Raw genomic sequence first — 230,686 nt, 5'->3', positions numbered from 1 at the left:
TTGTAATTACAAAGAAAAATTAGAGTGGATATCTTAACAAAAAAAACCCGCCGCATTTACGCGACGGGCTTTCCAGAAACGCTTCAATATAAGGAAGGTATCAGTTACGCGACGGGAAAATCCCGAACAGAGCTATACACTGTGTCATACCAAGATATGGCGAACGCTTGGACACGGATTGACTGCCGCCCGCATTATTAATGTCAACGCGAAGGGTCGATTCATCCATAAAGTTGCCACGTGCAGGTCCCGCCGCATAAGTATTTTCAGCCGCATTCGCAAAAACATTACCTTGCGGAGATGTACTTGTTGCCATTGCGCGTGTGGTTAGGACACCCGTACGATTCGTATGTGTATGAACAGGCATCTGACCTTGTGTGAGTGTAAAGGACGTTGACCCGCCTCTCTCACCCCATCGTACGTTCGGTAGGCCCGCGCCCGTACCTTCACCTATCATGGCGCGGCCACGTGTGTCTGGTAGTCCAAATGTTGTCCGTCCGTCACCCCCAAACGTTGTCCCAATTAAAGAGAATAACGCGCTATTCTGACTAATTGCCAATAACTGTCCGTCCATGGCCGCCCAGTTACGAGGGCAGAAGTTTCCGCCAAACGTCATCGTTTCAGCGATAAATGCGTCCGTCCCGGCACTCGCAGTTGTTGAGATTGATGTTGTCGCAGCCACCATGGATGCAGAAAGAAGAAGGTGTTTGATTTTCATTTTGAAAGCCCCGTTTCGTTTTTCGATGCCTTAGGGTTAACCATCAAGACACACTTCGGCAAGGACGTTTTAAAAAATGACCAAGAAATATAATCTGGAATTAAATGTTAAAGCTTTCTGTGTAACCTAAGGTCGTAGCAAAGGCTCCGCAAATTGACCAAGCTTCTTCGACTCGCGGGTCATTATGGTTGTGATAGGCCGCACGATTATTCTCAATCATTGGCAAAGTGTGTGGGGTAACATCAGCCCGAATAAATCTCCCAACTGAATGCGTCGCCTTTAGGGGATCCGAGAGTACATCTTCATATTTCACGAGTTTGTACCTATCAGAGGTCAAGAAACTTTCCGCATATTGGTGAACAGACTTTACCTGATAAAGCCACGTATAAGCATTTCTGAGATATTCCGGGTCGGTCTTAATCCGTCCAACATCCAGCCCAGCATCACGATAAGCGGCTGTTAGGACGGACAGTCCGATGGGATTGTCCGGACGGGACGTCATATGTGTACGGCGCAAACTGCTGGTCACGGGATGTCGGACCAAGTGAATAAACTTCGCGTCTGGAAAAGCTTCGATAACGTCCGGCGTAATCAACATCGTTTCCGGTAGTTTCCAGCCCCAGCTTTGCCCTTTTTTGATTTCAGCCTGTTTCAAGATCGTCTTGGCTTTGCCTCGTAACAGATCTACAGCTTTGGATGTTTCCATAGCATGACCGCGGCTCGGGAGCGTACGACGCGCGCCAATTTCATAAATTGTATCGACCCATTCCACAGAGTCACCGGATTGATTGAGGCGATTGCCAAGGAAGACATCTTGAGACTGTGCGATTTCAGACAGTAATCTTGTTCCACTGCCCCCTCTGCCCAGAAGGACGATAGGAGCATTAAAACTTTTGATTTGAAACGCTTCTGTGTCTTCAAAAACATCATCGACATGATAGTCATATTTTTCTGCAAGGCTCCCCGCCTCACGCAAAATGTCTAAAGCTTGCTCCTCGCTCAGACGATCTTTCCACTTGTTCAGTGACACGGCGTCGACGGGCCGTCCGCGTTCGGTCAAGCCCGGTCCTCTTCCCTGAAAAACCTCTGGATGAATTGGGTCCGACGCATGGAAACTCAGTCCACAATGCGCGAACATGGATTTTCGATATGTCTCCGGTTCTGTGACGAAATCCTCGTAACGAAAAACCATCGGATTTAATCCGGCTCTGTGAAAGCTATCCAATAATCCCGTTTTCAGCTTCCAGACCAAAGCCAATCTAGTGTGTTGTTCAGTTTCAGAGTTCATACGCTGCAAAAGTGGTTCGTTCGCCTCGGCAACCTTTGGAAAACGTTGCGCCCAGTCCACCTGCCGACGCTCCATCTCAACAATAAAATCCAACCCTTGCATTGACGCGACTACGGCTCTGGGGTCCCGCACAGGGTAAATGATGGAGACGGGCAAATCCAAATTAGCCAGTTGCTCTGCGGCGTAAGTCAGGTTTGGTGCCTTCAGAACGAGATGATGCACGCTCGGTTTAAAAACCGCCTCCATGCCTGAGCCGCTCTTACGTTTAAAATCCGGTTTATATTTCTGGTCGGCTCTATTTAGCAGCTTTTTGAGCGCATGACCTTCGTCCAGCTTTCCGTCATCTGTCTTGTCAAACCACGGGTATAATCCATCAGGCTCGTCTAACAAAATGCAGTTTGGATGCGCGCCGAGTATCTGACCACACAGCGTCGTGCCACTACGTTGACAGCCGACGATCACGATGAGGGATTTAATGCCTTCTAGCATGATAGGGCCTCTAAAATCGCTTTCGCATGTTTCATCGGGGCGTCCTTATGATCGAATGCAGTGCCATAGCTCCTCAAAGTGGCTTTCATATCCGGCAACTGGTCTAAGCTCGATTGATCTTCCAGTCGCGCGCCAACTCCTAAATCTGAAAGGCATTGCGCCAACACAGCATGGTTTTTATGTTTTGGCGAAATGAGAACAGGGACCCCGTTTGAAAGCGCGAGATATGTTGATCCGGTGCCGCCATGTGTAATGACCACGCGCGCTTTTTTTAGAACTGACGAGAGCGGCAACCAGTCAAAGCAAAAGTCATAACACCCGGTCGCCTTAGCTTCTTCGGCACGACTGCCAACATAGACCGTTGCGCCGAAATCGGGTGAGGCTTGCAGTGTCCCTGCAATGGCTTGATAGGATTCTAAGCCACCTGTTGAGCCCATAGAAAATAAAGCGATGTCTGAAAGGTCCTGTATAGTCTCAGGCAAATCCGCTCCTTGCTCCAGACAGAGCGGACCACAATTTTCTATGTCTGTCGGCCAAGGCGAAAGGCTTTCCACGAGAGGCGTCGGGTCCGACAACAAAGTCTTCGTCCCCAAATAGAGATCGTAGGCGCTATTTAGCGAATAAAGCCCCCTCTCCGCTCGCATCTTATTGAGTTGGGTTTTGCGTGCCGCAAAGTCAGAGACTTGATGTGTTTCAAACTCGGGCGGACCGATCAGAAATGCATTTGTTATCACCACCCTCGGACACTCGGGAAAGCGAGTCGCGGGTAGCCAGCGCAACGGGCTGCAATCCTGAACGATGATATCGGGATTAAGTGTATCGAATAATCTCTCAACCTGTTCTGCATATGCCAGAGCCGGAAATTTTCGACTCTCATCTTCGATTCGGATTGTTTGAACGCGACAACCTGCTGACTCCGGAAGCGTTAAGTGTTGGCAAAAACCTGGAACAACAAAATCAACTTTAATATCAGAGGTTTTAAGGAGTGCTTCTGCAGCCAGACTGAGCCGCGCCACATGCCCTAATGCCGGCCCCGAGAGCATCAAAATATTAATCATGAGAATGGGGCTATGCCAAAGATCACATTATCGCAAGGGAGTCAGCCGACAGGCTGGACAGGATATATGTGGAGCGTTAGAGCCGAAGGGAGATAAGGGGCCTTGTTTACATGACTACCAGTGACGTCAGCGCACTCGAGACTTACAGTGAGAACCGTTCAGACAAAGGTTTGGATAAACGGCTCGTCTTCGGCGCTTTGGGTGTGGCCGCGATTGTGCTCACTTTCTGGACCTCTTCTCGATATCCTGCCCTAGATGAGAAAGCCTCACTGGGCGGCGACAACGATATCTCTGCATTAGCATTTGATCAGATTGTTAAAGTTTCATCCTCTGACTCCGTTCTCTGGAAAATCACAGGTAATGCGCTGAACTGGGCCTATACCAACAAGCAGGGTATGTTCTTTGGTATCTTATTCGCCGCCGCAATCATGACACTCTTACAGCTTTTGGTGCAAAAGCAATTTAAGGGCCGTTTTGCAAATACTCTGTTGGGTGTTTCGATCGGCGCGCCGCTTGGTGTTTGTGTGAATTGCGCTGTCCCTATCGCTATGGGCGTTCAGAAGTCCGGCGGGCGCACGGAAACATCGCTGGCCGTTTTACTTTCATCTCCATCCCTCAACATGGTCGTGTTGAGCATGACCTTCGCCATATTTCCGTTCTGGCTGGCGGCGCTAAAGGTTTCGGTTACATTGGCCTTTATTATATTGGCCATACCCCTCGCCGTAAAACTTCTTGGGCCATCGATTACACCCGCTGAAAGCGTTATAGACGATGTTATGGATGCTACGCCAAGCTTGGGTGAGAAGAGCAATCCCTCCACGCGAATTTACGACAGGCATGACCCGCTGGCGCGCACGAATTGGTTGAGGGCGTTTATTTGGTATGTTCGGGGTTTCGGAGAAAACCTTTGGTATATCTTTAAAATTACAGTGCCACTTATGATCTTGGCGGGCATACTCGGCTCCATCGTTGTGACTCTCTTGCCATGGGAAGCGCTCGCCGCCTTGGTCCCAACAGGTGGATTGGCTTGGGTGTTGGGCATCGGACTGGTTGCTATTCTTGGAACCTTTCTACCGGTACCCATTGCGTTTGATGTCGTGATATGTGCCGTCCTTCTCGCAGCTGGTGTCGACCCAACATACGTTGCCGTCTTGTTGCTCACACTCGGCCTGTTCAGCATTTATCCGGCCCTACAAATCGGGCACAGTATTTCTAGAAAACTAGCCATAGGCCTATTCGCAATGGTCGCAATGACCGGAATTGCGACGGGTTTTGCGGCCAATGGGTTGGAGGCTTTCGAAGAGCGACGTCAGCAGACTGCCATTGCCTCAGGTCTTGCGAGGCAAGCCGATATCGAAGCCTCCAGTATCGACAGTAAAATTGGTTCAGATGTCACCATAATTAATACATTAGGGACCGGACGGGCAGTGGCGGCAAAAGACGTTTTCACCGCAAGTGACGGCGTCACGATCACCAAGATCCCTTTTGCAAAGGGATTCATCCCGGATGAACCGTCAGACAAACTCTTTTCCCGTATTTATGGCCCTGAAATTGGTCTCAATATGGCGGACGGTGTATCCCCCTTGCGCTTCCTTGAACCCATCGCAAGAACCCATTCAATAAGCACCGGAGATGTTCACGGTGATGGGTGGCCGGATGTCGTTCTAACCTCGGATGACGGTTTAGCTTTATTTGCGAATATGGGTGGTAAAAAATTTGAAAGGCAATCCATTTCTGCCTCAGGGATTGATTTAAAGGGTTTGGTACGCGCCGCGCTGGTCGATCTCGACGGCGACAAAGATCTAGATATTCTGGCCGCGTCTCATTGGGACGGTGTCTATATTCTGGAGAATATGGATGGCCGTTTTGTAACACCTGCTTTTGAATTACCCGGCCATGTTGAAGGCGCCATCACGAGCGCATTTGCATTCGGAGATCTGGATCAAGACGGAACGCTGGAAATTGTGGTTGGAAAATCGGCTATCGGCAATAACACGCTGAACCGAACATCTTCCGTCGCGCAAAATTATATTCTCTCCCGCGTAGACGATCAGTGGGTATCTAAACCCTTGAGCGGGCCGGAGGGTGAAACACTTTCGATCTTGATCTCTGACCTGAACCGTGATGGTCGGCCGGACTTGATGATTGGCAATGATTACCGCCCGCCGGATCATCTGTATTTTTCGAATGAACTTGGAGCGCTCGAGCGCGCCAATCGAGGGCGGATAAGGGGCGGAACAACGCGTTGGACGATGAGCCTCGCCACGGGCGATATAGACGGTGATCTCGTCCCCGAAATCTATGCCGGCAATATTAGCGGTCGAGCGGCCGCAGACTCTAAAAACCCTGCTTCTGAATGTCGATATGAAACCGCTCAGGAACGTCAAAAATGCGAAGACAGACTTTCTGCATTTATCCCCCTGCAACCGGCTAGACGTCAGGGAGACGCAATAGGCTGTAACGCAATCGAAGACAATATCATGGCTGAAGGATGTACCATGATTGCTATGACACAAGCCATTATGCGAAGAGGCGGCACAGGGACCGAGGCCGTCGGCGATTTATGTGAACGTATTCCGAACAAATGGCTGGACTTCAAACGTATGTGTGAAACCCGTCGCGATGAAGTCCTGGTCAAACTCTCCGAGCAAGAAATCAAAGAGACACTGCCCTCCTTCAAACAAACCAATGTTTTACTCAAACGCGATCCGAAAAATGGCATATTTAACGATATTGCGGAGCGTGCATCTGTCGATAATGGAGGGTGGACCTGGAATGCAAGATTTGCCGACTTGGATAATGATGCGGATTTAGACCTCTATGTTGTGAACGGTCATGGGATGGCGGTAAACCGATATGACGATAAATATTTTGAGAATTCCGCGGGAGAGTTTGTAAATCGTCCAGAGGAAGCGGGACTCGCTTCTGGCCTGCCCGCTACGGCCTATAGTTATGTCGATTTTGATCAAGATGGTGACCTTGATATTATGACCTTACCCTTACTGGGTCCCGCCAAAGTTTTTGTAAATACAGCCGCTCAATTGGGCTCAAACTCTATTGGTTTTCAGCTTGAAAATAAATCTGGCAACAGTTCCGCCATTGGGGCCGAGATCATTATTCGTTACGCTGGTGGAGCCCAAATTCGCGAGATACAGATGAGTGGAGGCTTCGCTTCATTTGACGAGCAAGTGGCACATTTTGGCTTAGGCGACATAGAACAAGTTGACTCTGTAGAAATCCGTTGGCCCGATGGGGAAGTCACGCGCACCCAAACACCGTTGGCCGCAGGCGCTCATTATAATATCCAACGCAACTGATCGTGTCCGGATTTTATCAAGCTGGGTTTTCTGAATCTCTTGGTCCAAACATTCTTCTGACGCAGTCAGACAGTTACCTGAATAAACGCGTGATTGGGACAACAGGTCATTATGATCTTGTATTCCCCTACCCCATGTTTGCGGGTAGAAATTTTTCAGCCATAGGACAAGATATTCGTTCCCTTTCGCAATCAGATGCCGTTTCAATGACCATCAGATCGGATGCATTTTTTGAAAAAACTGTAAGCCAAACAGAGGCTGTCTGGGATTGGTTTCGCCCATTCAAAACCCACCATATAACGAATCTATCCAAACCCTGGAGAGACAAAGCTGCCCGCAACGCAAAGCGCTATGAAGTACGCGCGCGCAGGACCTTCACTTTCTCGGAGGTTTTAAATCCGGCTTTCTACGCAAGTGACTTAAGGCGCTTAAACAGTATTATTTTAAATCGCAAACGAGGTACGAACACTTCAATTATAGCCGAGACAATATTGAGACAGCAATTGGGGTTAAGCGGCGCGAGACTATTCAGGGCATCTGACTCAAATGGTATTCAGGGTTTAGCCTTTTTTATGGTCACTGAAAAACGTGCATATGCCTATATGATAGGGGCAACTGATGAGGCGCGTTCAAATAACGTGATTTACGGATTATACGGCTACGCCTTAGATAGTTTTCAAGATGCGATGGATTACGTTGATTTTGGCGGCGTTCCGGGCACGTCAGACGATCAGAGCCACCCTATCGCACAATTCAAACAACTTTGGACAAATGAAACGGCTCAATCATTCATTTGTGGAAAGGTTTTCCGTCCAGATGTGTACAAAAACCTCTCGAAAGCGCATCCGACAAGTCATGTTAATTTTTTTCCAGCTTATACAGATCAATGAGCGATAAAGACTACATATTCCTGTTCTCATCAGATCGATCCGGAAGTAACTTACTGTTACGCCTGCTGGGGGCACATTCTGAAACTGTTGCGCCACCCACATCCCAGTTATTACCAAATCTCTATAAGGCCGTAGATAAATACGCGCCATTAGCCTCCCAAAAAAATTGGGAGTTCCTTCTTAAAAATGCGCAGAATTTGCACCATGCGGGTTTTGGTGAATGGACGAATTACGCGGACTTGCACTCTATATTATCACACCAAACAGAACGTTCTGTCAGCGTAATTTTGAGAACAATATTTGATACGGAAGCCAGAGCTAAAAACGCAAATGTGGTTGCTATCAAGGCTCACCGCGCCTTTGAATATGCTGACATGTTGCAAGCCGACTTTCCAAAGGCAAGGTTCATTCATTTAACGCGGGATCCGCGCGATATGGCCCTCTCATGGCTGAACACCCCTGCCTTAAGGGGCGGTGTGGCGAGAGCGGCGGCAATTTGGAAAGAGGAACAAGCAGAACTTCTAAAGCTGAGTAAGATGATGGATCGTGACGTTTATAGAGTGCGATATGAGGATATTCTCAGTCAGCCAAAGCAAGTTTTGAAAGAGCTTTGTAAAGCCTTGGGGGTGGCGTTTGAAGACGGGATGCTGAATTTTTACAAAAAAACAGATACGCAGAATATTGCAGGTCATGTGCACGCCTGGAATAATCTTGCAAAGCCACTCATGAGCCAAAATCAGGCGAAATATAAATCTGACTTAACGCTCGAACAACGTGCCCATATAGAGTTCACTTGCGGTCAAGAAATGGAGCAGCTTGGATACGCGCCTGACCTAAATTTAAAAAACTTTAATTTAGCCTCAATCGCATTCGACCTTCAAGAGAACGCCCCCTGGGAAAAACCTGGCTATGCAAAACTCAGTCAAACCGAGCGCGATAGCCATGTTGTCTTACGCAAAGCGGTTAAGACCCTCTTGGAAGGGCCAAATTATTAGAGCTGACGGCCATTTTAACGGTTTCAATAAAATCGTGATTGGAAACATGACGCATCATAGGATGGCAAGGGATGCTGATTAAACGTTCACTTAAAAATTTAGCATTTACGTATTCAGATGGGATATCCTTATAAGGCCTTTGGATTTCAAAAAACTCATGACTTAAGTTTGACCCCTGCAGAGGTCTGTTAGAGATAAATTTCAAATGTCCAATGGGTGACTTTTGCTTATTTTGATGAAGCCACGGTTTTAAACCGGGTAGGTTTCGGGCCACTAATTGCCGAATACGCCGGGCTTGTCTTTGATAAAAAAACGAAACCCGTTCATAACGCTCCAAAACATCCAGAAGCTCACAGCTGGTCTGCACTGGTAAAAGCTGCTCATCTTTTACGCTCTGCTCTAAAACTCGCATTTGGTCACTGGACAGAATGATTGCAGTGGCATCACTCACACCCCAAGGCAGAAAACCATTGCAGGACAACACTTCAATTTCATTTGAAGGGCGATTTGTAAGAGGACGATCTAATAGGCTACGTGCATTGTCGATAATTAGCGGGATTTTGGATCTTTCGCAATATTTTCTCAATCTTGCCCATGATGAAATATTAGCGCCATCATGATTATAGATCATGCCCAGGTTTTTATCAGATAGAATCTCTAAATTGGACTCGAGTAAACTGCCATTTTTATCACAATCCAACCTGACTGGATCCAGAATAAGACGCGCAGTCGACAGCGCATTGGACACCCAGTTTAGATTATCTTGTTCGCCCCCCGAGAGGACGACCTCTGCCAGTCGTAGAGCCTCTGCTTTTGAACGACAGAGAATGATTTTATCCTCATCCGGCAAACCCATAACATCCTTCAAAATGTCGGACGTTAATTGTCGGTGATCTATCTGCCCCTTTCGTATTTGATTTATTCGTAAAGCGTCTTGCGTATGAATTAGATGAAACGGTATTGGTCTTTGGACTGCAACTTTCGGATCAAAAAAATGGGTCGGGCCGTCTATGCCGGCTTTCTCCAATACACTCACAACCTCATCAGATCGACCTGTAAGGATAGTTCGACTTATCGGCTTAGCCATAGATTTTGAAAGCCAACCGGAATGAACTGACTCGATGCAGTCTTGGAGTTGTTTGCGATATATCCGACCAAAAGCCGTTGGAAAAAGCGCTTCGGGATTACAGATCAAGGACCCAAGACCAATATCGATCAATGTCACATCCGGCCTCTTCTGATACAAGTGATGTATCAGCCAAGCTGAGAGTGATCCCCCCGCTTGGAGCAGAATAAGTTTCAAGTCAGCCGCTCCATCAAGCCGTGCTTCAATATCGTGGAGGAGAGCAAAACGAGCTTCCCGCGCCCGCGACGGATGGATTTCCAAAAATTCTCCCTGCGAATGCCCAATGAATTCGAAATATCGGGATAGGTTTTGATTTCCGACGAGAAGTGTTTTACGCGTCCTCACGGCCCTCACAAACTCTATAAATGTGCTATTTATAATCGCGCGCTTAAACTCCATTCCATTTGCTGTGGGATGTTTTATCGAGACCGAGACATATCTCTCGATCATCTTCAGGCACACAGCCTCATCGTGGGTTATTCCGGCAGTTTCCAATCTTCCAGGCCACCCTAATAAGCCTGCTGAAAAAATATAGTTTGCCCTTCTCTTCGGTGAATTTTCGAGAAGGCTAAGCATTTCCTCAACAAATCCGCCTTCAAACATGTGTGGTGTGACCCGGTGGAATTTTTCTAAACGATCCATCTCACGTCTGGTATCTGGGGCAGGCTCACGAATATCAAAGCCTTCGGCTTCAATAGCGACGAGGCGCTCCCAAAATCCGTGATTGATTTTTGAATAAATAAAAGGCGTTTTAGTCAGGATCGAGCGCACCATGAAACTGAAAACGTCATCATCACGCCGAACATCGGGCTCTAATCTACTCGTAAACATGGTTATGCTTTGTGGGATAGCCGTCCCAGTCGCAAATGAATTCTATGTCTTGTCGAAGCCTTGCGAATATTAAAAAGCGCTAATATTACGACAATTGTCGTTTTAAGCTTGCGTAACGACAATTGTCGTATATAGCCATCCTATGACAAAACGATCAAAACCCTCTGCGGCTGAAACGGCTATCCTGACTGTGCTTTGGGAGAAACAGCCCTGCCCGGTCAAAGATATCCATGCCATTCTGAGTCAGACCAAAGATGTAGGCTACACGACGACATTGAAACAGGTTCAGCGCATGCATGATAAGGGTTTAGTCAAACGTCAGCCGGGCGAAGGTAAGTCTTATGTCTACAGTGCCGTGGACAGCGAGACGGAGACGAAATCCGCACTTTTTAATCGTTTTGTCGAAAACACTTTCGGCAATTCTGTGAGTGATCTCGTTATGCACGCTTTGGGCAATGAAAAGACATCAGACGCAGAAATTGATGCGATTAAAGCCTTTATTGCAAAGTTAGAAGAATAGAACGTCGAAAGGGGACGCATCATGGGACCGGAATTTACGCATCTGTTAGATAGTCTGGGATGGGCTGTTTTGCATTCTACATGGCAAGGTGGATTGGCATTTATTGCCGTTATATTCTTGCGAACATTTTTGCGGAATGGTTCGCCATCTCTCCGTTACAATGCGCAAATGCTCGTCTTACTGGGCTGTTTGGCAGCCTTTTTAACAACATTCGCTTTATATGCAGGATCGACCTCACCTGAAACACTGCGTGCCAGCGGTGCAGGTGGAGGTGACATGTCATTTGGCGGTCTCATACCGGCTTTTGACCCTTCCCGTGGAACCACCGGGTTTAACTGGCCTGATGTCTCGGCCTATACACCCTTTATCGCGTTAAGCTGGGTCATTGGCTTCATGGCGTTGAGCCTACGTTACGCATTCGCCTACGGTCAGGTGCAACAGTTACGCGTTCTAGGTGTTTCCGAAGCTCCGCTGGATTGGAAGCTTCGTTTTCTGAGCTTAATGGAAACCTCCGGGATCAAAAAAACAGTCCAACTCCATATCTCACAGCATATTGATGGACCTATGACGATGGGCTTCCTGAAACCAGTTGTGCTTGTGCCGACGGGTTTTCTGACCGGTATCCCGTCCGATCAGGTCGAAGCGGTCCTCCTGCATGAATTAGCACATATCCGTCGTCACGATTACCTCTTTAATCTCGTACAAACAGGTGTTCGGACCGTTCTGTTCTACCACCCTGCCATTCATATCATCTCGCGCTGGATTGATCGTGATCGGGAACAGGCCTGTGATGATATCGCTGTCTCTAAAAGTCAGGATGCCGGCGCTCTCTTACGCGGCCTTGCGGCCTTGCGTTTGCAAAGCGGGGGGCTCGCAATGTCCGCGACAGGAAAAGGTGAAGACACCCCTTTGATAGAGCGCCTTTCACGTCTGGCGGGCCAAAATCAGACGACCCCACGACGTCCAGAACACGTTCTCATGTCGCTCTTGAGCGCCCTCATGATTGGTACTATTTATGTTGGTGCAATGGCAAAAGCCGACGCGCACCCCCACCCTATAAAGCCAAAGCTGAGTGTTGAGGCGCCTGAACCCCCTGCGGTGTCCGATACGGTGATTGTAGCTAAGCCTTATGTCGCTGCCATAAAACCCACTCCACCTATTCTTCCGGTCCTACCGCCCACGCATTTCGATGGTGAAGTCGATGAGGGAGTATTCCAGAGTTTCATCGAAACCGATAAAGCGATTTGGAAATCTTACGAAATCGCAATGCGACAATATGAAAAATCTCTGGAGAGTTATCTGGAAAACACGTCTCTTTCGGAAGATGAGATGGAAGATATCGTAGAACATTACGAAGACTATGCAGATGACATCGAAGAACTCTTCGAAGATCGCCGCGAGTCGATTGAAGATCAATACGAGGACTATGTTGAGTACCGCGCCGAAGCCAACGACGATTGGACTGACGCGATAGAAGAAGAAATCGAGTATCAGGTCGAGCGCGCTATTAGCCAAGCTGAGCAAACGATCAGCGAAACTATTCGAAAAGCACAATCCGAAAACTTTCAAAGAGCTAAAGAACAGCGCAAAGAAGCTGCAAAGCAACGCGACATCGCCCGCAAAGAAGCGCGCGCTCATGCCAGGCATGACGAGAAGTCCCGAAACAAACACGAAATGTTCCGTGATGATATTATGAAAGAGCTTTTAGAAGACGGACTCATTCGCTCAAAATCTGAAACAGTTGCGCTTTCACATCCTGAAGACACAATGATTTTAAATGGGAAGTCTTTGCCGAAAGAGTTGCGCGGCAAATACTGCGCGATGTGGGACAAGGCGGGCTTTAAAGACGGCCATACGCAAGTCACGATTAGCCCGAAATCTCTTACAATTCTCGCCGATTATAAAAACGGTCAACATACCACCCGCGTGACCTATGGAACTTGGGAAGACTAAGTCTTTCCGCCCAAATAAGGACTCTAAAATGAACTATTTTTCAAAACCGCATCTTGCGGCAACGGTTGCGCTCGGCCTTATTTTTACCGCACCTGCCGTCTATGCACAAACAATTCAGGATGTATTTGAGCCTGAATTTTTCGAACAATATGCGCCCCAAAACGCCTTGGATATGATTGAACAAATTCCCGGGTTTCAGCTTCAGGTCGCTGATAACCGCCGCGGTTTGGGTCAAGGCGGCGCAAATATTCTGATTAATGGCGAACGTTTGACCGGCAAGTCTGATGTCGGCTCTCAGCTCTCGCGCATTGTCGCTGATAACGTTGTTAAGATTGAAATAAAAGATGGAGCCTCTCTCGATATTCCAGGCTTGTCCGGTCAGGTCGCCAATATTGTGACCAAAAACACGGGTGTAACAGGCACATGGAGTTGGGCGCCACAATTTCGGGAACGGCAGCGGATAAACCTCAATCATATCCACCTGACCGTTTCAGGAGAAAAAGGTAATCTCAGCTATAGCGCGGAAATTCGAAATGAAGCACAGCGAAATGGCGATTGGGGGCCGGAAACACTTACGGCCGCTGATGGGACCGTTTTCGAAATCCGGGATGAATTGGGCCGCTATAATTTTGATGGGCCAGGTGCTGTGCTGGACCTGAACTGGAAACCAAAAGAAGATCATGTCGGCAATCTGAACTTGGAATATAATAAACAGAATTTTGCATCGCTCGAACGCTCAAACCGTCGCGCCCTAACCCCGCGCGGTCGTGATCTGGAAACTGTATTCACGGGCGGTGAGGATGAGTGGAATGCCAAAATCGGTGCAGATTATGAATTTCCAGTTGGCCCGGGCAAGCTCAAAGCGATAGGATATTACCGCGCCGAACATTCCCCAACCCGCAATAAGTTTTCTGTCTTCGATTTGACCGGGGAACAAATTGGAGGTTCGATTTTTGACCGTGTCGCAGATGAAGGCGAAGCCATTCTTCGCGGCGAATATAGCTGGTCTAATGCAAAAGGTCAGGATTGGACTTTTGGCGCAGAAGGTGTCTTCAATTTCTTGGATATTGAATCCGAACTTCAAGTTTTCAACGATGGCGAATTTATCGAGGAAGCTATTGATGGCGCAACGTCCCGCGTTGAGGAACGTAGGACAGAAGCCACCCTCACCCATAATCGTGCGCTTTCTCCGAAATGGGATTTGCAAGTCTCTGCAGGAGTCGAATATTCTGAAATCCAACAGGAAGGCGAAGAAGCCCGCGACTATATTCGCCCAAAAGGTTTCCTCCTCGCGACTTATAAACCAGATGAAAAAACGGCTGTAAGGTTTAGAGCTGAACGCGAGGTCGGCCAACTTAGCTTCTTTGACATTATCGCTTCAATTGATGTCGTCGATGGCATTGACCGTGCCGGAAACTCCAATCTCGTCCCGTCACAGCGCTGGATTGGATCTTTAGAGTATGATCGTGATTTTGGACAAGGCTTCACAATCAACATCAATCCATATTTTCAGCTTATCTCAGACCTCGTTGACCGCATTCCAATCGGCGATGATGGAGATGCCGTTGGTAATGTCGATAATGCCATACGCTACGGTATTGATTTCAATACAAGTATCAAAGGCGATAGATGGGGCTGGACTGGGACACAGTTCGATCTAGATCTGGAATGGCGTGACAGCCGCGTCGATGATCCTGTTACAGGTGAATCGCGTCAACTCAGCCGTGATAAGAAGACCTTCTGGCACGCAAGAGCGCGCTATGACGTTCCGAAAACGGAGTGGGCCATCGGTGGCGGTGTTCGAGAATTTGCCGATTATAAAGGTTTCCGCTTATTCACAACGGACGACCCAACATTGGAACGCCCCATTACCTATGCGTTTGTTGAGCATAAGGACGTGTTTGGAATGCGTATCCGCGTAGAACTTACAAACTTGATCGACTCAAAAGAGGAATTCACACGGGAGTTTTTTACAGATCGAAGAGATCGGGGTGTATTGGACTTCACTGAGTTTCAGTCCCGAGCCTTCGGTCCAATTTTGGACATCGAATTCAGCGGAACATTTTAAGACACTTGCGACCAGTCGGCTTTCGCGTCGAGATAGGACACAGCAAGTTGTCCCGTTTTGAAGCCATAGTTTCGACTTTTCTCTCTCGGTTCTGAGACATCATACTCAAGATGAGTGAATAAGTCGCCAAGCCAATCATCAAGGGCCGCATCATCCGGCCAACCCGCCCAATAGGTCTTATACCCACTCTGTAAAACGATGGGGTCTTTAGACCTCGTTTGTTTAATCACACTCCAGTCCGTCTCAACGACCTCCCACCAAATTTTAATGGCCCCTGCACTTTGCAAATTCAGAGGAGCATCATCGCGCAAAGTTTCAACAGCCGTAATTCTTATACCCTCTAATTGAGGTGGTAGTTCGCGGGGTATGGTGAAATCTTCGGTACGCGACCCAAACCGTGGCCCCATGACCAGATGAGTCTGACTTTTCTCTGCGGCCGCTTTCAAAGTCTCCACATTTGAAAATATTCCCGGTGCAAAGACGGTAGCATATTTTTCAATATTTGTGTCGTTGGGATTTATAATATCAACGGGAATGTTTCGACGCCTCAGCCCGCGATAGATGTCATAAACCAATCGGAAATAATCAAATTGAATGTCTTGCGGCTGGACGTCCCACGCCCATTGGGACGGATAATCAAAGACAAGGCCAACGCGTGGAGCCCCTTCTCCAATACCGTTCATGGTGTTGAGCTCTTCTGCGAGTGACTGAATCTCCCGTCCCCCAGCTGAAAGCGTACCGTCCGGCAGCAAGAGGCCAGCATGCATCTGCTCCTGCGCGAATGGCGCCTGTCGCCAGCGAAAGAAACAGACAACCTCAGCCCCATGCGCAAAAGCCTCTAAAGCCCAGAGGCGGACCATGCCTGGGGTCGGAATGGGATTATGCGGGGCCCAATTTACAGGGCCGGGTTGCTGTTCCATCACCCACCAACGACCTTTTCCGACGCGACGGTAAATGTCGTGATGGAAAGCTTGAAAGTCCGGGTCACCACAACGCATGTGCTGGCGTTTGAAGTCTTGGTCGCGATCAGACCGATCTTCGAGGAAGCCAAGCGGGTAACTATCCCAACTCGCAATGTCCAAATTATCACCAACCTCATAATGATCGAACTCGGTAATCCGTCCCATATAATTATGGATCAACGGCGCATCTGTATGTGCGCGGAGGACTTCAACCTGCGCCAAATTGAACATTACGACGGCATCAGAGGCAAAACGGCGAAAATCCATAGCATGGGATGGGTTAGGTTCTGTGACCGTCAGATTGGGAAGCTCGATTTGGTCAAATCGATCATATTCCATGGACCAAAATATATTGCCCCAACGTGCGTTAAGCTCGGCAATATCCTCATACTTTTCCGACAACCAAAGCTGAAACGCAGATTTGGAAACAGGACTGTAAGAAAGCGTCGTATCGTGACAGCCATATTCATTGTCGATCTGCCAAGCTTGAACCGCAGAATTCCGACCGTAGCGCGCCCCCAAGACTTCGGCAATTCTGCAGCATTCTTGGATATAGCCCGAGTGGGAGAAATCATAATGTCGGCGGGAACCAAACCCCCTCGGTCGACCCTCGGCATCATAGGCAAGCATATCGGGATATTTATCCACCATCCAACGGGGCGGTGTCGCCGTTGGTGTGCACATCACGACATTCAAACCCGCATCGCCGAGCGTTTTTATAGCGCGGTCTAGCCAATCAAATTGGAAATGTCCTGGCTTCGGTTCAATCCGGCTCCAGGCAAATTCTGCGATCCTGACCCATGACAGGCCCATTTCCACCATACGCCGCGCATCATCTGCCCAAATCTCTTCGGGCCAGTGTTCGGGATAGTAGCAAACGCCGAGCTCTGGTTTTCGCTTATCCATTGAGGGCGCGCTCCAATATATCCGGATCGACATTTCCGCCGGATAGGATCACCGCAACGGTTTTGACATCATCTGGAAGATTTCTGCCAAGCGTAGCCGCTATTGCCGCCGCTCCGCCTGGCTCCAAGGTCACGCCCAGCTCTTCATGGGCCACGCGAATGGCCTGCAAACACTCCTGATCGGACACGGTGTAGACATTCTCCAGAGACTGTCCGTTAATCACCCATGGTAACTCGCCCGGCATAGGCGTCATAATCGCATCGCAAAGCGTCGCGGGTGTATCTGTAATCCGCATGCGTTTTCCTGTCCGTAAAGACATCTGATGATCGTTATAATCTGTCGGTTCCGCACCAAAGATGCGAGTCTTCGGTGACAATTCCTGCAGGGCCAAACTGATGCCCGCACACATGCCGCCGCCACCTAGGCACGTAATCATTGCGTCAAAATCCGGTTCCGCTTCGGCCAGTTCAACGCCAATGGTGCCCTGGCCTGAAATAACGTAAGGATCGTCATAACTCGGGACGAGGACGCGACCGTCTTTTTTGGCGATATTTGCTGCAATTTCCTCACGACTTTCTGTCAGACGATCATACGTCACAATCGTTGCACCATCCGCCAACACGCCGTCGACTTTAACCCTTGGCGCGTCCGTCGGCATCACGATAATCGCGTCGATGCCCAGCTCTTTCGCCGCACAGGAAACCCCCTGCGCATGATTGCCGGAGGAGAAAGCGACAACACCCCCTGCCCTCTCCTCGACCGTCATAGCCGAGAGACGATTAAACGCCCCGCGATATTTGAACGCCTTTTTCTTCTGCAAACATTCCGCCTTAAACCAGACCTGTTTTCCGACCTGTGCATCGATCGCATCGGACCGTAGCAAGGGTGTTCTGACCGCATGGCCGTCCAGTCTTTTGACGGCCTTGGCCACATCTTCATATGTCGGTATATGTGTCACGCGTTCTCCCGGTTGACCCCTGTCGGGAATAATGAAAATACACGCTATAAAACAAGAGCAAACTCACAATCGGGAGACATCATGCAAGGTTTGATGATGAAGCAGGAGCTGATGATCAGCGACCTGATCGAACACGCGGCCACAGTCCATAAGGATCGCGAAATCTACACGCTGAATACGGATATGTCAGAGCATCGCTATAGTTGGAGCGAATGTGCTGTCCGCGTGCGGAAGCTGGCCAATGCGTTGATCGCAGCCGGCGTGAAAACCGGCGACCGGATCGCGACGATTGCATGGAACAATTATCGCCATATCGAAATTTATTACGCGGTCAGCTCCATCGGCGCGATTGTCCACACCATCAATCCACGCCTGAAGCCGGAACAAATCGCGTGGATGGTCAATCATGCCGAAGACAAATATGTCATGTTCGACACAACATTCGGTCCCATCATTGAAGGCGTAGGCGCGATGTGTCCGACTGTCGAGAAGTGGATTTGTCTGACAGATGCGGCCGGACTGCCGGATTACAAGACCGATGTGCAGGATTATGAGAGCTTCATCGCAGATGCGGATGAGAGTATAGAGTGGGAACGCTTTGACGAGAATACAGCCTGTACGCTCTGCTACACTTCCGGCACAACGGGCGATCCAAAAGGTGTTCTCTACTCCCACCGCTCGACAATTCTGCACGCTATGGCGGGTAGTTTTCAAGACGTTATTGGTGGCGGGTCGAATGACACGATCCTCGCCGTTGTTCCCATGTTCCACGTCTCCGCCTGGGGCCTGGTCTATTCTGCCGCAATGGTCGGCGCAAAGCTCGTCATGCCCGGGCCGGGACTGGATGGCCCGAACCTGACGAAGATGATCAATGATGAAGGTGTGACCATCATGGCGGGCGTCCCGACCGTTTGGCTGGGCATCTATAATCACGTCAAATCTACAGGTGGTGCACTGCCATCTGTGAAGAAAGCCCTCGTCGGTGGCTCGGCCCTCCCCGAAAGTCTGTTGCGTGCTTATGAGCAAGATCTCGGCATTCCGATGCAACAGGGTTGGGGCATGACGGAAACATCTCCGCTGGGCAGTACATATGCCGCCTTCCCGGGTGCGGACATGTCAAATTATGACGATACGGTTCAGGACAAACTCTATGCCGGACGTCGTATCTTTGGTGTCGATATGCGCATCGTGGATGATGAAGGCGAAATCCTGCCGCAGGACGGTGAGGCTTCCGGTCACCTCCATGTGCGCGGGCCTTGGGTTGCCTCCGGCTATTTCAAAGGCGCGGGCTCTGACAGCTTCACCGATGATGGCTGGTTCGCGACGGGCGACGTAGCGGCGCTACATCCGCGGGGCTATCTCGAAATTACGGACCGGTCCAAAGACGTCATCAAATCCGGTGGAGAATGGGTCTCCTCCATCGAAGTCGAAAACGCGGCTTGCGATCATCCGGACGTACAAATGGCGGCCTGTATCGGCGTGCGCCATGAACGTTGGCAGGAACGCCCCATGCTCATCGTGCAATCCGTTCCGGGTAAGTCCCCTGCCATCGACGAGATCAAGGATTGTATCGGCGCGAAATGCGCAAAGTGGTGGATGCCGGACGCAATTGTCTTCGTCGACGAACTCCCCCTCGGCGCGACAGGCAAAATCCTGAAACGCGAGTTGAAGAAACAATATAAAGACTTCGATCTTGAAGCTGCTTCATAAAGTTCTGGCGGCTCTGAGTGCCTGTGTCGTTCTGAGCTGCCAATCTGTTGAACGAGAAGACCCGATGGAGACGCATATGTTGCGTCTCCAATGTAAGGCTGCGGATGACTTCAAGCTCTTATCGCGCGTCGCCGTTTTAAATATTGGTCTCGAGTCTTATGATTACGGGCTGATAACAGGTCACGGCGTACCGCCGGACCGCCCCTGCCAAGTTCTGGATTTTGAAGGACGCTCTGCTCCTGTGAGTGTTATCTCACTTGCCCAGAATTATAAAATTGGTGCTCAAACGGATTGGGCTTTGATACGATTTGAGAAGATCAACACACCCCGCCTCATTCGATATGATTTGGTGCCTTTCACCGAGACAACGGCTCTGGACAATATGCGCGTTGAATTTGCGCAGGCGAGAGGCTTACCTGAAAACCGTCAGTCCTGTAATTTGGAAATTCTTGATTTCAGTGAAAATGAACGACGCGTTTCCCACAATTGCCGATCGGTACCAGGACAATCAGGCACACCTGTAACCCGCCGTATTGATGGTCGGGACACTCTCGTGGGCTTGCATATCGGTCAACTCTGGATGTTGGAGTCTCCGAGAACGGGAAGACCTGACAAAAAGGGCTATATCAATCTTTTCAACGTCGAAACAGTCGACGAAATCAAAGCGCTGATTGAGACGTATAGTTAGGTCTTACCTTCGCCCACCGCGAAAAGCTTCCCACATTCCGTCCAGAGAATAACGAGCAAACTGCTGACACCCAATAAGACGTAAGCGATCAACAATGGCCGAACTGTACCGTCAAAACTCCGCGCAACCAGAAACCCCAAAAAACTGGAGAGAGTCATCGTCACGAAGCCGTAGACAGCATTGGCCGTACCCGCAACTTTCCCCATATATTCAAGGGCTAAGCTAGAGAAGTTGGCTCCCATCATTCCGAAACATCCGAAAGTGAGAACAAATAAGACGTAAAAGACCCAGAAGTTCTGACCGATAAATTGCATATAAATCAGGTTTATGGCCGAGAGTGCAATGAATGTCAGGACCACAATATGGCTGATCCGACGCATGCCAAAACGCTCGACAACGCGACTATTGGAATAATTCATAACAGCCAAGAGACCAGCTATTCCCGCAAAATAGAGATAGAATTTATCACCACGTCCGAAAACCTCATCAAAGACTTGTTCAGATGCGCCGATAAAGGCGAAAAGACATCCGAATATGATGCCGCTGGCCAGCATATATCCCACCGTGATGCGGTGAGATAGTACCTGAGAAAACCCGTTAATAATGTTGCCGAAAGATATCTCGCGACGGTCCTCAGGGTCGAGTGTCATAGGAAGCCGGAATTGGGTCCAAATAAATAAGATAGCCGAGAAAACGCCGAGCACCCCAAAGACCCAACGCCAATCTGTGACGGCCATAATCGCCGTGCCCAATGCAGGGGCGATAATCGGGACGATCATAAAGACGGTGTAAACGAGGCTCAATATGCTCGCCATCGCCCGCCCTTTGGACAGGTCACGAATGATGGCCCCCGCCGAGACCCGCGTCCCTGCGCAGCAGACGCCCTGTAACAATCTTAGAAATAAGAGCGACCCAAAAGATGGTGCTATCATGCAGAGGAAACCCGTAATCAGATAACCGATCAAACTTAATTGTAGCAGCAATTTTCGACCAAAACGATCAGATATCGGGCCGAAGATAAGCTGTGGAAATCCGAACCCCAAAATAAACGCGAAGATAATCAGTTGCTGGTCATTTGGGTTTTCAATTGCGTAATAATCCCCCACGATTTCCAGAGCCGGCAACATAACATCGATACCAAGCGCTTGTAGCCCGAATATCGACGCCATCATCGCCACAAATTCCCATCTCGGCATGGGCATTGGGGGTATTGATGATTGGATCGTTTCTTTGGATGGTGTCACGCGAGATACTCCTGAGCGCGCGCTATGCGCTCAGTTGTTTTTCTGCGCAAGTCCAAAGGAAAGATGCAACGCATATGAGCTTTGAACGTTTGCCTAATAAGCTAACTGAAGAGAATTTATATGACAGACCTCAAATTATCGGAAAATACGCTAATTTTTATCGCAACCGGAGAAGAAGCAAAACTTTTTCGTATGAAAGAATATGGGGTGAGACAGTACGACCATTGGGAACCTGGAGATTTAGCTGATCAGGGTCCGTCCGGAAAATTGCCTCCAGAACGCTCTGACAAAGAAACGATGGAGGCAACCTTTTCAAAAATTATGGCAGAGAAGCTTTACAAGCTCGCACATGCAGAAAAGTTCGATAAATTAATATTATGTGCTGATCCGGAAACACTTGGCGAAATGCGCCCCCTGTTGCACAAAGAAGTTGAAAACAAACTGTTAGCCGAGATCGATAAAACCTTTATCAACTCTTCAACCGATGATATTGAACGCAGCCTAGCAAAAGCAATGAGTAATTGAATTTAAACCCAGACTTTCGCAATCTCATCAAATGTCTTTTTCTCTAATGCGTGAGCTGGAACGGTGGCATCTTCAGCCGGATGTCCGACAACCAATAGGACCAAAGGCTTCTCGCTAGTCGGACGCCCACAAATCTCTCGCAAAAAATTCATCGGCGCGGGCGTGTGTGTAAGTGTCGCAAGGCCCGCCGCATGAAGAGTCGCAATCAACATGCCAATCGCGATGCCGACGCTTTCGGTGACATAGTAATGTTTTTCGCCATTCGGGCCTTTTTTCTGCGCAAATATCGCGATTAACCATGGCGCAGTTTCCAAGAAAGGCTTTGACGCATCGGTGCCGAGCGGCGCGAGCGCATCCAGCCATTCGTCAGAAGCCCGTCCGCCGTAAAAGGCGCGCTCTTCTTCTTCGGCGGCTTCGCAAATGCGGCGTTTCATATGAGAGTTTGAGATAGCAGCGAAATGCCAAGGTTGTTGATTGGCACCATTGGGCGCTGTGGCAGCCGCTTTGATGGCTGTTTCGATTACATCTCTTGGAACGGGTTTATCAGAGAAATCCCGAACCGTCCGACGCTTTCGAAGCATTGCCAGCATGTCTTTCGAGACCGCCGCCATCTCCTCATCTGAGACAGAACGATAACCCGTCAAAGGAACCTGTTCCTCACTCATATTTGCGACCAGTCCAAAATGACCTTCCCAGCCTTCCGTGTTTCCATCAAATCGAACGCCTGTTGGAAATCACGCGCAGCAAAACGGTGGGTAATCATGTTCGACATATCAAGACCGCTATCCAACAGCGCGAGCATTTTATACCAAGTTTCATACATCTGACGGCCATAAATACCTTTAATCGTTAGAGCTTTCCCGACGATTTTTGACAGGTCAACGGGATAAGGCGTTGCCGGAATCCCCAGCATAGCAATAGATCCACCCATCAGCATTGTGTCGAGCATTTGCTCAAAGGCGGGTTTGGCACCGCTCATTTCCAAGCCGACATCAAAGCCTTCCGACATTCCGATTTCGGACATCACGTCTTTTAGGTCTTCAGACATCGTGTTGACCATCCGCGTGCGCGACGTGATCGTCTTGGCAAAATCCAGACGCCAGTCTTCGATATCCGTCAGGACGATACGTCTTGCCCCTGCCCGTTCTGCGACAGCTGCGGCCATAATACCGATAGGTCCCGCTCCCGTTATGAGGACATCTTCCCCCACCAGATCAAAAGCGAGTGCCGTATGAACCGCGTTACCTAGCGGGTCCATGATTGCAGCAATATCTAGTGGAATAGATTCCGGCAGAGGAATGACATTGAATTCCGGCAGGGCAAGATATTGCGCAAAAGCTCCGGGTAAATTCACGCCAATCCCTTTCGTATCCGGGTCAAGATGGAACCGCCCCGCACGGGCATTGCGAGACCGCCGTCCGACGACGTGGCCCTCACCGGTCACTCGGTCTCCGACTTTCACCCGTTTCACAGTTGAGCCGATAGCGGCGACCGTCCCGCCATATTCATGTCCGACGACCAACGGGACCGGCACATTCTGCTGCGCCCATTCATCCCAGCCATAGATGTGCATATCGGTGCCGCAAATCGCGGTGCGCTCAATTTTAATCAGGACTTCATCCGGTGCGATTTCGGGTATCGGAACATCCTGCAGCCAAAGTCCTTTTTCAGGTTTGGCCTTGACCAGGGCTTTCATCATCTCCGTCATGAGATGACGCCCAATTCACGTCCGACCTTTGTGAAGGCTGCAATCGCGCGATCAATATGTTCGGGCGTGTGCGCCGCGCTCATCTGCGTGCGAATACGGGCTTGCCCTTTGGGCACGACGGGGAAGAAGAACCCGATGACGTAAATCCCTTCATCGAGTAGTTTTGCCGCCATATCCTGCGCGAGTTTCGCATCGCCCAGCATCACCGGAATAATTGGGTGCTCACCGGGTTTGAGGTCAAAGCCAGCCGCCTCCATGCCTGCGCGGAACCGTTGCGAATTAAACTCTAACTTCCCGCGCAAATTGTCTCCGTCTTTCGCGAGTTCAATGGCTTTCAAGCTCGCGCCGACGAGCGGCGGGGCCAGGCTGTTGGAGAAGAGATAAGGCCGCGAGCGTTGACGCAACATATCCACGACTTCCTGTCGCGCACAGGTAAAGCCTCCCATGGCACCGCCGAGAGCTTTGCCGAGTGTCCCTGTCAAAATATCAACGCGGCCTTCAACGTCGCAATATTCCGCAGATCCGCGTCCGCCCTTGCCGAGAAAACCCGTTGCGTGACAATCATCGACCATCAGGACGGCGTTATATTTATCTTTGAGATCGCAAATCCCTTTCAGGTTCGCGATAGTTCCGTCCATCGAGAAGACCCCATCGGTTGCGATCATAACTTGTTTCGCACCGTCTGCGCGGGCCGCTTTCAGTTTTTCTTCGAGGTCCGCCATGTCATTATTGGCGTAGCGATAGCGTTTGGCCTTGCAGAGGCGGATGCCATCAATGATCGAAGCATGGTTTAGCGAATCCGAGATAATCGCATCTTCCCGACCCAAGAGCGGTTCAAACACACCGCCATTCGCGTCAAAGCAGGCCGCATAAAGAATGCTATCCTCAAAGCCGAGCCAGTTCGCGAGGGCTTGTTCCAATTCCCTATGCTGTCCCTGTGTTCCACAAATAAACCGGACGGAAGCCATGCCAAACCCGTAATTATCGAGCGCGACTTTCGCGGCTTCAATGAGGTCCGCATTGTCGGCCAAGCCGAGATAATTATTGGCACAGAAATTCAGAACGCTCTTACCGCCGACATCAATAGAGGCCGTTTGCTCGCCTGTGATCAGACGCTCTTCTTTATAGAGGCCGTCTTCACGGATCGACTCGAGCTCTTGCGCAAGATCGGAATAGAGACTGTCTGACATAATCGCGTCCTTTCAATTTTTACGGCATAACGCGCTGGTCGCGCCAAAGCTATGCGCTTATCAAAAGAGAATGCGAAATAACAACTCCGGCATATCGTCCTCATGCGGCACATCTTGCCTTTTGGCCGAGATAAGAAACTGTAACGTCTGCGCGACTGTGGTGCCGCCCCTGCCCGTGACGCCCAACCCCGTCCTGCAAGCGTCGCGCGACAGCCGCATTCGCATAATCGGACAAGCCCCCGGTATTCGAGCGCATGATAGCTCACTCACCTTTAACGATCCGTCGGGAGATCGATTGCGGGATTGGCTGGGCGTAGATCGTGAGAGTTTTTATAATCCGGATAATTTCGCCATTACGCCAATGGGGTTCTGTTTTCCGGGCTATGACAAACATGGCAGTGACCTGCCCCCGCGCAAGGAATGCGGCCCGCTTTGGCAGGAGAAATTGGAGGCCGCTCTACCCAACATCCAACTCACGCTCATCATCGGGATGTATGCTGTGAAATGGCATTTGGGAGAGCGTGCGCATCGCAACCTGACGGAGACGGTTCGACATTGGCCAGATTACGGCCCTAACCTCATGCCCCTCCCACATCCGAGCTGGCGAAATAATGCTTGGATCAAAAAACATGACTGGTTCAGCGAAGAACTCGACGCTCTAAAAACCCGGGTGAGAGATATCCTCGGTTGAGAGTACGCGAAACGTGCCCCGTGTCTTGTGGCCCTTTTTATCGACGACCACGAGATTATAGAAACCGGGCGCATCCGGTAAAAACCGAAATCCGTGACGCGTTCGTTCAACAGGCTTATCATCCACATAGAGACGCGGGTTCTCATAGGCTGACTGTATGACGAGATCGACGCCCTCTGAGTCTTCGCCAAAGTCTGAAATGGCAATTTCTGTTCCATCTGCGGGGAAGAGGATAACGGGAGCCGCTTCATCCGCAGAGGCGAGTTTCTCTGTCGTCCTGTTTTCAACACGCAACGACTTCTTCGCCGATTTATAAGTGAGATCATTTGCAATCTCAAAGAGGAGCGGCGCGGCCGCATCCCGACCTGTCACACCGGGTCGTGGCCCTCCATCCGGCCGCCCGACCCAGACAATGACAACGTAGTCACCGGAAAGTCCCGCCGCCCAACTATCCCGAAATCCGTATGAGGTCCCCGTTTTGTAACCAACATCAGGTGCTTTGAACCCAAGATATGTTGGCAGGATCCCGGCAGGCCTCGGCGCGGCGGCCATGATGTCGCGCAATGTCTTTGCGGTATCCTTTTGCAGGAGCGTGAAAGACTCATCAAATGCGCTATCTTCTGACGTCCATTTCAAAGACGCAGCCAAACCGTCATTTGCAATGGCTGTGTAAAGCACTGCTAAATCTCTGGCAGACAGACCCGTTCCGCCCAGTGCCAAAGCCAAGCCTGCATCAGCCCCATCCGCGCCCGGCCCCGTCTGGCTGGGTGACACTCCCGCAGCGCGCAAAGTTGCATCCAAACGACGCCCACCGACACGGTCCAATATGCCGACGGCAGGCACATTCAGAGAATGTTGCAACGCTTGCGCCATGGTCACATCGCCGTAATAGCGGCGGTCAAAATTTTCGGGACGGTAAGACCCAAACCGACTCGGCGCATCCCGTAAACGGGTATCTTGCCCGATGAGGCCATCATCCATGCCGAGGGCATAAACAAAGGGCTTCAACGTCGACCCCGGGGATCGGATCGCTGCCGTCATATCCAACCAGCCCCCATCATGGTCGTGCCGTCCAATCGCGGTATGGGCCCGAACTTCGCGAGTAGGCGCATGGACGATGATAGCCGATGCATTTACGGGCTCGGGCAACCCGTCAACATAATCGGAGAGACGATTTTCGAGAGAGCGTTGCAATGCGGGCTCAATAAAACTGCGGACAGTCCGGCCTTGGTCAACTAACCGTTCCGCCGTCAACCATGCCGCATTGGGAAGTTCAGTTTTTGCGAGTGGTATTGGCGCCGCAAGACTTTCGGTGAGAGCCTGAGAGTTTAACAAACCCGCCTGCGCCAAGCGTTTCAGAATTCTGTCACGGCCACCCTTCGCGCCTTGTGCATTCCGATCCGGACGACGGGCTTCCGGCGCTTGGGGCAGTGCAATGAGCAAAGCAATTTCATCATGTGATAAATATTTGGCGGATTTGCCGAGATAAATCCGGCTGGCCGCCTCAATCCCCTCAATGTTCCCGCCATAACTAATGCGAGTGAGATATTGCTCAAGAATTTCCGATTTCGTGAAATGAAGCTCGAATCTCAAGGCCTCGAAACTCTCAATCATCTTGGACCGCATCGTCCGCGGTCGGGGCTTATATTGACGCACGAGTTGCATCGTAATTGTCGACGCACCAGAGACGATATCACCCTCCTCCCGCCAACTTTTCAGCGCCCGCAATATAGCAGCTCCATCGACGCCTGAATGCGTGTAGAAGCGGCGGTCCTCGATCTCAATGAGTGCGTCTAAGAAGGCCGGGTCAATTGTCTCCAAATCAGCCCCAATGCGCCATGTGCCGCCTTCAATCGTTCGAACATTCAACCAGGTTTCATTCTGATCCAGCAGGATTGGGGACGTCGCGGACAGGTCAGACTTTGATACAGGCGCTTGTGCAAACCATAGGCTCAGAACTGCGCTGCCTGCTAAGATCAGATATCCTGCGAGTTTCCGCACCTAGTTTGAGCCCGCCGGATCAATAGTAATGCGCGAGGCTTTAGATGTTCCGACACGAGTCGGGCGGTACATATCTTCCACGATAAGGGCGGGCATGATGAAATCACCGACAGTCACCGCCCGCGCAATATAGGCCGCACGGAAAGTCCGGCGGTCCCGTTCCCATTTCATCCAACGGTCTGAGGCGATAAACCGATCATCCCGCGCTTCCTGCATATCGAATTCTGACAGTTCGCCGAGAAATTTGAACGCGCCTTCTTCGCCCGCATCGGGTGGATTGAGAACGGTCTCAATCTCCAACCCGGCGGGCAGAAGATCGGCCATAACCATCATCGTTTCCGCCGTGTAATTCGACCTCGCTTCCAAAAGGACGACGACGCGGTCACCCCTTTGGAGTTGCGAAACGGACAAGACTTCCCCCCTCGGCGAATAGAGCGTCTTCTTGACGTCAAAACCTGCGGAGATGGGCTCCGGCGCGGTCAGAGGAGTCGCATCAATATCCAATGTGACGTAAAGTCGACTATCGCCAGTATTCATAATAGATTTATCAGCGGACATATCTGATCCGAGCAGCGACGCCGTCGCATCGTCTAAATCAATGCCTTTTGATGAGATGGAAACCGCCTCATCGCCTTGCGTGATTTTCGACATCGCCCTGACGATATAACTCTTTTCCTGAGTTGAAGTTTTTGCGGGATCGAGATCGGCCAACCTCAAGAGAATAACTTCCGCAATATCATCTGAGAGATCATTACCCCCAATGGCAAGAACCGCCGCTGCGTCGCGTTCGGCAGAGTCGTAATAATCATAAGGAATGTCATCGCCAATGCGGTCTTGTGCGCGGGTAAAGGCGGCTTCGGCTCTGGCGGCATCGCCGATGCGGGACAGGGCCGCGCCGAGATAGGCCTGCGCTATCGGACTGTCGATCGTCTTGCCAAAACGGTCATTGACGTAACGGACGCCGGAGGCATCCGGGCGACCCGCAAGGGCTAGAACATAATGCGCGTAAGCCGCCTGTTCCGCCCGGCGTAGTTCTGCACGTCTGCGGCTGTTTTCATTCGGGAAGGCGAGATTGAGATTGGAATAATCTTCCATGAGAGACAAGCTCTTGGCTGCATCCAATGCGGAAGACAGGCCAGCCTCTGACACCTCAAATCCGTTCTTCTCTGCCTCGACCAAGAATTCGGACACATAGAGTTGCAGCCAAGGCGAGAGATATCCGTCGCCCTCGGACCAGAGACCAAATTCTCCGGATCGACTTTGTCGAGAGGAGACTTTGGCAATGGCGCTCTGAATACGCTGTCTCAGCGTCGCATTGGACGTGTCCGAGAAGCCCCCCAGATTTTCAACAAAGAGGAGCGGCATGGCGCTGCTCACGGTCTGTTCGGTACAACCATAGGGATAGCGCGACAGGCTGCTGAGATAGGGTTGGACGGATAAACCGGGCAAACGCGCGACGGACACATCCACATCCGCACTTAGAATATTATAGCCGTCTAACCGGTCAGGATTGAGCGCAAAACTCTCCCCCGGTTCCAATGCATGAATCGACCGCCGCAGGATGGGGCGATAGGGCGAGCGCACTTCAATCGGATAATCCGTTTCAATCGCATACCCACCGGGACCGGAAATCTTGGTCGTGAAATTATAGATTCCTTCTTTCGCGTCAGAGATATAGATGCCCGTCTGATCACGTGTGCCGGGTTGCAGATCGAAACGGGTATTCATAGCCTCCAGCAATCCAAGCGCAGCGATGTTCGCACGATAAACACCGGACGCGCCGTCAATATTATCAAGCGCTAGAGTCGCGACGGCGGTGTCACCGGGCGCGAGAAAACGCGGCAGAGAAAGATTGGCCGGAACGGAATCGCGGACTTTGATCGGTTGCGAGGCACTGCCCACGGCTGATTTTGTCCAAGCCGTCACCATCAGGCGGAGTTCCCCGTTAAAGTCCGGGAGGTCGAGCGAGATGGTCGCTTTGCCATTTTTAAGCATCAGCGGCCCTTGGAACAGTGCGACGGTCTGCGTTGGCACGACGGAGAGGCCAGCACCACCAATGGAGTCGCCGCCACTACGCTGTGCGCCCTGCATCAGATATGGATTGAGAATGCGCGCATAATCATCGCGAATGTCGAGTGTGAAGGCTTTCTTTGAGAAGAACGCCTCCGCTGCATCGGGTGAACGGAAATTCGTGAGCGCGAGGATACCCTCATCGACAGCCGCGAGACTGACCCACGCTTTTTCCTTTGCGGCAGCGCCCGAGATTTCAATCGGGACCTCGAGTGTCACGCGAGGTGCGATACGGTCTGGCGCATTAATCGCGATGTCCAAAGTCTGGTCGCTGCGATCCAGACCGATGTGCGTCAGGCCCACGGCACGTTTCACGCTCTTATTATTAGCGTCATCAAATGCGGTATAGAGCGTCACCATCGCATAGACATCGTGGCCCCAATCCGGGTCATAAGGTAATCTTAGAGATGATGCGCCTTCCGGAATTTCGACTGTACGGATAGTACGTACCGTGTGGTCGGCAATGACGATATCGCCGCGTCCCGCATAGGGTGCTTTCAGGTTTAGCGTGAACGCGCCGCCCGGTTTTTCAGGCAGCTCGGTTGCACCGATCAGTATTCTGTCAGGCGCATCGCTGGACCCGTCAGAATTGGACCAGCCCACGCCAAATCGGAAAGAGGCTTTCGCGCCGGACGCATCCGTCGTCTCGAGACGATAACTCCCCCAATCGAGTTTTCTGGACCACGTTGTAGGTGCGGACGTCTCAATGCGTATCTCGCCTTTATCCATGAAAATATTCGAGGTGCGGACACGATATTGCCAGCGGTCATATTGGCGATACCAATTGTAATCGCGTTCTTCTTTGACAAGCGTCCAAGTCAGGTCCGCCGCAACCCGTTCGCCCGCCGCATTCAGACTGATGAGATCAATTTGGGCGGCGAGCTGACGATCTGCACGTCCGTCAAATTTTGGATCAAACCCTGTATAGAGATCGAGAGGTCGCACCGGGATGAAGCGATTTTCGCGAACATAGCGGCCACCCGGTTCGGCGACACCCGCGATGACAGATGCACGAAGCGGATAGGTTGAACGGGTTTCAGTTTCAGCCAGTTTAAATGTGAGACCCGCTTGTCCCTCATCATCCGTCATCGGGACGTCAACAGGAATGAACTGTTCCTGATAAGTCTCTGTCACATCGCCAAAACTGTAATTGCTAAACTCTGGAAACGGATTGGGATCACGTTGCACACGGATTTCGCCCTCGGTCTCTAAATTTGACCCCGGAGCACCATAATAGAATTGCGCATCAAGAGAGAGACGTCGCGTTTCACCCGATTTGAGAACGGGTTGATCTTCAGGAAGAAGATCAAGTTTCAGTCGCTGCGGTACGAAATCCTCGACGGAAATTTTCTGGACCTTAACGGCGTCCGTACCTTCCACACCAACGCGGAGTTTCCAGATACCCCGGGCTGCATCCGCCGGAAGATCAACGGAGGTGACATACCCTCCTGCCTGTCCTTGCGCGGGTAATTCGCGGCTGGAGTCTTCTGATCCGTCCGGACGGAGGATGTCTAATGTTAACGTTCGTCCCTCAATCGCATTTGCGTAACTATCGCGAAGAAGAACGTTTAAATGCACCGTCTCGCCGGGACGATAAATACCCCGGTCTGTGAAACTATAGAGGTCAAATGCCCCCGCCCCTTCACGGCCCTGTACATCCATCGTGCTTAAATCGAGCGGCGCACGGGAGAGGTCGAGGACGGCATAATCTCCGTTAGGTCCGTAAGCCATAACCATACGCGGTGCGAGCGGACCTTTGCCGGAGAGGATGGCGTTATCAAAAACGGCTCGTCCCTGCCCGTCCGTCATGACCTCTGCGAGTTGTTCATTATTGCCCGCGATGAGATCGAGCCGAATGCCGGGCTGTAACCCTGCTGTCTTTATAGAGCGCACGGCGACATGTAGCGCATCGGACCCGCGATAACTCGTGAGCGCCAGATCCGTTGAGATAATCCATCGCAAGGCTTTCGCAATTTGGTAGTCCGGTTTGCCCGTCTCGGCATGTCGCGCAATGAGGATATAGGCCCCCGGCCCTTGGTCAGAGATTTTATCCTGAAGATCAAAAGGTGTTTGCACAACTTGATTGCGGTCCGCTTCAACATCTAACTTACCGGACCAGACTTCGACGCGGCGATTATTGCCTTCATAAGTGCTGACATAATCATCACCCGTGCCCTGCTCGCCTTGGTTAGGAGAATATTGCGAGAGGATACGGTCATTAATGCGGTAGAGGGTCAGGTCGAGTTTCTCCACATTGACCGTTTTGAGAGTCAGCCGCGCACCCTTTGTCTCAGGCAGGATAATACCGTCACCTGCAAATCCGACAAAAGATGGCTTATCCTCAAAGCTCACACTGACACGACGGTCACGCGGAAGGATCGTTCCGTCATCCGCCGTGAGACCCTCCAGGACTTCGACCTGATAGGTTTGACCATAATCCAACCCGAGCACACAAATACGCTCTGCGGTCGCGCGAAGCGAGAATGGGGTGACAGGGTCAAGTCTGAAATATGATTTCAAGTCTGTTTCCTGCGCCGCGCTAAAGGATTTATCGAATTCCAAACAGGCCTCAGACGTGCCGTTCGTGTCGACAGTTTGCCACCCTATATAGCGCAAGACGGGTTGAGCTAACTCAATAGCGGGTTCAGTTGGTTCGTCTTCTATAGTGATGGGTTCGGGTGAAGCTTCCACCTGCGTTTCGACGACCGCAAGAGGGTGACGTTTGTCTGCTTGGATCAAGCTTGAACTGGAAGAGGCAGGAAAGAGGTAATATCCAATACATCCCGCCAATAAAAAAAGCAGGATACCAGCCCCAAATTTTAATGTCGTGGAAGTCATACCCGCCCCTCAAATCATTATGTCTACTCTGACTTATATCTGATTCTTGTCGGGAATGGGGCCTGATTACGTCCGTCTTCGGACAGGGCCTTTTCAGAAACAGTTTCTTAACCCTGATTTTTGAACAGTCGCTAAGGATGTTCCTAAACCGGATAAGAATAGATTTTTGCTATTTCCATTCTCAATCGGGTGGCTGACTCCCGAATTGTAAACTTTGGGAATGTAAAAATGTCTTTGAAAAAACTTGCTCTCGCAGGCGGTGTTGCCGCTTCGCTCATGGCCGGAACAGCTTATGCCTCTGTTATCGACCGTCCTTTCTTCCAAGTCCTGGGTGTCGTTGTTGTTTGGGGTGCCGATAGCACCGGAACAGCCCCTGTCGTCTCCGACTTTGTGCTTCTTACCCCGGCTTCCGGTACAGCCGGTGCTGACCTGATCTCAGGCGACGTGACAGCTGTTGTGACGGGCTCACTCACACCCATCTCCGCAACTGGTGTTGGCGGAGCGGGTTCAGACGTTTCCGGCGCAACAAGCGGCGGCGTTTATTCCGATGATAACGCAAACGGCGTTTTGGATGCGGGCGACACACTCTCCGCTTTCGGTATCGACTCCGCAACAGATGTTGATGGCATGGTCGGTCCAGCGTCGCACACATCGTCTTTCTACGTTGCGTCCAACGCTGCTTTCGACATCTATGCCGAAGCAACAGGTCTGGGCGGATCCGGCGAATTGTTTGACGGCACAACATATGATGACATCAAGCTTGCCATGGGTATCGAAGTTTCCGGTAACGTTGTTGACGGCGATGCAGCCAGCTTGGCTTTCGGGTCCGCAGCTCAGGATCCAACAGGCTCCGCAACCGTGCTCGACCCGTCTGACCCGCTTGGTCTTGCAACACTGCCGTCAAACAACGGTTTTGACACAGCGGTCCTCGACCTCGGCGATATTAACGGCGCAGCCACAAAAGTCTTCCAAGGTGGACAGCGTACAGCAGCCTCCGTCGGATCACTGTCCGAGCAATCAGTCCGCTTTAACAGCGTCTATACATTGGATAGCGGCGCAGGTGGATATGACCTCAGCCAGGGTGCCGGTACAGTCTTTGCCGACGTCACTTACACTGTCTTCGTACCATAGGCTGACGCCAATAAAATAAAGAGCTTCACGCGCTCTTGGATCGAAAGGGTCGTCCTCACGGGCGGCCCTTTTTCGTTTTAGAAACCATCAAGACCGAAGCTGGGCCATATCATCGTTATATTCCCAGCGAATAATTTCGGCGAGAACTTGTTCAATTCGTTGTTCGAGAGTGTCTACGGCGACTTCCCGCGCGCCGGGACGTCGGTCATCTCCGACGAGGCTCTCCGCACGTTCACAGGCTTCGGCCAAACTCATAGCGCCAACAGCGCGGGCGGAGCCCTTTAGAGAATGCGTCACATTCGCCCAGAGATCATCATCGGCGTCAGCGGCGAGACTGCGCCCCCACATGTCGACCTGATTGCGAAACAGGCCGAAAACTTCACGGGTCAATTCACGGTCCCCACCAACATAGCGGTTGAGATGGTCGAAATCGATTTCAGAAACAGGTGAGTCGGTCATACCCCATACTAGACATTCAGCGATGATATGTTAGCGGCCATTCCATGAAATATTTTGAAACAACTCAGCAAGGTCGATCCGTCTGGTGGTCATGGATATTCGCAACGTGGATCGCAATTGTGATTTGGACATTGGGGCAATCCATTCTGATCCAACTTATGACGACAATTGCGGGTGACATGGATCCCACACTTAAATCTGAATTTGCAGAAGCGGCGGTCAATATGGCCGATATGGGAGAGTTGGAAACTTACACGGCCCTGTTTGGCACGGCGTCACTCATTGCCATTGCGTCAGTCATGGGCGTTGTTGCGACGGTTTGGCTCTCCAATAAATATCTTGCCCAGAAAGCACATTTAGACGCTTTTGGAGGGGGAGACTTTAAGGACCGAAACAACGCGATCTTGGCCTTATCTCTCCTCACTACTCTCGCCATTATCATCTCGGCGAGCATATTTGTAATGGCCGGACGTCTTCTCGACGGCACATATTATATGGCGCTAATGCAGCGCGCCATGGGATTAAGCCCGCTGACTTACAGTCTCTTTTTACTGACCTTTCCGGTCGGCTGTCTCGGGCTCTATCTCATGCAAAAGGTCATTCACCAACGCTCAGTGATGTCGCTCCATAATGCGCTCAGCAAAATCAGATGGGGTTGGATATTCGAGGGCTTCGTCCTGAGCTGGCTCGTGATTGGAACCTTTATGTTCTTGGGCTCTAAATTAGGGTTGTTTGAAATTCGGTTGAATTTTAACGCGCAAGTCTTTTTCAGCTTCGCCCTCGCCTCACTCATTTTTATCCCGCTACAAGCCGGGACGGAAGAAATCGTGTTTCGCGGATATTTCAACCAAGCCCTGACTCATCTCACAAGAAATAAGTGGGTGGCTTTCATCCTCACATCCATTGCGTTCATGGCCATGCATTTGTCCAACCCAGAAGCCCTGGAGGGCGCAGCGGCAGGCACCCTGCCCATCGTCATGAGCGGGTACTTCTTCTTTGGCTTTGCCATGTGTTTACTGGTCTGGCTGGATGACGGGATTGAGACCGCGATTGGCGTGCATGCGGGCAATAATTGTTTCGCCGCGATTGTAGTAAATTATGAAGGCTCAGTCCTACCCACGCCGTCTATGTTCATGGCTGTGCCAGATGCTGTCAGTGACGCCATGAGTACGATCATCATTCTCGCGGTTATTGTCGCAATTATTTGGTGGCGGCGCGGCGGCCCTTCGCGGTCAGACGACAGACCGTCCATTGCGGACGCATAGGACTGGCAAACCACGGCTCGGCTAACCCCGCCGCAATGGCGGTCTGGATGATCGCTTTATCAACGGGTTCGCCAAATGTGTCGAACAGGGCCAGCCGCCCATCTGCGCGGCCCATACCGTCGCGCAACCATCCCATCATTTCTTGTTCTCGCAAGCGCACTTTTGCGCTCGCCCGATTCAGCCCAGACGCCATATCAACCCATCCACCATTTCACCGGAACAGATGCGGTCTTCGCCGCTTTCCCCGGTCATTCGGGTCTGATAGAGCAAATAAAAGAATATCCGGTTAAACGCGCAGGTCGGGGGACGTCTTGTCTGACATCACCAAAAAAATCTATTCCATTGAGCCCGCAGCAGAGCCGGATACGGATGATGTGTTACCCCCTGTCGGGGTAAAACCTGAGACGGCAAAGCCCGCAAAAGAAGAAGTGCCGACTTTCGTAACGCGCGAAGCAAAAGCACCTATCGTTCTGGGCGCAGGACCTGAGTTGGAAGAGGTCCGGTCCGGTTGGATTATGTGGACAGGCCTCGCCTTTACGCTTCTTTGGTTGACCGGCGCTGGTTTAATGTTTGCCAGTCGGATTACGGGATCCGATGCGGGGCTCTTGGAGATGGCAGGATTTATCGTCCTTCTTGCTCTGCCTGCAATACTCATTACCCTCCTCTGGGTCGCCTTGCGAAAAATGGTCAATCTCACGAACCGAAACGCACACTTGGCAAAAGCCGCGCAAGCCCTCGTCAATCCGGAAACCGAAGCTCTAGGCCGCACACAAACATTGGCATCCGGCATTCGGGCAGAAATATCAAAAGTGAATGGACAGCTCGCCGATACAGTCACAGCCCTGCAAGGCGTGCAAACTGCCATCACGCGCGAGAGCCAAGCCTTGGATGCGGCGGGTCTCCAATTGACAAGCCGATCCGAGGATGTCGGCCGGAACCTTACCTTACAGCGTCAAGCCCTTGAGAGTATATCCGGGACATTCGATGCGAAGATGGAAACACTCTCCGCACAGATCGAGGAAACGGGGAAAGGTTTGGAAAGCTCGTCAGAAACTGCGCGTGAGCGTCTTGAGGCCGTAACAGCCTCAATGACAGACGCGACAACAGGATTATCGACGGCGAGCCAGTCTACGAATGAAATATTGAAAGCCCGCGTTGCAGAGCTGGGCGAAATCTCCCGCAAAATCGACGGCGTGAGCGAGGCCTTGAAAGCTGACTTAACGACATCTGCAAAGGAATTGTCGCTAATGAAAACGGGCCTATCCGATCGCGTGGAAGCTCTCGATACAGCAAATGCTCAGACACAGGAAAAGCTTAGCGGGTTGAAGGAAACCCTCGCCGCGGGTCAGGACATGCTGCGCGATCTTGAGGCTGCGGCGTCGACACGATCGACGGATGTACGCAAACTCTATGACACGCTATCTGATCAGCTGAAGAAGTCAGAGGACGATACACTAACCTCACAAGGCCGCACGGCGCGGATGGTCGAAGGCAATCTCGCCCAAATGCGGCGTGAATTTGGTCGAATGGAAACGGACCTCCAGACGCTGCAAACCAAGTTGAACAATCTGCGGGAGACGAGTGAGGAACTACCGCTCTCCCCGCCGCCCGGTTCCCGGCTCTCGCTCCGCCCGCTGGAAACCGATTTTCCGCCGGTCGAGCCCCCGCGCAAAACCTCGACCCTGCGTCCAGCCTTTACATTCGACGCACCAAAGGAAGATGTGACCCCGGATGATCGGCCCCTGAATTTAGGGGCCGATATGCAACTCGAGACCCCGGATACGGAAATCACGAATTTCGATCCGGATGTTCTCCGCCGTCCCGGGGATGTGCAACCGCCCAAAAGTGGATTTGGCCGGTCTAAGAATAAGGAGAAATCCTCTGGCTGGCATTGGCGTGATATGTTGGGCGGTCTGGAACGCCCGGATGCAGAGCCGGAGACTGTCTCACCGGAAACCAAAAAAGAGATAAACCCTTTAAGTCCTACTGCTGCGGCCCCAAAGGACTCGATCAATATTCTCGAACGACTTGACGCCATCCAACTCTCACCTGCGGCCATTGTTGATGACGGCACAATCATTGACGCCACACAGGCCCGTATCAACCGTGGGGAAGCTGGCTTGGCTGACGCTGTCGCCGCGCGTTTGAGTGACCCTATTTTACATCTTCAAACGAAGATGAATGAAGACGCCGGACTGTCATCTGACGTTGCGCAATTCACATCAGATTTCGCAGAACGCGTCGGCGCAACCCCGCCGACCGCACCTGCACTACGGACGGTGTTCGGGTCTCCGAATGGTCGGGCTTACTTGCTCTGTGCGGGTGCGCTTAAACGATAAGAGAGAGGATGAGAGTCACCGCTAATCCTGTCAGTCCGAGTACAGTCGTCGCGACGGTCCAACTTTTCAGCGTCTCTTTTGGTGTTTGACCCAAATACTGATTCACAAGCCAAAACCCGCTATCGTTGACATGGGATGTCATCGTTGCGCCCGCTGCGATTGAGATGACAGCTAAGGCCGTGTCAGCGGATGATAGCCCTGCGACGGAAGCTACCGGCGCGGTCAATCCCGCTGCTGTAATCATTGCGACTGTCGCTGAGCCTTGCGCCACGCGAACCAAGAACGCGACGATAAAGGCAAAGAGGATGATTGGCATTCCGGTGGAAGACACAGCCGCCGCGAGGTCCGCGCCGATCCCGCTATCTATCAGGACTTGTTTAAACACGCCGCCGGCTCCGGTGATGAGCACGACGACACCAGCAGGCTCCAAAGCCTTCGACATGATCTTGCCAATTGTTTCACGTGGAACATTTCGCACCAATCCAAAGGCGACATAGACATAGAGGCAGGCGAGTGAGAGTGCCGTGAACGGATGTCCGATAAATTTAAACCACATCCGCCAATCCGAATCTTTGACGACAAGACGGTCTAATATCCCGCCCGGCTTCAGGCCTTCGGGGTCAAGGCTTTGAAATGTGGAGAGAAGGATCAGCACGAGCGGCATGGCCACGGCGAAAACGGCATGGCCAAATGAAATCGAAGGCTTGTCCGATGGCGGTGTCTCATAAATCTCTCCCGTCATAGCGGGAGTGTTGCGATAAAACCGTGCAAGGACAGGACCGCCTATGATGAGTGTCGGCAAACCCACGATAAACCCGAAAAATATGACGAGGCCGAGATCGGCTGAGAGCAATTCTGCGACAGCAATCGGTCCCGGCGTCGGCGGGATAAAGGCATGGGTCACAGCCAGCCCCGCGAGGAGTGGAAGGGCATAGGTTAAAAGCGCCTTCCCGGTTTTCAAGCTGAGTTTCTGGATGAGCGGCACCAACATGATGAAGGCCACGTCAAAGAAAACAGGAATCGCCACGAGAAAGCCGACAAGTCCCAAAGCCCAACCGGCTTTGTCATCACCGAACCGCTTGAGCAGACGTGATGAAATCGCTTCCAATCCCCCCGCATGTTCTAACATTGCACCGAACATTGCGCCGAGCCCAACGACAACAGCGACAAAGCCAAGCGTACCCCCCATCCCGTTCCTTATGGCCTCTATGACATCCAGAGGCGACATGCCCGTCATCAAACCCACTAGCAGTGAGACAATCAAAAGCGCGAGAAAGGCCGGCATCTTCTGTCGCAAAACGAGAAATAAGAGCAAGGCAATGCCAAGTGCCGCCATAAAGAGCGAGAGTGTCATGTAATCCCCAATGTTTTTCTCCACCTATGACAGCGCTGTCGCGTCAAAGTAAAGGGGCTTGCAAATGAAGACCCATTCTTGCCCTTCACGGCAGACGGGACTAAGGCGCGCTCATGACCGATGACCTTTCACGCTGGGAAACCCGCACCTCTACGACGGATGATAATGGCGAGCGGCTGGATAAATGGCTGGCGAATTGGAGCGAACTCTCCCGTGCGCGTATTCGCGACCTTGTCGAGTCCGGGCATGTCCGCGCGGATGGCAACGTTGTCAGTAAAGTCACGACGAAAATTCGGCCCGATATTGAATATGCGATTCAAATTCCACCGCCCGTCGATGACACACCGCAACCGGAAAATATTCCGATTGATATCCTATTCGAAGATGACCACTTGATCGTGTTAAACAAAGCCTCCGGCATGACGGTTCATCCTGCACCCGGGTCCCGCAATGCCACGCTTGTCAATGCCCTGCTCTATCACTGTGCGGACACGCTCTCTGGTATTGGCGGTGTCATGCGGCCGGGAATTGTCCATCGGTTGGACAAGGATACAACGGGTGTGATGATCGCGGCAAAGACGGATGCGGCACATCGGGGCCTGTCCAAACAATTTGCTAAACATTCCATTGACCGAGTCTATACCTGCCTTGTGCGCGGCGCACCGAAACCGCGTTCAGGCTCCGTCATTTCCCGTATCGCGCGTTCGCCCCATGACCGGAAGAAACAGGCGGTTGTGCGCGGGACTGTCAATGATATCGAAGCCTCAGATGTCGGGCGGCACGCCGTGACGCATTATCAGTTCCTGAAAGGCTTCGGCCGCGCCCAACATGCGAGTATAGGTACTCCGAAAGTCAGCCAATTGGATTGTCGTCTAGAAACGGGGCGGACCCATCAAATCCGTGTTCACCTCGCGCATGTCGGCTGCCCCCTCCTCGGCGATCCGCTTTATGGCAAGCAACGCGCCTTTGTGACGTCGCAACATCCGGCGGAAGAGCTTGTGCGGACTGCAATTGCAGATTTCAAACGCCAAGCACTCCACGCGCGGCATCTCGGTTTTATTCATCCCATCACGAAAGAAGAGATGGGCTTCGACGCCCCGGTTCCACCCGATATGCAGCACCTCCTCAATGCCCTCTCCGATTTGCCCGTAAACTAGGCCCGTCACGTTCTCGTTAAAAAGTGTTCAGACCCGGAACCCTTTAAACGCGCTAAACGTATCCTATATGAGACCGCTGGAGGGTCTTGATTATGGCTGAAACAAAAACACTGACCACGAATACCGCGACGAAAGATGCGACCTATACCGGCAATATGAAATTGTCAGTTGCGCTTTCGCCGGAACAGGGCCTGAATTCCTATCTGCAGGAAATTCGTAAATTTCCGATGCTGGAAAAGGAAGAAGAGTTTCGTCTGGCCAAGCGCTGGGTGGAAGACGGCGATACCGCTGCGGCAGAGAAGATGGTGACATCGCACCTGCGCCTCGTCGCAAAAATCGCGATGGGCTATCGAGGGTACGGCCTGCCAATTGGTGAGGTCATTTCCGAAGGCAATGTCGGCCTGATGCAGGCCGTGAAGAAATTTGATCCGGATAAAGGCTTCCGCGTCTCGACTTATGCCATGTGGTGGATCCGTGCCGCCATTCAGGAATATGTCCTGCGCTCTTGGTCTCTTGTCAAAATGGGGACAACAGCCGCGCAGAAGAAGCTGTTCTTTAATCTTCGCCGCATGAAGGGCGAGATGAAAGCCCTGGAAGACGGCGATCTGAAACCGGAACATCTTTCGAAAATTGCCACGAATTTGGGCGTGAAAGAGACGGAAGTTACCTCCATGAACCGCCGAATGTCCGGTGGCGGCGACAGCTCGCTTAATGTCACAATTGGCGGCGAAGACGGCTCTGCGCAATGGCAGGACTGGCTGACCGACGAATCTGACTCACAGGAAGAAGTCCTCGGCGAAGCGCAAGAGCATGATGCGCGGATGGACCTCCTTCGCGATGCGATGTCAGACCTCAATGCACGTGAGCAGGATATTATTTCCAAACGTCGCTTGGCCGAAAAGCCCATGACGCTGGAAGAACTCGCCAAAGTTTATAGCGTCTCCCGGGAGCGTATCCGACAAATTGAAGCTCGCGCATTTGAGAAACTGCAAGCGGCGATGTTGGCGGCAGCAGAACCTGCGGGCCTTTTGGAAGGCTGACAGCCTTCTCATTGACACTCAAAACTTCGCTCAGGAGGAGTTTTTTATACCCGATCCTCACCTGAGCGAAAAATGAATGGATTTCATCGACTGTCGCGACAATGTGTAAATTAACGGCATAGAAAGCCTTTTTTGTCAGATTTGGGCAACCGAATTTGACTTATGTTTAGGCCATTCCATGACCCTGTCCCGTAAATTTTCTATCCTTGCATTGGGCGCGTCGCTTTTGACGCTAGCTGTCGCCTCTGCGCCATTTGCCGGGGCTTTTGGCGTGGGCGTTCAGCCGTCTACTGTTGAAATGACAATCAAACCCGGTGACCGTCAACGGCAAGTCATTACGGTTGGCAACGTCCATAAGGAAAAAACGATTAGCTTGACCATGGCTCTGGCGGATTGGACATTGGACGAGAAAGGTCAACTTGTTCTCGACGCGCCCGGTGATACGGACAGGTCTGCAGCAGAATGGGTACGTTTCTCACCCGCTTCTGTGACGCTAAAACCTGAAACATCTCAGGATGTTACAGTCGAAATCTCAGCCCCTTATAAGATTGAACATAAGGGCGATCATCGCTTTGCCCTGCTCGCAACGACGATGCTGCCGGAACTGGATGAGCGCGGCGAGACATCCGGTGTCTGGAACCGATATCAGCTCGCCTCTCTCTTCTACCTTACGCTCACCCCGTCCAAGAGCCTACCCGAAGTGACGAGCGTTGTTCTGAGCCCCGAAAAACCTGGTTTGGTGACCATGCAGATCAAAAATGACGGAGACGCCCATGCTAGACTTCAAGGTACGGCTTTGGTCAAGGATGAAACGGGCGAAGTCGTCGGAGAAACGCCTCTGAACGCCGTTGTATTGGATGGTGGCAAACGCACCTATAACGTTAATATGGTGAATATGGAGGCTTTAGAAGCCGGAACATATACAATTGATTTTGACCTCAATAATACATTCACACCGCAAAATAAATTCCGCTCGACAAGCGTCAAAGTGGACTCGTTGGAATATGTTGCCGAGTAAACGCATCATTATGGCGGGGGTCGCCTTGGCCTGTCTCGCCTCTGGCGCTCATGCCAGTTTTCTGGATACGGACTTCTGGTGCCGCACCTATGGCTGCGTTGTCGTCCATGATGGCGATAATTACGACATCTATGATAATTACCAATTTGCGACACAAACTTGCTGCGTCCCTGTTGGTCAACAGATGATCGATTTCTACATCCGCGCGGGCAATACAAATGTGACGGGCGAGATTGGTGGCAATGGCGTGATTGGCCCCAATGATGATGAGAGTATGCTATTCGGCATCACACAAGACGGCAGCACGATCAACGCATCTCTTCTGGATGATGGTGATGGGTATCTGGATGCGGGGGATGCGTTTAGTTTCTTCACGCTCAATCCTAATACGGACATCCTCTTAGACGGCAAAGGCCGGTCTTATTCGCATAGTTTCTTCATCAGTTCCCGAAATACGCGGTTTTCAATGCGGGCACTCGCCACCCTTAATGATGCCAAGGGTGATTTCGCGCAGACACTCCAACTCGGCGATATAAAGCTCACGCCGAGTTTTTCAGAGTCCGGGAATGATCAGGGCTTCCAGTTCGGCTCCCGCGCGAATACGGCGAATATCCAGATTGTCAGCGGCGTGGATGATCTCGGCGACCTGACCGGACAACCGACACAGATCATGAATTTTGGACGGCGACAGGGTATTCGTCAGCGTAACGGCGATATCGACACGCAAACCATCCGCCTCGATTTCCTCTACGAGATGCCGGAATATGATCTATCCATGGGAACAGGAAGTTTGAACGTTGACGTCGCGTTTGATTTTTATCGCGAGGATTAGATCAGTCGAAAGTCGATGATAGGTTCGATGTTATTTTCGGCAATATCATCTGGTTGACCAAAATTTGCGCCAAGTAAGACGTCCCTAAAAATGCCAAAAGGGATTGGTCGAAGTTCAACACATTTAGAAAATATACCGCAAATCCAACGCCGAGAGGTAGTAAAAACGACAGGCTGATAATTGCCCACCCCAATCCTGCATTACTGTCAATCGCGCCACGTCGCGCCAGTCTGTGTGCTTTTGGGCCTTTTCCAAATTTTACGATTAATGCTGATAAAACGAAATGAAGAAAAACGATTCCAAGTAATGATAATGGCGGTAAATTTTCAAGCAAGATCAAAGCAAAACTCAATAATGCACAGACAGTGTGCAGAATACTCATCCGAAAATAGTCAGTTCTCATAAAGCTGCCGGAACAATCGTGACACTCTCACCACAGCCACAAGCATCCGTCTGATTAGGGTTCTTAAACGTAAATCGACTGTGAAGCAGCGTTGTCTCATAGTCCACCACTGAGCCGAGGATGAAGAGGACCGCTTTCGCATCAACGACGATCTGCACGTCTTTATCCTCGACGACTTCATCAAATTTCTCAGGCTCCGCGACATAGTCCATCAGATATTCCATACCCGCGCAGCCGCCATTCTTCACACCAACACGAAGGTAGCCTTCGCCGCGTTCATCAAGGATTTCCCGCACACGTTTCGCCGCGTCATCCGTAAGGGTGACGAGTTTTGGGCGCGGACGGCGGGTTCTGGTAACTGTTTCTGTCATAGCATATTCAATTCAAGACGGGCTTCATCGGACATGCGGTCAGGTGTCCAGGGCGGGTCGAATGTCATGCTGACCTCGCAGCGGCGCACGCCTGCCACAACTTCGCAGGCTTCCTGTACCCAGACGGGCATTTCACCGGCCACGGGGCAGCCCGGCGCGGTGAGCGTCATGTCGACTTTCAACACGCGATCATCTTCCAATTCCACTTTATAAATCAGGCCTAACTCATAGATATCCGTCGGTATTTCCGGATCATAGACGGATTTTAGTTGCGCGATCACATCTTCCGTGATGCGTTCAATTTCCTCGTCTGTCGGCGGCGTAATCGGCGCGCCGGACACGTCTACGATGTCACGTTTCGGTGCCGTTTCACCCGCCTCATTCTCAGGCGTGAGGCCCGGAATTTGCGAATTGGCGAGCGCTTCGGCCTGTCTCTGTCGATCTGTCATCGTGTTATCCATAGTCTGAATATAGTCCCTGCGGGTTACGATAGAAAGAGGGCGCATTTTTTGACGCCCTCCACGAGGCGGTCAACCTCGTCCAATGTGTTATAAATGCCAAAGCTCGCGCGGGCGGTGGAGTGAATGCCGTAGCGCGTCATGAGCGGTTGGGTGCAATGCTGTCCGGCGCGGACGGCGATCCCGTATTTATCGAGAATTTGTGCCACATCATGGGCATGAGCGCCTTCAAGATTGAAGGACAGAACCGGGCCCTTATCCGCCGTCGTGCCGATAATTCGAACCGAATTCATGCCCGCCAACCCATCTCGCGCGGCATGATAGAGCGCCATTTCATGCTGACGAATATCCTCAGGTGAGAACTGTCGCACCCAATCAATCGCAGCACCTAGGCCTATGGCTTCCAAAATAGGCGGCGTGCCGGCTTCGAATTTATAGGGCAGGTCCGCATAGGTGACATGGTCTTCGAACACGTCCTCAATCATCTCTCCGCCGCCGTTAAAGGGGCGCATCTTTCCGAGAATATCTATGGTTCCGTAAAGCGCACCAATCGCCGTCGGGCCGTAGAGTTTGTGGCCGGTCATGCAGTAGAGGTCGACGCCCAAATCCTGCACATCCACATCCATGTGAACGGCCGCCTGTGTCCCGTCAGCAATCATGACCGCGCCCGCCGCATGCGCCCAGTCCGCCATTTGTTTGATCGGATTTACTGTGCCGAGGACGTTCGACATATGGACGACGGAGACGATTTTCGTCTTTACGCCCAGCATGGATTTAAACGCGTCGAGGTCGAGCGCGCCCTCTTCCGTGACCGGAATATAGCGGATCACCGCGCCCTTGCGCTCGCGCAGAAAATGCCACGGCACAATGTTGGAATGGTGTTCCATTTGCGTGATGATGATTTCATCGCCCGGCTCAATCATATCGGCCAGACCGTAAGCGCAGAGGTTCAGAGCTTCCGTCGCGCCGCGTGTGAAGACGATGTTTTTCTCAGACGGCGCGCCAAGATAATTGGCGACTTTGCCCCGCGCAGCCTCAAACGCCTCAGTCGCTTCATTCGCCATGGTGTGCAGCCCGCGATGGACATTGGCATAGGCGTGCTCGGTCTGCGCTTTCATCGCATCCATGACAGCTGTCGGCTTCTGCGCCGAGGCCGCATTATCGAGATAAGCGAGCGGGTAGCCGTTGATCTCTCGCGAGAGGACGGGGAATTGTTTGCGTATGGATTGAATGTCGAACGTCATAGAAAAAGACCTAATAAACTAGGCATGCAAGACAGGTGATATGACACACAAGCCGCCGTCAATATTGCGGACGTAAAAAGAACGATCATCAAGAAAGCTGCCACCCCGCCCATGTCTCTGCTCTGCGCGAAAATAGCAGCGCCGAACACACCGCCAATGGTTGCAGCAATCCAAACAACATTGAACATTATGTCGATGACAGGGTTCACCGCGCCAACCACCCACGCAGCTTCTCCAACAAGCTCTCGCGCATGACCTCATCCTCAAGCGTGTCAAACACACTGCCGAGAAACGCTTCCGTCAACATCGCCCGCGCTTGCGAGAGAGGTATCCCGCGTTGGCGCATGTAGAACAGAGCGCTTTCATCAAGCGCACCAATCGTGTTGCCATGTTCGCAGACAACATCATCGGCGTAGATTTCAAGCTCCGGCTTTGACCGGATTTCCGAGCTGTCGGACAACATGATACAGTCATGCCGCATCCGCGCATCGGTGTGTTGCGCCGGACGACGGACGTGGAATTTGCCTTGGAAAACGCCGCGTGCCTTATCTTCCGTCACGCCTTTGACGTTCTGGCGGATATGGCCGTCCGGACAGGCCAAATCGATATAGCTCGTCATGTCGCAATGGCGTTTGCCGTCGAGCAGATAAGCCGCGTTTATGGTCGCCTTCACGCCCTGCCCCATCCCCGCCATGCGCGTTTCCAGACGGGAAAGTTTCCCGCCAAAGGCCAGAGCATGTTGGATGAGTTCAGATGTCGCCCAAGCCGTCACATGGGTCGTGGCGATACGCACACAATCTTCGGGATCGGTCTGCACGATGACGCGGTCCAGAACCGCAGTCTCGGCCAGTTTGATGTTGAGGTGTGAGTTTACAAATGCACCCGCCTGCCCGTCATAATGTTCGACGAGTTGGACTTTCGCGCCCTTGCCCAAGCGCAGTGAAATTTGCGCATGACCGTGGGTCAGGCCTTCGATTTGAATGGGATTCTCGGACGTGAACCCGTCCGGCACAACAATGTCCCAGACCTGTCCCGCATAGTCAGAGGCGAGCTTATAGAGGGTCGCATCATTGGCGGAGGCCTGCACATCCGTGCGCGTGACCGTCACACCTTCCGGCACGAAAATCTGGACAGGCGCAGCCGCGTCCAGCCCGCGCATATCGTAGGCGACGGCGCGGTTGACATCGGACCATTTCCAGGCCTCGACACCGCGATGGGGGAGTCTATGCGGCATATGCGTCATAGCCTTCGCTCTCTAATTTCTTCGCGAAGTCCGCATCGCCACTCGCGGCGATTCCGCCTTTGGCGAGGACGTGGACGCGGTCCGGCACGATATAATCAAGCAGGCGCTGATAATGGGTGATGATGAGCATCCCGCGATCGGGTGAGCGGAGTTTGTTCACGCCGTCCGCGACAATGCGCAGCGCATCGACATCAAGACCGGAATCCGTTTCATCCATCACGATGAAATTCGGCTCCAACATCATCATCTGGAAAATTTCCATGCGCTTCTTCTCGCCGCCGGAAAACCCGACATTGAGCGGGCGCTTGAGCATTTCCGGCTTCATCTTGAGGTCTTTGGCGAGGGCCCGGGCCGTCTTGAGGAACTCCGGGGCTTTCATCTCTTCCTCACCGCGCGCTTTGCGCTGCGCATTCAGCGCGGTTTTCAAGAAGGTCATGGTCGGCACGCCAGGAATTTCCAGCGGATATTGGAAGGACAGAAAGACACCCGCCGCCGCGCGTTCTTCCGGTTCCATCTCCAGCAAATCTTCGCCGTAGAGGGACACCGTGCCGTCTGTAACGTCATAGCCCTCCCGTCCCGTCAGGACATATGACAGCGTCGATTTACCGGCGCCATTCGGCCCCATAATCGCATGGACTTCGCCCTTGGGAACCTCGAGCGAGAGCCCCGTCAGGATAGGTTTCTGGCCGTCATCAACGGCGACGTGGAGGTTGTTAATTTTTAGCATTATATCGCCTTATTTCATTTTCTATTTTTTCGTCGGCTCGTTTTAAAATTCGTCGTCCAACAGTATAAATATGTTCACCTGAGATTTGCTTTTTCTCCTCTGGGCTTGCTGCGCCCAACTCATTCATCATCAACGAGAGTAGAATTTCGAAGTCCTCATCTGAAGTATCCATGAGCAGCTGTATTTTCGACGAGAACTTTCTAGTTGCAGCAACATCATCTCTCCAAAGATGACCTTGGTCATTCTTTTTTATTGCAGATGCAGATGATACAAACTCAGAAATAGCCTCTCTAAGTTCCGAAACACGACGCTCTCTATGTCTAAAAAGCTCTAGATCGATTGAAGCAGATAGGTTTTTTTCAGCAATTCTGTTTGCACGCCAAGAGCCGTATAATGCGATTGCAGATGCTACAAGAGCGGTAAAAATAGCTGAGAGCACAGGCCAATCAATATTATAGCTTACCACTCCCATCAAACCCACTCCCCCACAGGCGCATCGTAAACCGCATCGACTTCCGCATCGCCGGAGTTCTTCACGCCCTTCGGTTCAATCAGGAAGATGTGGCATTCTTCTTCCGCGCGGGGGCGGTGGCGGACGCCTTTTGGGACGACGATACATTCGCCTTCCCCGACTGGCACGCTCTCACCGCCTTCAAAATCCAACACAAATGAACCACGCCAACAGAAGAACATCTCGTCCTCATGCTCGTGGGCATGGAACGGATATTCGCCCTGAATTTTGGCGAGTTTGAACTCCTGTCCGTTCAGCTCGGCAATGGCTTTGGGGCGCCAGTGGTCGCTGAATTTCGAGAATTTCTCGTTTATGTTGATGGCTTGGTTCATTTAGTTCCTATTGTCACCCCGCACTTGATGCGGGGCCTGTCGTTTACTCTCTCAAACTTGGATTCTGTAGCCGTCAGGTCCCGCATCAAGTGCGGGATGACATCTGATTATCCTTTAAAACAAGTCACTTCGATTTCGATTTTGCCTTTTGGGTCAACCATTTCAGCCAGCACCATAGTCGCGGCGGGGAGGATATTATCGAAATGCGCTTTGATTATAGGCAGAACTTCTTTGACATATTTGCGGTCGGAGACTGTATATTGCACCCGCACCGTATGACCGAGTTCAAACCCTGCGGCGTCGAGCGCTTGGCGGATATTTGTGAACGTGTTCATCGTCTGCTGCGCCGCGCTTTCGGGCAGTTCCTGCTTCTTATAGTCATAGCCCATCGTGCCGGAGACAAAGCACCAGTCGCCCTGCACCACGGCGCGGGACATGGCGTAGTTCAGTTCGCCTTCGGACAGTTGGATGAACTGACGGGTTGGTTTTTTAGTGGCCATTATGGGCTCCTTAAGGGCAGAGGTCGGTCTGCCATTCCGTTGTGTTTTCACCGCGATAGCATTTGATACGCATGCCATATGCCGCGAGTGTTTGATTGAATTTATCCGCACCGCCGGGGCCGGAAAAGATCGCATAGACCTCTTCCGCCTGAACGGAGTCATCCGGCAATCCCGTGCGGGAGAAGAGGAAGACAGAGCCGTCATCACGCTCGTAAGTTTGCGACGCGGTCGTGATGATCGTCGAGCCGGTTTCCGGCGCGTAATAGAGCCGGATTTTGTCAATCGTTTCCAACCGCGTCTCACCCAGCTCAAAGCCCACAAAACGCGCGAGGTCCGTTGAATAGGCGGAAAAGTCTACATCTTCCAAATTACTCTCGGGCAGAGTCGGGCTTGGCGGCGTGGCAGGTTGCGCTCTTTCCGTCGAAGCCACAGGCGTAGTGGGCGCTGTTGGCGCCTCTAAATCCTGCGATGGCCCGCAAGCGGCCAAAAAGATTGCTGATATGAAAAGATACGGCTTCATTACCCGACGCTACCTTCCAATGAAATCGCGACGAGCTTCTGCGCTTCTACCGCAAATTCCATCGGTAATTCCTGCAACACATCACGGCAGAACCCGTTAACGAGCAGCGCGACGGCGTCTTCTTCCGAGAGGCCACGTTGGCGGCAATAGAAGAGTTGATCGTCAGAGAGTTTCGAGGTCGTCGCCTCATGCTCAAATTGCGCGGTCGGCGTATTGCTCTCAATATAGGGCACGGTATGCGCACCGCAGAGATCGCCGATCAGCAGCGAGTCACACTGCGTGAAATTCCGCGCACCAGTAGCTTTCTTATGCGCCGTGACCAGACCGCGATAGGTCGAGTTGGATTTGCCCGCACTGATCCCTTTGGAGATGACACGCGATTTCGTATTCTTGCCGAGGTGGATCATCTTTGTGCCCGTATCGGCTTGCTGATGCCCATTCGTGATGGCGATGGAATAAAATTCGCCCTGACTGTCATCGCCGCGGAGAATGCAGGACGGATATTTCCACGTGACTGCGGACCCGGTCTCGACCTGCGTCCAAGAAACCTTGGAATTGGCACCGCGGCAATCCGCGCGTTTGGTCACGAAGTTATAGACGCCGCCTTTGCCCTCGGCATCGCCCGGCCACCAGTTCTGGACGGTGGAATATTTCACTTCGGCATCATCATGGACGATGATTTCAACGATGGCGGCGTGGAGTTGATTTTCGTCCCGCATCGGGGCCGTACAACCCTCAAGATAGGAGACATAGGAGCCCTTATCCGCGATGATCAGCGTCCGTTCAAACTGTCCCGTGCCCTGCGCATTCATGCGGAAATAGGTCGAGAGTTCCATCGGGCAGCGCACACCGGGCGGGATGTAGACGAAGGATCCGTCAGAGAAGACGGCATTATTCAGCGTCGCGTAATAATTGTCGGTGACGGGCACGACCGAGCCCATATATTTCTTCACGAGTTCCGGATGCTCTTTTACAGCTTCCGAGAAGGAACAGAAAATCACGCCATGTTTCGCGAGTTCCGCCTTGAACGTTGTGACGACGGACACAGAGTCGAAAACCGCGTCCACGGCGACCTTTGGCGCACCTTTAACACCCGCTAGAACCTCTTGTTCTTTCAAGGAAATTCCGAGTTTATTATAGACTTCGAGGATATCCGGATCGACCTCGTCAAGCGAGTTCAACTCCTTCTTTTTCACGGGTGAGGCATAGTAATACATATCCTGAAAATCGATTTTCGGATAATCGACCATCGCCCATTCCGGCTCTTCCAGCGTCAGCCAACGGCGATAAGCTTCCAGCCGCCAATCGAGGAGCCATTGCGGTTCATCTTTCTTCTCGCTGATAAAACGGACAATATCCTCATTCAGTCCCTTCGGTGCGAATTCCTGTTCGATGTCAGAATCGAACCCGTATTTATATTTGTCAGCTTCGAGAGACCGGACACCTTCGACGGTGCTGTCCTCGATACTGTCTTTGGCAATTTTTACGGTCTCGGTCATGCGGCTACTCCTTGGAGCTTGATACGTCTGATCTTCGCCCAGGCGGTGATAAAATCTTCAACTTCGTTCAATGTGCAATTATCGCCGAAACTGACGCGAATGGCGCCTTTCGGGGCTTGGTCACTGCGGCCCATTGCGACAATGGCGCGACTCTCGCCGACCTTGCCGGAGGAGCAAGCCGTTCCGGTGGAAACGGAGATACCCTCGAGGTCGAGCGCCATCATGAGGGTCATGGAAGACGCATCCGGCACGGCGAAAAAGCTCGTATTGGGCAGACGATCTGCGCCCTCCCCGAATATCACGATATTCGGCTCAATGGCTTTGAGTTCTTTTTCAAGAATATCGCGGACCGCACGCGTATGTTCGAGATTTATCAGGTTCTCACAGGCCGCCCCAAATCCCGCAATGCCGGGCACATTATGCGTGCCGGAACGACGCCGGCGTTCCTGCCCCCCGCCCGCTAGTAGTGGCGAATATGGCGCGTCGGGCGAGACATAGAGCGCGCCAATACCTTTCGGCCCGCCAACCTTATGCGCGGACACCGCCATATAATCCGGCTGGAATGTCATCGGTATTTTCCCGAGCGCTTGTGTAGCGTCCACGAGGATGAGACCACCCGAAGCGTGGATCAGGTCTGTTGCCGTTTCCACATCTTGAATGACGCCCGTCTCGCTATTCGCGGCGACGAGGGAGAGGAATGGACGGCCCTCCTCTGCATCCCAATCGGCAAGGCGAGCCTTCAGCCACACCATATCCGTGCGGCCTTCGCTGTCGGCGGGCACGATCTCATAGGTCGCGCCGAAATTCTCGGCGGCATTTATGGTTGCGGGATGATCCATCGCGGAGGTCAGCAGACGTTTACATCCCGCTTGCAGGGCGGACCAGATTGCCGTGTTGCAGCCTTCCGTGCCACCGCTCGTGAAGATAACATCCTGCGCGCAGACGCACATGGCGAGGCCGACCGCGTCGCGGGCCTTGTTCACGATCATATTGGCAGCCCGTCCATCAGCATGTTGCGCCGTCGGATTACCATGAACACGCATGGCTTCCGTCATCGCGTCGATAACAGGCGGCCAAGTGAAGGTTGTCGCATTGTGGTCGAGATAAGTGCGGTCCGTCATTCTGCCGCCTCCAGAACGGGCAAACGCTCATCCACGACATCCTGCACCGTAATACCGGAGAGGAAATTCCCGATATGGTCCTCTAAGGCTCCCCAAAGACTGTGGGTGAGACAGCGATCCGTTTTTCCGGTACAGCCGAGTTTGGCTTCCGGAGTACAGCCATGCGCTTTCGGTTGCGCGTCGACGGCGTGGATGATGCGGTCGAGTGTGATCTTCGCTGCGGGTCGCGCCAGGCGATAGCCACCTTGCGCCCCACGGACCGATTCTACGATCTCGGCGCGACGGAGCTTCGCGAATAATTGCTCTAAAAACGTCACGGAAATGCCTTGCCGCGCGCCAATCGCCGAGAGCGACTCGCAGGCATCAACACCTTGCGCGGCTAAATCGGCCACGGCCATCACAGCATATCGTCCTTTTGCGGTCAGTTTCATGGTTAGAAACGGCTCCAAAGTGCAGGTTTTGTTGGCATTTTTGAGAACCCCTTGTTAGAGGGCCGTTCAAACACCAATCCATGGGCGGGGACGTAAGTATTCCGACCATTTTAGTCAAGATTGAATCGCCGCTGAAATGCGCGACAATCCGACCGCAAATAAGAGGCTGCACCCATGCCCGAAGTCATTTTCAACGGCCCAGAAGGTCGTCTCGAAGGCCGCTATCACCCCTCCGATGACCCACAAGCGCCCTGCGCCCTGATCCTGCCGCCCCATCCCAAAGCCGGCGGCCATATGGACCACCGCATTCCTGTGGCGATGTATGAGCAATATAAGCGCCGTGGGTTTTCTGTTCTGCGGTTTAACTTTCGCGGCGTCGGTCGCTCTATGGGCGTCTATGACAATGGTCAGGGCGAATTGCAGGACGCGGCCTATGCCCTTGATTACATGCAGAGCTTTAACCAGAACGCGCCGTTTAGCTGGGTCTCCGGCTATAGTTTTGGAGCATGGATCGGGATGCAGCTTTTGATGCGTCGCCCGGAAGTGGCCGGATTTATCTCCATGAGCCTGCCGACCAATACCTATGATTTTGCGTTTCTCGCGCCCTGCCCGGCTTCTGGCTTGGTGACTTACGGCACGGAAGATCCGATTGTTCCGGCCGATGATGTGGATCGTGTTGTGTCAAAGATTCGCGTGCAAAAGGGCCATGAAATCCTGACGCACCGTATTGAAGGCGCAGACCATTTCTACACAAACCACCTTGAGGGTGCATTGGAAGTGATCGAGGACTATCTCGACGATACGCTCGACCCGCGTTACTCGCCACCGCGCGAGATGAAGTTGTTGGAAGGGTAAACAACCCTCCCGCCTGTCATAGGCTTCGGACATCCCGTCGTTTCCGGAAAACTAATCGGCAAATCCTTTAGCGTTCTCACGGCGAGATAAGCGAAAGCCTGCGCTTCCAACATATCCCCGTTCCAGCCGACATGTTCGGCTGTCACGACATCTCCTGATATATGCATATCCAACATCGCCATGATCGCAGGGTTTTTGCGGCCGCCCCCACAGACAATCACGGTATCGGCGTTGAATATTTTAAGGTCTCTGGCCACAGCCTGAGCACAGAATGAGGCGAGCGTCGCCGCGCCGTCTTCCAAGCTCATGCCGACCATCTCATCCAGAATATCAAAATCGTAACGGTCCGCGCTCCTTGGGATAGGGCGCGTGAAGAAATCTCGCTTAAGCCATTGGTTTACCAGCTTATGATTGACGTCGCCCTTGAATGACAACGTGCCTTCAGAATCATAATCCCCGGAGCCTTGTTTCTGAACCCAGCTATCCAATGGACCATTGGCAGGGCCACAATCCGTCGCCCAAGCCAGCTTTCCATCAACTATCACGGTCACATTTGCGACGCCCCCGAGATTGAGAACCGCGACCCGCCCTGGAAGTTTCGAATACCTCACAAGCGCTTCATGATAAATCGGAGCCAAAGGCGCACCCTGCCCGCCCGCGGCGACATCCGCTGTCCGGAAATCATAAACCACGGGTAATCCGCGCTTATCCGCCAGAAGCTGACCGCGACCGAGTTGCAGCGTTTGCCCGCCTTCTCCCCCAACGGGCGGATGATGTAAGATCGTCTGCCCATGATAACCGACAATATCAGCGGATAGATCACCGATCGCGGTGATATGGGCGCGGTCAATCACATCTTCGGCTTGTGCGAAACTATTGGGCGGCGGACCGGAAAAACGCCAGTTCAGCGCATCCTGAGTCGCATCCCGCAAAGCCGTCTTATCTGAGTCGGAGAACACCCTCTCCGCCACTGCGCCAAACCCAAAAATATCGACACCATCCGTTTTAATCACGGCCACATCCACGCCGTCCAGCGACGTGCCACTCATCAAACCCAATGCCGTATAAATGCGTTTCTCCATAAGTTCGGCTTTGACACATTTCCCCTGCCCGTTAGAAGCGCGAAATTATGACCGATTATAAATCCACATTTATGCAAACCCTCACCTCGCGCGGGTTCCTCTATCAGTGCACGGATGAGGACGGCTTGGATAAGCTGGCCGCGACGGACAAACTTGTCGGTTATATCGGGTTTGATTGCACCGCGCCGAGCCTACATGTTGGCTCCCTCGTCCAAATCATGATGTTGCGCCATCTCCAACAATCCGGCGGAACGCCGATTGTTCTATTGGGCGGTGGCACTACAAAAATCGGCGATCCGTCCGGCAAGGATAAGTCGCGTCAGATGCTGACGCAGCAAAAAATCGATTCGAATAAGGACGGGATCAAACAAGTCTTTGCGAAGTTCCTCTCCTTTGAGGGGCCGAATGCGGCGATTATGGTCGATAATGATGATTGGCTGAGCGGACTCGGCTATCTCGAATTCCTGCGTCTGGTCGGGACGGAATTTACGATCAACCGCATGGTGACGATGGACACTGTGAAACGTCGGTTGGAAAATGAGCAGCCGATGACCTTCCTCGAGTTCAACTATCCGCTCTTGCAAAGCTATGATTTTGTCGAGCTTTACAAACGCCACGGATGTCGCCTGCAACTGGGCGGGTCAGACCAATGGGGCAATATTACGACGGGTGTCGACCTGACACGCCGCATGGAAGGTGGCGAGGTTTACGGCTTCACGACACCCCTCATCACGACGGCCTCCGGCGGGAAGATGGGTAAGACGGCGGATGGTGCCGTCTGGCTGAATGATGATATTTCGCGAGGTAAGGGTTTCGTCAGAAGCCCTTATGAATATTGGCAATTCTGGCGAAATACAGAAGACGCGGATGTCGGGAAGTTCCTGCGTCTGTTCACCGATATGTCACTAGAACAAGTTGCTGAACTCGAAGCGTTGGAAGGTGCTGACATTAACAAAGCCAAGATCGCCTTGGCGAATGCCGCGACGGAATTTCTGCACGGTGCGGCAGCTGCGAAAACATCCGAAGCCACTGCAACGGAAACATTCATCGCGGGCGGCACGGCCAAAGACCTGCCCTCGGTTGATGTAACACTGGCGGAGTTGAACGAAATGGGAATTCTGACGGCAGCGACGACCGTTGGGCTGGCAGGTTCAAATGGTGAAGCGCGGCGTCACATCAAACAGGGTGCATTGAAGCTGAACGATACAAAAGTCGATACGCATGAACGGGTTCTGACTCCCGCTGATATTCTGGATGGCGTTGTGAAAATTTCGGTCGGGAAGAAGAAACATGCGCTTCTGAAAGTCGTAGTCGCCTAGTTCTCGCCCTCGTCATCCTCGGGCTTCGGCGCAACGTCCTCAATTTTTGTCCTCACATCCTCCGGCACATCGTCGCGTTCCGGTTTAAATATACGGCGCAGGAAACCGGGTGTCAGGGCCGAGAGCGGGTTGACCGCAATCTGGGTTTTCTCGAACGGGCCGCTGACAGTGTAAGTTAGCGCGAATAGGCCGCCATCTTTCTCGCGCACGAAGAGATCGCCCAGCACCGGAATGTCGCCGAGTATAGAATTCGCCGTATAGGACGGGACAATCGTTCCGTCGAAATCCAGCACGCGCAGGTCCAGATCAATATCACCATCCCCTGTCATTCCAAGTGCCGGGCCGTAGAGCCGCGCGTCCCGGATAGCGACATCATCCCCCAACAGAGTGAACGGAACTGTAAATCGATCAAATTGCATAGACCCACCGGAGAGTGTGTCCGCCAGTCCCGTCAGAGATGCCAAGGAGAGGAGTTGAGCCAGAGCGGGGGCTTCGATCAGACGGAAGTCTTTGACCTTCATTTCCCCGATATAGGCGCCCTCCTCACCTGCGGGCGGCAATTCCATAGTTATGCTCAACGTGCCGCCCTCAGTATTGGACAATCCGAGAAAGGCCGAGAGCGCATCTGAGGCGTCGGGAATAGAAATGACAGCTTGTCGATTGGAACTTTCTAAAGTCGTCATGTCCAGAGAGAGCGGCCCCTCATCCCGCGTGCCGGTCAGGCGTGCCGCCTCAATCACCTTTCCTGTATGCGAGAATGCAAATTCGGCAGCGGACAAACTGTATTCCTGATCCAGGACGAGCCGTTCAAGTTTTGCGGAGATATTCAGCGGAACATCCAATCCGCTCTGACGCGTTTGAAAAGCCTCTTCCGTCCACGGACTCACGTCCAAAAACGCGCCCTCAAGCGCAACATCCAATTTTCCACTCTGCGTGTTCACGCGCAACTGACCGTCGACCAAGCCATCAATACGAAGCGATTTTAGATCAAGGCTGTTAAGTTTAAAATTCGTCGCAATAGAGGCATCCCCGCGCATCGATATGCCTTCCCCTTCGAGACTGACATCGTTGAAATCATAGCCCGTTTCGACATCGCGGGTCAGGGTGCCAGACAGTTGCGCCGCCTCACCCTCGGGTTTCATCCAGACCTTTTCTGCAGAAAGCGCAGCATTTGTCAGATTGGCCTCCAGGCGCGCCTGTGCGACATCCATACCCCGTCCCGTTGCATTGACCGTGACATCCGCAACGCCGTCAAACCAACCGCGTGAGGCAATACCGAAACCGTCCAAGACGTCCGCATTAATCTGGCCTGAAATTGAATATTGTGTCGGCGGCGGATTATCGCCGAATGTTTCCTGCCACTGCATGTCGGCGCGCCACGGTCCAACATCAATCGGTCCAGACAGGAGCATGCGGTCGCGGTTGACATCCATGGCAATGTCACCATTTTCGATATCGTATCGCCCAAAGGTGAAGGGCGCTTTCACATCCTCAAACTCGCCCTGAATCTCATAGCTGATCCGCTCGCGTGGAAAGAATTCCAGAAGCGGGCGAATGATTTTCATCTCGACTTCCCCGGTTCCGGCAATGTCATTTGGGTCGATCCCGTAACGGGTCGCCAATTCGAATGGTGGATTATTGAGGACCTGCAACATATCCTGCGCATTACCTCGGCCTCGGCCCGTAATGATAAGATCACCGCCTTTTGGACGCAAAACGGGAATTTCTATCCGCGCGGAGCCTGCAATGAGGTTTTCAACGCGCCCTCCCTGTGTGTCCATGGAAAGACTGTTGCCATTTATAGTTCCCGTGCCCGTCACTCCGAAAATGGGCGGCATGGTCTCCATATACCGGACGTCCGCATTGGCGACTCCAAATGCGATCTGCACCCGTTCAGATGTCAGGACGGGGTCCGCGAAAAAGTCTCCATCAAGGTTCAGGTTAATATCCAAATCGTTGATTTGACCCTCTATAACAGCCCGCTCAAACCATCGTCGCGCGCCGCCAACAGCATTCACAGGCCAGAGCGCGACAAATTCCTGTATCCCAATTTCACCCGTCATCTCTGCATTTAAAGCTAAAGCCGCCGGCTTATTTGTATCCGTGAGTTGAAAAAGGGTCTCGAAATCAAAGCGCGCATCAAACATGTCCAAACGACCCCGTTCAATATCGAGTGTCCGACTATCCGCATCCGCTTCACCTTTCAGATCCAAGCGATCGATTTTTATATCCTTAGAGAAAGTAGGCGCGGCTTGCATGTTGATATTACGCATTGAGAGCTCAAAAACGGGCGAACTGTTAATATCGCCATCATTAAGATTGCCGAGTTCTGTAAAGAACCCGGTCGCGTCAAAGGATAACGACTTGGATCGTAAATTCAGGGCTTCAATCGTCATGCGATCTTTGCCGGGCTCAAGATTCGATTTGAACCGGAAATCCTGCAATGTCAGATTTTGCGGCACGTCATTTCGAAGGACTCGGAATTGGCCCGCACCTATATCGAGATCGAGAGACGCACTGCGTAAATTTTCTGTTCGGGAGAAATCAATCTCGCCTTTCAAATCGACAGGCGCCTCCAAGCCACGGAATTCCCAAAAGCGTCCTTGTATGGGCGCGATTTGATCCGGACGGGCCTGAAGGATTTCAAACTTTGTTCGGATTTCGGAAAGCTCGACATCTGTCACTCCACCGATGGAAAAGATTGCCGGCTTACTGTCCTGCGCGACCTCCCCAGCAGCCGTGTAAACAACGGTCCCATCGGATGAGAATGAGGTGGCCAAACGGTCCAATCGCGCAACAATATCAATGTCCGAAATGGCGTTCTGATAATGCAGCGTCACATCCGAAAGGCTAATTGTTTCGAGCGCGCCAATATCCATCTTACGCCCCAGTGCCGTCTGCCCCGTATTTTTATAAACGGGGCCAAGCCGTCCGACATTTTCGGGCGGACCGAGACCAATCGTAATTTCCCCTTCCGCATCTTCGACGTAACTCACAATGCCACCGCGAATGTCTGCACTGACGAGTTTCGGGCGAAGAATGGCACTGGCATCACTCTTCAACGTTGCCCGTAACAATTCGAAACTTTCAAGCACATCACCATTCGTGTCCAGAACCGACACATCCTCGGCCGTCATAACAAAGGCATCCCGCGCGGGGAGCCAAGCGACATCAAGGCGGCCAAAATCTGCGCTCTTTCCGTTGAACACCTCAGCAAACCAAATTTGCAAATTAGGTTGTAGGAAGGAGACATCCGTCGTCTGGCGGTCCAATGCAGAGGCTAGGAAAAAACTGAGAGCGATCCCCAATCCAAGGACAATCGCCGTCAATTCCCCGCCCAATCTGTAGAGACGATAGCAAATACGCGCTATGACGCGACGGAATTTGGACCCGCCGGGCGAGGCCCAGAGGGCTCGCAAACCCTTTGATTCGGGCTTTATGTCATCAGAGACTGTCATATTCCCGTCCCGACTATAGGCATGGCCCGTATAAATCCATAAATGCTGCCATTAACAAGTAGAGAGAGAAGATATGACACAGCCAGCCATAGGTGATACAGCCCCCGATTTCACAATGCCCCGCGACGGCGGCGAGACCGTCAGCTTGTCCGACTTCACAGGGAAATATCTCGTTTTGTATTTTTACCCAAAGGACAACACGCCCGGCTGCACGACGGAAGGTAAAGAATTCACAGCGCATAAATCCGACTTTGCTGCACTGAATGCCGAGATCGTCGGTGTCTCCCGCGATTCTGTGAAAAAGCATGACAATTTTATCGCAAAGCAAGAACTCAATATCATTCTTGGCGCGGACCTCGAAGGTAAAGTGACTGAGGATTACGGCGTCTGGGTCGAGAAGAGCATGTATGGCAAGACTTATATGGGCATCCAGCGCGCGACCTTCCTGATCGGTCCGGATGGTAAAATTGCGCATATATGGCCAAAGGTGCGTGTAAAAGGTCATGTTGCCGAAGTGTTGGAAACGCTGACGGCACACGCCGCATAAGCGATGCCTGCTCTCTCCCTCGCCCGTGATATCCTTCTGACGGCTGATCCGAGGGAGAAAGCCGCCGCTGCCCGACATATGCGGGCGGAATGGAGGGCGCATGTAGATATTGGCGCACCGATCGCAGACCTGCCAGTTCAACCCGCACGTCCTGCCAAGCCTGAGCTCGTCCCGCCCATGCAGGTGCCGCGTCGGCGATTGGGATCACCGGAAGGTCGAGGTGCCCTCCTCCATGCTGTTGCACATATCGAGCTAAACGCGATTGATCTGGCTGCGGATATGATTGCGCGGTTCGCACTCCATTCGGATATTGCAGATGAAGACCGCGCCTCATTTATCGATGATTGGTCCTCTGTCTGTGATGACGAAGCACGACATTTCATTATGCTCGCAGATCGTCTGGACCAACTCGGCCTCGCCTATGGTGATTACCCTGCGCATAACGGCTTATGGGAAGCGGCACAGTCAACGCGAGATAATTTTGCCGCCCGTGTCGCGATTGCGCCGCTCGTGTTGGAAGCACGCGGACTGGACGTCACGCCGGGCATGATCAAACGCTTGATAAGTGTCGGCGATACCGAAAGCGCGCGCTTGCTCCAAATCATATATGATGAGGAAATCGGCCACGTCGCAACGGGTGCGAGATGGTTTCAATATTTAGCCAAAACACACGCGCAACACCCCGAATCGTGGTTCCACACGCTGGTCCGGGAGCACTTCCGCGGACAGGTAAAATCACCTTTTAATGAAAAGGCTAGAACGCTGGCGGGCCTCTCGACCGCCTATTATATGCCATTAGCGGCCAAAACACTGTAAATAATGCGTTAATTTAGCGTGGTGGCTGATAAATTAAGATTAATTTAACTGTAAAGGCACCCAATCACCCTTGAACACGATGATGTGACTATGATTAATAGGCGTGGGGACGAGAACATGACCGGGGATTTATGCTAAACGACGTTATTGGTGACGTGCGCTCAAACATTTTGCGCCACTTCCCCGAACGCCAGATTTACCTCCGCTCCGGCGGTGAAGTAAAATATTACGTCCTGACGACGAAGCTGCAGCTCGCCGTGGTCTCGGCCATTTCCGTAATGGCCCTGTGGTGCCTTTTCACCATGATCAACATGCTGGTCGGTAATAACCCGTTGCGGTCCTCCGCACAGGAAGTCCGCCATGTTAAAGCTCAATATGAACGCCTGCTTGCCGACTCCAAAGCCAAAGAAGATAATACGAAACTCATGCTCGCCGAACAGCGCGCCAGTTTCGAAGCGATGGCGCGCACGCTGGAAGAAAAACATCAAACCCTTTCGCAAATCATGGGCTCTACATCGGCCATGCCAATTACAAGTGCAGGGCAGATCGACTATGCGTCCAACCGTGTCTTGATGGCCCCGACGGCGCGTGACACCGCCCCGCGTGAAGCGCGAAGTGATGTAATCAAGACGGCCTCCCTCGCCACGGGTTTGGATATTGACAGTTCCCTGAACATGTTGGGCCAGACTCAGGATCAGTTCCTACTCACGGCTGAGGAGGAAACACTCGATAGAATTGAACGCAATCGCGCCCTCATCCTTTCAACCGAGATGGACATTGAGACCGTTTTAGCGGAATCACCTTATGGAAAAGGCGGTCCTTATGTCCCGCTTGAAATGGTTACGAATACGGACACGGGTTTTGTGTCGCGCGTGAGTGCCATCCAAGCCCGTGTTGCCGAAGTCGACGCTTTGGACAGCGCCGTCAAATCCCTTCCGATGGGACATCCTGTTGGCGTTGAAACCTATCAAACTTCGACATTCGGTGTGCGCTCAGACCCCTTCACAAAGCGGCCTACATTTCATCACGGGTTGGATTTTGGCGGACAACGGCTCACGCCGATTGTCGCAACAGGTGGTGGGATTGTTACCTATGTCGGACGGCGCGGTGCCTATGGCCGCGTTGTCGAAATTGATCACGGGCACGGGTTTAAGACACGTTATGCCCATCTGCATAAGACATTTGTCAAACGTGGCCAAACTGTTGAAGAAGGCTTTGAAATCGGCGGCATGGGAAACACGGGACGAAGTACGGCAACACATCTCCATTACGAAGTTCATTTCCAGGGTCGCGCCTATGACCCCAGCAAATTCTTGAAAGCAGGACTTTATGTTCAATAAAACTAACGGACCGGCCCAATCTTCCGGTGCAGCTAAACCGAAAGCGACACCCATGGCCTCTCCCACAAAATCCAGCTCTGCTGCAGGTATCCCATCCATTCTAGGACGGGACATCGTTATTACTGGCGACATCAAAACCGATGGAGACGTACAGATTGACGGGCGCCTCGACGGCAATGTCCATGCCGGCAATATCACGATTGGTGAGCAAGGTGCCGTGAACGGAAAAATCATCGCAAAAAACTGTCATATCCGCGGTAAAGTCACGGGAAAAGTTGATGCCAATGTGGTTGAGCTCGCAGAAACAGCGAATGTTCAAGCCGATCTCGTGCAGGATCAGTTGATGATCGCCAATGGCGCCTTCTTTGATGGGAAATGTGCACGCAAATCGGCGTCTCCGACTCCGATTAAAGCGGCGAAATCTGCTTAGTTCTGACAATAAATGACCGGAATAACCCGCCCCTTGAGGCGGGTTTTTTTTGGTTTAAAACTTAATCCACGTTTATGCGGAGATTAATCCACGCTTTTGACAACTCCCACCCATCTGTCACCCCGGGCTTAGCCTGGGTCAGCCCAGCGGAGGCTATTGGAGGAATGACACCGTGATACTGTGTACTCGCGTCAATCGATAAAACTGCTGGTCCCGCCTCAACGTCGGGATGACAATTGGTGTGCGGCGCCAATGTCGCTGGCCAATCCTACATTTAGAAAAGAATGATCCCCACTTATCGAACCTGCGCTATATTCATCTCGTTCTTTCAGACACGGGACAGATTAGCGCTTTCTGATCGGTCTGAAAGACGGTGGGGTTGAGCAGCTTGGATTTAAGCCCCAAGCCTGTGCCGGACCTATCACTGTTCGAGAGCCGACCGGCAGGTCGGGCTTGGTGCATCGTATTGACAACACGATGAGCTGGGTCAGGCACTGACTCCGGGGGCATAATACGGGCCGTCGTGATACAAACCACCGCCGCAGGGTCACACCCGCGTAAAACACAGTTATTATATTTGGTATCCCATCGTGGGTACTGACCCTGCGGGCTGTCCCGCTTACGAATTGAGTACCCTCGCCGCACGCGCAGATCGTCGGTCGCAGCTTTCGCTTTTCGGAAAGGAGGCCTTACAAACCCTTCGCAGGATCAAAGCTTGGCTTCCTCGCAAATCCTCTGGGGGCCATGCGGCCCGCTTGGGCGCGTTTGCCCTCCAACAGGTTCCAGTCCGGCACCTCGTTTCTGCGGGCAGATGTGTCGAGGAAGCTCAGGCCTTCTTCCGCTTTAAACGTTGTCAGATCGGCAAGCCCACCATCCTTATATTTCTGGAGGCGGACACCCTTGCCCCGCGCCATTTCGGGAAGCTCTTCAACATTGAAAACAAGGATTTTACGGTTTTCGCCAATCGTTGCGATTTTCTCGCCTTTCACCTGAATGACGCGCACGGCCTCCGAGTCGCCTTTAACATTCAGGGTCTTCCGACCACCACGCGTCGAGGCAATGATATCGCTCTCATTCACTCGGAATCCATAACCTTCAGAACTCGCAACGATTAATTGTCGTGTCGGATCATGGACGAACATCCCGATTGGTGTGTGGTCATTTTCGAGGTCGACAATCAAGCGGATAGGTTCGCCATTGCCGCGCCCGCCCGGCAATTTATCCGCGCCGAGCGTGTAAAATTTTCCGTTGGAGGCGAAGATGATAATTTTATCCGTTGTCTCCGCATGGACGGCAAAGCCGAGCTTGTCCCCCTCTTTAAATTTCAAGCCGGAGAGATCTTCCATCTTGCCCTTCATCGTCCGGATCCAGCCCTTTTCGGACATCACGACCGTGATGGGTTCCTTGGTAATAAAGGCCGTGGAGAGGTCGACATCGATTTCAGGCGCAACATCGAATGTCGTGCGGCGTTTGCCAATCTCAGTCTTGGGGCCATACATATCGCGGGCGGATTTCACCTGTTCCGCGATCGCGTCCCATTGCAGGCTGTCAGTCGAGACGAGTTCATTCAACTTGTCCCGCTCGGCGGAGAGCTTGTCATGCTCGCCCTTGATCTCAATCTCCTGCAACTTGTTCAGCGCGCGGAGGCGCATGTTCAGAATGGCCTCTGCTTGACGTTCCGTGAGTGAGAATTTCGCGATCAGTTCCTGTTTTGGCTTGTCCTCGAAACGGATGATGCGGATGACCTCATCAATATTCAGAAACGCAATCATGTAGCCGTCGAGGACTTCCAGACGATCGGCAATTTTCGCCAGACGCTGACGCGAACGACGCAGCAGGACCTCGCGGCGATGGTCGAGCCAGCTTTGCAGGACTTCCCGCAGATCCATCACACGCGGCGTCCGCGTGGCGTCGAGCACGTTCATGTTCAGGCTGACGCGGTTCTCCAGTTCAGAAATCTTGAACAGGCTTTCCATCAGGAGCGCCGCGTCGATATTCTTGCTACGCGGTTCCAGCACGATGCGGATATCTTCAGCGGATTCATCACGGACATCGACGAGACCGGGCGATTTCTTCTGCTCGATTATATCTGCCAGTTTTTCGATCAGGCGGGACTTCTGAACCTGATAGGGAATTTCGGTGATGATGATCTGGTATTGGCCCCGTCCGACATCTTCGACATGCCAGCGTGCGCGGACTTTGAACCCGCCCTTGCCCGTCGTGTAGGCGTCCAGCATCGACTCTTTCGGCTCGACAATAATGCCGCCGGTCGGGAGGTCGGGGCCGAGCACGTAATTCATCAGAGTCTCGACCCGCGCATTCGGCGTCTTGATGAGGTGCAGCGCCGCGTTGCAGAGCTCCGCCGCATTGTGAGGCGGAATGGAGGTCGCCATGCCGACCGCGATGCCCTGCGAGCCATTTGCCAGCAGGTTCGGGAAACCTGCTGGCAGAACCAGCGGCTCCTCGTCTTCCTCATTATAGGTCGGGATAAAATCGACCGCGTCTTCATCAAGTCCTTCGAGCAGCGCCACACCCGCTGCCGTCATTTTGGCTTCGGTATAGCGCATCGCGGCAGGGCTATCGCCGTCAATATTGCCGAAATTCCCCTGCCCGTCGACAAGCGGATAGCGCGCGGAAAAGGACTGCGAGAGTTTGACGAGCGCGTCATAAATCGAGGCATCGCCATGCGGGTGATATTGACCCATCACGTCACCGACAATCCGCGCGCATTTCTTATGCGCGTTCTCGGGGTTCAATTTTAGCTGTCGCATGGCGTAGAGAATGCGGCGGTGAACGGGTTTCAACCCGTCGCGCACATCCGGCAGCGCCCGTTGGGTAATCGTGGACAGCGCATAGGCGAGATAGCGGGTCGAGAGCGCGGTATCGAAATGTTCTTCGATAATCGCATTCTCTGGAATTTCACCTTTCGGTGTCTTGGTCTTGGGTGGCTTCGCCATCTCACTCACATTTCATTCGAATCAGTTATATCACGCTATCAAAGCCGGACGGAGATTGCGCGGGAAAGTACAGATTTACTGGGGACGGCTCGCATACCCTTCCGCGAAAAGACGGTCGACCATGGCGGCGCGCGCATCGGGGAGTGTGCGGTTGACCTCCCACTGCACACGGGTTTCCAGAAAATATTCCGTCAGGCGTAGACCCGCCCAGATATCTTCGGGCGTCGCTGTTCCCTCACCGCGCATGAACCCTGGCAAGCGGAGCATCTTCTCGCCATAGGGCGCGGCAGAGGACGCGCAAACAGCGCGTCCCGAGCGCGGCGATACATGGGTCAGATTATCCGTCACACCCGTCGCCGCACATTCTGACAGGTCGAGGCCGTAACCGAGCGCGGAGAGCAATCCGGCCTCCCACCGCACATAGAGCGCGGGCCAGACTTCGGGATTATCAAGTTGGGAGACGACGATGGAGAACACGTCATGCAAGGCGGGATAGGCTTCACGTTCCGGCAACAATTCACGCGTCATCACGCAGAGCGCATTCAGCGCCGCAAGGCTCAGGCGGTCATCCATCAATTCCGCCGCGCGACTATCGATGGCCTCGAGCGTGTAATAGCCGAGATGATCTTCCATCCTTGCCCGCCATTCAACGGTAACATGATTTCCGGGCTGAAGAACAGGTCGCATTCGACGCCCCGAACCGCCGCGCACGAGACCGGGGTGACGGCCCTTCTCCCGCGTGAAGACTTCAATAATGGCCGAGCTTTCGCCGTGTTTGCGACTGCTCAGGATATATCCGTCGGCGGACCAGTCCACGGTCTAGACGTCAAACTCCAAGCCCATGCCGGAATAACGGGCTTTATCTTCGCGCCAATTCTCGCGGACTTTCACGAAGAGGAAGAGATGCACATTCCGGCCGAGCCAATCCTTCATATCCTTCCGCGAGGCCGCACCAATATCCTTTATGGTCTTGCCATTCTTGCCGAGCACAATCGGTTTCTGCGAATTGCGACGGACATAGATAACCTGCTGAATACGGACATCGCCGGATTTCAATTCCTTCCAACTCTCCGTCTCGACCATGCTCATATAGGGCAGTTCGTCATGGAGGCGGAGGAAGAGCTTTTCGCGCGTGATTTCCGCCGCCATGAGACGGGATGGGATATCGGCGGCTTGGTCGATGGGATAGAGGAGCGGGCCTTCCGGCATGGCTTCTGCAAGCGCGGTGGAGAGTGTCTCGACGCCCTCCCCATTCGTAGCAGAGGTCATGAAAATCTCGGCATAGATTTCCATTTCGCTGAACACAGCGATCAATGGCAGCAATTCATCATGCGGGATTTCATCAACCTTGTTCAGGACGAGGAAGGCTTTCGATTTGCGCTTTTTCAATCCCGATTGCACGCTCTTCGTATCATCAACCGAAAGGCGGTCCTGCGCAGAACCATCCCCTGCCTCTTGCCGCAACCAAGCGGGCGCATCGACCACGTGAACGACGAGTTGACTGTCATTCGCACCCGTCCATGCGGCGTGGACCATGGACTTGGCAAGACGGTCACTCTCATTAGGGGAGAAGATACCCGGTGTATCAATCAGGACGACTTGCGACGGCAGACCATCTGCCGTTTCCAACATGGCGATGGCGCGAATTTGGAACCGTGTGGTCTGAACTTTATGCGTGACGATGGAGACTTTCTCCCCCACCAAAGCATTGGTTAGCGTCGATTTTCCCGCATTGGGCGCACCGACAATCGCGGCAAAACCCGCGCGGCTATTAGGAAGTTGCGTCATGATTTCGGCCATCTTTTCAACATTTCAGAGGCCGCAGCCCGTTCGGCGACACGTTTGGATTTGCCCGACCCTGAAGCCTTGCCGACGCCGTCCACACTCACTTCGATGATGAAGTCAGGATTATGATCGGGGCCTGTTCGACCTATGACATCATAAGAGGGCAAGCTGTACCGTCCCGCCATGGCGCGTTCCTGCAATTCGGTTTTCGGGTCTTTGGCAGAGCGCGTAACGATGTCATTCAGCACGGGCCGCCAATAGGTCTCAAAAAAGCTTTGCGCCGCAGGGTAGCCGCCATCCAGATAGAGCGCCGCGATCAGGGCTTCGCAGACATCACCGAGAATGCTGGTCTTGTCCCGCCCGCCCTGTTTGGCCTCCGACGAAGACATCAGAATGACCTCACCCAGATCAATCTGCCGAGCAATGTTCGCGCAGGTTTCCTTGCGGACGAGCGCATTCAGACGGCGCGCCAAGGTGCCTTCGGCCTCAGTCGAATGATGAAACAAGGCATCCGCCGTCATCAGTCCCAAAACACGGTCCCCGAGAAATTCCAGCCGTTCATTATCCGGCGTCTTGCGCTGCCCGTCGCCATAGGAACTATGCGTCATGGCACGCACAGCGAGCTGCGTATCCTTGAACGAATATCCAATCCTCTTTTCCAACGCGGTCAGGCGTGGATAGCGTCCATCTTTGGAAAGTGCGGTCATTCGATGGTCTTGAACCAGCGATCACTGCGCATGTTCAACCAAGTCCACGGTTTGTAAATCACGAAGTCCTCATCGACGGACAACAACACGATTTCCGCGCGTCCGATGATATTCTCGAGCGGCACGTAACCCGCACCACCGGAGCCGTCCGCATTGACAGGCACACGGCTGTCACCTGAATTATCGCGGTTATCACCCATCATGAAATAATGACCAGCGGGCACGGTAAAAATCTGGGTTATGTCGGAAGGGCTATTCTTCTGGGAATCATAGATGAGGTGCTGATGCCCCTCCGGAAAAGTCTCCCTGAAAAGGTCTGCGGCTTCGTCATTCCCGAATTGATTGACGAAACTCTCCAGTCCGACTTTCTCCAGCGGGAGCTTTTCGCCGTTAATATAGAGCTGCCCCGTCCGCATTTGTATCTGGTCACCTGGCAGACCGATGAGGCGTTTAATAAATGTGTTCCTGCCGCCTTCGGGTCGGAAGACGAGCACATCCCCACGTTTCGGTTCCTGCTCAAAAAGGCGTCCTTTTTTCACTGGAAACGGCAAAGGTGTCGCAGCGTGGCGCCCATACCCTACCGAGTATTTGGACGTGATAATGTAATCACCCTTCATCAATCCGGGCAACATGGAGCCGGACGGAATGTGGAAGGGTTGAAAGATGAAAGTGCGGAGTACGAACGCAATCGCAAGCGCCCAGAGAACGGTCGATACAGTTTCACGGAAAGTGCCTTTGCCGTCCTCTTTCTTCTCTGACTTAGATTTTCTCATGATGTCTCTCTAACGGCTGGAACCGCTTCGGCAATCGCAAATGCAGTGGCGTAGGGGTAATCATCAGAGAGCGAGAGGTGGATTTGCCCACTCTGATTTTCAGAAAGATATGATTGGAGTCGGGACTCCGCTTTACCGGACAGGGTCACGACAGGTCGTCCTGAGGGATCGTTTCTGACCTCGACTGCGTGCCAAGGCAGAGCCCCCGTCTCTGCCCCGGCCAGCGCTTTCGCGACAGCCTCCTTGGCGGCAAACCGCTTGGCATAAGACATGGCGGGACGCGCTTTCGAATTACAATAATCGCGTTCAATTTGCGTGAAAGTCTTCGCGAGAAAACGCTCGCCATGTTTTTCAATGGATTGCTCGATCCGGCGAATATCGCAAATATCTGTGCCAATACCGAGGATCATCTAGGCGCGGGCTTCCGTTGCGATGCGACGCATTTCCTTGATGGCGGGCTCCAGCCCCATGAAGATGGCTTCGCCAATAATGAAATGCCCGATATTTAATTCCATGCATTCGGGAATAGCGGCGACGGGCGCGACATTCTCGAATGTCAGGCCGTGACCGAAATGCACTTCCAGCCCCAACTCATCGGCAAGTTTCGCACCGGAGCGGAACGTCTCTAAATAGACATCCGCCTTTTCCTGATCTCCGTCATCAAAGGCATGCGCGTAGGCCCCTGTATGGAACTCCACGACTTGCGCATCCGTGGAAGCCGCCGCGCGGATTTGCGCATCAACCGCTTCGATAAAGAGGGAAACGCGTGACCCGTTTGCCGCGAGTTCCCGCACAATAGGCGCGATGTGATTATGGCCACCGACGACATCCAACCCGCCCTCAGTTGTGCGTTCTTCGCGGCGCTCCGGCACGACGCAGACGGCTTTGGGTTTCAGGTCGAGTGCGATTTTCAGCATTTCATCTGTGGCTGCGAGTTCCATATTGAGCGGGATATTCTCACTCTCGCAGAGCAGTTGTAGCCGCACCATATCCGCATCGCGCATGTGCCGACGATCTTCGCGCAGATGTGCCGTGATACCGTCCGCGCCCGCCTGTATGGCCGCCCAAGCGCCCGCAACAGGATCGGGATGTTCACCGCCCCGTGCATTTCTGACGGTCGCAATATGATCAATATTGATGCCCAAACGGGGCAATTTAGCCTCCGTCATGAGAGGCCTCGGCTACCTGGTTTGACCGCAGGTTTATCCGCAAGTTCGGGTGGGAGGTCATTCGGGTCATAATCCGGGAACCGTTTCGCCGCTAGACTGATAAGCGGTACGCCAATATCGGCTTCGCCGTTGGAGCGATCAAAGATACAGGCACCTGCGACAATCTCTGCCCCTGTCGCTTTTGAAATCGCCGCAATACATTCGCGCGAAGACAGACCGGTCGTGACGATATCTTCGACCATGAGAACCTTAGTCCCTGGCTCCAAACTAAATCCCCGGCGCAATGCAAATTCGCCGTCGACACGTTCAACGAACATGCTCTCGAGCCCCATTTGCCGCGCAGTTTCATATCCTGGAATGACGCCGCCCATAGCGGGCGCAATGATAACATCCGGCTGAATTCCCGCCGCCGTGATTTTCTCTGCCAGCGCCTTGCAGACGATTTCGGTCAAACGCGGATTTTTGAAGATCAAGGCTTTCTGCAGAAAGACAGGGCTCCGCCGACCGGAGGACAGAATGAAGTGACCCTCCAATAGAGCGCCCGCTTCGCGGAATATATCTAGGACGTCTTCGGTGTTCATGCGGTCTCGGATTCAGATTTAGAAGATTTGAGTTTCGGCGGCAGCGCGCGGCTGCGATCCACTTTCACGACATAAGAGGATGCGCGAAGGGCCGCAATAATCGACATCAGGTGACGATTATCCCGAACTTCGATATCCAAAATCATGTCGAAAAATGCGCGACTGCGACGGACGGTTTTAATGTTGGTGAGGTTCCCCTGTGACTCACCGATGATCTTTGTCACATCGGCTAGCGCACCGGGGACATGTTGAACCGTCGTCACGACACGCCCGGCAGCAGCCGCTAAGTTTGCAGCGCGTCGCCACCCTAAATCAATCCAATTGTCCATGGCGTGATCGACGGAGACGAGCTCTTCGCAATCAATCGTATGTATGACGATGCCTTTTCCGGGCGCTTGCAGCCCGATAATTCTATCACCCGGAATAGGTGAACAACAGGCGGCCAGATGTAATCCTGCACCGGGGTTCATACCGTCACCCCGAACGTATAGCCCGATGGATTGATCATCAATCAGATCGAGATCCTGAATAGCGTGCTGCTCACTTTCTTCAGACCGCCCAGGGAAAACAGCTGAGACGAAATCCGCCATGGAAAGCTCACCGCGCCCCAAAGTCTCAAACAAGGTCTCCTCATCCGTGATTTGTAAACGTCCCAATGCATCCGTGAGAACCGTTTCATCCAGCGAAAGACCTTCGCGTTTGAAAGCATGGAGCGCGAGTGTTTCGCCGATATTTCGGAATTCTTCTGCTTCGCCCTCACGTGTCAAACGGCGCAGCGCTTGTCTCGCCCGACCCGTGACGACGATATTCTCCCAGCCCGGTTGCGGCTCGGCTGTACCCCCGCGGATAATTTTCACGACATCGCCATTGTCCAGTTGTGTGCGGAGCGGGACTTCGCGGCCATTCACCACCGCCCCGATACAGGTATCACCAACTTTCGTGTGAACCGCATAGGCAAAATCAATCGGCGTGGCCCCTCGCGGGAGCGCAATCAGGTCACCCTTAGGCGTAAAAGTGAAGACCTGATCCGTGAACATTTCCAGTTTCACATTATCGAGGAATTCATCCGCATCACCGGATTGTTCCATCATCTCAATCAGGTCTCTGAATCGTTTCAATGGGTCGCCACCGGCAGCTTTCGCGCTCGCCGGGTCATAGGCGTAGCTCTCATCTTTATAGGCCCAGTGGGCGGCCACGCCACGTTGCGCGACATCTTCCATCCGCTCGGTCCGGATTTGGATTTCGACGCGGCGATTCTCAGCTGTCCGGATAGTCGTGTGTAACGATTGATAGCCATTCGGTTTCGGGACAGAAATAAAGTCACGGAAGCGGGATGGCACAGCGCGATAATCATGATGCAAGACACCCATAGCCCTGTAGCAGTCAGGCCATTTTTCCAGAATAATCCGGAACGCATAAATATCTGCGACATCGTCAAAGCTGATATTCTGGCGCTGAAGTTTCCGCCAGATCGCATAGGCGCGTTTCTCTCGTCCATAAATGCGGGCCTCAATGCCTGCGTTAGACAGTGTCGATCTCAGGCCTATAAATATCTGTGAAATCGCCTCTCCTTGGCTGGATCTCCATTCGTCCAATCGCTTGCTGATACCCTCAAACGCGGCGGGATTGATGTGGCGGAAGGACAGATCTTCCAGTTCGGAACAGATTTTATCGACCCCGACCTTCCGCGCGAGAGGCGCGTAGATTTCCAATGTTTCCCGCGCGATCCTCTCGCGTGAAGCCTGTTTCGGATGGAACTCCAGTGTCCGCATATTGTGCAGACGGTCGCAGAGTTTGACGAGGAGAACGCGAACATCTTTCGAGACGGCCAGAATGAACTTCTGAAAGTTTTCCGCCTGCGCCTTTTCACGGGACAGGTTTGGGCGAGACATCTCGACCTTGCCGAGTTTCGTCACACCGTCGACAAGTTCCGCGATTTCCGGCGTGAACTCACGCGCCAAATCCTCAACCGTCGCATCCGTATCCTCCAGCACATCGTGGAGCAGCGCTGTACAGATCGTAGCCACATCCAGATGGAGCGAGGCGACGATACCTGCCACTTCTATGGGATGTGCATAATAAGGATCACCCGAATGCCGTAATTGCTGTCCATGCGCCTGAACGGAGAAGACATAGGCCTTATTCAGCAAAGCCTCATCAGCGGAAGGATCATAGGCTTTAACAAGTTCGACGAGTTCGAACTGGCGCAGGAACTTCTGCGGGACGGCCGCGCCGTGTTGGGCGGGCTGTGTCGGTATGTCGGCCAGGTTGGTCACAGGTCGTTTCGTATAACGCCGCAAACCCGGTTCGGCCAATAAAAAAGCCGCCTCATCGCATCTTTGCGAGGGCGGCTCTTTGAAGCAGTTTTGATCCGCTTAGAAACGTGAGGACGAGTCGTTATCACGGTCACCTTGCAGGGCGCGAAGGAGGTCAGCTTCGTTCATCTCAGTTTGTTTCGCATCACCGTGCTCAAGCGCCAAGACCGGTGCCTCTTCCTCTTCCGGAAGATCATCGTCTTGGATGACGCGCTGCAGACCAACAACAAGTGACTCGCGCAATTCGTCGAGTTCCAGTGTTTCGTCTGCGAGCTCACGTAGCGCAACAACAGGCGTTTTATCATTGTCGCGGTCAATTGTCAGCGGCGAACCGGAAGCAATATTACGCGAGCGATGGGACGCCAGCAGGACGAGGTCAAAACGGTTCGGGACTTTTTCGACGCAATCTTCAACGGTAACGCGGGCCATGGTAACTCCAATACAAAAAGGCCGCTATCAGAACGGCCTGTCTATTCGGGCCGTCATTAGGCGGCATGTCGGTGAAAATCAACCGAAATCACCAGTTGCCGAGATAGCGCATCTCGTCAATTTGCGCGCTCGGAAGCTTCGCTAAATCCCGCAACCAAACCGCGTCAATCTCAGAGAGTGGAAGCAGAACGAATGCGCGGTCCAGCATGCGCGGATGCGGGAGAATAAGCGCGTCAGTTTCCTGCACTGTGTTCCCAAACACCAGCAGGTCAAGATCCAGAGTCCGTGCTGCATTTCTGACGCTTCGGACGCGCCCCAGCTCCATCTCAACAGACTGTAAAATCGACAAGAGCGTTTCGGCCTCACCCACAAACTCAACCTTCACCGTCGCATTGATATAATCCGGTTGACACGACCCCGCAGGCCAAGCGGGAGAGGACCAGAGGCTTGAGCGCGCCAGGAGTTCTACGCTATGCCCGTCCAACATATCCAAAGCCGTCAGAAATGTCTGTTTCGGATTGGACAAATTGGCACCGAATCCGATAAGAGCTTTCGTCATATTGCATACTCATTTTTATTTATGGACCGTAACATATGGCCTTCTATCCTGACGAACGCATTGCGCTTTTCATTGATGGTGCAAATTTCTACTCCACCGGTAAATCACTCGATTTTGATATTGATTACAAGAAGATGCTGGAGCTTTTCAAAGGAAAAGGCCGCCTCATCCGCGCAAATTACTACACCGCCCTGCTGGAACATGACGACTATTCCCCCATTCGACCACTCATTGATTGGCTGGATTATAACGGATATCACGTCCTGACAAAGCCCGCCAAATCCTACACGGACCGCGAAGGCCGCAACCGGATTAAGGGCGATATGGATATCGAAATGACCGTCGATATGATCCAGATTGCGGATCACATTGACCATCTCATCCTCTGCACGGGTGACGGCGATTTCCGCGCCGCCGTGGAAGCCGTGCAGAAAAAAGGCACCCGTGTCTCTGTATTGTCCTCTATGAAATCACGCCCCTCCATGCTGTCCGATGAACTCCGCCGCCAAGCCGATGCTGTCATCGAAGTCTCCGATATGGGCCAATTGATCGGCCGTCCGAAACGCGAATACACGAACCACGACGACGATGAGTAAAAACAATATCAACGCCCCGTATAATTGCCGGAAATGTCCGCGGCTCGCGGCATTTATTGACGAGCAGAAAGAGAAACTGCCGACATATTTTAACGGCCCCGTGCCGAATTTCTTCTCACCTGACCCTAAACTCATGGTCATCGGCCTCGCGCCGGGATTGCACGGTGCGAATCAAACGGGACGACCCTTCACGGGTGATTGGGCGGGTGACCTCCTCTATGCCGCGATGAAAGAATATGGCTTCGCCAAGGGCGAGTATGACAAAGTTGCGGATGACGGGTTGGAGCTCGTCAACGCGGTCATCACCAATGCCGTCCGCTGCGTCCCGCCGCAAAACAAACCCGTCGGCGCGGAGATCAACACCTGCCGCGAACATTTCCTCAAACCTCAACTCAACGCCCTGCCCGAGCTGAAAGTCATGCTCTGCCTCGGCAAGATCAGCCATGACAGCACGGCGCGGGCTCTGGGCTTAAAACTCTCAACGCATAAGTTCGGACATGGAACAGAATATGCAGATTGGTCAGGGCGAACGCTCCTCTCCAGCTATCACTGCTCCCGCTATAACACGAACACGAAGCGCCTGACGGAAGAGATGTTTTTCGACATTTTCGCACGGGCACGGGAGTTGTGTGATAAGTAGGAAAGTGTGTTGTTATCCACAATGGGACAATCAACACTGGAAACGCCTAACCTTTCTCCCGCATCAAACGCGCTTTTTGTTTTTGCCAATCGCGTTTCTTCTGCGTGTCACGTTTATCGTAATTCTGCTTACCTGTCACCGAAGCGATCAGGACCTTAGCCTGTCCGCGTTCGTTGAAATAGAGTTTTAGTGCGACGATCGTGCGGCCTTTACGCTGCGTTTCACCAATCAAATTATTGATCTGCTTGCGCTTCAATAGCAACTTCCGCGGACGTGTCGGCAGGTGGTTGAACTGGCTGGCGGGCGCGTAGATCGGAATATTCGCGTTGACGAGATAGGCTTCATTACCTTCGACGGACACGTAGCTTTCGGCGATATTGGCTTTGCCCATCCGCAGGGCTTTGACCTCTGTCCCGACGAGCTGGATACCCGCCTCTATCGTGTCCTCGACGGCATAGTCATAGCGGGCCCTGCGGTTTTCCGCGATCACCGTGTCGTTGACACCCGCCTTCTTCTTTCTGCCGCCATGCTTGCTGGACATGTCTAGTAAGTGACTCCCGCTTGCGCCATGGCCGCTTTGACGATCTCTTTCGTGGTCTCGCGGCATTCCGTAATCGGCAGGCGGACCGTGGGTTCCATCTTGCCCATGAGGGACAGCGCATATTTTGCAGGGCCCGGACTCGGGTCGACGAAGAGATCTTTGTGCAGACGATCTAGCTTGGCATTCATCTCACGCGCCTTGGCATATTCGCCCGCAAGAAGTGCATTGTGAAAATCGGCATAAGCTTTTGGCGCGATATTCGAGCCGACAGAAATAGTGCCTTTCCCGCCATGCGCGGAATGCCCGAGCGAAGTCGGATCATCACCTGACAATTGAATGAAATCCTCACCACAACGAACGGTCAATCCCGCTACACGCTCGACCTCACCGGTTGCGTCTTTACACCCAATCACAGTTGGAAGTTTGGACAGACGCTCCATCGTGTCCTGCGTGATATCGACAATGCTTCGGCCGGGGATATTGTAAACAACAATCGGAATATCAACAGCTTCTGAAATCGCTTTGAAGTGCTGATAGATACCCTCTTGGCTCGGCTTGTTGTAATAAGGCGTCACGACGAGAGCCGCATCCGCGCCCATATCCTTGGCATGTTGCGCATATTTGATGGAGACGCGTGTTTCATTCGAGCCTGCGCCTGCCACAACAGGCACGCGGCCATTGGCGGCCTCTGCACAGAGACGGATGACGCGTTGATGTTCCGCATCGGTGAGCGTCGCGCTTTCGCCCGTTGTCCCGCAGGGAACGAGGCCATGCGTGCCGGATGCAATTTGCCATTCGACAAAATCCTGAAATGCCTGCTCATCCAATCCGCCATCTTTAAATGGCGTGACGAGCGCTGTAATCGACCCTTTAATCATGTTTGTCTTTCGTGGTTTTCTGTGTAGGCCCGTATCAGCGCCTGATAACGCTGTTTCGGTAAGTGATTCAAGATACGGTTTATAACGTCTCTGCGATGTGGAACCCGATTAGTCATAGGAAAGTCCATGTGGGAAAAAAAAGACAGAAAACGGACTGCAATTGCGGCAATTTCTAGCGTGATTTTAGCCCTTGCGGTTTCAGGACCTGTTTCAGCCTCCATTCCCTCACCCCGTTTGAAACCTGCGCCCGCTTCTCTTTCGACCTATCTCACACCCAATGATGCAACATTATTCCGCCAGGGTTTGGCCGCGGCGCGTGCAGATCGTTGGTCAGAGGTGGCGCGCGTGATTTCCCGCCTCAACGATCCGGTCGCCAAAGATACATTACGCTGGGTCAGGGCGGCACGGGACCGGAATGCTCCGCTCGACACGCTTGAATATGTTCACAAGAATATGGCGGATTGGCCGCGCCTTGTCGCAGTTCGTGCCGAAGCCGAGCGCCGGATGTTTGACGAAACTTGGTCAGCCCCGAAGATCATGGGCTGGTTCGGGCGGACGGAACCCGTTTCAGGTGAAGGCCGCATTGCACTCGCCGGGGCACATTACGCGCTCGGGAATACCGCCTTGGGCGACAAATATCTTCAACTCGGTTGGCGCGAAAGCCGCCTGACGCGGGATCGGCAGAAAACGGTGTTTGGAAAATATAAGAGCAAGCTCACCAAAGAAGACCATGCAGCGCGGGCGGATCATCTGATTTGGCTCGGCACGCGACATTACGCGAAAGCGAATGCCCTGCTCTCTCACATGGGACGAAATGATCGGGCCCTGATGAATGCGCGGATGAAATTGCACCGAAATGCCTCGGGCATGGATGCCGCTATTCGCGCCGTGCCGAATAGTCTGCAATCGGACCCCGGACTGGTCTATGAGCGCGCGCGCTGGCGGCGGCGGAAGAAAACGAAGTCTTACGCTCTGCCCGTCTATCTGTCAGTCCGCGAAGCGCCTCAGTCAGAGCTCGGCAAGAAAGCCATGTGGCGTGAGAAAAAGATCATGACATATTGGGCGATCAAAGAGCGTAAGATGGAGGAAGCCTATCAGCTGACCCTGCATCACGGATTTGATCGCGGGACAGAATTTGCAGAAGCGGAATTTCTGGCGGGTTGGTTAGCCCTCACGGAATTGCGAGACCCGGATCGCGCCATTCGGCATTTTACGCGGCTGCGCGACGGTGTGGGCTCCCCGATTTCCCTGGCACGTGCTAATTACTGGTTGGGTCGTGCACACGAAGCGACGCCGGACGGGTATCAAGACGGGCAGCAGGACCTGCATTATCTCGAAGCCGCGCAATATCCGAACACTTATTACGGTATGCTCGCAGGCTTGGAAGTTCAGGGTGCGACGCATCGCGTAACCCTGCCCGCCGAATTCGTCTCGGAAGCGTCCAAAATCGAATTTCAGGCCGACAATCGCGTGAGAGCACTGCATCTGCTCGGCGAAGCGGGCGAGGAACGTCTCTTCTCGCAACTTGCCTATCATCTGGATGATGACGTAGATGTCTTGGACAAGCTCTCACTTCTGTCTGATCTGTCCGAAGATTACGGCTTCATGCGGCCCTCCTTGCGCGCTGCGAAACAGGCGGGACGGTTCCAATCCATGTTGACGGAAAGCGGTTATCCGAAGGTCTCGTCGATTGACGCCCTGCCCGTTGACACATTCGAACACGCCTTCGTTTATGCGATTGCGAGACAGGAGTCTGAATTTGCGCCGAATGCAGTCAGTTCCGCCCGCGCTTACGGCATGATGCAGATGATTGACCCGACGGCGAAGGCGACGGCGCGGAAGCACCGGATTAAATATAGCCGTGACCGCTTGGCGTCTGACGGGGATTACGCCGCGAAGATGGGGGCGCTGCATCTTAACGATCTGCTCGATCGCTGGGACGGGTCCTATATTCTCGCCGCCGTCAGCTATAATGCCGGACCGCACCGCGCGAAGACATGGATTAAAGATTACGGAGACCCGCGCAGCGGTCAGGTCGACCCGATTGATTGGGTCGAGAAAATCCCCTTCTCCGAGACACGAAATTACGTCCAGCGCGTGTTGGAAAATATGCAGGTTTACCGCGCAAGACTGGATAATAATTCGGCGCCGAACCAATTAGAACGTGATCTACGGATTGGGCAGCAGGGCTACTGACCGCGACAGACTGACTTAGCTCTGCAGCCCGCGCTTGCTTTCATCTGTAAAAATCGTCGAAGTCTCTTGACGAGAAGCTGCGTTCCGTCTTTGTTCGCAACTCGACATCAGGGGATGAGATTGTGAGTAATTCTGTGGATAGAGATATGGGTGCGACGTGCCGCCTCTAGCCTCGCACAGTCATATCCGTGCCGAACAGAGACGCTATCGCCGCGCGCGATCCGGCACAGCATGGTCGGTGAAGGATTTGCCGCAATTCTATTACCATAAGAATTTCAGCGGGTTGCTGGAGTCTATTGAGGCGAGCTTTGCCGAACTTCTCGGCGAGTCGGATAGTGCCTTCATCAATGATTTCCGCGATCTACCCTTTCCCGCCCAATGCGCCTATGTCCGTCTCTGCAGCCGCAAGGGCCGCGTATTCCATGTGGATAAATTCGATTATAATGAGATTGATAACCTGCTGGACCAATATGTTCTGCTGCGCGAACGCGGTTTTACGCAGCCGGTTAGCCGCAGTCATTTCCGCGACTATCTCAATACACTCTGCAAGCCCGACCTGACGGTTCTGCTGTCGGATCATGTTTGCGAGACGGAGTATAAGAAGTCTTGGAAAAAGGCGCAGATGGTCGAGGTCGGGCTGAACAAGGTCGATTTCGACGACCTCACGATCGCGGACACCACCCTCGTCCAAGGCAGAACGGACTGTCTTGACTACCTCCTCTACCTCTATTTCGGCAAGATTGAGCAGAGTTTGCAGAGCCTGACCCTGCGCGATCTGGGCCTTGTGAAACTGCCGAAAAATGAGGGGCAATACGGGACGCGGTTTAACTGTCAGGACACAGCCAAAACCGCCTTTTTCTATGCCCGCGGATTGCAAAGTTTCCGCAATGAGGATGGCCCCGCCATAGACTCGCTCGTCCGATCCATCACGGAATGGCCGGACCCGCTCTGCCATCAGAGCACGGGCGACCGCGATAAGCTGCTGCAAAAACTGGGCGGGTTGTCGGAACGGCGCGGAGATCTGGAGACCGCACTCACCGTCTATGCGCGGTCCGATACGCCGCGCTGTAACGAACGCGTGGTGCGTCTGCGCTATAAACAGGGTGACAAGGATTGGGTGAAATCACGGCTGGAAGCGATGATTGAAAATCCTGCGTCTGATGAGGAACACGCCTTCGCGCAGGATTTCTACGCGCGGAAGTTCAAGAAAAAGCGCACCTCCACCGTCACAGACATTCTGCGCGGGGCGGAGACGCTGGAACTGGACGAGGCTTTCCGCAACCAGCCTGAACGCGCCGCCATGCGTCATTTCAAGGATCAGGGCCTCATCTGTTTCCGAACCGAGAACCGCCCGTGGCGAAATCTGTTTGGCCTGCTGTTCTGGGATGAACTATTTGAAGTCGATTCTCCCCGACGGATGCCAGCCGCGTTGAAAGCCGGCACATTCTACGATGAAAATACGGATGCGATTGAAGCCAAGCTGGCTGATCTCGACACACCACATCTCGTCATGATTAAACTGCTCAAAACGCTGACAGCCCATTTCGGCGAGAATCAGAGCCTCGTCCATTGGGGATCGAAATCACTCGACCGCGTTCAGGCCATGGTGGAACATGCGCCAAAGGGTGCGATAGCCCATATGCTCCGCCTCATGGCGCAGGATTGGCGCGGGACGAAGGACGGCTTTCCCGATCTGATGGTAGTGGAGGACGGCGTTGCGCGGTTTATCGAAATCAAGGCGACGGGCGATGTTATCCGTAGAAACCAACTCACACGGCTGCGCCAGCTTCGCGCGGCGGGTTTCCGCGCGGATATTTTGCAAGTCACGTGGAAAGTCGATCCGGACCAGACCTATGTCGTCGTGGATGTCGAAACAACGGGTGGTCGCCCCGGTCTGCACCGCGTTACGGAAATCGGCGCTGTGAAAATGAAGGGCGGCGAGGTCATTGATGAATGGTCATCCCTCATTAATCCGCAGCGTTCTATCCCCGCCAATATCACGCGCATCACGGGTATCACAAATGACATGGTCGCCGACGCCCCCGTCTTTGCGCAAGTCGCGGAAAGCTTCGCCGCGTTTATGGGCGACGCCATTTTCGCCGCGCATAATGTCAATTTCGATTACGGATTTATTAGCGCGGAATTCCAGATGGTGGACCGCCACTTCCGCCATCCGAAAATATGCACCTGTTCCTCCATGCGGAAGCTCTATCCGGGCTATAAATCCTACTCGCTCAAAAACCTCTGCCGTGAATTTCACATCGACCTGACCAGCCACCATCGCGCGCTTTGCGATGCGCAGGCGGCGGCGGAACTATTGAAACTCGTCAATGAAAAGCGAATTGAAGAGGATTGCGCCTAAGCCTTTCACACGCCCCTTGAGTGTGCCAAAAGATGCACGACTCTTTTCGTTCGGGACAAATCGTTGGCCATACCCCTCACACAGAATTCGATTGAAGACAGCGTCGTAACCATGCGTCGGTTGATCGAGGCAAGACTTTCGGATGTCGTGCCCTCCGGACAGACTTGGCCCGCTCGATTGCATGAAGCGCAACGCCACGCCCTGCTCTCCCCCGGCAAGCGGTTCCGCCCGCTCCTCTGTGTGTTCATCGCACAAGGCGGCGGCGCGGAAACTGGCGCGCTGCTGGATGCGGCGATCTCGACGGGCTGTGTCGCGGAAATGGTCCATGCAGCCTCACTCATTCTCGACGACTTGCCCTGTATGGATGATGCGGAATTGCGCAGAAACCAACCCACAACGCATATTGCTTTTGATGAAAGCACGGCGATCCTGTCCGCGACGGCCTTGCTCAACCGCGCGTTCGGCGTACTTTCGCGATTGGATGCCGTCACGCCGGAAGCCCGCGTCGAGATGATCGACCTGCTGTCTTACGCCGTCGGGTCCAAAGGCCTCATCGCCGGACAAATGGCCGACCTCGCCAATACGGACCAAAGCGCGAGCATTGCCGAGATTGAACGGTTGAACACATTGAAGACGGGCGCATTGTTCGATTTCAGCGTTGAGTCCGCGGCCATACTCTCCGGCATGCACGCCTCGCAACGCGCGGCGTTGAAAGACTTTTCCTATCATCTCGGCCTCGCTTTCCAGTTGCTGGATGATGTGAAGGACTCGGTCATGAGTGATGACGAAGCCGAGAAATCTGTGGGCCGCGATATTGGCAAGGCGACCATTCTGGCTGTGGCGGGATCAGAAGCATCCAAAGCAAAATTGAACGACTATCTCGCCTCTGCCAAAGCCGCGCTGAAACGCGCGGAATTGAGTAATCTCGACACGCTGACCGCTATTCTGGACCATCAGTTTGCCTTTCTCCGCGCCTGATATTCAGTCCAGAACGCCCATCCTGCAAGCGAAAGACCTGACGGTCCGCTATGGCAAACACACGGCTTTGGACGGGTTGAGCGTCGACATAGCGCCAGGCGAACTCGTCGGTGTGATTGGCCCGAATGGAGCCGGAAAAACAAGCTTTATCAAGGCACTGTGCGGGCGAGTGGATGTGAAAGGCCAACTCTCCGTCTCGGACACAGCCTTGCACCGCGGCACGGACCGCCGCCGCCATATCGCCCTCGTGCCGCAGGATATAGGGCTCTACGCCCATCTGACGGCCCGCGAGAATTTGCAGGTCATGGGACGGTTGCTCGGGCTGAAAGACAAAGACGCCATCGCTAAAGCCTTGAAATCCGTCGAAATGACGAAACATGCCAACACTCGCGTCTCCGACATGTCAGGCGGGATGAAGCGCCGGATCAATGTCGCGGCGGCCATTTTGACGGACCCCGCCCTCGTCATCTTCGACGAACCGACCGCGGGGATTGATGCGCCCGCGCGGGATACGGTCCACCGCCTCGCCCGCACATTGGCGAAACAGGGAAAAGCCGTCATCCTTATCACCCATGAGCTGGAACAGGCCGAAGCGCTTTGCGATAAAGTCCTCGTCCTGTGCGACGGAAGACGTCTCGCCTTTGAGCCCCCGGCCCGCCTCTTAGAACGCAGCTTTCAGGGGCAACGCGAAGTTATGGTGCGCTACGCCACACCGCCCGCATCCGAAGTCATGTCCGCGATGAAACCTTTCGAGTTTAAGCAAGGCGAATTACCGACAGTCTGGGTCGCGATGACCGATGCGAATGAAGTCAGTTTTGTTTCCGCTTTCCTAACCGCCTTACAAGGGCAAGACGATCTTGTGCGTGAAATCAGCGTCCGCCGTCCCGGCCTGACCGCTTTGATGCACAGAATCGAGAAAACCGGAAAGCTGGCGGCATGATCGGCGCCGTCTTCAAAATCATGTGGCTCCGTCTCTGGCGGGACAAGGGCGCGCTATTGCTGGCCTTCGTCCTGCCCGGATTTATCTTTGCCGTTTTTGCGGCGATATTCTCTAACGCATCAGGCGGAAATCTGGATATGCGTATTGCCATGGCAGTTGATACCGACAGTCCGGCTTCCAGTGTTTTTGCTGATAATTTAAAAAACAGTGATCTGATTTCAGTCGCTTATGAAGAGAACTGGACATCTGCGGACGTCACAGAACGCGTTCGATTAGGGCAGGAAGATGTGGGGCTCGTCCTGATTGGTAATATCATGGATAAGTCCGCACCCTCTATTCGCATCATCGAAGACCCCAGCCGAACGGTTGCCGCGAATGTTCTCAAAGGTCAGATTAGACAAAATCTCGCCTCCATTCGGGGCGGAGATACATCTGAATTGTTCGAAACTGTCTCCGCACTTGGCAATGCAGATAAAACGATAATGAAAGACCCATCCGTCACATATTACATCGGGGGCACAGCTATTCTCTTTCTGCTCTTCTCCGCCATGCAGGGCGCGGCCATTTCGATTGAGGAACGGCGCAACGGGATCAGCGACCGCCTCATGGTCGGGCCCTCCGGCGCGATGGGGATGTTGATGGGGAAGTTTGTCTTTCTGAGCTTTATCGGCTTTCTCCAAGCCGCCATCATTTGCGGCGTCGCACAGATCTTTTTCGAAGTTCCGATACTGTCGCATATCGGCCCCGTGCTATTCGCCTGTATTGGCACGGCCATGTTGGCCTCCGCACTGTCACTCCTCGTCGCCTCACTTTGCAAGACACAGGCGCAGATGCACGCGGTGAGTACATTTACCGTGTTATTGCTCTCTGCAGTGGGTGGATCGATGGTCCCACGTTTTATGATGCCGGGTTGGTTGCAGCAAATCGGGATTGCCACACCAAACTATTGGTCGATTGAGGCCTTCTATGGCATTTTGGCACGGGGACAATCCGTCATCGACCTGTTAATCGTCTGGTGTGTACTATTTGGATGTGCAGCAATACTGCTCGCACTTGCCGCATTTATCTCGCACAAGATGAGGAGAGTTTGATTGGCCTCTGCCGTTGAACAGAAGACAGCTTTTAATCTGGGCTTGCCTCTGGCGGTCCTCATTGTCGGTGGCTGGGCAACGGTCCATATTTATAGCGTCTTTGCGCATAACCTTTCTGCCCCAATCTGGCAGACCGTTGGCCTCATCGCCCTACAGTGCTGGCTTTACACGGGCGTGTTTATTGTTGCGCATGATACGATGCATGGCTCCCTAGCGCCAGGACGGCCAAAACTAAACGCGATCATCGGGACATCCGTTCTGTTCGTCTATGCCGGATTTAACTGGCGCAAGATGAGAGAAGCGCACCACGCACATCATGATTATTCTGGCACAGAGGATGACCCCGATTTTAACGCAGCGAATCCGAGAGCTTTCTGGCCTTGGTACGCGAAGTTCTTCCTGACCTATTTTGGGTGGCCGCAAGTCCTGATCCTCGTCGGATTTACAGTCGCCTATATTTTGCTGGGCGCGAGCTATCTCAATACGATTGTGATGTGGGCTGTGCCAGCCATTCTGTCCTCCATGCAGCTTTTCTATTTCGGGACATATCTGACCCATCGCCATGCGGAAGACTTCCCCGACGAGCATAATGCTCGCACGAATGAGTTCAGTTATCTCGCATCGCTCTTTTCCTGTTTCCATTTCGGTTATCACCATGAACATCATCTCTATCCGCATGAACCGTGGTGGCGTCTTCCGACGCGCAAGCGGGAGCGCATAACGTGAGTATTTTGATAAATTCTGGCATCGTCATCGCCTCCGTCATCGGCATGGAGATTTTCGCGTGGGCCATCCATAAATATGTGATGCACGGTCCGGGTTGGGGCTGGCATGAGAGCCACCACACCGAGACGGAGGGGCACTTCGAGAAGAATGACCTCTATGCCGTTGTCTTCAGTTTCATCGCCGCAGGGTGTTTTATCGCAGGGTCCATGGGCGTGAGCTGGCTCTGGTATGTCGGGCTTGGCCTGACACTTTACGGCATTCTCTATGCCGTTGTGCATGACGGCCTTGTCCATCGCCGCCTGCCCTTTCCGCGCAAAGCCCGCGGGAAATATATGAAACGCCTCGTGCAGGCCCATCGTCTGCACCATGCCGCGCATACAAAAGACGGTTGCGTCAGTTTCGGGTTCATCTGGGCCGAAGATGTCCGGAAATTGAAAGCCAAGCTTAAGGCAAATATGGCGAAGACCGGACAGCCCCTGCAATCGGATCAAGCTGAATAAGATGGAACAAGGCTTCGGGCCGGACGCGCTCATCAAGTGCTATCGTCACGGCATCTTCCCGATGTCGGATGACCGCACGGATGAAAGGCTCTTCTTGGTTGATCCTGAAATGCGCGGAATTCTCCCTCTGGACGCTTTGCACATTTCCAAATCCATGCGGAAATTCCGGCGGCAAACAGATTTGCGCGTCACATTAAATACTGACTTTCCCGCCGTGATCAAAGCCTGCGCCGAAGCACGGGAGAACACATGGATCAGTCACGGCATTGAGGGCCTCTACACGATCCTTCACCATCGCGGCGAAGCCCATAGTGTCGAAGTCTGGCAGGGCAAGCAACTCGTCGGCGGGCTCTACGGCGTCAGTCAGGGCGGCGCATTTTTTGGCGAGAGCATGTTTAGTCGCGCCACCAATGCGTCGAAATTCGCCCTGATACACCTCGTCGAACATCTCAATAAGCGAGGTTTTGTTCTTCTGGACACCCAATTCATCACCGATCACCTCGCCTCACTCGGGGCAATTGAAATTCCGCGCGACACATATCAAGAAAAGTTGAAAAAAGCGCTCGCAGTTGAGGCGCGTTTCGATTGACGCGGGGCTTTTGATTGAACATGACGGAATCATGAAAAATTATCTCGTTCCTCTGACCCTCACACTCGCCGCATTGGCCGCCTGTCAACCGGCATCTGAAAACAAGGCAGCTGAAAAATCTGATAAGGCCTTGGCCTTCCCTAGCACTTATTCACCGCAACCCTCCAATACGGTTCTACTGAAAAACGCGAAACTGATTGACGGGGTAAGCAAAGAAATTCGCGAGGGTGACCTGCTCGTCGCAGATGGGAAAATTGCTTTTGTCGGCACGGGCGAGGTTCCGGATGACGCAACGGAGATTGATGTAGAGGGACGTTTCGTAACGCCCGGTATTATTGATATCCATTCACATCTCGGCAATTACCCTACACCAAGTGTCCGCGCCCATGGTGACGGGAATGAAGCGACCAGCCCGATCACATCCGAAGTCGATGCCGAACACGGTGTCTGGCCACAGGATCCGGGCTTTGACGAAGCGCTGCAAGGCGGTGTAACGACCCTTCACATTCTACCCGGTTCGGCCAACCTCTTTGGCGGCAAGGGTGTGACCCTTCGCAATGTCCCTTCACGCACTGTGCAAGGGATGAAGTTCCCGGATGCGCCGGAAACACTCAAAATGGCCTGCGGCGAAAATCCGAAACGCGTCTACGGTGCGAAAGGCGGTCCTGCCTCACGTATGGGTAATGTGGCGGGTTATCGCAAAAACTGGATAAAGGCGGCGGAATATAAGGCCAAACGGGATAAGGGCGGCGACTATAAACGCGACCTGCAACTCGAAACGCTGGCCGATGTTCTGGACGGCAAAATCCTCGTCAACATGCATTGCTACCGCGCGGATGAAATGGTCCAAATTCTCGATATCGCGAAGGAGTTTGATTACAAGGTCACGACATTCCACCACGCCGTCGAATCCTATAAAATCGGTGACATCCTCGCTGATAACGATGTCTGCTCCGCGATGTGGGCGGATTGGGGTTCGTTCAAAATGGAAAGCTATGACTATATTCGCGAGAATGTGCCCTTCGTCCATGCGGCTGGGGCCTGCGCGATGATCCATTCTGATGACGAAAATAATGTGCAGCGCCTGAATCAGGAAGTTGCGAAGACATGGTCTGATGGCAACCGCGCGGGACTGGATATTTCCAAAGCTGAAGCGTGGCAATGGCTATCCACAAACCCCGCCAAAGCGCTCGGCATTCTCGATGAAACGGGCACACTGGAAGCTGGAAAACGCGCCGATATTGTTGTGTGGAATGGCGATCCGTTCAGTGCCTACGCTAGACCCGATAAGGTCATGATTGACGGGGCCATCCTATATGACCGAGAAACCGGCCTAAAACCGAAAAGTGATTTCCGCCTCGGCCATGCCGATCTTTCGGAGGGTGTCCGATGAGAGCGCTTCTACTCGCCAGTGCCATAGCATTCTTCGCCCCTGCCGCCTCTGCGCAGACAGTTTTTTTGGACGACGCGACCATCGTTGATGCCAAAGGTCAGCGCGTCACGTCAGATATTATTTGGGCGGATGGCGCGATTGTCCAAGAGGGCGCAAATCTCACGGCTCCACAAGGTGCCGAGACTGTCTCCGGTGCCTGGGTCACACCCGGCCTGTTTGCGCCCATGTCGACCCTCGGTCTTACCGATCTCGGATCTGCCGGTCGTGGAAACGATATTAGCGCGGAAGATGCGCCGACATCCGTGTCCGAACGCGCCGCTGACAGTTTCAATCCTCGCTCACCCTATATCGCCAATACGCGTGGACGCGGTGTAACCCATGCCGTGGTTGCGCCCGGTACATCAAGTGGAAGTATTTTTGCTGGAACGGGAGCGGTTATCTCTCTGACAGGTGAATTTGACTCTGTGCTGATCGAAGACGCCTTTGTCTTTCTCTCACTTGGGGAAGCCGGCGGCGCACGCGCAGGCGGATCCCGCGCGGCCGCTATGGCGCAACTTCGCGCCGCCATTTCTGATGCGGAAGGGTTCTTCCGCCGTTACAATGATGCGCCCGATGGGGGCGATGCCCTCTCGCGTCAAGATGCCAATGCGCTGCGCAGTGCGGTCAATGGCGACATCCCGATGATGATACAGGCCGACCGCGCATCAGACCTTGTTGCAATTATCCGCTTAAAAGATGAAAATCCGAACCTCGACATTATCGTTGTAGGGGCGACAGAAGCGTGGGATGTGGCGGATGAATTGGCGGATGCAGATATCCGCGTCATCATCGATCCGCTTCACAATCTCCCTACATCCTTCGAAGCTGTTGGCGCGCGCATCGACAATGTTCTCTTCCTCGAAGAAGCGGGCGTCGATTACGCGATTGCGAATCTATCTTCATTCCGCGTGGTCAAACCCGCTTCGCTGGCACAACATGCGGGGAATGCTGTTGGCGAGGGCTTGGACTGGGGTACGGCCTTTGCCGCTATCAGCTCGGTTCCTGCCTCATGGTTCGGTGTCGAGTCGGAGACAGTTGTCGTTTGGGATGGGGACCCGCTTAATGCGACATCGGCTCCAATTGCTGTCACGATTGACGGCGAAGTCATGTCGATGGACTCACGCATAACCGCGCTGCGTGATCGTTATAATCCGCTCAACACGGATCAACGTCCGCATAAGTACCGCTAGCGAGGTGTTTGCTTGACCTGCGGGCGTTGAACCCTATGTTGCGGCAAATTCACAAAGGCCCGCGGATCGTCCGCGCGCCAAGCCCGAAAAGCGCACTATAGCTTGACCGACAATACGCCCGAAGAAATTGATGCCGACGCAAAGGTCACCGTGACCTTTAAAGAGCTCGGCCTTGACCTGAAAATCCTAAAAGCCTTGGACGACCTCGGCTATGTCAACCCGACCCCGATCCAAGCCAAAGCCATACCGGCCGCACTGCAACAACGCGACGTGCTCGGAATTGCCCAAACGGGCACAGGTAAGACGGGAGCCTTTACACTCCCGACGATGCATAAATTAGCCAAGGGTCGCGCCCGTGCCCGTATGCCACGTTGCGTTATCGTCTGTCCAACACGTGAACTCGCGGCACAGGTTGCGAAGGATGTTGAGGCTTACGGTAAATATTTGAAGCTCGAAATGGCACTCTTAATTGGCGGCGTCTCATTTGCTGAACAAGACCGCAAACTCATGAAGGGTGTCGACATCCTCATCGCGACGCCCGGTCGTCTGATTGACCAGTTCGAGCGCGGTAAAATCCTGATGACAGGCGTGCAAACGTTAATCGTGGATGAAGCTGACCGTATGTTGGATATGGGTTTCATTCCCGATATTGAAAAGATTTTCGATATGACGCCCTTTACGCGTCAAGTCCTATTCTTCTCAGCCACGATGCCGAGCGAGATCAAACGCCTCGTCGATCAATTCCTGCATCAGCCCGTCTCCATCCAAATCGCGCGCAAGAATATGACCGCCAAGACGGTGACGCAACGTATCGTGCGGATGCCCTCCTCTGATGCGAAGCAAAAGCGCACAGCGCTGCGCTGGATTATCGACAAGGAAGACGTCGATAACGGTATCATCTTCTGCAACCGAAAGCGCGATGTCGATATCGTCGCGAAATCCCTGAACGTTCACGGCCATGACGCTGCGCCTATCCACGGTGATTTGGCACAAAGCCTGCGGACGGAAACACTGAACCGCTTCCGCAACGGTGAGATTAAATATCTTGTCGCGTCTGATGTGGCCGCGCGGGGACTCGATGTCCCGACAGTCAGCCATGTGTTCAACTATGACGTCCCGAACCATTCGGAGGACTATGTGCACAGGATTGGCCGGACGGGTCGCGCAGGCCGTAAGGGCGACGCCATCATGCTTGTCGCGCGTCTGGATGAAGGTAATTATAACGACATCCTGAACCTGATTAAGGTGAAGGAAATCGAGGAAATGGAGATTCCCGGTATTGAGGATTTCCCGAAAGATGCAGGCGGGCGTAAACGCCGTGGCGGGCGCGATGGCGGCAAAGGCCGTGGACGTCGTGATGATAAACGCGGCGGGCGCAATCGCGGACAACGCGATGACGGTAGCTATCACGACAATATAAGTTCGACAGATAAAGTATCGAAACCAAAGCGGAAGTCTTCCAAGAGAAAATCAGAAGAACCCGTAGAATCAACTGAAGCGCCGCGGAAAAAAGAGGCCCGGAAACCTGCCGAACGTCGACGCCCTGCCCCACGCCGCAAGCCTGCGCCTGGACGGGATAAACCAAAAGACATTGAAACTAAATCCGCGCCTGAAGAAGAGGCTCCAAAGCCAAAGCGGGAACGGTCCAGTTCCCGTCGGCGCGCCGCTCCGGGCAAGAAAAAAGCACCTACCAAAACGGTTGAAGAGAAAAAAGAGCAGGCTCCAAAGCGTGAGCCGCGTTCACGCAGTCGTTCAAACGATAAGCCGAGAGAAGAGGCAGAACCAAAATCCAGAAATTCTCGCAATTCCTCTCGGAAATCGTCTTCAAATCGGAATTCCGACAGTAAGAAGTCCGTTCAGAAATCGAAACCCGGCAAGACGCCATTCGGTGACGATATTCCAGATTTCCTAAAGTTCTAATCCGTTCAGTTTTGAATGCGGCCCAGCACGCCGTCCAAAGCGTCAAAAATCTCTTCAAGAACAGCATCGCTTTCCTGCGGGAGGCAATGTCCTGTTCCCGCGATTGGCAATGATTGGCAATTCGGCATACGGGTGTTGCAGATGAGTTTATTCTCATCTGTGTCGACAAAATTATCCAACTCCGCGTGGATCATCGTTACAGGCAGCCCAATTGACTCCGGATATCCGGCGTCGCGCACATATAGACTGCTCTCATAAAATTCTCCGCCCCAATTGAAGGTCACATCACCGACACGCTGTTCCGGCTTCCGTGTGAATATCGCGTCGCGAAGCGGGAGACGTTTTGGGTTTGATGAACAATGTTCGATACCGGCCTGTAATAGGTTCTGCTCGTTATAAGGCGTCCAATTTGATCCACCTGGGAGATAACGCGTATCTTTCCCAAGTTTCCGACCCCACGTCAGAAGCTTTGCAGCCTCTTCAAATGTCATGTCACCCGCCTTAGGTTTCAGTGCAGGCGCCAGAAGCAAGAGCCCGTCAGCTGTCTCAGGGTGATCGCCCGCCATACGCGCCGCAACATGCCCACCAAAGGACATGCCCATGACGATGACAGGGCGGTTTTCCGGCAGGTTTCGGGATTGAATAAAGTCTGACAACTCATTGGAATAGCGTGAGAAATCGTCAATCAACAATTTTTCCGGTTGCCCGACGCGGGGACGCTCTGACCCACCCTGCCCGCGTAAATCAAATCCGAGAACATGATACCCGCGCGCCGCCAAATCGCGCACATGTTCCCCGTACATATCCAATGTCGCCGTATATCCCGGCACGATAACGACCGTCGCCTTTGCGGCATCCGCATTTCCGGTCTGCCCCCACCGCATACGAATACCGTCATCACCGACGAAGGCGCTCCACTGCCAATCAGACGGCATCTCAGGAACGACAAAGGCATCCACTTGCTTCTGGTAAGCTGCACTGACCTGATAGGCCTGATAGCGGGACTCCGGCCAGACGAAGAAGGCCAACACACATAGCGCCAGCAGGCCAAATATAACGAATAACGCGCGCTTGATCATAAGGCTGCTCCATAGGCGTATGTGTCTTGGTAGGCCGGGTCAGCTTCGAATGTCGCATGCCAATCCGCAAGTCTCGGCGCAATCTCTCGCCAGCCAATATGCGCGGCACGATAATCCGCATAATCCAAGGCGCAGATTATGGCCAAATTTCCATAGGTCCACGGCCCGCGAAGCCATTCGCAAATACGGTCCAGTGTCATAACGCTATTGCGGATAGACGCTTCATGGCGCGCAATCATTTCGTCCCAGTGAAGCTCCACGGGTCGGACCGTCTCATATCGGTAGCTATAAATAGCATCAGATAGGCCGTCGCCCAAAGCGTGCTGCCAGAGCTGCAAGACACGGGGGTGACCCTCATTCGGCAGAAGCGGAATATCGCGTTGCGCATCCAGATATTCGCAAATAACCGGGCTATCGAAAAGGAACTGCCCTGGCTTCCATTCCAATGACGGAATTTTTCCGAGCGGATTATCACCCGCCTTATACCCATTTGCCCCGTCTTTTTCCGGCTGAACTTCGTCCAACTCTATCCCGGAAATCCGGGCGAGGATCATGATCTTGCGAGCATAGGGCGAATTGGGGTGACAGATCAATTTCATACCCGCCGCATAGAGCAGGTTCACACAAAAAAAAGGCGGACCGTTGGAAATCCAACAGCCCGCCAAGGTGGTGTGTTCTATAAGTCCCAGGGGGTGGGTGTGTCCTCGATGACAACTGTCCCCGTTCTGAATTTTGGTTTCTTGGGATCAATTTCCAGCTCGTAATCGACATCGACATCGCTCACCCGGCGGATGATGACATTCTCCCGCGCCATGAGATCATCTTCAATCTGAAGCTCTACGGTGAAAGCTTCACTCGCCACGATTTTCGAGGCTTTGGACGGCATGACGTGAACTTTATACTGTCCCTGCGGCAGATCATCGAAAGCATATTGTCCAAAACTCGTCGTGATGACCGTCTCTGTGATGTCGCCTGTTTCATCTTCAAGACGCAATTTTGCACCCTCAATCCGCGACTCGCCGCGATCATAGACACCGTTGCGATTATCATCTTCGAAGGCAAAGCCGCGAATCTGACCGCGTTGGACTATCGGAAGTGGGATATCGGTGACCTGACCCTCTGAAATCGTGACACGCGTCTGGATATCTTCCGATAAATCATAACCAATGGGCAGGCTGCCCGCATCAATCTGCACTTCGTAGAGGCCTTCTTTCACGTTTTGAATTGTGAAGAAGCCGTCTGCCCCGGATCTCAACGCGAGAGCCGTGCCCTTCACGCGTACGATGGTGCGTGGAATGCCCGGTTCGCTCGGCTGACGGATGCCGTCGCGGTTACGATCGAGGAAGACCTGTCCTTTTAGGATACCGCGCCCATCTTCGGTCTTCTTTATCGCACGTTTGGCGTTGAAGTTAAAATTACCGGAGAGTTGCAAACCAAGGCGGTGTTCACCGCGCAGGTCATTCCGGTAAGCCAAACCGAGAGACATATTCTTACCAATCGGCAATTTCCGCGCAGCAGACACTGTCAGGAATTTATTGCTTTGGGCGCTACCGCGTGTCGATACGCTTTGCAGAATACCAAATGACGCGGTGACGCGGTTCTTCCGTCCAAAGACTTCGCCGGAATTAAGCGATGCATTCACACCAAATCGGCCTCGTAAATTCGACCCATCCCAAATCCCCGTCGCCGAAGGACCCACACTCAATGTCGACGCTTTTGGGAGGTCGAAGTTAAATGCCGTACGGTTCACATTCAGAACCGCGCTTTCGCGCGTCGGCGCATCGGATTGTTCAAACCGGTTATATTGCGCCCGGATCGTGTAATCATTGAATTGCTTATAGGCCTGCGCAGAGATGGAATTTCCCGTCGTGGTTTCAGACCCGACGTCGCGAACATCGCGAGTTGTTTCAAACACGCTACCATTCACGCTGACATTAACGCCCGTCTCGCCCAAAGATGTACTCGCACCGGCGGAGACAGCCGTTTGGTCAGCCGTTGTAATCCCCGATTTCAGAAAACCTGTTTTCGTCTGACGCACCGAAACCGAAGCCGCAGTATTGTTCAAAAACCCCGTTTCGCCGCGTGCAAAGAACCGTGCAGAGGCACTGACAGAGACTTGGTCAGACCCACGACGACGAATATCGGGCGGTGTTTCAAAATCTTCGAACTCTGCGTCAGGATCAAGGATTTCCGCAATTGCGCGGTCCTGCTGTTCCTGCTGTAGGGATGTTCCAAGGAATTCTGCACCGGAATAAGCAATACGAGAGTCGACTGAAAAGGACTCACTCAGTTGGTAGCGACCATCCGCATTCAGACGGAGGTCAACCGTACTTTCACGCAAATCACCATCAAAAACACCTAAAGCACCGCCCGCATTCCATTGAAACTTATCATCTTTCTGACGGCCCAGCTTACCGGAAATCGCTTCCAGCACGACGCGTTGATCTGACGATAGCTCATTCCGCGTCGCGGCAAGGCCAGCCTCCCAACCATCCCGATCTGCATAACGCAAACCGGCGGCAAAGCCGCCAAATTCGTTGCGTGTCTGATCGGATGAAATGCGTTCCACTCCGGTTTGAGGGGCCCCGGCCGCAAAGGACCATCGTCCATTCTCCGTTTCTTTCTGTGCGGCAACTCCCACAATGCGGCGGGTTCCCACTGCGTCCAATTCCCTAAACCGCGCAGAATAATCACCGATAGACCCCGTTGCGCCGCTCGTATGGGCGAGATCGACGGAGAGCCAGCTGGGGCGCAACTCGTCCTCATTCGATGGTAGGTCCGGAAGTTCCAACCTTAAGCGTCCATTCACACGTCCGGCATGGGCATCAAACTGCACCCGCGCGCCCGTATCGGGTGAGATTTGGAATTGCAGGGACTCCGGTGTGAAGGGCGTGTCTTTGGTCAGGTCATCCACGGACGCCATTGGTGCAATAGCCCCCGTCAGACGTTCATCCAGATCGACATTGATCCGGTCGGTACCCGCTTCCGCCTCAATAATGGTGCCTGTGAGGGCTTCGACGGCAGAAACAGGCAGGAGGAGGTTGATCTGATCAATATAGGCGATGTCCTTTGACAGACCGACGGGTGTGCCGTTGACGCTAACCAATCCTGTCGAGAGATTGAGCGACATGGTTACACTGTCCTGAACACGACGGATTTCAATAACTGTGCCGCCCTCCGTCAAATTGATCGTATTCCCAAGGGATTCCGCAATAGGACGAATGGGTAGCAGGAGGACAGGTCCTACAGATTTAGGTTCAGGTTGAACCGCACCCAATGGAATACCTTCTACAAAAACATCAAAGCCCGTCGCGACACGTAAACGCGGATCGAGTTTGAATTTGAACTCGTTACTGTCGGCGTCGAACTGTCCAATCGTGCCCGCCAGAACGGCAATCGCATTCGGTGTGAGAATGAATTGCTCAGCCGTGACCTGACCGAAATGTTCAAGTTTCCCTAATGCCTTGCCATCCGCCTTGACGATGCCCGTCTCGGTGTAGAGTTCCATGACGACGCCGTCCTGGCTCCGGCGTACGATAAGGGCTTTGCTGACATCGTCATATTCGACGTCATTACCGTAATGGGCGAAAATCGGCATCGCATTGACATAGAGATTACCATCCGACGTCCGGTGGACTTCCGTACTCTCCAATGTCTCGCCGTCCAGTTTGACGATGATAGAGCTGTCGACTTCCGCAATCAGCGTCGTGTTAACCGTGGGCAGGCTTTCAGGCTTTTCCTCAATAGGGACGTCTTTCGTCGCCTGTGGGAGGGAGACTTCCGCGACTTTTGCATCTTCGGCATGGGCGACCCCGCCAAACCACATCAGGAGGCACAGGATAAGCCCCTGAATAACATGGTTTTTAGAATTATTGTATGAAGACCGCCCTAACACTCCGGCAGCTCCGTACGGGCGTGGCAGTCGGGCAATTGGCTGCAAGCGTCGACGCGCTTAACAGGAACTGGCGACCATCCACTCCGAACGGAGCTGTAGACGGAAAGTGTGGGTGGGGTGGACGCCAGGTCAAAGCGGAATTGCTGTCGCATTTCCATTTGGCGTGAACCCAAAGTGACGTCTTCGACGATAGGTCGGGACATCAGATTATTGAGCGGAGCATCGGCGATCAGCGGCAGAGCCCGTCGGCATTCGCCAACGATCCACCACGCCATGTCCTTGTTTGGCTCGATGTAGAGAGACGTATCGCCCTCCAGAATTTCGAGCATGACCGCGTGCTGCGCCTCGTTTTTCGAGGTCGCCGCTAGGGCAGAGTTCCATCCAAAGATGAGACCCAGCCAGGATATGAGTATTAGCACTCGCATCACAATCGGTCAGATATTACCATTCACACCATAAATCGCGGTCTTTGCCGCTTATTCGGAGAATATAGCGAAGGATGGTTTATGGGCGGTTTACCCTAAGGTAGTAAAATCATCTCGAAAGTCCACGATTCAAGCTCTAAAAGTTAACAAGCTGCAATTGACTCAACAATTTTATGAGCATTAAGCCCCGGAAGCCTATCGGAAAAAAGTATAAACGATTTTACGAAGGGCTAAGCAAATAGGCGTTTTAGTAGTCCTCTTGGCAAGGTCGTCATGCCTTCTATCAATATTATATTTCCCGCAATATTTCGTGCATCCTCGGCTATGCCGAGTTCGCTCGGAATAGCCGATTTTGCAAATTTAAGATCAATATTAACACAATCACCGTCCTGCAGAGAGATAGGTACAGCATATCTCTGCACATCAGGGTCGAGTTCAATAGTTTTCACAAACTCACCATTAATCAAGATATCAACGGATTGTTTATCAATAAAATCAATTGAATAGAACTGAAACCTAATCTCATTTACGGGAGTCGTCGCCATGACTCTCAAAGAAACATCCTTTGATACGATGCCGTCGGCATGAAAGCCTTTTACAGGCCCAATCTGACGAAAACCGCCTCCAATTGGGGCGCGGAGAAGCTCTTTCATCTGATCAAGCTCCCGCCTGATCTCGTCTATATTCCCGTTCAACGCTTTTTCTTTTTGATAGAGGTTATACACCATCGTGCGAGCGCGCTCTGCGGCATCGCGATATTCATCTTTCGCAACCTTTGTTTTCAGTCCCAACTCACTCGATTGCGGAAATTCAGGGACATAAAATGTGCCGTGGCTTGGTACAACCTCCTCAGCAGGTCGCTCTTTGGTATACATATAGATTGCAAAGCTCTTGCGCGTTACACCCTCTGGAATTTTATCAGACACAGGCTTAAATCCATGCCAAGAAATCTCATTAGTTTCAAAGAGTACCATCCGGTTCTTCTTGGGTACAACAGTCAGAATTTCATCCGTATCAGGTTTCCAAGGGTTTGAGTGTAATTCTAAATTTCCGCCCCAGTCTTCCTGCCAGTCTTCGTTCAAATATATGATTGCATTAATACGACGATGAACTTGCCCGACCTCTGGAATATCCAAGAGATTAAAATCGACATGAGGGTTCATTCCCTGCCCAGCAAGGTTGTTATGTGTTCCACCACCATAATAACCAGGATCATAAAGAAGGCCTTTAATACCTGTAAGATCTTCCATGATCTTAATAAACGACTCTGATCCGATATAATTATCCAGACGCGCGTAAAATTCACTAATCTCGGAAACACAGCTGACAACGTGTTTTTTGCTGGCCTGACCATGTTCATTTATCATTGTGGATGGGTCAGGCTTCGGGAAATCAGCGAGCAGCCCCTCGACAACTTCATCCGTGAAGAAACCGTCCAGCACGAGATGTTTGAATGGCGACGCACTCACGAAACTATCGCGGAATCCATCTATACCAGACAACACTTTTGAAGAGAGAAAATTTTTGTTCATGACTTATAATCCAACCCTATATCCGAATTCTGAATAGAAGGCCGACGAAAGAAATCAACAGGCGAAATGACCTATTCCCACTCAATGGTTCCCGGTGGCTTGGACGTTACATCATAGACCACACGGTTTACGCCGCGGACTTCATTGATAATCCGTGTCGCCGTTTCCCCGAGGAATTCATGCGAGTAAGGATAATAGTCTGCGGTCATGCCATCTGTAGACGTTACAGCCCGTAATGCGAGGACGAAGTCATAGGTGCGACTGTCGCCCATGACGCCCACAGTTTGCACAGGTAAAAGCACCGCGAAAGCCTGCCATATCTCATTGTAAAGACCATGTTTTCTAATCTGGTCAAGATAGACCGCGTCGGCTTCGCGCAAGATGTCCAGACGCGCTTTCGTAATCTCGCCGGGGCAGCGAATGGCGAGACCCGGTCCCGGAAACGGGTGCCTTTCGACGAAATCGGCATGCAGACCCAGCTCACGCCCTAGCGCCCTGACCTCGTCCTTGAACAATTCCCGCAATGGCTCAACAAGTTCCATATCCATCCGCTCGGGCAAACCGCCGACATTGTGATGGGATTTGATGGTGACAGACGGCCCACCGTCAAAACTCACAGACTCGATTACATCAGGATAAAGCGTGCCCTGTGCGAGGAATTTTGCGCCGCCAATGGCTTTGGCCTCGCGTTCAAAAATATCGATAAAGGTCCCACCGATGATCTTACGCTTACGTTCCGGATCGCTGACACCGTTCAACAAACTCAGGAACTCATCGCCTGCATCCACGTGAATGAGCTTGATTTGGTAGTGGTCGCGGAAGAGCTTTGTGACCTGCTCGCTCTCACCTTTGCGCATCATGCCCGTATCGACGTAGACACAGGTCAGTTGGTCTCCAATGGCTTCATGGATCAGCACGGCCGCCACAGAGCTGTCTACGCCGCCTGAGAGGCCGCATATGACCTTTCCGTCACCGACTTGATCCTGAATGGCTTTGATCATCTCGTCCTTGAAGGACGCCATGCTCCAATCGCCCTTAAACCCAGCGATTGTGTGAGTGAAGTTGCGGAGCATGGTTGCGCCGTTGGGTGTGTGAACAACTTCCGGATGAAATTGAACACCGTAATATTTGCGCGTTTCATCCGCAATGGCCGCATAAGGCGCATTTGGTGAAATACCAATGATTTCAAACCCTTCGGGCAAGGCGCTAACGCGATCCCCGTGACTCATCCAGACTTCTTCGCGGTCTGACAAGCCGTTGAAAAGTGGGCTGGAACCGGACGTATCGACAAAAGCGCGGCCAAATTCCTGCTCGTCCGACGTTTCTACCGCCCCGCCAAGCTGCGCGCACATGGTCTGCTGCCCGTAACAGATGCCGAGGACGGGCACACCTTGTGACCAAACGGCATCATCCGCGCGAGGGGTACCCGTCCCCACGACCGAATTAGGTCCACCCGAAAGGATGATCGCTTTGGGGTCGAAGGTTTTGATGAAATCCGCATCTACTTTATTGAAGGGATGCACTTCCGAATAAACACCACTTTCGCGCACACGACGCGCGATCAGCTTCGTCACCTGCGACCCAAAATCGACAATCAGCAGCTTTTCATGTGCGTTTACAATGTCTTCGTGCGTATCGTTCAAGTCGTTCTCTCCATCACGGCAAAGAAAAAGCCGTCTGTATTCGTGGAAGCGGGGGTGAGCGTCAGGGTGCAGCCATCCGCCGACCAAGGCTTTGGCACGTCGACGCCGAAACGGTCTTCCCAGACTTCGCCCGCAGATAGTAAAGCAAATTCAGGCGCCCGGTCGAGGAAGGAATATACCTGATGTTCATTTTCCGCAGCGAGCATGGAGCAGGTCACATAGAACAGGTACCCGCCCGGTTTCACAAAATCCTTGGCATTATCCAGAACCTTCTTCTGCTCCGCGACGCGCTTGACAAGGGAGTCCTCGGATAGACGCCATTTCGCATCGGGTTTGCGCCGCCATGTGCCAACGCCCGTACAAGGGGCATCGACAAGGACGCGGTCCATATTGCCGCGCAGATTGTTGAGGCTCTTTTCCGGTGGCTGGACGACTTTGATGATGGACGCCCCAGCCCGCGCGGAGCGGTCATAGGTCGGTGCGAGGCGGCGCTTGTCAATATCGAAGGCGTAGACCGCGCCCTCATTTTCCATATCTGCGGCCATGGCGAGCGATTTACCGCCACCGCCCGCGCAATAGTCCAGCACCTGTTCTCCGGCTTTGGCCGCGACGAGCAGGCTGACGATTTGCGACCCCTCATCTTGAATATCGAATTTACCCGTCATGAAGTCGGGATCGGATTGAACGTTTGGATGACGGCCCTGCCCTGCGACGGGGGCGAGACGTAGTCCTATGGGGGAAATCTCAGTCGGGGTTGCGTCTTTGACATCAACGCTGTCCCGCGTGGCTTTGATCGCATTGACGCGAATATCAAGGGGTGGGCGGTTTGTCAGGGCCGCGCCTTCGACAATCGCTTCTTCATCGAAATTCGTCTCGAAGGCGGGCCAAATCCATTCGGGCACATCCGCCCTGACCCATTCGGGCGCGGTATCGAGTTCGATTTGCCCGCGAAGTTTGGCGATTTGGTCTTCCGTCAGCGGCGCACCGAAATGCTGATCGCCCTCAGTTTGCTCTAAAATTTCCTCAACAGTAATACCGCCGGAGAAAACCGCCGCACCGAGCGCTAAGGCTCTGGGGCTGTTATCATTCATCCGATAACCAATTGAAGACTTCCGACGCAACGCGTCATGGACAAAATTACCGATCGCAGAACGGTCTTTAGACCCTGCAAACCGATGGGACTTGCCCCAATCCCGCAGCGCCATAGCAGCGGGCGTCCGGCGCTCGAGAATATCCTCGAGGACTTCCGCCGCAGCCTGTATTCGTCCACCTAATCTCATCTTAGAATACTCTCAAGCAGATCATGACGAACATAATCAGCAGCACATTGCAGCTAAGAACAAAGCTGCCGAAGCGCCACGGGAAAATAATATTGGGTCCACAATGGATTATGGCGTGAAAAATACGTAGGCCGACATAAATCCAGGCAAGAACGGTTAGAACGACCCAACTAATACCACTCATGAAACAGAAGAGGCAAAGAGCATAGAATAAGACAGGAATCTCGAATTGGTTCTTGAGATTATCTGACGCATTCACCGCGCGGGTCGGGAAGCCGTTTTTTCGGATTTCGGCCATGCCACCCTCAGCTCTGAAGGCCGACACACGACAATAAGCCAAACGAAGTAAAACGATGAAAGTCAGCCCGATTTGCACAAAAAACGGCAAAATCATGGGGTGTTGAAGATCGATCATCTATCTAACTCGGCATCGAGTAGTTTGGCGCTTCGCGCGCGATATGCACATCATGGACATGGCTTTCGCGAAGACCCGCACCGGTAATTTTCACAAATTCCGCATTTTTGTGGAGGTCGGCAATCGTCTTCGAGCCCGTATACCCCATCGTTGCGCGTATCCCGCCGAGCAATTGATGGAGGATTGGACCGACTGGACCTTTATAAGCAATACGACCCTCAATTCCTTCGGGGACAAGTTTCATGGAATCGACTTCCTTCTGGAAATAACGATCCGCAGACCCTCGCGCCATGGCAGAGACGGACCCCATTCCACGATAGGATTTGTAGCTACGGCCTTGATACAGAAAAACTTCGCCCGGTGTTTCTTCCGCACCCGCGAGGAGCGATCCGACCATGGCGCATTCCGCACCTGCCGCCAGAGCCTTCGCCATATCGCCGGAATATTTGATGCCGCCATCCGCAATGACCGGCACACCGGCTTTCTGAGCCACTTTACAAGCATCCATGATGGCCGTGAGCTGGGGCACCCCAACACCCGCGACGATGCGCGTTGTACAGATAGAACCGGGTCCAATGCCGACCTTTATGGCGTCAGCGCCAGCATCAATGAGCGCTTTTGCCGCCGCTTCCGTCGCAATATTGCCCGCGATGATTTGAGCGTCAGGATAATTCTTTTTGAGGCGTTTGACCTGCTCAATAACTTTGATGGAATGGCCATGCGCCGTGTCGATAACAACCGCATCCGCGCCCGCAGAAATCAGGGCAATCGCGCGGTCATAGCCCGCATCCCCGACAGTCGAGGCCGCCGCAACGCGTAAACGTCCCTTCTCATCCTTACAGGCATTCGGGAAACTTTCGGCCTTATCCATATCCTTAACGGTGATCAGGCCGACGCAACGATAATCATCATCGACGACAATTAAGCGTTCAATCCGGTGTTTATGAAGCAGCGCGCGGGCCTCTGCTTCTGTCGCGCCCTCTTTGACCGTGACGAGGTCGCGCGTCATCAGGGCGGAGACTTTTTCTTCGGGGTCATCCGCAAATCGCACATCGCGGTTTGTGACGATCCCGACGAGTTTCCCGTCTGTCTCTACGACCGGAATACCGGAAATATTATGATGACGGCCCAACGCACCGAGTTCCGCGCGCGTAGCATCCGGTCCAATTGTGATCGGATTGACGACCATGCCGGATTCGTAACGCTTTACCTTGCGCACTTCTTCGGCCTGTTCCTCAATCGAAAGGTTCCGGTGGATCACGCCGATACCACCCGTTTGCGCCATCGCAATGGCGAGATTGGCTTCCGTCACTGTATCCATCGCCGCACTCACGAGCGGCACATTGATTGTAATTCCGCGTGTCAGTCGCGTTTTCAACGACGCCTCAGCGGGTAGAATGTCGGATGCCTTGGGCTGCAAAAGGACATCGTCAAAGGTCAAGCCTTCCCGAATCTCCATGGAAATCTCCATCTCTTTTGCAAGCGGGAGCTATCAGGATTGAACGGGCGGCGCAAAGGGATTCCTGCGCCTGAACAGCTATTCTTCCCGACCCTGCAAATTCAGGGCGACGAGGTAGATTTCCGGGCTGCCTTTTCGCGAACTTTCGGGTTTGGCGTGTTGCACTTTCTGGAAATTCCGCTTGAGGCGGTCCAATAGCTTTTTCTCAGCCCCGCCCTGAAACACCTTCGTCACGAAATGCCCGCCGGGTCGCAGAGTCTGCATAGCGAATTCTGCCGCAGCCTCGACTAGCGCAACCGTCTTTAAATGATCCGTCTGCCGATGCCCCGTCGTATTCGCGGCCAAATCCGACATGACGAGATCGGGTTCCGCGCCCAGCAGGGCTTTGATACGGTCCGGCGCGGTCTCATCCATAAAGTCCAGCTCGATCAAATCCGCGCCCGGTATTGGATCGACGGGCAGAATATCAATCCCGACCACGCGGTCCGCCCCGCGCTTTAAGGCTATCTGGACCCAGCCCCCCGGTGCACAGCCGAGATCGACGACGAGCGAGCCCTGTTTGATGAGGCCGAATTTATCGTCCAATTCTTCAATTTTGAAAGCCGCGCGGGAGCGATAACCTTTTTCCTTAGCCTTGCGGACGTAAGGGTCATTGATCTGACGCTCGATCCAGAGCTTTGACGATATCTTTCGACCCGCCGCCGTTTTGACCTTTTTATGCAACATCCGTGTCGCATTATCTTCTTCGGATTTAGGCGTCACGCGACCGCGTTTCGTGCCTTCGGTCTTGGACCCGCTCATCTGGCGGCGCGGTGGACGGGATCGATGGGAAGGAGGTTTACGCGCCATTGGACGGCTCCGTAGGTAGAGTGGCAGTTGCCACTTTTTGTGGCTTTTGCCCTTTGCGCATTAGGCCGATTAGCATGCCTTCGCGCAGACCCCGATCGGCCACACGGATCATCTTAGACGGCCACATTTCGCACAACACATCTATGATAGCACACCCTGCCACGAGGAGATGGGCGCGGTCCTCACCAATACAGGGTTCTTTCGCGCGTTCGGCCGGTGTGCGCGACCCCATATCGCGCGCGACGGCCACGGCATCGGCGGAGCGGAACCAGAGTCCGTCAACTTTGGCGCGTTGATAATAAGGGAGTTTGAGATGAATACCCGCCAGTGACGTAATCGTCCCCGACGTCCCGATCATATGGCCCCGCCCCTGTTGGAAAACATTCGTAAAGCGCGTCTCGCAGCCCTGCTCTTTAATGGTCTTGCGTACGAAATCGCACATCTCCTGATACCAGACGGTCTTATCATCATGCTCGGGGACTTGTTCGGTCAGTGTGACAACACCGATGGGCAGAGACGCCCACGCGCTGATCGGTGGACGGTGTAAGCGATGTTCCGCCGTTTCGTCGCGCAATTTGCGGACATCCACCCAAGACAGTTCCGTTGACCCACCACCAATATCGACGACGAGCGACACGTCCTTCGTCGTATCAACGAGATTGAGACAGCCCATAACGGCAAGGCGTGATTCCACGCGGGGACTGATGACTTCCAACGCAATCCCCGTTTCCGCCTTAACACGGGCGAGGAATTCTTCGCCATTGCTCGCCTTGCGGCAGGCTTCCGTCGCGACGCAGCGCCAGCGTTTGACACGGCGGGATTTCATCTTTGACGCACAGATACGCATAGCTTCCACGGCTGCGTCCATGCTTTCCTGGCTGAGGCGTCCCGTGCTGGCGAGGCCCTGTCCTAAACGGACGACTTTGGAATAGCTGTCGACGATGCGGAAACTCTCGCCCGCATCGCGCGCGATAAGGAGGCGACAATTATTCGTGCCCAAATCAATGGCGGCATAGGTGGGTGAATGGGTGTGGCGCGAGGCACCGCCCCCGCCTCTCCCGCGTTTATGTCTTGCCCGTCTCCGTGAACTGCGACCGGATGGTGCAGCCTCATCGGAGCCGGACGGATTTAGGTCCGGCATGGTCGTCTCTCTTCATGGCCAAGGGGCGCGGGGATCGCGCTCTCGCAGGGCTTCGTCCCCTCCGTCGTAAGCTAAAAAGATGAACGTCGTAAAGGACTTAATACCTTTTTCGTTCAGCCATGAATATCCATGTGGTCCGAGAACTGACTCCAATCCGGTTCGGGTTGCAGCGCCGTCATCGCATCATGCTGCGAGAGGAAGACGCTGCCCGTGAGATTTTCGAGGAAGTCTGAGCGGTACATGCGCTCTCGCACGGGGCCCTGCATAGAGGAAATGTGGAGTTTTATATCGAGCGTTTTAAGGCGGCGGTTTATTTCATGCAGGCTGGACAGCGCGCTCGCATCTATGTGACTGACACCTGTGCACATGAGGACGAGGTCCGTCATCTCTGCGTTTTCAGACACGACGGTCGCAACACGGTCCTCCAGCACCCGCGCATTGGCATAATAGAGACCTTCGTCAATCCGCAGCGTTTTGACGAAATCATTGGTTTCGACATTATATTTCGTAGCATCGCGATAATGTTCCGTGCCCGGGAAATGCCCAACGAGCGGGATGCGAGGATTGAGGCTCATCCGGATGTGCAGTATCATAGCGAGGATGACTCCTGCTAACACACCCCACTGAACACCCAGAAAGAGGACCGCGAGAAATGTTGCCAGGGCCGTAATCCCGTCGGCGCGGGAGTAGGTCCAGGTCCGCCAGATCGACCCAAAGTCCAAGAGGTTTAAACAAGCGACAATAATCAAGGCTGCGAGGACAGAGAGTGGCAGAGCCTGCAAAACCGGCGTGAGGAATAAAGCCGTCAGCGCCATGAATATGGCCACGAGAAGCCCGACCATCGGTGTCTTGCCCCCTGCCGAGAAGTTCACAGCAGACCGCGACATCGACCCGTTAAGGGGATAGCCCGCCGTCAAGCCCGCCACGGCATTCGCCGCGCCAATGCCAAGTAATTCGCGGTTCGCATCAACCCGTCCCCGTTTACGTGATGCCAGCTCCTGCGCCGTGGACGTGCTGTCCACAAAGGCCACGATAGCAATCACGATGGCAGGGATGAGCAGATCCTCATAGGCTCCGCGCGAGAGATTAGGAAACTCTAGCGGAGGTAATCCGGCGGGCACATCCCCGACTATCGCGAGGCCATAACGTCCACCAAAATCCGCCAAGGCACTGACTATAACAAATATCGCGATGATTAGGATCGGGGCCATGCGCCCTATCAGCTTCGCCGTTTTTGCGCGCAAACCTGATTTCACCAAAAGAAAGGGGACCAATTTTCTGACTGAGACGAAAGCCATAATCGCCAGAAAGCCCGTTAAGACAGCCAAGCCCTTTGCGACACCAATCTGACTGATCAGGTCATTTACCATGCCGGATGCCGTTTGCGAGTTCACGGACACCCCAAGAATATGTTTGGTCTGACTAAAGATTATCAGCAGAGCCGCGCCCGTGATATAGGCGGACACTACGGGGCGGCTGACGAAATTCATGATGAACCCGGCTTTGAGCAACCCGGCAATCATAAGAATTCCGCCCGTCAGGAGCGCCAATGCCCCAGCGCTGACGATGCGTGTGCCTTCGGGCAATGCGGCAATACAGGCCGCCGTCATGAGAGAGATCACGGCGGTTGGGCCAACGTTCAGGTAATTTGATGACCCCAGTAAGGCGTAAGCGACGAGCGGGAAAATCGACGCATAAATCCCGACCTGCGGCGGCAACCCCGCAAGGAGCGCATAGGCCAGACATTGCGGCACAAGCAGGATCGTCACAACAATCGCGGCCAGAAGATCATCCGTGAATATCCCGCGCCCATAGCCGGAGAGCCAGCTATATTGATTGGATATCAATCCTTTGACGCTCATTCTTCAATCAAATCCACTTCCGGACTCTTTGCGTGTAGGTTGTCCAATCCTCACCAAAGTTAGACTCCATCGCCGCTTCCTCTGCTGCAATCTGTACCATATCAAAATAGATGAGGCACGCCATTACGACTGCCACCCCCATCCAGTTCCCGACATAGGTAAAGCCGGACCAGAGAAACAGGACCATCGCCAAATACATTGGGTTACGCGTAAAACGATAAGGCCCGGATGTGACCAATGACGTCGCCCGTTCAGGACGCAGAGGATTGACCGTCGTCTGGTGTTTTCGAAAAGCCTGTCCCGACCAAACCAGAAGCCCTGCCCCGATTGTAAAGAATATCGATGCCGCCAACCCGCCGCCCAAACTTGCACTACGAAATTGTGGGAGCAGCAAGTTAAGCCCGTAAATGGCCAGCAGGCCAAGTAATGTGATGACAGGGGGCGGAAGCCGCCTCACGACTCACCGTCTTTGGCGTTTAATTCCGCCAGATATTGCGTCAGTGGATGTCTGATCTGCTCCAAATCAAAACCGATTTCTTTGATCGCGTCCAATACGCCGTCCACACCAAGCTTATCAACATGCGCGAAACCCCAGAGCGCGGAAGACCGCATACCACTCGCGCAGAATGCAACGATGGGACGCGGCATCGTTTTAAAGGCGGTGACACTTGCCTGGATCATACCCGGGGAGATGCCACCCGACATGGGGATGTGATAATAATCAATACCAAGTTCCAGAGCGGTCGACTCCAGGTCAACTGCACTTGGCTGGAGCGGCGCTTCCATATCTGGACGATTATTTATGAACCCCATGACGCCCTGCTCGGCCAAAGCCTGCATTTGGGCCGCGAGAAGCTGACCCGTTACAAAGACATCGCCGGGAAGTTCACGCATTTTAATCTACCTTTGTTTTTGCCATCTCAACAATCGCGTCTGCCGTGATGCCGAAATGATGAAACAATTTCGCACCGGGCGCGGATGCCCCGAACCCGTCCATGCCGATAAAGCCGCCTTCGCGACCAATCAAACCGTCCCAGCCTTGGCGAATACCCGCCTCAATCGCGATCTTTGGTAAGTCTTTGCCGAGAACCGAGCGGATATAGTTTTCATCTTGCTCGAGGAAGATGTCGAGACAGGGGATAGAGACAACGCGCGCCGAAATATCATCCGCTTCCAAACGATCCGCCGCTTCGACGGCGAGATGGACTTCCGACCCCGTCGCGAGAAGGACAATATCATCCGCACCCTTACCCGGACGCAGGACATATCCACCCCGCTCCGACATATTCTTTGCCGCACTATCTCGTACTGCCGGAAGGTTCTGACGGGTTAGCGCCATGACGGCGGGGGCGCCATTCTTTTGCACCGCGATTTCGTAACATTCTGCAACTTCGACAGCATCCGCTGGGCGATAGGTATAACAATTTGGAATAGCGCGGAGCGAGGCCAAATGCTCGACCGGTTGATGGGTCGGACCGTCTTCGCCGACACCGATAGAATCATGCGTCGCTACATAAATCGTCTGCACACCCATCAAAGCTGCCAAGCGAACCGACGGACGACAATAATCCATAAAGACCATAAACAGGCCAGAATAAGGAATAACCCCGCCATGCAGCGCCATACCGTTCATACAGGCGGCCATACCATGTTCGCGGATGCCGTAATTGACATAACGTCCCGCATAAGATCCCGCTTGAATTTCATCTGATGTTGAAGGTGTCTTCGTCTTATTCGACCCTTCCAAATCAGCAGAACCTGAGATCATATCCGTGAGCGCTTCCGTAAGGGGGGTAAGTGCATTTTTAGATGAAACACGGGTCGCCAGTGTCGGCTGTTCTTTCGCAACCTCATCCTTATACGCCTGCATGACATCCAACCAGCCCGCATTCAACTCGCCGGACATCGCGCGTGTAAAATCTTCGCCCTTTGCGTTTGCGGCGACACGTTTTGCCCACGCCGCATGCGCGTCCGCGCCCGCTTTGCCGGGCTTTGCCCAATCCTCATAAACGGATTGCGGGATTTCAAATGGACCGTGATGCCAGCTACGGGCTGTGCGGGTTCCCGCAATTTCGTCATCACCCAATGGCGAACCATGGGCTTTGTTCAATCCGGCTTTGGTCGGTGCGCCTTTACCGATGGTTGTCTTACACGCAATCATGGTCGGCTTGTCTGACTTTTTCGCTTGGCGAAGCGCGTCAGCGACCTGGTCACGGTCATGTCCGTCAACAGCAATCGTGTTCCAGTTACAGGCTTTGAAACGCGCGATCTGGTCCGTCGAACTCGAAAGAGAAACCGGACCGTCAATCGTAATATTATTATCATCCCAGAGAACGATGAGGCGGTTAAGGCCCAGATGCCCTGCGAGACCAATCGCTTCCTGACTGATGCCTTCCATCAGGCATCCGTCGCCTGCGATGGCATAAGTATAATGGTCGACAAGTTCATCACCAAATTTTGCGTTCAGGTGGCGCTCGGCCAGTGCAAAACCGACGGCGTTGGCGATACCCTGCCCCAATGGACCTGTTGTCGTTTCTACGCCGGGAACGTGACCATATTCAGGATGGCCCGCAGTGATGGAACCAAGTTGACGGAAATTTTTAATCTGCTCCATCGTCATCGCTTCATAGCCCGTAAGATGAAGAATGCTGTAGATCAGCATAGAGCCGTGTCCGGCGGAAAGTATGAAGCGATCCCTATCCGCCCAATCCGGCGCTTTCGGATCAAATTTCAGGAATTGTGAAAACAGGACCGTTGCCGCGTCCGCCATTCCCATCGGCATGCCGGGATGTCCGGAATTTGCTTTTTGTACGGCGTCCATAGAGAGCGCGGCAATCGCATTCGCCATATCGCGATGTTGGTTGGCGGAGAAAGTGTGATCAGTCATGCAATTACCCGGTCATGTGCGTGTCAGTGACGATAAGGATGCATGATGATTCGTACATCCGAGAAGACGTTACTACCCTGTCATATGAACGCGGGTAGCTCCAGAAACATGGCGTCGATAATCTGAAATGACAACGTTGTCAAAGACTGTCTGTCCACAGGTTAAAGGCCGAACGCTGTGGTCGAATGAAAGGTCACCCCTGCAGCAACATAGGCTAGCACAAAGAGATAGCCAAAAGCGAAGAGCGGCCATTTCCAGCTATTGGTTTCCTTCTTAATGATGGCGAAGGTCGAGAGACATTGCGGCGCAAAGATAAACCAGGCAAGGAAAGCCAAAGCTGTCGGCAGGCTCCATTGCGAAGAAATGAGAGTGCTAAGCTTTGCATCTGCGTCTTCCTCTGCAATCGAATAGATTGTGGCCAGTGAACTGACGGCCACTTCCCGCGCCGCCATAGCGGGAATAAGGGAAATTGCGATTTCTAAGTTAAATCCGATCGGGCGCAGGACAGGTTCGATCACCCCACCAATTTTCCCCGCCCAAGTCCCGCCAATCCCGTTCAGTTTCGTCGGAAACGTCGCCAGCACCCAAATGATAACGGATGCCGGAAGGATGATGCGGCCTGCACGGCTGACGAAAATCATGCCGCGGTCATAAAGACCAACGACATAGTCTTTGAAAACAGGTGTTTTATATGATGGCAATTCAATCAGCAGACCGGAAGCCTCTCCGCGCGTCAGGGTGCGTTTGAAAATTGCTGCCATAATGAGCGCGAAAATAACGCCGATCAAAACGAGACCGAAAGCGACCAGCCCTTGTTGGGAAAACGGCCCGACTTTGGCTTGGGGAATAAAGGCGCCAATAATCAGGAAGTAAACGGGCCAGCGCGCGGCGCAAGTCATCAGCGGTGCGATCATAATCGTGGTCAGGCGATCGCGTTCATTCTCAATCGTCCGCGCCGACATCACCCCCGGAATAGCGCAAGCAAAACTGGACAGCAGAGGGATAAATGCGCGACCGTTCAAGCCGACTTTCGCCATAAGCGAGTCAACGAGAAATGCCGCACGCGCCATGTAGCCTGACGCTTCCAAGAGTAAAATAAACGCAAAGAGAATGATGATCTGGGGGAGGAACACGAGCACGGCCCCGACACCCGCAATCATGCCGTCGACGACGAGAGACGTTATCAAACCTTCCGGCAAAATCGCTGCCGCGCCCTGTTGCAACAGGCCTATACCCGTCTCAATCAAATCCATCGCGGGACCGGACCATGTGTAAACGGCCTGAAACATGACAAATAGAATGCCGAAAAGGATCACGAGCCCCAAAATAGGGTGTAGGACAAATTTATCGATGCGTTGGGAGTAAGTCTCCGTCCGCTCAACCCGTGTGACGGCATTTCGCGTAATAGAGCGGGCTTTAGCCTGTAAGTCCTTCAGAACATCGCCCTCTAATTCAGGTTTTGCAGCAGACCCAAACAAGACGTCGCCGCCCCAGTCCTCCAAATGGTCTAGTAGCATAGCCCGACCTGAGGCCCGGACCGCCACGCAAGAAATAACAGGAATTCCGAGCTCGCGTTCTAACGCAGGCAGATCAATCGTAATCCCGTCCCGCGCTGCCATATCCATCATATTGAGGACGAGAACGATCGGCAGCCCGTAATTCTTGGCTTGAAGAACATTGTGAAGATGCGTGTTAATATGGCTCGCATCCATCATGAAGATCAGGCCATCCGGCGCACGTTCACCTTCCAAATTTCCGCGCACGGCATCAATCGCGACGCGCTCATCCATACTATGCCCGCAATTACCATAGACGCCAGGAAGGTCGAGTAGTTCCACGGCCTGCCCCGAGGGCAGCTCAAAATCACCCTTGCGATACTCCACCGTCACGCCGGGATAATTGGCGACCTTTGCCTTGCCGCCTGTCAACGCGTTAAAGAGCGAAGATTTCCCGCAATTGGGGGCCCCAAGGAGGGCGAGTCGGAGGTTTGAGGTCCCGCTCATTCTGCGGCTCCAATCTCATCACGTCTCACCAATACGGCTTTCGCGTCTTGTTTCCGAATAGCAATCTGCGCACCGTTCAGACGCACGGACATAGGATTTCTGCCAAAAAGGCCAAAATGCAAGGGCGTGACATTGTCGCCTTCCGCAAAGCCGATCTCGCGCAACCGCGTGGTCAGGTCGCCCTCTTCCGCGCTAAACCCAATGATAAGGGCGGATTCGTTTTTCTTGAGGTCTGTCAGCCTGAGATTTTCAATCGGTTCCATTCTCGCCACATAGTGCGAATGGTTCGCAAAAGCAAAGCATAATGGTGCAAGATACAGCGCTTTCAAAACAAGATGATTTTCCTGCCAAAAGCCTGTGGACAGGACCCAACCTCGCGACTATACACCCGCCACACTCAAGAGTGCCCGAATAGCTCAGTTGGTAGAGCAACGGATTGAAAATCCGTGTGTCCCTGGTTCAAATCCAGGTTCGGGCACCATTTCTCCCTCCCCTCTAGAACCAGCGCTCATAACGCCCTTGTGACTGGCGCGATGGCGGCAGTTTTGTATTGTGCGGATATGAAAAAGACAGCCCTTATTACCATCGCCCTCCTTCTAACGTCTCCGGCACTCGCTCAAGACTCAGCTGATCGGACTTTTGTTCAGAAGCGTTATAAAATCGAAGGCACGGCGAAGATCGAAAACGTTGACGGCGAAACGCATCTGGTTTTGTCAGAGGATTTTAAAACCAAGAACGGGCCGGATCTCAAAGTTTACCTGACCAAGAAACCTATAGAATCTCTCACTGGGCAAGATGTTAAAAATGATGCGACGAAGATTGGTGTGTTGAAATCCAATAAAGGCGCACAGTCCTATATTTTGCCGGCCGACCTCGATCTTGCGGATTATGAGAGCGTTGTCATTCACTGCGAAGCCTTCACCGTCCTTTGGGGCGGATTTGACCTCTAGGTCGAATGACTTAAACGGGTTGCATGGCTGACCTCTCCCAATTGATTTCCCACCGCTTCCGCGGTTTTTCCGAACACGAAAATACAATCGCCGGTCTGAACGCAGCCCTCAATTGGGGCGTCGCGCAGGTCGAGTTTGATGTACGGGTCACGCGGTGCGGGACGCCCCTGATCTATCACGATGAAGCCGCGCCGGATGGCAAAGGCCGGATGCGCAAGATTTGCGATATCATGGCGAGTGACCGCCGGAACCTTGCCGGAAAATTCGCGCATATGCCATCGGTGGATGCGCTCTTCAAAGTCGCCTCAAAACACCCAAACAAAGCCGCCCTCCTCGTCGATATGAAGGATGCGGGATTCGAGGATATGTTGGTGGCGTTGGCTAAAGCCCACCGCCTGACGGACCGGATCATCTGGGTCAGTTGGTTACCGGAAACACTTTATGCCGTGAAAGATTTACTTCCAGATGCGGAAATTTGCTTATCCCACTGGTGCAAGTCACCGGACGCTCCGACACGACAGATCCACAAGGTTTTTGAAGCCGAGGCAAGACACATTGCCCGCCCTTACCGCACAATTGTTCACGGCGAACGCTCCGGTTGGTTTGTCGACGGACCTCTACGCGGCGATATGCGGGACTTGGTGTCGAGCGTTTGCGTGCCAGCGAATATGGTCACGCTTGAACTCATTGAGGATTATCACCGTGACGGCATTGCGGTTTCCACATTTTCATATGTTACGCGCGACACATTGGAAGCTGCGGAATCAGAATTTGGCATTGACGACTTCTTTATCGACGCGAAGGTCGTGTTCGACAGTTATTCGTGATCATTGGCTGGACGGTAGGGATCCGATTCTTCCGGATTTTCATGTGCGCTGGGCGCGGGCTCGAGTGTCGGAATCGCATAGCCGCCCGTCAACCACTGCCCCAAGTCAAGATCGGCGCAGCGCTTTGAGCAGAACGGTTTGAATGCCTCGACGGCCTGTTTCTTTTTGCAATAGGTACACGGCTTCATCTGTCAGCTTTCACATCGACGGCCTCACCGACACTGACATTATAACGCGCGCCCATCCGGTCAGTCAGGTCAGCTTTCCAGTCAAATGGAGCATCCTTCAGCCAGTCGGATATGTCCTGCGTCACAATTAATTCCAGTTTCGCGCCGGGAGAGACTTTCGCCTCCCGAGTCAGTCGACGTAAGGCCCGCAAAGACCGCGTCGCAATCGTCGGTTCACCCCATTTGTCATTCAAGGTCTCATCCAACGAGATATCCGGTTTCGCGCGGGTCATCTCAATCACACCAAAGCGAGAAAGCGTATTGAATTTTGTCATGGCGGGATCGGCTTCGAACGCGTCTTCCAGTGTCCGCTCTAACGTTTTGCGTTGTTTGGGCTGACGCAAATTCGGGAAATCAATGACGACCAAACCGCCCAAACCCCGAAGACGCAGCTGATGTGCGATCATTTTCGCGGCTTCATTCGCGGCCGCAGCAGCGGATTCGGATGCGCCCTTGTCCACATCAATCGCGATCAAGGCTTGGGTCTGTTCCATCATGATGGACCCGCCACCCGGCAGCCCGATATGTGCTTCGCAGACTTCGTCCATGGCATTCACGGAAGCATCGTCTTTTGTCAGATTAGGAAATTTTTCGAGTAATCGCTCGTGTAAGCTCAGGCGTTTTACTAGACCGACTTTACTGTCCGACTCAGCAATAAAACGGACAGTTGCGCCCTTGCCCGCAACCTGTGACCGAAGCACTTTAACTTCGACCGTTTGCCCCTCCGTCAACCGGGGCATGTCACGTTGTGCGGCAAATGGCAGGAGCGCAGGCGCGCAGGCGCTGCCTATGTCCACCCAAGCCCCGGCCACAGACGGATCGACTGTTTTGACTTGCGCGATATAGGTATCGCCCGCCCTCGGCGATGTGGTCCAGACGCGGTCGACATACAATTCGACAAGACGACGGCCCTCATATACAGCGGCGCGGGTTTCACCGATGGCCTGTTCAATCACAACACGACGTTTCATGCGCAAGCTGCCATTAAAAGATTTCGAGTTTCATAGACGGGTAAACCGACAACGCCCGTGAAAGAGCCAGATAGGTTTATGATATAAGCGCCCGCGAGACCTTGGATACCGTAGCCACCCGCTTTGCCGTCCCATTCACCACTATCGAGATATTCGGTCATCTCAGACTCGCTTAGACGTTTCATTTTAAGGCGGGTTTCGGACACGCGGGAGCGCAAACAACCTTCAGAATCAATGACCGCCACACCGGTGAAAACACGGTGGCTGCGTCCGGAGAGTAATTTCAGACACTCTTCAGCTGTTTGACGATCTTCAGATTTCGGAAGGATACGACGCCCCACACCCACGACCGTATCAGACGCCAGAACGACCTGCCCTGCATGATCAGAGGCTACTTTCTGCGCCTTTTCACAAGCTAAACGCAGGGCATGCCCACGCGGCAACTCACCTTCGATGGGATCTTCGTTGATGTCGGCGGGAATAATTTGTGAAGGTTTAAGCCCGATTTGCGCGAGCAGGTCGCGGCGGCGCGGGCTGGCACTGGCCAGGATGAAAGGTTTCATCCCGGAGGCGTTATTTGAAGCGATAGGTAATCCGACCCTTGGTCAGATCATAAGGTGTCATCTCGACCGTGACACGATCACCCGCGAGGACGCGAATACGGTTTTTCCGCATACGACCAGCGGTGTGAGCAATGATCTCGTGATCGTTCACGAGCTTTACGCGGAATGTTGCATTTGGCAGAAGTTCAACGACTTCGCCTTCAAATTCCAAGAGTTCTTCTTTAGCCAAAATTTTTCCTTCGGATGGCGTTACTGTTGAGCGGTATATAGGCGGTTTTTGTGCGGTTTAAAGGACTTATTGCGGCAAACGAAATTCCCGCGCGATACGGGCGTCAATATTACTTCGAATGGCGCGGTAATTATTCAGCATCGCACGGACATCCAGTGAGCCCTCACCCGGGTCGGGAACAGCCCAGAGTTCGACCTGTATGTCACTCCCCTCAAACGCGGTTTCCGCCCCCGCCTTGGCGGATTCGGTAAAGGCGATGACGCGGTCGAAATCCTCATCCTGAACTTCTGCGAGGCCAAGGGGCTCATGCTCCGACATATCAATGCCGACTTCTTGCATCACGCCCAGCATGAATTCATTCGGATCAATCGGTGAGAGGCCGCAGCTCTGCACATCAATTTTGTCCCCTGCGCGTTTGCGCAAGAGGCCTTCCGCCATAGGAGAGCGCACGGAATTGAGTTGGCAGACGAAGAGGACTTTCATCGGATTGTCCGCCTGTGCAATGCGCAAATCAGGGTGAAAAGCCTGCGCGATGTGTTGAAGCCGAGTTCGACCTGATTGCGCAGCGCGTCGGACAACATGCGCGAACCCTCATTATGCAAACCGCGCCGCCCCATATCAATCGCCTCGATTTGCGCCGATGTCGCCGTTCGAATCGCATTGTGATAGCTCTCGCAAATCATGAAATAATCTTTGATGACGCGACGGAAAGGCACGAGCGAGATTGTATAGGTCCCGCGCGGAGAGCCATTTGTGCGCTCCACTTCAAATAAGAGCCGCCGCCCATCCTGCATTTTCAAGGTCAGGACATAGGGCCCGTGCTCGCTTTCCAGCGGGCGGAACTCGTTTTCTTCCAGCAGATCAAACACAGCCACACGCCGCTCATGTTGCATTTCAATTGAGGTGACAGGCAAGCTGTCCTCGTCAATATGGAGCTCGGCGATGTAGTGATCAGTCATCGTGTTTTGGAATGCGTTTTGTCGGTGTGGGTTCACCGATATCTGCCAGTGTCACGTCTAGCGCTTCCGCATCAATTTGAATGATACCACCACCTGCCAGTGTAAGTTCAATCAAACCTGCAGGCGCGTCTGTCGGGGTGAAGGTTAGTCCCAATATGACCGCAAAGGCATCCGCCTTCGACAGATCAACGCCCTGCGCCCGCACTTTCATGACGCCGTCAAACCGCAGGCCGCTTTCGATACGATACGGCTTAGGCTTTTCGCGCATGTAACGCGAGAGACGCAGCGTAAAACTATGCCCCTTCCTGTCATAGCGGGTCTGACCGATCTGGAAAATCGAGTCCTGAACAGCTCCCGCGATCACTTCCAGATCGGACGTCTCGGTCGCCAGTAAACGCAATTTAGTCATCAGCCTGCCTTGATATCCTCGCGCCGCATTGGCCGAGCTTCACTTCGATTTGCTCGAACCCACGGTCGAGATGGTACACACGGGAGATATGCGTCTCACCCCGCGCTGCCAACCCCGCATTGATTAAACATGCAGAGGCGCGCAAATCCGTCGCCATGACGGGTGCGCCGCGAAATTCTTTCACGCCGCGCACAATCGCCTCTCGCCCTGTGACGGTAATGTCCGCGCCCATCCGGGCGAGTTCGGGACAATGCATGAAGCGGTTTTCGAAGATGTTCTCTCGCACAATGGACACACCGTCCGCGAGGCACATGAAGGCCATGAATTGGGCCTGCAGGTCCGTCGGGAAACCGGGATAGGCCATCGTGTCTACGTCGACAGGCTTAGGCCGCCCGCCGCCACGTTCGATCAGAACCGTTGTCTCGTCCAGCGAGACCTTCGCACCCGCCTGCGCGATGAGTGGCCAGAGCGCACCGAGATGATCCGAGCGAATATTGCGAAGCCGCACGGAACCGCCAGCCGTCGCGGCGGCTAAGGCATAGGTTCCGGCTTCAATCCGGTCAGGCACGACGGAATGTTCGACGCCCGAGAGGGATTTGACGCCTTCAATCCGGACCTCGGACCGCCCTGCCCCCGAAATTTTCGCGCCCATCGCGTTCAAACAATTTGCAAGATCGACGATTTCGGGTTCGCGCGCGGCATTGTAAAGGACAGTTTCGCCCTTGGCGAGGACGGCCGCCAACATGGCATGTTCCGTTGCTCCGACGGTCACAAAGGGAAATGTGATTTCCGCGCCGACAAGTCCGCCCTTGGCCGAAGCAATGACGTAGCCTTCTTCCAGTTCAATTTTCGCGCCGAGTGACTCGAGAGCTTTCAGGTGCAAATCAACGGGTCGCGCCCCGATGGCACAGCCGCCCGGTAGGGACACTTTCGCCGCGTGATGTCTGGCAAGAATGGGGCCTAACACGTTAAAGCTCGCACGCATTTTCCGCACAAGATCATAGGGCGCCGTCGTGCTGCTCAACTTTGGTCCGTGAAGTCGCATCACATCCGACTCGCCCGCATCAACCTCGACACCGAGATGACGGAGCAGACCTGCCATGGACCGCGTATCCCGCAATCTTGGCATATTGGTCAGGGTAACGGGCTCATCCGTCAGCAGGCAGACGGCCATGAGTTTAATCGCAGAGTTTTTCGCCCCGCTAATCCTGATTTCCCCGTTGAGCGGGAACCCGCCCTCAATGACTATCTTATCCATGTGATCCGCTTTTAACCGTGATTTGCGCGGGTGTTAGGGGGCAAGTCCGTCTGAATCAAGGCGGCGGCGTGTCAGTCTTCGGGCGAAGGCTTAACCGTATCGGATTTCGCCTTTCGCACGGCCTGTTTCCGACGCCGCAAATTCGCGCGCAACTGTTCCGCCAAACGCTCTTCGCGTGACTTTTTTCCGGTGAGACCTTTTTCCGACATGGAATTAGAATAAGCCGCGCTAAAGGCTTTTCAAGTCATAGATGCTCGTCTATAGCGCCCTTCATTCCAGAGGCCGCGGTAGCTCAGTGGTAGAGCGCATCATTGGTAATGATGAGGTCGGGAGTTCAATTCTCCCTCGCGGCACCAGTTTTCACTCCAAGCAAGTCACATAAGTCATTGTAAAACTTAAGAAATCCTAGCCCACCCTTAAGCCACCTTCTATTGACTAAGCGATTTGCCACACATTTTGCCGTACATTTCGGCAGACAGGAGATGGCAACATGAAGTCGATTAAGCGTCCAGATCAATATTTGCGCCTGAGTCAGGACATCTGGCATTACGTCCGAAGGGTCCACAAAGCCGTCCAGTATGTTGAAGACCGTGCCGTCATCCATCGGTCATTAGACACAGACAGCCGCAAAGTAGCGCGGCAACGTCGCGACATTTGCGCAGCAGCAGATGATCAGCGCTGGCACCAAATCGCCCCCAATGCCATCGAAAACTTACACCCCAACGCTATTTTAAAGGACCTTCATCAACACGCGCAGCCATTCGGTTACGCATACGTCCCTGCGAAAGACTTGGCCCAACGCGCCACTCTGGAGGACGTTATTGAGCGCATTGATGCGATGGGTCCGTTGACCAAAACGCCCAAAATGGGGAGAGATGCGGATGCACTTCTCGGCCTCGTGGACGCTTCGCCAGTCCCGATAACGCAAGCACTTCAAATATATCTGTCGGAAATCGCGCTTGATGAACAGTCAGGCAAATCACCAGAGCAGCTGGATGCCTACATCAAGGTGAAGCGCCGCGCCGTTGCGAACTTTGTGAAAATCAACGGTGACCTAGCAATGCGAGAGATAACGCGTGACCATGCGCAAGCTCTACGGAAATTCTGGGCAGATCGTATCCATCCGACAGATGGTAGCAAGCCTATGAGCGGTAGCAGTGGCAATAAAGACCTTGGGTTCTTGCGAAAGCTATACCGCCGATACTTCGAACACACAGGCGAAGAAGAACGGCAAAACCCATTCAGGAACCTAAGGTTTTCACCCAAAATTCTGAAAAAGGTGAAGCCGTTCTCAAACGATTGGGTGCAGAATGAGATACTTAAACCAGACCTTTTCCGAGGCCTAAACCGAGAGGCCGCCTTGCTGTTGATGGTCCTAATAGAGACGGGTTGCCGTCTTAGTGAGCTAACAAACATCGAACCGAAAAACATTCGATTACGCGATGAAATTCCGCATCTAAGGATACGACCAACCTCTGATAGAGAGCTCAAATCCAGCTCGTCTGAGCGAGATATACCGCTCGTCGGCATAGCATTAGAGGCTATGAAGCGAGCCCCGGACGGCTTTCCGCACTATCGCGACCGAGGATATCTGCTTTCTCAAGCGCTCTTAAAAGCCTTCAAATCTCGCAACCTTCTACCCTCAAAACACCATAGAGTTTACAGCCTTCGACATAGTTTTGAGAAGCGTATGCTGGAGGGCGGATTGGACTATGGGCTGCGTTGCACCCTCATGGGGCACAAAAGCGACCGTCCTGAATATGGCGATGGAGGCTCACTCGAATACCGCCGGCAAGAGCTTCTAAAAATCGTTCACCCCGTCAAATCGGAGCTGTTAGAGGGCTATCCGTTCACCGCCTAGCCATAGGGCATTCGCAGCGAAAGCGTAAAGCGAATGACCTGCCTGTCTGGCGAAGACGCTGTAGGATCTTCACCCTGGAACGTCGTTGATGACCCTTCTCCCGAGCTCAAACACTAGGTCTATGAGCCTAATTTCGCCGCGCTGCGGCGAGTCCAACGCCCCTACCTCCGCTCGTTATGGGGCGGCTACAGCAGGGCCGTTGGACCGCACACACCGAACCGACAGAACGTGATTTAAGGACCGAAATAGAGGAAGGTGTGGAGGGCAAGATAAAAGGAGGTGTGCACACCTAGGGGCTAACCCCTTGTCTGCACATCGTTTTAGGTATGCACTTTGCAAATCGTGGTGTGCACCCGTTTTCCGCTAACCTGTTGAACTTTATAAGGAATAGGTGTGCACACTAAACTACTAGCCTCAACCAGCCTTTTAAAACCTCAATTCTCTAATTGGGTGTTTATGGTATTATTGGGTATGGAAATGTTATTGGAGAAACCCAACTAATAGGGCCTTCTGACAATATTCAGCTAAGCGGCTGCTGAGCGGTTGAGAGTGGCAAGAATGCGAACAATTTCTTTTGCAGCTCCATCGTCAAACATTCCGCTCAAACCTTGATCGTTCAAACGTGTGAAGGGTTGCTCGTATAATCTCGCGGGATCAATCCGGCCATTCTTGGACAGGGCATCGATAATCAGATCAACAAACTCAATTTGGTTTGCGTTGAAGTTCGACTCTCGGATGAACTCAGCAAACACCTTCCTCACGGCGCTCCGATCAAGACCGATGAGGCTACGGACGAAAGCCTCTAGACCTCCAGCTCCATCGATCAATGTCGCAGCATCAGGGTCATACAGGCGTTGCTCGATCAATAGACCCTCTAGCTGCTCGATATCAGTCGGCGTCAAAGCGGCTTGAGTGTGGATTTTATTGACTGCGATATGATCTTTGTGAGCCAGTAGGAAATGCCGCGCCTTGGCGGTGAAGCGTTCTTTGTCAAAACCTAGCTCAGTTTGAAGAATTTCGATCTCTGCCGCTTCGCCCATCACATCTTCGAAATCGGAATAAACCCGCTTCTTCGCAACCTTATCGACTAACCTCGCAAGTGAGCGGAGCTTCCGCCGAGCGACTTCCAAAATTTCTGGTGTTATATCTTCCCAATACGGGTCCGTTTGCATCTCTAGGATTAGAGCCAACTCTTTCTTGACCATGGGAACATCTACACCTTCCAGCGCCGACACGATCTTAGTGATCTTGTGGCGATAGGTCTCAATGGCAACACTGTCTTTTAACAACGCCAGCTGGGCTCGTAGGATCAAAAGGTCAAAGCGCTTTGCGTCAATATCACCGTCGCTGTGCTGTGTAGGAAGATCGGATAGTTTCTCGCGCAAGATATGCTGATCATCTAGCGTCAGGCGCTTCCACGCAGAGCGTTTAGAAAATTTCTCAATGTGTTGGCGCTGAGGCCGGACGATGAAATTCTCCAGCGGCATTTCTGTCACCTGTGTATAAAGTCTGTCCGACAGATCAGATTGCAAACTGATTTTCGCGTCGTCCTTGGCGGGTTTAGGACCTTCGAAAGGTTCCTGAGCGCCGCCATGCACTTCACTCGCTTTATTGTTTTCAAAATGCGCAATGACATCCAGCCGCGCCAAGAAGAGGGATTGGCTCAATGACCGTGCTGGCGTGCTATCGATGACCTCTGGGTTTTCATTGAAGAATTCGAAATTTTGGCAATGATCAAAAACGATGAAATGCGTTTTATCTTTGCCGGGCCCAAAGAGGTCGGGTCGCTTACGTGTGCCTCGCCCAATCATCTGCCAGAACTTGGTCTTAGACCTCACAACTTTGAAGAACACGAGATTGACGACATCAGGCACATCGATTCCCGTGTCGAGCATATCGACAGAAATCGCGATGCGCGGATTTTTCGTAGGGACCTTAAGATCATCAATCAGCGATTGCGCATATCTAACCTTGTGCTCAATGACCTCCGCTTCGCTATGTTTATGGGGATAATGAAAATCATAGCGTTCTTTGATGAAATTCGCATGTGCGCTGTTTTTAGCAAAGATGATCGTTTTGCCGATATCCTCACCGTCATTGACTCGGATACCTTCGGTCATGAGATGCTTTAAGGCTAGATCAACAGTAGGCTCATTAAAGAGCCACTTGTTCACATCAGCCGCGCTGATTTCATCTGGTGGCGGACCATCATCACCCCATTCTTTTTCGTCCCATTCTTCTTTCTCTTCCTCGGAAAGATCGTCATATCGAACGCCTTGAGTCGGGAAACCTAACGGGACGGAAATGGCTTTGGGCGGCACCAAATGACCATCTATGACCGCAGTTTCCAAGTCATAGGCGTCCGTTGGAACACCCTTCTCAAGCTCGAAGACGCGGTAAGTATCTTTGTCGATTTCTTCTTTTGGCGTCGCCGTCAGCCCCAAGAGCAAGCTGTCGAAATATTCAAATATCGCGCCGAATTTTTTATAAAGCGAACGATGGGCTTCATCGACGACGATGAGGTCAAAATGCCCCGCGCCAAATATCTTGGCCTTGCCGTCTTTGTCTTTCGCGTCGTCGATCAACCCCATCATGGTTTGATAGGTGGACAGATAAACGCGACCTATCCCATCTGGGTTTTTTAACAAGTTGACGGGCGAGGAAGACGGCAAATGTTCTTTGAACGCATCCGCCGCTTGCTTAACTAGGGATGTACGATCCGCCAAAAACAAGACACGTTTGACCCAACCGCCGCGCATCAACACATCGGAGAGCGCAATCGCCATGCGGGTCTTGCCTGACCCTGTCGCCATAACAAGCAAAGCGTTACGTTGCTTGTCATGCTCAAAACTCTCACAGACGCGACGTATGGCGCGTTCTGCATAATACCGATCAGAGATGTCAGGATTGACCGCAATGCCTTCCAGTGGCTTCTGAGTTTGCCGACGCTGGATGATCGTCTGCATCTCATCATGTTTGAGAAAGCCAGAAATCTTCCGCGCGGGGTAATTTGTGTCGTCCCAGAACCAATGCTCAAACCCATTCGTGTAGAATATCAATGGACGCTGTCCGAATTGCGCCTCAAGGCAATTGGCATAAAGCTCGGCTTGGCGCTTGCCCGTCAACGGATTGACCTTGGTCCGCTTGGCCTCGACCAGCGCTAACGGCTTGCCGTCCTGCCCCCAGAGAACATAATCGACAAAGCCAACACCGGAGTCCGACGGCATACCCGCCACTTCAAATTCGCGGTCGCGCGCATCGGTCAGGTCCCAGCCTGCTTCTTCCAGCATAAGGTCGATGAGGTCAGTCCGTGTCTTCGCCTCATTAAAGTCATGCGTGTCGGGCGTTTTGGTATTGGCTGCTTTAATTGCCGCAATCTGCGCATGCAGCTTGGCAATTTCTTCATCTTTGGCTTTGGCATCAGCCTCGCTCTGAATGGCTTTCTCTTCGGCCTTCAACCGCGCCTTATAGCTTTCTTCCCATTTCCCAGCCGCCTGTTGTAGCACGGCCAGTTTTTGCGGTGTGACGGATGTCAGGCGCGGGAGGTTCTGTTCGGAGAATTGCACATTGGCGGGCGGACCGGACCGAGAGTAATTACGCGCAAACCAATAGGCGAAATGATGGAGCTCTCTGACCGAGGCAATCGCCTTGGCCTCGGCAACACGGCCCGTTCCATGTGCGGCTTTATTGCCGTTGTTTTTAATCAAATAAGCTTTTTGCGCGACATGCCCCGCAAGGCGTTTGAAGGACGGCTCCCCGATCAACGCAGCGAGATTTGTATCGTAGGGGCGGCGAACCTTTCCGTCATTATCATAGACCCACGTCACCATCATTTCGAGCGCCAGCCGCGCCATGACGCAGGCAGCACGAGGATCGCCATACGCATAGTTTTCCGCTTTTACGGTCTGCACGTAAATGCTTGGCCATTCGGCCTTTATGAAATTAAATTGGCTCAAGCTTTAAAGACCTCTTTGCGGAGATAGCTCTCAATCTCTTTCCGAAGAGGATCTAAGTCGGAAATCTTCACTTGTGTTCCTGCAACGCTAAAATTTATATCGCTGCGAAAATAACTATCTCCACTCTCATCCTCTTTCGGCCAATTTTCAGGAGGGTTGTTGAGATTTTGCATAGAATAATCATCACCTGTACCTAACGAAAGACTCAACCTTATCGCGTGGTCTTTTTGATCTTCCCCGAGTTTCTCGCAGTAAAGCCATAAGGCATGGTACGGGTCTGGCTTTTGAAGATCGAATGACCGATACCAACCATCATCCCATACGCCCTCGACAGTCTTAAAATTTGTGGGTTGTTTAATATTATGAGAAAAATTTGAGACTAACTTGGTCCAAGCTGTGCTCCAAACCGCCCCCATAAAGTCAAAGTAATCTTTCTGAACCTTCTTTGAGTAATGCCATGCTGACGCATATTGATCATACCCATTGAAAGAATTTGGAAGAGCTTTGAATTCTTCAATTGATAAGTCAATCCAATCGGACCCTTTGTCGCTCGAGAGCATATGATTGACCGCACGACGCGTGTCTAATTTATTGAAATAAGCCGCTAACTCCTCGCTGATATCAAATGATTGGCTCATGCAAGTTGCTCCCAAAGGGTTGATCGGAATTGACGAAACTCGAAGTCATCTGTTTCATCTTGAAGACCGCCTTCCATTCGCCGTAAAAAGGCCCACCATTGCGAGCAAACCCAGTCCTGATCAGAAGCACAAACTTGTTTCATGTCGTCTGTGCAGAACGATTTAAAAAGAAATGCAAATTGAAACGTGTCTGCGATTGCTGGGGCAGCATCCTCATATTTTTTGAGTTGCTCAGGGCTTAAAACGGCGCCCTGTTTGACCTCAACGATAAAGGCATGTCTGAATTTTGCTTCCCGAGCGCTCTTACCCCAAGCAATCAGAATATCGATACGTCCGTCACCTGTGGGATATTCGCTAAAGATAGAGATCTTTTCATGTTCTTCAGGCCTCTCACTATCGTAATGCAGTGCCCTCAAGAAACTACCGACACGGCTAAACCGGACATTAGGAGTTGAGTGGGACATGAATTTCACCAATGCGCCCGTCGTCTGAGGCTCTTTCAGAGAGAAACCCCAATTTAGTGGCGCAACGTTCAGCGCATCATGCTCCCGACCGGCTAAATGGTAAAACGTCTCAAACCCTGACTTGCTAACATTGGGCATGGTGATGTCTTCAGCCCATTTAATAGTATGCTCGCCTAGCGTCCGATTAAACGCATTGACCCAATCCGTATCCATCTTACTTTCAAAAAAGATAGGCTCTTTTCCGATGGAATTGATGACTGCACGGATTTCCATCAAGAATTCCCCAAACGTTCAAATTGTTCAGCAAAGGCTTGGCGCACAGGTTTCCAGATTGCAACATCTAGTGGTTTGCGAGAATGTACGACGTTCAACACATTATAGCCGGCCTCACGAAGATCACGCTCCAGCTGTTTTTCCATCGCCGCAACGATGTCGCGTAGGGGTTTGTGTTTCTCCATGCGTTCGTCGCGTGTACCAATGTGAGGTATCTCGTCAAATATCGGGCCATGCATGATAAGGTCAAAAAGCTCACAGTCTTCCGCATCTACACCGGCTTTCTTCAAAAGGTTCCGCTTTAATGCGTTTGATTTTTTCTTTCGGCCTAAATGCTGGCTCATACGGGTGAAGGGCGGGTTCGCACGCGGGCTGGAACTATCGCCCGTTCGCTCGACATACAGATATTCACCCTTGGGTGTGTCAATCTGCCAGACATAAAGCCAAAATCCGCGCGCGAGCATGGCTCCGGGTAATGTGAGAGTATGGGTTGCCGGCCCGCTCATAACTCACCGCGAAAGGCGCGTTGTTGCAGGGAGGCAAAAAGGTCTTCTAATTTTTGATGGTTTAGCTCCATACTCTTCGTGAGAACTGACCGCTCAGATACCTTTTCTTCAAATTCTATCTGTTTTGATATGGGTGGTGTCGGTATCGGCAACGCCTTCAGTGCTTTTGCGTTCAAGTTTAGCATAGTCACCCCTGACGCCTCATTTTCAAGGATTTGAATTGTTCTTGGAGAACTGAGGAATCTTTGCAAAAAAAACGGCCTGATTAAATCCAAGTTTGAGCGGATAAATAACGATCCTGTTCCGCAAAGGTATCCATTTGCTTCAGCGTCGACTACAGCGCACCTACCCATTTCTCCTCTACGGGCCATGACTACATCTCCCGTTCGCATGTGATAGCGCTCAAGCTCTTCATACTTCTTTTCAGTTATCGACACTTTGGTTTGCGGCTCTATTTTACCTCCGTTGATATGTTTAGGATTAACAAGTGGGATCCCGTTTTCAATATAGTCAGCCTGATGGAGCAACGATCCAAAAGGACCGATTTGAATTCTATCAACACAATCAATTAGATCTTTTTTTTCATAGTTTCCGCCATCCAAAAACATCTCATAAAAAATGGATTGGCCGAGTTGGTTTAGGTGGTCGAGGGCGCGTTGTCTTTGGCGGCGGAGCGCATCCGCCTGATCCAAAATCGCTGCAATCCGCTTTTGCTCTGGGAGCGGTGGGAGTTTTATGGTCATTTTTTTAAGATGACTGGGGCCAAAGTTTAATTGAGCAGAGCCTGTTACAAACTTACTCACTTGTGCTCTAAACTCGAAAGATTGAAGCCAGTGCTTCAAGTAACTCAAGTCACCAATATTTTGATTGGCTTTAAATCTAATGGTGCTGGTGTTCATGCAAAGAGGTAGATGATGACTTTCGATGAAGGCAATCTTTGTTCGCAAAAATCCGTCTTTGTCGAAAGAAATCCCTGAACTAGCAATAACAAGGTCACCTGTATTGACCAAAAAATGAGAGTACTTTCCGTTTGCTTCTTCATTTGAAAGATGACGGTCGGTCGCATCGAGGTCAATTTGCCCATCGACAGTTATGTTGCCTACGTTCAGTAGCTTCACCCCTTCTGACTTGAATTGCCATTTGCGTACGCCAGGGCCTTCTTGAAACCAGAATGCATCAGTTAATGGAATACTGTCCCAATTCACCCCAACATCTCCTCAAGCGCCGTTAAGCCTTTGGCAATATCGTTTTCAATCTCGCGCAGCTCCGCGATAATTTCTTTCGGGGCGGGATAGTCGATTTCTTCATAGACAATTTCTTTATAGCGGTTTAGCGAGAGGTCATATCCCGCCGTCGCAATATCGTCTTTGGAGACGCAAAAGCTTTGCTCTGTACGGGCGCGTTTTAGCTCTGCGCCGTCCCGCTGCCCCCACCGCGCCAAAATATCGGGCAGGTTATTTTTGGCGTGATCATCAGCTGACAAAGCCTCGCTCGGCGTGACGCCTTGCTGCTCTGCGGGGACCAAGAGTTGCCGCTTATCATCCAGCGATAATCCATCCGCTTGCATGTCATAGAACCAGACATTTTCCGTGGCGCAAGGATCGCCCTCCTTCGTGTCCGTCCGTGTAAAGAGTAAGATGGCTGTAGAGACTCCCGCATAGGGTTTGAAAACGCCCGACGGCATTTTGATCACAGCGTCGAGCTTGTGCTCTTCCACAATCAACTTTCGCAATTCCTTATGCGCTTTGGATGAGCCGAACATGACGCCATCCGGCACAATCACCGCTGCGCGTCCGCCAACTTTCAGGAGGCGTAAGAAGAGCGCGATAAAGAGAAGTTCAGTCTTTTTCGTTTTGACGACCCTTTGCAGGTCTTTGGAACAGCTTTCATAATCCAAGCTCCCTGCGAATGGCGGATTGGCGAGAATGAGGGAGTACTTGCCTTCGTCTTTATCTGTCTCTTCCGCGAGGCTGTCACGATAGGCGATATTGGCGTTCTCCACGCCATGCAGCATCATGTTCATCGACCCAATGCGGAGCATCGTATTGTCGAAATCAAATCCGTTGAACATATCGCTTTGGAAGTGCGTGCGAAGCTTATCATCGATCATGACTTCCGGATGGTTTTCGACAACATATTCACTCGCCGCGACCAGAAAGCCGCATGTCCCGGAGGCAGGGTCCACGATAACATCTGACGGCTTTGGCGCGGTCAGGGCGACCATGAGCTCGATGATATGGCGTGGGGTTCGGAATTGTCCGTTCTGCCCGGCACTCGCGATCTTGCCGAGCATATATTCGTAGATGTCCCCTTTGGCGTCTCGTGATTCCAACGGTAGCTCATCGATAATATCCATGGCCTTGACGAGGAGTTGCGGCGTCGGAATTCCAAAGCGCGCATCTTTCATATGTTTGTTATGGCTGCTGCCCTCGCTCGCCATTATTTGGAGGAACGGAAAGACGAAGTTGTCCATGATTTTGAAGGCATCTTCGGACGCCATATCGCGCAAGAATTTCCAGCGCAGGTCTTGATAGGACACCGTGATTTTTTTTTGTGGATCGTCGGGGTCGGTCGCATCCTCGACGTAGTTGCCCTCGGGAAAGATAATGCGTTTAGACGTTGTGCCCAACGTCTGGGCCTTTGCCTCCTCACGGGTTTGAATTTGATCCAAACGACGAATGAAAAGCAGATAAGTGATCTGTTCAATGACGGAGAGCGGGTTTGAGACGCCGCCGCTCCAAAAGGCTTGCCAAAGGCTATCAACCTGCGCCTTAAAATCTCCAGTAACCATGAAACTCTCCTTGGTTACACGTAGACAAAAGACGGGAGATGATTGCAACCGTTCGTTTAACGGGTAGGCGATTTTAGTTGGTCCGCTATAGTTTCAGGCGATCCAGTTCTGGCTGGAAAATCTCAATGCCTTTGTTTGTCGTTGCGTTCAGCCATTCGAACGCTTCCGGCCAATTCTCTTCGTCATAGGTCTCAATAAGCTTCTCGGCGAAAATACGGGACGACTTTTTATCGTCCAGACGTCGCCAATCCAATTCATTGCCAAAGGCCGCTTCTAACTTCTCTTTGTGTTGAAACAGACCATCGAAGATGCGCTTGTTATAGTCGTGATCTGAATTACCAATGTAGAGTTCATAGCGAATACGGTCTTTGAGAAAATGGAAATTATGGTTCACGCCAGAATGACCCGTTGAGCCTGACAACCAATGATCACGCCCAGGACTTCGATTGGCATAGAGCTCTGCCGCTTTGCCCGTCAAAGTTTGGAGGAGTTGCCCCCAGAATTTGAGACGACGCCTATGCCGCTCAACATTTTCTTTGCGCTCGCGTTGTTCTTCTACTTTTTTACGACCAACCCGAACCATGAACTCTGCGGCCTCTTTCGGCGGGATGACTTGCTCGACATTTAGAAGAACTCGGCCGTCATAGCTGAACGGTGTGATGCGTTTGCATTGGATGTCGATGCCGTGATCTATGAGCCAGAGACATGTGGCAGTGACTTCCTTTCGAAACTTAGCCGCCGTTAAAATAATCCGCTGGCTTGAGCCTTCGCTTATTTCAATGTCAGAGAGGTCTTCGACCTCCAAAAAGGCCGCCATGGTCTCTTCTGCGTTACCGTTATTCTCTGGCCCCAAATAATCCCTGTAGAGTTTGAGTATGTCCTGACGCGTCAATGACGAGCAGTAGGCCGCATATTTTTGAGCTTGCCAGACAACATCTTTGCCGGAGTCATCCAACTTGTTCTCAATGATAACGAGACGGCCATTTTTATCCAAAGCCAGAACATCCAAGCGCTCTCTTGTTTCATCCCAACCGTCGAACTCTTCCTGCAGGATTAAAAGCTCTTCTCCGAGCATTTCAGGATGATCGAGAATCCATTTTTGCAAATGATTCCGCTCGCTCAGCTTCAAACTGGAAAAAGTTCGGCGATCAAGTGGGCTGATTGTGTTGGAAGACTCGTTTAAAACATACATTCAAGCGTTAAACCTAGAATTGAGAAGAAGCGCAAGCCATTATCGTATTTATAGCGTTATGCACACCGCAAAGCCTCATAAAATATAGGGAAATCGCGACTCCGTGTGCACACCTAAATGGCGTGTGTGCATACCTAAAACGATGTGCCGACAAGGGGTTAGCACCTAGGTGTGCACACCTTCCTTTATCTCGCCCTCCACATTTCTTATTTGCAATAGTGTTTTGTTGGGGCGGGAAGCCGTCTCAAACTTACTTACAGTAAGACTTGCTGTCATGAACGAGAAGGCCTTAACGCCTTTTATGGCTTATCCTGATTTTTCTGAACTTACTTTTAGTTTTGCGTTTTTGAATGAACTTCAATGGTTCCTTTGGAGAAACTCTCCTGTCATGCATCCATGGATTTTTATGAATTTTCTCACTGTACATCAGGAAATTAAAGTTGGAGCTGACGTAGTATTCAACAATGGACTGACACCAATCTATATTCAGTTTAAGCGTTCCGGAATAATCAAAGGACAAAATGGCAGAACCCCCAAAGAGTTGAAGCCAAACCAGTCAGGCAACCACCAATTTACGCTGAATCAGAGGCCATTTTATCGAATGCACCTCCACAAACACATGGAGTATTTGCAACATTTCACCCTCCAAGTCCAAGAGGTCATAGCGAACCAGAGAGTGTTTTATGTCACCAGTCAGGTTCCCGACATCAAAGCTTTGCAAGACTGTGTGAAAGACAGATCTGTTTTCAGCGATGCTTCTGCGTTCTTTCTTCCGTCCGAAATTATATTGCCTACGGACGTGAGCAACCCAGACGATTTAAAGGAAACCCACTGGGTCTCGTTTTCTAAAAACGATACACATAAAGTTGTGTATTCAGAAATAGGAGTGAAGACACCGAGAGCGTTTCAGAGATCTGCTAATTTTTCTGAGAGTTTATACTCTTGGGTTTCAGAAAAATCCCCAGCAGACAGAACAAAGCACGAGCTCAAAAAATCTATTGAGCTCATCATCTCAGCGTTTGGGATCAACGAGAAAAATTTGCCCGAAGGTTTTCGTGATGGCAGCTTGGTTTACCAAGCAAAGTATCTCCACAGATACTATCTGGATACTGAGATTTTCTTTGTCTAATCTGGATTGTCGCTAAACTCTTGAGCAAACCTGCTATGAGTTTTCATCTATCTCTCATCTCTACTTTTTTTGAGTTCGTGAAAACGCTAAGAAGAAAAATAAAAATTTGCTGCACAATCGACCGTACATATTGCCACACAAATCACTTGCAAGACCCGATAAGTCATTGTAATCACTGCAATTAGAGGAAGGTAACGCCGCTCCCTCGCGGCACCAGTTTTCACTCAATGCTATCAACAACTTCACGGAATTGGCGAGGCACGTCAAATTGGGCAAAATCGATATAGTAAGAACGGGGCGTAATTTTGTTGATTTCCACATCCAAAATAAGTGATGAAAAAACGGCTTCAACAGCAGCTTAAATCACTGTTATTTCAAGCTCTATAATAGCAAGTCGTCGGCATATAGCTTAAATCGTGCAGCTTCCAGAGTTTCGACTCTGAGTATTCAGAAGTAGAATTTGACGCACTTTTCTCTAGGAAGCCTTCTAAATCGCTTGTTCGGTATCGGACAACACGCCCCATCCTGATGAAACTAGGCCCCTCACCCTGACATCTCTACTTGTTAAGGGTGGAGCGCACCTGTCTAACGTCAGCGCCTATGGCACAGATTTAGGTCTGAGCTAAGAGAAACTTTTGGCTCATCTTCATCCTCTTGGAGTGAAGAATGAGAAAGACAAGAGTGAGCCGGACAGTAACTCTAGGGAATTCCTCTTTAAACAACCTTCCCCATCAACGAGTTTCAAAAAACTGCCCGTTTTACCAAACCTTTTCTATGAAAAATCGGGTGAAAATTTCAAACCAAACTATCCCTTATCTTACACCGCAACTTTAGTAGAGGTTAGGAATGCAAATGAGTTTTTACAGTTTGGTGCTGATGTGGCGAGTAATGCAAATGACGACGTAACTAAGATTCCGGTCAATTCTTTTAACCCTTATTCCATTTTAGTTAGGGAAATTATTTAAACTCACTGATCTTCCCGCATAAGTGCTACAAGCCGCTTATTCGGCAGTTGCAAATTCAAGGCTTTGGAAAAGTCAGGACTTATCCAGATGTCGCGAGAGAAAGTCACACTTACAAAGCTGACGTAACTATCCGAGGCCAGCTCTCACGATCCAGACTGAGGCTTGCATGTCAACAGTCCCGTCATCATTGGCAGCGTCGCTCAGTTTTTCGATTAAAGCCGATTGAACGCGTTTTTCGTCTAAATCCTTGTCTTTCATGATCTTGGACAATGGACCCATATCCATCATAAAAGCCGCCGTCTGTTCAACATCTTCGCCCGGCAATCTTATTTTGCCTGTCCAGTCTGTCAGTTCTACGGTTTTCCAGCCTGCATCCATCAATGTGTCTGTCAGATATTCAGAATCCGCAAAAGCAAACTGCCCAGGCGTATGAGGAACCGGCGGCGGCGACGGTTCTTTAAAAAATGGCATCGCGGCTTCTAGCGGCGCATTCGCCCATAGGTTTTTTATGGGGGACTGCCAGCAGGCAAACACCATGCGGCCATCAGGTTTTACTTGCTTGCGAATATTCGCAAAAGCGCTGACTGGGTCAGAGAAGAACATCACGCCAAACCGTGAAATAACAACATCACGTTCTTCATCCAATGAAATCGCCGCGGCATCCTCACAATGAAAATTCGTTTGCGCGAGTCCCACTGCCCGCTTTCCCGCGAGTCCAATCAATGGTTTTGAAATGTCTACACCGAGGACGGACTGAGCTCTTTGTGCTGCGAGCAAAGATAAAGCCCCGCCGCCACAGCCAATATCGAGAACAGTCTCATTAGGCTTAATATTTGACGCCTCAAGGATGAGGCCTGCGAATGGGCTTAACATGGCATCTAAGCGGTCAGAGAAAGTGACCCAAAGCCGACCCGCCGTACCATTCCAATAGTTTGATTGTTGTTCATTATCCATAGCTAGAAGCATTCCTCACTGAATTAATTTTTTAGAACGACAAAACCTTCGTCTCAGCTTGGGTGAAATATCCGGCAATTTCCGGCGGCGTTGCCACGCCAACACCGTCTATGAGCGCGTCTTTTCCGAACTCTCGATCCGGCAGATAAATAGCGCAGACATCCACTTTCACGCCGCTATTAATAAATTTGGAGAGCAGACCTGCAGGGCTAATGTTTTTAGGCACTAAAGGTTGTTGTGATATAGTCGGCGGTGATTTTAACGCCAAATCTCCCCCTTTATCGCAAAGTAGGATTTGCACAGGGCTTCCCTGATCAACTGCGGCTTTAGAGAGAATCAAAGCTATAAGCTGCGTTTCAGGCGCTTGCTCCGTGATCACCGTCAATATAGGGGCGGAATTGTCAGTTGCCTGCACCGAGACCTGAGCAGGGCTGCTACTTTGAGAACAGCCTTTCTACGCGACGGCTAAAGTCATCACACAAATGAGTTGTTGTCTGATATTCAAAATGGCCCACTCAAAACGGGTTTAACGTGTAGTCGTCTTGTTGAAGCAGAGCGTGCGCGGTCATGGCGGACAATGCCATTTTAACGCCCGGAAGCAGGTCTGATTTATCAATGTCGTGATAAACAGCGGACTGCCCACAGAGATAAATTTCGACGCCATTCTCAACGAGGGCCTTAATCAATTCCGCGTTTTTATTCTCAGCGCCTGCATATTGCGCCGCGTAATAGTCTTTGCGCGTTAAATCCTTTGATGCCCCGCCATGTACGACCAAAGCAATATCCATATTCTTGAGGGCTACGCCCGCATCAGCGTGCATATTGATAAAACGAGCGAGGCTATCGAACTTCCGGTTCGCAGTTCCCGGCTGGCCTGCCGCAGCAACGTCAAAGCTCACTTTTAACTTCAATTTTTTTGGCAGCGACATATCGGAGTCGATGGTCGCGATTTTGCCGAAATCTGTAATCACCGTCCCGTTGTGAAAAGCAGTATCATCGGCATAGGCGAAAGATGAGATCACAGATAACGCGAATGCGCCTATGAGGATTTTCGAAATTTGCATGAGAAGACCTTTCTAAGCTGCAGTCGCGCGTAGCATCCACGCCGTTTTTTCATGGAGCGTAATTCGAGGGGCAACCACATCCGCCGTGGCGTCATCATTGGCCTCTTCAGCTGTACGAAGGACATCTCGCGCTATTTTTGCGACCTGTTCATGCCCAGCGGCTAATGTTGTCACCATTTGTTGCCAATCGGGCCTTTGTGTCTCTTCTGTGACAGCAGACAATTTAGACATTTCAGCGTAAGACGCGGGTGCATAATGGCCCAACGCTCGAATACGCTCCGCAAGCTCATCAACGGCCGTCCACATTTCCGTATATTGCTCCATAAACTGGATATGTAATTGTTGGAAATGAGGGCCTTCAACATTCCAGTGATAGCCATGTGTTTTTAAGTAGAGCGTATATGTGCTCGCAAGCAGTTTCGACAAGGCGGTAGCAGAAGCTTGTCTTGAGGTGGTGTCTATACCGATATTGATGTCCATTCTATTCTCCGTTTGAATTAAGGGACCTCTGTGAGCTAAATTTGATAAGTTCCGTGGCAAGACTGGCAATACATGAGGGTTGAGCTCAATTGCACCAGTATTTCAGTGCTATCCGCTCCACTCTTGGAGAGTGTTTCAACTTTTTTGAACTCCTGTTTCATGGCCGACCCCATCTGTCTATATTCAGGGGGCAAAGCCCCTTTCATTAAACCTTGACTATAGCTTTGACCTTGATTGCGACCCAAGCTGTCAGCAAGGGCACTTTGAACTAATTCCGGGTGATCTGACGATAGGCCCTCTACGATTTCCTGCGTTGAGAGGAGGAATCGATTCATCTCCTCTAAAACATGAAGACGCTGCTGCGCTGTAAGAGTTAAAACGATCCGCGTGTCAGAGTTTGTAGGAATTTCGGTAAGGCTGGCGCTTTCACTTTGAAAAACTTCAGGGGCGCGGCCTTGTTGCGAGCAGGCCACGGCTGAAACGCCCGCGCACAAAGTCAGACCTAAATGTAAGACTCGCTTCACGATCTCGCCCGCATCAATCTGTAAGCCATGATTGTCAAAATCATCGTGGCTGTAAATATCAGGGCATTTGTGCCAGCAAAGCTGACACTTGCAAGCGCTGGGCCTGGGCATAGGCCCGCTAAGCCCCACCCAATGCCAAATAGCGCCGCCCCAGCAATTAAGGGAGCGTCAATATCTTTGCGGGTGGGCAAACGAAAACGGTCTTCAAAGAGGGGTGTCTCGCCTTTTAACACCAGACGATAGCCGATAAATGTGACCACTAAGGCCCCGCCCATGACAAAAGCGAGGCTTGGGTCCCAATTCCCGGTAATGTCCAAGAATGAAATCACTTTTGAAGGTTTCACCATTTGAGACACGGTTAGGCCGCCGCCAAAAAGTAGGCCTGAAATGAAGGTGGATAGAGGTAGTTTCATCTTACAAGCCTCCCGCGAGGCGTAATATGAAAACGGTCAGAACGCCTGTGACCATAAATGTTAGTGTGGCGATGAGCGATCGAATAGAGAGACGCGCATTACCGCAAACGCCGTGACCACTCGTGCATCCATTTCCGAGTTGAGTGCCTATACCGACAAGGACAGCCGCAACGATTAATAAAGGCCCAGTTGTTGGAAAGCTCACCTGAAGTGTCGAAGGCTTAAAAAGCCCAACCAGCAATGGCCCCAGACCGAGGCCCAGCAAAAAAGTCCATCGCCACAACTTATCAGTCTTGGGAGCCTTGAGAGCACCCCCCAAAATGCCACTAATGCCTGCGATCCGTCCGGCACTCGCCATCAACCAAACAGCTGACAGGCCAATCATTGCGCCGCCAAGAGCTGCAGATATGGGTGTGAAGTTTTCCATTTCAGTATCCTAAAAAATCCCCTGACAGAGAGAGGGATGCCAGGGGACGTCTGGCTAAAGGGGGTTTAGCCAATACTTGTATAGCGAAGGTAGGGACGTATCTCGTCAAAGCCTTGAGGAAACTTCGCAGCCGCGTCCTCATTTGACACAGATGGCGGGATGATGACTTTATCTCCAACCTTCCAATCTGCGGGAGTCGCAATGCCGTTTTTATCTCCGGCTTGCAAAGCATCAATCACCCGCAAAATTTCATCAAAATTACGACCAACGCTCATGGGGTAAGTCATGGTCAATCTGATCTTCTTATCAGGCCCAATAATGAAGACAGACCGGACAGCCGCTGTGTCACTCTCATTGGGGTGGATCATATCAAAAAGCTGCGCGATTTTTTTGTCAGCATCTGCAACAATTGGGAAGGTTAGCGTTGTATTTTGAGTGTCGTTGACATCTTCAATCCACGCCAAATGCTCTTTAACGCCATCTGTTGAAAGCCCGAGCGGCTTTGTATTCCGCGCTTGAAATTCTCCGGCGAGTTGTGCCGTGCGCCCCATTTCTGTTGTGCAAACGGGAGTGAAGTCAGCGGGGTGCGAGAAGAAGAAACACCAATCATCGCCGATCCAATTGTGAAAATCAATTTTGCCGGTCGTTGTTTCTACTGTGAAGTCAGGCGCTACGTCGCCAATGCGTAAGCTCATGTCAAAGCCCTTTCTTAACCTCATGAATCTGTTTGTTATCCTGAGTTAAGAACGCTGAAACTCAGAGTCAATATACAATTTACTTAATTCTATTGTTGATTTTATATATTATTATAATTTATAGACCGTTCCGTAGATTCTAGTTGTTGGAGAACAGTGTGACATTACCTGAAAATAGCACCCCTTTTGACGGATATGACGGAACCGCACAGAGAGGGCCAAAGCTCGACGAACCAGCGCCTCTTTTCACTGCGCGGACAACGCTAGGCACGCGTGCTCTTGAAGATTATCGAGGCCAATGGGTGATCCTGTTTTCGCACCCTGCCGATTTTACACCTGTCTGCACATCGGAGTTTATCGCCTTTCAAAACGCCATGTCGGATTTTGAAGCTCTGAATTGCAGCCTTATTGGCCTGTCTGTAGATAGTGTTTTTTCTCACATTGCCTGGCTTGAGAGCATTGAAACAAAATTTGACGTGAAGGTAACATTCCCTGTCATTGAAGATGTCTCAATGGCTGTTTCAACAGCTTACGGCATGATCCACGAAACATCCTCCAGCACAGCTACAGTTCGTTCCGTTTTCGTCATTGACCCGGATGGCGTGCTAAAGGCTCTCACACATTACCCGCTCGCTGTCGGCCGCTCCGTCAAAGAGTTATTGCGCCTGCTCAAAGGCCTTCAGCTGTCAGCGAAAGAAGATGTCGCGGTTCCGGCAGAATGGCAGCCCGGTGATGACGTTTTGTATAATCCACCCTGCCTTTTTAATGACGCGCTGGATAATTCCGGCAAAAAAGCTTGGTATTATCGAAAAGTCGCCAACGATACAGGCGAAGCAGACGAGTCACAATCATGAGCTTCCAGAAAGACATGATTAAAAAAGCGCCTGATGTTGCCGCGCAGCTTAAGCTACTTGCCAATCCAAACCGCCTCCTCATAGTCTGTCGTCTGCTGGACGGCGAAATGTCCGTTGGTGATATTGAAGAAGAGTTAGACATTCGCCAGCCCACCCTCTCGCGCGAGCTAGGGCATTTGCGTGAAGCCAATATCATTTCTCCACGCCGACAATCCAAAGTCGTTTTCTACACTTTGACGAATGAGAAAATGCGCGTCTTGATTGAAGCCATTTGTGAGGCAAGTCGCGGCGGCAAGACTTGCCAAGCGACATCAGTATCGCCGCGTGCCGACGCAAACGCACCCATCGCGTTCAACCCGAGGCCTAAATTTACAAAATCAGGGCCGTCGTGATCTGATGAGCGCGGATATAGCATTTTTGCGACCACCGCCAAGAAAGGAGCCTAGACATGAGCAACAAACCAGAAGTCATCTCATTTTTTGATGAAGCCACTTTTACCGTCACTTATATTGTAGCCGACCTTGCGACTAAAAAATGTGGAATTATCGACTCAGTCTTAGATTTTGACCCAAGCTCGGGACGCACAAAAACAGACTCTGCAGACGAAGTTATTGCCTTCATCAAGCAGGGTGAATTGGATGTTGAGTGGATATTGGAAACCCACGCTCACGCTGATCATTTCTCTGCTGCGCCATATCTTCAGCGTGAGCTTGGCGGTAAGATTGCTATTGGTGCGCATATCCCTGACATTCAAAAAGTTTTTGGAAGCCTTTTCAACGAAGGGGATGATTTCAAACGGGATGGCAGTCAATTCCATCACTTGTTCGAGGATGGTGAGACTTTCAAGATTGGAAGTCTTGACGCCGATGTTATCTATGTGCCGGGGCACACACCGGCTTGCATCGCCTATCACGTCGGTGATGCGGTTTTTGTCGGCGACACCCTTTTTATGCCTGACTATGGATCGGCGCGTTGTGATTTCCCAGGTGGAGATGCAGGAACGCTCTACGACTCTGTGCAAAAAATCTATGCGTTGCCGGATGAAACACGCGTGTATCTTTGTCACGACTATAAAGCGAAAGGCCGTGATCACTATGCGTGGGAAACTACGATCGCTGAACAGAAGGCCAAGAACATTCATCTCAATTCATCCGTTAGCCGTGATGAATTTATCGAAATGCGTACAACCCGCGATAAATCGCTCAATATGCCGCGCCTGATACTGCCGTCAGTCCAAGTCAATATGCGGGCGGGAGAATTTCCGGAACCTGAGGAAAATGGACAGCGCTACCTCAAAATTCCGCTGAACGCAGTTTAGGGGCTTTTCGGATGGAAGCGAAATCATTGACAGAAAACCTATCTGTGCGCGGTCAAATAAAGCTTGCGGATCTGAAGGACATCAAAGCGGCAGGTTTTACGACCGTGATTAATAATCGCCCTGATGGGGAAGCTCCGCGACAACCGCGATCTGAAACATTAGCTAAACGCTCAAAAGAGTTAGGTTTGACCTATCATTATATTCCGGTTTTCCCGGGCAATATGAGCGCTGCGAATATCTCCGATTTCGATAAAGCGCTATTGCAAAACGGCGGGAAGATCCTCGCTTTTTGCAGAACAGGAACGCGTTCAAGCAACCTATGGGCCAAAACACAAGTCGGCAAACGTAGCGCCGATGACGTCATCACGCGCGGCAAGGCGGCAGGGTATGATCTGTCAGCACATCATGCCGCACTAAATTTAAATCAACCAAAAACAAAAATAGTGAATGGGGAAAACATGTTAGAAAAACATCAGATCGTTATTATTGGGGGCGGGTCAGCAGGCATCGCGACAGCAGCAAGTTTGCTGAAAAGAAAACCTTCACTCGACATTGCCATTATTGAACCAAAGGACGAGCATTTTTACCAACCGGGTTGGACCATGGTTGGCGGGGGCATTTTCTCTCATAAAAAAACCCGGCGCTCCATGAAAGATTTAATGCCAAAGGCGGCAAAATGGATCAAAGCAGCCGTTTCTACTTTTGATCCTGACAATAACACTGTGACTTTGTCTGATGGGCGCACAATCGGGTATGAAATGCTTGTGACCGCGCCAGGCCTTCAACTCGATTTTGATAAGATTGAGGGATTAACGGAAACTCTCGGTCAAAATGGTGTCACATCTAATTATAGATATGATCTTGCCCCTTATACATGGAAGCTCGTTCAAGGCCTGAAGTCGGGAACGGCCATTTTCACACAACCGGTTATGCCCATCAAATGCGCCGGAGCGCCCCAGAAGGCCATGTACCTTTCAGGAGATCACTGGCTTCGAGCCGGCACATTGGACAATATAAATATAAAATTTTGCAACACTGGCGGCGCCATCTTTGGCGTTAAAGCTTTTGTTCCCGCACTCATGGAATATGTGAAACGCTATAACGCAGAGCTAAATTTCGGCGAGCAACTTGTCAAAGTCGATGGGCCAAAAAAGACAGCTTGGTTTGAAAAAACAGATGCAGATGGCAATAAAAGCCAAGTGGAGCGCAAGTTTGACATGCTACATGTGTGCCCGCCTCAATCAGCGCCTGATTTTATCAAAGCCAGCCCACTCGCCAATGAAGCAGGTTGGGTGGACGTTGATCAGCACACTCTACAGCACAATAAGTATCCAAATGTTTATGGGCTCGGCGACGCCGGTTCTACGCCTAACGCCAAGACAATGGCTGCAGCGCGAAAGCAAGCTCCAATTGTGGCCAGTAACATCCTCGCGCAACTGGAAGGCTCAAATGCAATCGCCAACTATGATGGCTACGGGGCTTGCCCGCTAACGGTTGAGAAAGGAAAAGTCGTGCTGGCTGAATTTGGATATGGCGGCAAGCTATTGCCCTCTCTCCCAACTTGGGTGCTCAATGGTACCAAGGCCACGCGCGCCGCTTGGTTTATGAAAGATAGCCTTCTTCCCAATGTCTATTGGAACCAAATGCTCAAGGGTAAAGAATTTCTCGCGAAACCGGAAATCACTCTAAAGTAGCGCACCTATCGGCCTCAGACATGCGCTTAGCGGAATGAATAATGTCAATTAAACTTTCAAGTTACTTCCCAATTCTAGATTGGGGTCGTCGTTACAAAGGTGAGACTTTCGTAAATGACGGCATCGCTGCCGTTATTGTAACGATCATGCTCATTCCGCAATCATTGGCCTATGCTCTTTTGGCTGGATTACCGCCCCAAGTGGGACTCTATGCCAGTATTTTGCCGCTTGTCGCCTACGCCATTTTCGGAACGAGTAAAGCGCTGGCGGTAGGCCCTGTCGCTGTCATCTCATTAATGACGGCCGCGGCAGCAGGCAAGATAGCGGCGCAAGGCTCTCCCGAATATTTGGCCGTTGCAATATTATTAGCGCTTATTTCAGGTGCGATGCTTCTTGTCATGGGGCTTTTTAAACTTGGCTTCATCGCAAACTTTCTAAGCCACCCTGTTATTTCGGGTTTCATTACAGCATCGGGAATACTAATCGCTGTAAGCCAGCTAAAACATATTCTGGGGGTAAAAGTTACCGGGCATAACTTGTTAGAAATCGGCCAAACCCTCATCTCGAAAATACCCGAAACGAACATGCCGACTTTAATAATAGGCATCATCTCAACAGTCTTTCTATTTTGGGTTCGCGGAAACCTGAAACCTTTGCTCAGAAATATGGGATTAAGCGAAAAGCTGGCAGGCATTGGAGCCCGTGTTGGTCCTGTCATCGCCGTCGCCGTCTCAATTTTAGCCGTCCTATTTTTGGACCTTGAAGACAAAGGCGTCAAAATTGTTGGAGATATACCCAAAGGCCTTCCGCCTATTGCCGCTCCGGAATTTGATATGACGCTTTGGATAAGTCTTCTTGGCTCTTCCTTAATTATTGCGATTATCGGTTTCGTGGAATCCGTCTCTGTCGCACAAACATTAGCCGCAAAGAAACGCCAGCGTATTGAACCTGACCAAGAACTCATCGCACTTGGCGCTTCCAATATTGCCTCTGCATTTTCTGGCGGTTATTCAGTTACGGGCGGTTTTGCGCGGTCAGCTGTCAATTTTGACGCCGGAGCTGAGACACCGGCCGCGGGAGGGTTCACCGCCATCGGCATCGCGCTCGCAACATTGTTTCTGACGCCTCTATTATACAATCTACCAATCGCGACGCTTGCAGCGACGATCATAGTAGCGGTCTTGTCGCTTGTAAATTTCCCGGACATAAAACAGGCTTGGAATTATTCGAAGAGTGATTTTGCCGCGATGATGGCGACAATCCTTCTCACGTTAACTATAGGCGTGGAAGCCGGCGTCATGGCAGGTGTAGTGATTTCAATTGCGATGTTCCTCTATCGTTCATCCCGTCCGCATTACGCGATTGTCGGACAAGTTCGCGATACAGAGCACTTTAGAAATGTTGATCGGTACGATGTCATTACAAGCCCCCGCGTTGTTACAATGCGGGTAGATGAGTCCCTCTATTTTGCAAATGCGCGCTATCTTGAAGACGCTATTTACGAACGAGCACTCGCTTCTGACACGGTCGAACATGTCATTCTCATGTGCTCTGCCGTCAACGATATTGACCTGTCCGCACTGGAGAGTCTCGAATCTATAAACGAGCGGCTGAAGTCCGCAAAAATCACCTTTCATCTCTCGGAGGTGAAAGGTCCGGTCATAGACAAGTTGGAAAAATCCCACTTGACGCATGATCTCAGCGGGGAGGTGTTTTTAAGTCAGCATAGCGCTATCAAAAAGATATGCGGAAATGCATTTGATACAGAAGTGGAATATTACCTCTAATGGAACCTATCGTCAGCGAACTGGCAGTGAACCTCGCAAGAGCGCAATTTGCCTTTACCGTCTCTTTTCATATTATTTTCCCAGCCTTTTCGATCGGCCTTGCGAGCTACCTGATGGTGCTTGAAGGTCTTTGGCTGAAAACGGGAAGTGATACCTACCTTCGCCTCTTCAAATATTGGCGTAAAATTTTTGCCGTGGCGTTTGGCATGGGCGTCGTTTCCGGCATCGTCATGGCCTATCAATTTGGTACGAATTGGAGCGTCTTTTCGGATAAGGCAGGGCCAGTCATTGGACCGCTCATGGCCTATGAGGTTTTGACGGCCTTCTTCCTCGAAGCGGGTTTCCTTGGCATCATGTTGTTTGGCATGGGCCGGGTGTCCAAGCGGCTGCATTTTATTGCGACCATAATGGTGGCCTTTGGGACACTGTTGTCCGCGACTTGGATCCTCTCCGTGAATAGCTGGATGCAAACACCCGCAGGCTTCTCTATCAATGAGGCTGGGCAATTCATCCCTGAGAGCTGGATGGAGATTATTTTCAATCCGAGCTTCCCTTACCGTCTCGTCCATATGGTTTTAGCCGCCTATCTGACGACAGCTTTCGTTGTCGGCGCAGTTGGTGCGTGGCACTTGCTAAAGGATAGAACCAATGAAGAGGCCCGTAAAATGTTCTCGATGGCAATGTGGATGGCCGCGATTGTCGCTCCCATTCAGATCATCGCGGGCGACTTTCACGGCATCAATACGCTGGAGCATCAGCCCGCTAAAGTGATGGCTATGGAAGGTCATTTTGAGAGCCATGATCACGGTGCACCGCTTTATCTGTTCGGCATTCCGGATCAGGAAAACCAAGAACTGAAATATGCGATTGGCATTCCCAAAGCCTCGTCGCTCATCCTCAAACATGATTTAAACGCACCGCTTGCCGGGCTGGATACAATTCCGCGCGAAGATCAGCCGCCCGTCGCAATCGTCTTCTGGAGCTTCCGCATCATGGTTGGCATTGGGATGCTTATGCTACTTGTTGGCGTGACAAGCCTATTCCTGAGATGGCGAAAGCGCCTTTATGAGGCCAGCCTATTTCACAAGTTTGCGCTTGTGATGGGGCCGAGTGGATTTGTCGCCGTCCTCGCGGGTTGGATCACAACGGAGGTCGGACGCCAACCCTTCACCGTATACGGCATGCTTCGGACGACAGAATCGATTGCGCCTGTTGAGGCGCCCGCCGTCGCAGCATCGCTTCTCGCCTTCGTTGTGGTCTATTTCGCGCTCTTTGGCGCGGGAACTTATTACATTCTGAAAATGATGAACAAGACACCGGGCGAGCTTGGCAAATTACCAGGCACAGTCACAAGGACTGCGGGCACAACGCCCGCCGCCTCTCTTGATCCCGATGCCATGAACCACGCCGAATAGGAGGCCATAATGTTTGATCTACCAACAATTTGGGCCGGTCTTCTGGCCGTTGCCATCTTCATCTATGTAATTCTTGACGGGTTCGACCTTGGCATTGGTCTCGTTTTCCCATTCTTGGAAACGGATAAATGCCGCGATGTCGCTATGAACTCTGTCGCCCCCGTTTGGGATGGTAATGAGACTTGGCTAGTCCTCGGCGGCGGCGGCTTGCTGGCGGCATTCCCTTTAGCTTATGCGGTTGTACTCCCTGCGCTTTACGCCCCTTTCATCGTTATGATTTTGGCGCTCGTCTTTCGGGGCGTCGCTTTTGAATATCGCTGGAGAGATAAGGCGCACGAGAAGACATGGGATAAGTCATTCTTTTTCGGATCGCTTCTTGCCACTTTTTCACAAGGCATTGTCCTCGGCGCATTTGTGCAAGGCATTGAGGTTGAAGGCCGGGCCTATGGCGGCGGTTGGTGGGATTGGTTGACCCCTTTCTCCATGATGTGCGGCGTGGCTCTGACAGCTGGATATGCTCTGCTAGGATCAACTTGGCTTGTGATGAAGACGGAAGGTATCCTGCGCGAGAAGGCCTACCGCATCTCCAAAATCACGGCGGTCGCGACATTGGCTTTTATGGGAATCGTCAGCCTTTGGACGCCTTTCTTGTCCCCTGAAATCGCGGAGCGGTGGTTCACATTCCCGCGGCTTCTTTTCGTTCTGCCAGTTCCAACACTCGTCTTTATTCTCGCGGGAGTCTTGGCATTCGGATTGTTGAAACGCCGGGATAATTTGCCTTTTTTTACAACAATTGGCATATTCCTTCTCTGCTTCATCGGTCTTGGCATCGGCATCACGCCTTATATCGTCCCGCGCGCGATCACGATTGCCGAGGCAGCGGCGCCCGACAAAAGCCTGATGTTCATGTTGGTCGGCGCGCTCATACTATTGCCCATGATCTTGGCATACACAGCTTATTCCTATTGGGTGTTCAGAGGCAAAGTTGATCCAGAAGCGGGGTACCACTAATGCCCAAATTTAAATTTCTCCAAGAAAAAGACACGCACATAGAGAAAACAGGGCCAAAGGAGCTGCTTTGGTTTGTCGGACTATGGGGATTGGGCTTCGTCACCATCACCATCGTCGGCACCCTCATCAAGCTCGTTTTGAGAACATAAGATGAGTGCGCGGGTATCAATGAGACGACTGAGCCCAAAAAAAGCCATCAGCTATGTTAAGGATCACAAGAAAGAGCTTTTCTGGGTCTGGATTGCCTATCAGTCCATAAAAGGTATGACAACGCTGACGTTGATATGGATACCTCTCTAGCTTGTCTGGAGAGGGCAATCAGGCGGCTAGTTTCAAACAAATACTAATACTGTCAAACTGACTAAATCTTCCATATGGTCTTGACACGTCAGCCCTCGGAAAATGGCAATACCCGAGAATCTAACAACGCTAAAACATGACGCCTCTTTTTCTGCTTTGGGGCAAAGCGGACCTAAGCTATATTTGTATCTGGACGGTTGAACCAACATCCTGATGAAGTTTTATTAAACATGAGCTGCGGTACGATCAAAGCACGCGGACCGTTTTCATCGGAAGAGAGAGATAAGTAAAACGACTACAAAGAATTACTCATGGAGTGGTGTGAAACGCGGGCCCACCATGAAGAGGTAGTATGGCAGCCAATTAAACTTAAAGGAAAGAAACCTCACCGAGAATATATCGCAATTGAGCTCATCCAGTGTCACAAGATAAACTCAATGTTGGAGAAACTTAGTGGTGGCGTGAGGTCTTTATTACTCAATATAGTGAGCAAATTGAGTGTACGAAAGATTTTGTCACCGTAGTTATTGTTAGACAGGCGAGAGTGTTCGGGCCTGAACTCATCCACTTTGCATAGGTTGACCCAAATTTTTCGACCAAAGTGTTTATCGTTTCAAAAAACACATTAACACCATTTTCGATCAGTGATTCTTCGAAATCACAAAAGCTGAGATTGAAGCAATAATACATCCAGACGACACCTTTAATGACATCTGGATGAAACCGATGATGAGACTACATACACGTTTTCATCAACAGTTCTTAGAGCAATGTACGAGAACTGGAGTTAACGCGACAAAGCCCAATTAAATCTCCAGCATTTTATAAATCATGACACGAAATAAAAGACAGCCCGCAGCAGACGAAAGTAACTTCAGCTAATGACTTGAGTTGTGGCTACAAAGTTTGTCCTCAAAGAATGAAATCACCATCATCAATATCTGCAATGTCTGTATTGAGAAGCACGATCTCATCGCCGTTCTTCAGGTCAATAATGACATGATTGCCGGAACTTCGAATAGCATCCGCGACATCAGAAAATTCGACAAAACCGAAATCTGTTAGATCAATCGCATCATCGCCATTCTTGTTGAAATCAACAATTCGATCTCTGCCCGTTCCCGCTTCGAAAATGAAGATATCATTACCTTCATTGCCTTGCAGTCGATCATTTCCGGCGCCACCATTGATTTCATCATGACCACGGCCGCCACGAATATCATCGACGTCCCCGCCGCCGAAAAGAATATCATCGCCCTGTCCGGCTAAGATTAAATCGTTTCCTGCCCCGCCATCGACAGTATCATTTTCATCACCACTGACGATGGAGTCATTTCCGCCGCCGCCATCAATTGTGTCTTCGCCTTCATTTCCGCGCAAGACATCACTGCCCTCGCCACCAAAAATCTGATCATCGCCAAGGCCGCCAAAGATAAAGTCCCGCGCCAAACCGCCGGATATTATGTCATCACCACTTCCGCCGGCTAGAAAATCTCCGCCGTCACTGCCCGTGATTATATCATTTCCGCCCATACCGAAGAGGCGGTTCGTTTCTCCGCCAGCGATCAAAACGTCATCTCCGGCGCCGCCCCGGAGGTTTTCAACGCTATCCAAAGACGCGGTCCCGATAATATTATCATAATCATCAAAGAGTGTGATTGTCCCCGTGGCGAGATCACCTTCGATATGATCGACGGTTGCATCCACATCCAGACGGTCAGACCCTTCGCCGCCTATGATCGTGTTCGTACCGCCACCAATGGCGATAAGGTCATTCCCGCCACCTCCATCAATCGTATTATTTTGTCTGTTGCCGAAAAGTCTGTCATCGAAAGCTGATCCAATAATGTTCTCAAAGCCAGAAATTTCATCCCGACCAGAAGCCGCATTATTTGTGAAAGTCGAATTCAATCCGACCGTCACACCTTTGCCGTTTCCATTGTCGTAAGTTTCAAAAGAAAGCGTATCAGATCCGTCACCACCGCGCAAAATATCATCACCTGCGCCGCCAACAATCAGATCGTCGCCATCCCCACCTGATATAATATCGTCTTGGGAGGACCCTATAATTGTTTCGTCGCCAGCACTTCCTGCAACATTAATTTCTTGATTTTGCGCCCCCCAGTTCGTGAAACCAAATCCGGAAAGGTCCAAGAAACCGGCATTGCCTAGTGTAATATCCAGAATATCAACTGCGCTCGCTCCATATTGACTACCTTTAATTTCAAGAGTTTCTGAGAAGCCTGTTCCGCCAATTTGAGCGGCGTCAATAATAATTATATTTTCTGTCCCATTGGAACTCACCGCATTCGCGCCAAACTCCAAAATTTCGATCGACTCAATAATCAGACCTCTCAAGTCAATTTCGGAGCCCTCGGCAATATTGACTGAAAGCATGTCAACATCCGCACCGCCATTGACAATTTCGCCCGTGGCGGCGTCATCCTCATTAAAATATCTGAATATGTCATCGCCGCTTCCACCGCTTAGCGTATCAACGCCCGAACTCCCGAGAATTTCATCATTTCCGCCATTACCGCGAATACTGTCATTCTGCGTTGAGCCTACAATCGTTTCATTATCTCCATTGCCTATGACGTTGATTTCATTATTCGCGTTATTCCAATCGGTGAAAGTGAACTGCGAAAGACTGAAATTATCGACAACCCCTAAGAAGATTGTGAAAAGATCATTTGCGTTCGGGTTTTGCGGACTGGACCCGATGATGTGGAGATCATTCGCCAATTTGCCGACGTCGCCAAATTGGTTAGCAGTGAACACGGCTCCCGCTTCTCCGCCTTGGGCGGATGTTGCGAACTGGAACTCTTGGAATGAGACAAGATTCACGTCTCTAAAATCAATCTCGTCTCCATCAGCAATATCAATGGCTAGTCGATCTGTGCCCTCCAAACCACCGCTGATAAATTGTCCTGCAACCGCATCACTGGCGCTTAGAAATATCAATGTATCATCACCGGAAGCGCCAGATGCTTCCGTCAAATCTGCACTCACGTAGATCGTGTCATTACCAAATGAACCTGAGATTCGCTCAACATTCATAAAGCTATCATCGGTGGCAGAGGACTGGCCTGTAATATTAGAAAAGGCTATGCCTTCCACAGCATCAATCGTTACGCCATCTGCAAGGCCAGATAAGTTATAGCTCAGCCGATCTGAACCGGCTCTGCCATCAAAAAAAGACCCTGTGGCACTCAGATGGGCAATGTCGTTTTCATCACCTCCTGTAAAATTAGCAAAATTAACACCTGAGACTCTGAAAGTATTATTCGAAAGTAATGACCCAATGAAGGTTTCTACCTCCAAACCTTGAACAAGAGGAAAGCCTCCACCCTGACTGGTTACGACATAATCAGCTCCTGAAATAAAGCTACTGTCAACACGAATATCAACACCTGAGCTTGCACTGAGATCAAGCGTGTCTTGGCCGTCGCCACCATCAAACCTGTCATTCCCGCCAATGTAATTGAAGCGGTCATCGCCAGCATCGCCAAAAACGATGTTGTTATCGGACCGATCAAGGATGAGGTCGTCACCCCCGCCGCCATTGGCATTTTCGATTGAAAACAGGGAGTCCCCTACAGAGTTACCAATGCTTGACGGAAAAGCCTCTCCATTCGCCAGATCAATTGTGAGATTGGCAGAGGTATAGCTGTAATCCGCCGTGTCATTACCATTGCCCCCATCCAAAACATCATCACCGCCGCCGCCGATTAGAACATCATCTCCGTCACCTGCAAAAATTACATCATCGCCATTGCCGCCATCAATGCGGTTATTGTCATCATTGCCAGTGATGTTATCGTCACCACCACCCAAAATAAGGTTTTCGATACTGGTTAATGTTTCGCCGCCGAAACCGGCGCTCGTCCCAAAGGCCTGCCCTGTGTCTAAATTTACAGTCAGGTTGCCATTTGTGTAGGTGTAATCGCCTGTATCATTGCCGTCCCCGCCGTCAATCTGGTCAGCGCCGGTTCCGCCGGAGATGACATCATCACCATCACCGCCGTCCAGAATATCATCGCCGCCAAAGCCGAAAATGACATCATCACCGCCTTGACCGTAAACCGTGTTAACCGCGCCCGTGCCGGTATATGTGGAATCTCCATCCCCCGCATAGAGGATTTCGACATTGCTGATATTTATCGTCTCGCCATTCCCGGTGATGATGCCCGCCGCGAAATTGAAGTCATAATCGCCTTGGTCGACATCGCCAACACGAATGCCAAACAGTTGCATTCTCAACGTATCAATACCGTCGCCGCCATCAATTGTGTCCGTAAAACCCGATGCTGTGCCACCGTGATCCCATTGATAAAATGTATCATTTCCGGTGAAACCTTGCAGATTATCATTCTGGGAGCCTCCCACTATGATATCGTCATTGGCTCCGCCTAAAAGCAGGTCAGAGCCGAGACCACCAACAAGCGTATCTATTCCGCTACCACCTGACAGAACATCGTCACCGCCATATCCAACGAGGAAGTCGTCGCCGCCATTGCCCGTGAATATGTTTGCGTCTTCACTGCCGCGTATATCATCATCACCGTCGCCGGATGTGATATTTTCAAAATCGATCAGTGTTGCGGCACCACCCGTTTCTATGCCCAGGTCCTGTATCCGCAGAATGCCGTCACTTCTCATATCAAGTGTGACGGATATGTTCGGCAGTGTTGACATATAACTAAAGCTGTCAATACCTGAGCCGCCATCAACCCTACCCGAGAGGTTCGTTGGAGCCGTATTAAAGATTAAGGCATCGTCTCCCGCACCCAAATCTATCAGATTGATAGCCGTCGTTTGCGTGACTGTATCATTGCCGGTCGATAGATAGAAGTTGCCCGTTGTTGCCACGTTAGTATTCGTCAGTGTATCGTCACCCGCAGTCCCGATATAGTTTCCGGCCTCGTCGACAGTCCCTTCAGACGCATAGGAATAAACCTCATATTGCTCATCACCGGAGGCATCCGTGTAAATCAGGGCAAAGCGTGAGACAGAGATGGGTTCAATGTAATACACGAACTCACTCCTTAGAAAGGAGTTTGTCAAATTTTGAATGAGAATTTCAGACCCGACCGGCGTTACACCCGTATCATAGCGTTGAATATGAAGTGTATTCGTTGCCCGATCTAAAATACTGACAAGATATTCGCCCGTAGGCGAACCCGCAGAATTTTCCAAGGCGGTCAATTGTTGTACGTCCCCACTGGTTGCCGTGCCCATCGGAACAATGAGGTTTGACCCTAAAACGCCCGTATCCGCATTAACAAAAGCAATATGCATTAGACCATCGCCACCTGAATTCGATGATTCTGAATAGAGAACCGCAAGGCTTCCCCCGCCCATATGTGCGACGTCATGAACTGCTCTGATCGAACCATCACTGGCAGATGTTAAGTTGATACTTAGATGGCTTGACCCATCAGGATTTGTAACTTCTACATCTATTGTTCTACGTAAATTTAGTCCAAATGTATCATTGTCAAAAATGACGGTCGCGAATCGACCACTATCCAAGGAGACAATACCTTCGTTGAACGGATTTTCATTATTGGAACCCGTAAGAAGACTGCTATCCTCTGTAACCAAAAAAGGCCCCGTTGTCGTGCCCATATCATCTACGGTCCATCCATAAATGGGCTGGTCACGCGAAAAATTATCTGTGTTAAATAGTCTTGCGACAATAAAAATAGTTCCCGCATCATTTATAGACATGGAGAGATCTTGCCCAATGTTAGAAAAAGAGCCTAGACTGAGTGACTGCGTCGAAACGAGCGTCGCCGTTTGACTGTAAGTGAAGATGCTAAGAGTATTTGTATCAAAATCTGCTCCAAGGATGGCAAATCCTCCACCCGAAAGCGCAACAGAGCCAACCAGGATCGAGTCCCCGGGTAAAGCTGTGGTGGCGTTGATGAAGCCCCCAAAACTGTCGGTCACATAGCCCACACTATTTCCAACACTCGCAATCAATATGTTGCCATTTGAAAGCGCCAGCATATCTCCCTTCGGCCCCGCCAGAGAAGCACTCTCCTGCCAGAGTGTCGGCGTCACAGGGGCGTTAACAGTCATATTGAAGCTCGGCATATGAAACGCAACGGGCACAAATGAGACGGTGTTTGTAAGGATGGAATCAGAGTCTTGCATACGCGAGAACGCCTCTAATCCCAGACCCAGATTGTTAAAATAATCAATATTTTCCAATAATTTAAACATATCTCACTCCAATATGTAGGGGCATGAAACATAGCGGTCTATATTTAGAATGGCCCCATCCATGACTGTTCATACAGTCAAATTTCTTCCCCTTTATCCAAGTGGAAAATGGCGCGCATACTCAAAATTGAGTATAAGGCGAAATTTTTTATGAGTGGGAAGGCGGGAGTTACGACTTTGGTTGTAGAGACTCGTGACTGTTCGATTTGCCTGCGGCCAACGTGCCAATCGCGAAATAGGCGGCAATTTTCAAAAGCAGCGGAATACCTGCGTAGAATCCGACTAATATCACTCTGTCATGTGTTTCCACCGGACGAAGACTCGTCCCTATACTGGCAGTCCCTTCCGTCAATCCGATAAACCCTAATATTGGAAAAGCAATCAGCATCGGGAATGTTATAGAAAGTTTTGAAGATGCGTTTTTTATTGCCGTTACAAGTCCTGCAAATTCAGGCTGCCCTTGACGTCGACCGCGTCCAATTTGATCCGCCAGCAGTGAAACGGATAAAACACTATCGGCGACCCCTGAAACACCCAAAATCAGACTGACAATAAACATCGGAACTTTATCACCCACCCCCAAAAATAGTAGGGCAACATAACCACAAATACCCAGCAGCGTCGCAATCCGCCAAGTCCGTATCTTCCCGATATGACGCGAGAGGATTATCCAAAGCGGAATACCCACAAGCATACCGAGGCCGGACCCGATCCAGAATAGTCCTACAAGTTTCGGCATCTCCAAAACATATGTGATGTATAAAAGGCTTAAGGCGCCACCAAACGACTTTGCGGTAATTAGAATAAAAAACGTCCCGATAATTTTTTGTATCTCGTGATGCCCCCTCAACGCTTTCAAGGCCGCTCTCAGCTTGGGCTGTGGCAATCTGTTTGACGCGATATCACTGGGCATAAGCCAGAGATAAATTGGCATCACGATAATGCTGACGATAAAAATTAAAGTCACAACATTGGACAAGGCCTGCGATGTACTCTCCGTCCAAATCAGAGGTGCCGCCGCCCCTATCAGACCTCCAAGGATGAGGAACAGCGTTTTGCTTGACGCTAAGACCGTCCGTTCATGCGGATCTTCCGACATTTCCAAGCCCATTGCCGCCTGCGGAATTTCGCAGATCGTGAAGCTGAAAAAGTAAAGACAACTTACGAGGAGCAGGTAAAGCGGTGTCACTGAGTCAGTTTGTTTCAATAGTAAGTAAACCGCGCAACAAAACAGAGGCAGGCCCAGAATAACCCACGGCTTTCGACGCCCAAAACGAGTCCGCGTTCTATCTGTTAAAATCCCAACCGTCGGGTCCGTGATAATATCAAAGCCCCGGCCAATCGCAAAAAGCACGCCCACCAGGCCTAGCCCCAACCCAAGATCCAGCGCATAGTAAGTCGGGACTATCATCATGAGGGTGACCCACCCCATTGAGAGCGGGAGCATAAGACTGCCATAGGACAAAATCTGCCAAATCGAGAGTTTTGGCGACACGTCTCTGCGCATTCTATCAGCGTCTGATTGCGTCACGTTCGGCTCCCTTATGTCCAACGCGTTATCATTTTGATCTATAAAATCTATATTTTACGCCAATTTTCTCGGCTTCATACTCAATTTTGAGTATGAAGCCGCTTTAGAAATGATTTATGGGCAAGTCACCGAAACGGGGGAAATCGTGACGGCATTCGAAAATGTAGACTTGGTTGACGGACTTTACACCGTGGCGATGGAGCCTGAACGGTTTAGAGAACTCGCTGATATTTGGAGCGATTATCTCAAAAAAGTGGATAGTCAGTCCACATCGACACTGGAAACGGATTTCAATAAATTAGAGAGCCATCTGCTGCGCGCTGAGGCGATTTTCGACATGGTGGAGTCAAATACCGCAATTCTTCCCCCGCGATTATTGGAAAAAATCAATCAGGACCCTCAAGTTATTCTGGCGATTGATAAAACAGGCGTATTTGAAGCTGTAAATAATGCCGGGCAGGCACTTTTAGGGGTCAAAAAAGGCGACACGCTTGAGAATTTAAATTTCCCAAGAGAAACCATCGACATGATCTCTTTTGCCGTAAAGTCACGGTTTGCGTCTTCTGTGGATCATGTTGAAGGTATGCCGAGTTTGCAGCGTTTAATTCGGGAAAAAGAAGATGCCCCTTTATTAATATCTCTTGCCGACTGGATGAATTCTGATGGCAGTCGACTGGTTTTATTGAAGACAGTTGACTTCATCTGGCCCGACTATTTGACGCCCATTATTACCGAAGCCTTTGGCCTGACGGACGCGGAAGCGGACATCATAAAGCTCATCGTGGAAGGGAAATCTGTACAAGATGTAGCTAAGGCCCGGGAGAGCAAACTCACAACTGTCCGAGCTCAAATTAGGGCCATTTACGCAAAGACAGCTACACGCAATCAATCCGAATTCATTCGGATGGCAATCGGCCTAACAACCATGCAGATGATGGAGCGCGAGAGCTATCGCAGCTTTGCCAATCGTGTGGATGGCGGAACACCTCTCGCCTATCCAAGATTTGAGCACGAACATACAATGACGCTGCCGGATGGCCGTATTTTGGATTATGCCGTCTTTGGCGCTCCGAACGGTAAGCCTTGCTTGTTTTTTCACAGCGAGCTTCTTGGCAATATCTGGCCCGCAAAGATTGTGGATTATGCGACAGTAAAGGGCTTACGGATTATTGTACCGGCACGTCCATTTTACGGTAGAAGTGATGGGTATCCAAAGAATGTCGATTACCCAACACAGACGGCAATAGACTTTATAGCGCTCTTAGACCACCTTAACATTCGTCGGGCGTTGCTAATTGGACAAACCTTGGGCGGCATGTATGCGCTCGCCCTGACTAGGGATTTCCCTGACCGCGTTGCCGGAATGGTTATGATTACGCCAATGCTGCCACATCTCAAAACAGAGCATAATACAGGCATGCCTAAGCTTCATCGGTTCATATCTGATGTCGTTCGACGACAACCAAGACTGCTGAACTTTATCGCGCGCGCGGGCAGCGGATATTATCGGCGTGTCGGCCCCATTCGATTCCTACGACATGTGTTTGGCGATCTAGAATGTGATGTCGATATCATCAACGATCCCGTCAACCAAGAAGCGCTCATTCGAACACTTCAATTCGGGTCCGCTCACGGCCACAAGGGGTATGTCGCGGGTTACTCACACATGATTTTCGACGCAGTGGATTTGATGAAACCGCTACCATTTCCGATTTATGGAATCATTGGTGATAAGGATAAAAATACTAGGTTTGACCGAGCAAAAAGCCTTCAAGATATCGGTGTAAACTTTAATATAGTAATTGCAAAAGGCGGTGGAGAACTTCTTATATATAGCCACCCATATCTTGTCGTGGACACGATGCTGATAAGCTGGAAAGTCGCGACTTCGGATTAGTGTGCCCAGTGAATGGCATGATCCATCAATTCTAAATAGGCAATGAACGGAGTGTCAGAGGAAATGAAGATCGTTCCGACAATGGACTCTAACGTCCGCAATGAGGGTAAATCTACGCTCTTCAAACCGAAAAGCTGCCGATAATAGTTGTGGATGAAGTCAGAGTTCACAGGAATAGCAGGTCACTCCAGAATGGAATTGCGAGACAGGCAATGGGACACGATAGATAGTCGATTGGGACATGATCAAACCCATTCTATAATTATTAGCCTTCATATTGACCGATAGGATTGCACCATATTTGATACCTCATGTTTGAGATAAGAGAGTATCTTGATGGAGAGGGATCGAGACGTTTTGCTGATTGATTTAATGCGCTCGATACAAAATCGGCACTGAAAGTGACAACTCGTCTAGCACGCCTCGAAAGAGGCAACACTTCAACCTTGAAAAGCATCGGCAAAGGGCTCTGGGAATGTCTTATTCATTGGGCCCGGGTTTAAGGGTATATCTAGGGCGGGATATCGATAAATTGGTCATCTTATTTGGAGCGGCGATAAAACGTACGCGAGGCACGCCTAACTTATCCAGAGTCCATTTGGCAGGTCGCGATGAGCGTTCCACCAAACGGATCATCCCTGGCTTCTCTGAGGCGGGATATCTCATTCTTCGTTGCCCCCATCCCCGATCATGCTTTTTTAGCAGGCCGTTCTCGAGTGTAAATTCAGCCAAGTACTCCTTTAGCTCACGCGCTTCAGACCGTAGCCCTTTGGCTTCAGCCGTATTGGCTTAGCGGGCGATATCCCCTGCTAGCCGTTTCTTGCCGGCTCCCAAAAAAACCTTCGACTGTTTGCAGTATATGCCCTCTCGGCAGCAAAGTTTTGCAACGCTCTCTTCACCCCGAAAGCCATCTAGCACAATGCGGATCTTCTCTTCAGCAGAGTACTGCTTACGTATCTTAAGTTTGATATCTTTGACGATGCGATCGCCAGAAGTTTCTCTAGTCTTTCTCATTCTTCTCTCCATGAGATTGAAGATGAGCGAAAAGTCTCTCTTAGCTGTGACCTAAATCCGTGCCATGAGCGCTGACGTTAGACAATCTCTTTTAGAGGGTTATCAAGAAAGGCTATATGACCAATTAGGTCATTTAACTAATCATTTTTTGATGCCATCAGAGTCGGTAAGCTATCTGGTCTCTCTATAGGCTGCAGGGCTTTCACCTGTCCATTTTTTAAAAGCCCAACTAAAAACCCGTTTTGACTACGATATCCGAAATAGCTGTTTGATTATTTTCCCTTGCCTGTTCGGTGGTTAGGCCACCGTGTAGGCGTATGGTTATTCTACGGGTGCGCTTAGAACGACCTACCATTCGGTATTGAATCAGATAAGTCTTCTTGCCAGATGGTAAAATTTTCCACTCAAAACAAGCCAGGTCTGAGTCCAACACGTAATATGTTTTATCTTTCGATTTCTACTTATTTACTATTCGTTTAGTCAGTTTCATAACAACAATATGACTTCTCCGCCTCTAGTTCCAGTAAGCACGATGACAGAAACCAGCAACTCACTCGGTCTAATGAGAGATAACAACCGCTGTTTATTTTCAATACCTTACCCTATTTAGAAAAACTCAAGACAACACCAAAAAAACTCTAGCATAGATTTGGATATGATCAGGTCGAGAGTTCAATTCTCTCCCGCGGCACCAGTCCAATCTTCAATCTTTTGCACCACTTTTGAGCTTAACGGCTTTTTCGTCTTTTTCTGCCTATACTCTAACAACTTAGCATTAAAATGACCGGAAATATGCCATGAACTCCCATGTCGAAGCGACGCAAAAAGCGGAAGCGGGACTTATTTCCTTAGACGTCATGCAGAAATTGCAATTTGAATGGCTGGCCAGATTGAGTCGCATGAGCGGCCTCGCCTCCATGATCATAAATTCCGATATGGAAATCATCTATTATGAAGACCGTATTCTCGATATGTTGGAATTTGACCACGGCGTTGATCTAACGGGAACCTCACTGCTGGGTGTTGTATCTGAACTGGCCGTTCGCGGTGATTTCGGACCTGGGGATAAGCAAATTTTTTGTGATCTCGTGCGGGCTGAGATAAACAGAGTGCCATCCGAAGGCGAGGTTAAACCCAAAACATTATCCCTCATTACCCCAAAAGGTAGACGCCTCCTCTTTCGTCAAGATTTGGATTTGGACGGAATTTACCTGCTGACCTGTAAAGATATCACGAGTGACCATATTAAGCGTCACGCCCTAAAAGTCGCACTGGATAGCAGTGTTTCTGGCTATATGATTTACAATCTCGAGACTGAGAAGTTTGAGATACATGGTGAGGCCGGACGCAGAGCCTTGGGGGATGTACTCACGCGACGCTTGATGGATAAAGGTATTGAAAGTATTCTTCACCCCAAAGACATTGAGAAAGTCCGCGACACTTGGGCAAAAGGATTAGCGAGCAAAGAATCTTGGACCTCCACTTTTCGTGTCATTGACCCAGAAGGACAGGTTCGTTGGATCAGATCACAGGCAACACCGCAATTATCCGAAAGCGGTAGAGTAAACATGGTGATATTCTTCTATACCGAGGTCACATCACAATTGCGGATTCAGGATGAGCTGCGTCAATCAAAAGAAGTCGCGGAAAAGGCCTTAAGTGCTAAAAATAATTTTCTGGGGCGGCTCTCTCACGAGATCCGAACCCCCATGAATGCAGTCGTCGGAATTGCAGACGCCCTTATCCATCATAATGGCGACCCGAAAATCATGCCGAAACTGGAATTAATTCAAACATCCGCTGAAAAAATCGTCAAAATTGTGGATGAAAGTCTCCAGCATACAAAATTATCAGAAGCAAAAATGGAACTAGACCCAGTTAGTGCCTCCCCACGTGAAGTAGTCGAAGCGGCTTGCGCGCTTTGGGAACAACAAGCGATTAAGACCGAAGTAGATTTGAATTGCCGTATTGACCCCTCTGTCCCGGATACAATTATTTTTGATCCGCATCGCTACGAGCAATGTATCAATAATTTACTCTCTAATGCGCTAAAATTCTCACCTGGGGGTACGGTGAATGTTATTCTGACAACGATAGGGGAAGGCCCAAATAGGAAGCTCGTCCTAGCCGTGAAAGACAATGGTATCGGCATGAATGAGGCCCAGTTAAATGGACTTTTCGAAGCTTTCACCCAAGCGGATAAATCCATATCCGGAAAGTTCGGCGGCACTGGACTTGGCATGAATATCACAAAGCAAATCATCGAACTTATGGGCGGTAATGTGAGTGCAAAATCTACGAGTGGCGAAGGAACCGTTGTCGCGATGACACTTCCCATCCAAGAGGAACGCCGCGTGGAAGATCGTCGTGAGTCTACCCAGACACTTGTATCGGATATGTTGGATAGTGCCGTTCCGCCAAAATCCGGCTATGAAAACCTGCGCGTTTTGGTTGTCGATGATAACGCGACGAACCACATGGTTGTGTGCTCACTCTTGGACACATTGGTCGCAAGCATCGAGGTGGCAGAAAACGGGATTGAAGCCATAGCGAAACTCAACGCCGCGGAGTTTGATGTTGTTCTAATGGACATCCATATGCCGATAATGGACGGCATAGAGGCAACACTCGCAATTCGGAGCAATCCGAGCGCTTATTCAGATATTGCCATCATCGCTCTGACAGCAGACCCGCAATATCAGCAGAAACGGCTTTGCAAGAATATTGGGATGAATGATGCTTTGGCGAAGCCCATTAAGCTGACCGAACTCCTTGCAGCCTTTGACCGTCTTGCATTGAAACAGTCGAGTATTGAAATCGCAGCCTAGCCAAGCGCTCTCGGTCACGTTAGTCTATAACTCTGACTGGAGATACGGAATCAATGCGACCTGCCACTAAATTTTCCCTTTTGACTTGCGCCGCAATCGGACTTGTTGCCTGCAATGACGGTCAAAATACTCAGACTATAAGCGGATCCAATCAAGCTTCTGCCGCATGGTGTATATCGGGTGGTCCGATTCACACCGCCAATGATCAAATGCCTGTCGCAGAAGCCGTCGCCATTCGCAAAGGCCTGATCACTTATGTCGGTGAAAACGCTGGTGATTGGTGCGCTGAGTTTGGCGGAAAATCCAGTCAGACGATCAATCTAGCCGGCGCGGCAGCCTATCCCGGGCTGACCGATGCGCATGGTCATTTGATCGGTATCGGCCTTCGGGAGATGACGCTAAATCTTGAAGACACAAGCTCCGTTACAGACTTGCAGGACAAATTGCGTGTGGCTGTTACAGAGGCCGCGCCCGATGAGACGATTTACGGTCGTGGCTGGATCGAAACCCATTGGCCGGAAGGTCGCTTCCCTACGCGTCAAGACCTGGACGCGGTTGCCACAAATAATCCCGTCATTCTGGAACGGGCAGACGGTCATGCCAGCGTTGTCAATACACGCGCCCTTCAGGCTGCTGGCATTACGGGTGCGACTGAGTCTCCCTTCGGCGGCGCTATTAATGTGGACGCTGACGGTCAACCCACAGGCATGTTGATTGATAATGCCGTCTCACTTGTTCAAAAACTCATGCCTGAATTGACACAAGACCGGAAACGCGAAGCCTATATTAAAGGGGCAGAACTCTACGCCTCGCGCGGCTGGACCGGTATACATTCCATGTCCGTTGATCCTGCCGATATTCCAATGATCAACTCCCTCGCTAATAGCGGTGATATAAAAATCAGGGTCTATAATTCAGTCGATCTGTTCCCGACACGTACAGAACAAACCCTTACGCGCGTGACCCAAATGAAGGACGTGCAGAACAAGCTCGTTACCACTCGGGCGGTGAAACTCTATTCAGATGGTGCGCTAGGGTCTCGCGGTGCCGCCCTGCTCGCGCCCTATTCCGATGATGAGAAAAATACAGGACTGATGTTACTTCGGGAGTCGCAAGCGAAATCAATCCTCGACGCGGCCCTGCGTAGCGGAACACAGATCAACACCCACGCGATCGGCGATCGTGCCAATCGACGCGTCCTCGACTGGTATGAGGAGGCCTTTGCCCGCGTGCCCAAAAATCAATGGGCCGAGCAGGACCCACGCTGGCGGATTGAACACTCCCAAATCGTCGATTTAGAAGACCTTCCCCGCTTTAAGGCGCTTGGCGTCATTCCTTCCATGCAGCCCAGCCATGCCATCGGAGATCTACATTTTGCGCCGGATCGTTTGGGTAAAGATCGTTTGGCGGGTGCCTATGCGTGGCGAGCCCTCATTGATAGCGGTGCGATTATCGCGGGCGGCTCAGACGCCCCCGTCGAAGTGGGAGACCCGCGAATCGAGTTTTATGCTGCAACACAGCGAAAAGATTTGAAGGGTTTCAACAATGAAGACTGGAATGAGGAACAGAAGGTCACACCTGAAGAGGCCTTGAAAATGTTCACACTCTGGCCAGCCTATGGCGCGTTTCAAGAAGACGAAATCGGCTCTCTGGAAGTCGGAAAAAAAGCAGATATATCAGTTTTCGCAACCGACATGATGACGGCAAGCGGACCAGATATTTTGACTGCTAAACCTGTCATGACAATGGTGGATGGACGCTTGGCCTTTGATGGGCGGTAGCTTACCCCCACGCCGTCTAAACGGATCAATCGCGGAAGTTTTTGAACTGAACCGGCTGTTCCAGCCCCATCGCTTTCACGAATTGCATGGTGGCTTGAAGGTCATCACGTTTTTTACCAGTGACACGTAATTCCTCACCCTGGATCGCGACTTGGACTTTGATTTTCTCACCCTTGATGGCCTTAACGATCTTCTTGGCGGTTTCCTTATCAATACCTTCTTTGACGGTGATGCGTTGACGGACACTCATACCTGAGGCTTTTTCTTCTTTACCGTAATCCAATTGGCCCGGCTCAATTCCGCGTTTGTGAAGATTACCGCGCAGAATTTCCTGCATCTGTTTGAGCTTCAACTCGTCATCGGCGAGCACCGTCATCCCCCCGTCTTTCACTTCGACAGAAGAGTTTGAGCCTTTGAAATCATAACGGACGGAGATTTCACGCGTGACATTTTGCACCGCATTATCGACTTCGGACATGTCAACTTCAGAGACGATATCAAAAGATGGCATAGGGGACTCCTAGTTAAATAACTGCTTGGGGATAAGGAGCCTATTCAAGACAGACAAATAATGTCCAAGCAAAAATATGATTGAGTATCCCGGGATCGTTCCGGGACACTCATATATAATTAAATTAGACTTTCTGATTTGTGTAGGCGCGCAGTTCTTTCCGCGCGACCTGCATCCGGTGGACCGCGTCGGGTCCGTCGGCGAAGCGGAGCGTCCGCATTTGGGCATACATGCCCGCCAGTGGTGTATCCTGCGATATACCCGTACCGCCATACATCTGCATCGCTTCGTCGATGACTTTCAACGCCATATTCGGCGCGGCAACCTTGATTTGCGAGATGAGCGGCGCAGCGGCACGCGGATCGCCCTGGTCCATCATCCAAGCCGCTTTCAGGCAGAGCAGTCTGGCCTGCTCTATCGCGATACGACATTCGGCGATGATGTCATAATTCGCGCCCAACTTTGCAAGCGGACGACCAAAGGCTGTTCGGGAGACAGCGCGGCGACACATCAGCTCCATGGCGCGTTCGGCTTGTCCAACAGCGCGCATACAATGATGGATACGACCCGGTCCAAGACGGCCTTGCGAGACTTCGAAGCCCCGACCCTCGCCAATCAGAAGCGCATCCGCAGGAACACGTACGTTCTCGAACTTCATGTGAAGATGACCATGCGGCGCATCATCCTGTCCGAAGACTTTCATGGCGCGAAGCTTGGTGATGCCGGGCGTGTCAGCGGGTACAACAAACATGGAGTGTTGCTGATGACGGCCCTTTTCGCCATCACGCGGCGCGGTCCGCGCCATGAGGATATAGACTTTCGTCCGGCTGTCCCCTGCGCCTGACGACCAATATTTCTCGCCATTAAAGACCCATTCGTCACCGTCTTTCACGGCGCTGAAATCAAGATTTGTCGCATCTGAAGACGCCACATCAGGTTCTGTCATCAAATAGGCAGACCGGACTTCGCCTTCAAGCATTGGTTTCAACCAACGTTCTTTATGCTCGTCCGTGCCATATTTTTCGAAGACCTCCATATTGCCAGTATCCGGCGCAGAACAGTTGAAGACTTCCGGTGCGAGATGGGACCAACCCATTTCTTCGGCGAGATAAGCATATTCAACCGTGGAAAGGCCGTAGCCCTTGTCAGAGGCCGTCAGGCCTGTTTTCGTGAGCCAGAAATTCCAGAGATCTTTCGAACGGGCTTTCTTCTTCCAACCGTTCAGAAGTTCCATCTGACGCTCAGTATGAGTCCAGCGGTCTTCCGCATTTTCCGTTTCCGCATGCCACTCATTTTCGTGGGGCATGACGTCATTGCGGACAATCTCGCGCACTTGGTCACATAATTTCTCGACGCGCTCGGTGCGCCCTAAATCCATATTTGCCATCTTATATCTCTCCTGTTCTTATTTTTTCTCTGGCCGTTTCTGCGAGAGCCATGACCATTTGGCCGTAACTTTTAAAGCGCGGGTCTTTCGTCGACCCATCAACATAGCGGAAGTAAAGCTGTTGGATAATCACGGCCAAGCGCCATATCCCGTAGACGTAGTAATAGGCCATATCTGACACGTCATAGCCTGTGCGTTTCGCGTAAAAGTCCAAAACCTCTTTGCGGGTCATCATACCCGCATCCATACTGGGCTGACGCACAGTCAGTTTCATATGTGGCGGATCGTCCGCCTGCACCCAATAGGCCAGCGTATTGCCGAGATCCATGAGCGGGTCGCCCAGCGCAGAAATTTCCCAGTCAATAATCGCGCTGACCTGCGTTGGGTCTTCGGCATTGAGGATACAATTATCTATGCGGTAATCCCCATGCAGGACTGAGACGAGGCCGGAATCAGCCGGCATTTTTTCTTCCAGCCAGTCCTGAATATCGTCATATTTCGGGATATCTTCGGTCCAAGCTTTCTTGAACCGCTTATTCCATCCCTTGATTTGTCGCTCAACATAGCCTTCGGGACGGCCAAAGTCAGACAGCCCTGCGGCCTCAACATCCAGCGTATGGAGATCGCAAAGACGCGACCAGAAATTCTCGCAGAGCTGACGCGTTTCCGTCTCGCCCCAATTCCAGTCTTTTGGGATCTTGTGAAGGATGTGACCGTCCACGCGGTCCATGACATAGAACTCACTGCCGATGATGCTCTCATCATCGGTGTAGTAAAGACAAGGCGGGACGGCCGGAAAGACGGGTTTGAGATCACGCATAATGCGATATTCGCGAAACATGTCATGACCGGATTTCGGCTTTGTTCCAAAGGGCGGACGGCGGAGAACAAGTGGTCGGTCCGGATAGTCCACGGCATAAGTCAGATTCGATGCACCAGACGGATATTGTGTGACTTTCGCCTCTCCCGTGAGTCCCGGAATAGCGGCTTTCAAAATCGGATCGACCTTGGACATGTCGAGGGCTTCGCCCTCACGCACTTCAATTGTAGGATTGGCTTCGCTCACTAGATAATCGCTCCAGCATCGACAACCATGCCCTGCCCCGTGAAGTAGCTGGCTTCGTCGCTGACCATATAAAGCACAGAGCCAACCATTTCCTCTGGCTGTGCCATGCGGGAAATGGCGAGTTGCTCATCCATATATTTCTGCATGCCTGGTTGCTCTTTGAGGGCAGAAGCAAGCTTTGTATCCGTGAAACCAGGTAAGAGCGCGTTCACGCGAATGCCGTGATTGCCATACTCCTTGGCCAGACCTTTGGTCATGTTGATGAGCGCGGCTTTCGTCATGCCGTAAATCACGCGGCCCTTACCTGGCTGGATACCGTCAATGGACGCCACGTTCACAATAGCGCCTTTACCGTTTTTCAGCATGAGGGGGATGGCAGCGGAGGACAGGAAATACGGTCCCTTCACGTTGACCTCGAATGTCTTGTCATATGCCCCCTCATCCGCCTTATGCGCAGGACCGAAATAAGGATTGGTTGCACCGTTGATGATCAGAATATCAAGACGTCCGTATTTCTCTTCGATCATCTCGACCGTGCGGCCATGATGGGATAGCTCGCCGAGATGAAGTTCTGCACTAATTGCCTCACCACCATCCGCGCGAATGGCTTCCGCCACCTTCTCGCAATCCGCCTGTTTCCGGCTGGAACAGATAACGGTCGCGCCGTGCTGCGCCAAACCATGTGCAACAGCTTCGCCAATACCACGGGAGGCACCGGCGACAAGGGCTACACGGCCCGAAAGATCAAAACGTTTTGTCATGAGATTACCCTTTATTCTTGAAGGCTTCGCCGACTTTGGCTTTTAATTTTCGCATCCCGGACAGGTAGGCATCGGGATGAAGGGCGCGATTAATGAAGTAATCCTTCACGACCTTATGTGGGAAGACGTAAAACTCATCGGCTTCAATCGCAGCTTTCAACGCATTCGCAACATCTTTTGGTTCCAGCAATCCGTCCTTTGACCCCTCCGCCATTGGCATGCCTTTGGTCATGTTGGAGCGGACATATTGCGGACAGATACAATGAGACTTGATACCCTGATCGCCGTGTTCAATCGCGATGCTCTCCGCAAAGCTCACAGCGGCATGTTTTGTACAAGAATAAGAAGCGCTGCCAATCTGATTCAACAGACCCGCGGCAGAGGCTGTAATGACAAAACGTCCTGACCCACGCTCCACCCAAGACGGCACAAGCGCACGCGCCGCATAGATAGAGCCCATAACATTGACTTGCCAATTGGCTTGCCAGCTCTCATTGCTCGCCCCGCCAACGTAGCGGCCATTACCCGACCCGATACCTGCATTGGAAATGTAAATGTCGATAGGACCGTGATCGGTCTGAACCGAGTCAATAAATGCGATAACGGATTTTTCATCCCCCACATCACAGACATAGGGCGCTGCGCCTATCTCTTTCGCTGTTTCAGTAGGGAGCGTCAGGTCGCTAATCGCAACCGTTGCCCCCTCTGCAATGAACATCTCGGCTAGGCCCCTGCCGATTCCCCCTGAAGCGCCCGTTATGGCGACGATTTGATTTTTAAACATGCGCATTGTGTAAAGTGCCCACACAGGGGTTCAAGTCCCAAATTTGAATGTCGCCATTCAATCAATATTGTGTCAAACTCTTTACAGGGAGACTTGGCGTGACAAACACAGAAACAGGAACCGGTGAAGGCGAAGCCGCCTTACTCTTGGCGGGTGAGGACCTCCTATCGCGCGATAATATCCCCGATAAAAACCAACGCCTCAAATGTTTCTCCTGCGACACACCCTATATGGGCGTTTTCTGTCATGCCTGTGGGCAAAAAAACGATGATATGAGACGATCTCTCTTCAGCCTCATCATCGATATGCTCGGGAATATTACTGCGTTCGACTCTCGTATTTGGCGCACATGGGCAAAGCTTCTGACACGCCCAGGTAAAGTCGCCCGCGAATATGCAAACGGTAGCCGGACGAAATGGACATCCCCCGTGCGCGCCTATCTCGCCATGTCTATTCTACTGTTCGGTTATATTGCCATCACCGGCACACAAATCCTCAGCCTGACGATGGATGTTGAGAGGGAAGAAGGCGCCCCCGAAGCTTTGTCAGAATTGAAGCCTTCGCAACTCAATGCTGACTTTCAACTTCTTATGTTTGAGACGAATCGATCACTCGAAAACAGGCGGGAAGACAGTAATTCTGAACTTGTTGACTTTCTTCTGAACTATGAAGAACCACTTGCGTTTGATTACGTAAATGGATCCTTCAAACTTGTCGAAGAGGGTTATGAGAGACCGAATGATGCACCCGCAAAAAGAAATGTAAATATCAATACGGAAGACTTTGATGAGGCGGAGGATTTCTTTGAGGATCTATTCGATCAATCTGATGGCGAGACTGAAAACTCTTCTACTTTTGAACCACCAACAACCAATGACGTTATTGAAACGGGTGAAGGTAGCTATGTCATTATCAACGGGAAACGAATGAGCCCGCAAGAAGCTTCCAGCAGGGGTGTTGCAGCACTCAAGCTTTTATTGTCTCGCCCCGAAATTTTTAATGATTATTTCTCGACATACCTGCCCCGCGTGATGTTTTTCATGATGCCATTCGCGATGTTCATTGGCATTGTCTTTATTCGCGGAAGGGGCAATGCCCTACTCTATGATCACCTCGTACATACGGCTTACATCCACGCCGTCTTCTTTTTCCTGCTCTTAATCGGCCTTGTTTTAGGACAGCACACCCCCATTCCGCCGAGTTGGTTGATGGGATTACTCACACTCTACATGCTGCTATATTTGCCGATGAGCCTGAGTGGTATGTTCCAACGGGGCCCCATTAAAACGATCTGGAGCAGTTATGCGATTGGGTTCATCTATTTCATTACCATGACCATCATTATTACAACATTGACGATCATGGCGTTTATTAATGTGATGGACCAAGCCCAACTCGGGTCATTTTCTTACGGATAGGACGTCCGGTTTCGGCGCACGATCCCCGAACCACCAGAGGGTCGAGGCCGTCGCCGCAAACACAGCCGCTTCCGCAATCGCGGGCGTCTGGGCTTTCAGGAATATCCAGGCCGTGATGAACCACAAAAGCAGTGTTAGGATTGGTCGCACCAGTCGCAACGTGTTAATCACCCACCGGCTCGCAGGTCCAATTGAGGCCTCCGCAATGATGGAAGCGCTTAACCCCGCCCAAGAGCCAGCCTGAGCCGCAAGCGCCAGTTCCATTTCCGTCTCAACGGCCTGTGCATGCATATTCAGTTCATGCAGTTTTATCTCATGGCCCCATCTCGCCTGCTCTTGCTCAAACGTCTGTTTGCGCTCAAAAAACCCTGCGATACGGCCAAGCGCTGTTCCAAAAATACCAAAAATACCGCCCGCAACGGCGTCTAATCCAAGTCCAATTATGTCAGCCATAAGTCTCTCGCAATTTGGGACGACCACCATTGGCGGGGGCGTCCGAGGTCAATGTGTAAAAATGTTGTGTAAAAGCCGAAGCCCGTGAAACCCGCTTTGCGGCAAGCTTGGAGCAAGTCTTGTCGATTATGACCGGAGGCCCGAATATCCACGGCCAGTTTCAGGTGTTGGGATAAGGGGGCACCGCCAACTCTCGCATTATGCAAAGCGCAGCGATGGGCAGATAATATCTGAAATGGCTTACCGACATCATACCGAGCGAGCTGTAGCCGGTCCATAAAAACCGGCCAGCCATATGACTCTCCACAATGGCGGCAGGCCATTTCCGCTTCAGAAAAATTAGGCCATCGCCAGACTTCAGGTCTGTGAATAATAAGATTGTCGGAGCTTTTTCTGTCGTGTTTCACAGATTGAAAATAGCCCGGCTTTCATAACCGGGGATGCAAAAGAAAAAGCCCGCCAAATGACGGGCTTTTTGAAGATCTTTATCAAGGATTAAGTTTCTAAGTGAACTGACCCAGTTTGCGCGCCTTCTTGGCGGCGAGATAATAGAAGGTTACACGTTGCTTGAAGCGTTCGCCCTTCATTTGCTGACAGATGTCTTTGACGAGGTCCATCTGGCCTTCTGTCTTGCCCAATTTCTTGGTGACGAAACCATCAGCCACAGTTTGCAACTCGGACTCATCAGAACAGGCCACAAGACGACCGTCACGTGTTGAAAGGGCAATGCCGCAATGTTTCACAATGCCTTGAACAACAGGCTTACGGGCTTTCGGGTCATATTTTTTCACATTGGTATAATACTTCTCGAATGCCGCATCAGCTTCACTCATTTTCTTTGAACTACCACGTGTAGAGCCTTTTTTCGGTCCGGGCTTCTGACGCGGTTTACCAGCAGCTGTCAAAGCTCCACGTTTTGTACCGGGTTTAGGTCCAGGTTTCTTACGACCCGTCGAAATCTTGGAAAGACCACCGGCTTGTTTCACCCAGTCGTCACGCTCAATCCGCCCGGGAATCGAGTCGATGATACCTTCAACCATTTTGACATCTTTTTTCTTCCAAGATGCAATTTGACGGAAATAGTAAATACCTTTGCCATTGAGATCTTTCTCAAATTTCGGGCCGATACCCTTAATCTTCTTGAGATCATCAGGTGCACCATCAGTAGGGCCGTCTGTGTAGAGAACCTTAGGCTTAGAGGCTTTCTTAGGGGCTGCTTTTTTCTTTGGAGCGGAAGCGCTCTTAGTTGCCGCACCGGCAGCTGCAAGCGTCGCCGCACCAGCTACCGCTTTTGTTGCAGACTTCTTCGCAGATGCCTTTTTCGTTGTCGTTTTCTTAGCAACGGCTTTTTTTGCAACTGCTTTCGGTGCAGCCGCGCTAGTTTCAGAGATTTGGCCCTCAAGGTATTTAACACGCGCTGCAAGATACCGGTTCCGCCATTCCAACGCATATGTATCATCGCCTTCGTCATCAGATTTAGCACCTGTTGCTGCAATCGCACTCGCCGCAGCGCCTGCGGCTGCTGCGCCAACAGCACCCGCTGTCAACTTACTTTTAAGATCAGAAATCTCTGTATCTCGTGTAGACACACGACCTTCAAGTTCCTGAACGCGCGCACGCAGTGCATCAGCTTCAGAACGTAAAGCCCCTTCACCTTCAACACTTAAGTCACCTTCGACCTTACGGCCTCTGAAAAATAGCCAGCCTAGGAACAGACCTATCAAACCTGCAATAAGCAGGGGTAGCCACATGGCCACCAGAAAGTTGAAAAAATTGGACATGGCAAAGTACTCCTATTGGGCGCGTGTCACAGTAAAATTAATACGACGATTTAAAGCACGTCCTTCCTCGGTCTCATTGGAAGCTCGAGGGTTTGACTCACCTAAACCGCGCGTCGTCATGCGATTAGGTTCGACTTGTTGATTAGCAAGGTAATTCTTCACTTCTTCCGCACGTGCAAGCGAAAGACGTTCATTTGAGGATCTATCGCCCACATTATCTGTGTACCCATCAATTTCTACACGAAAAGCCGAACACTGATTAACGGCAGAAGCAAGTTTATTCATCAAATCAAAGCTAGCAGCGCCCTTAATATTTGCGCGTCCCGTTTCAAATAAAATCCGGTTATCGCCCTTAAGGTCGTTAAATAGCGTTTGACAGATGACCTCCGACCTTACCTGACCTACATTTTCCGCCGCCGTTTGGGGCACGTCAATATTTGCTGCAAAACCCTTAGCGTATTGACCAGGAAGGTTTGCTCCAATCTGATTAATTCTGTTTCGTACATTGAGATCTGTAGACGTCCCGCTGATCAACCCATCAAAACCTTCTTGTGAAAATCGCCCTTTATCAAGCAAGGCGAGCTCTTCCATGTAAGCCTCAACGACATTGACAAAGTCACCATCTGGTGCGCCTCTTGCAATTTGTATCGTCCGATCCACAATCTTCGTGTTAAAGATGCGGTTGGCCTTTAGGATAATGTCTTCTTTGGCTGTTTGCGATGGAACAAAGCCAGATAAAGTCACACTTCCAGATGCGTTTTTAACTCCGCTAAATGTATACGGATTTTGTAGAGGCAGATCAGGCACAGAAATTTGATTATCAATGTTATGCCACAAGCCATCATTCCAGCAAGCAGTACATGTTGTGGTCTGCGCGAGTGTTGCTACAGCATCACTAGCTTCATTTGTCTCAAGCTCTCCGGATAGCCGCGCAGTAAATCCGTCCATCTCAACTGAAATATTTTCATATCCGGCAATGGAGAGTGAGGACTTAATGTCTCTTTCAAGCTGCTGAACTTTTTGAATTCCAAATAGCCAAGCGAGAATAGCCGCAACAATCGCAACTATTATTCCTGCAGTAAACCATTTTGACATAAATCACTCCCAAACAGACCGCTCGTCTTAAGACTCGGAATCCGGCAATCGGTCTAGGCCATTATATCCCAGCATGCAACGCTGCTGAGACAATAATTAAATATTTTTGACTCGCCTATAGGGCGACTTATTTAGATTTGATCTGCTAACTTTTTGCAGGCTGCATCATATTCCGTTTTTAATTCGGAAATGACGTCTGCAACAGGTGGCGCGTTATGAACAGAGCCAACACCCTGCCCTGCACCCCAAATGTCTTTCCAGGCTTTAGCATCTGTATTTCCGCCGGACCCAAAATTCATTGAGGACTTATCCGCTTCCGGAAGATTGTCAGGATCAAGCCCGGCTTTCTCAATTGAACCCCTGAGATAATTCCCGTGAACCCCAGTAAACAGAGAAGAATAAACAATGTCTTCACCTGAGCTTTCGACGATTTCATCTTTATATCCCTCGTCAGCATTGGCCTCTGCCGTCGCAATGAACCGAGTCCCGATATAAGCCATGTCCGCGCCCATGGCGAGCGAGGCTGCAATTGCACCACCAGTAGCAATGGAACCGGACAGAAGGAGTGGCCCGTCGAAGAATTGACGTATCTCCGGGATGAGCGCGAAGGGAGAGAGACGCCCCGCATGACCGCCCGCCCCTGAACAGACCGCAATCAAACCATCTGCCCCCATAGACAGCGCTTTTTTCGAATGACGAATATTCGTAACATCATGTAAAATAATGCCGCCATAAGAATGGGTAGCATCATAGACCATCTGATTGGCCTGCAATGATGTTATGATAATTGGAACCTCGTGTTTAACACAAACCTCCATGTCCTCCTGCAGACGATTATTTGACGGATGGCAAATTTGATTCACCCCAAATGGAGCGACTTTTATATCCGGGTTGGCTTTCTGATATTCGTCCAATTCCAGTTTGATACGAACAATCCACTTTTCCAACGTGCCGGACGGACGCGCGTTTAATGCAGGAAATGTTCCGACGATACCAGCCTTGCACTGAGCGATCACGAGTTCCGGTCCGGAGACAATAAACATGGGCGACCCAATGACGGGAAGAGGTAAATCTTGAAGAATGGGAGGGAGTGACATCTAGTTTTCCTTATTATCGCGATAGTCATTATCTGAATTGGCGGTGACCCAGGCCATTGCGGCGAATGCGGCTGTGTTTTTGGCCATATCATCAGGATCAATCTTGTCGAACGTATCGTCCGGCGTATGATGGAGGTCGAAATAATCCGTCCCATCCTGTTGGAAGCGCATAGTTGGGACCCCTTCGCGTTTAATTGGACCAATATCCGGACCACCGGATGTATCGACGCGTTTCAGAGGAAGGTCGAGCATGTCAGCGAGGGCTTGCATCTCGTTCCGGCCATTATCCCAATTATAGTGAACTTCGTATGGCGCGACGGCCCCGAAATCTGATTCGGTCGCCATGACATGATTGATGAGGTCGTCCTTATGTTGGTCGCGGTAAGCAAATCCACCTAGGAGGCCAATCTCCTCTGCGCCATAGGCAACAACGCGAATCGTACGTTTCGGCTTCAAGCCCGAGTCGATGATGACTTTTGCAGCTCCGGCAGAAATTCCAATCCCGGCTCCATCATCAATCGCGCCCGTGCCAAGGTCCCAGCTATCAAGATGCCCACTGATAAGAACAATTTCTTCTGGGTTTTCTGTTCCAACGATTTCACCGATGACATTTCCTGAAGGTTTGCTGCCCGTGTCAATCGGAGTGAGGGTCATTTTCACCGTCACTGTTTCGCCGCGTTCAAAGATACGTTCCATCTGATCGGCGTCCGGCCCGGACATAGCCGCGATCGGTATCTTAGGCGCATCCGGCGCATAACGCATGCCGCCTGTATGCGCGAATCTGTGGGAGCTTGTTCCAACAGACCGAATCAAAACGCCAATTGCGCCGTGCTTCGCGGCTTCCGAAGCACCAATGCGGCGCTTCATCCCTGCCGGACCATAACCTGCCCCATCTGGCGCTTTCTCCATCAAGCCCGAAATAAAGACGAGCTTACCCGTCAAATCCTGGTCTGTTTTCTGGAGCGCATCCAATTCAGGAAAATAAACAACTTCTGCCTCAATCCCTTCAGCCGGCGTTGCAACCGAATAGCCAAGGGATGTGATCGTCAAATCCTGCGGGTAAGGCGATACGATAGACGCCGTTTCAAAACCGCGCTCCCAGCCCGGAATGGTGAATGGCTCGATACGCACATTCTCCAAACCGATCTCTTTGAATTTAGCAACAGCCCAATCCCGTGCGCGAGCTTCCGCCTCGGTGCCTGCGAGACGTGCCCCGACTTCCGTCGTCAGACTTTCGGTAATATCGTAACCCTGCGTTCCATTAAGCCCCGACGCTATCAATCTTTTCGCCTGATCTGCGCGAGATCCCAGAGCGGACAGGTTCGGCGAGTTTGTTGTTTTGACGGTTTCGGTTGCGATGACATTAGGAACGTTGGCAGGCGCCTCAGTTTCCGCCGCACAGGCCGCCAGAGACAAGGCAGCCGCCAAAATGAAAATACGTCGCATGAGATGACCCTTCGTGATGCAATTCTTACGTTGGCTTCAACAGTAGCGATTGCACCATTGCAATATCCAATTATGAATGTGACGAAATACATCACACACGATGCGGAGAAATTCATGCCCTCGATCAAACAAACGACCCGTCTGGCCCTAATGCTCGGGTCCACAGCACTCTTGGCGGCTTGCGGTGGTGGAACCCCCGCAACACCGACCGGAAACCCTGACGCCTCAGTTTCGACAGCTGACCTCAGCCGTCGCATCGAACAACTTGCCAGCGATGAATTTGAAGGCCGCGCGCCTTCTACACCCGGTGGACAAGCGGCTTCACAATATATTGCGGATGAGATGAAAAAGGCCGGCTTAGAGCCGATGGGCGATAACGGGACTTACTTTCAGACTGTGGAGTTAACCGCTATGACGGTTGCCCCAAGCTCATCCATGTCCATCATCTCCGGCGATGAAACACTGGTCGAGGCTGACCAAAAAACAAATGCGGTTTTCTGGACAAAGCGTTTGGATGAAAGCGTAAGCGTAGCTGACTCGGAGCTTGTTTTCGTTGGTTATGGCGTCAATGCGCCGGAATATGATTGGAATGATTACGCGGGTCTAGATGTTACGGGCAAAACTGTCGTCATGCTCGTCAATGACCCCGGCTTCGCGACGAAGGATGAAAACCTCTTCAAAGGTAACGCCATGACTTATTACGGGCGTTGGACTTATAAATATGAGGAAGCGGCGCGTCAGGGCGCGGCGGCGGTTCTAGTGATACACGAAACAGAGCCTGCCTCCTATGGCTGGGATGTAGTGTCAGGCTCTTGGACGGGTGAACAATATGACCTCGTGCGTACGGATGGTGGCGCCTCCCGCGCAGCACTGGAAGGCTGGTTGCATTATGACACAGCAGAATCCCTGTTTGAAACCGCTGGTTTAGATTTGCGGGCGCAAATGTCTGCGGCTGCGCAGAAGGGCTTCAAGCCCGTTTCGATGGGCGACCTCAAACTCGACGCAACAATCAATCAAACCGTGAAAACAACTCAATCCCCGAATGTCGCGGGCGCCATCAAAGGCACAACACGTCCTGACGAATACGTCCTCTATATGGCGCATTGGGACCATCTTGGTATGATTGAGGATCCTGAGGTCGAAGACAGAATTTTCAACGGCGCGGTGGATAATGCAACAGGCACCGCCGCGATTATTGAAGTGGCCGAAACAATGATTGAGCGCGGTGCGCCGGAACGGTCGGTTATCTTCGTGGCCGTCACGGCTGAAGAGTCCGGTTTGTTAGGCTCCGCCTATTACGGTGAGAAACCTCTAGTCCCACTCGCGCAGACTGTGGGCGGGATCAATATCGACGCCATTCTGCCGGTGGGTCAAACCAAGGACATGAAAGTTATCGGCTTTGGTTCGTCAGAATTAGAAGACTTGCTCAAGAAGCAACTCGACAAGCGCGGCATGTATATTGTCCCCGATCAAAAGCCGGAAGCGGGATATTTCTATCGCTCCGACCATATCAGCCTCGCAAAACTCGGTGTGCCGATGCTTTATGCCGATGCCGGTAATAACCACGTCACGAACGGCCTGACCTATGGCGAAGAATTTGACGCGGAATATACCAAAGACCGATACCACAAACCTGCAGACGAGTTTGACAATAGCTGGGACTTGAGCGGTATCGCGCAAGTCACTGAAATCATGCTAGATATGGGCTATGATCTCGCTAATTCAGACGATTGGCCGAACTGGTATGAAGGGGCAGAATTCCGCGGGTTGCGGGATGAGATGCGTCCGGAAGACTAATCCGGCCCACGAAGATGCAAACCGTCATCTGTATGAAATGGGGGACGCGTTACGGCGCGGACTTCGTCAACCGCCTCTATTCTGCGATACAGCGGAATACGGAACGAGAGACGCAACTCATCTGCCTGACGGATGACCCGACGGGCATGAACGAGAATATACGTTGTAAGGAAATACCGGACATCAACCTACCCGAAGACCTCGTCATGACCCCTTGGCGGAAATTGGTCCTGTGGAAAGACAGTATCGCGGGCCTGTCAGGCGACGCGCTCTTCCTTGATCTTGACCTCGTCATTACGGGTTCGCTTGATCCGCTTTTCGATTTCGAAAAAGGCCGCTTTTGCGTGATCGAGAACTGGACGCAGATGGGTCAGGGCATTGGCAATACCTCCTGTTTTCGCTGGCCCATTGGAAAACATAGCTATATATTTGATAGACTTACGACGGAACGTGAACGTATTTTATCGACCTATCGGATTGAACAAGTCTATATCTCGCGCGAGATTGAAGACATGGTGTTTTGGCCCCGCCTCTGGTGCGCGAGTTTCAAACATACACTTCTGCCGCGCTGGCCGCTGAATTTCTTCAAAACTCCAAGCCTGCCACCCGAAACCAAAATCGTCGCCTTCACGGGCAAACCGGATCAGGACGAAGCCGCGCGGGGTGAATGGCCCGTCAAAGCTGGCTGGAAGAAACTCTATAAGCATGTGCGTCCAACACCTTGGATTTCGGAACATTGGTAACCGTCAAATTTCTCGCCAAAACTACGCCGGATCAGGACCCAGCGCTCTGGACGTCCCTAATTCCGAAAGTAGGATTTGAAGGGGTCACGTTTACCTTTGACCTAGACTCGCGGGACTATGACTGGCTTGTTGTCTATGAAGGGCTGCCGCCTCTGCCGGGTGAGAAGAAGATCAACCGGATTGAGGACCTCGCATGCCCGCAGAACAACACGCTTCTCATCACAACTGAACCGTCATCCATTCGCATAGACGGTCCAAATTTTATGAAACAATTCGGGCATGTCTTGACGAGTAAGTCTCCCCTTTTAACGAACCACCCAAACCATATCGTCGCAACGCCGCCCCTTCGCTGGTTCTATGGCCGACCCATGGGCGGGCCTGGACATTATAAAACTATCGATGAAATGATGCAGTCGGGAATACCGCGTAAGAGCAAAGACCTATCGACTGTCTGTTCAACCAAAAAAATGGCGCATACGGTTCACGCTGCGCGGTTGGAATTTGTTATGCAATTGCGTGAACGACTGCCAGAACTCGACGTCTTCGGACGCGGCATCCAACCGATTGATGAAAAATCGGAAGCCATGGATGACTATAGCTATCACATTGCCATCGAAAATCACGTCGAGTCCGGGCATTGGACGGAAAAACTCGCGGATTGTTTTCTCGCAGGTTGCCTGCCCTTCTATTTCGGCGCCCCTGACTATGCGGCTTGGTTCCCCGAAGGGTCGGTCATACCGATAGATATTTTTGATATTGAGGCGGCAGAAACGACCATCAGAAATGCGATTGCGAATGATGAATATTCCAAACGCCTGCCCCAGATTCAAGAAGCCCGACGCCGCGTTCTCGAAAATCACAATGTTCTAAAATGTGTCGCAGAATTCGTTCAATCCGATTTAAGCTACACACAGTCCATTCCCGACACAGGTCGAATCTATGGCCGTCATGCATATCGACGCCATCACCCGGTCAAAGCCATAGCCGACGGATTATTCCGAAATGGAATGCGGCGGCATCCTGCGGCCTCCCCGCTGCAAATACATTCGTAACTATAAACCCACGCGAAGTGGTCAGGACAATTCGTCCTTTACGGGAATTTAGTAGGATTTTGCCACAGAGACCCGATAAGCCACTATAAAATACGATTTATGCTCACCGGGAGGACACATGTCCGGAATTAAGAACGCGCTGAAATTTGCCAGCGTCACAACACTCGGCGCGATTACCGCGCTCGTTTTGACCACCGAAGCCTTTGCCGATGAGGGCGCAAAAGGCCCTGCGGGTAGCCCGGGTGATACGGTGTCCAAGTTCCGACAACTCGACCATGTTCTTCCGACGCCGAATATCTACCGCAACGCGTCCGGCGCACCCGGCCCAGCTTATTGGCAGCAACGCGCCAGTCACGTGATGGATATCCGTCTGGATGAGGAAGAGCGCCGCATCTATGCCGAGAGCGATATTGAATACACAAACAATTCTCCCGACAATCTGACCTATATCTGGCTCGCGCTGGATCAGAACCGTTTTAAGGACGGCTCTCTCGAAGAACGTTCTGCCACAGCCTCTGCGGCTGGCTCAAGCCGGGGTGACGGCGCCGGCGGCGCAGACCGCATCTCCTTCTCTGCTTTGCGCAAGCAACAAGCGAAAGAAGACCGGACTTACGGTTTTGAATTCAAAGCCATCATGGACATGGATGGCGACGCCCTACCTTACACGATTAACGACTCCATGATGCGGATCGACCTGCCGGAGCCACTGGCGTCTGGCGAGACCATCACAATTCAAGTCGATTGGGAACACAATATTCTCGACGAAGTCTCCATTGGCGGCCGTGGCGGTTATGAGTATTTCGAAGAGGAAGACAATTATATCTTCGGCATGGCGCAATGGTTCCCCCGTCTCGCCGCCTATACTGACTACACGGGCTGGCAGAATAAACAGTTCCTCGGTCGTGGTGAGTTCACACTCGAATTTGGCGATTATGAAGTCAATCTGACGGTCCCGAGCGATCACATTGTTGCGGCAACGGGCGAATTGCAAAATCCGCGCGACGTCCTGACCGCGAAACAGCGACAGCGTCTCGCCGATGCTGGAACCGATGAACCTATCTATATCGTGACACCCGAAGAAGCGGAAGAAAACGAGAAGACCAAGGCCGACGGAGAGAAGACATGGAAGTTCAAAGCTGAAAATGTCCGCGACTTTGCGTGGTCCTCCTCCCGTAAATATATCTGGGATGCGATGACATTTGAGCAGGATGACGAAGCGAATCCCACGGTTCTCGCCATGTCATTTTTCCCGAAAGAAGCGGACCCGATCTGGTCGAAATATTCGACACAGGCCGTTGTTCATACGATGGACGTCTATAACAAATTCGCCTTCAACTATCCTTATCCGACCGCGCAGTCCGTGAACTCATGGGAACGTGGCGGGATGGAATATCCGATGATTACCTTTAACGGCTATCGTCCATCAGAGGATGAGAAATCCGGCGAAGTCGTGTATTCCCGAAACATCAAATATGGCCTGATCGGCGTGATTATTCACGAAATCGGTCACATCTATTTCCCGATGACCGTCAACTCTGATGAGCGTCGCTATACGTGGATGGATGAAGGTCTGAACACCTTCCTCGAATATATGGCGGAATATGAGTGGGAAGAAAATTTTCCCATCCGCCGCAATATGCAAAACCCACTGGATGAAATTTCGCGATATATGCAGTCCTCCAATCAGGTACCGATCATGACGCAATCTGACTCAGTCCTGCAGTTCGGCCCGAATGCCTATTCCAAGCCCGCCGCTTCGCTGATTGTCTTGCGCGAAACCGTGATGGGACGTGAGCTGTTCGATTTTGCATTCCGCGAATATGCGACACGATGGAAATTCAAGCGTCCGACACCCGCCGACTTCTTCCGGACGATGGAAGATGCTTCCGCTGTCGATCTCGATTGGTTTTGGCGCGGTTGGTATTACGGCACGGACCATGTCGATATGGCTATGACCGATGTGCGTGAGTACCAAATCTCGACAGGTGACCCTGATATTGAGAAGGACATTCAACGTGACGAAGACCTCGTCAAATATCCTGAGAACATCACGCAACGTCGTAACCGCGAAGAAGGCATCACGCCGCGTGTGAAACGCTTTGACGACCTCAATGATTTCTACAATGAGAATGACAAGTTCACGGTCACAAATGCTGACCGAAACAAGTTCAAGAAATTTTATGACGGTCTCGAAGATTGGGAACGCAAAGCCTATGACCGCGCGATGGAAGACGGAAAATATCTCTATTTCGTCGACTTTGAAAATATTGGCGGGCTGATTTCTCCACTCCCCGTCACGATCGAATATGCCAATGGCTCGACGGAAGAGTATATGATCCCGGCTGAAATCTGGCGTCGGAATGCGGAGTTTGTGACCAAGCTCTTCGTGCTCGACAACAAAGCTTCCGGCTTCAAACTCGACGAAGCGCATCAGACGGCGGATGCGGATTATTCCAACAACGCCTACCCGCCCGTCATGCGCAGCAGTCGTTTGGAGCTTTATAAGTCCAACTACCAAGCCTCGAACATGATGGCCGATATGCTGCGCGAGTTGCATTCGGACGATGACGACGCTGCGGATGAAAAATCCGCGCCAATGGGCGACGCAGCGGAAGAGCCTGAGGCTGAAACTCCAACCAAAGCCAAAGCTGAAGATGCCAAGGACGAGAAGAAAAAATCGTCCCTGCGTCGCACACTCGAACGCATGTTGGAGCGTGATTAATGCTGTCCCGTCGCGCCGCAATCTGTAGCGCCATTGCGATGACATTTGCGGCGACGGTCCCTGCCGTCGCCCATGATGCCCCGCGCGTGGAGACGGAAGTTGTCACATCCGACGACACTACTCTTGAAGTCACCCATGTCCTCCAACTCTCGACAACGCAGCGTCTGCTCTACAAGGCGGGCATTATTGAGACGAACGACCTGTCCGGCCTGAAAGCCCGTGCACAACTCGCGCTTTACACAGCCGAGCGGTTTGAGCTTATTGCGGATGGCGAGACTGTCCCGCTCAACCTGCTCGGCGCAGAGATCGAGGGTGGACATGTCTATGTCTACCAGACCGGAGAAATTGCGGCCCTGCCCGAAACATGGTCGGCCCGAAACGCGATCTTGCGCGATCTCAACCCGCACTTCGACAACACGATCAATGTTCCGACGTCAGACGGCATTCGCACAATTGTGTTCGAAAATTCGGACCTCGATGCCATAAATTCGACCTCTTAGGTCTTGCCCTACGCCCCCACGTAACGCATCACTGCGTCATGTTAACTGTACACCATCTCAATAATTCCCGCTCGCAACGCATCCTCTGGCTCCTTGAAGAACTGGGCGTTGAATATGATATCAAACATTACAAGCGCGACCCCGAGACCAATCGCGCGCCGAAAGAACTGAAAGCGGTCCATCCGCTCGGCAAAAGCCCGCTGATTGAAGATGACGGTCTGATCGTTGCTGAAACCGGTGCGATTATTGTCTACCTCCTTGATAAATATGGCGACGGGAAATTGCGTCCGGCCAAAGGCACGCAGGATTATGTCGATTATGTTCACTTCCTCCATTTCGCAGAAGGTTCGGCCATGCTGCCGCTCCTCCTCGCGCTTTATACGGGTTTTCTCGGCGAGGCCGCCGCGCCGATCCAGCCGATGATTATGGCCGAAATTAAAGGCATTCTCGACTATTGCGAATATCAATTGACGAGCAAGGAATGGTTTGCAGGCGACGAGATGACGGGCGCGGACATCCAGATGATTTTCCCGTTGGAGGCCGCCAAAGCGCGCGGACGGTTGAAAGGTTATGAAGCCTGTCTCGACTATGTTGACCGCATTCACAAATTGCCCGCCTATCAACGGGCGCTTGAGAGAGGCGGAAGTTATGCCTACGGCCCCAACAGCTAAGTCTATTTTTCACCTCGCTGCGCCTGTGCGGGACAAGGAGGAAACGCGGACTTTCTACCGCGACCTCCTCGGCTGCACGCAGGGTCGCGAAGCGGACACATGGATTGATTTCGATTTCTTCGGCCATCAGGTCAGCTTTCACGTCAAGGATATGGGCGATATAGTCGAACCCACTAACGCCGTGGATGGCAAGCAGGTCCCCGTCCGTCATTTCGGGGCGATCCTGGATTGGAACACGTGGACAGAGATGTCAGAGCGCCTAAAATCCGCGGGCACAGAGTTCGTCATCGAGCCCTATATCCGGTTCAAAGGCGAGGTCGGTGAACAGGCCACAATGTTCTTCATGGACCCCAGCGGCAATGCGCTGGAATTCAAGAGTTTCAAAGACATGAGCCAAGTCTTCGCGAGTTAGAGCATTTTTTAACTGAACGTCATCACCGATCTTCACCCGAGGATGACATAGTTTTTATTACGTCCCCTCCACGCTCACCAATCCAAAATCCAGCACGGGCGTCACGACCTTTGCAAAATCCGCGATCATTTCCACGAAGCCGTCGCCCTTCCAGTCATTACGTTTCATGTCGCGGCGTATGATGAAATTCTTCATCCGCAGCGCCCACGCCAGCTCATGCTCGCTTTGCTGACTATAGCCGCGCGGCATATTTGTCAGGCTGTCTTCCTTACCAAAGACCAAATCATGCTCGGCCAGATGATCAACCATGTCCTGAAACGCCTCGGGCTCCGCCAAAATCCGGTCCCGAATAGATCCCATGCGTTTCGCCGTCAGTCCGTAATAGCCGCCGCCCAACATGCCACCCGTGGGGTCAAGACGGAGATAGACCAAGCCGCCCTGCTCGTTCTTTGATCCAGAGCGCGTCAGCGTTCCGCTGATATGATGATTATAGGGCGACTTATCTTTCGAAAACCGGACATCGCGGTTCAGGCGGAACATCGTCTGTTTCCCACCCGACAGGCGGATGGAATGGTCTGAGAGTTCCCGCGTTACGCATTCCAGCAGAAAGCGGAACGGGTCCACGCAATGTTCCAAAATCTCCGGCTTATGCTCCAGATACCACTCGCGATTACAATTATCGCGAAGCTCTTCAAGCAGTTGAAACGATTTTGCAGAGAACCCGATACCCATATTATAGCTGCGGATTAATCAGGAATTTCTCGCCCGTTTTCTTCGCGTTATACCGCTTCACAATATCCGCATCCAAGGCATCAGAGAGGGAAATCTCGTCGGTATAGTGGCTTTTAAACGTCGTGTGCAACTCATCCGCCACACGCTTGCGCAGGCGCACAGCCGTTTCCATACCGGCCTTGGCGAGGAAGTTCGGGAGCAACCAGCCGCCCACGCCCCAGGCCATACCATAGGCACGGTTGAGGATCGTCGGACCGAAATCGAGGCTGCCATAGGAATAGACCTGCTTATGTTTTATCGAGCCATAAATGGAATAAGCCCCCGGTGTTCGCGCGGCGGCGGCTTCCATGGCGAGCAGAATATTGGACGCTGTATCACCCCCACCAATCGCGTCAAAGCCGAGCGTCGCGCCCGTCGCGTGAATGGCGTCGGTCAGCTGCATATGGAAATCATCATCGCTGGAATTGACGATATATTTCGCGCCGAGCTCTTTTAGAATATCAACCTGTTCCTGACGGCGCACGATATTGACGATGTCGACGCCATCCGCCTGACAGATGCGGTTGAGCATTTGGCCAAGGTTCGACGCGGCGGCCGTGTGAACAATCGCGGAGTGATCTTCACCGCGCATCGTCTCGATAAAGCAGAGCGCGGTCAGCGGATTGACGAAACAGGATGCGCCGTCACGGGCCGTCGCATCCTCGGGCAGAGGCAGCGCGCTCATGGCTGGTACCGCGCGGTAACCCGCATACATGCCGCCGCCCATCACGGCGACACGCTTGCCCATCAAAGATTGTGCATATTCATCAGACCCTGCCGCGACGACTGTTCCCGCGCCTTCATTCCCGACAGGAAGGTCTTGGTCCAGACGGGCCTTCATGCGGGACAATCCACCGGGCGCCAGTGGAGCCTTCAACACACGGTCCGCACCTTCACCGGATGAGGTCGCTTTCGAAATATCGGCCCAACCGAACATGACACCGTGATCAGACGGATTGATCGGAGTCGCTTCAACTTTGACGACGATTTCATGGGGTTTGGGCTCGGGCATTTTCTGCTTAACGAGTTTCATTTCCAGGCCGTCCGTTGTGACGGTGGAAAGCATCTGAAGATATGTGGTCATGGGAATTTCGCCTTATTTTGATTTGCGGCAGTGGTGGCGGGGATATGCGGCGCGGTCAAGATACAGACGAGACGTTGGCAGACATGCGGAAATGTACGACCGACGATCAAAGCGTGCGGCAGAGGCGAATTTCCCGTTAAAGGTGGGACAGTCCGCGGGAGGGTCATCACGATGGAGACCAAGAGTAGAGTTGTTTTACGCAATGACCGTGAGGATTGGGGTGTCAGGCCAATCATCAACGTCCCGCGGCGGTGGTTTTTGATATGACGGTCCGTGCAATCGCGTACGCGAAATGCACCGGGTCCCGCAGTCGCGCCTTCGGACAAGCCACGAGGATGTTAGTCTCGTGCTCCCTTTCAAGGCCCGGCGGTCACCGCTCGCCATAAAAGACCCAGCACAGTCCGGCGTCTCACCGCCGGATGCTCAGTCCCACCGTCTTTCAGTACCAGATAGAGAGCGCTACCCTGTCCCGTGTCTGAGAGAACATCTTAAATATAGCGCGGGTTGAATAAGTGCGGGGTTATGTTTTTTATATATGGGGATTGACCACAAAACTGTGAGACTCCCATCGCACTGTCATCCCGCACGTAGCGAAGCGAAGATGCGGGACCTATCGTCTGCAAACCCGAGCCCACGTTCTGTAACCGTTAGGCCCCGCATCTGCGGACAAAGCCCTTGTGCGGGGTGACAATTAAGGTTGCTTAGACAATTTTAATTTACATAAAGTGTGGAGTTTAGTTTTCGATAAACGTGGATTGCCACCTTTCCCACCCTCAAGGCAGGGGAATAAACTCTTCCTCATCCCCCGGCACTTTCGGGAATCGTCCTTCTCGCCAATCCTCTTTCGCCTGCTCGATCCTTTCCTTCGAACTCGACGCGAAATTCCAGTCGAGGAATCGCTGGCCGAGAGTATCGCCGCCGATCATTGCAAAGCGCGTATCCTCCGTCGCGGTCACGGTTTTCGCGGCGTCTGTGAGGACGGACATGGCGAAAATGGGCGCTACCTCTCCGTGAATGTCCAATCCGCCTTTCACAACATAAATCCCGCGCTCTTCCGCCTGTGGCAGGTCGAGCGATTGTCCGGCTTTTAAGTCGGCCTCGATATAGATATTTGGCGAAAAGGTTTTGACGGGCGAGGTCACGCCGTAAGCGCTGCCCATCATAACACGGACGCTCACGCCGTCGATATCCACCTGCGGAATGTCCTCTGCCGGATGGTGATAGAAGGCTGGGTCCGTTTCTTCCTGCTCTTCCGGCAGGGCGTGCCAGAGTTGCAAGCCGTGCATGGAATATCCGCTGGCCCGCAATTCATCGCGCGTGCGTTCCGAATGAACAATGCCCCTCCCCGCCACCATGAGGTTTACCCCGCCCGGCAGAATAGGTTGTGCATTACCGAGACTGTCGCGGTGATAAATCTCGCCTTCGAACAGGTAAGTCACGGTCGCCAGATTGATATGCGGATGCGGGCGAACATTCATACCTTCCCCCGGTGCAAACTCGACAGGGCCGAAATGATCGAAGAATATCCACGGGCCAATCGCCCGCTGTTGAATGAAAGGCAGCGCGCGGCGCACTTCGAATTCGCCGATATCTTTCGCGCGGGGGTTCAGAACGGACTTGATTGCAACGCCTGTGGTCATACTGTGCCTCTTGAAGATGGAGACCTGACTATGCTGAAATTATACGATTGCACAACCGCCCCCAGCCCGCGACGGACGCGTATGTTCTTGGCCGAAAAAGGAATTGAATATGAGAACATCCAGATCGACCTGACCAAGGGCGAGCAGATGAGCCCCGAATTTCGCAAGATCAATCCGGGTTGCACGGTTCCCGCACTGGTCACGGAAGACGGTGATACGCTGACAGAAAATGCGGGCATTGCGGCCTATCTGGAGGCCCTGCATCCCGAGCCGGCTTTGCTCGGCACGACACCGATTGAAAAGGCGCAGGTGGCGACGTGGAATTGGCGGTGCGAGATAGGAGGATTGATGTCGGCGGCGGAAGCCCTGCGCAATAGCTCCCCCGCGATGAAAGACCGCGCGCTTCCGGGGCCGAAGAACATCCCGCAAATTCCGGAATTGGCGGAACGCGGATTGATGAAACTCGGATGGTTTTTTAAAACGCTGGACCGTCAGCTTACCGCGAATGAATTTGTCGCGGGTGACAGCTATTCCGTGGCGGATATTACGGCGACGGTGGTCGTCGATTTTGGCCGCTGGGTAAAAGTCACGCCGGAAGAGGACCAGACCGCCCTCCTCGCTTGGCATGCGCGGATGAAGGATCGGCCCAGCTACAAAGCATAAAAGCTATTCCGCTTGATAGACGGGTTCACCATTAATCCAGGTCTGCAGGACTTGGATATCTTTGAGAGTAGCGGGCGCGACCGCCGTCGGGTCCGCATCCAGTACGACGAAGTCCGCCCATTTCCCCGCTTCCAGCGAGCCCAGCGCGTCCTCTTGAAACGCGCCATAGGCGTTGGTTAGGGTCATGGCTTTCAGCGCTTCTTCGACGGAAAGGGCCTGCTCGGCATACCAGCCACCGGGCGGGGTGCCGTCCAGTTTGGCGCGCGTCACAGCAAAATAAAGCGTCTCCATGGGTGTCCAAGGCTCGCCCGGCATGTCGGAATTTAGCATCAACTCTCCGCCAGCATTCAAAATCCGCTGCCACGCATAGGCGTGTTGGATACGTTCCGCCCCGACGCGGTCTTCGGCCCAACCGCTGTCACCAACGGCGTGAGAGGATTGAACGGAGGAGAGGATTTTCAAATCTGCAACACGGTCGTAGTAATCGGGCAGGACGACTTGCGCATGTTCAATCCGCCAGCGACTAAATGCATCGCCGTCCAGCGCGGACTCGTAAATATCGAGCGTGCGGTTATTTCCCTCATCGCCAATGGCATGAACGGCCATTTGGAAGCCTTTCGCCTGCGCCTCATTCGCGAGGGTTTGCAGTTTTTCGGGCGAGATACGTTCCGTCGGGCGGGCCGCGTCCGGCTTGTCCGAATAGGGTTTCGCCATCAGCGCGGTGCGGGAACCGAGCGAACCGTCATAGAAAATCTTGATGCTGCGAATGTCCAGCCAGTCCTGCGGATCATCCGAAATACCGGCTGCGAACCAGTCCGCTATCAGCGCATCATTATTTCCGTCCAGCAGGCCATAAACGCGGGCGGGTAGCGCGTCCTTTGCTCGCAGGGATTTAAACGCCGCGACGTCGAGCGGCTCCATGCCCGCCTCGTGAATAGACGTGACACCCGCCGCCGCCATCGTTTCCAGCGCGGCGATAATCGCCTCCTCCCGCATCGCCTGATCGGGCTGAGGAATATGTTGATCGACGAGGTCCTGCGCGAGAGTCAGCATGACACCTGTGGGCGACCCGTCTTCGCGGCGGAGGATGTCGCCGACTTCTGGGTCCGGTGTCTCCGCATTGAGGCCCGCGATCTCCAGCGCTTTGCCGTTATAAAAGCCGCCAAAGCCGTGCAGGCTTTCCAGTGCTACCGGGTTATCGGGAAAGGCCGCGTCCAGCGCCGCGCGGTCGGGATAACCGCGAGTGGCAAACTCGCCCTCGTCCCAGCCCTGCCCGATGAGCCACACTCCGGCTTTCGGATTGGGAAAGCGCGCCTGCAACAGCGCGACCATTTCCTCGACCGTTTCTGCACCGACCAGGTCTGCCTTAATCCGGTCCATCCCAAATTCCCGCACATGGGCGTGGCTGTCGATGAATCCCGGCACAATCGTCCGACCCGCCAGGTCGATGACGCGTGCGTCTGGATATTGATCCAGCAAGGCCACATCGCCGATGGCCGTAATGCCGCCATCCTCGCCCAACACCATCGCAGCCGCTCTCGGCTGCGCATCATTCATCGTGATGATATTGCCTTTTATCGCGACGACCTCAGATCTGTCTTGCGTCTCGGCAGCACAGGCCGAGAGCGCCAACAGGCTCGCACATATCATTAGATGTCGCATATTCTCTCTCCTCGACCCCGCGCATTCGCATAAACCATATGCAGTCTCGGACGTTGGTAGGGAAGCCATTCCGTGCTACCGAAATGATATGACCCAGAAGACGTATCACTATAATCCCGAATTGAAACAGCGCCGCCGCCCGATCAAGGCGTTCAAACATTTTCGCAATCTGATCGCGAATAAGGAAGACACGTCACAGGTTTTCAAAGTCATCGAAGCCCTGAACGGCGATAGTTTTCAGAAATCATTTCTGAAATTTGCGAATTCCGAGCGAGGCCAGCAGCGCTTGGCCGAGCGTCGCTATCTTCCACCGCTTCTCGACGATCATAATTGGTTGCGCTCCCTTCCCGATGGAAGCTTGGGTCGCGCTTATGTAGAGTTTATGTCGCGCGAAGGTCTAACGGCTCAAGGGCTCGTCGATGAATATGCGACGTCGGAAATTGACCGTGACTTCGGCGATGAGGATATGAATCTTTACGGCGACCGCTTGCGTGATACGCATGATATGCTGCATGTCCTGACGGGGTTTGGCCGTGACGCTCTGGGTGAAGCCTCTGTCCTCGGCTATAGCTATGCCCAACATGGCGGTCCGGGCGTCATCTTCATCGCTTATGGTGCGGCGTGGGAAGTCAGGAAATCCGCCCCGAAGGGTGCCCCCGTGTTGAAATCCATCCATGAAGCCCGCCGCATTGGCAAAGCCGCTCAAGATATCGTCTATCATGACCTGATGGAATTACTGCCGATGCAGTTGGATGCTGTGCGTGAAAAGCTGGGCATCGAAATGCCGACGAAATATCACGAAGTCCACGCCATGATGCGCGATAACGGAATAGACCCTTACGGCGTGATCGGTGCGGAACCCGTCGCGACTACTGTAGCAGCCTAAGCCTCTTTCGATATATCAATCAGTTTGAACTCACCTCGCTCGTCGGCCAACATAAGACGAGCTTGAATAATTGAGAAATAAGCGCCTTGGAGGGAAAGTGTCCCTGCTTCGACACGCTCCTGCACAAAATCATATTGCATCAAATTGGCGATGGATTGGCGGACGGTCTCCAACTCCATCTCGAACTGCATTTCGTGATCGGACAGTCCGCGTTTTGAAACACGGTCATGCACGTGATTGATCTGGCTGAGCCATTTATTGACATAGCCGCCCTCCGGCTCGCGCCCCAATCCGGCGATACAACCCTGAATACCGCCGCAACTCTCATGACCCATCACGACGATCATATCGACACCGATGACTTTCACAGCATATTCAATTGCCGCCGTCGTGCCGTGAAAACCTTCGTTTAAATCCGGTGGCGGGACGAGATTGGCAACATTGCGAGCGACGAACATCTGACCCGGATAAGCATCGAAAATATCCGTTGGATCCACACGACTATCGGCGCAAGCGATCAGCATGATATCGGGATGCTGACCCTCGCGGCCTAACTCTTCATAGAGCGCTTTCTGGTGACCATAGTCTCCCGCGCGAAATGATTGATAACCTTTGACGAGTCGTTCCATGCGTCTGTTTTTTCGCGTCCATGCATCTGCGTCAAGCCATGCGCGGGAATGTGCCGTTGACAGATGGGGGTGTGCGGGCGCATCTTCAAAGTATGGAACACGCCATTGATTACATTCCAAAGGAAGAGGTTCGCCGAATGGCGAAGCGGTCCGACCTTTGGGGCGCCTGGCTGACAGTTCATGTCTGGGGTGTCATCGCACTGGCGGTTGCCGCCTATATTATTTTTCCCAATCCCTTTGTTTTCGCGGCCAGTTTCCTCATCATTGGATCGCGGCAGCACGGTCTGTCCATCCTCGCCCATGACACAGCGCATGGCGTCATGTTTCAAAATCGAAAGCTGAACGAGTTCGTCGGCAAATACTTTCTCGCCGCGCCCTATGGCGGCGACATGATCGCCTATCGCCATTATCACCTGAAACACCATCGCCATACGCAATCAGAAAACGATCCGGACCTACCTCTTTCAGCCAAATTCCCGACAACAAAAGCCAGTTTGAGACGAAAGTTCCTACGGGACATTACGGGTCGCACCTATCTGCGACTGCGTATCGCGAGTTGGAAGATGCGTAAGGGCGGAGAGAAAGTGGAAGGCTCTGACGCGTTTCAGAAATCCTCGCCCATTCCATTTTTCGTCAGCAATGCGATCCTATTCGGGATTTTTATCCTGATCGGGCATCCTTGGCTCTATCTCACACTCTGGCTTCTCCCCATGTGGACGTGGATGTTTGCCGTGCTGCGCCTGCGCAATATTGCCGAACATGCGGTGACGACCAATGACGATAATCCGCTCACCCATGCGCGGACAACACACGCCAATGTGATAGAACGCATCCTGTTCGCGCCCTATTGGGTCAATTACCACGTGGAACATCACGCCTATATGTTTGTGCCTTGCTATCGTCTGAAAGCCCTGCACAAAGCGATGGTCGCGAACGGGCATGAGCCCGATATGGAAATTCAGAATGATTACGGGGCAGTGCTCAAACTTGCCTCTGCTTAAGAGGATATAGAATGAAACGTCTTGCACTCGCCGCCACACTCTTGCTCGGTGTTTCCACCGCTTCTGCGCAGGATTACGGCCCACCGTCCGAAGTCCAAGACCTCTATTCCGTTGCCGTCGAGCCCTCTGCCGACCGCATCCAAGCCGACATCCAGACCCTCGTCGATTTCGGCACACGCCACACACTGTCTGAAACCGAGAGTGACACACGCGGCATCGGTGCGGCGCGGCGCTGGATCTTCGCGGAGTTCGAAAAAATCTCGTCGGAGTGCGGCGGCTGTCTGGAAGTGATCTACGTCAGCGACACGATTGAGGGCGAGCGGCGCATTCCAAATCCGACAGAGGTCGTGTCGGTCCTCGCCATTCAACGCGGCACAACCGACCCCAACCGCTATGTCATGATGAGCGGCGATATTGACAGCCGCGTCACCGACCCGCTCAACGGCACGGATGACAGTCCCGGCGCGAATGACAATGCCTCCGGTATGGCAGGCACGATCGAGGCGGCGCGCATTTTGTCCAAACGCAAATATGCGGGCAGCATCATTTATGCGGGTCTGTCCGGCGAGGAACAGGGACTGTTCGGCGGCAAGATCGTGGCGGACTACGCGTTGGAACAAGGCTGGGAGATTAAGGGCGTCCTGAACAACGATATGATTTCCAACATTACGGGCATAGACGGCGTGACGAATAATTCGACCGTCCGCGTGTTTTCCGAAGGCACCCGCGCCAATGAAACCGAAGCCGAAGCCCGCGCCCGCCGTTTCACGGGCGGCGAAGTGGACAGCCCGTCCCGCAATCTCGCGCGTTATGTCAAATCACAGGGCGACCAATATCTGACCAATCTCGACATCATGATGGTCTACCGCCTCGACCGCTTCGGCCGCGGCGGTCATCACCGCCCCTTCAATGTCGTCGGCATCCCCGGCATCCGCATCATGGAAACGCACGAACATTATGACCGCCAGCATCAGGATTTGCGGACAGAAAATGGTACTGAGTACGGCGACACGATGGAGGGCGTCGACTCTGTCTATGCAGCCAAACTCACGGCCCTGAACGCCATCACTCTCGCAGGGATGGCGGGTGCGCCGCCCTTCCCCGCTAATGTCGAAGCCTCAGGCGCGGTGCAGCTTTCCGCCAAACTTGAATGGGAAACGCCGCCCAATGGCTCGAACCTTGCGGGATATCGCGTGCATTGGCGCCTGACGACGGAGCCGGAATGGACACATTCTCGCTTTGTCGGGAAAGTGAATGAATGGACCTTCGAGAATTTGGTAATTGATAATTACTTTTTCGGCGTGAGTGCGGTGGCGAAAGATGGAAGTGAGACTCCGGTCGTGTTCCCCGGGGCTGCGGGGCGGTTCTAATCCTCCTCTCCAAGGGGAGAGGAGGATTTCCATACCAAAGCAACCGAACCGCATGGCGGTTCGGCGCTCCACTGCAATCGGCCCACAGGGGCGATTGCGGGCGTTTCGCGTCCCCTCTCACGCGAAAAGGCATGATTTACCTCTGCCCTTCCCCCACAACACATTTAAATTGAAAATCGAGGCTTCCTGATGACTCTCAAAACCGCCCTTCTCTCCACTATCGCCCTTACTGCAGCGTCGGCCATTGCCCTGACCGCTTTCGCCGACTCAAAACCTGATGACGCCAAAGAAGACGCAAAATGGGATGTGCAAAACCCGCCCGGAGATAAGCGCAAAATCGACATCAATGTCGATGAGGGCACATGGATGAGCCTCGACGTTTCGCCCGACGGCAAAACGATCGCCTTCGACCTCCTCGGTGACATTTACACGATGCCCGCCACGGGCGGGACCGCCAAAAATATCGCGTCCGGCATGGCGTGGGATATGCAGCCGCGCTTCTCTCCTGATGGCAAGGAAATCGCCTTTACGTCGGACCGTGCGGGCGGTGACAATATCTGGGTGATGGATGTGGACGGCGAAAATGCGCGTCAGATCACGAAAGAGACCTTCCGCCTGATGAATAACCCGACCTGGTCACCGGACGGCACCTATATCGCGGCGAAGAAACATTTCACGACCTCGCGGTCCCTCGGCACGGGTGAAATCTGGCTCTATCACACCAAGGGCGGCAGCGGTGTGCAGCTCGTGAAGAAACCGTCCGAGACGCATCAGAAAGAACTCGGCGAGCCCATCTTCGCGCCGGATGGCAAATCGATTTATTACACGCAGAATACGACACCGGGCGGGCAATTCATCTATGCCCAGAACAGCCATACGGAGCTGTTCCAGATTAAGGAATATGATCTGGAGACTGGCGAGATCAGCACAGCCGCTGGCGGGTATGGCGGCGCGGTGCGCGGCGCACCCTCACCCGACGGAAAGTCCCTCGCCTTTGTCAAACGCGTTGAAGCGAGGTCCAAGCTGTTTCTGAAAGACCTCGAATCCGGTGAGGAGCGCATGATTTTCGACGATCTGGATCAGGACATGCAGGAAACCTGGGCCGTCCAAGGCGTCTATCCAAATATGGATTGGTCGCCGGATGGTGAGTCGATCTATTTCTGGGCCAAAGGTAAAATCCATAAGCTGAATGTCACCAGCGGCAATTTCAAAGCCATTCCGTTTAAAGTCCGCGATACCCGCACCGTGATGGATGCCCCGCGTCCCAAAGTCGACGTCGCGCCGGATGAATTCTCCATACAGATGCCCCGCTTTGTCCAGATGAGCCCCGACGGAAAATCCGTCGTCTTTGAATCGCTGGGCAAACTCTACATCCGCGACATGGCCAATGGTCGTGTGAAAGGGCTGACCAAACTGCCTAAAGAGGTGCGCGAGCTTTATCCGAGCTGGTCGCGTGACGGGAAATCCGTTGCCTTTACGACATGGACAGATGCTGACCTTGGCGCAATCCACACGATCAATGTCGCGACCGGTAAAATCACGACCCATACGGATAAACCCGGCCATTATAAGCGCCCGCGCCTGTCCCCGTCGGGTGACTTCCTAACCTATGAAAAAGGGGGTGGCTCTTCTCTGACCGCGCCGACCTATACGGATGATCCAGGTCTCTACGTTCAGGCCATTGGCGATAACGACCCCATCCGGATTTCAAAATCCGGCTCTGACCCGCATTTTGACGGAGATGATCTGCGCGTCTTTTTCACCAAAAATATCGATAGCAAAAGCACGCTCGTCTCGACCAATCTGCTCGGCGATGACCAGCGCGAACATGCCAGTTCAAAAATGGCGCAGACCTATCTGATCTCACCAAATGGTGATTATGTCGCCTTCCGCGAGAATTATAATCTCTTCGTCATGCCGCTCCTCATGGGTCCGCAAAATGTCGGCACGGGTATGACAACGGGTGAACTGCCCGTCGTGAAAGTCAGCGAAGGCGGCGCGACCTATCCGAGTTGGTCAAAGGACGGCACGCTGAATTGGTCGCTCGGCCCGAACGTCTTCTCCGCGACGATTGACGAAATGATGAGCGATGATTTCGAGCCCGTCACGGATGGCACGTCAATTTCCTACAAAGTCAAAAAGGACGTGCCGGATACAACCGTCCTCCTCCAAAATGCCCGTCTCGTCACCATGGCTGACAAGGATGGCGGCGTCATGGAAGAGACGGACATCAAGATTGAAGGCGACCGGATTGTTGAAATCGGTCAGAATCTGAAACGGCCCTCCGGCAATGGCGTTGTGATTGATCTGGAAGGCAAAACGGTTGTCCCCGGCTTCATCGACGCCCACGCGCATGGCCCGCAGGGGACAGACGAGTTGATTCCGCAGCAGAATTGGGAAGCCGTCGCGACCCTCGCCCTCGGTGTGACAACCGTGTTCGATCCCTCCTCCCGCGCCAGCGAAATCTTCGCCGCCGGAGAAATGCAACGCGCCGGCATGCTCCTCGCGCCGCGCACATATTCGACAGGTGAGGTCATTTACGGTGCGAAAGCCCCCGGCTTCTTCGCCAATATCCAATCTGAGGACGATGCCCGCGAGCACGTCTCCCGCCTGAAAGAGCAAGGCGCGCACGGCGTGAAAAACTATAACCAACCGCGTCGGGATCAGCGTCAGCAAGTCGTGAAAGCGGCGCATGACGAAAATCTGATCGTCGTCGCAGAAGGCGGTTCACTCTATCATATGGACATGTCCCTCGTGCAGGATGGCAACACATCCGTTGAACATAATCTGCCGCAGGAATTTATCTATGATGATGTTGTGCAGATGTATTCGCAGACGAATGTCGCCTATACGCCCACCCTCGCCGTGACCTATGGCGGCGTGCGCGGTGAAGCCTATTATTATGCGCGTGAGGATGTGTGGAAACACCCGATCCTGTCGGCCCATACGCCGCCCGCCCTGCTGCGATCTCAATCTGTCCGTCGTGAAACCGCGCCGGATGCGGATTACGCGGATGCAGCCTCTGCCGCCGTGTCCAAGAAACTGCTGGAAGCGGGTGTGCCCGTTTCCATCGGGGCGCATGGTCAACGCGAAGGTCTCGCCGCCCATTGGGAAATGTGGAGCTTCTCACGTGGTGGGATGAGCCCCGTTCAAGCCCTCATGACCGCAACCACTGAACCTGCGCGTCATCTTGGGTTCGCCGATGACATTGGGTCGTTGGAAGAGGGGAAATTGGCGGATTTAGTCATTCTCTCTGACAACCCGCTCGACGATATTCGGAATACGGATAAGATTGAGCATGTCATGATTGGCGGGCGGTTATATGAAGCCGCGACCATGAACGAGGTATTCACCGGGGATAAGGAACGGTTGCCATATTATTGGGAGAAGTGATTTTTTGGTCCAGTGAATCAAAAACTTATTTCTAAAGCTTGGCCGAAGGCCAACTTCAAAATACCAAGCGGTTGAACGGATGTCATACCGACGCGACCCGCAGGGCCGCCCGGTAGCCATGTCGTAAAGGTGACGTAAAGAACCCAATCCTAATTGTTGTCATTGCCCGACTTGATCGGGCAATCCATTCGCATCGACTTCGGTTTAAATGTTGAGTTTTGTTTGAGCCGCGACTGAATGCGAATGGATCATCCGATCAAGTCGGATGATGACATAAAATAAGTTTGGTCGTTAAACCGCCACCTTCACGGCATTGGCACCGGGCGGGCTTTGCCCGCGACGGTGTGACGTCATCGCTTAAACTGATGCTCTCCGGCCCAACCACTCCACCATTGCCCCGTTCAGGGCTTCCGGCGCGTCCCACATGGCCCAGTGCCCGCAGTCCGGAATGTTAACCCGTTCCAAATCCGGACACATCTTCACCATCGGTTCTGTCAATTCCGGCGGCAGCAGCAGGTCCCCCTCGGGACTTATCATCAGAACAGGCTGCGTGATCCGGTCACTCATGCCTTCGGCTAATTCCCAATTCACATCGATATTCCGGTAGAGGTTCATGCCTGTCTCGAACCCCGTCCGCGTGTAAGCCTCGACAAAATGCTTCCGGTCCTCATCCTGCAACACTTCGCCCTTGAGCTTGGGCGAACCCGATTTCAGGAACTTTTCGAATTTTGTCGGGATGAAGGTAAAGGTCTCGTCCATCTTCGCACCCGGAGGGGTGGAGCGGAACATAAGGCGGAAGAACCCGTCCGCGTCCTGCGCAAACATCTCCGCGACGTCGGGGCCTCGGTCTCTGAATTCGATAAAATAATGCTTCGCGCCGAACCGCTTTTCGATGATCTTCAGCGGGCGCACGGGCGCACGGGACGTATGCGGGACGCAAATTCCGATGACGGCCTCCACGCGGTGCGAAATCATCCGCGCGGCGTGCCAGACAATAGACCCGCCCCAATCGTGACCGCAGATAATCGCGCTGTCCAAGCCATAGGCGTCCATGACCGCTTCCATATCGGCGATGAGTTGCGGCATGGCATAGTGAACAGGGTCAGCGGGCGCGGAGGACTGCCCAAAGCCGCGCAAATCATAAGCAATCACGCGGTAGCCCGCCGCGACCAATGCGGGGACCGTATTTTTCCAGCTATAGGCAACTTCCGGCCAACCATGGACAAGCAATATGGCCGATCCGTCCTCCGGCCCGTCCGCATAAGTTGCGATCTGAAAGGAATCGGAGGGAACGAAATGCGGGCTTTGAAAGTTCATAGGGTAGGATATGCCGCAGAAATCGGTCCATGACACCCGAATTTGGGCTTTTATGTGTGCAATTCCGCCCTTTACGACGCCGCCGCAACCCTGTAGGTAGCGCCCAACTTGAAGGGCCCTGCGACCGTAGCGGGGCTTTTGGCTTTTGAAGATAGAAACGAGATAACCGAACATGGTTGAGATTTACGTCCGTCAGAATAATGTTGATCAGGCCCTCCGCGCCCTGAAAAAGAAGATGCAAAATGAAGGCATCTTGCGCGAAATCAAAGCGCGTAAACATTACGAGAAGCCATCCGAGAAACGCGTTCGCGAAGCGCAGGAAGCCGTCCGTCGCGCCCGCAAACTGGCCCGTAAACGTGCCCAGATCGAAGGTCTGATCCCTTCGAAGAAAAAACCTGCGCGCCGCTAGGTCGCGACGAAAAGCCAAACGAAGCAGCCGTTCCCTCGGGGGCGGCTTTTTTGTTGGGTCAAATTAAAATGAGACAAAAGGCTTTCTAGAGACATTCTTCTGCTTCTACGCGTCCAGCAGAGCTGGTGGTATCCGCATCAAATGCATATTGCCGACCTTTCCTCTTTATAACCTCTTTGGAAGCACCCAAAGGAGGCCAGATTTATACGACATGCTACTGCTCATCGCCCATGAAAGCACTGCTACCACAGGTCTGATTCCAAGTTAGTCTCAAAACCTCAGGACAATATTTCCGAACGGTGCTTCACCCGCTCTAGATGAGGTTTTCCAAAAATTTGGCCATAAAATGGTCCTCCTTTTCGTGAACCAGAGCTGATAACTGCAAAGCAAAGTTTCAAGCCTTGTACAAAGCGTTAGCAGGTTTTTCAGCATTTTCGCGTAAAGCCTCCTCCCAAACCAACTGATTGGGGGCCGATATGCCGTCTGACAACGCTGCAAAACTCATCAAGGACATGCTGTCCGCGAATGCCATGACACCTGAGCAATTGCTGGAATTGCGACGGGAATTTGGGGCGGATATGAAAATTTCCATGAGCGAGGCTGACGCGCTGTTCCAACTGGATGCACTAGACACCAAGCCCGCCGATTGGGCGGATTACTTTACCCTCGTGCTGACAACGCACCTCGTCCATCAGGGTCAGCCCGAAGGCCATATAAATGAAGCGATGGCAAGCTAGCTGATCGCGCGCATCGATCATGACGGCGTTGTCGAAACGGAAACGGAACTCCGCCTTCTCCTCAATGTATTGAAAGTCGCGGAAGCGCCGGGTGAACGGTTGGAAGCCTATGCTCTGAAACAAGTCAAAGAGGCCGTCATGACGGGTCGTGGGTATGTCGGGCATTCGAAATTAACACCGGGGGTGATCGGTAAAGCTGAAATCGAACTGCTCCGCCGTGTTTTCTATTCCGCCGGCAGTGCGGGCGGCATGGGCATCACGAAACTGGAAGCCGAAGAAATTTTCGCCCTGAATGAGGCGACATCCGGCAAGGACAATGATCCCGAATGGCAGCGTTTCTTCGTCGGCGCGATTGCCAACCATTTGATGATGGTCGCTGCTCCCGCAACGCCGTCCAAGGAAGAACTATTACGTCGGGAAGACTGGTTGAACAGCGAGAAATCGCTGAAAGGCAGCTGGGCGAGTTTGGGTTTCAAAGATGTCCTGAATGCTTTCGCCGAAGTTTTTGGGCGTAAATCGTCTGATGCACCCCGATCCTTTGTGATGGATGACGCCGCACATAAGGACGCCGTTCAAATCACCGAAACAGAGGCCAGTTGGCTCGTCAATGCCATCCGTAAGGACGGACAAATCGACGCCAATGAACGCGCCCTGCTCGACTTTATCCGCGAGGAATGTCCAGAAATCGATGCGGGACTACGTCCCCTGCTCGACGCGGCTTAAGCCAAAAAACCCGTCAGGACATTGGCGGTGTTGTCGCCTATTTCCGGCACGCCATAGCCGCCTTCCATGATGAAGGTCGTCGGCAATCCCAATGTCGCAATCCGTTCGCCATAGCGGGCATAGTCGGGCGTTGTCAGTTTGAAGGATGAAATCGGATCACGCTCAAACGTGTCCACACCCAATGACACGACCAGCGCATCGGCTCCAAATTGACGTATGCGGTCCATGGCCGACTCCAAGGCTTCCGACCAGAGATCATAGGCCGTTCCGGGCGCAAGCGGGTAATTGACCGTGAAGCCCTCACCCGCGCCGTCTCCCGTCTCGTCCTTATGCCCCCAGAAATAGGGGAAATGATGATCGGGGTGACCGTGGATGGACGCAAAAAACACATCATCGCGGCCATAGAATATATCCTGCGTCCCATTTCCGTGATGGAAATCCACATCCAAAATGCCAACCCGTTCTGCCCCTACATCCCGCAAAGCCTGCGCCGCAATCGCGGGCGTGTTGAGCAGGCAATAGCCCGACATATAGGCGGCACCTGCATGATGCCCCGGTGGACGAACGAGAGCGAAGGCTGAGCCACCCTTAGCCGCCTCATCAGCGGCACTTAACGCACAATCCGCAATCGCACTCAGCGCTGTCCAACTAGTCTCAGTGATGACGGTGTCGGAGGAGCTACAGAAAAAACCCGCAGCGCCGTCAATATCTATGGGCGGCTTCGCACGGCGCGGGTTCATGGGATAACTCATGGGCAGGACATCACCGGAATATCCCGCATCCTGCCAGCGCCGCCAAGCGGTCTGGAGGAACTCAATATAGTCCGGTGTGTGAACGGCTGTAATGGCTGAGAGATCATGAGCGCTCGGGCCCAGAAAGCTATCCCGCGAAAACCCAGCGCGTTCCATCCCCGCAATCAATTGCTCCATCCGGCGTGGTGACTCATGGGGCGATACCATCTGTCCGCGATGCAACTCGGCCTTGGGTGCATGTAAGACATGGGCGTCTGTATGAAATACCTTCACTTACGTCTCCGCGTCGGCCCCGACCCGTGCACTCAGCGCTGCCGCCATAAATTGATCCAAATCACCATCCAGAACACCGCTTGTGTCTGAAGTTTCAACCGCAGTCCGGAGGTCCTTGACCATCTGGTAGGGCTGCAAAACGTAAGAGCGGATTTGGTGACCCCAACCGATTTCTGATTTGCTGTCTGCTTGCGCTTGCGCTTCTTCCTCGCGCTTGCGGAGTTCTTCCTCGTAGAGTCGCGCGCGGAGCATGTCCCACGCTTGGGAGCGGTTCTTGTGCTGGCTGCGGTCAGACTGACACTGCACGACAATGCCGGACGGTTCATGAGTGATACGCACGGCGGAGTCAGTTTTGTTGATGTGCTGACCGCCCGCCCCTGACGCGCGGTAGGTGTCTACGCGGCAATCAGACTCGTTGATTTCAATATCTATTGTGTCGTCAATTTCGGGGTAGACCCAGACAGAGGCGAAGCTGGTATGGCGACGCGCGGAGCTATCATAGGGCGAAATCCGCACGAGACGATGGACGCCAGATTCAGTCTTCATCCAGCCAAAAGCATTCTCGCCCTTGATGCGCAAAGTCGCGGATTTGATCCCTGCCCCGTCGCCGTCTTGCGCCTCCAGCAATTCGGTTTTCATACCTTTGGAATTCGCCCAGCGCATATACATGCGCAGCACCATTTCGGCCCAATCCTGTGCCTCTGTTCCGCCCGCACCGGGATGGATTTCGACGAAGCAGTCATTGCCGTCAGCCTCTCCGCTCATCAGGGCGATGAGTTCTGCGGCGTCGGCGGCTTTCTTGGTTTTTGTCAGGGCTTCCGCAGCAGCGTTGAGAAGCTCATTATCCTCATCCATTTCGGCGAGCTCGGCGAGTTCGACATTATCCGTCAGCTCGGTCTGGATTTTGTTGATCGCCTCGAACGCATTTTCCAATTTGGAGCGTTCCTGCATCAGCTTTTGGGCTTCCTGCGGCTTATCCCACAGGGTCGGATCTTCGGCGAGATTGTTCAGTTCCGCGAGGCGGCGTTCAGCGACATCCCAGTCAAAGACGCCTCCTCAGCAGTTCAACGGACTGCTCAATATCGGTTTGCATTTGAAGAATATCAGCTCTCATAACGAGAGCTGATATGGCTTTAAATCGGGCTTAGTACAAGCCGTCGTCCAGCGCCTTTTCGACGGGTTTCTCAGTTTGGACTTCGGGTAATTTAGTTTCATCCGGCATATCCGGTCTCGCCTCGGTCCCCGTGTCGTTGACAGCGTTGGTCGCGCGGTCGAGGACGGCCTCTAAATCCGTCTCGACACCTTCATCTGTAGCTTCCGCCTCCTCCCCTTCCGACGCTTTGTCGTCCCCGGTAGCGGACGGAAGGTCAGAGCCGAAAAATCCGCCCAGCGAATCTGTACCCGAGCCAACACGGATTGTGCGCTTCAAACTCCCAACGGTCGGTTCCGTACCGGGTTTGAACGCTTCCAAAATAAAGTCCGGCGCGCCGATATAGGTAGGCTCTCCCGTCGCACGATTGACGGGCGCGAGGGTCACACCGTCCGGAATGCGGAACGGCACTTTAGCCTGGCCTTCGAGGACAGTTTCAAGAAAATCTTTCACAATTGGCGCTGCAGAGGATGATCCCGTCTCGCGGCCCATCTGTTCCGGCGTATCAACCCCAACATAGACCCCAACAACGAGGTCGGGTGAGAAACCCATAAACCAGTTATCGAAACTATCATTCGTTGTTCCGGTCTTACCGCCTAATGGACGACCTAGAGACCGCAAACGCGCACCCGTGCCGTTCTCAACAACGCCCTGCATGATATAGGTCATCTGATAGGCTGTGACGGGGTCGATCACCTGTTCCCGCGTGTCGGGCAAGTTGGGCGGTGGCCCACCGAGATAGTCGTCCTGACGACAATCCGCACACTCGACTTCAAACGCATTGAAAACTGTTTTCCCGTCACCATCCTGCACACGGTCAAGGATGCGCGGCTCCACCATCTTTCCGCCATTTATCATCGCGGAATAGGCCGTCGCCATACGTAAGACTGTCGTCTCGCCAGCCCCCAGTGCCCAAGCGAGTTCCGGGCGGGGTTCGTCATAAATGCCGAAATCTTTGGATAGGCGCATGACGGGGGCCATGCCCATCTCATTGGCCAAACGCACGGTCATCGCATTCCGCGATTTCTCAATGCCCAAGCGAAGCGTTGAGAGCCCGTAGAAATTTCCCGCATTATAGTTTTCTGGCTTATAGAAGCGTTCGCACTCTTCTTCTTCCGACGTAAACTCGCTTTCATCGCGCTCCTCTTGCGACCCGCGTAATTGCAGATCGCCCCGTTCGTCTTCGCAATCGGCGTCACTGCGCTCAATCACGAAAGGTGCGTCCAGAATTTGGCTGGAAGGCGTGAAACCTTCATTCAATGCAGCCGCGTAAACAAAAGGCTTAAAGGCGGAACCCGGTTGTCGTTTGGCTTGTGTGACGCGGTTGAACTGGGACTGTTCAAAACTATAACCGCCGACCATCGCCAAGACACGTCCTGTATTCGGGTCCATTGCGATAAGGCCGCCATTGGCTTTTGGCACTTGGCGAAGATTATATTCGGTCGATGGCGCTTCGCCCTCTTTTACAGGCTTGCGTTGCACGAGAATGACATCGCCTGTTTTCACGACGGATTTAACGGAGGTGACCTCCGGCCCTACAGCGCCTTTGGCGAGGGCTTTTTTCGCCCACGCGATATCGGCCAGCGCCAATGTTCCGCGTGAGTCGGTTTCGGGAAAATCTTCTTCTTCCTTCAGTTCAACCTCTGGAATGAAAGCGAGTTTCGCGGATGTGTCGGAAGCTTCCAGCACAATGGCTTTGCGCCAATCGCCAATATCGGCTGGCGCTACGACCTCTGCCAGTTTCAGCTTCCAATCATCCATCGAGTCCAGCGTCGCAAGCGGCCCACGATAGCCATGGCGACGGTCCATCATCTCCAGACCCCGGCGCAGGGCGCGACGGCCCTCCAACTGCATGGACGTGTCGAGCGTTGTACGGATGGACAGGCCACCCTCGTAGAGCTCGTCCTGACCATACATCGTGTAGATCTGTTTCCGCGCTTCCTCGACGAAATATTCCGCCGCAAGATATTCATCTCCGAGTAGACGGTCGACGGGGATCAGATCTTCGGCATTGGCCGCATCAGCTTGTTCCTGCGTGATGTAACCGTCATCAACCATACGTCCCAAGACATAGCGACGACGGGCCAAAGCGCGATCTTTTTCGACCGGAACATCCAATTCATAATTGGATGGGCCCTTCACGACGAGCGCGAGATAGGCCATCTCGCCCAACGTTAACTGATCCATGTTCTTACCAAATATGTTCAGCGACGCCGTCGCCACGCCATAAGCGCCACGCCCGAAATAGTTATCATTCAAATAGAGCTCGAGGATTTCGTCCTTACTCAAGGCCTCTTCCATCCGGCGTGCAATCGCAATTTCGCGGACTTTGCGACGGATTGAATAATCATCCCCGACGAGGAAGTTTTTCGCGACTTGCTGCGTAATCGTAGATGTCCCGCCGACTCGTTTGCCTTGTAGGTATTTTGGGACGCCAGTGAGGGCCGCGCGCAAAAGCCCTTTCGGGTCCCAGCCATTATGTGTGTAAAACCGCTGGTCTTCGGACGAAACAAAAGCGCGCTGCAAATTTGTCGGCACCGTCTCAATCGGGACAAATACGCGGGCTTCCGTTCTGAATTCACTGATGAGTTTACCGTCACCTGCATGAACACGGCTCATCACGGGCGGACTATATTCGGAGAGACTTTGCACACTCGGCAAGTCGCGGGTAGACCGCACGATGAAAACGAAAATCACAATCGCTGCAATCAGACCGCCGACAAGCCCGACAATGAATAACCATTTCACGATATTCCAAAAACGGGACCGTTTCTTGGGTGTGTCAGGCTGATCTAGGGGCGTGAGTGTTTCAGTCATAGCTCGAATCATCTGGAGGCCGAATGCGGCCATATTGGGGTGTTACAGAGGCGAAAGCCTATAATAAAGACCTAGCTTCAGCTTAGACTTCAGCGGTTCGCCATATAGTCGTCAATCGTCTTCGCAACGGCCTTAGTAATCTTATCACGATGCGATTTTTTCTTGAGCAGTTTCTCATCCTCAAGATTTGACAAGAACCCCAGTTCCAAGAGCACGGCAGGCACATCTGGCGCTAACAGAACATAATATCCGGCGCGGCGATGGGAATTTCCGATCAGCTTTGTCTTCCCTTCCAATTCCGCCAGCAACATTTCCGCGAATTCGTCGGATTGGCTCTCGGTCTTGCGTTGCGCCAAATCGACGAGAATATCCCCGACGGGGTCGCTTTCCTTTGAGAGGTCAACGTCCAAAATCCAGTTCTGGTTATTCACGATCCGCTTCTGACGGCCTTTTGCGCGATCAGCCAATGTATAAACCGAAGCCCCACGTGCGGATTTACTCGCCGTCGAGTCGGCATGGATAGAAATGAACAAGTCCGCCTGCCCCGTCCGCGCAATGCGAAGGCGGTCATCATGATCGACATAAACATCGGATGTCCGCGTGATGATGACATCATATTTTCCAGAGGATCGTAAGAGCGCCGCCAGTTCATTTGCAGCCGCCGTCGTAATCGTCTTTTCCAATGTCCCCTTGGCCCCAACGGCGCCGGGGTCGCGCCCGCCATGGCCTGGGTCAATCACGATAACGGGTTTGCGCACAATCTTTCGAATGGGCTTAAGAATGGGATAGGGAATGCCTACAAATCGATTCTGATCGACGACCACAACAGGCTGCGCCGTCTCCCCCTTGGGCTTGATACGCGGCACGGGCACACCAGCCCAAGCCATCACCGGACTGAGCAGCATTATGGGTACAGCGATCTTAAAGAGAGCTTTCACAGGTCAGGCTTATGCAGATTTCATGGTGAATAAAGTCTTATCAAAGGCGAATGAGTGGTGCGAAAAGAAGGCTCCGTTCCCACTGTTTTTCAGGACAATCCAACTGACCGTCATGAAACTGACAAATGCTTTGCCCTTTTGGCGAAAATGAGGCACAGACGCGACTGAAACGCGAGTCCGGCTGGCTGAACCTTATGCCCCCTCGCCTTTTGCACGCAGTTTTCGGCACTTTGCCTGACTGCATCTCGAAAGTTTTTATGCACGCCTTGCAACAGACAGTGATGACGAAAGAGACCGCTCCCGCGGTCCGCATCCTGCGCTTGGCGGCCCTGAACCTCATTCCAACCCTTTTTGTTTCGCAGCGACCCAAATGTTGGGCAGACGCGCGAACCCCCGGAGAACACCATGACAAAACGTATGCTTATCGATGCAGCCCACCCGGAAGAAACCCGCGTGGTCATCGTCGATGCCAACCGTGTTGAAGAACTAGACTTTGAGAGCCGTCACAAGCGGCAACTCCGCGGCAATGTCTATCTCGCCCGCGTCACACGCGTTGAACCCTCCCTACAGGCCGCTTTCATCGAATATGGTGGAAACCGTCACGGCTTCCTCGCCTTTTCCGAAATCCATCCGGATTATTATAAAATTCCGGAAGCTGACAAACTCGCCCTGAAAGAACAGGAAGAGGAAGATCAGCGCCGCGCGGATGAGGAAGAGGAAAAGCGCAAGGCGTCCCATGCCAAGCGCAAGTCCCGTACAAAATCAGACGAGGATGACGAGTCTGAAGATGATGAGGATGAGGACGACGGATCCGAAGATGATTCCGATGACGAGGAAGAAGAGCGTGACGAAAACCTCGACCCCGATGATGATGACGCGACAGATGAAAATGATGCCGAAATCGCGGATGAGCAGGTCAACGTCGCCGTCAAACGCCGTAAGCGTATTTCGCGCCGTCGGTACAAAATTCAAGAAGTCATCAAACGTGGCCAAATTCTCCTCGTCCAAGCCGTAAAGGAAGAGCGCGGGAATAAAGGCGCAGCGATGACAACTTACCTGTCCCTCGCCGGACGCTATTGCGTGTTGATGCCAAACACCCCGCGTGGCGGCGGTATTTCGCGTAAGATTTCTAATGGGTCAGATCGCAAACGTCTGAAATCCATCATGGGCGGCTTGGATGTCCCCAAAGGTATGGGCGTGATTGTCCGGACCGCTGGGGCAAAACGCACCAAGGCCGAGATTGAACGGGATTATGACTATCTCTCCCGTCTCTGGTCTGAAATCCGCGAAACGACGATGAATTCCAGTGCCCCTGCCCTCATCCATGAGGAAGGCAATCTCGTTAAACGCTCTATCCGCGATCTCTATAATAAAGACATTGAGGAAATTCTTGTTCAGGGCGACGATGCCTATGACACGGCCAGCACCTTCATCAATATGCTAATGCCGAGTCACGCGAAATTCGTGAAACAATATGATGATGAAATCCCGCTCTTCCTACGCTACGGCGCGGAGAAGCAGATCGAGAACTCGCTCGATGCCACGGTCCAACTGAAATCCGGTGGCTATCTCGTGATTCATCCGACGGAAGCGTTGATCTCCGTCGATGTGAACTCAGGCCGTTCAACAAAAGAACGCAATATTGAGCGCACAGCTTTGAAAACCAATATCGAAGCCGCCGAAGAGCTCGCGCGTCAAATGCGTCTGCGCGACTTGGCAGGGCTCATCGTTGTCGATTTCATTGATATGGACGAGAACAAGAATAACCGCGCCGTTGAGCGCAAGATGAAGGAGGCCCTATCACAGGATCGTGCCCGCATCCAAACCTCTCGCATTTCACAATTCGGTTTGATGGAAATCAGCCGTCAGCGTCGTCGTCGCTCCCTTCTCGAAGGCTCGACAACCTCCTGCCCACATTGTGGTGGTGTTGGACGTAAGCGGACAATTGAAAGCTCGGCCCTCGCCGCGATCCGCGCTGTTGAAGATTTCGCCGTGCGCGGGAAAGCCAAGCGCATTCGCCTGAAGACGTCGCAGGATGTGGCGCTTTATCTCTTGAATGAGAAGCGCAATTTGCTGACGCAAGTCGATCAGGTCGCAGATGTCTTCACCGAAGTCGTAGGCGATGATGATCTCATTCGTCCGAATTTCGAACTCGAAGTCATAGAGAAGCGTGGTGATAAGCGCAAAGACCCGCTTGTGAAAATCGAGCAGGACTTCAAGAAAGAGATCGAGCAGTCCAAGCGCAAGCCGAAACCAAAGTCTAAAGAAAAAGACGAAGACGAGTCCGACTCATCCGAATCCGCTAAGTCTGATTCCTCTGATGAAGAGAACGATGATAATCGTCGTTCCGGTCGTCGTCGGTCCCGTCGGGGGCGTCGCGGTGGACGGGGTCGTTCGCGGAATACAGAAAATCAGAATAACGAATCTGAGAATTCATCCTCTGATGACGCGCTTGAGGTGATTGAGCCTAAAACTGACACAGCGAAGGACGAGGCTGAGACCAAGCCAAAACGTCGCCGTCGTCGCGCGCCATCGAAATCTGCCGAGACAAAGTCTGATATGGCGGAAGCGAAAACCGAAACGCCGGAAGCGGAAGACAAGCCAAAGCCACGTTCCGGCACACGTCGCAAGGCGCCAAGCCGGAAGTCCAGTTCGGACACTGAGGTCGCGTCCGAGGATAAGCCGAAGCCAACTCGTAAGCGTCGCGCGCCTGCTAAGGCTAAAGCGGACACTGCCGAAGTCACGGAAGATAAGCCTAAGCGGACTCGCCGTGCGCCAGCCAAAAAAGCTGAGACCACGGAAACATCCGAGACGCCCAAGCCGAAACGGACGCGTAAAGCACCTGTGAAAAAGGCTGAGGCGGAAACTGAAGCCCCGGCGAAACCCGCACGGAAACGTCGGGCACCTTCGAAAAAAGCTGACGCGGAAACTGAAGCGAAGGTTGCACCAAAGCGGACGCGGAAAGCGCCTGCGAAGGCTAAAGAGGAAGCGCCAAAAGACGACGCGCCCGCAAAGCCGAAACGGACTCGCAAAGCCCCGGCGAAAAAGGCCGCGGAAACGGCGGTGACGGAGGACGCGCCTAAGCCTGCACGTAAGCGGAAGGCCCCTGCCAAAAAAGCAGAGCCCGAAGCCCAAGCGGAGGCGAAGCCGAAAGCAACGCGGAAAGCACCGGCGAAAAAAGCTCCTGCTGCAAAAAAGGCTCCGGCGAAGAAAGCTCCCGCCAAGAAAGCAGCGCCAAAAGCGAAAGCAGACCCGGTTGCATCTGAAGCCAAACCAACGCGGACCCGCAAAGCGCCGGCAAAAGCGAAACCTGCTGCTGAAACGCCGAAAGCCGAAGCCGCAGCTACGCCTAAACCGGCTGTTGCGCCGTCAAAGGCCGCACCTGAAAAAGCGCCAGAGAAAAAGAAGAAACGCGGGTGGTGGTCACGCCGTAAATAGGCTGATGAATATAACTTATGTCGCCATACCAGGGTCAGTGGTCACGAAAATGTCACTGATACATGGAGGCGGCGTAACTTGACGGTTTTACGGAGAGGTCTCACATCATGCTTATGACTCACAGGCCTCTCCACCTCGCCAAACGGCTGAGACTATTTCTGATCGCATGCCTTTCGGTCTGTGTTTGTGCGGCGCAAGCCAATGCGCAATCCCTGCTGCGGGATACCGAGATTGAAGAAACGCTGCGGGAGTTTACGGATCCGATTTTACGCGCAGGCGGGCTAAACCCATCCTCCGTCGATATCTACCTCGTCAATGATCCGTCCCTGAATGCTTTCGTCACGCGCGGACAGAACATATTTCTCCATTCCGGCCTCATACTCGAAGCCGACAATCCGAACCAGCTCAAAGGCGTGATCGCGCATGAGACGGGCCATATTACGGGCGGGCATATTGTGCGATCAGATTACGGCAATCGCAGCGCCTATGGCGCTATGCTCATCGCAGCGGGTCTTGGCCTTGCCGCTATCCTCGCTGGGGAAGCTGAAGCGGGCGCACTCGTTATTGGTGGGTCGCAGCAATTCGGCGTCCTCGAAGCTCTCGCCTATTCCCGCGTAAATGAAGCCGCGGCTGATCAATATGCGTTCGAATATATGGACCGCACGGGTCAGAGCAGTGAAGGCTTGATCGAATTTTTCGAAAACTTCCGCGCGCAAGAAGTGCTGAGCCAAGCACGACGCTATCCCTATTTTCGTGGGCATCCACTCTCGGCTGACCGCATTGACGCCCTGCGTGAAAAAGTTCGCGATTCTGAACATACGGGCAAAACAGACACACCCGAAGAAATTCATAAGCACAAGATGATGCAGGCAAAATTGCGGGGCTTCCTCGAAGGGCCGCAGCTCGTCTATTCCCGCTTCCCACTCTCCGACCAATCTCAATATGCCCGCTATGCCCGCGCCGTGGCCAACTTCAAACAGGCCGACCTAAAACAGGCGATTAAAGAGATTGATAGTTTGATTGAGGAAGAACCCGGCAATCCGTATTTCTACGAGTTGAAGGCGCAAATCCTTTATGAGTCCGGCCAAGGTGAAGCGTCAATTGCGCCGGCCCAAGATGCGTTGGACCGCAAACCTGACGCGCCTCTCCTTATGATCGCGCTGGCCCAATCAAAAATGCAAACCCGCGATACGGGCGATTACACGCGCGCTGTCGAACTCCTGAAAGCTGCGCTGCAATATGAGCCGAATAACGCCCATGCTTGGCGTCTTCTGGCCGATGTCTATGCCGCACAAGGTGAAGACGCCCTGGCCAAATATGCAACGGCGGAACGGTTCTATGCGCGCGGCGATATTGTCAGTGCCCGGTCTTTTGCCCAACGTGCGCAGGAAGACCTCCCCCGCACACTGCCGCAATGGCGTCGGGCCTCGGATATAGTTGTCGTCGCAGAGACACAGTTAGCGACCAAAGATGGCCGCCGTCGGGCGGGGCGCAAACCCCTCGTCTCCTTAACCACCCGCTGATATTTATACCTTATAGAGTCCGTAACCGCGTCCGCGCGTCCTGACGAAAGATATTGCCATGAGAACCCTTTTAATGACGTCCATCGCGACGGCTGGCCTGATGATTTCCGGTTGCGCCGAAGCCGGCCCAACGACTGATCTGAATAAAACCGAGATCGAAGAGATCGTGCGAAGCTATCTCCTCGAAAACCCCGAAATCATTCGCGAAGCCATTGAAGCCCTGCAAGTCAAAGAAATGGCGGCGGAGGAAGAACTCAACCGCGCGTCAATCGTTGCGGCCAGAGACGCCCTCGAAAATGATCCGCGCGACGTCTCCATCGGGCCGAAAGATGCCAAAGTCACCATTGTCGAATTTTTCGATTATAATTGTGGGTTCTGCAAACGCGCGACACCTTGGGTCAAAGAGGCGATTGAAGAACATGGCGATGATATCCGCGTTGTGTTCAAAGAGCTCCCCATTCTTGACAATCGGACCAAGACATCCCGTCCAGCCGCGAAGGCCGCCCTCGCCGCCGCGCGTCAGGGTAAATATTCAGCCATGCACTTCGCCCTGATGGAATCGAAAAGCCTGACGGCAGACAGCATTCGTGATCTGGCCGAAGAGGTCGGTCTGGATATGCGGAAATTCGATGCAGACCTCGCGGATCCATCCATTGAACAACATATTGAAGATACGCTTATACTCGCCAATCGCTTACCTGCTCTGACGGGCACACCGTTCTTTGTGATTGGTGATGAATATGTGTCCGGTGCGGATACGCGTCGTCTTGAGCAACTTCTGGAAGATGCACTTAACGGCTAAGGCGCGAATACCGTATAGGTCACATCGGCAGACAGTTTGCCGATGCCCTGCGAGAAATCATAGCTATTGCCCGTCACGGGTGACGCCCGCAGGCGGTAAACGCTGGCAAAGCCTGCGGCTTGTTGTGCAATCGAGCCGGGTATGCGCGCCGTCCGACGGCCGCCGTCAAAGACTTTCGTGTCTCCCGCTGAAAGATCATCCAATGTTGACCCTGTTGTGTTGCGACCAATCACAATACCGTCCCCACCCACAGAAGGTCGCTGTGCGCGTTGGCCAATCGATGCAGAGGCCGGTGCAAACTCAATCAATTGATAGCCGATATTTGCATAACCCAGCCCGCTAAAATCACCACTCGTTTCAAGATTTGTCGCCTGCGCGTAAATGTCAAAGGCCGTATTGGACGTCACAAAAAACCAGGCAAAGCGTGTATTTGTTCCCAACAGGTCAATGTCTGTATTATTGTCCAGACCAAAGGCTGTGTAACTGTCATTGGCATCCAGCATCTGGAAGGAAGGGTTGTTCTGATAAGCCCCGCCAAAGGTCTGGCCCGTAATCTCAAACGGCCAGCCGCCTGAGGTCCCATCACTTATCGGATCGAATGGAAAGTTCACGGGGACACCGTCTTGTGCGATCAGATCGTTACCCGCCTCACCGGATGTCACATCGTCCAATAGCACGAAATCATGCACGAGTGGTGCAACACCGTTATTTTCGACAAAATCACCGCCGGAAAAAACTATGACGACCGCATTCGCGCGGAAAAATGGGCGATCATTCACGGCCGCATTCGCGACGGCGACTAAGGCCAGCGCACTCATTGCGCCCAGTGCAAGCTTTCGCACAACATTCATTTTTGATGGTGTGGCTGTTCCCACGTCAAACCCTTTCCCAAAATCTGTCATATTATGAGAGAGGCAGGGTTAATATTCCCTCCACGGCAATCAGAACAAAACATAAACACTCTTTGACAAATGCAGTTCCGCGTGGGAAAGCAAATTATGCCAAAGCCGTCTTCCATCTTCGTCTGTCAATCCTGCGGGACCGTTCACGGCAAATGGGCGGGACGTTGCGATTCCTGTGGCGAGTGGAACAGTCTTGTCGAAGAAGCGCAGAGCCAAAACGCAAAACCCGCCCATAAACGCCGCAAAGGGCGCGGTATGGAATTTGTTGATCTCGGCGGGGAGTCGCCTGATGTCGCGCGGTTAAAGACGGGCATTGCCGAATTGGACCGCGTCACCGGAGGTGGTTTGGTGCCAGGCTCCGCCCTTCTCGTCGGCGGGGATCCGGGCATAGGGAAATCCACCTTACTCCTGCAAGCAACAGGTAAGCTGGCCGAGGGCGGGTTTAATACCGCCTATATTTCCGGCGAAGAATCAACTGGACAAGTAAGGCGACGCGCAAAACGTCTCGGCGTTTCGGAACAGCCTGTGTCCCTCGGCGCGGAAACATCGCTGGGACCAATTTTGGACGGGCTCATTTCCGCGAAGCCGGATGTTGTGATTATCGACTCTATTCAAACGCTCTGGACCGACCAACTGGGTGCGGCCCCCGGCACCGTAGCGCAAGTGCGGGCTTGCGCGCAGGAACTGACCCGCTTTGCCAAGAAGAGCGGAGCCTGTGTCATCCTCGTCGGACACGTGACGAAAGATGGACAGATCGCTGGCCCGCGCGTCGTCGAACATATGGTCGATGCCGTGCTCTATTTCGAAGGCGATCGTGCGCATCAGTTCCGGATCTTGCGCGCGCATAAAAACCGCTTTGGTCCGACGGATGAAATCGGCGTGTTTGAAATGCGTGAGAGCGGCTTGTCAGAAGTTCCAAACCCGTCCGCCCTCTTCCTCGATGGGCGCGGCGAAACCTCCTCCGGCGCGGCAGTCTTCGCAGGGCTTGAGGGGTCTCGCCCTGTCCTGACCGAAATCCAAGCCCTCGTGGCCCCCGCGGCCTTTGGGACGCCCCGGCGGTCTGTCGTGGGATGGGATAATAGTCGTCTCGCCATGGTCTTGGCCGTTTTGGAAACACGGTGCGGCGTCAGCTTTGCGGGAAAAGATGTTTACCTTAACGTTGCGGGAGGATTGCGCATCAATGAACCTGCCGCTGACCTTGCCGTTGCAGCCGCTATTGCCTCCTCCGCTTTTGACGTCCCGCTGCCGTCAGACTCTGTTGTCTTTGGCGAGATTAGCCTTTCCGGTGATGTCCGTCCTGTGGGTCGGTCAGATGCGAGGCTCAAGGAAGCCGCGAAGCTCGGCTTTCACCGCGCGATTACGGCCCGTCCACAGAAGAGAGACGAAAACGACAATTCCGCCCTGCCCCTGATTGCAATCAAGGCTTTGCCCGACCTCATCCGCCGTGTAGAAGCCAGCACAGAAAGCGGTCTTGACCATCCGTCGAGTTGGGCCGCCTAGCAGGAGCCCACGCCCGCCATGACATTGCAGACCTCTGCCAATCTCCTAAATTTTGTCACGATAGGACCTTGGGAATTCAACGGGTTTGACGTTGTCGTCCTGATTATACTCCTGATTTCAATGCTCTATGCCGCTTCACGTGGGCTATTACGCGAAGTCGTCTCTATTGCGGCGCTCCTAGTCGCAGCCACAATCACGCTGTTCGTGTGGGGTCAGTTTCGATTCGCGGCGCAGGACTTTATCTCTCCGCAATGGTTGGCAGACGGGGCCTTAGTGCTGGGCGTTTTCGCCCTGACATATCTCGTCATGGTCTTGATCATGTCTAAGATTGGAAAATCAATCGCCGGACGGGAAAGCGGGTTTTTGGACCGTGTCTTGGGTGCGGGCTTTGGCATTGCGCGCGGCCTCATCATCGCGGCTCTTGGCGTTATGATTCTCACAGCGGGAAATAGGGCCTCCAATGAAGCCCAAACCTATAAGGCCACATTACAGGCCCAAGGCATTTATGATGAGGTCATTAGCCAAATGCCGAAATCCATGCGGGAACAAATGGAAGCCGAGCCCAAACCGCTCCCGACAATGCTGGAAAACTCCGTATTTTATCCGATGCTGGACAAAATCGGGGCAGCCATTCGCGCCCTGCCCTTCACGAAAATGAAGAGTTATGCCGACCGCATCAAGGAGGGCGATATTGACGGCCTCTCCGATGAACTTCTCAATCAATCCGAAGGGTAGAATCATGAGCGATCTCGAGACAGTCTTCGACCCCCATGAGGATAAAATCCGCGAGGAATGCGGGGTTTTCGGTATTTTCGGCCTCGAGAATGCGGCCTCATTAACGGCGCTTGGACTCCATGCTCTGCAACATCGCGGACAGGAAGCCTGCGGTATCGCGGCAACGGATGGGCAGCAATTCCGGACGGAACGCCATCTCGGCCTTGTCGGCGATAACTTCACGGGCGATGACCCGTCGGAGCGTCTCGGCGGGCACATATCGATCGGACATGTGCGCTACTCGACGGCAGGACAAACCGTTCTGCGGAATGTCCAGCCGCTCTTCTCTGAGCTTCACACAGGTGGTTTCGCCCTCGCCCATAACGGCCACATCACCAATGCCTATACGATCAAAGAAAAACTCGTGAAGAAAGGTGCCATTTTTCAGTCTACCTCCGATACAGAGGTCGTCATGCATCTCATCGCCCGCGCGAAAGAAGGCGAATTCATTGATCGCCTTGTCGGCGCTATTCGTCAGGTCGATGGCGGTTATGCCTTTGTCGGAATGACGGAAAACATGCTTATCGGGGCTAGAGACCGGTACGGCATTCGCCCCCTCCTCATTGGACGGATTGGCGATAGCTATGTCCTCGCTTCTGAAACATGTGCTTTTGATATGATCGACGCGGAATTTATTCGCGAAGTCGAGCCCGGCGAAGTCGTCGTGATAAATGAAGATGGCATCCGCAGCTTTACGGCTTTCCCGAATGCCGAATCCCGCCCCTGTATTTTCGAATTTGTCTATTTCGCCCGTCCCGACTCCATTGTGGGCGGCAAGAGCGTTTACGAGGTCCGCAAACGGATGGGCCAACGCCTCGCCGAGGAAACCCCCGCCGATGTCGATGTCATCATCCCCGTCCCGGATAGTGGCGTCCCCGCCGCATTAGGCTTTGCTCAGCAGCTCGGTATTCCATTCGAGCTCGGTATTATTCGCAATCACTATGTCGGTCGGACTTTTATTCAGCCAACGCAGCAAATCCGGGATATGGGTGTGAAGCTAAAACATTCGGCCAATCGCGCCATGATTGAGGGCAAGCGAGTCCTCCTCGTCGACGACTCCATTGTCCGCGGGACGACCTCGACCAAGATTGTCCGCATGATTAAGGCGGCGGGTGCCAAGGAAGTTCATTTCCGCTCCGCCTCTCCGCCCATCAAATTCCCGGATCATTACGGTATTGATATGCCAACCAAGGACAAACTGATCGCGGCCAATTATTCACTGGAGGAAATGACCTCCATGTTGGAAGTGGACAGTCTCGGCTTCCTCTCCGTCGAAGGTCTCTATTGGGCAATGGGTGAAGAGTACCGCGAGGAAGATGCGCCGCAATATACGGATCACTGTTTCACGGGTTGCTATCCGACGCCACTGATTGATCGCGACCGCAAATTATTGGGCGGGAAGCAACTCTCATTCCTCGTGGAAGTGGCGTAAATAATGTCAAAACATGATGGACGTATCTACCTCGTCACTGGGGCCTCTCGCGGTATTGGCTACGCCACAGCCTTGCGCCTTGCGGCCCAAGGCGGACATGTCATCGCGACGGCGCGCACACAGGGCGGGCTCGAAGATCTGGACGACGCTATCAAAGCGGTGGGCGGGCAATGCACGCTCGTTCCGATGGATATCAAAGATTTCGACGGCATCGACCGTCTCGGCAAAGTCATACACGAACGCTATGGCCGCTTGGACGGGCTCTTCGCCAATGCTGCCATGCTGGGTGATATCGTACTCCTGCCGCATACATCCCCGACGATTTTTGAAAATGTAATGTCCATCAACGTCACAGCGAATTTCCGCCTGCTCCGTTCAATGGACGGCTTGCTGCGCGAGTCGGATGCAGGACGCGTTGTCTTTGTGACCTCTTCCGTCGCGCAAAGCCACCGCGCCTATTGGGGCGCTTACGCGGCTTCGAAAGCTGCGCTGGAAGCAATGTCCAATATTTACGCCGAGGAAGTTGCGATCACAAAGATCAAGGTTAACCTCCTGGATCCCGGCGGAACGCGCACAGCGATGCGCGCGAAAGCCATGCCCGGCGAAGACCCCAAAAACCTCCCCTCCCCCGATGACGTTGCGAAACTGGCCGAAGAAATGTTGAGTGCAGAATATGGCGAAACACGCGGCCTCGTCAAATTTCGGGACTGGTCGGCCTAATCCCAATCCGGCGCAAAGACGAAGAGTTCGTCAATCCGCTCTTCCAACACATGCGCAATCCGAAATGCCAATTCTAGCGAGGGCGCATATTTCTGTGCCTCGACAGCGATAATTGTTTGCCGCGTCGCCCCGACGCGCTCGGCAAGTGCAGCTTGTGACAAATCAGTACGGGCCAACCTGACCCGCTTGATATGATTGGTGATGGTTGTTTTCTTACCGCCCATTACACCTGCTCACGAGAGATTAGCGGCGCCCCTATCCGTCTATATTTAATGGCTAAAACGCACGCGAAAATAAATTGTGCGGCCAAAATCGCAATCAACACAGAATGGAAAAGCATATCCCCGGATTGGTGGGCGACATAGGAAATCAAAGTCGACGCCGTTAGTATAAACAATGTCCAGAAGGCAACCGCACCGCCCTCGGCTCGGATTTTTTTGTCCCGCTCATCAGCGGGATCATTCGCCGTGCGATTGAAAATGATGGCGGTCGGGATAATGAGAAGGATTGTAAAAATGGTCGTACAAACGCCCACAATAATTAGTCCGGCCACAGCCGGAAGACCTGCTTCATTCATCACATCTGGACCACTGAAAACCTCTTTGGAATAGATGGCGATCACAAGAATGTTCACAATCATAAACACCCAAGCCTGCGCCTCTTTGTATGATAGCGCGGTCACGAACTTCTTTAAAGCTGACATAAGAGACTCCGTGTAATTCTGTGTTAATATTGAATTTTAACTGCTGATCTACTCTGGCACGGGTGCACCTAACGACCATATCCGTAAATCATGACGCCATGTTTCACGAGGTCCGCAATGTAACTAAAGACGATGAGGAAGAATATGATTTGAACCGGTGTTTCAAAAAGCACTGAAGGTTGAAATCCAATCTCAAAACTCGCACTCATAAGAATGCCAATCGTAATAATTCCGACACCTATCTGCAAAACGCGATAGCCCCAAAACGCGCCTCTGCGTTCGATTTCGATATCGCGCTCATCTCGTCCGTTTCCACCTTTTCTAGCAAGAAGATCGAAAATTCCGGCAATGACAACGTGAAGAATTACGGTCAAAACGACGAGGCCAAATATGATTCGCCCAAACTCGCCAATGTCATAACCAATCGGGTTGAGCGAGAGACCCACTGTCATCTTCTGCCAAAACCAAAGAAATACAGCACCATCCGCCAAAACGATAAGCCAAGCTTTCCGCTGGGTCGAACTCATATCTGAAATACGTGTCATCGTTCACTCCTATGTAAGATATGTTTTACATAGTGATGCAACGCGATAATGTCTAGTATTTTTTACATTTTAGGTTTTCAGCACCACCCGGTACCGCGCTTTTCCAGACTTCAGATGCGCAATCGCGTCATTCACGTCGGCCATGTCAAAAGTTTCGACCATGGGTTTAATGTCGTGACGGGCGCAGAATTCCAGCATTGTGGCGACTTCATGTGGGGCGCCTGTGTCTGACCCACCAACAGATTTACCCCCGCTAATGAGGCTGAAGGCGGGTACCCCCATCGGTTCGGGGGCAGCGCCAACTGTGATGAGCTGGCCGTTTGAGCGGAGTGTCGCCATATAGCTGGGCCAGTCCAGTGTTACATTCACAGTCGAAATGAGGAAGTCGAAATAGCCGCGCTGGGCCTTGAGCGCACCACGATCCCGGCTATTGACGACGCGATGCGCCCCCAGCGTTTTGAGCTCGTCCATTTTATCCTGAGAGCTTGTGAAAGCCGTGACTTCACATCCCCAAGCGTTCGCAAATTGCACAGCGAGATGACCTAGACCACCAATGCCGATCACGCCGACCCGGTCCGTAGGTTTCAGGCCAAAATTCACGAAAGGCGCAAAGACCGTGATGCCACCGCAAAAGAGTGGTCCAGCCGTGACGGGATCAATACCGTCCGGAATAGGCACAGCCCAAATATCCTGCACGCGAACGCGATCCGCAAACCCGCCGCGCGAGGCGATTGTAGTGACACCCGTATTGCAACGCTGCTGCGTCCCCGACAGGCAGGGCTGACACGTCTGGCAGCTTTTCGCGTTCCATCCCACACCGACCATCTGCCCGATATCGAGAGAGGTCACGGCATTGCCCTTCGCGCGGATTGTGCCGACGGCTTCGTGGCCGGGAACGATCGGATAGCGGCTCGCGCGCCAATCGTTATTAATCATGGACAGGTCAGAGTGACAGAGCCCGCACGCGACGACGTCTATTTCGACATCATTTGCGCCAAGCGGTCCCGGATCGTAAGAATAAGGTTCGAGTTTTCCGCCGGCCTCTCGCGCAGCATAGGCATTGATATCGGACATAGCGGATCCTTTAAAAAATCACCCTTTGTCGGGGCGGGGGTGTTTTTTGACTTTGCCCGCTTTTTCACGGCCTTTTTTCAATTTGCCGAGCGGTTCCATACCCTGTTTACGCACGGTCCGGTCATAGGGGTTGTCATCCGATTTAACATAAAGCCGGATCGGGATGCCCCAGAGGTCGAAATCCTCGCGCAGGCCATTCACGAGATAGCGGCTGTAACTCTCCGGCAGTTTCGTCGCGCGGGAACATTTGAGGACAAATGTTGGCGGACGTGTTTTGGTCTGGCTGATATATTTCGGCTTGATCCGACGCCCATTCACGGCGGGCGGCGGGTGGCGCACGACTTTCTCGCCGAGCCAGTCATTCAACTCGGATGTCTTGACCTTGACCGACCAATCAATCTGCACACGTTCAATGGCGGGTAGAAGACGGTCGACAGACTTTCCGGTCAGGCCGGAGAACATAACGACGGGAACACCTTTCAACTGCGGGAGCAGTCGCGCTGCGGTTTCGCGCAAAGCTTTCGACATCTCGGATTTATTCTCGACGAGGTCCCATTTGGTCACACCAATGACAAGCGCGCGCCCTTCCCGTTCGCAGAGATCTGCAATTTGGAGGTCCTGCTTATCAAAAGGCGAAGTCGCATCCATGAGGAGCACGACGACTTGCGCAAATTTAATCGCGCGGAGCGAGTCCTGCACGCTCATCTTTTCGAGCGTTTCCTGAACCTTAGCCCGCTTGCGCATACCCGCCGTATCGTGGAATTGCACGCGACGACCCTGCCAGACATAGTCGATTGTGATACTGTCGCGCGTCACGCCCGCTTCCGGACCGGTTAAGAGGCGATCCTGCCCGATGAGCGTGTTGATCAACGTGGACTTGCCCGCATTGGGCCGGCCCACAATCGCGATGCGTACGGGCGCTTCTGATGTATCAATAGGTTCCGGGTCAATCTCCAGCTTCACCCCACGCAAGGCCAAATCTATCTCATCATCTAAATCGACCATGCCGATATTATGTTCGGCCGCGACTTCCACGGGATCCCCCATACCCAGGGAGTAGCCCTCATTAATGCCCGCGTCGGCGGCACTGCTTTCGCACTTATTGGCGACGAGTACGATTGGCTTACCCGTTTTACGAACGAAATCCGCAAATATCCGGTCGAGTGGCGTAACGCCTTCGCGGGCATCATAGACGAAAAGGAGCACATCCGCGCTTCGCACGGCTTCCTCTGTCTGGGCCCGCATCCGGGCCTCAAGCTTGTCGCCTGTCGCGTTCTCAAATCCCGCCGTGTCCATTAGGGTCATATCGTGACCGCGCATGCGGGATTTTGTTTCACGGACATCCCGCGTTACACCCGGCGTATCATTGACAATGGCGAGTTTCTTGCCCGCCAATCGATTGAACAGCGTCGATTTGCCGACATTGGGGCGACCTATCACGGCAATACGGGCCGGACGTCTTAATTCGTCTGGTCCGTCTTCCTCATCCTCTTCGTAGCGACGCTTACGGGCCACTACTTGAGCGCAACAAGCTTAGCGTCATCTGTCAGAAGATAGACGGTTTCATTGGCGATGACGGGCGGAACGAAAATGGGGCTTTTAAGATCAAGTTCTTTCACGATACTGCCGGAGCGCGGATCGAGTGTCACGACATTCCCGCGTGAACTGGCAACCACAAGACGGTTACCCGCGAGGATGGGGCCAATCCAGACCGTCCGTTCTTTACGCTTTTCAAGATTTTTGAAGTTCTCGAGCTGCTGCAACCAAATCACCGAGCCATCCAGCTTTGACATCGCCGCGACTTGACCATCCGTTGTGACCGTAAAAATGAGGTCAGCCGTGATCAACGGAATGCCGAGCGTTCCCGCAGGCTGTGACCACACACGCTGTCCGGTGCGCAAGTCGAAAGCCGTCATCACGCCGCTTTGCGCAGAGGCAACCACATAACCGTCTGCAACGGCGGGACCACCCGCAATATCATTGAGGGAAGCAAGTGGTGTCAGGCGGGCCGAGGAGGACAGCGAATCTTGCCAAAGCACACCGCCATTTTGCACACGCAGCGCGACCAATTCACCTGAGGAGAACGGAGCGAGCACAACATCATCTTTTACGGCGGCCGCAGGTGATGTGAGCATACGCGCCGTCTCAATAATGCCCTGATAGGACCAGAGGACCTCACCCGTGTTTGAATTCAGGGCGAAAAGCTCATTGTCATCAGAGGCTACAAAAACGCGACCATTGCTAACGGTTGGCGCAGAATTCAGCGGCACACGTGTTTGACGCGCCCAGACAAGCGCGCCCGTTGTGGCGTCTAGCGCGACGACTTTACCAAGACCGGAGGAAACAAAAATCTTTCCATCGGCAAAGGCGAGACCGCCGCCGACACCTTCTCTATCGCTGCCATCGCCATCCGTGAAGGTCAGCGGGTCTTTTATCCGGTCAATGAAGGACGTTTTGCCTTCACGGGTTGACTGACGCTCAACAGCTTCGACCTTAAATTCCCAAAGACGATCTTGTGTGGCCTCATTAAAGGCCCTTACGTTATATTGCGCATCCACGGTATAAATGACGCCATTGGCCACGATTGGCGGGGCGGTAATACGTCCCTTGCGGCCTGAACCTTCGCCAATATCAATTGTCCACGCGCGTTCCAGTGGGCCGGAGGCACCTGTATGCTGGACAACATGTTCAACGTTACCGCCCACTTGCGGCCAGTCCGTGTTCACATAGGGCTCGGGAATGAAGAGATTTTCCGGTGCTGTTGCGGCTGCAACCGTCAATGTTTCGGACAGTTCGAGAATTGAAATTCGCTCAGAATCGCCCGCAACTTCGCCCTGTTCAGCGCGAATTTCAGCATCCGTTTTATCAAAAGGATTTACCGCATCGACAGCACCACCGAGAATGGCACAGCCAGAGAGGAGCCAAGACGCACCGAACGCCAGAAGAATGGTCTTAGTCTTCATCGGTCGCATCCGTCTCAGTTGGTTCCGTGGGTTCATCCGTTGGCGTATTTAAAACGGGCTCAGGCGCATTGATCACAGATTCTGCATTCATCAATGCTATGGACTGTTCTGCCCGCTGTTTCACCGTTTGCGGAACACCGGGAATGGCGGTGAGATAAGCAAATTGTTCTCGCGCTGCAGATTCGTTTCCGGACTGTTGTTGAGCAAAACCCAGAAGTTCACGTGCCAAAAACTCATAAGGCGCGTTTTCTTCGATAAGCGGCGTCATACGGGTCACGACATCGGAATAAGCCCCCTGATCCGCCAAGAGATAAGCCGACTTTAATTGCGCCAGTTGTTTGTGGCGGGGTGTGGAAAATTTCGCGGCCGCTTGATCAAAATATAGGATCGCACTTGCAAGATCACCTTGCTCATGGCGAATGGCCGCTGCGCGCATCAGGGACAACCCTGCATAGCCTTCCGGTCCGGTTTCGCCCAGCGCGATAAATTGCTCTGTCGCATCGTTGAGGTCACCCGCCTCCAAAGCCGTGTCAGCTGCAGTGTAGACGGCCGCGACTTTTTGCGCGGATTTATCCTGCGCATATTCCTGCCATTCCAAGAAGGCCGCACCCGCGACAATGAGGAAAAGGATGACACCGATGATGGGGCCATATTTTTTGAGCAGGCGGTTATAGTCATCCTTACGGAGTTCCTCTTCCACCTCATTAATGAAATCGACCACAGTCAGGTCCCTGAATCATGACGGCCAAAGGCCTGAGAATTTCGCGGAACCTAGCCCCGCATTAGGTGCGACACAACCGCTAACGGCATTACGGATTCCTCAGGAATCAAATGATTTGAAACGGTAGAGATTCGCCTCTGTCGGGAAGGTGCGGTCTTTCACATCCGCTGCATATTGCGCCACAGCGTCCCGCGTGGCGTCCAGTTGCGCCCCATATTTCTTGACGAATTTCGGTACGCGGGCAAATTGCCCCAACATGTCGGGAGTCACAAGGATTTGCCCGTCACATTTGGCGGACGCCCCAATCCCAATCGTTGGGATAGAAACGGCGTCGGTTACGATATTGGCGAGCTCTTCCGAAACACCTTCCACCACGACCGCAAACGCGCCAGCCTCTGCGGCGGCATTAGCATTCGCGACGATTTCATCTGCGACGGCGGCATTGCGGCCTCGCGCTTTAAACCCGCCCAAGACATGCATGCTCTGCGGTCGAAGACCAACATGGGCCATGACGGGAATGCCGCGCTCGACCAGATAGGCGATGGTCTCAGCAGCATAAGACCCGCTCTCAATCTTCACGGCTTGGCACCCCGTTTCCATCATCACGCGGGAGGCATTGCGAAAAGCCGTTTGTACGCTGTCTTCATAAGACCCGAAAGGCAGATCCACGACGACCAGCGCCCGGTGCGCCCCGCGCATCACGGCTTGTCCGTGCAAAATCATCATATCCAGCGTCACGCCAACAGTAGACGTCAATCCATGCACAACCATACCAACAGAATCACCGACGAGGAGGAGATCACAATGCTCATCGAGCACCGCAGCCGTCGGCGCATCATAGGCCGTCAGACAGACGATAGGCTCCCCCCCTTTACGCGCCGTGATCTGCGGGGCGGTGATACGGCGGATTGACGTTTGAGCAGACATGGAACCTCCGAGACGAATTGCAATGAAACTAGGCGATTAGCCCTGCCCGTTTCAAACACTATCTAGGGATTTTAAATCCAAAGGCTAGCATCAACCATTTCAATATCTGCAAGGCCTTGAAGCCAAATATCAATATTCATGGTTTCTGGCTCCGCGAGCACCATATCCATCGCCTCAGACCAAGAGACCTCCTGCAGAACAGTCAGGTCATCAAAATCAGAAACCGCATTGAAATCTGTGCGTCCAAGAGTAGCGGTATCGATAATTACATCGGAAAATCGGATAGACTCAATTGCGATTAGAGTATCAATATTTCCGTCCTCATCTACGACTTCAACTTGTCCACGCGCGTTGATTTGAAGCGTGAAATTGGCAATTTCTTCAAGGTAATTGACCGTATCCGTTCCGGCACCCCCCAGATAATAATCATTCGCATCATCGGACGGAAAAACGCCGATGAAATCATTGCCGTCTCCACCCCGAATAACGTCATTTCCACCCCAATCATAAATTACATCACGGCCCGCACCACCATTTACAAAGTCCCTGACAGCATCACGACCCGCGTCAATGAAATCATCGCCGTCACCTCCGTTCAAAGTGTCTGTACCATTTCCGCCATATAGAGAATCATCGCCTAGCCCGCCTTCAAGCCGATCACGTCCTTCTCCGCCATTTAGACTGTCATTACCCGCACCGCCCGAAAGGACATCATCACCGGCAAACCCTTGAACAATATCTGCAAGTGATGACCCGTCAAAAACGTCATCTCCATCCGTCAAATCCGTGTAAATCGGTAGCGGTTGTGACAGGTCGATATCTAAGTCCGAGAAAGATATCGTTTCAACCTGTATCAAAATATCGACATTGCCGCGACTGTCCCGGACTTCGACTTGGCCGCGCGCATTTTGACTGACTTGATAATCGGCGGAGTCACCAGAGACATAGCTCACCCGGTCCGTTCCCAACCCGCCAATATAGTAATCATTCGCATCGTCAGAACTGAACACAGCAATAAAATCATCGCCCGCCCCACCTCGAATGACGTCATTACCACCCCAATCGTAAATCGTGTCGCGTCCAGCACCGCCATCTACAAAATCACGAACGGCATCTCGGCCTGCATCGATGAAATCATCACCGTTGCCGCCATCCAAAATATCCGTGTCATTGCCGCCGAAAAGCGCATCGTCACCGTCGCCTCCATAAAGGCTATCTCGACCTGCTCCGCCATTCAAACTGTCATCGCCCGCATCCCCCGAGAGCGTATCCCTCCCGTCGAAACCCTGAACAATATCTGCGGAGGATGTGCCTTCAAATATATCATCCCCATCCGTCAAATCCGTGTAGACAGGCAGCGGTAGGGACAAATCAATATCTAAATCAGAGAAAGATATCGTTTCAATCTGGAGCAAGATATCGACATTCCCACGACTATCCTGAACTTCGACTTGGCCACGTTCATTTCGGCTGACACGGAAGTCAGACGACTCTCCAGAGACATAACTGACGCGGTCCTCGCCCTCTCCGCCAATATAATAATCATTGGCATCGTCAGAGCTAAATACAGCGATAAAATCATCGCCGTCGCCACCTCGAATGACGTCATTCCCGCCCCAATCGTAAATCGTATCGCGTCCAGCACCGCCATCTACAAAATCACGAACGGCATCGCGACCTGCGTCAATGAAGTCATTCCCATCGCCCCCATTAATCGTGTCGGTGCCGTCCTCGCCATAAAGACTGTCATTCCCGCCAAAGCCATTTATGACGTCACGCCCAGCGCCGCCGCGGATCGTATCACCCTGTTCGGACCCGTCTAAACTCTCATTCCCGTCTCCCCCTTGGAGCGTGATTGAGAGTCCAGGATCATCAAGAATTTGTTCTAGATCAAAATAGCTCTGCTGCCACTTTCCTTGATAGAACTCATGAAGCGTCAATACATTAAACATAGTTACCCTCATAACCCGTAAATCTTAGAAAATTTAGCCTCGCAAAAGCCCTAAAGCCAAATATCAAATTCTGGTACCTCCAAATCAATGAGTATGTCCTCCAGCGCATCGATATCGAACGCCTCTGTCGCGGTCCGAGATATGTTTCCTGCATTTGCCCAAACGGAATTTGACTGCAATGAAAGATCTTCGAAATCGGTGAGTGTTGGGGACTCTTCAAGATCATTATATGCAATCTCTAATGCGGGGCTTTCCAAGCCCAATTCATCTTCTGCGAGCTTATCCAAAATATCCTGAACGAAGATCGTCGCATTATCAAATTTCAGGACTTCAACCGAAGACACAATCGCCCTCACGTCCGCACGCTCGAAAATGACCAAATTTCCATTTTCCCTGACTTCGAAACTATAAACGCTGTCGAAATATCTATCGCCGTCAAATTCCAGAACATCATATCCGTCGCCACCCACGATACGTTTTGTGAGAGTCTGACCGAATTCATCTATGATAAAAAGATCATCTCCGTCTCCGCCAAACGCTTTGACGATGAAATTTGTCGAAATATAAATTGTATCATCACCATTACCACCAAAAGCATTCCCGCTTTCGCCGACATCAAGATAGTCATCTCCCTCTCCGCCGCGCAGTGCATTATTGCCTGTCCCGCCCAACAGATAATCATTTCCGTCACCGCCCGTTATGGAATCATTTCCACCACCGCCATTTATGAAGTCATTACCATCACGCCCGAGAATACGTTGCCCTGCACTTGATCCGGAAAATATGAGTTCGGAGTCATTTGAACCGGAGACACGACCAAAGGCGTCAATAGCTGCACCGAATTTTGGCAAGCCGTTCGTCATATCAATCGTGAAATCATCGAAGGCAATCTGCTCAATATTCTCCAATAGGGTCACTCCCTTCCTCCCGAGGGAAAGCGATATAACGCCAGTCGATGCATCTTGGGAAAATGACTCCATCTCAAAAATACTGACTCTCTGAAATTCGACAGTGTCGAAACCTTCGCCACCGTCGTAAGAGTCGGACGTTGGCGTATCTAGACGCGTCAAAGCGACGATTGTATCGTCCCCTGCGCCGCCTGAGACAATATCTGTCCCGTATCGGTTGGTCAGAATGATATCGTCTCCACTTCCCGCAAATACGGTGTCCGTTGCGTCTTCGCTAAATGATGCACCGCGTGTGGTGTTGATTGTATCGTTCCCGTCTCCTCCATAAAGTGTATCATTTCCGCGGCCGCCTTCGATGTAATCCGATCCGCCGAGGCCGTAGATAACATCGTCGCCATTAAATCCCTGTATGATGTCAACGCCTTCTGTCCCGCTATAATTATCAACATCGACCCGGCTGTCGGTAAGAGCCGTGATCGTGGGAGACCCCTCCCTTAAATCTATCGTGAAATCTCTAAATTGAACAAATTCAACATCAATTAGGATATCTGTATCACCACGCGCCCAATCCAAAATAAAACTGCCGTCCCCCTGTTCGGTGATGGAGGCAACAAGGTCATCTTTGACGCTCTTCCTGCGTGTCCCATTTGCAATGATGAATGTATCAAGACCAACACCCCCGTCCATGATGGTCAATCCACCGCGATCCCCAAAAAAGGTGAGATCAAACGTATCATCTCCCTCCCCGCCGATCACCGTCGAAGGGCCACCCCGCAAATAGATGAGATCATTTCCAGCTCCGCCATCCGCTAACGCATCGGCGGGATCGGATCTTGGCGCGGCCTCTATAAATATCGTGTCATCCCCATCGCCGCCATAAGCACGGCCACCGACATTAGGAATAAGCCAGTCATTCCCAGCACCGCCGAAAATCTCAATTCCTCTCGAAATTCTATCGTGACCCTCACCGCCATAGACTTGTAACGTGGACGCATTTGAGATCACCTCATCATTCCCGCCATTGGCAAAAATAATATTCCGAAAACCCGTATCTGTGATGACGTCACGGCGTTCAGTGCCCTGTAAAGTTTCGTTTCTGCCGTTGAACTCTATAGTTATTTCAGATTGAGGCGGGGCTATGGAGACGGGATCAACCGATAAAGCTTGGCGATTGTAGTTCAACAATACGGACTCTAATTCCAGTCCTTCAAATGGTGAAACCAGCGGATTGAGATCGTAAATTTGATACATGAGTTTCACTTTTCTGATGAGAGGCCGATAAAAATTTTCACAGGCGTTCTATCTTATCGCCCCCAAAACTTCATTCAAATCAGCCGATGGTTTATACCCAAATATCAAAGTCCGGCATTTCAAAGTCGTCAAATTCCGAAGCTAAGACGTCGAGACCAATTATTTCCGTAGTCATGCGAGATAGATTTTCAACATTAGCCCAGACAGATCTTGCTTCCGATGAAACATCTTCAAAATCAGATACTGATAAAGACGTACCACCTGTCAGAGTGTTTATCAAATCTTGAAAATTCGAAGTCCTATTAAAGAAGCTGACGAATTCAACAATTACAATTGTATCCCATAAATGAAATCATTGCCATCGCCGCCAGACAGGAAATTGTCTCCGCTGCCACTTTAAATAATATCTACGCCACTACCACCCCGTAATGTGTCTGCGCCGGCTCCACCGAAAATCTCGTCGGTTCCGTCCTGTCCAAATATAACATCATCCCCGACTCCGCCCTCAGTAAAATCACCGCTTTCAGAGCCACGTAAAAGATCATTACTGAACTAACCAACAATGAAGTCTGGCCGGCGTGTCACGATAATTGTCAAAGAGGACTAAATATCAGGAAAATCAATATTGAGCGAGGTGCCAAAAAATCCCGTCCATAGCTGTAAGGTGAAACTAATCAAGATACGGAATTAAGCATTTAGACCTCGCTTATAGAGCTATGTAATTACAGTCCCTTGCGCATGAGGATTGAAAGAAATTCACACTTCACAAGTTGGTATATTACGAATTTCTAATACGAGCTCTGATGGGTCGCTTACAGATCCGCCAACTGCCCGACCGGGAATTCAAACACATACTCTGCGCCCGCCCGAATAAAGTCGAGTTGAGCTGCCGCGCGCGGCATCACGGAAAGTGCGTGATATCGGGCAAGGCTCGCCATATTTGCCGATAACGCATCACCTGCAGTCAAACCGTTTGCGACGGCTTTGATCAATAATGAGCCCGATAGGACATTGGCGCAAAGCGTCAGATAAGGTGTCGCAACGGAGAGTGCGTCTTCTTCCTTCGCATTCAGCAATATATCTGTCGCCGTCGACAAGGTTTCAATCCCCGTAGACAGAGCACGAACACAGACCTGCAAGTCCGCCTCGCCTGTGCCAGAACTCTCCCTTGCGAGGGTTTCAATCTCTCTCAAATCAGAGATCAACGCGCGCATTTCCTCACCCCCATCCCGGCGGAGTTTGCGTCCGACGAGGTCAATAGCTTGGATACCATTTGTACCTTCATAAATCGGTGCAATGCGGGAGTCGCGCAAGTGCTGTGCCGCCCCTGTTTCTTCGACAAAGCCCATCCCGCCATGGACTTGCACGCCGATTGAGGCCACATCGACACCAAGGTCGGAGCCATAGGATTTCGTGATTGGTGTGAGCAGGCCTTCGCGCGCATGGTCGCCCATATCCGCGGCTGCCGCCGTCGCCATGGCAATAGCCCGTGCGCCCATGAGACGGGATTTCATATCGATGAGCATGCGGCGAACATCAGGATGATGCACAATCGAGGCCCCTTTTTCCTGTCCCGGAGGCGTTCCCTGCACGCGGTCATGCGCATATTGTAGAGCGGCTTGATAGGCGCGTTCGCCGATGGCTACGCCCTGCACTCCCACAAAAAGACGCGCTTCATTCATCATTGTGAACATACAGGCGAGCCCCCGGTTCACGTCACCGACGAGCCAGCCTTTGGCTTTATTAAATTCCATGACGCAGGTTGGACTGCCGTGAATACCGAGCTTGTGTTCTAACCCGATGGGGTAGAAATCATTGCGCTCCCCGAGGCTGCCATCCTCATTCACGAAATTTTTTGGGCAGATAAACAGGCTTATCCCACGGGATCCTTCCGGACTGTCAGGCAGTCGCGCGAGGACAAGATGGATGATGTTATCCGCACAATCATGATCACCCCATGTGATGTAAATCTTCTGACCTGTGATGGAGTAAGTCCCGTCGCCATTATCTTCAGCTTTCGTGCGGACAGGTCCGAGGTCGGAGCCCGCCTGCGGCTCGGTCAGGCACATCGCGCCCGTCCACTCACCCGTCACCATTTTCGGAATATACATATCTTTGAGAGCGTCAGAGGCATGAGCCTCGATCGCTTTTGTCGCAGAACTCGTCAGCATTGGGCACAGGCCGAGGGCCATATTCGCCGCATAGATCATTTCATTCGTCGCAACAGACACGACCGACGGCAGGCCCATGCCGCCAATTTCCGGTTTCATGGCCAAGCTCTGCCAACCAGATTCGACAAAGGCTTGATAAGCTTCTTTGAACCCGGGTGAGGCTGTCACGTCTTTACCATTAAGCTGTGCCGGGTTCTGATCCCCTGCCCAATTGGTCGGGGCCACCACGTCACGTGCAAAGACGGCTGCCCCGTTGAGAACGTCGCCAATCAACTCATCATTGGTTTCTGCAAATTCAGGCATGGCCAGAATTTTGTCCATATCAACTCCGTGACGGAGGAGAAACTGCATAGCGTTGACGGGAGCTTGGAAAGTCATTTTGGCCTCACGAATTTTTCTTAGTTGATATGGCATGTCACCATGCAGATTTTAAGCGCCAAGATGACGCGTATCACATACGAAAATGCACAAAGCGGACTTGCGAAGGCTTATCGGATGAAGCACTAGAGCGTATGACCTTACTTCTACGCTTCGCCCTGCCCCTCGCACTTCTGACTACCGCCTGTTCGGGTTCCGATTCGACATCCACACCTCAAACGGCGTCCACGCCTGCAACTCCTGTTGTTACGACGCCTGTCACGGCCATGTCACTCGAAGAACGCGGTGCGAAAATCTATAAGCGCTGCCGTGCTTGCCACACATTGGATCAAGATGGCCGCAATAAAGTCGGGCCTAACCTCTGGGGAATTTACGGCGCGAAGGCCGGTGAAAAAGAAGGCTATGCCTATTCCAAAGCCATGCTGGCCAGCAATATTGTCTGGGACCAAGAGACGATGGATGCCTATCTGAAAAAGCCCGCGGAATATGTTAAAGGCACGAAGATGAGCTTCATTGGATTGAAGAAACAGGAAGATCGCGACGCCGTCCAAGCCTATATGCTTGCGGAAACAACGCCTTAATATTCGGTCCAAACGCCAATAATCAGGGCGCGCTCTTTGACGGCATTGCGTCCGTCTAATGTGAGTTTACCGCCCAATTGCGCATATCGCCCAGGTTTGAATTGATGGACGAGCGAGAGCTGGCCTGAAATCTGAGACCTAACCTGATCTCGACTGCCATCCGTGGCGAGGTTCTCAGTATAATCCGCAAAACCCTGCGCCATGACTGACCACCTGTCTGTTGGCTTATATCCCAGGGTCGTGGTCCCATGGATACTGTCGAATATACCGAGTGTATCCACACGAATGGCGACCTGCGTGTCGTGGAAAAAGTCCCCGATCAGGGTTTCTTTGCTTTGCCCCAAAAGAGCGCGAAACTCTACCGTATCACCATTGGACTGAACATCGGGAAAGCGGTTATCCAAACCACTATCGATGATGTAACTGGCGCGGATTGCTGCAGCCAAACCCTCTTTACGTTTGAACTGCCATTGCATGCCGAGTTCAATATCGTCCAAGCCCTGATAGGTGATACGGCTCAAATCATCGCGGTAATCGAGGTCTTGATAAGCGGTGTTACCCACAAATGTGAGCTTTTTCGTCAGGCCGGATTCAATCCAAATGCGCGTTTCACTCTTTGTGTATCCCAAAAAATCAACACGAACGGTATCATCCTGAAACAGATCATCGGCATGGAACCAGCCTGACGTCGTGATGATAAGCCCCTCGCCTGCCTTTTGATTCCACGCGCCAGCCTGGGCCGAGGGCGTGAACCAACCGACGCAAGTCATTGCAAATAATATTAAAAAGGCCACTCTCATCCTGTTGATAGGATTAGGCTTTGCCACGCGGCCCGGTCAAATATAAAGCAATAAAATTATGGGACAAGAAACCTACCGAAAACTCGCCTTTGTCGCCTCCGCGCGACCCGAAGCACAGACTGCGCTAGCAGCTGTAATTGCGAAATACGGCAATGTTGATGCCGCTGAGGCGGATGCGATCATTCCATTAGGCGGGGATGGTTTCATGCTGGAAACACTCCGACGCTACCTTCCGCTCGTCCAGCGGGGGCTTCCTGTTTATGGCATGAACCAAGGGACCGTCGGGTTTTTGATGAATGGTTTTGTCATTGAGGGCCTGCATGAGCGACTGGACCAGTCAACACAAACCGAAGTTCACCCCCTAAAGATGACGGCGCAAGCCGCAGGTGGGCAGGTCACGGATACAGCCTTCAACGAAGTCTCTCTTTTTCGTCAATCCCAACAGGCCGCCCATATCAAGATTAGCGTCGATGGGCGCGAACGGCTGGGAAAACTGATTGCGGATGGCGTGATGTTGTCCACACCGGTGGGATCGACCGCCTATAATCTCTCGGCCCACGGCCCCGTCATTCCTATTGGCTCAGACATTTTGGCCCTCACGCCGATCAGCGCATTTCGTCCTCGACGGTGGAGGGGGGCCCTTCTCTCCGGTCATGCAAAGGTACGATTTGACGTTCTCGATCCCGTCAAGCGCCCCGTCTCTGCCTCTGCGGACAACTCAGACATCCGAGATGTCAGGTCGATCGAAATCGAACAGGACCGCGAAACGACTCTCACGCTACTCTTTGATGAGCAGCACGGGCTGGATGAGAAAATCCTGCAGGAGCAATTCGCGACCTAAGCCACGAGTCTCAATCCGGCATTTGAATCTAACAAATCCAGAAGATCGGACTCCATTTCATCGGTCAGGTCTAATTCAAGACTGATAAGGCGCTCGGCGATTTTACGTTGAAATTGCGCGCGGCTTAGCGCCGTATTCTCGCGTTCAACTGCCAGCCAAACATCTACACAAGCTGTGAAAAGGGCGACTTGACCAACATCAAAACGCGCTCTGATCGCGGCGGCTTTGGCCCCGATTCCATTTCCCGCGAGCACCAGAACACTCGTCTTTTCAAGCGTTTGCTGCGCCAGCAAAGACATCGCCGTCAAGACGAAGCGCATATCCCCGCGCCCGGCAGCCCGCAGAACAAGCCGCGGTGTCAGTTTCCCCGCCCGATCCAAGGACCGCGCATAATCTCGCAACCGATCCTGAGGCCAACTCTCCCCGATCACATATGATCTGGCCCGTTCGGCCATATCCCGCGAGACAAGCCCCGCCCGTTGGTCAGACATACCCGGGTAGGTTTTCAAATTGGCGTCAACTTTAGCCGCACTTTGATCAATTAGCTTTGCAATCACCTGCGGTGGGAAGTCTTCGCGAGAGAGAACCGCTTCACGAATGAGGTCATTATCTGAATGCAGCGTTCCGATCAGTTCTGCCGTTTCCGGCGAGATCAACGCCCCGTCATTCGCCGCGAGACGCGCCGTTGCTGCACTATCCCCAAAGCTGACAATGGCATGACTGATATGGAGGCTGAGTGTTTTTCGCTGTGCAATCGCCCTGACCTTCTCGGCGGCTTTTGATTTTAAAACGGACCTCAAATCCGCATCCGTCAGAACGGGCGAACTGGACAAGATTGGAACAGCAATCGAATCAATATCGGCGATTAACTGACGCGCAAGATGCGGTGGTAGGTGCGGAGAGCTCCGCAATGTAACCGCCAGCGCGCGGCGCACGAGGTCGGACACATCCTTACAAATACGGTCCATGAGTGTCGTTGCAAAAGCAAGGTCAGGCTCAGAGAGACTGGCATCCCGAATATCGCGCCCGATTTTCTGCACCGCATTGGCCCGACGTTCCGCCGTTTCCCCCTTTAAGGCCTGACGAATTGTCCCTCTTCCCAATCTATCAATAATGCTTGGAGACACAGCCATAAGAAAACCCGCTTAACGTTAATCCATCTTGTGACGGAACGTCGTTAATTGCGGGTTAGCAAGCCTCAAATTTTGGGGAGATGGTACCGCCTCTTGGTCTCGAACCAAGGACCTCTGGTTCCACAAACCAGCGCTCTAACCAACTGAGCTAAGGCGGCATCCTAATCAGAAGTGGCCGATTACGGCAGACGGGAAAAAGGTGCAACCCTTTTCCCGCGTCAAACTGCATATCTTAATACGCTAGGTATTAATGTTGCGGAATCCTTGCGACCCCATTTTCTCTTGGCGTGTGATATAATCGGCCAAGTTCTGCGCGCGCCAGGCCGGGTCGGGATGCGTTGAGAGGAAAGTCGGTTGACGCGATGGTGAATTGGCCGCCATTTTCTCCCAAAGCCCAACAGAAGCCCGCGTGTCATATCCCGCACGATACATATAATTTGCACCCAAAAGATCAGATTCCGCTTCATGACGACGTGAATAAGGGAGTACCACGCCCAATAATGTGCCTAAGCCAAGGGCTTGTTGCAAACGCGCTGTGTTCTGACTTGCCGTTCTGAGACAGCTATTGCGTTGATTGGCCGGTACGCGGTCACATTTTTTTGACATTTGCGATCCGCCCAAAACGGTCCCGCCAACAACAGCTAATTGAGATACCATTTGCAGGGACATCCGTTCCTGCGCGTGCTTTCCAGAAACGTGCCCGACTTCATGCCCCATGATCCCTGCAATCGCATCGTCTGACTCCGCAAAATCCATCATGCCCTTGTAAAACCCGACACGATTACCCGGCATAACGAAAGCATTTTTCGTATCCGTATCGAAAACGGCATAATCCCAAGCCTGATCACCGCGACCGGCCCCGCGAGAAATACGATTACCGATATTTCGCAAACGCGAGGTATAGCGCGGGTCGTTGGATGTCGGGATTTTTGCCTTCATCTCGGCCCAACTTGAGGCCGCGGCCTGTGAGAGGTTGCCCGGGGCCAAACCTACGAATTGCTTACGTCCTGTTTCAGGGTTGGTCGAACAGCTGGAGAGAGAGCCGCCAGCTGCAACAGCCCCACTTGCAGCGAGGGCCTGCAACATACGGCGGCGCGGCATAAATTTCTCATGAGGGGCTTCGGTTTCGCCTGTTGAATGATGGTCACACATAATCTGTCTCCGTGGCTTAACCGGACTGTCGTCAGCATCAGTATGACACCGGGACGTTCCAGAGTCCTGTCTCCTCTATTAACGCCTATTTATCATAAGCGTTCAATAGAATTTTCGGCTTAAATCTCGTGATTGGACCGAAACTTATGAGATTACATATAGATTTTTTTAATGACGCTTCGCTGAACAGGGGAATATCCACCTTCTAAAACGCGGCTTTGACAGGAGGATACGCAATGACATTGTGTAAACGGCCCCCTAAGTAACACGCATGAGCGATATTCAAATTGATGATCCGGTGATTGCGAAGCAAACCCCGAGGGCCGAT

At 52.3% G+C, this 230,686-nt stretch carries 200 protein-coding genes, 3 tRNA genes and 2 pseudogenes (1 of these 205 cut by a window edge); 80 read left to right on the top strand and 125 right to left on the bottom strand.

Going from position 1 to position 230,686, the window contains the following annotated elements; translation table 11 throughout:
• Positions 1–100 precede the first annotated feature (100 nt).
• The 3 genes from ACP9M6_RS10145 to ACP9M6_RS10135 form a co-directional block, all read right to left on the bottom strand.
• Positions 101–718, bottom strand: a complete 618-nt coding sequence (locus ACP9M6_RS10145; RefSeq protein WP_427450781.1) for a phage tail protein — start codon at positions 716–718, stop codon at positions 101–103.
• Positions 719–818: 100 nt separating this feature from the next.
• The gene (locus ACP9M6_RS10140) at positions 819–2,495 is read right to left on the bottom strand and encodes a sulfotransferase (RefSeq protein WP_427450779.1); all 1,677 of its coding nucleotides are present in this window, start codon (positions 2,493–2,495) and stop codon (positions 819–821) included.
• A complete protein-coding gene (locus ACP9M6_RS10135) occupies positions 2,489–3,553 on the bottom strand; it encodes a glycosyltransferase (protein WP_427450777.1) in 1,065 nt (354 codons plus the stop codon). Before ACP9M6_RS10135 ends, ACP9M6_RS10140 begins: the two co-directional genes overlap by 7 nt.
• Positions 3,554–3,663: 110 nt before the next feature.
• Here ACP9M6_RS10135 and ACP9M6_RS10130 point away from each other — a divergent pair, with 110 nt between their 5' ends.
• From ACP9M6_RS10130 to ACP9M6_RS10120, 3 genes are read left to right on the top strand one after another with little or no spacing between them, the layout of a single operon-like run.
• Positions 3,664–6,870, top strand: a complete 3,207-nt coding sequence (locus ACP9M6_RS10130) for an FG-GAP-like repeat-containing protein (RefSeq protein WP_427450775.1) — start codon at positions 3,664–3,666, stop codon at positions 6,868–6,870.
• 2 nt (positions 6,871–6,872) lie between these two features.
• Positions 6,873–7,760: a hypothetical protein gene (locus ACP9M6_RS10125; RefSeq protein ID WP_427450773.1), complete on the top strand. Its 888-nt coding sequence runs from the start codon at positions 6,873–6,875 to the stop codon at positions 7,758–7,760.
• Entirely contained in the window at positions 7,757–8,755 is a 999-nt protein-coding gene (locus ACP9M6_RS10120) for a sulfotransferase family protein (protein ID WP_427450772.1), read from the top strand. Before ACP9M6_RS10125 ends, ACP9M6_RS10120 begins: the two co-directional genes overlap by 4 nt.
• On the opposite strand, the gene ACP9M6_RS10115 is transcribed toward ACP9M6_RS10120, so the two are convergent.
• Positions 8,724–10,712, bottom strand: a complete 1,989-nt coding sequence (locus ACP9M6_RS10115; protein ID WP_427450770.1) for a hypothetical protein — start codon at positions 10,710–10,712, stop codon at positions 8,724–8,726. The two genes, ACP9M6_RS10120 and ACP9M6_RS10115, sit on opposite strands and share 32 nt — an antisense overlap.
• Before the next feature lie 142 nt (positions 10,713–10,854).
• On the opposite strand from ACP9M6_RS10115, the gene ACP9M6_RS10110 reads away from it, so the two are divergent.
• The 3 genes from ACP9M6_RS10110 to ACP9M6_RS10100 are packed head-to-tail and all read left to right on the top strand — an operon-like array spanning position 10,855 to position 15,253.
• On the top strand, positions 10,855–11,232 hold the full coding sequence (locus ACP9M6_RS10110) for a BlaI/MecI/CopY family transcriptional regulator (protein ID WP_427450768.1): 378 nt from the start codon (positions 10,855–10,857) through the stop codon (positions 11,230–11,232).
• A 21-nt stretch (positions 11,233–11,253) separates the two neighbouring features.
• Positions 11,254–13,185: a M56 family metallopeptidase gene (locus tag ACP9M6_RS10105; RefSeq protein WP_427450766.1), complete on the top strand. Its 1,932-nt coding sequence runs from the start codon at positions 11,254–11,256 to the stop codon at positions 13,183–13,185.
• Positions 13,186–13,213: 28 nt separating this feature from the next.
• Complete coding sequence (locus ACP9M6_RS10100; RefSeq protein ID WP_427450765.1) at positions 13,214–15,253, top strand: TonB-dependent receptor plug domain-containing protein; 2,040 nt, start codon at positions 13,214–13,216, stop codon at positions 15,251–15,253.
• On the opposite strand, the gene ACP9M6_RS10095 is transcribed toward ACP9M6_RS10100, so the two are convergent.
• On the bottom strand, positions 15,250–17,121 hold the full coding sequence (locus tag ACP9M6_RS10095; protein ID WP_427450763.1) for a beta-galactosidase: 1,872 nt from the start codon (positions 17,119–17,121) through the stop codon (positions 15,250–15,252). The genes ACP9M6_RS10100 and ACP9M6_RS10095 overlap by 4 nt on opposite strands.
• On the bottom strand, positions 17,114–18,079 hold the full coding sequence (locus tag ACP9M6_RS10090; protein ID WP_427450761.1) for a threonine ammonia-lyase: 966 nt from the start codon (positions 18,077–18,079) through the stop codon (positions 17,114–17,116). Before ACP9M6_RS10090 ends, ACP9M6_RS10095 begins: the two co-directional genes overlap by 8 nt.
• A gap of 81 nt (positions 18,080–18,160) precedes the next feature.
• Here ACP9M6_RS10090 and ACP9M6_RS10085 point away from each other — a divergent pair, with 81 nt between their 5' ends.
• Together ACP9M6_RS10085 and ACP9M6_RS10080 are read left to right on the top strand one after the other, a co-directional pair.
• The gene (locus ACP9M6_RS10085) at positions 18,161–19,789 is read left to right on the top strand and encodes a long-chain fatty acid--CoA ligase (RefSeq protein ID WP_427450759.1); all 1,629 of its coding nucleotides are present in this window, start codon (positions 18,161–18,163) and stop codon (positions 19,787–19,789) included.
• Positions 19,773–20,477 carry a hypothetical protein gene (locus ACP9M6_RS10080; protein WP_427450757.1) on the top strand — a complete coding sequence of 235 codons (705 nt, stop codon included), beginning with the start codon at positions 19,773–19,775 and terminating at the stop codon, positions 20,475–20,477. Before ACP9M6_RS10085 ends, ACP9M6_RS10080 begins: the two co-directional genes overlap by 17 nt.
• On the opposite strand, the gene ACP9M6_RS10075 is transcribed toward ACP9M6_RS10080, so the two are convergent.
• Complete coding sequence (locus ACP9M6_RS10075; RefSeq protein ID WP_427450756.1) at positions 20,474–21,673, bottom strand: multidrug effflux MFS transporter; 1,200 nt, start codon at positions 21,671–21,673, stop codon at positions 20,474–20,476. The two genes, ACP9M6_RS10080 and ACP9M6_RS10075, sit on opposite strands and share 4 nt — an antisense overlap.
• Before the next feature lie 168 nt (positions 21,674–21,841).
• Here ACP9M6_RS10075 and ACP9M6_RS10070 point away from each other — a divergent pair, with 168 nt between their 5' ends.
• Complete coding sequence (locus ACP9M6_RS10070; RefSeq protein WP_427450754.1) at positions 21,842–22,246, top strand: host attachment family protein; 405 nt, start codon at positions 21,842–21,844, stop codon at positions 22,244–22,246.
• Positions 22,247–22,248: 2 nt separating this feature from the next.
• On the opposite strand, the gene ACP9M6_RS10065 is transcribed toward ACP9M6_RS10070, so the two are convergent.
• The 3 genes from ACP9M6_RS10065 to kbl are packed head-to-tail and all read right to left on the bottom strand — an operon-like array spanning position 22,249 to position 25,144.
• Positions 22,249–22,911 carry a nitroreductase family protein gene (locus tag ACP9M6_RS10065; protein ID WP_427450752.1) on the bottom strand — a complete coding sequence of 221 codons (663 nt, stop codon included), beginning with the start codon at positions 22,909–22,911 and terminating at the stop codon, positions 22,249–22,251.
• The gene (tdh, locus tag ACP9M6_RS10060) at positions 22,908–23,942 is read right to left on the bottom strand and encodes an L-threonine 3-dehydrogenase (RefSeq protein WP_427454780.1); all 1,035 of its coding nucleotides are present in this window, start codon (positions 23,940–23,942) and stop codon (positions 22,908–22,910) included. The genes ACP9M6_RS10065 and tdh overlap by 4 nt, the downstream gene beginning before the upstream one ends.
• Positions 23,943–23,950: 8 nt before the next feature.
• Positions 23,951–25,144, bottom strand: coding sequence for a glycine C-acetyltransferase (gene kbl / locus ACP9M6_RS10055; RefSeq protein ID WP_427450750.1), 1,194 nt, complete (start codon positions 25,142–25,144; stop codon positions 23,951–23,953).
• A gap of 70 nt (positions 25,145–25,214) precedes the next feature.
• On the opposite strand from kbl, the gene ACP9M6_RS10050 reads away from it, so the two are divergent.
• Entirely contained in the window at positions 25,215–25,835 is a 621-nt protein-coding gene (locus tag ACP9M6_RS10050) for a uracil-DNA glycosylase family protein (protein ID WP_427450748.1), read from the top strand.
• Here the strand turns inward: ACP9M6_RS10050 and pbpC are convergent.
• Together pbpC and ACP9M6_RS10040 are read right to left on the bottom strand one after the other, a co-directional pair.
• Positions 25,803–27,836, bottom strand: a complete 2,034-nt coding sequence (pbpC, locus tag ACP9M6_RS10045; RefSeq protein WP_427450746.1) for a penicillin-binding protein 1C — start codon at positions 27,834–27,836, stop codon at positions 25,803–25,805. The two genes, ACP9M6_RS10050 and pbpC, sit on opposite strands and share 33 nt — an antisense overlap.
• Entirely contained in the window at positions 27,837–32,744 is a 4,908-nt protein-coding gene (locus tag ACP9M6_RS10040) for an alpha-2-macroglobulin family protein (RefSeq protein ID WP_427450744.1), read from the bottom strand.
• A gap of 228 nt (positions 32,745–32,972) precedes the next feature.
• Here ACP9M6_RS10040 and ACP9M6_RS10035 point away from each other — a divergent pair, with 228 nt between their 5' ends.
• The gene (locus ACP9M6_RS10035; RefSeq protein ID WP_427450742.1) at positions 32,973–33,875 is read left to right on the top strand and encodes a hypothetical protein; all 903 of its coding nucleotides are present in this window, start codon (positions 32,973–32,975) and stop codon (positions 33,873–33,875) included.
• 87 nt (positions 33,876–33,962) lie between these two features.
• Here the strand turns inward: ACP9M6_RS10035 and ACP9M6_RS10030 are convergent, their stop codons facing one another.
• On the bottom strand, positions 33,963–34,334 hold the full coding sequence (locus ACP9M6_RS10030; RefSeq protein WP_427450740.1) for an Hpt domain-containing protein: 372 nt from the start codon (positions 34,332–34,334) through the stop codon (positions 33,963–33,965).
• Positions 34,335–34,378: 44 nt separating this feature from the next.
• On the opposite strand from ACP9M6_RS10030, the gene ACP9M6_RS10025 reads away from it, so the two are divergent.
• Complete coding sequence (locus ACP9M6_RS10025; protein WP_427450738.1) at positions 34,379–35,599, top strand: CPBP family intramembrane glutamic endopeptidase; 1,221 nt, start codon at positions 34,379–34,381, stop codon at positions 35,597–35,599.
• Here ACP9M6_RS10025 and ACP9M6_RS10020 read toward each other — a convergent pair.
• Positions 35,535–35,792 (bottom strand): hypothetical protein, encoded by a 258-nt coding sequence (locus tag ACP9M6_RS10020; RefSeq protein ID WP_427450737.1) that lies wholly within the window; start codon positions 35,790–35,792, stop codon positions 35,535–35,537. The genes ACP9M6_RS10025 and ACP9M6_RS10020 overlap by 65 nt on opposite strands.
• A gap of 118 nt (positions 35,793–35,910) precedes the next feature.
• Between ACP9M6_RS10020 and ACP9M6_RS10015 the strand changes: the two genes are divergently transcribed.
• The gene (locus ACP9M6_RS10015; RefSeq protein ID WP_427450735.1) at positions 35,911–37,938 is read left to right on the top strand and encodes a hypothetical protein; all 2,028 of its coding nucleotides are present in this window, start codon (positions 35,911–35,913) and stop codon (positions 37,936–37,938) included.
• Here ACP9M6_RS10015 and ACP9M6_RS10010 read toward each other — a convergent pair.
• Positions 37,928–39,292, bottom strand: coding sequence for a GntP family permease (locus ACP9M6_RS10010; RefSeq protein WP_427450733.1), 1,365 nt, complete (start codon positions 39,290–39,292; stop codon positions 37,928–37,930). The genes ACP9M6_RS10015 and ACP9M6_RS10010 overlap by 11 nt on opposite strands.
• Positions 39,293–39,405: 113 nt before the next feature.
• Here ACP9M6_RS10010 and ACP9M6_RS10005 point away from each other — a divergent pair, with 113 nt between their 5' ends.
• From ACP9M6_RS10005 to ACP9M6_RS09990, 4 genes are all read left to right on the top strand, one after another.
• Positions 39,406–40,449, top strand: a complete 1,044-nt coding sequence (locus ACP9M6_RS10005) for an RluA family pseudouridine synthase (RefSeq protein WP_427450731.1) — start codon at positions 39,406–39,408, stop codon at positions 40,447–40,449.
• Positions 40,450–40,604: 155 nt separating this feature from the next.
• Positions 40,605–41,489, top strand: a complete 885-nt coding sequence (gene rpoH, locus ACP9M6_RS10000; protein WP_427454779.1) for an RNA polymerase sigma factor RpoH — start codon at positions 40,605–40,607, stop codon at positions 41,487–41,489.
• A gap of 178 nt (positions 41,490–41,667) precedes the next feature.
• Complete coding sequence (locus tag ACP9M6_RS09995) at positions 41,668–42,507, top strand: hypothetical protein (RefSeq protein WP_427450729.1); 840 nt, start codon at positions 41,668–41,670, stop codon at positions 42,505–42,507.
• On the top strand, positions 42,494–43,339 hold the full coding sequence (locus tag ACP9M6_RS09990) for a hypothetical protein (protein ID WP_427450728.1): 846 nt from the start codon (positions 42,494–42,496) through the stop codon (positions 43,337–43,339). Before ACP9M6_RS09995 ends, ACP9M6_RS09990 begins: the two co-directional genes overlap by 14 nt.
• A gap of 1 nt (position 43,340) precedes the next feature.
• On the opposite strand, the gene ACP9M6_RS09985 is transcribed toward ACP9M6_RS09990, so the two are convergent.
• From ACP9M6_RS09985 to ACP9M6_RS09925, 13 genes are all read right to left on the bottom strand, one after another.
• Positions 43,341–43,721 carry a hypothetical protein gene (locus tag ACP9M6_RS09985; RefSeq protein WP_427450726.1) on the bottom strand — a complete coding sequence of 127 codons (381 nt, stop codon included), beginning with the start codon at positions 43,719–43,721 and terminating at the stop codon, positions 43,341–43,343.
• A gap of 17 nt (positions 43,722–43,738) precedes the next feature.
• Entirely contained in the window at positions 43,739–44,113 is a 375-nt protein-coding gene (locus tag ACP9M6_RS09980) for a HesB/IscA family protein (RefSeq protein ID WP_427450724.1), read from the bottom strand.
• Entirely contained in the window at positions 44,110–44,562 is a 453-nt protein-coding gene (locus ACP9M6_RS09975) for an SUF system Fe-S cluster assembly protein (RefSeq protein WP_427454778.1), read from the bottom strand. The genes ACP9M6_RS09980 and ACP9M6_RS09975 overlap by 4 nt, the downstream gene beginning before the upstream one ends.
• A 35-nt stretch (positions 44,563–44,597) precedes the next feature.
• On the bottom strand, positions 44,598–45,815 hold the full coding sequence (locus tag ACP9M6_RS09970) for an aminotransferase class V-fold PLP-dependent enzyme (protein WP_427450722.1): 1,218 nt from the start codon (positions 45,813–45,815) through the stop codon (positions 44,598–44,600).
• 205 nt (positions 45,816–46,020) lie between these two features.
• A complete protein-coding gene (locus ACP9M6_RS09965) occupies positions 46,021–47,049 on the bottom strand; it encodes a SufB/SufD family protein (RefSeq protein WP_427450720.1) in 1,029 nt (342 codons plus the stop codon).
• A complete protein-coding gene (gene sufC, locus ACP9M6_RS09960) occupies positions 47,039–47,785 on the bottom strand; it encodes a Fe-S cluster assembly ATPase SufC (RefSeq protein ID WP_427450718.1) in 747 nt (248 codons plus the stop codon). Before sufC ends, ACP9M6_RS09965 begins: the two co-directional genes overlap by 11 nt.
• On the bottom strand, positions 47,772–48,257 hold the full coding sequence (locus ACP9M6_RS09955) for a hypothetical protein (protein ID WP_427450716.1): 486 nt from the start codon (positions 48,255–48,257) through the stop codon (positions 47,772–47,774). Before ACP9M6_RS09955 ends, sufC begins: the two co-directional genes overlap by 14 nt.
• Positions 48,257–48,628, bottom strand: coding sequence for a cupin domain-containing protein (locus ACP9M6_RS09950; protein ID WP_427450714.1), 372 nt, complete (start codon positions 48,626–48,628; stop codon positions 48,257–48,259). The genes ACP9M6_RS09955 and ACP9M6_RS09950 overlap by 1 nt, the downstream gene beginning before the upstream one ends.
• 107 nt (positions 48,629–48,735) lie before the next feature.
• Positions 48,736–49,128, bottom strand: coding sequence for a Rid family hydrolase (locus tag ACP9M6_RS09945; RefSeq protein ID WP_427450712.1), 393 nt, complete (start codon positions 49,126–49,128; stop codon positions 48,736–48,738).
• Positions 49,129–49,138: 10 nt separating this feature from the next.
• The gene (locus ACP9M6_RS09940; protein ID WP_427450710.1) at positions 49,139–49,648 is read right to left on the bottom strand and encodes a hypothetical protein; all 510 of its coding nucleotides are present in this window, start codon (positions 49,646–49,648) and stop codon (positions 49,139–49,141) included.
• A complete protein-coding gene (gene sufB, locus ACP9M6_RS09935) occupies positions 49,648–51,147 on the bottom strand; it encodes a Fe-S cluster assembly protein SufB (RefSeq protein ID WP_427450708.1) in 1,500 nt (499 codons plus the stop codon). The genes ACP9M6_RS09940 and sufB overlap by 1 nt, the downstream gene beginning before the upstream one ends.
• The gene (locus ACP9M6_RS09930; protein ID WP_427450706.1) at positions 51,144–52,268 is read right to left on the bottom strand and encodes a cysteine desulfurase family protein; all 1,125 of its coding nucleotides are present in this window, start codon (positions 52,266–52,268) and stop codon (positions 51,144–51,146) included. The genes sufB and ACP9M6_RS09930 overlap by 4 nt, the downstream gene beginning before the upstream one ends.
• Positions 52,265–52,699, bottom strand: a complete 435-nt coding sequence (locus tag ACP9M6_RS09925) for an Rrf2 family transcriptional regulator (RefSeq protein ID WP_427450704.1) — start codon at positions 52,697–52,699, stop codon at positions 52,265–52,267. Before ACP9M6_RS09925 ends, ACP9M6_RS09930 begins: the two co-directional genes overlap by 4 nt.
• A 174-nt stretch (positions 52,700–52,873) precedes the next feature.
• Here ACP9M6_RS09925 and ACP9M6_RS09920 point away from each other — a divergent pair, with 174 nt between their 5' ends.
• A complete protein-coding gene (locus ACP9M6_RS09920) occupies positions 52,874–53,554 on the top strand; it encodes an alpha/beta hydrolase (RefSeq protein ID WP_427450702.1) in 681 nt (226 codons plus the stop codon).
• Here ACP9M6_RS09920 and ACP9M6_RS09915 read toward each other — a convergent pair.
• Positions 53,515–54,636, bottom strand: coding sequence for an anhydro-N-acetylmuramic acid kinase (locus ACP9M6_RS09915; protein WP_427450700.1), 1,122 nt, complete (start codon positions 54,634–54,636; stop codon positions 53,515–53,517). The genes ACP9M6_RS09920 and ACP9M6_RS09915 overlap by 40 nt on opposite strands.
• A 47-nt stretch (positions 54,637–54,683) precedes the next feature.
• On the opposite strand from ACP9M6_RS09915, the gene tyrS reads away from it, so the two are divergent.
• A complete protein-coding gene (gene tyrS / locus ACP9M6_RS09910) occupies positions 54,684–55,955 on the top strand; it encodes a tyrosine--tRNA ligase (protein WP_427450699.1) in 1,272 nt (423 codons plus the stop codon).
• Here the strand turns inward: tyrS and ACP9M6_RS09905 are convergent.
• Positions 55,952–59,413 carry a DUF3971 domain-containing protein gene (locus ACP9M6_RS09905; protein ID WP_427450697.1) on the bottom strand — a complete coding sequence of 1,154 codons (3,462 nt, stop codon included), beginning with the start codon at positions 59,411–59,413 and terminating at the stop codon, positions 55,952–55,954. The two genes, tyrS and ACP9M6_RS09905, sit on opposite strands and share 4 nt — an antisense overlap.
• A gap of 73 nt (positions 59,414–59,486) precedes the next feature.
• Between ACP9M6_RS09905 and bcp the strand changes: the two genes are divergently transcribed.
• The 4 genes from bcp (at position 59,487) to ACP9M6_RS09885 (ending at position 62,546) form a co-directional block, all read left to right on the top strand.
• Positions 59,487–59,960, top strand: coding sequence for a thioredoxin-dependent thiol peroxidase (gene bcp / locus ACP9M6_RS09900; protein ID WP_427450695.1), 474 nt, complete (start codon positions 59,487–59,489; stop codon positions 59,958–59,960).
• 3 nt (positions 59,961–59,963) lie between these two features.
• On the top strand, positions 59,964–60,776 hold the full coding sequence (locus ACP9M6_RS09895) for a ferritin-like domain-containing protein (RefSeq protein WP_427450693.1): 813 nt from the start codon (positions 59,964–59,966) through the stop codon (positions 60,774–60,776).
• 131 nt (positions 60,777–60,907) lie between these two features.
• Positions 60,908–62,116 (top strand): M23 family metallopeptidase, encoded by a 1,209-nt coding sequence (locus ACP9M6_RS09890; protein WP_427450691.1) that lies wholly within the window; start codon positions 60,908–60,910, stop codon positions 62,114–62,116.
• Positions 62,106–62,546: a bactofilin family protein gene (locus tag ACP9M6_RS09885; RefSeq protein WP_427450689.1), complete on the top strand. Its 441-nt coding sequence runs from the start codon at positions 62,106–62,108 to the stop codon at positions 62,544–62,546. Before ACP9M6_RS09890 ends, ACP9M6_RS09885 begins: the two co-directional genes overlap by 11 nt.
• 689 nt (positions 62,547–63,235) lie before the next feature.
• On the opposite strand, the gene parC is transcribed toward ACP9M6_RS09885, so the two are convergent.
• The 11 genes from parC to folK all read right to left on the bottom strand — a co-directional run bounded on the left by parC (position 63,236) and on the right by folK (position 73,821).
• Positions 63,236–65,503 (bottom strand): DNA topoisomerase IV subunit A, encoded by a 2,268-nt coding sequence (gene parC, locus ACP9M6_RS09880; RefSeq protein WP_427450687.1) that lies wholly within the window; start codon positions 65,501–65,503, stop codon positions 63,236–63,238.
• A 75-nt stretch (positions 65,504–65,578) separates the two neighbouring features.
• On the bottom strand, positions 65,579–66,319 hold the full coding sequence (recO, locus tag ACP9M6_RS09875) for a DNA repair protein RecO (RefSeq protein ID WP_427450685.1): 741 nt from the start codon (positions 66,317–66,319) through the stop codon (positions 65,579–65,581).
• A gap of 3 nt (positions 66,320–66,322) precedes the next feature.
• Complete coding sequence (gene era, locus ACP9M6_RS09870; protein ID WP_427450683.1) at positions 66,323–67,291, bottom strand: GTPase Era; 969 nt, start codon at positions 67,289–67,291, stop codon at positions 66,323–66,325.
• Positions 67,288–67,995, bottom strand: a complete 708-nt coding sequence (rnc, locus tag ACP9M6_RS09865; RefSeq protein ID WP_427450681.1) for a ribonuclease III — start codon at positions 67,993–67,995, stop codon at positions 67,288–67,290. Before rnc ends, era begins: the two co-directional genes overlap by 4 nt.
• Positions 67,992–68,768, bottom strand: a complete 777-nt coding sequence (gene lepB, locus ACP9M6_RS09860; protein ID WP_427450680.1) for a signal peptidase I — start codon at positions 68,766–68,768, stop codon at positions 67,992–67,994. The genes rnc and lepB overlap by 4 nt, the downstream gene beginning before the upstream one ends.
• A complete protein-coding gene (gene acpS / locus ACP9M6_RS09855; RefSeq protein WP_427450678.1) occupies positions 68,765–69,178 on the bottom strand; it encodes a holo-ACP synthase in 414 nt (137 codons plus the stop codon). The genes lepB and acpS overlap by 4 nt, the downstream gene beginning before the upstream one ends.
• Positions 69,179–69,937 (bottom strand): pyridoxine 5'-phosphate synthase, encoded by a 759-nt coding sequence (locus ACP9M6_RS09850; RefSeq protein ID WP_427450676.1) that lies wholly within the window; start codon positions 69,935–69,937, stop codon positions 69,179–69,181. It abuts the gene before it with no gap.
• The gene (pyrE, locus tag ACP9M6_RS09845) at positions 69,934–70,518 is read right to left on the bottom strand and encodes an orotate phosphoribosyltransferase (protein WP_427450675.1); all 585 of its coding nucleotides are present in this window, start codon (positions 70,516–70,518) and stop codon (positions 69,934–69,936) included. Before pyrE ends, ACP9M6_RS09850 begins: the two co-directional genes overlap by 4 nt.
• On the bottom strand, positions 70,515–72,833 hold the full coding sequence (locus ACP9M6_RS09840; RefSeq protein ID WP_427450674.1) for a RelA/SpoT family protein: 2,319 nt from the start codon (positions 72,831–72,833) through the stop codon (positions 70,515–70,517). Before ACP9M6_RS09840 ends, pyrE begins: the two co-directional genes overlap by 4 nt.
• A gap of 60 nt (positions 72,834–72,893) precedes the next feature.
• On the bottom strand, positions 72,894–73,262 hold the full coding sequence (rpoZ, locus tag ACP9M6_RS09835; protein ID WP_427450672.1) for a DNA-directed RNA polymerase subunit omega: 369 nt from the start codon (positions 73,260–73,262) through the stop codon (positions 72,894–72,896).
• Positions 73,263–73,350: 88 nt separating this feature from the next.
• Entirely contained in the window at positions 73,351–73,821 is a 471-nt protein-coding gene (folK, locus tag ACP9M6_RS09830) for a 2-amino-4-hydroxy-6-hydroxymethyldihydropteridine diphosphokinase (protein WP_427450670.1), read from the bottom strand.
• Positions 73,822–73,856: 35 nt separating this feature from the next.
• Between folK and ACP9M6_RS09825 the strand changes: the two genes are divergently transcribed.
• Together ACP9M6_RS09825 and ACP9M6_RS09820 are read left to right on the top strand one after the other, a co-directional pair.
• Entirely contained in the window at positions 73,857–74,417 is a 561-nt protein-coding gene (locus ACP9M6_RS09825) for an NYN domain-containing protein (RefSeq protein ID WP_427450669.1), read from the top strand.
• Complete coding sequence (locus tag ACP9M6_RS09820) at positions 74,410–75,057, top strand: uracil-DNA glycosylase (RefSeq protein ID WP_427450667.1); 648 nt, start codon at positions 74,410–74,412, stop codon at positions 75,055–75,057. Before ACP9M6_RS09825 ends, ACP9M6_RS09820 begins: the two co-directional genes overlap by 8 nt.
• A 46-nt stretch (positions 75,058–75,103) precedes the next feature.
• Here ACP9M6_RS09820 and smpB read toward each other — a convergent pair whose 3' ends face one another.
• Both smpB and dapA read right to left on the bottom strand, forming a co-directional pair.
• A complete protein-coding gene (smpB, locus tag ACP9M6_RS09815) occupies positions 75,104–75,598 on the bottom strand; it encodes an SsrA-binding protein SmpB (RefSeq protein WP_427450665.1) in 495 nt (164 codons plus the stop codon).
• 2 nt (positions 75,599–75,600) lie between these two features.
• Complete coding sequence (gene dapA, locus ACP9M6_RS09810) at positions 75,601–76,476, bottom strand: 4-hydroxy-tetrahydrodipicolinate synthase (RefSeq protein WP_427450663.1); 876 nt, start codon at positions 76,474–76,476, stop codon at positions 75,601–75,603.
• A gap of 126 nt (positions 76,477–76,602) precedes the next feature.
• Here dapA and ACP9M6_RS09805 point away from each other — a divergent pair, with 126 nt between their 5' ends.
• From ACP9M6_RS09805 to ACP9M6_RS09755, 11 genes are all read left to right on the top strand, one after another.
• On the top strand, positions 76,603–78,672 hold the full coding sequence (locus ACP9M6_RS09805) for a lytic transglycosylase domain-containing protein (RefSeq protein ID WP_427450661.1): 2,070 nt from the start codon (positions 76,603–76,605) through the stop codon (positions 78,670–78,672).
• A 157-nt stretch (positions 78,673–78,829) separates the two neighbouring features.
• The gene (locus ACP9M6_RS09800) at positions 78,830–81,034 is read left to right on the top strand and encodes an exonuclease domain-containing protein (RefSeq protein WP_427450659.1); all 2,205 of its coding nucleotides are present in this window, start codon (positions 78,830–78,832) and stop codon (positions 81,032–81,034) included.
• A gap of 63 nt (positions 81,035–81,097) precedes the next feature.
• On the top strand, positions 81,098–82,012 hold the full coding sequence (locus ACP9M6_RS09795; RefSeq protein ID WP_427450657.1) for a polyprenyl synthetase family protein: 915 nt from the start codon (positions 81,098–81,100) through the stop codon (positions 82,010–82,012).
• A complete protein-coding gene (locus tag ACP9M6_RS09790; RefSeq protein ID WP_427450655.1) occupies positions 81,993–82,952 on the top strand; it encodes an ABC transporter ATP-binding protein in 960 nt (319 codons plus the stop codon). Before ACP9M6_RS09795 ends, ACP9M6_RS09790 begins: the two co-directional genes overlap by 20 nt.
• Positions 82,949–84,043 carry an ABC transporter permease gene (locus tag ACP9M6_RS09785; RefSeq protein ID WP_427450654.1) on the top strand — a complete coding sequence of 365 codons (1,095 nt, stop codon included), beginning with the start codon at positions 82,949–82,951 and terminating at the stop codon, positions 84,041–84,043. Before ACP9M6_RS09790 ends, ACP9M6_RS09785 begins: the two co-directional genes overlap by 4 nt.
• A complete protein-coding gene (locus ACP9M6_RS09780; protein ID WP_427450652.1) occupies positions 84,044–84,769 on the top strand; it encodes a fatty acid desaturase in 726 nt (241 codons plus the stop codon). It abuts the gene before it with no gap.
• On the top strand, positions 84,766–85,269 hold the full coding sequence (locus tag ACP9M6_RS09775) for a sterol desaturase family protein (protein WP_427450650.1): 504 nt from the start codon (positions 84,766–84,768) through the stop codon (positions 85,267–85,269). Before ACP9M6_RS09780 ends, ACP9M6_RS09775 begins: the two co-directional genes overlap by 4 nt.
• Position 85,270: 1 nt before the next feature.
• Positions 85,271–85,858 (top strand): leucyl/phenylalanyl-tRNA--protein transferase, encoded by a 588-nt coding sequence (gene aat, locus ACP9M6_RS09770; protein ID WP_427450648.1) that lies wholly within the window; start codon positions 85,271–85,273, stop codon positions 85,856–85,858.
• A gap of 31 nt (positions 85,859–85,889) precedes the next feature.
• Positions 85,890–87,251, top strand: a complete 1,362-nt coding sequence (locus ACP9M6_RS09765) for an amidohydrolase (protein ID WP_427450646.1) — start codon at positions 85,890–85,892, stop codon at positions 87,249–87,251.
• Positions 87,248–88,480, top strand: coding sequence for an amidohydrolase family protein (locus ACP9M6_RS09760; RefSeq protein WP_427450644.1), 1,233 nt, complete (start codon positions 87,248–87,250; stop codon positions 88,478–88,480). Before ACP9M6_RS09765 ends, ACP9M6_RS09760 begins: the two co-directional genes overlap by 4 nt.
• A 102-nt stretch (positions 88,481–88,582) precedes the next feature.
• The gene (locus ACP9M6_RS09755) at positions 88,583–90,400 is read left to right on the top strand and encodes a DEAD/DEAH box helicase (RefSeq protein ID WP_427450642.1); all 1,818 of its coding nucleotides are present in this window, start codon (positions 88,583–88,585) and stop codon (positions 90,398–90,400) included.
• 5 nt (positions 90,401–90,405) lie between these two features.
• On the opposite strand, the gene ACP9M6_RS09750 is transcribed toward ACP9M6_RS09755, so the two are convergent.
• The 17 genes from ACP9M6_RS09750 to ACP9M6_RS09670 form a co-directional block, all read right to left on the bottom strand.
• The gene (locus tag ACP9M6_RS09750) at positions 90,406–91,479 is read right to left on the bottom strand and encodes an alpha/beta hydrolase (protein WP_427450640.1); all 1,074 of its coding nucleotides are present in this window, start codon (positions 91,477–91,479) and stop codon (positions 90,406–90,408) included.
• Positions 91,476–92,078, bottom strand: coding sequence for a glutathione S-transferase N-terminal domain-containing protein (locus ACP9M6_RS09745; RefSeq protein WP_427450638.1), 603 nt, complete (start codon positions 92,076–92,078; stop codon positions 91,476–91,478). Before ACP9M6_RS09745 ends, ACP9M6_RS09750 begins: the two co-directional genes overlap by 4 nt.
• Positions 92,079–92,155: 77 nt before the next feature.
• On the bottom strand, positions 92,156–95,305 hold the full coding sequence (locus tag ACP9M6_RS09740) for an SdrD B-like domain-containing protein (protein WP_427450636.1): 3,150 nt from the start codon (positions 95,303–95,305) through the stop codon (positions 92,156–92,158).
• A 62-nt stretch (positions 95,306–95,367) separates the two neighbouring features.
• Positions 95,368–95,793: a hypothetical protein gene (locus tag ACP9M6_RS09735; protein WP_427450634.1), complete on the bottom strand. Its 426-nt coding sequence runs from the start codon at positions 95,791–95,793 to the stop codon at positions 95,368–95,370.
• 236 nt (positions 95,794–96,029) lie between these two features.
• A complete protein-coding gene (locus tag ACP9M6_RS09730; RefSeq protein WP_427450632.1) occupies positions 96,030–97,331 on the bottom strand; it encodes a 2OG-Fe(II) oxygenase in 1,302 nt (433 codons plus the stop codon).
• Between the two features lie 71 nt (positions 97,332–97,402).
• Positions 97,403–98,974 (bottom strand): glutamine-hydrolyzing GMP synthase, encoded by a 1,572-nt coding sequence (gene guaA / locus ACP9M6_RS09725; RefSeq protein WP_427450630.1) that lies wholly within the window; start codon positions 98,972–98,974, stop codon positions 97,403–97,405.
• Positions 98,971–100,254: an RsmB/NOP family class I SAM-dependent RNA methyltransferase gene (locus tag ACP9M6_RS09720; protein ID WP_427450628.1), complete on the bottom strand. Its 1,284-nt coding sequence runs from the start codon at positions 100,252–100,254 to the stop codon at positions 98,971–98,973. Before ACP9M6_RS09720 ends, guaA begins: the two co-directional genes overlap by 4 nt.
• A 1-nt stretch (position 100,255) precedes the next feature.
• The gene (locus ACP9M6_RS09715) at positions 100,256–100,669 is read right to left on the bottom strand and encodes an MAPEG family protein (RefSeq protein ID WP_427450626.1); all 414 of its coding nucleotides are present in this window, start codon (positions 100,667–100,669) and stop codon (positions 100,256–100,258) included.
• Between the two features lie 4 nt (positions 100,670–100,673).
• Positions 100,674–102,128: an IMP dehydrogenase gene (gene guaB / locus ACP9M6_RS09710; RefSeq protein WP_427450625.1), complete on the bottom strand. Its 1,455-nt coding sequence runs from the start codon at positions 102,126–102,128 to the stop codon at positions 100,674–100,676.
• A gap of 78 nt (positions 102,129–102,206) precedes the next feature.
• The gene (locus ACP9M6_RS09705; RefSeq protein ID WP_427450623.1) at positions 102,207–102,977 is read right to left on the bottom strand and encodes an RlmE family RNA methyltransferase; all 771 of its coding nucleotides are present in this window, start codon (positions 102,975–102,977) and stop codon (positions 102,207–102,209) included.
• Positions 102,967–104,118 carry a Ppx/GppA phosphatase family protein gene (locus ACP9M6_RS09700; protein WP_427450621.1) on the bottom strand — a complete coding sequence of 384 codons (1,152 nt, stop codon included), beginning with the start codon at positions 104,116–104,118 and terminating at the stop codon, positions 102,967–102,969. Before ACP9M6_RS09700 ends, ACP9M6_RS09705 begins: the two co-directional genes overlap by 11 nt.
• Before the next feature lie 113 nt (positions 104,119–104,231).
• On the bottom strand, positions 104,232–105,980 hold the full coding sequence (locus tag ACP9M6_RS09695) for a SulP family inorganic anion transporter (RefSeq protein ID WP_427450620.1): 1,749 nt from the start codon (positions 105,978–105,980) through the stop codon (positions 104,232–104,234).
• A 7-nt stretch (positions 105,981–105,987) separates the two neighbouring features.
• Entirely contained in the window at positions 105,988–106,437 is a 450-nt protein-coding gene (locus ACP9M6_RS09690; protein WP_427450618.1) for a methyltransferase family protein, read from the bottom strand.
• Positions 106,434–106,874, bottom strand: coding sequence for a beta-lactamase hydrolase domain-containing protein (locus ACP9M6_RS09685; RefSeq protein ID WP_427450617.1), 441 nt, complete (start codon positions 106,872–106,874; stop codon positions 106,434–106,436). Before ACP9M6_RS09685 ends, ACP9M6_RS09690 begins: the two co-directional genes overlap by 4 nt.
• Before the next feature lies 1 nt (position 106,875).
• Positions 106,876–108,867 carry a transketolase gene (tkt, locus tag ACP9M6_RS09680; protein ID WP_427450615.1) on the bottom strand — a complete coding sequence of 664 codons (1,992 nt, stop codon included), beginning with the start codon at positions 108,865–108,867 and terminating at the stop codon, positions 106,876–106,878.
• A 161-nt stretch (positions 108,868–109,028) separates the two neighbouring features.
• The gene (gene feoB, locus ACP9M6_RS09675; RefSeq protein WP_427450614.1) at positions 109,029–110,870 is read right to left on the bottom strand and encodes a ferrous iron transporter B; all 1,842 of its coding nucleotides are present in this window, start codon (positions 110,868–110,870) and stop codon (positions 109,029–109,031) included.
• Positions 110,867–111,133 (bottom strand): FeoA family protein, encoded by a 267-nt coding sequence (locus ACP9M6_RS09670; protein ID WP_427450613.1) that lies wholly within the window; start codon positions 111,131–111,133, stop codon positions 110,867–110,869. Before ACP9M6_RS09670 ends, feoB begins: the two co-directional genes overlap by 4 nt.
• A gap of 142 nt (positions 111,134–111,275) precedes the next feature.
• Here ACP9M6_RS09670 and ACP9M6_RS09665 point away from each other — a divergent pair.
• The 3 genes from ACP9M6_RS09665 to ACP9M6_RS09655 all read left to right on the top strand — a co-directional run bounded on the left by ACP9M6_RS09665 (position 111,276) and on the right by ACP9M6_RS09655 (position 112,647).
• Positions 111,276–111,351: transfer RNA gene (locus tag ACP9M6_RS09665), tRNA-Phe, on the top strand.
• Between the two features lie 79 nt (positions 111,352–111,430).
• Entirely contained in the window at positions 111,431–111,820 is a 390-nt protein-coding gene (locus ACP9M6_RS09660; protein ID WP_427450612.1) for a DM13 domain-containing protein, read from the top strand.
• Between the two features lie 23 nt (positions 111,821–111,843).
• Positions 111,844–112,647 carry a glycerophosphodiester phosphodiesterase gene (locus tag ACP9M6_RS09655; protein ID WP_427450609.1) on the top strand — a complete coding sequence of 268 codons (804 nt, stop codon included), beginning with the start codon at positions 111,844–111,846 and terminating at the stop codon, positions 112,645–112,647.
• On the opposite strand, the gene ACP9M6_RS09650 is transcribed toward ACP9M6_RS09655, so the two are convergent.
• The 9 genes from ACP9M6_RS09650 to ACP9M6_RS09610 all read right to left on the bottom strand — a co-directional run bounded on the left by ACP9M6_RS09650 (position 112,638) and on the right by ACP9M6_RS09610 (position 117,472).
• Positions 112,638–112,835, bottom strand: a complete 198-nt coding sequence (locus ACP9M6_RS09650) for a DNA gyrase inhibitor YacG (RefSeq protein WP_427450607.1) — start codon at positions 112,833–112,835, stop codon at positions 112,638–112,640. The genes ACP9M6_RS09655 and ACP9M6_RS09650 overlap by 10 nt on opposite strands.
• Entirely contained in the window at positions 112,832–113,845 is a 1,014-nt protein-coding gene (locus tag ACP9M6_RS09645; protein ID WP_427450605.1) for a ribonuclease E/G, read from the bottom strand. Before ACP9M6_RS09645 ends, ACP9M6_RS09650 begins: the two co-directional genes overlap by 4 nt.
• A complete protein-coding gene (locus tag ACP9M6_RS09640; RefSeq protein WP_427450604.1) occupies positions 113,842–114,408 on the bottom strand; it encodes a Maf family protein in 567 nt (188 codons plus the stop codon). The genes ACP9M6_RS09645 and ACP9M6_RS09640 overlap by 4 nt, the downstream gene beginning before the upstream one ends.
• 10 nt (positions 114,409–114,418) lie before the next feature.
• Positions 114,419–114,637 carry a translation initiation factor IF-1 gene (gene infA / locus ACP9M6_RS09635; RefSeq protein WP_189499413.1) on the bottom strand — a complete coding sequence of 73 codons (219 nt, stop codon included), beginning with the start codon at positions 114,635–114,637 and terminating at the stop codon, positions 114,419–114,421.
• Between the two features lie 66 nt (positions 114,638–114,703).
• Positions 114,704–115,120 carry a low molecular weight phosphatase family protein gene (locus ACP9M6_RS09630; RefSeq protein WP_427450602.1) on the bottom strand — a complete coding sequence of 139 codons (417 nt, stop codon included), beginning with the start codon at positions 115,118–115,120 and terminating at the stop codon, positions 114,704–114,706.
• Positions 115,117–115,596 (bottom strand): UPF0262 family protein, encoded by a 480-nt coding sequence (locus tag ACP9M6_RS09625; protein ID WP_427450599.1) that lies wholly within the window; start codon positions 115,594–115,596, stop codon positions 115,117–115,119. Before ACP9M6_RS09625 ends, ACP9M6_RS09630 begins: the two co-directional genes overlap by 4 nt.
• Positions 115,589–116,005 (bottom strand): DUF2948 family protein, encoded by a 417-nt coding sequence (locus ACP9M6_RS09620; RefSeq protein WP_427450597.1) that lies wholly within the window; start codon positions 116,003–116,005, stop codon positions 115,589–115,591. Before ACP9M6_RS09620 ends, ACP9M6_RS09625 begins: the two co-directional genes overlap by 8 nt.
• Entirely contained in the window at positions 115,998–117,263 is a 1,266-nt protein-coding gene (gene murA, locus ACP9M6_RS09615) for a UDP-N-acetylglucosamine 1-carboxyvinyltransferase (RefSeq protein ID WP_427450595.1), read from the bottom strand. The genes ACP9M6_RS09620 and murA overlap by 8 nt, the downstream gene beginning before the upstream one ends.
• Positions 117,264–117,334: 71 nt before the next feature.
• A complete protein-coding gene (locus ACP9M6_RS09610) occupies positions 117,335–117,472 on the bottom strand; it encodes a hypothetical protein (RefSeq protein ID WP_427450594.1) in 138 nt (45 codons plus the stop codon).
• 72 nt (positions 117,473–117,544) lie between these two features.
• On the opposite strand from ACP9M6_RS09610, the gene ACP9M6_RS09605 reads away from it, so the two are divergent.
• Positions 117,545–117,619, top strand: a tRNA-Thr gene (locus ACP9M6_RS09605).
• Between the two features lie 134 nt (positions 117,620–117,753).
• Entirely contained in the window at positions 117,754–119,124 is a 1,371-nt protein-coding gene (locus ACP9M6_RS09600; protein WP_427450592.1) for a tyrosine-type recombinase/integrase, read from the top strand.
• Positions 119,125–119,648: 524 nt separating this feature from the next.
• On the opposite strand, the gene ACP9M6_RS09595 is transcribed toward ACP9M6_RS09600, so the two are convergent.
• The 7 genes from ACP9M6_RS09595 to ACP9M6_RS09565 form a co-directional block, all read right to left on the bottom strand.
• Positions 119,649–123,080, bottom strand: coding sequence for a DEAD/DEAH box helicase family protein (locus tag ACP9M6_RS09595; protein ID WP_427450590.1), 3,432 nt, complete (start codon positions 123,078–123,080; stop codon positions 119,649–119,651).
• A complete protein-coding gene (locus tag ACP9M6_RS09590; RefSeq protein ID WP_427450588.1) occupies positions 123,077–123,718 on the bottom strand; it encodes a hypothetical protein in 642 nt (213 codons plus the stop codon). The genes ACP9M6_RS09595 and ACP9M6_RS09590 overlap by 4 nt, the downstream gene beginning before the upstream one ends.
• Positions 123,715–124,455, bottom strand: a complete 741-nt coding sequence (locus ACP9M6_RS09585; RefSeq protein ID WP_427450586.1) for a hypothetical protein — start codon at positions 124,453–124,455, stop codon at positions 123,715–123,717. Before ACP9M6_RS09585 ends, ACP9M6_RS09590 begins: the two co-directional genes overlap by 4 nt.
• A complete protein-coding gene (locus tag ACP9M6_RS09580) occupies positions 124,455–124,961 on the bottom strand; it encodes a hypothetical protein (protein ID WP_427450583.1) in 507 nt (168 codons plus the stop codon). Before ACP9M6_RS09580 ends, ACP9M6_RS09585 begins: the two co-directional genes overlap by 1 nt.
• A complete protein-coding gene (locus ACP9M6_RS09575; RefSeq protein WP_427450582.1) occupies positions 124,958–126,166 on the bottom strand; it encodes a restriction endonuclease subunit S in 1,209 nt (402 codons plus the stop codon). The genes ACP9M6_RS09580 and ACP9M6_RS09575 overlap by 4 nt, the downstream gene beginning before the upstream one ends.
• Complete coding sequence (locus ACP9M6_RS09570) at positions 126,163–127,752, bottom strand: type I restriction-modification system subunit M (protein WP_427450580.1); 1,590 nt, start codon at positions 127,750–127,752, stop codon at positions 126,163–126,165. The genes ACP9M6_RS09575 and ACP9M6_RS09570 overlap by 4 nt, the downstream gene beginning before the upstream one ends.
• A gap of 85 nt (positions 127,753–127,837) precedes the next feature.
• Positions 127,838–128,857: a DUF4268 domain-containing protein gene (locus tag ACP9M6_RS09565; RefSeq protein ID WP_427450578.1), complete on the bottom strand. Its 1,020-nt coding sequence runs from the start codon at positions 128,855–128,857 to the stop codon at positions 127,838–127,840.
• Positions 128,858–129,218: 361 nt separating this feature from the next.
• Here ACP9M6_RS09565 and ACP9M6_RS09560 point away from each other — a divergent pair, with 361 nt between their 5' ends.
• Together ACP9M6_RS09560 and ACP9M6_RS09555 are read left to right on the top strand one after the other, a co-directional pair.
• The gene (locus tag ACP9M6_RS09560) at positions 129,219–130,073 is read left to right on the top strand and encodes a hypothetical protein (RefSeq protein WP_427450576.1); all 855 of its coding nucleotides are present in this window, start codon (positions 129,219–129,221) and stop codon (positions 130,071–130,073) included.
• Positions 130,074–130,708: 635 nt separating this feature from the next.
• A complete protein-coding gene (locus tag ACP9M6_RS09555; RefSeq protein WP_427450574.1) occupies positions 130,709–131,038 on the top strand; it encodes a hypothetical protein in 330 nt (109 codons plus the stop codon).
• A gap of 126 nt (positions 131,039–131,164) precedes the next feature.
• On the opposite strand, the gene ACP9M6_RS09550 is transcribed toward ACP9M6_RS09555, so the two are convergent.
• The 8 genes from ACP9M6_RS09550 to ACP9M6_RS09515 form a co-directional block, all read right to left on the bottom strand.
• Complete coding sequence (locus ACP9M6_RS09550) at positions 131,165–131,992, bottom strand: class I SAM-dependent methyltransferase (protein ID WP_427450573.1); 828 nt, start codon at positions 131,990–131,992, stop codon at positions 131,165–131,167.
• Between the two features lie 31 nt (positions 131,993–132,023).
• The gene (locus tag ACP9M6_RS09545; protein WP_427450571.1) at positions 132,024–132,377 is read right to left on the bottom strand and encodes a hypothetical protein; all 354 of its coding nucleotides are present in this window, start codon (positions 132,375–132,377) and stop codon (positions 132,024–132,026) included.
• 130 nt (positions 132,378–132,507) lie between these two features.
• Positions 132,508–133,056: a DsrE family protein gene (locus ACP9M6_RS09540; RefSeq protein WP_427450569.1), complete on the bottom strand. Its 549-nt coding sequence runs from the start codon at positions 133,054–133,056 to the stop codon at positions 132,508–132,510.
• Between the two features lie 12 nt (positions 133,057–133,068).
• Entirely contained in the window at positions 133,069–133,536 is a 468-nt protein-coding gene (locus ACP9M6_RS09535) for a Dps family protein (RefSeq protein ID WP_427450567.1), read from the bottom strand.
• Positions 133,537–133,571: 35 nt separating this feature from the next.
• Positions 133,572–134,009: a hypothetical protein gene (locus ACP9M6_RS09530; RefSeq protein ID WP_427450565.1), complete on the bottom strand. Its 438-nt coding sequence runs from the start codon at positions 134,007–134,009 to the stop codon at positions 133,572–133,574.
• Positions 134,010–134,056: 47 nt separating this feature from the next.
• Complete coding sequence (locus ACP9M6_RS09525) at positions 134,057–134,473, bottom strand: DUF6691 family protein (RefSeq protein WP_427450563.1); 417 nt, start codon at positions 134,471–134,473, stop codon at positions 134,057–134,059.
• 1 nt (position 134,474) lies between these two features.
• A complete protein-coding gene (locus ACP9M6_RS09520) occupies positions 134,475–134,900 on the bottom strand; it encodes a YeeE/YedE family protein (RefSeq protein WP_427450561.1) in 426 nt (141 codons plus the stop codon).
• A gap of 65 nt (positions 134,901–134,965) precedes the next feature.
• Complete coding sequence (locus ACP9M6_RS09515; protein ID WP_427450559.1) at positions 134,966–135,595, bottom strand: peroxiredoxin; 630 nt, start codon at positions 135,593–135,595, stop codon at positions 134,966–134,968.
• Between the two features lie 158 nt (positions 135,596–135,753).
• On the opposite strand from ACP9M6_RS09515, the gene ACP9M6_RS09510 reads away from it, so the two are divergent.
• The 8 genes from ACP9M6_RS09510 to ACP9M6_RS09475 are packed head-to-tail and all read left to right on the top strand — an operon-like array spanning position 135,754 to position 143,823.
• A complete protein-coding gene (locus ACP9M6_RS09510; RefSeq protein WP_427450558.1) occupies positions 135,754–136,449 on the top strand; it encodes a peroxiredoxin in 696 nt (231 codons plus the stop codon).
• On the top strand, positions 136,446–136,841 hold the full coding sequence (locus tag ACP9M6_RS09505) for an ArsR/SmtB family transcription factor (RefSeq protein WP_427450556.1): 396 nt from the start codon (positions 136,446–136,448) through the stop codon (positions 136,839–136,841). Before ACP9M6_RS09510 ends, ACP9M6_RS09505 begins: the two co-directional genes overlap by 4 nt.
• 56 nt (positions 136,842–136,897) lie before the next feature.
• On the top strand, positions 136,898–137,767 hold the full coding sequence (locus ACP9M6_RS09500; protein WP_427450554.1) for an MBL fold metallo-hydrolase: 870 nt from the start codon (positions 136,898–136,900) through the stop codon (positions 137,765–137,767).
• 11 nt (positions 137,768–137,778) lie between these two features.
• Complete coding sequence (locus ACP9M6_RS09495; protein ID WP_427450552.1) at positions 137,779–139,461, top strand: TIGR01244 family sulfur transferase; 1,683 nt, start codon at positions 137,779–137,781, stop codon at positions 139,459–139,461.
• 41 nt (positions 139,462–139,502) lie between these two features.
• Positions 139,503–141,248: a SulP family inorganic anion transporter gene (locus ACP9M6_RS09490; protein ID WP_427450550.1), complete on the top strand. Its 1,746-nt coding sequence runs from the start codon at positions 139,503–139,505 to the stop codon at positions 141,246–141,248.
• A complete protein-coding gene (locus ACP9M6_RS09485) occupies positions 141,248–142,663 on the top strand; it encodes a cytochrome ubiquinol oxidase subunit I (protein ID WP_427450548.1) in 1,416 nt (471 codons plus the stop codon). Before ACP9M6_RS09490 ends, ACP9M6_RS09485 begins: the two co-directional genes overlap by 1 nt.
• 6 nt (positions 142,664–142,669) lie before the next feature.
• A complete protein-coding gene (gene cydB / locus ACP9M6_RS09480; RefSeq protein ID WP_427454777.1) occupies positions 142,670–143,674 on the top strand; it encodes a cytochrome d ubiquinol oxidase subunit II in 1,005 nt (334 codons plus the stop codon).
• Positions 143,674–143,823, top strand: a complete 150-nt coding sequence (locus ACP9M6_RS09475; RefSeq protein ID WP_427450546.1) for a DUF2474 family protein — start codon at positions 143,674–143,676, stop codon at positions 143,821–143,823. The genes cydB and ACP9M6_RS09475 overlap by 1 nt, the downstream gene beginning before the upstream one ends.
• A 1,063-nt stretch (positions 143,824–144,886) precedes the next feature.
• Here the strand turns inward: ACP9M6_RS09475 and ACP9M6_RS09470 are convergent.
• Entirely contained in the window at positions 144,887–150,205 is a 5,319-nt protein-coding gene (locus ACP9M6_RS09470; protein WP_427450545.1) for a beta strand repeat-containing protein, read from the bottom strand.
• A gap of 169 nt (positions 150,206–150,374) precedes the next feature.
• Entirely contained in the window at positions 150,375–151,736 is a 1,362-nt protein-coding gene (locus ACP9M6_RS09465) for an MFS transporter (protein ID WP_427450543.1), read from the bottom strand.
• A gap of 145 nt (positions 151,737–151,881) precedes the next feature.
• On the opposite strand from ACP9M6_RS09465, the gene ACP9M6_RS09460 reads away from it, so the two are divergent.
• The gene (locus ACP9M6_RS09460; protein WP_427450541.1) at positions 151,882–153,633 is read left to right on the top strand and encodes an alpha/beta fold hydrolase; all 1,752 of its coding nucleotides are present in this window, start codon (positions 151,882–151,884) and stop codon (positions 153,631–153,633) included.
• 558 nt (positions 153,634–154,191) lie between these two features.
• On the opposite strand, the pseudogene ACP9M6_RS09455 reads toward ACP9M6_RS09460, so the two are convergent.
• Positions 154,192–154,647, bottom strand: a pseudogene (locus ACP9M6_RS09455) (IS3 family transposase); the annotation flags it as partial.
• 797 nt (positions 154,648–155,444) lie between these two features.
• Between ACP9M6_RS09455 and ACP9M6_RS09450 the strand changes: the two are divergent.
• Together ACP9M6_RS09450 and ACP9M6_RS09445 are read left to right on the top strand one after the other, a co-directional pair.
• A complete protein-coding gene (locus ACP9M6_RS09450) occupies positions 155,445–157,475 on the top strand; it encodes an ATP-binding protein (protein WP_427450540.1) in 2,031 nt (676 codons plus the stop codon).
• A gap of 209 nt (positions 157,476–157,684) precedes the next feature.
• Positions 157,685–159,256: an amidohydrolase gene (locus tag ACP9M6_RS09445; protein ID WP_427450539.1), complete on the top strand. Its 1,572-nt coding sequence runs from the start codon at positions 157,685–157,687 to the stop codon at positions 159,254–159,256.
• Between the two features lie 25 nt (positions 159,257–159,281).
• Here the strand turns inward: ACP9M6_RS09445 and ACP9M6_RS09440 are convergent, their stop codons facing one another.
• The 5 genes from ACP9M6_RS09440 to ACP9M6_RS09420 all read right to left on the bottom strand — a co-directional run bounded on the left by ACP9M6_RS09440 (position 159,282) and on the right by ACP9M6_RS09420 (position 163,765).
• Positions 159,282–159,767, bottom strand: a complete 486-nt coding sequence (locus tag ACP9M6_RS09440) for a YajQ family cyclic di-GMP-binding protein (protein WP_427450537.1) — start codon at positions 159,765–159,767, stop codon at positions 159,282–159,284.
• Positions 159,768–159,891: 124 nt separating this feature from the next.
• Positions 159,892–161,154, bottom strand: a complete 1,263-nt coding sequence (locus tag ACP9M6_RS09435) for an acyl-CoA dehydrogenase family protein (RefSeq protein WP_427450535.1) — start codon at positions 161,152–161,154, stop codon at positions 159,892–159,894.
• Between the two features lies 1 nt (position 161,155).
• Positions 161,156–162,169 (bottom strand): phosphotransferase family protein, encoded by a 1,014-nt coding sequence (locus ACP9M6_RS09430; protein WP_427454776.1) that lies wholly within the window; start codon positions 162,167–162,169, stop codon positions 161,156–161,158.
• 50 nt (positions 162,170–162,219) lie between these two features.
• On the bottom strand, positions 162,220–162,981 hold the full coding sequence (locus tag ACP9M6_RS09425; protein WP_427450533.1) for a glucose 1-dehydrogenase: 762 nt from the start codon (positions 162,979–162,981) through the stop codon (positions 162,220–162,222).
• 4 nt (positions 162,982–162,985) lie between these two features.
• Positions 162,986–163,765, bottom strand: coding sequence for an SDR family NAD(P)-dependent oxidoreductase (locus ACP9M6_RS09420; RefSeq protein WP_427450530.1), 780 nt, complete (start codon positions 163,763–163,765; stop codon positions 162,986–162,988).
• Positions 163,766–163,863: 98 nt separating this feature from the next.
• Between ACP9M6_RS09420 and ACP9M6_RS09415 the strand changes: the two genes are divergently transcribed.
• Positions 163,864–165,183, top strand: a complete 1,320-nt coding sequence (locus tag ACP9M6_RS09415) for a DUF3667 domain-containing protein (RefSeq protein WP_427450528.1) — start codon at positions 163,864–163,866, stop codon at positions 165,181–165,183.
• Here the strand turns inward: ACP9M6_RS09415 and ACP9M6_RS09410 are convergent.
• From ACP9M6_RS09410 to ACP9M6_RS09385, 6 genes are all read right to left on the bottom strand, one after another.
• Positions 165,166–165,636 carry a hypothetical protein gene (locus ACP9M6_RS09410; RefSeq protein ID WP_427450527.1) on the bottom strand — a complete coding sequence of 157 codons (471 nt, stop codon included), beginning with the start codon at positions 165,634–165,636 and terminating at the stop codon, positions 165,166–165,168. The two genes, ACP9M6_RS09415 and ACP9M6_RS09410, sit on opposite strands and share 18 nt — an antisense overlap.
• Complete coding sequence (locus ACP9M6_RS09405) at positions 165,624–165,914, bottom strand: D-Ala-D-Ala carboxypeptidase family metallohydrolase (protein WP_427450525.1); 291 nt, start codon at positions 165,912–165,914, stop codon at positions 165,624–165,626. The genes ACP9M6_RS09410 and ACP9M6_RS09405 overlap by 13 nt, the downstream gene beginning before the upstream one ends.
• A 225-nt stretch (positions 165,915–166,139) precedes the next feature.
• On the bottom strand, positions 166,140–167,417 hold the full coding sequence (locus tag ACP9M6_RS09400; protein WP_427450523.1) for a DUF2853 family protein: 1,278 nt from the start codon (positions 167,415–167,417) through the stop codon (positions 166,140–166,142).
• Between the two features lie 12 nt (positions 167,418–167,429).
• Positions 167,430–168,512, bottom strand: a complete 1,083-nt coding sequence (locus ACP9M6_RS09395) for an OmpA family protein (RefSeq protein WP_427450521.1) — start codon at positions 168,510–168,512, stop codon at positions 167,430–167,432.
• Between the two features lie 131 nt (positions 168,513–168,643).
• A complete protein-coding gene (locus ACP9M6_RS09390) occupies positions 168,644–169,609 on the bottom strand; it encodes an NAD(P)H-dependent flavin oxidoreductase (RefSeq protein WP_427450519.1) in 966 nt (321 codons plus the stop codon).
• Positions 169,610–171,055, bottom strand: a complete 1,446-nt coding sequence (locus ACP9M6_RS09385; RefSeq protein ID WP_427450517.1) for a M20/M25/M40 family metallo-hydrolase — start codon at positions 171,053–171,055, stop codon at positions 169,610–169,612.
• 114 nt (positions 171,056–171,169) lie between these two features.
• Between ACP9M6_RS09385 and ACP9M6_RS09380 the strand changes: the two genes are divergently transcribed.
• From ACP9M6_RS09380 to ACP9M6_RS09350, 7 genes are all read left to right on the top strand, one after another.
• Entirely contained in the window at positions 171,170–172,852 is a 1,683-nt protein-coding gene (locus tag ACP9M6_RS09380; protein WP_427450515.1) for a M28 family metallopeptidase, read from the top strand.
• A 14-nt stretch (positions 172,853–172,866) separates the two neighbouring features.
• Positions 172,867–173,595, top strand: a complete 729-nt coding sequence (locus tag ACP9M6_RS09375; protein ID WP_427450513.1) for a hypothetical protein — start codon at positions 172,867–172,869, stop codon at positions 173,593–173,595.
• Positions 173,589–174,647, top strand: a complete 1,059-nt coding sequence (locus ACP9M6_RS09370; RefSeq protein ID WP_427450512.1) for a glycosyltransferase family 10 domain-containing protein — start codon at positions 173,589–173,591, stop codon at positions 174,645–174,647. The genes ACP9M6_RS09375 and ACP9M6_RS09370 overlap by 7 nt, the downstream gene beginning before the upstream one ends.
• Before the next feature lie 118 nt (positions 174,648–174,765).
• A complete protein-coding gene (locus tag ACP9M6_RS09365) occupies positions 174,766–177,369 on the top strand; it encodes a M1 family metallopeptidase (RefSeq protein ID WP_427450510.1) in 2,604 nt (867 codons plus the stop codon).
• Positions 177,369–177,869, top strand: coding sequence for a DUF6702 family protein (locus tag ACP9M6_RS09360; protein ID WP_427450508.1), 501 nt, complete (start codon positions 177,369–177,371; stop codon positions 177,867–177,869). Before ACP9M6_RS09365 ends, ACP9M6_RS09360 begins: the two co-directional genes overlap by 1 nt.
• A 38-nt stretch (positions 177,870–177,907) precedes the next feature.
• Complete coding sequence (locus ACP9M6_RS09355) at positions 177,908–178,540, top strand: glutathione S-transferase family protein (RefSeq protein WP_427450506.1); 633 nt, start codon at positions 177,908–177,910, stop codon at positions 178,538–178,540.
• Complete coding sequence (locus ACP9M6_RS09350; RefSeq protein WP_427450504.1) at positions 178,518–178,952, top strand: VOC family protein; 435 nt, start codon at positions 178,518–178,520, stop codon at positions 178,950–178,952. Before ACP9M6_RS09355 ends, ACP9M6_RS09350 begins: the two co-directional genes overlap by 23 nt.
• Positions 178,953–179,009: 57 nt before the next feature.
• Here the strand turns inward: ACP9M6_RS09350 and ACP9M6_RS09345 are convergent, their stop codons facing one another.
• The 3 genes from ACP9M6_RS09345 to ACP9M6_RS09335 all read right to left on the bottom strand — a co-directional run bounded on the left by ACP9M6_RS09345 (position 179,010) and on the right by ACP9M6_RS09335 (position 182,447).
• The gene (locus tag ACP9M6_RS09345) at positions 179,010–179,684 is read right to left on the bottom strand and encodes a TIGR02453 family protein (RefSeq protein WP_427450502.1); all 675 of its coding nucleotides are present in this window, start codon (positions 179,682–179,684) and stop codon (positions 179,010–179,012) included.
• A 1-nt stretch (position 179,685) separates the two neighbouring features.
• Complete coding sequence (locus tag ACP9M6_RS09340) at positions 179,686–180,807, bottom strand: zinc-binding dehydrogenase (RefSeq protein ID WP_427450500.1); 1,122 nt, start codon at positions 180,805–180,807, stop codon at positions 179,686–179,688.
• Between the two features lie 773 nt (positions 180,808–181,580).
• A complete protein-coding gene (locus ACP9M6_RS09335) occupies positions 181,581–182,447 on the bottom strand; it encodes a pirin family protein (RefSeq protein WP_427450498.1) in 867 nt (288 codons plus the stop codon).
• 30 nt (positions 182,448–182,477) lie between these two features.
• Between ACP9M6_RS09335 and ACP9M6_RS09330 the strand changes: the two genes are divergently transcribed.
• Positions 182,478–183,110, top strand: coding sequence for a glutathione S-transferase family protein (locus ACP9M6_RS09330; protein ID WP_427450496.1), 633 nt, complete (start codon positions 182,478–182,480; stop codon positions 183,108–183,110).
• A 3-nt stretch (positions 183,111–183,113) separates the two neighbouring features.
• On the opposite strand, the gene ACP9M6_RS09325 is transcribed toward ACP9M6_RS09330, so the two are convergent.
• Positions 183,114–184,772 carry an amidohydrolase gene (locus tag ACP9M6_RS09325; RefSeq protein WP_427450494.1) on the bottom strand — a complete coding sequence of 553 codons (1,659 nt, stop codon included), beginning with the start codon at positions 184,770–184,772 and terminating at the stop codon, positions 183,114–183,116.
• 88 nt (positions 184,773–184,860) lie between these two features.
• On the opposite strand from ACP9M6_RS09325, the gene ACP9M6_RS09320 reads away from it, so the two are divergent.
• On the top strand, positions 184,861–185,658 hold the full coding sequence (locus ACP9M6_RS09320) for a Coq4 family protein (RefSeq protein ID WP_427450492.1): 798 nt from the start codon (positions 184,861–184,863) through the stop codon (positions 185,656–185,658).
• Here ACP9M6_RS09320 and ACP9M6_RS09315 read toward each other — a convergent pair.
• A complete protein-coding gene (locus tag ACP9M6_RS09315) occupies positions 185,655–186,287 on the bottom strand; it encodes a carbonic anhydrase (RefSeq protein WP_427450490.1) in 633 nt (210 codons plus the stop codon). The genes ACP9M6_RS09320 and ACP9M6_RS09315 overlap by 4 nt on opposite strands.
• Before the next feature lie 20 nt (positions 186,288–186,307).
• Here ACP9M6_RS09315 and ACP9M6_RS09310 point away from each other — a divergent pair, with 20 nt between their 5' ends.
• From ACP9M6_RS09310 to ACP9M6_RS09300, 3 genes are all read left to right on the top strand, one after another.
• Complete coding sequence (locus tag ACP9M6_RS09310; RefSeq protein ID WP_427450488.1) at positions 186,308–187,288, top strand: fatty acid desaturase family protein; 981 nt, start codon at positions 186,308–186,310, stop codon at positions 187,286–187,288.
• Positions 187,289–187,299: 11 nt separating this feature from the next.
• The gene (locus ACP9M6_RS09305) at positions 187,300–188,658 is read left to right on the top strand and encodes a M28 family peptidase (protein ID WP_427450486.1); all 1,359 of its coding nucleotides are present in this window, start codon (positions 187,300–187,302) and stop codon (positions 188,656–188,658) included.
• 189 nt (positions 188,659–188,847) lie between these two features.
• On the top strand, positions 188,848–192,051 hold the full coding sequence (locus ACP9M6_RS09300; RefSeq protein ID WP_427450484.1) for an amidohydrolase family protein: 3,204 nt from the start codon (positions 188,848–188,850) through the stop codon (positions 192,049–192,051).
• A gap of 357 nt (positions 192,052–192,408) precedes the next feature.
• On the opposite strand, the gene ACP9M6_RS09295 is transcribed toward ACP9M6_RS09300, so the two are convergent.
• Positions 192,409–193,368, bottom strand: a complete 960-nt coding sequence (locus tag ACP9M6_RS09295; protein ID WP_427450483.1) for an alpha/beta fold hydrolase — start codon at positions 193,366–193,368, stop codon at positions 192,409–192,411.
• A gap of 172 nt (positions 193,369–193,540) precedes the next feature.
• Here ACP9M6_RS09295 and rpsU point away from each other — a divergent pair, with 172 nt between their 5' ends.
• From rpsU to ACP9M6_RS09280, 3 genes are all read left to right on the top strand, one after another.
• On the top strand, positions 193,541–193,777 hold the full coding sequence (rpsU, locus tag ACP9M6_RS09290) for a 30S ribosomal protein S21 (protein WP_427450482.1): 237 nt from the start codon (positions 193,541–193,543) through the stop codon (positions 193,775–193,777).
• Positions 193,778–194,253: 476 nt separating this feature from the next.
• Entirely contained in the window at positions 194,254–194,514 is a 261-nt protein-coding gene (locus tag ACP9M6_RS09285; protein WP_427450480.1) for a hypothetical protein, read from the top strand.
• A gap of 69 nt (positions 194,515–194,583) precedes the next feature.
• On the top strand, positions 194,584–195,237 hold the full coding sequence (locus ACP9M6_RS09280) for a hypothetical protein (protein WP_427450478.1): 654 nt from the start codon (positions 194,584–194,586) through the stop codon (positions 195,235–195,237).
• Here ACP9M6_RS09280 and ACP9M6_RS09275 read toward each other — a convergent pair.
• From ACP9M6_RS09275 to ACP9M6_RS09260, 4 genes are all read right to left on the bottom strand, one after another.
• On the bottom strand, positions 195,234–196,262 hold the full coding sequence (locus ACP9M6_RS09275) for a histone deacetylase family protein (RefSeq protein ID WP_427450477.1): 1,029 nt from the start codon (positions 196,260–196,262) through the stop codon (positions 195,234–195,236). The two genes, ACP9M6_RS09280 and ACP9M6_RS09275, sit on opposite strands and share 4 nt — an antisense overlap.
• A protein-coding gene (gene prfB / locus ACP9M6_RS09270) for a peptide chain release factor 2 (protein WP_427450475.1) occupies positions 196,263–197,376 on the bottom strand; the annotation gives its coding sequence in 2 pieces (ribosomal slippage) (positions 196,263–197,306 and positions 197,308–197,376; 1,113 coding nt in all).
• 30 nt (positions 197,377–197,406) lie between these two features.
• Positions 197,407–200,229, bottom strand: coding sequence for a penicillin-binding protein 1A (locus tag ACP9M6_RS09265; protein WP_427450474.1), 2,823 nt, complete (start codon positions 200,227–200,229; stop codon positions 197,407–197,409).
• An 89-nt stretch (positions 200,230–200,318) separates the two neighbouring features.
• Positions 200,319–201,167: an N-acetylmuramoyl-L-alanine amidase family protein gene (locus ACP9M6_RS09260; RefSeq protein ID WP_427450473.1), complete on the bottom strand. Its 849-nt coding sequence runs from the start codon at positions 201,165–201,167 to the stop codon at positions 200,319–200,321.
• A 405-nt stretch (positions 201,168–201,572) separates the two neighbouring features.
• Between ACP9M6_RS09260 and ACP9M6_RS09255 the strand changes: the two genes are divergently transcribed.
• The 3 genes from ACP9M6_RS09255 (at position 201,573) to ACP9M6_RS09245 (ending at position 206,930) form a co-directional block, all read left to right on the top strand.
• A complete protein-coding gene (locus tag ACP9M6_RS09255) occupies positions 201,573–204,605 on the top strand; it encodes an Rne/Rng family ribonuclease (protein ID WP_427450471.1) in 3,033 nt (1,010 codons plus the stop codon).
• Between the two features lie 113 nt (positions 204,606–204,718).
• Entirely contained in the window at positions 204,719–206,128 is a 1,410-nt protein-coding gene (locus ACP9M6_RS09250) for a M48 family metalloprotease (protein WP_427450469.1), read from the top strand.
• Positions 206,129–206,186: 58 nt separating this feature from the next.
• Complete coding sequence (locus tag ACP9M6_RS09245) at positions 206,187–206,930, top strand: DsbA family protein (RefSeq protein ID WP_427450467.1); 744 nt, start codon at positions 206,187–206,189, stop codon at positions 206,928–206,930.
• On the opposite strand, the gene ACP9M6_RS09240 is transcribed toward ACP9M6_RS09245, so the two are convergent.
• The gene (locus ACP9M6_RS09240; RefSeq protein WP_427450465.1) at positions 206,927–207,805 is read right to left on the bottom strand and encodes a hypothetical protein; all 879 of its coding nucleotides are present in this window, start codon (positions 207,803–207,805) and stop codon (positions 206,927–206,929) included. The two genes, ACP9M6_RS09245 and ACP9M6_RS09240, sit on opposite strands and share 4 nt — an antisense overlap.
• 123 nt (positions 207,806–207,928) lie before the next feature.
• On the opposite strand from ACP9M6_RS09240, the gene radA reads away from it, so the two are divergent.
• Genes radA through ACP9M6_RS09220 form a run of 4 tightly spaced genes read left to right on the top strand, consistent with a single transcriptional unit; the run spans position 207,929 to position 212,258 of the window.
• Positions 207,929–209,332 (top strand): DNA repair protein RadA, encoded by a 1,404-nt coding sequence (gene radA / locus ACP9M6_RS09235; RefSeq protein ID WP_427450463.1) that lies wholly within the window; start codon positions 207,929–207,931, stop codon positions 209,330–209,332.
• A gap of 18 nt (positions 209,333–209,350) precedes the next feature.
• Positions 209,351–210,067, top strand: a complete 717-nt coding sequence (locus ACP9M6_RS09230) for a CvpA family protein (RefSeq protein ID WP_427450461.1) — start codon at positions 209,351–209,353, stop codon at positions 210,065–210,067.
• 4 nt (positions 210,068–210,071) lie between these two features.
• A complete protein-coding gene (gene purF, locus ACP9M6_RS09225) occupies positions 210,072–211,538 on the top strand; it encodes an amidophosphoribosyltransferase (RefSeq protein WP_427450459.1) in 1,467 nt (488 codons plus the stop codon).
• Positions 211,539–211,541: 3 nt separating this feature from the next.
• Entirely contained in the window at positions 211,542–212,258 is a 717-nt protein-coding gene (locus tag ACP9M6_RS09220; RefSeq protein WP_427450457.1) for an SDR family NAD(P)-dependent oxidoreductase, read from the top strand.
• On the opposite strand, the gene ACP9M6_RS09215 is transcribed toward ACP9M6_RS09220, so the two are convergent.
• The 12 genes and pseudogenes from ACP9M6_RS09215 to ACP9M6_RS09160 form a co-directional block, all read right to left on the bottom strand.
• The gene (locus ACP9M6_RS09215) at positions 212,255–212,482 is read right to left on the bottom strand and encodes a helix-turn-helix transcriptional regulator (protein ID WP_427450456.1); all 228 of its coding nucleotides are present in this window, start codon (positions 212,480–212,482) and stop codon (positions 212,255–212,257) included. The genes ACP9M6_RS09220 and ACP9M6_RS09215 overlap by 4 nt on opposite strands.
• Entirely contained in the window at positions 212,482–212,961 is a 480-nt protein-coding gene (locus ACP9M6_RS09210; RefSeq protein WP_427450454.1) for a hypothetical protein, read from the bottom strand. The genes ACP9M6_RS09215 and ACP9M6_RS09210 overlap by 1 nt, the downstream gene beginning before the upstream one ends.
• A 68-nt stretch (positions 212,962–213,029) precedes the next feature.
• A complete protein-coding gene (locus ACP9M6_RS09205; RefSeq protein ID WP_427450453.1) occupies positions 213,030–213,506 on the bottom strand; it encodes a hypothetical protein in 477 nt (158 codons plus the stop codon).
• A 69-nt stretch (positions 213,507–213,575) separates the two neighbouring features.
• Positions 213,576–214,580 (bottom strand): NADPH-dependent aldehyde reductase Ahr, encoded by a 1,005-nt coding sequence (ahr, locus tag ACP9M6_RS09200; RefSeq protein ID WP_427450451.1) that lies wholly within the window; start codon positions 214,578–214,580, stop codon positions 213,576–213,578.
• Between the two features lie 18 nt (positions 214,581–214,598).
• A complete protein-coding gene (der, locus tag ACP9M6_RS09195; RefSeq protein WP_427450449.1) occupies positions 214,599–216,095 on the bottom strand; it encodes a ribosome biogenesis GTPase Der in 1,497 nt (498 codons plus the stop codon).
• Positions 216,095–217,543 carry a PQQ-binding-like beta-propeller repeat protein gene (locus ACP9M6_RS09190; RefSeq protein WP_427450448.1) on the bottom strand — a complete coding sequence of 483 codons (1,449 nt, stop codon included), beginning with the start codon at positions 217,541–217,543 and terminating at the stop codon, positions 216,095–216,097. The genes der and ACP9M6_RS09190 overlap by 1 nt, the downstream gene beginning before the upstream one ends.
• Positions 217,533–218,264 carry a tetratricopeptide repeat protein gene (locus tag ACP9M6_RS09185; RefSeq protein WP_427450446.1) on the bottom strand — a complete coding sequence of 244 codons (732 nt, stop codon included), beginning with the start codon at positions 218,262–218,264 and terminating at the stop codon, positions 217,533–217,535. Before ACP9M6_RS09185 ends, ACP9M6_RS09190 begins: the two co-directional genes overlap by 11 nt.
• A gap of 99 nt (positions 218,265–218,363) precedes the next feature.
• The gene (gene panB / locus ACP9M6_RS09180; RefSeq protein ID WP_427450444.1) at positions 218,364–219,191 is read right to left on the bottom strand and encodes a 3-methyl-2-oxobutanoate hydroxymethyltransferase; all 828 of its coding nucleotides are present in this window, start codon (positions 219,189–219,191) and stop codon (positions 218,364–218,366) included.
• A 71-nt stretch (positions 219,192–219,262) separates the two neighbouring features.
• Positions 219,263–221,143 carry a calcium-binding protein gene (locus tag ACP9M6_RS09175; RefSeq protein WP_427450442.1) on the bottom strand — a complete coding sequence of 627 codons (1,881 nt, stop codon included), beginning with the start codon at positions 221,141–221,143 and terminating at the stop codon, positions 219,263–219,265.
• A gap of 50 nt (positions 221,144–221,193) precedes the next feature.
• Positions 221,194–223,302 (bottom strand): calcium-binding protein, encoded by a 2,109-nt coding sequence (locus ACP9M6_RS09170; protein WP_427450440.1) that lies wholly within the window; start codon positions 223,300–223,302, stop codon positions 221,194–221,196.
• A 327-nt stretch (positions 223,303–223,629) separates the two neighbouring features.
• Positions 223,630–223,695 (bottom strand): annotated as a pseudogene (locus ACP9M6_RS09165) (hypothetical protein); the annotation flags it as partial.
• 419 nt (positions 223,696–224,114) lie between these two features.
• Positions 224,115–225,794, bottom strand: a complete 1,680-nt coding sequence (locus ACP9M6_RS09160; RefSeq protein WP_427450438.1) for an acyl-CoA dehydrogenase — start codon at positions 225,792–225,794, stop codon at positions 224,115–224,117.
• 191 nt (positions 225,795–225,985) lie between these two features.
• Between ACP9M6_RS09160 and ACP9M6_RS09155 the strand changes: the two genes are divergently transcribed.
• On the top strand, positions 225,986–226,432 hold the full coding sequence (locus ACP9M6_RS09155; protein WP_427450437.1) for a c-type cytochrome: 447 nt from the start codon (positions 225,986–225,988) through the stop codon (positions 226,430–226,432).
• Here the strand turns inward: ACP9M6_RS09155 and ACP9M6_RS09150 are convergent.
• On the bottom strand, positions 226,429–227,202 hold the full coding sequence (locus tag ACP9M6_RS09150; RefSeq protein ID WP_427450435.1) for a hypothetical protein: 774 nt from the start codon (positions 227,200–227,202) through the stop codon (positions 226,429–226,431). The genes ACP9M6_RS09155 and ACP9M6_RS09150 overlap by 4 nt on opposite strands.
• Before the next feature lie 88 nt (positions 227,203–227,290).
• Between ACP9M6_RS09150 and ACP9M6_RS09145 the strand changes: the two genes are divergently transcribed.
• On the top strand, positions 227,291–228,073 hold the full coding sequence (locus ACP9M6_RS09145; protein WP_427450434.1) for an NAD kinase: 783 nt from the start codon (positions 227,291–227,293) through the stop codon (positions 228,071–228,073).
• Here ACP9M6_RS09145 and ACP9M6_RS09140 read toward each other — a convergent pair.
• The 3 genes from ACP9M6_RS09140 to ACP9M6_RS09130 all read right to left on the bottom strand — a co-directional run bounded on the left by ACP9M6_RS09140 (position 228,070) and on the right by ACP9M6_RS09130 (position 230,358).
• Complete coding sequence (locus ACP9M6_RS09140) at positions 228,070–229,206, bottom strand: DUF2336 domain-containing protein (protein ID WP_427450432.1); 1,137 nt, start codon at positions 229,204–229,206, stop codon at positions 228,070–228,072. The genes ACP9M6_RS09145 and ACP9M6_RS09140 overlap by 4 nt on opposite strands.
• An 81-nt stretch (positions 229,207–229,287) precedes the next feature.
• Positions 229,288–229,364, bottom strand: a tRNA-His gene (locus tag ACP9M6_RS09135).
• Positions 229,365–229,446: 82 nt separating this feature from the next.
• Entirely contained in the window at positions 229,447–230,358 is a 912-nt protein-coding gene (locus tag ACP9M6_RS09130; protein WP_427450430.1) for a M48 family metallopeptidase, read from the bottom strand.
• A 271-nt stretch (positions 230,359–230,629) separates the two neighbouring features.
• Between ACP9M6_RS09130 and phhA the strand changes: the two genes are divergently transcribed.
• Positions 230,630–230,686: the 5' portion of a phenylalanine 4-monooxygenase gene (gene phhA, locus ACP9M6_RS09125; protein ID WP_427450428.1), read on the top strand. Its footprint extends 783 nt past the window's final position; the window shows 57 of its 840 coding nt (coding positions 1–57); it begins with the start codon at positions 230,630–230,632; its stop codon lies beyond the right edge, outside the window.

It is taken from the genome of Litorimonas sp. WD9-15 (assembly GCF_050271975.1).
In the GTDB taxonomy this organism is placed as follows: Bacteria; Pseudomonadota; Alphaproteobacteria; order Caulobacterales; family Maricaulaceae; genus Litorimonas.
The sequence above is the reverse complement of the archived record's forward strand: the minus strand, read 5'-3'. Positions and strand labels throughout refer to the sequence as shown.

What these genes read in the sequence shown, in the direction of transcription:
- ACP9M6_RS10145 (WP_427450781.1), bottom strand. Translation starts at nt 718, where the DNA reads ATGAAAATCAAACACCTTCTTCTTTCTGCATCCATGGTGGCTGCGACA.
- ACP9M6_RS10140 (WP_427450779.1), bottom strand. Translation starts at nt 2,495, where the DNA reads ATGCTAGAAGGCATTAAATCCCTCATCGTGATCGTCGGCTGTCAACGT.
- ACP9M6_RS10135 (WP_427450777.1), bottom strand. Translation starts at nt 3,553, where the DNA reads ATGATTAATATTTTGATGCTCTCGGGGCCGGCATTAGGGCATGTGGCG.
- ACP9M6_RS10130 (WP_427450775.1), top strand. Translation starts at nt 3,664, where the DNA reads ATGACTACCAGTGACGTCAGCGCACTCGAGACTTACAGTGAGAACCGT.
- ACP9M6_RS10120 (WP_427450772.1), top strand. Translation starts at nt 7,757, where the DNA reads ATGAGCGATAAAGACTACATATTCCTGTTCTCATCAGATCGATCCGGA.
- ACP9M6_RS10115 (WP_427450770.1), bottom strand. Translation starts at nt 10,712, where the DNA reads ATGTTTACGAGTAGATTAGAGCCCGATGTTCGGCGTGATGATGACGTT.
- ACP9M6_RS10110 (WP_427450768.1), top strand. Translation starts at nt 10,855, where the DNA reads ATGACAAAACGATCAAAACCCTCTGCGGCTGAAACGGCTATCCTGACT.
- ACP9M6_RS10105 (WP_427450766.1), top strand. Translation starts at nt 11,254, where the DNA reads ATGGGACCGGAATTTACGCATCTGTTAGATAGTCTGGGATGGGCTGTT.
- ACP9M6_RS10100 (WP_427450765.1), top strand. Translation starts at nt 13,214, where the DNA reads ATGAACTATTTTTCAAAACCGCATCTTGCGGCAACGGTTGCGCTCGGC.
- ACP9M6_RS10095 (WP_427450763.1), bottom strand. Translation starts at nt 17,121, where the DNA reads ATGGATAAGCGAAAACCAGAGCTCGGCGTTTGCTACTATCCCGAACAC.
- ACP9M6_RS10085 (WP_427450759.1), top strand. Translation starts at nt 18,161, where the DNA reads ATGCAAGGTTTGATGATGAAGCAGGAGCTGATGATCAGCGACCTGATC.
- ACP9M6_RS10075 (WP_427450756.1), bottom strand. Translation starts at nt 21,673, where the DNA reads ATGCCGAGATGGGAATTTGTGGCGATGATGGCGTCGATATTCGGGCTA.
- ACP9M6_RS10070 (WP_427450754.1), top strand. Translation starts at nt 21,842, where the DNA reads ATGACAGACCTCAAATTATCGGAAAATACGCTAATTTTTATCGCAACC.
- ACP9M6_RS10065 (WP_427450752.1), bottom strand. Translation starts at nt 22,911, where the DNA reads ATGAGTGAGGAACAGGTTCCTTTGACGGGTTATCGTTCTGTCTCAGAT.
- tdh (WP_427454780.1), bottom strand. Translation starts at nt 23,942, where the DNA reads ATGAAAGCCCTGGTCAAGGCCAAACCTGAAAAAGGACTTTGGCTGCAG.
- kbl (WP_427450750.1), bottom strand. Translation starts at nt 25,144, where the DNA reads ATGTCAGACAGTCTCTATTCCGATCTTGCGCAAGAGCTCGAGTCGATC.
- ACP9M6_RS10050 (WP_427450748.1), top strand. Translation starts at nt 25,215, where the DNA reads ATGCGAAATAACAACTCCGGCATATCGTCCTCATGCGGCACATCTTGC.
- ACP9M6_RS10040 (WP_427450744.1), bottom strand. Translation starts at nt 32,744, where the DNA reads ATGACTTCCACGACATTAAAATTTGGGGCTGGTATCCTGCTTTTTTTA.
- ACP9M6_RS10035 (WP_427450742.1), top strand. Translation starts at nt 32,973, where the DNA reads ATGTCTTTGAAAAAACTTGCTCTCGCAGGCGGTGTTGCCGCTTCGCTC.
- ACP9M6_RS10030 (WP_427450740.1), bottom strand. Translation starts at nt 34,334, where the DNA reads ATGACCGACTCACCTGTTTCTGAAATCGATTTCGACCATCTCAACCGC.
- ACP9M6_RS10025 (WP_427450738.1), top strand. Translation starts at nt 34,379, where the DNA reads ATGAAATATTTTGAAACAACTCAGCAAGGTCGATCCGTCTGGTGGTCA.
- ACP9M6_RS10020 (WP_427450737.1), bottom strand. Translation starts at nt 35,792, where the DNA reads ATGGCGTCTGGGCTGAATCGGGCGAGCGCAAAAGTGCGCTTGCGAGAA.
- ACP9M6_RS10010 (WP_427450733.1), bottom strand. Translation starts at nt 39,292, where the DNA reads ATGACACTCTCGCTCTTTATGGCGGCACTTGGCATTGCCTTGCTCTTA.
- ACP9M6_RS10005 (WP_427450731.1), top strand. Translation starts at nt 39,406, where the DNA reads ATGACCGATGACCTTTCACGCTGGGAAACCCGCACCTCTACGACGGAT.
- rpoH (WP_427454779.1), top strand. Translation starts at nt 40,605, where the DNA reads ATGAAATTGTCAGTTGCGCTTTCGCCGGAACAGGGCCTGAATTCCTAT.
- ACP9M6_RS09995 (WP_427450729.1), top strand. Translation starts at nt 41,668, where the DNA reads ATGACCCTGTCCCGTAAATTTTCTATCCTTGCATTGGGCGCGTCGCTT.
- ACP9M6_RS09990 (WP_427450728.1), top strand. Translation starts at nt 42,494, where the DNA reads ATGTTGCCGAGTAAACGCATCATTATGGCGGGGGTCGCCTTGGCCTGT.
- ACP9M6_RS09985 (WP_427450726.1), bottom strand. Translation starts at nt 43,721, where the DNA reads ATGAGTATTCTGCACACTGTCTGTGCATTATTGAGTTTTGCTTTGATC.
- ACP9M6_RS09980 (WP_427450724.1), bottom strand. Translation starts at nt 44,113, where the DNA reads ATGACAGAAACAGTTACCAGAACCCGCCGTCCGCGCCCAAAACTCGTC.
- ACP9M6_RS09975 (WP_427454778.1), bottom strand. Translation starts at nt 44,562, where the DNA reads ATGACAGATCGACAGAGACAGGCCGAAGCGCTCGCCAATTCGCAAATT.
- ACP9M6_RS09970 (WP_427450722.1), bottom strand. Translation starts at nt 45,815, where the DNA reads ATGACGTTCGACATTCAATCCATACGCAAACAATTCCCCGTCCTCTCG.
- ACP9M6_RS09965 (WP_427450720.1), bottom strand. Translation starts at nt 47,049, where the DNA reads ATGCCGCATAGACTCCCCCATCGCGGTGTCGAGGCCTGGAAATGGTCC.
- sufC (WP_427450718.1), bottom strand. Translation starts at nt 47,785, where the DNA reads ATGCTAAAAATTAACAACCTCCACGTCGCCGTTGATGACGGCCAGAAA.
- ACP9M6_RS09955 (WP_427450716.1), bottom strand. Translation starts at nt 48,257, where the DNA reads ATGGGAGTGGTAAGCTATAATATTGATTGGCCTGTGCTCTCAGCTATT.
- ACP9M6_RS09950 (WP_427450714.1), bottom strand. Translation starts at nt 48,628, where the DNA reads ATGAACCAAGCCATCAACATAAACGAGAAATTCTCGAAATTCAGCGAC.
- ACP9M6_RS09945 (WP_427450712.1), bottom strand. Translation starts at nt 49,128, where the DNA reads ATGGCCACTAAAAAACCAACCCGTCAGTTCATCCAACTGTCCGAAGGC.
- ACP9M6_RS09940 (WP_427450710.1), bottom strand. Translation starts at nt 49,648, where the DNA reads ATGAAGCCGTATCTTTTCATATCAGCAATCTTTTTGGCCGCTTGCGGG.
- sufB (WP_427450708.1), bottom strand. Translation starts at nt 51,147, where the DNA reads ATGACCGAGACCGTAAAAATTGCCAAAGACAGTATCGAGGACAGCACC.
- ACP9M6_RS09930 (WP_427450706.1), bottom strand. Translation starts at nt 52,268, where the DNA reads ATGACGGACCGCACTTATCTCGACCACAATGCGACAACCTTCACTTGG.
- ACP9M6_RS09925 (WP_427450704.1), bottom strand. Translation starts at nt 52,699, where the DNA reads ATGAAACTGACCGCAAAAGGACGATATGCTGTGATGGCCGTGGCCGAT.
- ACP9M6_RS09920 (WP_427450702.1), top strand. Translation starts at nt 52,874, where the DNA reads ATGCCCGAAGTCATTTTCAACGGCCCAGAAGGTCGTCTCGAAGGCCGC.
- ACP9M6_RS09915 (WP_427450700.1), bottom strand. Translation starts at nt 54,636, where the DNA reads ATGGAGAAACGCATTTATACGGCATTGGGTTTGATGAGTGGCACGTCG.
- tyrS (WP_427450699.1), top strand. Translation starts at nt 54,684, where the DNA reads ATGACCGATTATAAATCCACATTTATGCAAACCCTCACCTCGCGCGGG.
- ACP9M6_RS09905 (WP_427450697.1), bottom strand. Translation starts at nt 59,413, where the DNA reads ATGACAGTCTCTGATGACATAAAGCCCGAATCAAAGGGTTTGCGAGCC.
- bcp (WP_427450695.1), top strand. Translation starts at nt 59,487, where the DNA reads ATGACACAGCCAGCCATAGGTGATACAGCCCCCGATTTCACAATGCCC.
- ACP9M6_RS09895 (WP_427450693.1), top strand. Translation starts at nt 59,964, where the DNA reads ATGCCTGCTCTCTCCCTCGCCCGTGATATCCTTCTGACGGCTGATCCG.
- ACP9M6_RS09890 (WP_427450691.1), top strand. Translation starts at nt 60,908, where the DNA reads ATGCTAAACGACGTTATTGGTGACGTGCGCTCAAACATTTTGCGCCAC.
- ACP9M6_RS09885 (WP_427450689.1), top strand. Translation starts at nt 62,106, where the DNA reads ATGTTCAATAAAACTAACGGACCGGCCCAATCTTCCGGTGCAGCTAAA.
- parC (WP_427450687.1), bottom strand. Translation starts at nt 65,503, where the DNA reads ATGGCGAAGCCACCCAAGACCAAGACACCGAAAGGTGAAATTCCAGAG.
- era (WP_427450683.1), bottom strand. Translation starts at nt 67,291, where the DNA reads ATGACGCAACTTCCTAATAGCCGCGCGGGTTTTGCCGCGATTGTCGGT.
- rnc (WP_427450681.1), bottom strand. Translation starts at nt 67,995, where the DNA reads ATGACCGCACTTTCCAAAGATGGACGCTATCCACGCCTGACCGCGTTG.
- lepB (WP_427450680.1), bottom strand. Translation starts at nt 68,768, where the DNA reads ATGAGAAAATCTAAGTCAGAGAAGAAAGAGGACGGCAAAGGCACTTTC.
- acpS (WP_427450678.1), bottom strand. Translation starts at nt 69,178, where the DNA reads ATGATCCTCGGTATTGGCACAGATATTTGCGATATTCGCCGGATCGAG.
- ACP9M6_RS09850 (WP_427450676.1), bottom strand. Translation starts at nt 69,937, where the DNA reads ATGACGGAGGCTAAATTGCCCCGTTTGGGCATCAATATTGATCATATT.
- pyrE (WP_427450675.1), bottom strand. Translation starts at nt 70,518, where the DNA reads ATGAACACCGAAGACGTCCTAGATATATTCCGCGAAGCGGGCGCTCTA.
- rpoZ (WP_427450672.1), bottom strand. Translation starts at nt 73,262, where the DNA reads ATGGCCCGCGTTACCGTTGAAGATTGCGTCGAAAAAGTCCCGAACCGT.
- folK (WP_427450670.1), bottom strand. Translation starts at nt 73,821, where the DNA reads ATGACGAAAGCTCTTATCGGATTCGGTGCCAATTTGTCCAATCCGAAA.
- ACP9M6_RS09825 (WP_427450669.1), top strand. Translation starts at nt 73,857, where the DNA reads ATGGCCTTCTATCCTGACGAACGCATTGCGCTTTTCATTGATGGTGCA.
- ACP9M6_RS09820 (WP_427450667.1), top strand. Translation starts at nt 74,410, where the DNA reads ATGAGTAAAAACAATATCAACGCCCCGTATAATTGCCGGAAATGTCCG.
- smpB (WP_427450665.1), bottom strand. Translation starts at nt 75,598, where the DNA reads ATGTCCAGCAAGCATGGCGGCAGAAAGAAGAAGGCGGGTGTCAACGAC.
- dapA (WP_427450663.1), bottom strand. Translation starts at nt 76,476, where the DNA reads ATGATTAAAGGGTCGATTACAGCGCTCGTCACGCCATTTAAAGATGGC.
- ACP9M6_RS09805 (WP_427450661.1), top strand. Translation starts at nt 76,603, where the DNA reads ATGTGGGAAAAAAAAGACAGAAAACGGACTGCAATTGCGGCAATTTCT.
- ACP9M6_RS09785 (WP_427450654.1), top strand. Translation starts at nt 82,949, where the DNA reads ATGATCGGCGCCGTCTTCAAAATCATGTGGCTCCGTCTCTGGCGGGAC.
- aat (WP_427450648.1), top strand. Translation starts at nt 85,271, where the DNA reads ATGGAACAAGGCTTCGGGCCGGACGCGCTCATCAAGTGCTATCGTCAC.
- ACP9M6_RS09765 (WP_427450646.1), top strand. Translation starts at nt 85,890, where the DNA reads ATGAAAAATTATCTCGTTCCTCTGACCCTCACACTCGCCGCATTGGCC.
- ACP9M6_RS09760 (WP_427450644.1), top strand. Translation starts at nt 87,248, where the DNA reads ATGAGAGCGCTTCTACTCGCCAGTGCCATAGCATTCTTCGCCCCTGCC.
- ACP9M6_RS09750 (WP_427450640.1), bottom strand. Translation starts at nt 91,479, where the DNA reads ATGATCAAGCGCGCGTTATTCGTTATATTTGGCCTGCTGGCGCTATGT.
- ACP9M6_RS09745 (WP_427450638.1), bottom strand. Translation starts at nt 92,078, where the DNA reads ATGAAATTGATCTGTCACCCCAATTCGCCCTATGCTCGCAAGATCATG.
- ACP9M6_RS09740 (WP_427450636.1), bottom strand. Translation starts at nt 95,305, where the DNA reads ATGTGGTTTGGCGGGGTCGCCCATGCCGAAGATGCAAAAGTCGCGGAA.
- ACP9M6_RS09730 (WP_427450632.1), bottom strand. Translation starts at nt 97,331, where the DNA reads ATGAACAAAAATTTTCTCTCTTCAAAAGTGTTGTCTGGTATAGATGGA.
- ACP9M6_RS09720 (WP_427450628.1), bottom strand. Translation starts at nt 100,254, where the DNA reads ATGAGATTAGGTGGACGAATACAGGCTGCGGCGGAAGTCCTCGAGGAT.
- ACP9M6_RS09715 (WP_427450626.1), bottom strand. Translation starts at nt 100,669, where the DNA reads ATGATCGATCTTCAACACCCCATGATTTTGCCGTTTTTTGTGCAAATC.
- guaB (WP_427450625.1), bottom strand. Translation starts at nt 102,128, where the DNA reads ATGGAGATTCGGGAAGGCTTGACCTTTGACGATGTCCTTTTGCAGCCC.
- ACP9M6_RS09705 (WP_427450623.1), bottom strand. Translation starts at nt 102,977, where the DNA reads ATGGCGCGTAAACCTCCTTCCCATCGATCCCGTCCACCGCGCCGCCAG.
- ACP9M6_RS09700 (WP_427450621.1), bottom strand. Translation starts at nt 104,118, where the DNA reads ATGCCGGACCTAAATCCGTCCGGCTCCGATGAGGCTGCACCATCCGGT.
- ACP9M6_RS09695 (WP_427450620.1), bottom strand. Translation starts at nt 105,980, where the DNA reads ATGAGCGTCAAAGGATTGATATCCAATCAATATAGCTGGCTCTCCGGC.
- ACP9M6_RS09685 (WP_427450617.1), bottom strand. Translation starts at nt 106,874, where the DNA reads ATGCGTGAACTTCCCGGCGATGTCTTTGTAACGGGTCAGCTTCTCGCG.
- tkt (WP_427450615.1), bottom strand. Translation starts at nt 108,867, where the DNA reads ATGACTGATCACACTTTCTCCGCCAACCAACATCGCGATATGGCGAAT.
- feoB (WP_427450614.1), bottom strand. Translation starts at nt 110,870, where the DNA reads ATGAGCGGGACCTCAAACCTCCGACTCGCCCTCCTTGGGGCCCCCAAT.
- ACP9M6_RS09670 (WP_427450613.1), bottom strand. Translation starts at nt 111,133, where the DNA reads ATGGAACCGATTGAAAATCTCAGGCTGACAGACCTCAAGAAAAACGAA.
- ACP9M6_RS09660 (WP_427450612.1), top strand. Translation starts at nt 111,431, where the DNA reads ATGAAAAAGACAGCCCTTATTACCATCGCCCTCCTTCTAACGTCTCCG.
- ACP9M6_RS09655 (WP_427450609.1), top strand. Translation starts at nt 111,844, where the DNA reads ATGGCTGACCTCTCCCAATTGATTTCCCACCGCTTCCGCGGTTTTTCC.
- ACP9M6_RS09650 (WP_427450607.1), bottom strand. Translation starts at nt 112,835, where the DNA reads ATGAAGCCGTGTACCTATTGCAAAAAGAAACAGGCCGTCGAGGCATTC.
- ACP9M6_RS09645 (WP_427450605.1), bottom strand. Translation starts at nt 113,845, where the DNA reads ATGAAACGTCGTGTTGTGATTGAACAGGCCATCGGTGAAACCCGCGCC.
- ACP9M6_RS09640 (WP_427450604.1), bottom strand. Translation starts at nt 114,408, where the DNA reads ATGAAACCTTTCATCCTGGCCAGTGCCAGCCCGCGCCGCCGCGACCTG.
- ACP9M6_RS09630 (WP_427450602.1), bottom strand. Translation starts at nt 115,120, where the DNA reads ATGAAAGTCCTCTTCGTCTGCCAACTCAATTCCGTGCGCTCTCCTATG.
- ACP9M6_RS09625 (WP_427450599.1), bottom strand. Translation starts at nt 115,596, where the DNA reads ATGACTGATCACTACATCGCCGAGCTCCATATTGACGAGGACAGCTTG.
- ACP9M6_RS09620 (WP_427450597.1), bottom strand. Translation starts at nt 116,005, where the DNA reads ATGACTAAATTGCGTTTACTGGCGACCGAGACGTCCGATCTGGAAGTG.
- murA (WP_427450595.1), bottom strand. Translation starts at nt 117,263, where the DNA reads ATGGATAAGATAGTCATTGAGGGCGGGTTCCCGCTCAACGGGGAAATC.
- ACP9M6_RS09610 (WP_427450594.1), bottom strand. Translation starts at nt 117,472, where the DNA reads ATGTCGGAAAAAGGTCTCACCGGAAAAAAGTCACGCGAAGAGCGTTTG.
- ACP9M6_RS09600 (WP_427450592.1), top strand. Translation starts at nt 117,754, where the DNA reads ATGAAGTCGATTAAGCGTCCAGATCAATATTTGCGCCTGAGTCAGGAC.
- ACP9M6_RS09590 (WP_427450588.1), bottom strand. Translation starts at nt 123,718, where the DNA reads ATGAGCCAATCATTTGATATCAGCGAGGAGTTAGCGGCTTATTTCAAT.
- ACP9M6_RS09585 (WP_427450586.1), bottom strand. Translation starts at nt 124,455, where the DNA reads ATGGAAATCCGTGCAGTCATCAATTCCATCGGAAAAGAGCCTATCTTT.
- ACP9M6_RS09580 (WP_427450583.1), bottom strand. Translation starts at nt 124,961, where the DNA reads ATGAGCGGGCCGGCAACCCATACTCTCACATTACCCGGAGCCATGCTC.
- ACP9M6_RS09570 (WP_427450580.1), bottom strand. Translation starts at nt 127,752, where the DNA reads ATGGTTACTGGAGATTTTAAGGCGCAGGTTGATAGCCTTTGGCAAGCC.
- ACP9M6_RS09560 (WP_427450576.1), top strand. Translation starts at nt 129,219, where the DNA reads ATGAACGAGAAGGCCTTAACGCCTTTTATGGCTTATCCTGATTTTTCT.
- ACP9M6_RS09550 (WP_427450573.1), bottom strand. Translation starts at nt 131,992, where the DNA reads ATGGATAATGAACAACAATCAAACTATTGGAATGGTACGGCGGGTCGG.
- ACP9M6_RS09540 (WP_427450569.1), bottom strand. Translation starts at nt 133,056, where the DNA reads ATGCAAATTTCGAAAATCCTCATAGGCGCATTCGCGTTATCTGTGATC.
- ACP9M6_RS09535 (WP_427450567.1), bottom strand. Translation starts at nt 133,536, where the DNA reads ATGGACATCAATATCGGTATAGACACCACCTCAAGACAAGCTTCTGCT.
- ACP9M6_RS09525 (WP_427450563.1), bottom strand. Translation starts at nt 134,473, where the DNA reads ATGAAACTACCTCTATCCACCTTCATTTCAGGCCTACTTTTTGGCGGC.
- ACP9M6_RS09520 (WP_427450561.1), bottom strand. Translation starts at nt 134,900, where the DNA reads ATGGAAAACTTCACACCCATATCTGCAGCTCTTGGCGGCGCAATGATT.
- ACP9M6_RS09515 (WP_427450559.1), bottom strand. Translation starts at nt 135,595, where the DNA reads ATGAGCTTACGCATTGGCGACGTAGCGCCTGACTTCACAGTAGAAACA.
- ACP9M6_RS09505 (WP_427450556.1), top strand. Translation starts at nt 136,446, where the DNA reads ATGAGCTTCCAGAAAGACATGATTAAAAAAGCGCCTGATGTTGCCGCG.
- ACP9M6_RS09500 (WP_427450554.1), top strand. Translation starts at nt 136,898, where the DNA reads ATGAGCAACAAACCAGAAGTCATCTCATTTTTTGATGAAGCCACTTTT.
- ACP9M6_RS09495 (WP_427450552.1), top strand. Translation starts at nt 137,779, where the DNA reads ATGGAAGCGAAATCATTGACAGAAAACCTATCTGTGCGCGGTCAAATA.
- ACP9M6_RS09490 (WP_427450550.1), top strand. Translation starts at nt 139,503, where the DNA reads ATGTCAATTAAACTTTCAAGTTACTTCCCAATTCTAGATTGGGGTCGT.
- ACP9M6_RS09485 (WP_427450548.1), top strand. Translation starts at nt 141,248, where the DNA reads ATGGAACCTATCGTCAGCGAACTGGCAGTGAACCTCGCAAGAGCGCAA.
- ACP9M6_RS09475 (WP_427450546.1), top strand. Translation starts at nt 143,674, where the DNA reads ATGCCCAAATTTAAATTTCTCCAAGAAAAAGACACGCACATAGAGAAA.
- ACP9M6_RS09470 (WP_427450545.1), bottom strand. Translation starts at nt 150,205, where the DNA reads ATGTTTAAATTATTGGAAAATATTGATTATTTTAACAATCTGGGTCTG.
- ACP9M6_RS09450 (WP_427450540.1), top strand. Translation starts at nt 155,445, where the DNA reads ATGAACTCCCATGTCGAAGCGACGCAAAAAGCGGAAGCGGGACTTATT.
- ACP9M6_RS09445 (WP_427450539.1), top strand. Translation starts at nt 157,685, where the DNA reads ATGCCTGTCGCAGAAGCCGTCGCCATTCGCAAAGGCCTGATCACTTAT.
- ACP9M6_RS09440 (WP_427450537.1), bottom strand. Translation starts at nt 159,767, where the DNA reads ATGCCATCTTTTGATATCGTCTCTGAAGTTGACATGTCCGAAGTCGAT.
- ACP9M6_RS09435 (WP_427450535.1), bottom strand. Translation starts at nt 161,154, where the DNA reads ATGGCAAATATGGATTTAGGGCGCACCGAGCGCGTCGAGAAATTATGT.
- ACP9M6_RS09430 (WP_427454776.1), bottom strand. Translation starts at nt 162,169, where the DNA reads ATGTCCAAGGTCGATCCGATTTTGAAAGCCGCTATTCCGGGACTCACG.
- ACP9M6_RS09425 (WP_427450533.1), bottom strand. Translation starts at nt 162,981, where the DNA reads ATGACAAAACGTTTTGATCTTTCGGGCCGTGTAGCCCTTGTCGCCGGT.
- ACP9M6_RS09420 (WP_427450530.1), bottom strand. Translation starts at nt 163,765, where the DNA reads ATGTTTAAAAATCAAATCGTCGCCATAACGGGCGCTTCAGGGGGAATC.
- ACP9M6_RS09410 (WP_427450527.1), bottom strand. Translation starts at nt 165,636, where the DNA reads ATGGCTGACATAATTGGACTTGGATTAGACGCCGTTGCGGGCGGTATT.
- ACP9M6_RS09405 (WP_427450525.1), bottom strand. Translation starts at nt 165,914, where the DNA reads ATGGACCGGCTACAGCTCGCTCGGTATGATGTCGGTAAGCCATTTCAG.
- ACP9M6_RS09400 (WP_427450523.1), bottom strand. Translation starts at nt 167,417, where the DNA reads ATGTCCAATTTTTTCAACTTTCTGGTGGCCATGTGGCTACCCCTGCTT.
- ACP9M6_RS09395 (WP_427450521.1), bottom strand. Translation starts at nt 168,512, where the DNA reads ATGTCAAAATGGTTTACTGCAGGAATAATAGTTGCGATTGTTGCGGCT.
- ACP9M6_RS09390 (WP_427450519.1), bottom strand. Translation starts at nt 169,609, where the DNA reads ATGTCACTCCCTCCCATTCTTCAAGATTTACCTCTTCCCGTCATTGGG.
- ACP9M6_RS09385 (WP_427450517.1), bottom strand. Translation starts at nt 171,055, where the DNA reads ATGCGACGTATTTTCATTTTGGCGGCTGCCTTGTCTCTGGCGGCCTGT.
- ACP9M6_RS09380 (WP_427450515.1), top strand. Translation starts at nt 171,170, where the DNA reads ATGCCCTCGATCAAACAAACGACCCGTCTGGCCCTAATGCTCGGGTCC.
- ACP9M6_RS09375 (WP_427450513.1), top strand. Translation starts at nt 172,867, where the DNA reads ATGCAAACCGTCATCTGTATGAAATGGGGGACGCGTTACGGCGCGGAC.
- ACP9M6_RS09365 (WP_427450510.1), top strand. Translation starts at nt 174,766, where the DNA reads ATGTCCGGAATTAAGAACGCGCTGAAATTTGCCAGCGTCACAACACTC.
- ACP9M6_RS09360 (WP_427450508.1), top strand. Translation starts at nt 177,369, where the DNA reads ATGCTGTCCCGTCGCGCCGCAATCTGTAGCGCCATTGCGATGACATTT.
- ACP9M6_RS09355 (WP_427450506.1), top strand. Translation starts at nt 177,908, where the DNA reads ATGTTAACTGTACACCATCTCAATAATTCCCGCTCGCAACGCATCCTC.
- ACP9M6_RS09350 (WP_427450504.1), top strand. Translation starts at nt 178,518, where the DNA reads ATGCCTACGGCCCCAACAGCTAAGTCTATTTTTCACCTCGCTGCGCCT.
- ACP9M6_RS09345 (WP_427450502.1), bottom strand. Translation starts at nt 179,684, where the DNA reads ATGGGTATCGGGTTCTCTGCAAAATCGTTTCAACTGCTTGAAGAGCTT.
- ACP9M6_RS09340 (WP_427450500.1), bottom strand. Translation starts at nt 180,807, where the DNA reads ATGACCACATATCTTCAGATGCTTTCCACCGTCACAACGGACGGCCTG.
- ACP9M6_RS09335 (WP_427450498.1), bottom strand. Translation starts at nt 182,447, where the DNA reads ATGACCACAGGCGTTGCAATCAAGTCCGTTCTGAACCCCCGCGCGAAA.
- ACP9M6_RS09330 (WP_427450496.1), top strand. Translation starts at nt 182,478, where the DNA reads ATGCTGAAATTATACGATTGCACAACCGCCCCCAGCCCGCGACGGACG.
- ACP9M6_RS09325 (WP_427450494.1), bottom strand. Translation starts at nt 184,772, where the DNA reads ATGCGACATCTAATGATATGTGCGAGCCTGTTGGCGCTCTCGGCCTGT.
- ACP9M6_RS09320 (WP_427450492.1), top strand. Translation starts at nt 184,861, where the DNA reads ATGACCCAGAAGACGTATCACTATAATCCCGAATTGAAACAGCGCCGC.
- ACP9M6_RS09315 (WP_427450490.1), bottom strand. Translation starts at nt 186,287, where the DNA reads ATGGAACGACTCGTCAAAGGTTATCAATCATTTCGCGCGGGAGACTAT.
- ACP9M6_RS09310 (WP_427450488.1), top strand. Translation starts at nt 186,308, where the DNA reads ATGCATCTGCGTCAAGCCATGCGCGGGAATGTGCCGTTGACAGATGGG.
- ACP9M6_RS09305 (WP_427450486.1), top strand. Translation starts at nt 187,300, where the DNA reads ATGAAACGTCTTGCACTCGCCGCCACACTCTTGCTCGGTGTTTCCACC.
- ACP9M6_RS09300 (WP_427450484.1), top strand. Translation starts at nt 188,848, where the DNA reads ATGACTCTCAAAACCGCCCTTCTCTCCACTATCGCCCTTACTGCAGCG.
- ACP9M6_RS09295 (WP_427450483.1), bottom strand. Translation starts at nt 193,368, where the DNA reads ATGAACTTTCAAAGCCCGCATTTCGTTCCCTCCGATTCCTTTCAGATC.
- rpsU (WP_427450482.1), top strand. Translation starts at nt 193,541, where the DNA reads ATGGTTGAGATTTACGTCCGTCAGAATAATGTTGATCAGGCCCTCCGC.
- ACP9M6_RS09285 (WP_427450480.1), top strand. Translation starts at nt 194,254, where the DNA reads ATGCCGTCTGACAACGCTGCAAAACTCATCAAGGACATGCTGTCCGCG.
- ACP9M6_RS09265 (WP_427450474.1), bottom strand. Translation starts at nt 200,229, where the DNA reads ATGACTGAAACACTCACGCCCCTAGATCAGCCTGACACACCCAAGAAA.
- ACP9M6_RS09255 (WP_427450471.1), top strand. Translation starts at nt 201,573, where the DNA reads ATGACAAAACGTATGCTTATCGATGCAGCCCACCCGGAAGAAACCCGC.
- ACP9M6_RS09250 (WP_427450469.1), top strand. Translation starts at nt 204,719, where the DNA reads ATGACTCACAGGCCTCTCCACCTCGCCAAACGGCTGAGACTATTTCTG.
- ACP9M6_RS09245 (WP_427450467.1), top strand. Translation starts at nt 206,187, where the DNA reads ATGAGAACCCTTTTAATGACGTCCATCGCGACGGCTGGCCTGATGATT.
- radA (WP_427450463.1), top strand. Translation starts at nt 207,929, where the DNA reads ATGCCAAAGCCGTCTTCCATCTTCGTCTGTCAATCCTGCGGGACCGTT.
- ACP9M6_RS09230 (WP_427450461.1), top strand. Translation starts at nt 209,351, where the DNA reads ATGACATTGCAGACCTCTGCCAATCTCCTAAATTTTGTCACGATAGGA.
- purF (WP_427450459.1), top strand. Translation starts at nt 210,072, where the DNA reads ATGAGCGATCTCGAGACAGTCTTCGACCCCCATGAGGATAAAATCCGC.
- ACP9M6_RS09220 (WP_427450457.1), top strand. Translation starts at nt 211,542, where the DNA reads ATGTCAAAACATGATGGACGTATCTACCTCGTCACTGGGGCCTCTCGC.
- ACP9M6_RS09215 (WP_427450456.1), bottom strand. Translation starts at nt 212,482, where the DNA reads ATGGGCGGTAAGAAAACAACCATCACCAATCATATCAAGCGGGTCAGG.
- ACP9M6_RS09210 (WP_427450454.1), bottom strand. Translation starts at nt 212,961, where the DNA reads ATGTCAGCTTTAAAGAAGTTCGTGACCGCGCTATCATACAAAGAGGCG.
- ACP9M6_RS09205 (WP_427450453.1), bottom strand. Translation starts at nt 213,506, where the DNA reads ATGACACGTATTTCAGATATGAGTTCGACCCAGCGGAAAGCTTGGCTT.
- ahr (WP_427450451.1), bottom strand. Translation starts at nt 214,580, where the DNA reads ATGTCCGATATCAATGCCTATGCTGCGCGAGAGGCCGGCGGAAAACTC.
- ACP9M6_RS09190 (WP_427450448.1), bottom strand. Translation starts at nt 217,543, where the DNA reads ATGAAGACTAAGACCATTCTTCTGGCGTTCGGTGCGTCTTGGCTCCTC.
- panB (WP_427450444.1), bottom strand. Translation starts at nt 219,191, where the DNA reads ATGTCTGCTCAAACGTCAATCCGCCGTATCACCGCCCCGCAGATCACG.
- ACP9M6_RS09175 (WP_427450442.1), bottom strand. Translation starts at nt 221,143, where the DNA reads ATGTTTAATGTATTGACGCTTCATGAGTTCTATCAAGGAAAGTGGCAG.
- ACP9M6_RS09170 (WP_427450440.1), bottom strand. Translation starts at nt 223,302, where the DNA reads ATGTATCAAATTTACGATCTCAATCCGCTGGTTTCACCATTTGAAGGA.
- ACP9M6_RS09160 (WP_427450438.1), bottom strand. Translation starts at nt 225,794, where the DNA reads ATGGACAAAATTCTGGCCATGCCTGAATTTGCAGAAACCAATGATGAG.
- ACP9M6_RS09155 (WP_427450437.1), top strand. Translation starts at nt 225,986, where the DNA reads ATGACCTTACTTCTACGCTTCGCCCTGCCCCTCGCACTTCTGACTACC.
- ACP9M6_RS09150 (WP_427450435.1), bottom strand. Translation starts at nt 227,202, where the DNA reads ATGACTTGCGTCGGTTGGTTCACGCCCTCGGCCCAGGCTGGCGCGTGG.
- ACP9M6_RS09145 (WP_427450434.1), top strand. Translation starts at nt 227,291, where the DNA reads ATGGGACAAGAAACCTACCGAAAACTCGCCTTTGTCGCCTCCGCGCGA.
- ACP9M6_RS09140 (WP_427450432.1), bottom strand. Translation starts at nt 229,206, where the DNA reads ATGGCTGTGTCTCCAAGCATTATTGATAGATTGGGAAGAGGGACAATT.
- ACP9M6_RS09130 (WP_427450430.1), bottom strand. Translation starts at nt 230,358, where the DNA reads ATGTGTGACCATCATTCAACAGGCGAAACCGAAGCCCCTCATGAGAAA.